Below are 228585 nucleotides of genomic sequence, written 5' to 3' on the forward strand. Positions count from 1 at the left end.
GGCAGGTGAGGATGGCGTCCTCGCTGGGACGGCCCTCGCGACGGAAGAACGAGCCGGGGATGCGGCCCGCGGCGTACATCCGCTCCTCGACGTCGACGGTCAGCGGGAAGAAGTCGAACTGCTCCTTCGGCTGCTTGCCGGCGGTGGTGGCGGAGAGGACGACCGTCTCGCCGAGCTGGGCGACGACGGAGCCGGCGGCCTGTCGGGCCAGCCGACCGGTGGAGAACGTGATCTCGCGGGTGCCGAAGGACCCGTTGTCGATCACGGCGGTGCGGGATTCGGTGCCGAGTTTGGTCTCGGTCATGGTGCGGCAATGCTCCTTCGCATCGGGGGGCCACGAGCGGGAGCTGTACCGACGGCCGGTCTTCGATCGAAGCGCCCGGGACCACCGACGAGATGCCGGAGGCCCGGAGGCCACTACCGGAGACCGGTACGCCGACGGCTCCCCTGTCTGGGTGCTCGCAGCCCGTGTCTCGAGTTGGGACGCCGACGGGGGAGCGGCCCGGTGGCCACTCCCCCGTCTCACGTCACCGGCGCAGGCCGAGCCGCTCGATGAGCGACCGGTAGCGGTTGATGTCCTTCTTCTGCACGTAGTTGAGCAGCCGACGGCGGCGGCCGACCAGCAGCAGCAGCCCACGGCGGCTGTGGTGGTCGTGCTTGTGCACCTTCAGGTGCTCGGTGAGATCGGCGATCCGCTTGGTGAGGACCGCGACCTGAACCTCCGGCGACCCGGTGTCACCCTCGGCGGTCGCGTACTCCTCGCGGATCTTGGCCTTTGCCTGCTGGTCGAGCGCCATGTTCTCCCTGTTTCAGTGGGTTGTCGATGCAGTCCGTGCGGGCCAGGCTGAATTGCTACAGGCTGGGCACCTTTTCCGGACCGTCCTCGCATCCGCGGCGTCGAGCAGACATGCGAGGACTCACGTCGGTCAGCCGACGTCTCCGCCAGCCTACCAGCACCTCGTCCCGATCGCCCGGATGAGGCCACTCACTGCAGCGCCCGGCGGGTCAGTCCAGCGCCCGGCGGGTCCGCTCGACGTCCTGGGCGATCTGGGCCACCAGCGGTTCGATCCCGTCGAAGCGGATCTGCCCCCGCAGATGCGCCACGAAGTCCAGGGCCAGCCGCTCGCCGTACAGGTCGCCGGTGAAGTCCAGCGCGTACGCCTCGACCCGACGTTCCCGCCCGGAGAAGGTCGGGTTGGTGCCGATCGAGACGGCCGCGCCCAGCGGCTCCTGTCCGCCGCGCCGGATCAGCCGGGCGGCGTAGATGCCGTCGGCGGGAATCGCGGCGTACCGGTGGCAGAGCAGGTTCGCGGTCGGGAAGCCCAGCTCGCGGCCGCGCTGGTCGCCCCGGACCACCACGCCCTCCAGCCGGTGCGGCCGGCCCAACGCGCTGGCCGCCGCCGTGACGTCGCCGGCATCCACGCAGGAGCGGATGTACGTCGAGGAGAAGACCGTGCCGGCCTCGGCCACCAGCGGGGCGCTCTCCACGGCGAAGCCGAAGGTACGACCGAGCTGCTCCAGCAGCGCCACGTCCCCGGCCGCCCGGTGCCCGAACCGGAAGTTGTCCCCCACCACCACCAGCGCGGCGTGCAGGTGCTCGACCAGTACGTCGTGGACGAACGCCTCGGCCGGCAGCCGGGAGAACTCGGGTGTGAACGGCACCACACAGAGCACGTCGACGCCGAGCGCCTCGATCAACTCCGCCTTGCGGGCCGGCTCGGTGAGCACCGCCGGATGGGAGCCCGGCCGGACCACCTCCGCCGGGTGCGGGTCGAACGTGACCACGACCGACTGCACGCCCAACTCCCGGGCGCGGGCCACGGCGTACCCGATGGTGGCCTGGTGGCCCTTGTGCACGCCGTCGAAGACACCGATGGTGACGACCGCGCGTCCCCAGCCCCCCGGCGCCGCGTCGTACCCCCGCCACCGCTGCATGCTGATCCTTTCCTGTCGCCGGTATGGCCGGTGTCCCACCCCGGGCACCGGCCGCTGTCACGCCGGGGCGAGCACGATCTCGGCGCGGGCCCGGCCGGCCCGCTCGCTGACGATAGCGATCAGCTGGCCGGCGGGGTCGAAGACCGCGTACGGCCCCGGGTGGCCGACCGCGTCGAGTGGTCCGCCGTGGGAGAGCACCTTCGCCTCGTCCGGGCTGGCGTCCCGGCGGGTGAAGAACCGGGCGGCCGCCGCCGCCAGCGGCAGATCGACCACCTCGGGCGCCCGCTGCTCCAGCTCGTCGAGGGTGGCCGCCTCGGCCAGGGTGAAACCGCCCACAGCGGTACGCCGCAGGGCGGTGAGGTGCCCGCCGACCCGTAGCGCCAGGCCCGCGTCCCGGGCGATCGCCCGAATGTACGTGCCGGTCGAGCAGGCCACCTCGACGTCGACGTCCACCAGGTCGGGCTGGTCGCGTCGGATCGCCAGGACGTCCAGCCGGGACACGGTGACCCGCCGGGCGGGCAGGTCGACGGCCTCGCCGTCCCGGACCCGCTTGTACGCCCGCTGCCCATTGATCTTGATGGCGCTGACCGCGCTCGGCACCTGGTCGATCTCGCCGGCCAGCGCCCCCAGGGCGGCGCGGATCGCCTCGTCGGTCAGCTCACCGGCGGGTGCGGTGGAGATCACGTCGCCTTCCGCGTCGTCGGTGACCGTGGACTGCCCCAACCGGATGGTGGCGGCATAGGTCTTGTCGGCGCCGATCACGTACGTCAGCAGGCGGGTCGCCCGCCCCACCCCGATCACCAGCACGCCGGTGGCCATCGGATCGAGGGTGCCGCCGTGGCCCACCCGCCGGGTACGCGCGAGGCGGCGCAGCCGCGCCACCACATCGTGCGACGTCATGCCGCCCGGCTTGTCCACCACGATCAGACCGTCTGTGCTCACGACGTGCAAGCCTGCCAGATCGACCCGGCGCGCTCGGCAGCGGACGACCGGCCCTCCGAAACCGGATTTACGGCATGGAACCCGACTGTGACGATGGGCTGACAGCGGCGTCGGCCGACCCGGTGCCGCCGACCACGGGGAGACCGAGATGACCAGGGACGGCACACCCACCGAGCAGCCCGCCACGGATGAGACGATCCGCCTGCGTACGCCTCGACAGGCGAGCACGCTGCCCGCCTGGATGCTCGATCCGCCACCGCCGAGGCGCACCCTGGGTGTTCGGGTCGGCCAGGCGTTCGCCGCGCTGCCCGGCGCGGACCGGCTGCGCCGCCGCTGGTGGGCCTGGCAGGACCGGGACCGCCTCTACCAGCGCTATCCGACCGCCTTCAAGCTGGTCGCCATGGTCGTCTCCTGGGTCGTGGTGATGGCCCTGGTGCTGCTGGTCTACGCCCTCTACGGCCAGATCTGACCCCTGCAGGCGGCCCGATCCGACCGACCCGGAAGGGGATCAGGTGGCGGTTCGCGCGCGACCTTCGGTGCGGACCGCCCCGGTGACCGCCCAGGCGCCGCTGCGCAGACGCAGCAGCAGGCCGATCAGCCGGATCACGACGAACAGCAACAGACCCGCCCAGATGCCGCCGAGGCCGAGCGCGAAGGCGTGGGAGAGCCAGATCGCGGGGAGAAATCCGCCGAGGGCGCCGACCACTGTCAGATTTCGCAGATAACGGATGTCACCGGCACCGATCAGGACACCGTCGAGGGCGAACACCACCCCGGCCAGCGGCAGCATGACGACGAACCAGGGCCAGGCCACCAACGCCTGCTCGTGCACCGCCGGATCGGAGCTGAACCAGGTCGGCACCACGCCCGCACCGGCCGCGGCCAGCACGGCGAATGCCGCCCCGCAGACCGCACCGAACCGACCGATCCGCTTGGCCAGGGTGCTCGCCGCCACCGCGTCGCCGGCCCCGAGCGCGGCACCGACCAGCGCCTGCGCGGCGATCGCCAGCGCGTCGAGCACCAGCGCCGCGAAGAACCAGAGTTGTACCGCGATCTGGTGGGCACCGACCGCGGCGGCGCCGAACCGGGCGGCGACCGCCGTCGCGGACAGGAAGCTGGCCTGGAACGCCAGGCCCCGGATCAAAAGGTCGCGGCTGAGTACGAGTTGCTGGCCGATGACCCGCGGACGGGGTCGCAGGGCCACCCGCTCGGACACCAGTGCCGCGGCGAAGAGCACGCCGGAGATGGTCTGGGCGATCACGTTCGCCACGGCGGAACCGTTGAGGCCCATGCCCACGGGATAGACCAGCACCGGGCAGAGCACCGCGGAGAGCAGGTTGGGCCCGACCACGAACCACAGCGGCCGGCGGGTGTCCTGCACGCCGCGCAGCCAGCCGTTGCCGGCCGCAGCGAGCAGCAGCCCGGGCGCGCCGAACGCGGCGATCCGCAGCCATTCGCCGGCGGCCCGGCCCACGTCACCACCGCCGGCCAGGGCACCGGTCAGCGCCGGACCACCCACCTGCATGCCGACGGCGACCAGCACACCCAGGGCCAGGGCCAGCCAGGACGCCTGAACACCCTCGGCCACCGCGGCGGCCCGGTCGCCGGCCCCGAAGCGGCGAGCCGCCCGCCCGGTCGTGCCGTACGCGACGACGGTGCCCACCCAGGCGGTGAGGGTCATCACGGTGCCGCCGACGGCGACCGCCGCCAACGGGACCTGGCCGAGGTGTCCGACGACAGCGGTGTCCACCAGGACGTAGAGCGGCTCGGCGGCGAGGACCACAAGGGCCGGCAGGGCGAGCGCGGCGATCCGGCGCAGCGAGGCGACCTGGTCGACGGCGGGGGTGGAGTGGCTCATCGCCGCCGATACTGGCACGCGATGTGTAAGGAGACAAGAGCAGGGCGCTGCTTACCTTCGGCGGGTCGTGTCACACCGTCGGGCGAGCAGCGGAGGGTCGGACGGAGCAGAAGAACAGCCGGACGGTGACGCCGTACGCACGGGGCGGCTCGGCGTCACCGCCGGTCGCGTACCGTCACTGACGGGTGTCCATGGAGGTCTGCAGGGCGCGGCGGGCCTGCTCGCGGGCCTCGTCGGTGGTCTCGGGCTTGGGCTTGGCGGCCATGGTGGAACCCCTTCCAGGGCGCGCGTCGCCGAACACGGCGGCGCGTCACGGGCGGTGTCGCTGACGGCGCCCGGCCACGGGCTCCGGGGTCGCCGGAGCGGTGGATGGACGACCTTACGGCCCGGGTCGGTCGACCCTGGAGGAAAGCGGTGCAGGGTATGGCTCCGCCATCCTGACCTGCGCCATAGTGGCGTCGGCCGATACCCAAGCTATCGTTCAGGTCCACATGTTGTCCGGTGTTCCCGGCATCTGGACAGGGCCGCCCCCGTCACCGAGCCAGGAAATGCCACCCCACCCACCACCAGAAACCGAACAGCCCGATCCGACCGACCGGGACCGGGCCCACCTCGTAGCGCATCACGTAGGCGCAGACCTCACCGAGGGTCGGAATCCGTGAACCCTCCCGGCGGGCCAGCCACTCCACCAGCCCGAACAGCGCCAACCCGACCAGAAATCCACCGATCGCGACTGCCCGCATCATCGCCGCACCAGCCCCCAGAACGCCGACAGCCACACCAGCCAGCCGGCCGACCGCACCAGCCGGTCCTCCAACAACGGGTCCGCCAGCAACGAGAAGGTGGGGAAATCCTCGCCCGCGGCCGAGAAGAACGTCGCACCTTCGAAGACGCCGAACACCAGCACCGGCAGCGTCCACCAGACCGCACCCGAACTCAGCCGCTGCGGCGCCGGTCGGCGCGGCACCCGGTTCGACAGACCGAGCCAGATCAGCGCGCCGCCGGCACCGAAGACATAGAGGTTGGCCTCCGTCGAGAAGGACGGGAAACGACCGCCGACCAGGGAGAGAGCGACGAGCACCGGCACGCTGACGACCGGGCGTTCCCAGGTACGAGGGGCGTCGAGGGTGAGGTCGTGGGGCTGCTCCATCATCCGATTCTCCCGATCCTGTCCAGGTACGGAAATGTCGACACCCCCGGAAGCGACCCTGATATCACCCCTGCTGGTCGACGCCTCCCCGCACCGCGGGCACGTCCAGTTCGATCCGGATCCGCTCGATGACCTCGTCGACGGTCCCCCGGGCGCTGAAGCCGGCGGCGAGGCGATGCCCCCCACCGCCCAGCGCGACGGCCACCCGACTGACGTCGACCGCGCCCTTGCTGCGCAGCGACACCGCCCACTCGGCCGACCCGGTCTGCTTGACCACACAGCTCACGTCGGCCTCCGCGGTGCACCGCACCGGGTCGATGAGGGCCTCCAGCACGTACGGTCGCTGCTCGTGCCGCGCCAGGTCGTCCAGCGTCGCGTAGGTCCACACCAGGCCGGTCCCGCCGGCGGCAGCGGGTTCCAACCGGGCCCGACCGAGCACCTCTCCGAAGAGTCGCACCGCACCGAAGGGACGGTTGTCGAAGATCCGCCGGGAGATCTCGCCGGGACGGATGCCGGTGGCCAACAGCCGGGCCGCCATCTCGTGCACCGACGCGGTGGTCGCGTCGAACCGGAACGAGCCGGTGTCCGTGCTCAGCGCGACGTACAGGCACTCGGCGATGCCCGCATCGAGCGGTACGCCGAGCCGAGCCAGCAACTCCTCCGCGACCACCGACGTCGCCGCGGCACCCGGGTCGACCAGGTTGACGTCACCGAAGCCGGGGTTCGACGCGTGGTGGTCGAGCACCAGGGCGGTGCCCGTCCCGGTCAACCGGCCGGCCAGGTCGCCGAGGCGCGACGTGCTCGCCGCGTCGAAGCAGATGACCAGATCCGGCTCCGGCTCCGCCTCCGTCGCCGGCACCAGCAACTCCATGCCGGGCAGCCCGCGCAGCGGTTCGGGAACCTCCGGCGGGCCGGGGAAGGTCGCCTGCAACCGCCCCACGCCGAGCCCGCGCAGGCCGAGCCCGAAGCCGAGCATGCTGCCCAGCGCGTCACCGTCCGGGTTGACGTGGCAGATCAGCAGCACCCGGGCGTCCGGTGGCAACCGACGCACCGCCGCCACTGCCGCCGCCCAGTCGGCCTCGGTGGGACCCGCCGATCCGGCAGGTGTGCCCGCCGACCGGTCCGGGACCGAACCGGAGGAACCCGGCTGCTCCGGAACCGCACCGCCGATGCCGACCCGCGCCGCTCCCGGCGGCGTGTCGGCCGGCCCCACCTCGGTCGTGGCACCGCCGGAGGGGGCGGTCACCGCCGGTCCCCGCCCCGGGCCCCGTCGGAGTCGGCACCCTCGGCCTCGTCGCCGTCCTCGGCCTCATCGACGTCCTCGTCGTCGGCCTCCAGGCGGTACGGCTGGGCGTCACCGGCGTACGCGGCCCGGGCCGCGAGGCGCTGCACCTCGGCGTCGGCGTTACGGGCCGCCGCGAGCAGATCGTCGATGTGCTTGACCTGATCCTGCACGTCGTCGAGAACGAAGGTCAGGGTCGGCGAGTGCCGCAGGCCCAGCGCCTTGCCGACCGTGCTGCGCAGCATGCCCTTGGCGCTGTCCAGCGCGGCGGCGGTGCCCGCCTGGGCCGCCGCGTCACCGAGCACGGTGTAGAAGACCGTGGCGTCGCGAAGGTCGGCGGTGATCCGGGCGTCGGTGATCGTGATCATGCCCAGCCGCGGGTCCTTGATCTGGCTCCGCACCACCGACGCGACCAGTTCACGCACCCGTTCCGCGTGCCGGCGTACCTTGGCCGGATCCGTCATCTCGCCACCTCCACGGCGTGCCGCTACCGACCGGACCGGATGGCGCCGTACGCCACCGGGCCCGGACCGGCCCTGACAACTCGAACCCTACCTGCGCCGCACCCGCCCCCGCGCGGGGCGGCCGATGCCCCGGTCAGTCCTCCTCGCCGTGCAGCCGTCGGCGTACCGACAGCAGTTCGATCTCCGGCCGACCGGCCACCATTCGCTCACAGGAGTCGAGCACCTCGCGGGCGTGCGCCGCCTCGGCAGCCACGACCGCCACACCTATCTCCGCTCGCCCGTGCAGGTCGAGCGCGCCCACCTCAGCGGCCGAGACCTCGAAACGGCGCAACGCCGCCACGATCGGCCGTACGTACGATCTCTTGGCCTTCAGCGACCGGGAGTCGCCCGGCAGCAGCAGGTCGAATACTGCGGTTGCGGTGTACATCGTCTGCGGACACTACCCGCACCCCACCCCACATGATCAAGGGGTTTACGCCTTTCGGCGTAAACCCCTTGATCAGTGCGTCACCGCAGGATCAGGCGCGAACCTTCTCCCGCATCTCGAAGGTCTCGATCACGTCGCCGACCTGGACGTTGTTGTAACCACCCAGGGTCAGACCACACTCGAAGCCCTCGCGGACCTCCGTCGCGTCGTCCTTGAAGCGCTTGAGCGAGCTGATCGTGAGGTTGTCCGCCACGACCGTGCCGTCGCGCAGCAGGCGCGCCTTCGCGTTGCGCCGGATGACACCCGACCGGACGATGCAACCGGAGATGTTGCCGATCTTGGACGAGCGGAACACGTCGCGGATCTCCGCGGTGCCGAGCTCGACCTCCTCGTACTCCGGCTTGAGCAGGCCCTTGAGCGCCGCCTCGATCTCCTCGATGGCCTGGTAGATGACGGTGTAGTACCGGATCTCCACGCCTTCGCGGTCGGCCATCTCGCGGACCTTGTTCGAGGCCCGCACGTTGAAGCCGATGATCGTGACCGGCTCGGACGAGGCGCTGGCGAGCATGACGTTGCTCTCCGTGATCGCGCCGACGCCCCGGTCGAGGACCTTGAGCTGGACCTCCTCGGGAATGTCGAGGTTGAACAGCGCGTCCTCCAGGGCCTCCACCGAACCGGAGACGTCACCCTTGAGGATGAGGTTGAGCGACGTCTTCTCGCCCTCCTTGAGCTGCTCCATGAGCGTCTCAAGGGTGGCCCGGCCACGGGAGTTGGCGAAGGCCGCCGCCCGCCGCCGTGCCTGGCGCTGCTCGGCGATCTGCCGCACCGTACGGTCGTCCGCCGCGGCCAGGAAGGTGTCGCCCGCGCCCGGCACCGCGGTCAGACCGAGAACCATGACCGGACGCGCCGGACCGGCCTCGGTGACCTGGTTGCCGTTCTCGTCGAGCATCGCCCGGACCCGGCCGTGCGCCCCACCGGCGACGATCGAGTCGCCCGCCCGCAGGGTGCCCTTCTGCACCAGCACCGTCGCCACCGCACCGCGGCCCTTGTCCAGGTGCGCCTCGATGGCCACACCCTGCGCCGGCCCGTCGATCGGAGCGGTCAGCTCCAGCGACGCGTCGGCGGTCAGCAGCACCGCTTCGAGGAGGTCCTCGATGCCGATGCCGGGCTTCGCGGCCACGTTGACGAACATGGTGTCGCCGCCGTACTCCTCGGCGACCAGGCCGTACTCGGTCAGCTGCTGGCGGACCTTGTCCGGGTTGGCCTCCGGCTTGTCGACCTTGTTGACCGCGACCACGATCGGCACGTCCGCCGCCTTGGCGTGGTTGAGCGCCTCGATGGTCTGCGGCATCACGCCGTCGTCGGCCGCCACCACCAGGATCACGATGTCGGTTACCTGGGCACCACGGGCACGCATGGCGGTGAACGCCTCGTGACCCGGGGTGTCGATGAAGGTGACCGCCCGGTCCTCGCCCTCGTGCGGGACGTGGACCTGGTAGGCGCCGATGTGCTGGGTGATGCCACCGGCCTCGCCGGCCACCACGTTCGCCTTACGGATCGCGTCGAGCAGCTTGGTCTTACCGTGGTCGACGTGACCCATGACGGTCACCACCGGCGCACGGCTGACCAGGCGGTCCTCCGCGACCTCGGCGTCGAGGTCGATGTTGAACTGCGCGAGCAGCTCGCGGTCCTCGTCCTCCGGGCTGACGATCTGCACGTTGAAGCCAAGGTGCTCACCCAGCAGCAGCAGGGTGTCGTCGGAGCACGACTGGGTCGCGGTGACCATCTCGCCCAGGTTGAACATCTCCTGGACCAGCGAACCCGGGTTGGCGTTGATCTTGTCGGCGAAGTCCGACAGCGAGGCGCCCCGGGAGAGCCGGACCGTCTGCCCCTGACCCCGGGGAGCACCCGAGCTCATGGTCGGAGCCGACAGGTTGTCGAACTCCTGTCTGCGCTGCTTCTTGGACTTGCGACCACGGGTCGGCTTGCCACCCGGACGCCCGAAGGCACCAGCGGCACCGCCGCCACGACCACGGCCGCCACCACCCGGACGGCCACCGCCGCCGGCCGGCGCGCCTGGCCGGAAACCGCCGCCAGCACCGGCACCACCGCCGGGGCCGCCACGGTAGCCACCGCCACCACCGGCACCACCGCCGGGGCCGCCACGGTAGCCACCGCCACCGCCGCCACCACCGGGGCCGCCACGGTAGCCACCGCCACCGCCGCCACCACCGGGACGACCGGCACCGCCGCCACCACCGGGACGACCGGCGCCAGGACCACCCGGACGACCGGGACGCTGGCTCGGCATGGACGCCGGGCTGGGCCGCGGCGGCATGGACGCCGGACTCGGCCGCGGCGGCATGGACGCCGGGCTCGGACGGGGTCCACCGGCACCGGCGGCCGGCGGACGCTGCTGCTGGCTGCCCTGGATGCCGAACGGGTTGTTACCGGCGCCCCGCGCCGGCGGACGGCCCTGCCGGCCACCAGGGCCGGGGGTCGGACCACCAGGGCGGCCCGCGGCCGGGGAACCCGGACGGGGCGGCATGTTGCCGGGGCCGGGACGGGGACCGGGACCCGGACGGGCGGTCCCTTCCGCCGGGGGCTCCCGGCGGACGTTGTCACGCTGCTGCTGGCGGGCGGCCTGCGCGGCCTTGACCGCAGCCTCCTGCTCAGCCTTCAGCGCAGCCGCACGCGCCTCGGCGGCGGCCACCTCGATGTCGTGAGCGCTCGCCGGCTTGGCGACCGGGGCCGCCGGCGGCGGCGGACCGGGCACCGGGGCCTTCGGCTTGGGCCCGGGAGCCGCCGGACGCCGAGGCGGCGTCGGCTTGGCGGTGATCCGGGGCTCGCCGGGGGTTGGCGACGGGGTCGGTGCCGCTGGAGCCGGCGCGGCCGACGGCGCAGCCGCCGGAGCACCAGCTCCACCGGAGGCGACGAAGGCGCTACGCAGCCGCCGGGCGACCGGCGCCTCGACGGTGCTCGACGCGGACTTCACGAACTCGCCCATTTCCTTCAACTTGGCGAGAACGGTCTTGCTTTCGACCCCGAGCTCCTTTGCAAGCTCGTGTACGCGGGCCTTACCTGCCACTGCACTCCTCACTCCGAGGTCGTGCGGGCAGCACCCGCAGCGACCTCACTCGTGCACTTGAAGCCTGGTCATTTCTGGGACTTCATCGTGTGCTCATGCTGGTCGTCCTACCTTGCTAGCGAACCTCGCCCGACCGGGTGGCCGGACGTGGTGGTTGACGCGTCAGGTACTCCGCGAGGGCTCCGTCGTCAGGAACCCCGGCGAGGCGCAGCGCACGCCCGAAGGCGCGGCGCCGCACTGCCTGCGCGAAGCAGGCCGGATCCGGGTGCATGTTCGCTCCCCGACCCGGCAGTCTGCGGGACGGATCGGGCCGGAGACTGTGACCAGCCTCGTCGTCGATCGCGACGATCCGCAGTAATTCATTGGCCGGCGCACGCTGTCGGCAGCCCACACAGGTGCGCTCCGGCTGCGTGCGTCGTGCCACTGGTGGAAGTCTACCCCTAGCTGCCCGAGACCGCGCCGCCCGGTTCCCGGACCTGATCGACTCCAGTCCGACCGGCAGCGCCAGCCTGCTCGGCGTCCGACCGGATGTCGATCCGCCAACCGGTCAACCGGGCGGCAAGCCGGGCATTCTGCCCTTCCCGTCCGATCGCCAGCGACAACTGGAAGTCCGGAACGGTCACCCGCGCCGCCCGGTTCGCCAGGTCGACCACCTCGACCCGCAGGGCCTTGGCGGGAGAAAGCGCATTACCGACGAAGGTGGCCGGATCGTCCGACCAGTCGATAATGTCGATTTTTTCGCCGTGCAGCTCACTCATCACGGCCCGGACCCGCTGACCCATCGGGCCGATGCAGGCGCCCTTGGCGTTGACGCCGGGCGTGGTGGAGCGCACCGCGATCTTCGTACGATGACCCGCTTCGCGGGCGATCGCGCTGATCTCGACGGTGCCGTCGGCGATCTCCGGCACCTCCAGCGCGAAGAGCTTCTTGACCAGGTTCGGATGCGTACGCGACAGGGTGATCTGCGGGCCGCGCATGCCCTTGGACACGTGCACCACCACGCACCGGATCCGCTCACCGTGGGCGTACCGCTCCCCGGGGACCTGCTCCGACTGCGGCAGGACACCTTCCAGCTTGCCCAGGTCGACGGTGACGATGCCCTTCTCGGACCGCGCCTCGTGCGCCTGCACGACGCCGGTCACCAGGTCGCCGTCGCGGCCCACGTACTCGCCGAAGTGCACCTCGTCGGTGGCCTCCCGCAACCGCTGGAGGATCACCTGCTTGGCCGTCATGGCGGCGATCCGACCGAAGTCGTGCGGAGTGTCGTCCCATTCCCGGACGACCGCGCCCTCCGGGTCCATCTCCTGGGCGTAGACCAGGGCCGCGCCGCTCTTGCGGTCGATCTCCACCCGGGCGTGCGACTGGGCACCCTCGGTGTGCCGGTACGCGGTCAGCAACGCGGTCTCGATCGCCGCGAGGATCGTGTCGAACGGGATCTCCCGCTCGCGCTCGAGTGCGCGCAGCGCCGCGAGGTCGATGTTCACCTCTCCTCGTCCTCCACATCATCTTCGTCGTCGACGTCTTCTGATTCGGGTAGTTCGTCCAGGCGGCTGAACTCGACCTGCACCCGGCCCGGGCCGAGATCGGCGTACGGCCACTGGGCGCGCTCGCCGTCGACCTCCAGCGCCACGGACTCGTCGTCCGCGGCGACCACGCGACCGGTCACCTGTCGGTCGCCCGCCGGTCGGGCACCGGACTCCCCCGCGCCCCGGACGGTCACCCGGACCAGCCGGCCGACGTTGCGTCGCCAGTGCCGGGGCAGGGTCAACGGACGGTCCACGCCCGGTGAGCTCACCTCAAGCTGATATTCCCCGGCGACGATGTCGCCGCCGCTCTCCTCGGCCGCGTCCAGCGCCGCCGAGACCGCCCGGGAGACGTCCGCCACCGCGTCCAGGTTGATCCCGCCGTCGGCGTCCACGATCACCCGGACCACGTGCCGACGGCCGGCCCGGGACACGGACAGGTCCTCCAGGTCGTAACCGGCCTCGTCGACCACCGGCGCGATCACCGCGCGTAGCCGCTCCCGACGGGCGGCGAGGTCACCCCGGGGAACCTGGCCGCCACGCGGGGCCGGGCCGCCACGCGGTCGCCCCGCCGTTCTGGTGGCACGGCCACGCTGCGTCATCTGTCCGACCCTTCCACTGCTCGCCGACTGCCATGCCGGCACGCCACCGGTGCGGACGCGCCGGTGGCTGCGCAGAGCGTAACGCGCCCGCCTCCGGACGGCCCGGGCGGCGCACCGACGCCACCGCCGTACACGGGCCGTGGTGATGGTGTTGACTTGTCCGGTGGCGATGGGCAGAACGACTCGGCGGGACGGCTCCTCCCCGCTCTCCCGACGCGCGGTGCTGCGGGCCGGCGCGTTGCTGGCGCTCGGCGGGGCCGCCGCACCGCTGACCGGATGCGGCTTGCTCGACCGCGACGAGCCACCCCGGCCGGACCCGCTCGCGCCGCTGATCGACGAGTCGCTGCGCCTCGCGGCGGGGCTGCGCGCCGCCGCCGACGCCCATCCCGACCTGACCGCCCGCCTCGTCCCACTGGCCGAGACACATGAGGCGCACGCCACAGAACTCGCCCGGGTGACCGGCACGGCCCTTCCGTCGGGGTCGCCGTCCGGATCGGCCGCCCCACCGTCGCCGGAGCAGCCGGCGGGCCGAGCCGCCACCCTGTCCGCCCTGCGCAAGGCCGAACGCGCCGGGCGGGACTCGGCCACCGCGGCCTGCGCCGCCGCACCCGGTGAGCGGGCCGCGCTGCTCGGCTCGATCGCCGCCGCGCGGGCCACCCACCTGGAGGCGCTCAAGTGATGACCGCACCGACCGGCACCGAGGACCCGCTCGCCGCCGCGCTCACCGCCGAATACGCCGCGATCTGGGCGTACGGCCCGATCGGGGTACGCCTCGCCGACGCCGAACGCAAGGCGGCCGTGGAGGCGGAGGACGCCCACCGCAGCCGGCGCGACGCCCTGATCCTGGAGTTGAGTACCGGTGGCGTCGCCGTTCCGCCGGATCGGCCCGGCTACGCGCTGCCCTTCCCGGTCACCGACCGGGCCAGCGCGCTGCGGCTCGCGGTGGAGGTCGAGGAGCGCACCGCGGCGTTCTGGCGTGCCGTGCTGCCGGCCAGCACGGGTGCGGAACGGGACCGGGCACTGAGCGCTCTGATCGAGTACGCGGTACGGGCCACCCGCTGGCGACGGGCCGCCGGGATCGCCCCGCTGACCGTGGCGTTTCCCGGCCGTCCCGGCTGAGTAGGCAGGCCCCGCGAGCCGCCCAGCGGTTGCGATCTGACATACCAGGTATGCATACTCCGCAGCATGTCCATCCGCCACGGTCTGCTCGCCCTGCTCGAACGCGGCCAGATGTACGGCTACCAACTGCGCGCCGCGTTCGAGGAGTCGACCGGCTCGACCTGGCCGCTGAACATCGGGCAGGTCTACACCACGCTGTCCCGGCTGGAACGTGACGGGCTGGTCCGATCCCTGCCGGAGAGCGAGGCCGGGCAGCGGCCGTACGAGATCACCGACGCCGGGCGGGCGGACCTGGCGCTGTGGTTCGCCACGCCGATCAGCCGCACCGACCGCCCCCGCGACGAGTTGGCGATCAAGTTGGCGTTGGCGTTGACCACGCCCGGGGTGGACGTCCGCACGGTGGTGCAGAACCAACGCACCGCCACCATGCGTACATTGCAGGAGTTGACCCGGTTGAAATACACCAGCGACCGGCCGGAGGATCTGCCCTGGCGGTTGGTGCTGGACGCAATGATGTTCCAGGCCGAGGCAGAGGTGCGCTGGCTCGACCACTGCGAGACGAGTCTGGTGCGACACCGCCCCCCGGTTTCCGGCCCGACGCCCACCTCCGAGGCGGTGGGCAGCAGGGATGAGGAGGCGCGACGGTGAGTTCGGGCAACGAACCGACACCTGCCCTTTCCGACCGCAGCGGTCAGCCGGGCGCGGGGCACCGGGGCAGCGCCCCGACCCCGACGGCGACCGACGCCGTGCTGGAGCTGCGTGACGTACACCGCACCCACGGCAACGGCCCCGCCGCCGTCCACGCTCTGCGCGGAGTGAGCCTGGTCGTACGCCCCGGCGAACTGGTCGCCGTGATGGGCCCCTCCGGCTCCGGCAAGTCGACCCTGCTCACCCTGGCCGGTGGCCTGGACAGCCCGACCTCCGGTGAGGTGCACGTCGAAGGCCAGCCGCTGCACGCCCTGGACCGCAGCGGCCTGGCCCGGTTGCGGCGACGCCGGATCGGCTACATCTTCCAGAACCTGAACCTCATCGGCAGCCTGACTGCGGTGGAGAACGTCGCGCTGCCCCTGGAACTCGACGGGACGGGCGTGCGCCGGGCCCGCCGGCTCGCGCTGGACGCGCTGACCGAGGTGGGCATGTCGGAGCTGGGCGACCGGGTTCCGGATCAGCTCTCCGGCGGCCAGCAGCAGCGGGTGGCGATCGCCCGGGCGCTGGTCGGCGAGCGCCGCCTGGTGCTGGCCGACGAGCCGACCGGAGCGCTGGACTCGCAGACCGGGGAGGCCGTCCTGCGGCTGCTGCGCCGCCGGGTCGACGCGGGCGCCGCCGGTGTGCTGGTCACCCACGAGGCACGACACGCCGGCTGGGCGGACCGGGTGGTGTTCCTGCGCGACGGTCTGGCCGTCGACTCGACCGCCCCGCTGGTCGGCATCGAATCCCTGCTCTCCGGCAGCGGCCGGTGAGCGAGCAGGGGCACCCGGGGTTCGGTAAGGCACGGACGGCCGAGTTCGTCGGGTCGTGGCGGGCCGCGCTGCGCATCGCCCGCCGGGAGGCGAGGCGAGCGCGCGGACGTACCGCCCTGGTGCTGAGCATGATCATCCTGCCGGTGCTGGCACTCACCTTCGTCGCGGTCAACGCGGACATGTCGCGGCTCACCGCCGACGAGCGACTCGACCGCCAACTGGCAGCGGCGGACGCCGAGCTGCGGTTGGTCTCCCGCGCCAGCCCGATCACCCAGAGCGGCAACGGCGAACACTGGAACGTGGCGGTCGAGAACGACGACGAGACCACCGAGGTTCCGCGCCCGCCCAGTACGCAGGAGATCGTCGCCCTCCTTCCCGAAGGCAGCCACGTCCTGCCGGTGGTGCGCTGGCTGCCGATCACCACCTGGGATGACGACCAGGACCGCATGCACGAGCTGACCGCGTCCGTGGTCGACCTGACCGATCCGCTCGGGCGCGGACTGGCGCACATCCACGCCGGCCGGGCACCAGTCGGTGCCGACGAGATCGCGGTGAACCCGGCCGCCCGGCGCAAGCTCGGCGTGGCCCTCGGTGACCAGGTCAACGCCAGCAACGGCAGAAAGAGCTGGACGGTCGTCGGAGTGATCGAGGCTCCCGATCAGCTGAGCCCGGCGGCGATCCTGCACCCCGCCGGAGTGCCAGCGGGCGCGATGGAAATCGACCCGATCTTCCTGGTCGACCTGCCCGGGCCGCTCACCACCGAACTGTTCCGCCACCTCAACGACCACGGCGTGGTGGTCACCACCCGGACTCCCGCGCCCCCGACGGAGTACGACGCCGCGTGGCGCGGCGGGATCGGGGCGCGGGAGGAAGTCAGCCTCGGGGTGCTGATCGGCGGACTCGGTCTGCTCGAGGTGGTGCTGCTGGTCGGCCCGGCCTTCGCCGTCGGGGTACGTCGCCGACGGCGGGAACTCGCGCTGGTCGCGGTGGCCGGTGGCGACGCCGCCCAACTGCGCCGGGTGGTACTCGCCGACGGCGTGGTCCTCGGCGCCGTCGGTGCCCTGCTCGGCATCGCGCTCGGCATCGGCCTGGCCGTGGCCGGTCGACCGTTGATGGAGGAGTTCGTCTTCCAGCACCGCTTCGGCGGGTACCGGTTCTGGCCCGCCGCCCTTGTCGTGATCGGGCTGGTCGCGGTGCTCGCCGGGGTGTTGGCGGCCCTGACACCGGCGTGGATGGCCGCGCGACAGGACGTGGTGGCCGGGCTCGCCAACCGGCGTACGCCTCCGGTGCACTCGCGGCGGTGGCTGATCGTCGGCCTGCTCCTTGCCGCCGGTGGGGCCGCGGTGGCCGCGCTCGGTGCGGTGGTGTCCTCGGATTCGGTCACCCTCGCCGGGCTGCTGGTCGGTGAACTCGGGCTGGTCTTCGCCACCCCGACGCTCGTCGGGCTGGTGGCCCGGGTCGGCCGGTTCCTGCCACTCGTGCCGCGGATGGCGCTGCGCGACGCCAGCCGCAACCGGTCCTCGGCCGCGCCCGCCATCTCCGCGGTGATGGCCGCGGTCGCCGGCAGCGTCGCGCTCGGTCTGCTGCTGGTCAGTGAGCAGGCGCGCGACGAGGAGCGGTTCCGACCGTCGTTGCCGGACCGCAGCGTGCTGGTGTCGGTCGACGGTGCGCCCGGCGACCATTCGCCACCCACGCTCGCCGAGATCACCGAACCGGCTCGTGAACATCTCCACGCCCGGACCATCGCCCCGCTGATGTCGGCCGGTTGCGGGCGGTTGTCCGACAACTGTCTGATCACCGCGACGTTGCCGCCCGAGCGGGCCTGCCCGTGGCGAAGTGACCGGACACTCAGCGAAGCCGAACAGCTCCAGGCCCGGGCCGACACCCGCTGTCAGGGACGACCCGACGACTACTTCGGTCTCACCTTCCGGGTGGCCGTCGACGACGGGTCGGCGCTGCCGATCCTCACCGGCGCCGGGCCGGATCAGGTCGCCGCCGCCAGCGCCGTGCTGCGCGCCGGCGGCGCGGTGCTGACCGACCCCCGCTACGTGGTGGACGGTCGGGTGGAGTTGCAGTTGCTCCGCAACCTCGACGAGGAGCGGCAGGAGCAGGTGCGGACCGTGGAGGTGTCCGGCCACGCGCTGCACCACGATCTCGACATGAAGTGGCTGCTGCTGTCCCCGGCCGCCGCCGAGCGGCTGGGGCTCGTCACCACACACATCGGTTGGGCGATCGGCAGCGATTCCGTACCCGAGCAGGAGCAGCAGATGCGGTTCAACACCGCGATCCGCGCGCTCGGACCGCTCGGGGTGGAAATCTCGGATTCGCATTACCGCAGCGGCACGCTGGCCGGGTTGCTCCTGCTCGCCGGGGTCTCCGCGGTGGTGACGGTGGGTGCCACAGCCAGCGCCACCGGCCTGGCCGCGGCCGAGGGTCGCGCCGACCTGTCCACCCTCGCCGCGGTCGGCGCCAGTCCGGGCGTACGTCGACTGCTCTCCCTGTGCCAGGCCGGCGTGATCGCCGTGCTCGGCTCGGCGCTGGGCATCGTCGCCGGCCTCGGCGCAGCGATGATCATCTTGCTCTCCAGCAACCAGCGGTACGTGGACACCTGGCCGATCGAGCCGCCGTACCCGGTGATCGTGCCCTGGATCACCCTGGGCGTACTCGTCGCGGTGCCGCTGGTGGCGATGGTCGGGGCGGCGTTGTTCACCCGCTCCCGGCTACCGGTGGAACGACGGATGGACTGAGCCGGGACACTAGGAGAATGTCCACTCTGGGTTCCCTCACCCGCCGACTCGGACGGTACCGCTGGTTCGGTGCCGCCATGCGCCTGCTCGTGCCCGCCGACCGGCTCGTCGGGCGACTCACCCGGGGCCGGGTGGTGGCGCTCGGGCTCGTACCGTCCCTGGTCATCACCACGACCGGCCGCCGCTCCGGCAAACCCCGCAGCAACCCCCTGCTGTACGTACCCGACGGCACCTCGTACGTCGTGATCGGCTCCAACTGGGGACAGACCCACCAGCCGGCCTGGTCGCTCAACCTGCTGGCCAATCCCGAAGCCGAGGTCGACGTCGGAGGACGACGCATCCCGGTACGCGCCGAACTGGCCACCGGCCCCGAACGCGACCGCCTGTGGCAACTGCTGCTCGACGAGTGGCCCGCCTACCAGGCCTACGTCGAACGATCCGGCGGCCGCCAAATCCGCATCTTCCGCCTAACCCCCACCACCCCCTAGCCCTCTCCCCCTCCCCTCCCGCGCCCTCACCCCGCGCCCCTTGACCCCGCGCCCCTTGACCCCGTCGATCTTGCACTTTTGGTCGCTGAATTGCGGCCTAAGTCGCTTTTGCCCCGACAGAAGGTGCAAGATCGACGGTGCGGGCGGCGCGCGGCGGGTGCGGGCGACGAGGTCGACGCGCGGCGCGGGGGTGCAGGGGTGCGGGTCGTTGCGCGGTGCAGGGGTGCGGGGCGACGAGGTCGACGCGCGGCGCGGGGGTGCGGGTCGTTGTGCGGTGCAGGGGTGCGGGGTGGTGGGGTCGACGCGGGGTGTGGGGTTGGGTCGACGCGGGAGGGTGGGGGTGTGGGAGGGCTAGCCTAGGCCGCCTTGGACGCCGATGAGGGTGCCGATGGCGTAGGTGGCTGCGGCTGCGGCGGCGCCCAGGAGCAGTTGGCGTAGGCCGCCGGTCCACCAGCGACGGTTGGTGAACCGGGAGACGACCGCGCCGGCGACGAAGAGGCCGAGACCGCCTACCGCCAGGGCCAGCACCAGGCTCGTCGCACCGAGCAGGTACGGCAGCAGTGGCACCAGCGCGCCGACGGAGAAGCAGAGGAACGACGAGGTCGCCGCCGTCCACGGGTTCGGCTGTTCGTCCGGGTTGACGCCCAGTTCCTCCTGCACGTGCACGCGCAGCGCCGTCTCCGGGTTGCGGCGGATCGCCTCGGCCATCTGCCGGGCGAGGTCCTCCGGCAGACCTCGGGCGACCCAGATCTCGGCCAGTTCCCTGGCCTCGCCCTCGGGGTTGCGTTCCAGTTCGCGCCGTTCCTTGGCCACCTCGGCGGCGATCTGCTCGTTGGCCGACCGGACGCTCGTGTACTCCCCGAGCGCCATCGAGATCGCGCCGGCGACCAGACCTGCGGTGCCGGTCAGCACGATGTTGCGCGGCGACACCCCGCCGCCGCCCACGCCCGCGATCAGCGCGATGTTGGTGACCAGGCCGTCCATCGCCCCGAAGACGGCCGGGCGCAGCCAGCCGCCCGAGACGTCTGCGTGGTGCGGCTCCCGAAGCGCCGCCGGAGTCTCGGTCACGGCAGGGTCAGGATCTCGTGACCGTCCTCGGTCACCACGATGGTGTGCTCGAACTGGGCGGTCCACTTGCGGTCCTTGGTGACCACCGTCCAGCCGTCGTCCCAGAGGTCGTACTGGTAGGTGCCGAGAGTGATCATGGGCTCGATGGTGAAGGTCATGCCCGGCTCCATCACGTCGGTGGGCCGAGGGCTGTCGTAGTGCGGCACGTAGAGCCCGCTGTGGAACGCCTCACCGATGCCGTGGCCGGTGAAGTCACGGACCACCCCGTAACCGAACCGCTTGGCGTACGACTCGATGACCCGGCCGATGACGTTGATCTGGCGGCCCGGGGCGACCGCCCGGATGCCGCGCATCATCGCCTCGTGGGTCCGCTCGACCAGCAGCCCGGCTTCCTCGCTGACCTCGCCGACGCAGAAGGTGGCGTTGGTGTCGCCGTGCACCCCGCCGATGAAGGCGGTGACGTCGACGTTGATGATGTCGCCGTCGGCCAGCGCCGTCGAGTCCGGGATGCCGTGGCAGATCACCTCGTTGAGGCTGGTGCAGCAGGACTTCGGGAAGCCCTTGTAGCCCAGTGTCGACGGGTACGCGCCGTGGTCGACGAGGAACTCGTGCACCACCCGATCGATCTCGTCGGTGGTGACGCCGGGCTTGCAGTGCTCCCCCGCGAGTTGCACGGCCTGGGCGGCGATCCGCCCGGCGACCCGCATCTTCTCGACGGTCTCCGGAGTCTGCACGTGCGACCCCTGCCACGGCCGGGGCGCCTTCTTACCGACGTACTCGGGCCGGGCGATGTTGGCGGGCACCTGCCGCCACGGGGATTGCCTGCCTGGGGTCAGCGGCGCACGGACGGTCATGCGGCAAGCCTATCGCCGAGCGCTGGGTGACCCCCAACACCGTCCGGGACCGACGGTTGTTGCCACACCAGGAACGCTGTGTCAAGGTGTCAGCGTGGATCAAGGGAGCGCACCTCCCGTCTTCTCCGCCGTCGCGGAGACCGACGGTGATCACCTGACTGTGGTGGTCACCGGTGAGGTCGACATGGCCACCGCCGACACCATGCTGCAGGCCGCGCTCCGCGAGCCGGCGGCCCGGGTGACCCTCGACCTGCGGGCGGTCACCTTCTTCGACTCGGCGGCCATCCATGCGGTGGTTCGACTCGCCGGCCACTATCCGGGCACCCTGACCGTGCTGCCCTCCCGACAGGTCACCCGGGTGCTGGAGATCGCCGGGCTGGGCGGGCAACCCTGGCTGCCGCCAGGCTGACCGGCCGCTCGACGCGAAGATCAGGTGCGGCGATCGGGGGGAACTCAGTCCTCCAACCGTCGGCGCAGGGTGACCTGCGTCCCTTCCGGGGTGTGGTCGACCGACAGCTCCCCGAGTGCCCGGATCAGCGACAGGCCCCGGCCCCGGAAGCCCGAACCGGTCGACTTGCGCCACCGGCCGGTGTCCCGCACCGTCGCCACGACCTCCCGGTTCTCCACCGACACCTCGATCTCGATCACCGGCTCCACCGGGTCGACCGGATGCTCGATCGCGTTCGCCGCCGCCTCGGAGACCGCCACGGTGAGGTCGAACAGGTCGGTTTCGCTCACCTCGTGCGCGACGAGGAAGTCCTCCAGTCGCTTGCGGAGCACGCTCAGCCGGGTCGGGTCGGCGGGCAGCCGCAGCGCGAACCGGTTGAGTTCGGTGGCTTCCAGAGCGAGCACCGCCACGTCGTCGCGGCGCGGCCGGTCGGCGACCCGGTTGACCACCGCGTCGACCAGATCCGCCACGTGTTCGCTCGCTCGGGCGGCGTCGGCCCGCAACTGGGCCAGGGCCACGTCGATGGCGACCTGCCGGTCCTCGATCAGTCCGTCGGTGTAAAGCAGCAGACGGTCACCGGCCCGCAGTTCGCCGGAGACCGTCTCGTACGCCGCACCGGGGATCGCTCCGACCGGCGGACCGAGGGCCCGGTCGTGCAGGAACGCCACGTCGCTGCCGCGGATCAGCAGCGGGGACGGATGGCCGGCGTTTGCGTAGCGCAACTGACCGGTACGCGGGCTGAACCAGAGGCAGAAGACCGTGGCGAAGGTACGCGACTCGGTGGAGTCCACCAGCCGGTTCAGCCGGGTCAGCGACTCGCCCGGGTCGAAACCCTCCAGCACGTACGCCCGCAGCGCGTTGCGCAGTTGACCCATGGCTGCCGCGGCCGGCACACCCTTGCCAACCACATCGCCGATCACCAGGACGAGTTCGTCGTCGTCGCGGGCGACGACGTCGTACCAGTCGCCGCCCACCTCGACGTCGGCGCTACCCGGCAGGTAGCGGCTGGCGACCACGGTGCCGGGCAGTTGCGGCAGCGTACGGGGCAGCAGACTGTGTTGCAGGGTGGTGGCGATGCGGTGCTCGGCCTCGTAGAGCTGAGCGTTCTCCAGCCGGACGCCGACCAGTCGGGCCAGTTGGGTCAACGCGGCCTCGTCGGTGCCGATGCCGTCCACGGACGGCCGCCACACCCGCAGCTCACCGAGCTGCCGTCCGGCGACACCGGTCAACGGCAGCACGAAGGACGGGTCGACCGGCGCGGTACCGCCACCGTCGGCCTCGTACCGTGCCCCGCCGGCGGCGACCACGACCCGGACGGCCTCGGCGAGGCTGAGCGCGTGCCGGGCCGCGACCTGGAGCACGTCGGCGGTGGACCGGGCGGTGTTCACCGCGACCGCGGCGTCGGCGAGAGCGCGCAGCCGTCGGATGATCTGGCCGCGCAGCTGGCCGAGTTCCACGTTGGCGCGGACCCGGGCGATCAACTCCTGCCCGGAGAAGGGCTTGGTCAGGTAGTCGTCCGCGCCGACCGACAGCCCGGCCACCTCCTCGGCGGAACCGGCTCGGGCGGAGAGCAGCACGATCGGGACGTGCCGGGTGCGGGGGTCCGCGCGCAGCGCGGCGACCAGGCCGAATCCGTCCAGCCGAGGCATCATCACGTCGGTGAGCACCAGGTCGAAGGCGACCTCGGTGGCCACCCGCAGCGCCTCGACGCCGTCAGTGGCGGTCACCACGTCCCAGGTCGGCGCGAGCAACCGGGCCACGTGTTCGCGCAGGTCGGGGTTGTCGTCGACGACCAGGATGCGGCCGTGCGACCCGGCCGGGGCCGATCCGGGGGTGGGCTTGGCCTGGTCGTCGCTGGTCCACCGGGCCGACTCGGCCGCGAACAGCGGGGCCTGCCGCAGCTCGCGCTCGGTGGGGTCGGCGTCGGCAACCCGGTCGGCGGGCAGGTGTGCGGTGCCGAACGGGATGGTGACCGCGAAGGTGCTGCCCTTGTCGACCTGACTGCTGGCGCTGACCTGCCCGCCATGCATCTCGACCAATTCACGGACCAGCGCGAGCCCGATGCCGGTGCCCTCGTGGCTGCGGGAACGCACCCCCGGCACCCGGTGGAAGCGTTCGAAGACGTGCGGCAGTTCGTCCGGGTGGATGCCCACACCGGTGTCGGTGACCTCCAGCCGGGCCGCGCCGTCGACCGGCCGGACCCGGATCTGGATCTCGCCGTCGAAGGTGAACTTCACGGCGTTGGAGACCAGGTTGAGGACGATCTTCTCCCACATGTCCTGGTCGACGTAGACCGGCTCGGCCAACGGCGCACAGTCCACCACCAGGCGTACGCCGGTGCGTTCGGTGGCCGAGCGGAAGGTGCTGGCCAGCCTGCCGGTGTAGTCGGCCAGGTCGGTCGGCTCGTAGTGGGCGGCCAGCCGGCCCGACTCCAGGCGGGAGAAGTCCAGCACGGTGTTGACCAGCTTGAGCAGTCGCAGCCCGTTGCGGTGCATCACGGTGAGCCGCTGGGTGTACGCCGCCGGCAGCGCGGGGTCGGCGAGCATCTCCTCCAGCGGGCCGAGGACGAGCGTCAGCGGCGTACGGAATTCGTGGCTGACGTTGGCGAAGAAGTTGGTCTTCGCCAGGTCCAGCGCGGCCAGTTCGGCGGCGCGGGCCCGTTCCTGCTCGTACGCCCGCTGTTTGCCGACCGCCCGGGAGATCTGGGTGGCCACCAGCTCGCAGAAGGTGCGGTAGTCGTCGGTGAACGGCAGCCGGCGGGCCACGCCGAGCACCAGCACACCGGCCGGCTCGTTGGTCGCGCTGATCGGCAGCACCATCACCTCGTCGGCGGCCCCGGTGGGGACACGGCCGAGCAGGTCGACGGTGGGCACGGTGACGGCGGCACCGGTCATCGCGACCTCGACCAGCCGGCTCGCCGGATCGGCGGGCGCGGTGTCGACCCCGGTCATCCCGGCCCGACGCAGGTGCCCGTCGCCGTCGTCGAGATAGAGCAGGGCGAAGGGCACGTCCGCGCGGTGCCGGTCGAGCACGGCCGTGACCGCACGACCGAGGTCCTCGATGCTGCCCGGGTCGGCCAGTTCCGACCCGAGTTCGGCCAGGGCGCGCAGCCGGCGCTCACCGAGCACCCGGCCGGTGGTCTCGCTGCAGATGCAGAGGACGCCGTGGATGGCCCCGTCCGCGCCACGGATCGGGTCGTAGGAGACGTCGAAGTAGACGTCCTCGACGAAGCCGTGCCGGTCGAGCAGGAAGTGGTGGTCCTGCGCCTGGTACGCCTCACCGTCGCGCAGCACCCCGGCCAGCAGCGGCCCCAGCACCTCCCAGGTCTCCGCCCAGTGTTCGCGGGCCGGCTGCCCGAGCACGGCGGGATGCTTGTCGCCGATGGTCGGCCGGTAGGCGTCGTTGTAGAAGGCCCGGTGGTCCTCGCCCCAGAACACGACGATCTGCGCCTTGGAGGCGAGCATCGTGCTCAACGCGTTGCCCAGGGTGTCGGGCCAGCGCTGCGGGACGCCCAGCGGACTCGCCGACCAGTCATGATCGCGCAGCAGCCGGCCCATCTCGCCACCCCCGGCGAAGGCCGCCGCGAGGAGAGGCGGAATCCGGCTGGCCGTCCCAGACGGATGGCCTCCGCCCGCACCCCCTTGGGCCGAGTTCATGCAGCCTCCCCGGCCGTCCACATGCGCTCCGATCATCTCTGCCGCGTCCGCCTTCTACCCCGAAGGACCAGCAACGTAACGCATCAGGACTGCCAGACGCTGGTTAGCGCCGTCCGGTCCGCGACACCACCCGAGCCGATCACCGTTCGCATCGGAGTCATCACAGCGGGGTGACATACGCTCCGGTGATCCCGCCGTCCACCACGAACTGTGCAGCGGTCATGAACGATGCGTCATCGCTGGCCAGGAAGGCGACCGCGGCGGCGATCTCGCTCGGCTCGCCGAAACGCCCCATCGGTACGTGCACCAGCCGGCGCGCGGCGCGTTCCGGGTCGGCCGCGAACAACTCCCGCAGCAGCGGGGTGGCCACCGGGCCGGGACACAGCGCATTGACCCGGATGCCCTCCCGGGCGAACTGCACGCCCAACTCCCGGGTGAGCGCCAGCACCCCACCCTTGCTCGCGGTGTAGGCGATCTGCGACGTCGCGGCGCCCATCAGCGCCACGAAGGAGGCGGTGTTGATGATCGATCCCCGACCCTGCCGGCGCATGTGCGGGATCACGTACTTGCAGCAGAGGTAGACGCTCGTGGTGTTGACCCGCAGCACCCGTTCCCAGGCGTCCAGGCCGGTCTCCAGGATCGAGTCGTCGTCCGGTGGGGAGATGCCGGCGTTGTTGAAGGCGATGTCCACCCGCCCGTACTGCTCGACCACCCCGTCGAAGAGGGCCCGCACCGCCGCCTCGTCGGCCACGTCGGCCGCGACGAAGCTGCCGTCGACCTCCTCGGCGGCCCGTCGACCGGCCTCGGCGTCGATGTCGACGCAGACCACCTGCGCCCCCTCGGCGGCGAACCGGCGTACCGTGGCCAGCCCGATTCCGCTGGCCGCTCCGGTCACCACGGCGACCCGGTCCTGCAACCGTCCCGGCATGCTCACTCCTCTGTGCTGATGAACACGTTCTTGACGTCGGTGAAGGCGTGCAGCGCGTCGGGGCCCAGTTCCCGCCCCAGCCCGGAGCGCTTCATGCCGCCGAACGGGGTCCAGTAGCGCACCGAGGAGTGCGAGTTGACGCTCAGGTTGCCGGACTCGACCGCCCGGGCCACCCGCAGCGCCCGGCCCACGTCCCGGGTCCAGATCGAGCCGGAGAGGCCGTACTCGGTGTCGTTGGCCAGCCGGATCGCGTCCGCCTCGTCGTCGAACGGGAGCACCGAGACCACCGGGCCGAAGACCTCCTCCCGCCAGTGCCGGTCGGCGGGCGAGTCGGCGAGCAGCACCGTCGGGGCATACCAGTAGCCGGGGCCGGTGGGGCAACCGCCGGTGAAGGCGACCCGCGCGTCGTCGACGTAGCCGGCGACCCGGTCGCGGTGCCCGGCCGAGATGAGCGGCCCCATCTCGGTTTCCTCGGCGGCCGGGTCACCGACCCGGAAGGCCCGCACCGCCGGTTCGAGCAGTTCGAGGAAGCGGTCGTGGACCGACCGCTGCACCAGCAGCCGGGAGCGGGCGCAGCAGTCCTGGCCGGCGTTGTCGAAGACGGCGTACGGCGCGGTGGCCGCCGCCCGTTCCAGGTCGGCGTCGGCGAAGACCACGTTCGCCGACTTGCCGCCCAACTCCAGGGTCAGCCGCTTCACCTGGGCCGCGCAACCGGCCATGATCCGGGTGCCGACCTCGGTGGAACCGGTAAAAACGATCTTGCGTACGGCCGGATGGGTGACGAACCGTTCGCCGACCACGTCACCCCGACCGGGCAGTACGGTGAACACCCCCTCGGGCAGACCCGCCTCCAGCGCCAGCTCGGCCAGCCGCAGCGCGGTCAGCGGGGTCAGCTCAGCGGGTTTGAGCACCACCGTGTTGCCGGCGGCCAGGGCCGGGGCGAAGCCCCACGCGGCGATGGGCATCGGGAAGTTCCACGGCACGATCACCCCGACCACCCCGAGCGGCTCGTGGAAGGTGACATCGAGCCCACCCGGCACCGGAATCTGCCGCCCGGTCAACCGCTCCGGCGCGCCCGCGTAGTAGTCGAGCACGTCCCGCACGTTGCCGGCCTCCCAGCGCGCATTGCCGACGGTGTGCCCCGCATTACGCACCTCCAGCCCCGCGAGTTCCTCCAGATGCGCATCCACCACCGCCGCGAACCGCCGCAGCACCCGCGCCCGCTCCCCCGGCGCCACCCCCCGCCACCGCTCAAACGCCACCCCCGCCCGAGCAACCGCCGCATCCACCTCCCCCACCGAACACCCCGCAACCTCCCCCAACACCACCCCCCGAGCCGGATCCCAAACCACCCCCACGCCCTACCCCCTCTCCCTCTCACCCCGCCCTACCCCGCACACCCCACCCCACCCCACCCCGTCCCGCCCGCCCGACCCAGCCCGTCGATCTTGCACTTTTGGTCGGGGCAAAAGCCGCTAACCACCACGAAAGAGCGACACAAAGTGCAAGATCGCGGCGGACAGGGAGGGCGGGCAGGGAGGGGCGGGTGAGGGTTAGAGGCGTTCGAAGCCACGGGTTAGTTCCCAGTCGGTGACGGCGGCGTCGAAGGCGGAGAGTTCGACGCGGGCCATGTTGGCGTAGTGGGCGACCACCTCCGCGCCGAAGGCTTCGCGGGCCACGGTGGAGGACTCCCAGAGGGTGAGGGCGTCGCGCAGGGTGCCGGGGACGCGGTCGGCCTCGGCGTCGTCGTACGCGTTGCCGGTGCACTCGGGTGGCAACTCCAACTCCTGCTCGATGCCGTGCACCGCGCCCGCCACCAGCGCCGCGATCGCCAGGTAGGGGTTGACGTCGGCGCCGGGCACCCGGTTCTCCACCCGCATCCCCTGGCCGTGCCCCACCAGCCGCAGCGCGCAGGTGCGGTTGTCCGTGCCCCAGCGCAGCGCGGTCGGCGCGAACGAGCCCGGCTGATACCGCTTGTAGGAGTTGACGTTCGGGGCGAAGAACAGGCTCAGCTCCCGCATGGCGGCGAGCAGCCCGGCGAGCACCCGCTGCCCGGTGACGCTCAGGTGTGCCGGGCCGTCGCCGAGCATCGCCGAGCCGCCGGAGGCGTCACGCAGCGAGAAGTGGATGTGACAGGAGTTGCCCTCCCGCGCGTTCGGCTTGGCCATGAAGGTGATCGACATGCCCTCCTGGGCGGCGATCTCCTTCGCCCCGTTCTTGTAGATCACGTGGTGGTCGGCGCAGGCCACCGCCTCGTCGTACCGGAAGGCGATCTCGTGCTGGCCGAGGTTGCACTCGCCCTTCGCGCTCTCCGGGGTGAGCCCCGCGCCGGCCATCTGGTTGCGGATACGCCGCAGCAGCGGCTCGACCCGGGCGGTACCCAGCAGCGAATAGTCCACGTTGTACTGGTTGGCCGGGGTCAGGTCGCGGTAGCCACGCGCCAACGCCTGCTCGTACGAGTCCCGGAACAGCACGAACTCCAACTCCGTGCCGGCGTACGCGGTCAGCCCGTGCGCGGCCAGGCGGTCCAGTTGACCGCGCAGGATCTGCCGGGGCGAGGCGACCACCGGACCGGCGCCGTCGGGCCACTGGAGGTCGGCCAGGAGCATGGCGGTGCCGGGCTGCCACGGCACCCGACGCAGCGTGTCGAAGTCCGGCTTCATCACGAAGTCGCCGTAGCCGCGTTCCCAGCTCGACATCGCGTACCCGTCGACGGTGTTCATGTCGACGTCCACGGCGAGCAGGTAGTTGCACCCCTCGCTGCCGTGGGCGATCACCTGGTCGAGGAAGTACGGCGCGTGGAACCGTTTGCCCTGCAACCGGCCCTGCATGTCGACGAGCGCCAACGCCACCGTGTCGATCTCACCCTCGGCGACGGCGACCCGCAGTTGTTCCAGCGTCAGCGGGGCTTTTCTCATCCGCGAGCCTCCATCACCAAGGTCTACCGGCCGCGCCGATGACCGTCAATGGGCCGCTCCGCTCGTACCCCGATCCCCTGCCCTGACAAACCGACCACCGCTCATCTCCGGTCGCGTCGCCGCGCCCAGCCGAGGAAGCGGTCGTACAGATCCGGGGTGTGCTCGGGATTCAGTTGGGCGAGCTGATTGCGGGCCTGGACCATCAGCCCACCCAGGTAGAGCAGCAACCCGAGCCGGTCCTTGCGGTACTCCATCAGCAGCGCCAGCCGGGCCGGCTGACAGGGCCATTCCGCGCCGCAGTTGCGGCACCGCCAGAGTGGACGCATCGCCACGTGGGGAACCGCCCGGCGCCCCATCAGCGCACCCACCGTCTGCGACCTGCGGCATCGTTCCCAACCCCGAGACGGGGTACGGCGAACAGCCGCGCACGACCAGACATCTCGACCTCCTCGACCGTGGAGGGGGCCACCCCGCCCGGCCGAAGCAGGGCGGCCCCGCGCAGGAGCCCACCCCACCGCCGATCCCGACAGAGCAAGCCCGCTTGACCGACACGCTGCCGACAGTGACGGGATCAGTACACGACGTTTATCTATTCTCAGGGACGTTCAGGACATCCACCCTTGGAGGCGGGATGAACCATGCACTTCAAGCAGCCATGGCCGAGGCAGGCGAGACGGCAGAGAGCTTGGCAGCCCATACCGGGGTGGACCCCAAGACGGCGGCGCGTTGGATCTCGCCGGGACGAATTCCTCAGCCGCGCCGACGCGCGCAGGTGGCTGCGATCCTGGGACGGGACGTTTCAGCGTTATGGCCTGATGTCCTGAAGCGTCGCGAGCCGCATTGGCTACGGGAATGGGTCGACTGGGAACGCGAGGCGGTCGCCCTGCGCTGGTTCGAGCACGCCTGGATCCCCGGCCTCCTGCAAACCGAGGCGTACGCCCGAGCCACCCTCGCCGGAGAGGTGCTGGCACCGGACGACGTCGACGGACTCGTCGCGTCCCGGTTGGACCGGCAAGCCATCCTGCGCCGCGATCGGCCTCCGATGCTCGTCGCCACCGTCTTCGAAGGGGTGCTCTACCAGTCGGCCTACGGCAACCGCGATCTGATGCGCGAGCAGCTCACCCACCTGCTCGCGTGCACGGCGCTTCCTGCGGTGCAGGTGCTCGTCGTACCGAAGGATGTCGGGATGTATCCGGGCCTCGGCGGCGGCTTCATCATCGCCGAGCTGCCCGGCGGCGAGTACGTCGGCCATGCGGACAGCCAGGCGCGGGCAGAGATCGTTACGGGAGCTGAGGAAGTTGCTACCCTCAGTCGAAGGTGGGAGCGCATCAGAGGCGAGTGCCTCTCCCGAGCCCAATCCCTGGACTTGATCAGGAAAGCGGCAGAGTCATGGACCTGACTGGCGCACAGTGGCGCAAGAGCACGAAGAGCGGCAACAACGGCGGGTCGTGTGTCGAGGTTGCGGACAACCTGCCGGGGGTCGTGCTGGTGCGGGACACCAAGGACCGGGAGGGCGGCACCCTCCGCGTCACGCCGGCGTCGTGGCGGTCCTTCGTCGACCTTGCCAGGCAGATCGGTCCCGTGGGCTGACCGCTGAACGTCGTACCCGCCCGAAGAATGGTGGGCATGTCGCAGCCAGCCTCGCACCGCCACCATTGCATCGACTACATCGAGTTCACGGTCACTGACCTGGCCGAGGCCAAACGGTTCTACGCCGAAGCGTTCGGTTGGCAGTTCACCGACTACGGCACGGCGTACGCCGGCATCCAGGGTGGTTCCGGCTCCGAGGTGGGTGGCCTGCGCCAGGACCAGCAGGCCCGCTCGGGCGGCGGTCCGCCGGTGCTGCTCTACTCGGCCGACCTGAAGCGGAGCGTCGAGGCGGTCGAAAAGGCCGGTGGCACGGTGGTGGCGGGGCCGTACGACTTCCCGGGCGGTCGTCGCTTCCACTTCACCGATCCGAGCGAAAACGAGCTGGGCGTCTGGGCCGAGGCGTAGCCCTGCGCATGTCGCCGGCGGAACGCTTGCTCCTCACGTGGCGTCATGTCACATAGTCGGTGGCGTGGATGAACTCCTGACCGTCGGGCGGGTGGCGCGGTTGACCGGCGTCAGCGTCCGCACGTTGCACCACTATGACGAGGTCGGCCTCCTGGTGCCGTCGGCACGGACCACGTCGGGGCATCGGGCGTACTCCGCTGAGGATGTGGAGCGGCTCCGGGAGGTGCTCGCGTACCGGCGGCTCGGTTTCGGGTTGCGGGAGATCGCCGACCTGGTGGGCGACCCGGCCACCGACGCGGTCGCGCACCTGCGCCGGTTGCGTGGCCTGCTGGTGGACCGGCAGGACCGGGCCGCCGCCATGGTGGCGGCCATCGACCGGGAGTTGGCGGCGCGGGCGAGGGGGGTCACCATGGCGCAGGAGCCGCTGACAGTGTTCGGTGCCCGGTTGTACGACGCCATCGGGTCGGCGTACCCGGCGACGCGGCGCACCGAGCCCCGGATCGCCGCGCGGGTCTGGGCGGCGCTGGGCGACGCGCGGACGGTCCTGAACGTCGGGGCGGGCACCGGCTCCTACGAGCCGCCCGACCGCGAGGTCACGGCGGTGGAACCGTCGGCGGTCATGCGGGCCCAGCGTCCCCCGGGCGCGGCGCCGTGCGTGGCTGCCGCTGCGGAGAGCCTGCCGTTCGAGGATCAGTCGTTCGACGCCGCGATGGCCTTCAGCACCATTCACCACTGGCACGATCCGATCGCCGGGCTGCGCGAGATGCGGCGGGTGGCCCGGCGGGTGGTGGTGTTCACCCACGATGCCAGTGACACCGGTTGGCGGCACCGGTTCTGGCTCACCCGCGACTACCTGCCCGAGGTCGCCGACCTGGTGGCTGACCGTCCGCCGGTGGACCAGGTGGCCCGCGCGATCGGGGCCCACATGGAACCGGTGCTCATCCCGTGGGACTGTGCGGACGGCTTCTTCGAGGCACACTGGCGCCGCCCCGAGGCGTACCTGGACGAACGTGTCCGCGGGGCGGTGTCGGTCTGGACCAGGGTCGGTCCGCAGGCGCAGCGACGGGCGGTCGAGACGCTCCGCGACGACCTCGCGTCCGGCCGGTGGGCCGAGCGCAACCGCGAGATCCTCGCCCTCGACGCGGCGGAACTCGGCCTCCGCCTGCTTGTGGCCTGACCGGCGCTGGTGAGCGGATCAGCGGCCCGGCGGTGGTGCGGGGTTCTCGCTCAGCCGGGCGGTCTGGGTTTCCTGCACGTGGCGGGCGGTCTGCAGGAAGTCGAGGATCGTGGCGAGCTGGCCCCCGCTGTATCTGCCGAGGGCCCGGGCGCCGGCCTCACCGACGGGTAGGTAGATCTCCTGTTCCACGGCGCGGGCGGTGTCGGTGGCGGTGACCAGGACCCGCCGTCGGTTCTCGGCGTCCCGGGTACGGGCCACCAGTCCGGCGCGTTCCAGCCGGTCGATGACCGTGGTGGTCGCCGCCGGGCTGATCTTGAGGGCGCGGGTGAGTTCCCCTGCGGAGAACGGCCCGTCGTTGGCGAGGACGAGATCCAGCGCCCGCAGGTCGGTGCGGTTGAGCCCGAGCCGAGCGGCAGCGGCCTCGTCGAAGGCGTCGAAGCTCTGCTGAAGCAGCCGTAGCTGCATCGCCACGTCCCGAACGAGGTCATCTTTCGACATTCGAAACCTTCTGCTATCGTAAGATCAGATGATCGAAGCGATCCTAGCCTGCGAGGGCGTAGATGACCATGGACGACCGCCAGATCCGTGACCTGTTCGATCGACTCATGCGGGCCTGGACCGACAACGACGCCGCCGCCTACGGGGCCTGTTTCACCGACGACTCCGACTACGTCTCCTACGACGGAACCCGGGCCGTCGGTCGCCACGACATGCAGGAGGCCCACGATCGACTCTTCCGCGGCGTGCTCGCCGGTTCCGCGCTCGTCGGCGAGATCGAGTCGATCCGGTACGTCACCGACGGGGTCGCGATCGTCCACGGCACCGCGTCGGTGCTGATGCCCTGGCGCTCCAGGCTGCCCAGGCGACGCCTGTCCCGTCAGACCCTCGTCGCCGTACGCACCGATCAGGGCTGGCGGTTCACCGCACTGCACAACGGACGGGTGCGCCCCGTGCAGATCCCCGCTCCCGACTCGCTGCCCTCCCGCATGGCCCAGGCCATGGGTCACGCAGCCCGCCGCCTCGGGATGGGCCGAGCCACCGCCCGCGTCTGATCGGCACGCCGGTTTCATCGGGCCCGCCCGTCCACGCTCACTCGACCCTGCCCCGGCTCAGCGCCAGTGCACCGCATCGACGTCGCTCAACCTCGCCGGACAGGCTGTCGCGTCGCCCTGTCGGGGCCGTGGCGGAGCTGCCAGGATTGCGGGCACGAGCCGACTGTGCACTGAGGAGACGACGTGAGCGACTGGAACGACAAGATCATCGCCGAGTTTCGGGCCAACGGCGGGCAGGTGGGCGGCCATTTCGCGGGCCAGCCGCTGCTGTTGCTGCACACGGTCGGCGCCAAGAGCGGCCTGCCACGCGTGAACCCGGTGATGTACCAGCGGGTGGACGGCGGCTACGCCGTGTTCGCCTCCAAGGCGGGCGCGCCCACCAGTCCCGACTGGTATCACAACCTGCTCGCCCACCCCCGCGTGCAGGCCGAGATCGGCACGGAGACGGTCGAGCTGGTCGCCCGAGTCGCCACCGACGACGAGCGGGAGCGGATCTGGAGCGCACAGAAGGCCGCGTACCCGTTCTTCGCCGACTACGAGCAGAAGACCACCCGTCGGATTCCCGTCGTGGTGCTGGAGCCGGTGCGCTAGGCGTCGCCGGGATCGTACGGGCTGGCGTTGAGCCTGACGCCGATCTCATCCGGTAGCGGGTAGACCTGCTCGACCGGCAGGTCAGCGGCGGCCGCCTGGGCATCGCCGCCCCGCAGCAGGTCCCGGAGCCGGTGCACGGTGGCAGTGATGTCGGTGACGCCGACGATCCAGTCGTCGACGTACCGCTCGACCGCCTCGCCGGAGAGGCCGACCTGTAGCGACCGGTACGGCAACGGCTGAAGGTGCAGGGACCGTTCCGGATCCCACTGCACCCGCACCGGGCTGGTCTTCAACTGCCGCGACCAGGTCGCCTGGTCGCCGTGCAGATCCCGGTCGTAGTGACTCAGGCAGGCCCGGGCGAGCGCCCACTCGAATCCCTCCCGCGTGATCTCGATGGAGAGCACGCGTTCCTGCCCCGGCTTGGTGGCCCAGCCACAGCGGTACATCATCCACAGGAAGGACGGCTTGATCCACGTCATCCGCTCCCGCTTGAAGGGGGCCACGAAGCGACCGGCCGCCACCGCCGGCACCGCGATCTGCGGAGGGTACGCCTGGTAGACCGTGATGGTGTCGGCCGAGAAGCGAGCGCGGATCTGCCGAGCGGGAACGGACATTGCCAGATCCTCACCGATCCGCACTCGGCCGCACCACCGAGATTCCGCGCGCCGGCGCTCCGTTCGGTGCCCCTCCCGGCGGATACTTGGTCGCGGCCGATGACGGTCGAGTGTTTTCACCGAATGGGAGAAGCGGCGTGGATGACTCGTACACGATCGTCGCGACCAGGGAGATAGCGGCACCCGTCGCCGACGTCTGGGATGCCTGGAATGCCCCCGAGAAGATCGCGAGGTGGTGGGGTCCAGCGGGCTTCCGCAGCACCGTCAAGGAACTGGATGTCCGCCAGGGCGGGCGCTTCGACGTGACGATGCACGGCCCCGACGGGACCGACTACCACAATGTGTACGTCTTCGATTCTGTCGAGCCCTACCGGCAGCTCGTCTACACCAACGTGGGTTCAGCCGAATTCGGCTTGGCCGCCTTCCAGTCTGTCTTCGACATGGTGGGCACCGGCGACACGACGCAGGTGACCTTGGAGGCGCGTTTCACCACCGAGGAAGACAGACGCAAGCATGTGGAGGACTTCCAGGCCGTTGAAGGCTCGCGGCAACTGCTGGAGCGGCTTGAGGAACAGGCCAGGTCGACCATTTGAGGATCGCGACACGCTGTCCATCAGAGCCGGCTTGCCCACCCACGCGGCGAGAGCCCAGCCGCTAGCCTGCCGTCATGGGGAGCGCGGAACTGGATGAGTTGATCGTCGCGGACGCCGAGGCGTTACGCGACTGGTTGTCGGCCAACCATGCCACGTCGGCCGGGGTCTGGCTGGCGCTGACCAAGAAGGGTGGCACCGTCACCACGCTGACCTGGCAGCAGGCGGTCGACGAGGCGCTGTGCTTCGGGTGGATCGACGGGCAGGCCCGCAAACGCGACGAGGAGAGTTCCTGGATCCGGTTGACTCCGCGCCGGTCCCGCAGTTCCTGGTCGCAACGGAACGTGTCCCATGTGGCCCGGCTTGAGGAACAGGGGCGGATGCAGCCGGCCGGCCGTGCCGCGGTGGAGGCCGCGAAGGCGGACGGGCGTTGGGCCGCCGCCTACGCCCCGCCGTCGGAAGCGGAGGTGCCGGCCGATCTGCTCGCCGCCATTGCCGCCGACCCCGCTGCTCAGGCCATGTTCGACGTGCTCACCAAGACCAACCGGTTCGCCCTCATCCACCGTCTCAACGCCGTCAAACGGGCGGAGACCCGCGAGCGGAAGATCGTCGAGTTCGTCGCCATGCTGGCCCGCCACGAGACGGTCTACCCGCAGAAGGCCAGGCCCTCGACGCCGCCGACCGGCTAGGGCCGCGATCCTCGGATGAACTGGTCGACGGCGGTCGGCAGGAGACCGTCGACCAGGTGCGGTGGGACCAGGTTGCCGTTGATCAGGGTGGCGATGCCGTGCAGGGTCGCGAACAGCACGATGCCCACCTGCTGCGGGTCGCCGGGGGCGAGGATGCCCTGCTTCTGCCCCTGCACGATCAGATCGTCCAGCAGGCCGAACGCCGCCGCGGCGGCGGCGACGAGCCGGTCGGCGCCTTCGCGGTGCTTGCCGGCGAACATCAGGTCCAGCAGCGCGGCGTCCTCGGTGGCGAACCGCAGGTAGGCGGTTGCCACGCCGTGCAGGCGAGGCTCGAACTCCGGCCCGGCGGCGGCGAGCGCGGCGCGCAGTTCCGCGTCCAGGCGGGCGAATCCGGCCTCCGCGAGCGCGTCCAGCAACGCCTGGCGGTCGGGGAAGTGCCGGCGCGGCGCGGCGTGGCTGACCCCGGCCTCCCTCGCCAGCTCGCGCAGGGAGAGCTGCTCGGCGCCGTGTTGGCGCAGGCTGCGCTCGGCGGCGGCGAGCAGTGCCGCACGGAGGTTCCCGTGGTGGTACGCGGACATGGGCTCCACTCTAACGGAATGTAGTCGTTGACATCATTGTTGTCAGTGCATACATTGTTTCTCATGACAACATTCACGCCCGGTCAGATCCCTGCCATGAACAACCGGACCGTCGTCATCACCGGGGCGAACAGCGGCATCGGCCGCGCCGCCGCCCGCGCGCTCGCCGCCAAGGGCGCCCGCGTCGTGCTCGCCGTCCGCGACCCCGCCAAGGGGCAAGCCGCCGCCGCGACCATGGCCGGCGAGGTTCTCGTACGCCGACTCGATCTCGCCGACCTCGCCTCGGTGCGGACGTTCGCCGAGCAGTTCAGCGACCCGATCGACGTGCTGATCAACAACGCCGGTCTGATGGTCCCGCCGCTCGGCCGCACCGCCGACGGCTTCGAGCTTCAACTCGGCACCAACCACCTGGGGCACTTCGCGCTCACCAACCTGCTGCTGCCGCAGATCCGGGGCCGGGTGGTCACGGTCTCCTCCAACGGGCACCGGGCCGGCACGATCGACTTCGACGACCTCAACTGGGAGCGCAAGCCCTACCGGGCCTTCCGGGCGTACGCGCAGTCGAAGTTGGCGAACCTGCTCTTCACCGCCGAACTACAGCGCCGCCTCACCGAGGCCGCCTCACCGGTGCGCGCCCTCGCCGCGCACCCCGGCCTGGCGGCCACCAACCTGATCGGGCACCTCGACGGTGAACCCCTGCGGAGGCGTCTGGTGCACACGGTCGCGGTCAACTTCCTGGCCCAGAGCGAGGAGGACGGCGCGCTGCCCACCCTGTACGCGGCCGTCGCCGACCTGCCGGGCGGCAGTTACGCCGGCCCCGGTGGGCTGCTGCAGGGACGCGGCGCACCAAAGCTGGTCGGCCGCTCCAAGGCCGCCCAGGACGCCGCCACCGCCCGTCGTCTCTGGCTGGTCTCCGAAGACCTGACCAGCGTGAGGTTCCCGCTGCCCGCCACACCGGCCAGGAGCAGGTGACACCGACACGAGAGATTCAGCATTGACTTAATTAAGCCGGAGGTGAAATAGTCCGATCGTGCACGCGTTCGACATCCTCGGCGACCCCGTGCGACGCCGGATACTGGAACTGCTCGCCGACGGCGAACAGGCCGCCGGCTCCGTCAGCGAGGTCATCCGGGCCGAGTTCGGCATCTCGCCACCTGCGGTGTCGCAACACCTGCGAGTGCTGAGGGAGTCGGGGTTCGTCAGCGTCCGCCCCGACGGCACGCGCCGCCTCTACAGCGTGGAGGCGGCGCCGCTACGGGAGATCGACGTCTGGCTGGAGCGCTTCCGGCAGTTCTGGGATCAGCGCCTGGACGCGTTGGCCACCGAGCTGGCCCGCGGCAGACACCAACGCCGCGAACAGCGCGGCAACCCGTAGGAACACCGTCACCGCCAACAAGCGAGCCGTGAGCGAGGAGATGAAATGATCGACATTGTCCACCAGATCAACGCCACACACCGGGAGATCGGCGACCAGGCGGTCGCCACCGGGGCAGGGCGATCGCTGTTGCTACGACGGACCTACAGCTACCCGATCGAAGACGTCTGGAGTGCCTGCACCGACCCGGAACGGCTCAGCCGTTGGCTGGGGCCGATCGAGGGCGACCTGCGGGTCGGCGGCAGGTTCCAGCTCAAGGACAACGCCGGTGGCGAGATCCTGCGCTGCGAGGAACCCCGTCTGATCAAGGTCACCTGGGTGCTGGGCGAAGGCATGCCGACCGAGGTCGAGGTACGCCTGACGCCCGATGACGACGGCGGCACCCTCTTCGAGTTGGAGCACGCCTCGCCCGCCGAGATCGTCGATGAGCTGGTGCGCACGTACGGTCCCGGTGGCACGATCGGAATCGGTGGCGGCTGGGACCTCACCCTCGTCGCTCTCGGCATGTTCCTCAACAGCGTGAGCTTCGACTGCGCCACCTGGGAGGACACCCCCGAAGCGAAAAAGTTCGCCGCGGCCAGCTGCCACGCCTGGGCGCCTGTCGTTCAGGCCACCTGGGGCACCAGCGACGACGACATCGCGGCAGCCACCGCATTCGCGGTACAGCACTACTTCCCCGAGACCGCGCACTGACCTCGCCTGGGGCCACCCGAGGATCCGCCCACCGCACGACCAGGAAGTACCCACCGCTCAGGCCCCACAATTGTGTTGCCGAGAGCTACGGCGTACCCCATTCTTGGGCTTGTGACCAGGCCCGATCGCGACGGGCCGACCCGGGCCCTCGGAACGGCCCGGCAGCCGCGGCGGCGCGGGGAAACGTCACCTCTCTCTCGGGTACGGCGTGGCGCCCTACCCTGACACCCGCCCCGCGCCGCCCGGTCCTCAGTGAGTTCTGACGGTCAGGCCAGGACCAGACCGGCCACCCAGAGTGCGCCGATCACCACCCCGGCCAGGAACTCGATCAGCATCGCCAGGCCGGCGGCGGCGACCGCCTGCTTGGTCGCCGGCCAGGCCAGTCCGGTGTCGCCCAGCCGCAGCCGTTCCATCAGGAAGATGCCGACGACGAACCCGATGATCAGCCCGACGACGGGGATGACGAAGAAGCCGACCAGGCCGAGCAGCGCCCCGACCAGCAGCGTGGCGGTGGGTACGCCGGCCCGTTTGAGGTTACGGCCGGGCCAGAGGTACTTGACCACGGTGCCGCCGAGGGCGACCACGGTGGCCGCCGCGAGCACCAGCCAGCGGCCGGCACCGGCCTCACCGAACAACGCCCACACGAGTACGCCGCCCCAGCACAGCGGCAGGGCCGGCAGGCCGGGCACCACCACACCGGCCAGCCCGGCGAGGATGGCCAGCGCGGCGATCACCGAAACCACGGCGCCGGTCTCTGTCAGGCTCACGGCTCCCCATCCGATCGCTTCATCTATTAAAAGGGGGCCCTTTCTCTACCGCAGGCGTTAATAAGGTGCCCTTCCTTACCCGCCGGCCAGGCGGGTGGAGATTGCTGCGGCGGGCTCTGGTGGGCCGAACAGGCGGCCCTGAGCGGAATCGCAGCGTAGCGCCCGGAGTCGCTCGGCCTGCGGCTCGGTCTCCACCGCCTCGGCGGTCACCCACAGCTCCAGGGCATGGGCCAACCGCACCAGCGCGTCGACGATCCGCTCGTCGCGGTGGTCGGCGGCATCCGGCTCGTCGCCCCGGATGCCCTCGACGAACGGGGCGGCCAGCTTCAGGCAGGTGATCGGCAGCCGACGCAGGTACGCCAGGTTCGAGTAGCCGGTGCCGAAGTCGTCGACGGCCAGCCGGACCCCGAGCTCGGCCAGCCGGTACAGCGTCCGCAGCGGCTCACCGCCGGAGCCCATCACGGCGCTCTCGGTCAACTCCAGTTGCAGCAGTTCCGCCGGCAGCCCACTGCTGGACAGGGCGTCGGCCACAGTGTCCACGATCACCGGAGCGTCGGCCTGCCGGGCGGCCAGGTTGACGCTGACCACCAGCCGCGCCTCGGGGAAGTCGACGTGCCACCGATGGGCGTCCCGACAGGCCTGCCGCAACACCCACTCGCCGAGCCGGACGATCAGGCCGGTCTCCTCGGCCAACCCGATGAACCGGTCCGGGCCGATCAACCCCAGCTCCGGATGCTGCCAGCGGACCAGCGCCTCGACCGCCAGCATCCGACCGTCCAACAGCGACACGATCGGCTGGTAGTGCAGTACGAACTCGTCCCGGTCCAGCGCCACCGGCAGTCCGGCGAGCAGGGTCGACCGGGCGATGTCCCGGGCGCTGCGCTCCGGGTCGTACACCGCCCACCGGCCCCGGCCCTCCGCCTTGGCCCAGTACAGCGTGGTGTCGGCGGCCTTCATCAGCTCGGCGGCGCTGGTGCCGACGAGGTCCGAGGCGACGATGCCGACGCTGGCCGAGACCATCAGCTGGTGGTCGTCGATGAACACCGGGGCGGAGACGGCGGTCAGCGCCAGCTCGGCCACCGCGATCATGTTGTCGACCCCGGCGTCGCCGTCGACCAGGATGACGAACTCGTCGCCGCCCATCCGGGCCACCAGGTAGCCGTACTCGGCCACGCAGCCGGCCAGCCGGCGGGCGATCGTCATGAGCAGCCGGTCACCGAGGTCGTGCCCGAGGCTGTCGTTGATCGCCTTGAAGCCGTCGAGGTCGAGGAAGCAGACTCCGACCCGGCCCGAGGCGCTGAGCAGGCGGCTCAGCGTCTCGAAGAACAACGTGCGGTTGGGCAGTTCGGTCAGCGGGTCGTGCAGCGCCTGGAAGCGCAACCGACGCTGGAGTTCGTACCGTTGCGTGATGTCCTCGGCAACGGCGATGGTGAACCGGGGCCGGCCGTCGTCGTGCCGGATCAACGAGACGGCCAGGTCCGTCCAGACGGAGGTGCCGTCCTTGCGGTTGTACCGCTTCTCGACCCGCCCGGATTCGAGTTTGCCCTCGATCAGTTCCCCGTACAGCTCCCACATGCCGGGTGCGTCGTCGTGGTGGAACAGGGCCGTCACGTTGAGCCGGCGCATCTCCTCGATGGAGTAGCCGAGCATGTCGGCGAAGGGCTGGTTGACGTCGATGATCTGCCCGTCGACGTCGGCGATGCCGATGCCGATCGCCGCGCCCCGGAAGACCGCCCGGAACCTGGCCTCGCTGTCGCGCAACGCCCGCTCGACATCGTCGCGGGCCTGCCACGCCGACCGTGCGATCCGCTCCTGCTGAGCGAAGGTGCGATCACGCAGCGCGCGGGCGAACCCGGCCGCGAGCGCGCCCTGCGCCACCGCGATCCGGTCGTCGAGCCCGGTCGCCCCGCCCAGCACCTGGTCGGGCAACCGGTCGGCGAGCGAGCACACCGACCACTCGATCATGTCCGGTTCGGTCAGGTGCGCCTCGACCATGGCCTGACCGACCTCCGCCGCCACCGGGGCCACCTCGTCGGCGTGCAGCAGCGCCTCGGCCAGCCGCAGGGTGTACGACAACAGCAGCCGCTCGGTGTCGGCCGCGCTCATCGGTACGAAGCCGAGCCGGCGTACCGCCTGCGCCCACTCGGTCGCGTAGCTGTGCGCGCCGGCCGGATCGACGGCACGCCCTCCGGGGGCACCGACGGCCGACATCAGGTCACCCCGCTACGTCGTCGTTGCGAGCCACCGCGCCGAAGGCACCGAAGCGTTGCGCATCGGCGGCCACGTCGGACGGCGAGTCCGGACGCCACAGCTCCATGTGCACCACACCCGGTTCGAGGATCGTCCAGTCGCCGAAGAACGAGGTGATCTCGTCCCGCGACCGGAGCGTGATCTCGGTGCTGGTACGCGCCGAGAGCCGCTGCGCGTCCAGCATCTCCTGCGGCTGGTCCTCGAAGGTGGAGTGCGAGATCACCAGGTGGCTGCCGGGTGCGGCGGCGGCCCGCAGGGTGGCCAGGATGTCGCCGGGCCGGTCGGCGTCGGGTACGAAGTGGACCACGCCGGCCAGCAGGATGCCCAGCGGCCGGTCGAAGTCGAGCAGGTGCAACGCCCGGGTCTCGGCGAGGATCCGCTGCGGGTCGCGCAGGTCGGCGTGGATGACGCCGGTCGACTCGTTGCCGGCCAGCAGTTCCCGGCTGTGCGCCACCGCCACCGGGTCGATGTCGACGTAGACCACCCGGGCCTGCGGGTTGGTGGCCTGGGCGACCTCGTGCACGTTGCCGACGGTGGGGATGCCCGAGCCGATGTCGAGGAACTGGTCGATGCCGGCGTCGAGCAGCACGCGTACGGCCCGGCGCAGGAACTCCCGACCCGCCCGCATGGTCGCCGGCAGGTTCGGCGTCATCGCCGCGATCTGGTCGGCCAACTGCCGGTCGACCTCGAAGTTGTGGGCACCGCCCAGAAAATAGTCGTACACCCGGGCCGCGCTGGGCCGGGAAAGGTCGATCTCGATGGGTGCTCCGTCCGGCTGCTGCACTGGTTACCCCAAGTCGTCGCCACGGATCAAGTAACGCTGCCTACTCTAGGCCCGCGCGCCACACCCTGGGAGATCCACAACCGCCTTTGTCCGGCGACCGTGCCGGCGCGCCCGGTCAGGCAGCGCCGGCCCGGCGATCAAGCAGCCTCGACCCGGCCGTCAGGCGGCTTCGAGCAGCATGGAGATGCCCTGGCCGACGCCGACACACATGGTGGCGACGGCTCGGCGGCCGCCCCGGCGACGCAGCTCCAGCGCGGCGGTGAGCGCGAGCCGGGCGCCGCTGGCACCGAGCGGGTGGCCCAGCGCGATGGCCCCACCGTTCGGGTTGACGTGTTCGGCGTCCTCGGGCAGGCCCAACTCCCGCAGCACCGCGACGGACTGGGCGGCGAACGCCTCGTTCAACTCGATCACGTCGAGGTCGGTCACGGAGAGGCCCTGCCGCTGAAGCAGTCGCCGGGTCGCCGGCACCGGGCCGATGCCCATGATCCGCGGCGGCACCCCGGCGGTCGCCGTCCCGACGACGCGGGCCAGCGGGGTGAGACCGTACTCCTCGACGGCCCGCTGCGAGGCGACCAGCAGCGCCACCGCGCCGTCGTTGACCCCGGAGGAGTTGCCGGCGGTCACCGTGCCGCCGGTGCGGAACGGGGTGGGCAGCGCGCCCAGCTTCTCCATCGAGGTCTGCCGGGGGTGCTCGTCGACCTCGACCAGCCGCGTCTCCCGCCGACCGGCCGGCACGGTCACCGGCACGATCTCCTCGGCCAGCCGGCCGTCGGCCTGCGCCTTGGCGGCCCGCAGCTGCGAGCGGTACGCGAACTCGTCCTGGGCGAGCCGGTCGACACCGAACTCGACGGCGACGTTCTCCGCCGTCTCCGGCATCGAGTCGACCCCCCAGCCCTGCTCCATCAGCGGGTTGACCAGCCGCCAGCCGATCGTGGTGTCGTACATCTCGGCGGCGCGGGAGAAGGCGCTGGTGGCCTTCGGCATGACGAACGGAGCCCGGCTCATGCTCTCCACCCCGCCGGCGACCATCAGATCGGCCTCCCCGGCGACGATCGCCCGCGCGGCGGTGGCCAGCGCGTCGAGGCCGGAGCCGCAGAGCCGGTTGACCGTGCTGCCGGAGACCTGCTCCGGCAGGCCGCCGAGCAGCGCCGCCATCCGGGCCACGTTGCGGTTGTCCTCGCCGGCCTGGTTGGCGCAGCCGAACACCACGTCGTCGGTGCGGGACCAGTCCACCGACGGGTGCCGGGCGACCAGTTCGCGGATCACGTGCGCGGCCAGGTCGTCGGGGCGTACGCCGGCGAGGGCGCCCGCGTACCGGCCGATCGGGGTGCGGACACCGGCCACCAGGTATGCCACGGTCATCGCGAGTCCTTCGGGGGTGGGAAGGCAGGGGTGGGGAGCGTCCAGCGGATCGACCAGGACGTCCTGCCGCCAGGATATCGCCGCCGAGTCCGGATAGGTTTGTCGGCATGGCAAGAGCCCAGTTCAGCGCGGAGAGCAGTGAGGCCGGCGCGTTCGTCCGTCAACCCAACCGGTTCACCGGTCGGGTCACCCCGCACTCCGGTTCGCCGCCCGGTGCCGGGCCCGACGAACAGGACCGCTGGCCGCTGGAGCCCGGCCGGTACCGGCTGATCTGGTGCCGGGCCTGCCCGTGGTCTCACCGGGCGCTGATCGTCCGCAATCTGCTGGGGCTGGACGAGGCCATCTCACTGGGCACCGTCGACCCGATCCGCGACGAGCGGGGCTGGCGGTTCACCCTCGACCCGGACGGCTTCGACCCGGTGCTGGGCGTCGGCTTCCTCGCCGAGGCGTACCTGGCCACCGATCCCGACTACACCGGCCGGGTCACCGTGCCGGCGCTGATCGACACCGTCACCGGGCGGGTGGTCACCAACGACTATCCGCAGCTCACCCTGGATCTGTCCACCGAGTGGCGGCGGCTGCACGCACCGGACGCACCGGATCTGTACCCGGTCGAGCTGCGCCCGGAGATGGACCAGTTGATGGCCGACATCCACCGCGACGTCAACAACGGCGTCTACCGGTGCGGCTTCGCCACCTCCCAGCAGGCGTACGACGAGGCGTACACGGCGCTGTTCGCCCGGTTGGACGCGCTGTCGCTGCGGCTGGCCGAGCAGCGGTACCTGATGGGCGACACGATCACCGAGGCGGACGTGCGGCTGTTCACCACGCTGGTCCGCTTCGACGTGGCGTACCACGGGCATTTCAAGTGCAACCGGCGCAAGCTCACCGAGATGCCGGTGCTGTGGGCGTACGCCCGGGATCTGTTCACCACCCCCGGTTTCGGGGAGACCGTCGACTTCGACCACATCAAGCGGCACTACTACGCCACCCATGACGAGATCAACCCGACCGGCATCGTGCCGCTCGGCCCGGACCTGCACGGCTGGACGACGCCGCACGGACGTGGCTGAGCGCCGTGCCACGGACGTGGCCGAACGCCGTGCCGCGGGTGTGGTCGAGCGCCGTGCCACGGGCGCGGCGGTCTGCGTGCTCGTCGGCGCGGTCGCGGCGACCTTCGCCGTGGTCGCCGGTCCCGGTCCGGGCCTGACCGGGTACGTCAGCGAGGCCGGCGTGGCCGACAGCATCTACGCCTGGACGTACCGGCTCGGGGTGCTCACCCTGGGCGCCGCGCTCCTGCTGCTCGCCGCCGCACTACGCGACCAGCCCGCTGACGACGCCGCGCCCCGACCAGCGCGACAGCCCGACAGAGCCTTGCGGATCGCGGTGGTGCTGCTCGTCGTCGGGGCGGTAGCCACCGCCCTGTCCGGCGCGGTGACCTGTAGCGACGGCTGCCCGTTACCGCCGTTCGAGACACCCACGGTGGCGGATCTGGTGCACGGCGCGGCGAGCATCGTCGCCGCCGGCGCCACGGTTCTCGCCATGATCGCGATCCTGCTCTCCCGCGCAGCGGCGGCACCGCTGCGCCGCACCGCCACGATCTGCGTGGCGGTGGCCCTGCCGCTGGCGGGCGCGCTCGGCCTCGCCATGCTGCTCATCGGCCGGGGAACGCTGGCCGGCGTGCTGGAACGACTGCTGCTGCTGGTGATCGTCGCCTGGGGTGTGGTCACCGCCACGATCATGGCGACCGCGAATCCTGGCGACCGCGAGAAGATGAACTCATGAGTACGTTGTTCACACCGCTGACGCTGCGCGCGGTCACCCTGCCCAACCGGATCGCGCTGGCCCCCATGTGTCAGTACAGTGCCGGCCCCGACGGCCTCCCCCACGACTGGCACCTGGTGCACCTCGGTACGCGGGCGGTCGGTGGCGCCGGCCTGGTGATGACCGAGGCGACCGCGGTGCTGCCCGAGGGACGGATCAGCCCGCAGGACACCGGCATCTGGTCCGACCGGCACGTCGACGCCTGGCGTCCGGTGACCCGGTTCGTGGCCGCCCACGGCGCGGTGCCCGTCGTACAGCTCGCGCACGCCGGGTTCAAGGCGTCGACCTACCGGCCCTGGGATCCGCACCGGGGCGGGGTACCCGACGCCGAGGGCGGATGGACTCCGGTCGGGCCCACCGAGCAGCCGTTCCTCCCGGAGTACCGGACGCCGACCGCCCTGAACGAGGCGGGCATCGCCGCCGTGGTGGAGGCGTTCGCGGTGGCGGCCGACCGGGCACTGGCCGCCGGATTCGCCGCCGTGGAGGTGCACGCGGCACACGGCTACCTGCTGCACGAGTTCCTGTCCCCGCTGACCAACCACCGCACCGACGCCTGGGGCGGCGACCGGGCCGGGCGGATGCGGCTGACCCTGGAGGTCGCCCGCGCGGTCCGCGCCGCCGTCGGTGAGCAGGTGCCGGTGCTGGCCCGGATCTCGGCCACCGACTGGGTGGAGGGCGGCTGGACGGTCGACGACAGCGTGGCGCTCGCCGTCGAGCTGGCCCGGGCCGGGGTCGACCTGGTCGACTGTTCCTCGGGCGGGGCGTCGCCGAACGCCACCGTCCCGGTCGGCCGTGGCTACCAGGTGCCGCTGGCCGCCCAGGTGCGCCGGGAGGCGCAGGTGCCCACCGGCGCGGTCGGCCTGATCGTCGAGCCGGAACAGGCCGAGGCGATCATCGCCGACGGCGAAGCCGACCTGGTGCTGCTCGGTCGCGAGCTGCTGCGCAATCCGTACTGGCCGCGCCAGGCCGCCGCCAAGCTCGGCGCGGACACCACCTGGCCCGAGCCGTACCTGCGGGCGGCCTGAAGGCCCGAGGCTGAGCCCGGCAGATGACACCGCCGGGCTCAGCCCGCCAGGTGGCCCCACTTGTCTTCCAGGTCGCGCCACGGTCCCTGCGCCGCCACCACACCGTCGATGAGCACCACGACGTGGTCGGCCCGCACCAGCGCGGCCCGCTTCGACGTGGAGCCGACGACGGTCACGCCGTGTTCGCGCAGCGCCTGCCACAGCGCCAGTTCGGTGGTGACGTCCAACGCGGAGGAGACGTCGTCGGCGACCAGCAGTTCGGTACGCGGCGCCAACGCCCGGGCCAACGCCAGGCGCTGGAGTTGGCCGCCGGAGAGCCGGGTGCCCTTGTGCCCGATCAGCAGCCCGAGCCCGCTGCCGGTGGCCGCCAGGTCGTGTTCCAGCTGGGCGGTGGCCACGGCGTGCCGGGCGTCGACCGGATGCCCGAGGGTGATGTTGTCGGCGACCGTGCCGGAGAGCACCCGGGGCAACTGGCCGACATAGCCGACCTGGTTGGGGCGCAGGAACAACTCCGGCTCGGTGACCGGATCGTCGTTCCAGGTCAACTGCCCGATGTGCGGGGCGATCCCGGCCAGGGCGCGCAGCAAGGAGGACTTGCCCGAGCCGACCGGGCCGACGATCAGGACGAGCTGGCCACGCTCCACGGTCAGGTTGACATCGCGTACCGCCACGGTGCCGTCGGTGTGCCGTACGCCGAAATTGGTCAGCTCCAGCCGACGCAGCGGAGTACGCGGCGCCTGCGGTGGGGCGGGCGCCGTCCCCGCCATGAGATCGACACCCGGGATCCGCGCCGAGTACGCCTCGACGCCGGCCATCTCCACCGTCCGACGTGTCCACACCCGAGCCGACGGCACCTGCGAGACCAGCGACGCGGTGGTCCACGCGAACCAGCGGGCCGCGCCCAGCGTGGCGACCGCGACCAGCGCCGCCCCGGCGGTCAGACCGCCGGACAGATACAGCGCCCAGACGCCGATCGGCAGCAGGCCGCTGGCCAGTGCCGGGGTGGACCGGGCCCACACCTGCACGGCGATCTCCCGGCGCTGCCGGTCGCTGCGGACCGTGTCGAGGCCGGCCAGGTGGGTCAGCACCGGCCGGGTGGCCCCGGCGAGCTTCACCGTCCGGGCCGCCGACAGGCTGGACACCAGCGCGGTGGCGAAGGCGGCGCGGGCGGCCACCGTGTCGCGGGCCGCGCGTTCCAGCCGCGGCCCGAACGCCGTCGCGGCCAGCCCGGACAGCACCATCGTGCCGATGAAGAACAGCCCCGGCACCACGCTGTCGGTGACCACGGTCATCACCACCAGCAGGATCACCGCGACCGTCTGATCCAGCACGTTGTCGGCCAGTTGGACGACGCGTTCGGTGTCACCGCCCTGGGCCACCACCTCGGCGGGGCTGTGCCGACTGATCCGGCGTGGACCGGTCTGCCCGTGCACCAGGCGGGCACTGATCCGCAGCATCTGCCGGACGAACCAGGCCGGGAACCACAGGTGGGTCCAGTAGTTGGCGGGAATGGCGAGGATCAGACCGGCCGCGATACCCAACGCGGGCAGCCACGGACTACCGGTGCCGTCCACCACGTCGACCCAGAGCCAGGCCAGCAACGGCCCGTCCAGACCGAACACGGTCAGTACGGAGAAGATGCCGATGGCTGCCAGGCCGTAGCGGGGATCGTTGAGGCAGAGCCGGACGATCTCCCGCATCGTCTGGAACCGGGACGCCGGTCGACGCTCCACGCCCGGCCCACCTGCCGGCACGTCACCGCCGCCGTCGGTACGCCCGTCGCCCTGGCGTCCCTCGACCGGCTCGACCGGCTCGGGTCCGACGATCGGCGCGGGACCGTCGACGGACCGCTCGACGCCCGGCGTCGACGAACCGCCGCGTTCACCGCCCGGCGTCGACGATCCGCCGCGGTCACCGCTCGGCGTCGGCGACCCGCCGCGGTCACCGCCGAGCGGGCCACCCGACAGCGCGGCAGCGTCGGGGAACCCGCCGGCGGCCAACTCCGTCGAGGCGGCCCCGACCAACGCCGGTTCACCCTGCGCGCCGTCGGATTCCACGAGCAGGACGGCGTCGTACGCGTCCGCGTGGCTGGCCGCGAGCAGCTCGGCGAAGCGGCGGGAACTGGCCAGCGGACCGGCCTCCACCACCGCGCCGTCGGCCAGCACCACCACCTCGTCGCACTCGCGTACGGAGGAGAGCCGGTGCGCGATGACGATGCCGATCCGGTCCCGCAGCAGCCGCGAGGTGGCCCGCTGGACCCGTGCCTCGGTGACCGGGTCGAGCCGGGCGGTGGCCTCGTCCAGGATCACCACGTGCGGGTCGCGAACCAGGATGCGGGCGAAGGCGACCAACTGCTCCTGCCCGGCCGACAGCACATGCCCGCCCTCGCCCAGCCGGGTGTTCAGGCCGGCGGGCAGCTCGGCGATCCAGCCGGCCAGGTCCAGTTCGTGCAGGGCCCGTTCGGCGGCGTCGAGCAGTTCCGGGTCGAACAGCGCCACGTTCTCGGCGAGGGTGCCGGCCAGGATCTCGGTACGCTGCGGCACCACCGCGATCCACCGACGTAGCTGTTCCACGTCCAGGTCGAGCACGTCCCGCCCGCCGAGCAGCACCGTGCCGGCCGGCACGTCGACGGCCCGGGTGAGCACCTTGGCCAGCGTCGACTTGCCCGAGCCGGTCCGCCCGACCAGCGCGTACGACCGGCCGCGGACGAAGGTCAGGTTGACCTCGCGCAGCGCCGGACCCCGCTCGGCCTCGGATTCGACCGGGTAACGGAAGGTCAGGTCACGGATGACCAGATCCCCGTCGACCGGGGAGTCGCCGCCGGTCGGTTCCTGCTCTGCGTTCTGCAGCAGTTGCACCCGACCCCAGGCGCCGAGGGCGTACTGCACGTCGGGCACCATCCGGCTGACGTGTTCGACGGTCATGCCCAGGGAGAGCGCGAGCAGCCAGATCGCGGTCAACTGGGCGGCGTCCACCCGGCCGGCGCCGAACGCCCACACCCCGCCCAGCACCACCAGCGCGATGCCGGCCCGGGTCACCCCCGCCGCGATGGAATTCACCTGCGCACCCATCCGCCAGACCCGCAGTCCGCGGCGGAGCACCTCGGAGGCCCGGCGGGCGTACAGGCGCAGCACGTACGGCCGGGCCAGGCTGGTGCGTACGTCGTCCTGGCCGTGGATGGACTCCTCCATCACCGCCGCCAGGTCTGACCAGGCCGCCTCCTCCTTCATCCGGGCCGGGGCGATCCGACCGGCGGGACGGCGCAGGGTGACCGCGAGCAGGACGGTCACCAGCAGCATGCCGATTCCGGCCGGCCACCAGACGGTGATCGCGACCAGGGTGGCCACCACACCCACCGCCAACGACTGGGCCAGCCGGATGCCCGGGCCGCGCACCCCGGAGGCCACGTCGTAGACGTCACCGTCGATGCGGTCGAGCATCTCCCCGACCGGCGTCGTCTCCAGGGCGGGCACGGGTTGCCCCAGCGCCACCCGACAGAGCCGGCGGCGCAGGTCGGCGGACCAGTCGGCGGTCACCCCGGCCATCACCAGGCTGACCACCAGGTCGCTGAGGACGGCGGCGGTCAGGGCGATCGTCAGCAGCACGAAGAAGACAACGGACCGGTTCACCAGCACCGGCCCGGCCAGCGCGGCGGTGGCCGCCTGGCCGATGCCGCCGATCACAACCAGAACGGCCACCAGGGTCATCCTGCGGGGCGAAGTGACCCACAGATCACGAAGCAGTCGCACGGGTCGTGTCCTCCGGTGTGATGGCGAAGGTTCTAGCCTGAGGGCAGGACCGTGCCGCTTCAACGCCTTTTTTGCGCAATCCGGCCCGACCCGTTGCTTTCCGCCGGGTCGCGTGCCGGAGTCACCAGCGGGGGACCACCGAGGCGGCCAGGCGGCTCAGAACAGCACGGTCGCCAGCGTGCCGACCGGGCGGAACCCGCACCGCTCGTAGACCCGCCGGGCGGGCAGATTGAAATCGTTGACGTACAGGCTCACCGTCGGGGCGACCCGGTTGAGCGCGTCGCGCACCACGGCCGCCATCGCCGCCGTCGCGATCCCACGCCCACGCCACTCAGGCGCCACCCAGACCCCCTGGACCTGCGCCGTGTGCCGGGTGACGACCGCGAGCTCCGCCTTGAAGACCACCTGACCATCGACAATCCGGGCGTACGCCCGACCCGAGCGGATCATCTCGGTGACCCGGCGGCGGTACCCGCGCCCGGCGTCCTCGGCCAGCGGCGAAACGCCGACCTCCTCGGTGTACATCGCCACGGCCGCCGGGAAGAGCAGGTCGAGCTCACTGCCACGAACCAGGCGTACGTGCGGGTCGGCGGGGACCCTGGGCAACGCCTCGGTGGCCAGCAACGGTTGATTGGGGCGTACGTCCCGGGCCGGCCCCCAGGTGTCGGAGAGCCGGTCCCACAGTTCCAGCACCGCGTCGGCCCGTCCCACGATCGACGAGCAGATCCGGTCCTCCCCGGCGAGCAGATCGGCGAAGGCGGCGGTCGCCTGCCGGGTCGCCAGCACCGGGGTCAGGTTGCCGCCCAGCCAGCAGACCGATTCGAGCTGCCGGCGGGAGCCGTACCCGAGCACCCGCCCCTCGGCCCGCCACCACGCCAGCCCACGCGCGGCGATCCGCTCCGCGACCTGCGCACCCGCGTACGGGTCGAGATCGAGCAGCCGCTCGACCGCGCGACGCTCTGACTCACCCAGTTGCCGCACCGGCGCCGTCAGCACGGTTACCAGCCTGCCAGATCCGCCCGAGTCGTGTTGGCGGACGGTAACCGCCACCGGCACCGTCCGCCGTTGAGGGCACCCGCCCCACTCAAGATCGTGCTCGATGTGGGATCGAAGATCGTGCTCGATGTGGGATCGAGTGGCCTCGTCACGACCACAAGCCACTCGATCCCACATCGAGCACGATCATGGGCGACTGTGGGCTGGGTCAGTGGACGGTGACGGTGGCGCCGGGGAGCAGGCCGCGCAGTTCCTCGGGCAGTTCGGCGCCCATCTCGTCGGCCAGTCGCAGCGCCTCTTCGATGAGGGTCTCCACGATCTGCCCCTCGGGCACGGTCTTGACGACCTGGCCCTTGACGAAGATCTGCCCCTTGCCGTTGCCGGAGGCGACACCCAGGTCGGCCTCGCGGGCCTCGCCGGGACCGTTGACGACACAGCCCATCACGGCCACCCGCAGCGGCACCGGCAGCCCTTCCAGGCCGGCGGTGACCTCCTCGGCGAGCTTGTAGACGTCCACCTGGGCGCGCCCGCAGGACGGGCAGGAGACGATCTCCAGGCCGCGCTCGCGCAGCCCGAGGGACTCCAGGATCTGGTTGCCGACCTTGATCTCCTCGACCGGCGGCGCGGACAGCGACACCCGGATGGTGTCGCCGATCCCCTCGGCCAGCAGCGCGCCGAAGGCGACCGCCGACTTGATGGTGCCCTGGAAGGCCGGGCCGGCCTCGGTCACGCCCAGGTGCAGCGGGTAGTCGCACTTCTCGGCGAGTTGGCGGTACGCCCGGATCATCACCACCGGGTCGTTGTGCTTGACCGAGATCTTGATGTCCCGGAAGCCGTGCTCCTCGAACAGCGAGCACTCCCACAGCGCCGACTCGACCAGGGCTTCGGCGGTGGCCTTGCCGTACTTGGCGAGCAGGCGCTTGTCCAGCGAACCGGCGTTGACGCCGATGCGGATCGGCGTACCGGCGGCGGAGGCCGCTGCCGCGATCTCCTTGACCTTGTCGTCGAACTGCCGGATGTTGCCGGGGTTGACCCGCACGGCCGCGCAGCCGGCGTCGATCGCCGCGAAGACGTACTTCGGCTGGAAGTGGATGTCGGCGATGACCGGGATCTGCGACTTGCGGGCGATCGCCGGCAGCGCCTCCACGTCGTCCTGGCTGGGCACCGCGACCCGGACGATCTGGCAGCCGGAGGCGGTCAGCTCGGCGATCTGCTGGAGAGTGGCGTTGACGTCGGCGGTCAGGGTGGTGGTCATCGACTGCACGGACACCGGCGCGCCACCACCGACCGGCACCGAACCGACCATGATCTGGCGGCTCGCCCGGCGGGGGGCCAGCGGCGGCGGCGGTACGGCAGGGATACCGAGGCTGACAGCGGTCACTTCAGGCACTCACCTTGGGAAGAGGGTGATCGGGTTGACGACGTCCGCAGTGATCGTGAGCAGGGTGAACACACCACCGATCAGGATCACCACGTACGTGAAGGGCATCAGTTTGAAGTAGTCGACGCGGCCCGGGTCGGGGCGGCGCAGCAGCGCGTACACCCAGGAGCGGGCCCGCTCGAACCAGGCGATGGCGATGTGGCCGCCGTCCAGCGGCAGCAGCGGCAGCAGGTTGAACACCCCGATGAAGAAGTTCAGCGAGATGAACAACATGATGAAGATTTCCCAGGCGTTGTTGGCGACCGCCTCGCCGCCGAGCACGCTGGCGCCGACCACGCTGATCGGGGTGTCGATGTCGCGTTCGCCGCCGGTGATGGCGGTCCACAGGGCGGGGATCTTCTCCGGCAGGCGTTGCAACGCCTGGGCGGTGGCCACCGCCATGTCGCCGATGAAGGTGCTGGTCGCGCCGACGGCCTCCACCGGGCCGTAGGAGACCAGGCCCGGGGTGCTCAGGACCAGACCGACGCCGAGCGCGGAGACTTCGGTGACCGGGCCGTCCGGGTTGTCGATCGGCGGACGCTTGGTGGTGGCCAGGGTGGTCTCGGTGGTGGCGGGCTGGCCGTCGCGCTCGTACCCGATGGTGGCGGTGCTGCCCGGGGTGGTGGCCCGCAGCGTGGTCAGCAGCTCGCCGTAGTTGTTGATCGGGGTGCCGTTGATCGAGGTGATCCGGTCGCCGTTGCGCAGCCCGGCCGCCCCGGCGGGGCTGGCGGCGTCGCCCGCGGCGCACTCCCGGTAGGTGGTGTCCGGCAGGACGCAGTCCTGGATGGCGATCACCGCGGGCTCGGCGCGGATCTGCTGCTCGTCACGCGGGAAGTCGGGGTTGGGCAGGCCGAAGGTCATCGCCGCCAACCAGGCCGCGAAGATCGCCAACCCGAAGTGGGTGATCGACCCGGCGGACATCACGATGGTCCGCTTCCACACCGGGTAGCGCCACATGGCCCGCTTCTCGTCGCCGGGCTCGACGTCGTCGTCCTGCGGCGTCATGCCGACGATCTTGCAGAAGCCACCGAGCGGGATGCCCTTGAGGCCGTACTCGGTCTCGCCCCGCTTGAAGGAGAAGATCGTCGGACCGAAGCCGACGAAGTAGCGGGTGACCTTCATGCCGAAGGCCTTGGCGGTGAGCATGTGGCCGGCCTCGTGCAGGCTGACCGAAACCAGGATGCCGAGGGCGAACAGCGCCACCCCGAACGCGAACGACATCAAGCTCCTTCCACCGCAGCAGCGATGATCTCCTGCGCGTGCGCGCGGGCCCACGACTCGGCTTCGAGTACGTCCTCGACGGTACCCGGTTCACCGAAATCGGGAGCCCCCTCCAGCACTCGCTGTAGCGTGTCGACGATGCCGAGGAAGGGCAGTCGCTCGGCGACGAACGCCGCGACGCACTCCTCGTTCGCCGCGTTGTAGATCGCCGGTCGGCAGCGCCCCGCCTCACCGGCCGCCTTGGCCAACGCCACCGCCGGGAACGCCTCGTCGTCCAGCGGCGCGAACTCCCAGGTGTGACTGGTCGTCCAGTCGACGGCGGCGGCGGCGTCCGGCACCCGGTCCGGCCAGCCGAGGCCGAGGGCGATCGGCAGCCGCATGTCCGGCGGGCTGGCCTGGGCGATCGTGGAACCGTCGACGAACTCCACCATCGAGTGGATCACCGAAGTCGGATGGATCATCACGGTGATGTCGGCGTACGGCACGTCGAACAGCTCGTGCGCCTCGATCACCTCCAGCGCCTTGTTGACCATGGTCGCCGAGTTGATCGTGACCACCGGTCCCATGTTCCAGGTCGGGTGCGCCAGCGCCTGCTCGGGCGTGACGGCTGTCAACTCGTCGCGCCGCTTACCCCGGAACGGCCCACCACTGGCGGTGACGATCAGTCGGCGCACCTCGGCCCGGGTGCCGGAGCGCAGGCACTGGGCGAGGGCGGTGTGCTCCGAATCCACCGGGACGATCTGCTCCGGCCGCGTCACCGCGGCCTTGACCAGCGAGCCGCCGGCAACGAGGGACTCCTTGTTGGCCAACGCGAGCGTACGACCGGCGCGCAGCGCCGCCAGCGTCGGCGCGAGCCCGAGCGACCCCACCACCCCGTTGAGTACGACGTCACACGGCCACTGCGCCAACTCGGTCATCGCGTCCGGCCCGGCCACGATCTTCGGCAGCTTGAACTCGCCACTGGCCCAGCCCCGCCGACTGGCCTCGGAGTAGAAGGCCAACTGAAGGTCCTGGGCGGCGGAAGCCTTGGCCACCCCGACCGCCTCGACGCCGAGTTCGAGGGCCTGGGCGGCGAGCAGCCCTACATTGCCGCCACCGGCACCCAGCGCCACCACCCGGAACCGGTCCGGGTTGCGCCGCACGATGTCGATGGCCTGCGTACCGATCGACCCGGTAGAACCCAACAGCACAAGATCACGGGGGGACGTCACGCCGCCATTGTTCCGTACGCCCGCCGGGCGAGAAGGAAGGGCACCTTATTAACGCCTCCGGTAGAGGAAGGGCGCCTTCTTAACACGAAGCAGCTACCGTCAGCTCTCCCCGAGCGGGGCATCTTCGTCCTCCAACGGAGCTTCCTCGCCGAGCAGGTCACCCGGATCGACCGAGAACTCGAACGGCTCCCGCATCACGAAGGTGCTTCCGGCCGCAGCGGCGGCCACCGGTCGGTACTCGCCGTCGGTCAGCTCGAACAGTGCGACGGTGGGGACTCGGTTACGCAGGTCGACCCGGAGGAAGAAGGGTACGCCGGCCGCACCGTACTCGCGCGGACGATCGATGATGTCCTTACGCCGGTTGCCGGGCGACACGACCTCGCCAAGCAGCACGGCATGCCTGATGTCCATGGTCGTGCGGCCCCCTCCGGGAACGCGCAGCACGACGAGGTCGGGGATGAACAGATCCTGCCCGGAGACGACGTTCGCCTCCGCGTAGAGCCACAGCTTGGCCTTCCGGGCAGCCTGCTTCAACAGGTACGCGAGGTCAAGCTCGGCATCCTGGTGGTCATATCCGGCGTGGGGTGTCACGATCACGCTTCCGCTCAGGACCTCAACCTTGGGGCCGTTGGCCTCCGGCAACAGGTCGAGGGCGAGCTGAGCGGTCCACGGCTCGTCGTGCCACCGCAGCACGTCGAACGACGGCCCGGTGGGCCGGTCGTCGGCACCAGCGTCCGGCGTGGGCTCGGGCGCGTACGCGGCCTGGGCCATCCGGGCTCACCCCCTCAGCGTGACATTCTGCTCAGTTCAGCCTAACCAGCGCAGCCCGCAGCGCACCCCGTCGCATAACCTGTCCGCCCCCGGTGCAAAGAACGTCCACGTCGCCGCCCGCCTCACCCGCACCGCCCGCCGGACCCGACTTGCCATCACCGCCGACTGGCCCTGGACCAACACTCTGACCAACGCATTCAACCGCCTCGCCGCACTACCACGACCCACCGGCTGACCCAGCAACCCCACACCCCGACCAGCAGCACGGAGGACCCCGGCCCAGCGCCGGGCCATCAACATGCCAACGAAATGGTCAGCGAACCCCGAACCGGCTTCATCGAGCAAAAGCTATGAACGGCAACCCAAATGAAAGACCGAGGCTAGTGCGATGCCCCACTCAACAACGGCGACCGATGCCACCGCACGAACACGACGGCCAGTGCCAGGCCCTCAATGAGCGATAGCAACCGACTATGAGATATTAGACGGCAAGAATGGCAACGTTGTGGGGCATAACTACTCACCTGCGCAACCGCTCTTCCAACCCGCCGCCGCCACTTTCCAGGCGAGCCAATGCAGCAACTGCCGCTCAACCTTGCGCGACGCAACCGGAAGCCGCGTAAAAACATCGAGGGCAATATCAAGACGCGCCAAAGAGATCCGCTTTCCTCGCCCCACCTCCACCGATAGACCGTCAGCAAAGGCCAGAACACGGCACTTCCAAATCCGGACAGGCCGGTCTTCATATCCATACGGTAGAAGCAGATACAGTGCCTCCTCGTTCAACTTCAGGCCATTAGCATCCCATCCCAGCTGATCACCTTCGGCAGCATCGATCAACCAAGATAGCTCGCGCTTGGAGACCACCCGCACCGCCGCCGGGACCACCAACCCCGAGTGCGTTCGCACGGAATCCTCACGACCGCTCCGTAACCACCTGAGCCAGCTCAACTAATCCACCACATTAATCACACGGACCATAGTGTCTTCGTTGAATTTCTTATTGTTCGGATTGGCCAACCTGTTTAAAGTCTCACGCATCCGATGATTCCCCTCTTCAACAACGCCGTTGTAGATCCGAATCGTCGCAACCTTTGTGTTTGGGTCGTTTATAGCCTCCAACAGCACATCGTCATGCATGTCACGCACGTCGTTCGCTTTATGTGCCGGGGTGCCATAGTCAGGAGTTTTCACGTGTCGCAGGTCACCGAGGCGCACCGGCTTCGCCTCGCTGCGGAACCTCGCATCCATCGCGTCTTCGGGCGAAGGCTTGCCACTAAACAATTTCCCGAAGAAGCCCGGCGGACAGTTGTGCACCAGCAGCGAGGTATGCCTAGCGACTACATAGTACGTGTGGGTGTTGGCGACGGTGAGGTTGTGGACGGTGGCGCGCGGAACGCTCCACCGGTCGATGGCGGTGATCTGGACGTACGTGCCGACGCTGGTTTGCAGCCACTGCCCGGCCTGAAGGTCGGTGGCGTCGATCCACTCGCCCAGCTTTGGCACCCAGAACGGGTGACCGTCGGTCGCGGTGACCTCGGAGACTTTGGTGCCCTGGTCGCCGTCGGTGTCGATGGTGACCTTCACCAGCTGCTTGGCACCGTCACCGGTAATCGTCGCGGTGACCGTGTCCACGTCGGTACGGCCGGTCGCCGGGTCGGTGACGACAACCTCGTCACCAGGCTTCACGTCCTCGATCGGCTTGGTTGAGCCGTCCGCCATGAGGATCTTGGTGCCCGGCACGAAGCTGTTGGAGATCGGACACGACTCACCGCCAGCCGAACCGGCGTTGTTGCCGCTGGTGCCACCGTTGCTGCGCTTCGAGGCACCCGACGTGCCGCCTGGCTTCGAGTCGCCCTTGCCGCCGCCCCCACCGCCCCTGCCGGTGGACGCCGCCGAAGACGCCTTGGGGTTGGACCTGGCCTGGGCTTCCTTCTGGACCGGATTACCCGTCTTCTTCGACTCGTTCACGGCGCGGTTGCTCGTTGTGTTGACCTTGGCAGCGGCTCTCTTGTCCGCCGCCTGAGCGGCCTTCTTCGCCCGCTCGATCGCCAGCTTCTTGGCGTTCAACGCCGCAGTTTGGGCCGCCCGCGCTGCCGACAAAACCGCCTCGGCAGCCCGCTTCGCCGACCGCCACGCCATGATCGCACCGATTGTTCGGTTGATCGCTCCAATCACCTTCGGCGTCTTGAGAACCTTCCCCGGTGGAATCGCGTTCAGAATCAGCTTGCCGCAACCCCACAGGTCACCGCCGAAGCAGCTCATCGCATCGTTGATCCCGATAAACTCCTTCAACACATCCCACGCCGCAGAAAGAATCACCGACGTCAACGAGCGGCCACTGTCGGCCTGCGCCTGGGCGACCATTGCCGTCGACAGACCCGCACCCGCCAACGCCGCCGCCATCTCCGACGGCGTCAACGACACCGACAAACCCGACGGATCCGAATGCGTCACCGGATTGTTGTGGGCGTACGTGAAACCGTTGTTCTGCACCGGGTCGGTCAGGTCCAGCACCGGGTCCACGGACAGGAACCGACCCACCTCCGGGTCGTACAGCCGGGCGCCCAACGGCACGAAACCCGAAGCGTCGTCGCGGACCGCGCCGAGGAAGCCCATATTGGTCCGCAGGTAGCCGCTGACCGCACCCGTACGCACGTTGCCGAACGGGTCCTGCTTACGGATCCGGGCCTCCATCACACCGGAGAGGTTCACCTCGGCATACGGGCTGCCCTGATGGTCACCGGCCACCACGGTCAACGGCTGCTGGGAGGTGCCGGCCACGTGCCGCAGCACCGCACCGCCCGGCGTCGAGTAGGTGCGCTGTGCGTCGATCGGCGACCCGCCCGGGTGCACCGTCAGCTGCGCCTCACCGAGATTCAGCGTGGCCTGCCGGCCCTGCACTGTCAGCAGCCGGGTGCCACCGGGGCCGTAGATGTGCCGGGTCTCGTCCTGCGGGTTCCACTGCTGCGCCGCCGACCCGCTGGCACAGGTCACCAGCACGATCGGCGTGTTGTCCGCCGAGGCGCCGTCCTGCGCGGCCAGGCACAGGCCGGACGCGGCGTGTTTCAACTGCGCCGTGGACGGCAGCCGCTCGAACTGCTGCCCGGCGGTGTCGTCACACGCCTGCAACCGCAGCACCGAGCCCGCCGTCGTGCCGGCCGGCTGGGCACACCACTTGTCGTCGTAGACGGAGAGGGTGCCGAGGTTGCCGTTGTTCTGGTCAGGGGTTGGGGTGAAGGCCCACTTCTGCCAGGCACCCCCGTTGCACGAATAGAGCTGGATCGGCTGGTTGGGCTGGGCCAGGCGCTGGCTGAGGTCCATGCACTTGGCGGCCAGACCCATGTACGCGGTGCGGCCCTTGCTGCCCGAGCCGGTGATCCGCTCGACCTGACCGTCGTACGTCCAGGAAAGCTCCTGCTGGTCGCCGTTGCGGGTGGAGGTGACCGACTTCGTCTCGCCGGTCAGCTCGTACAGCCGCTTCGCTTCGGAGACGATGGCCGCGCCCTGCGGTGTGGTGTAGGACTTTTTGACGGCGTTGAGAGTGCGCGGCTGCGCGCCACCGCCCTCCACGCCGTGGCCGTACTCGTAGGTCGTCGCGATCGGGCCCGTGGAGGTCCGGCCGGTCAGGTCCCGCTCGACCAGCTTGGTGCGGTTGCCGAGCAGGTCGTACTCGTACTCCTGCCAGTAGCCGGTGCCGTCGACACCCGCCGCCGCGTTCGGCGCGGCCGCGGTCCCCGGACCGGCGCTGCACGACGCCTGGTCCTGGGACGTCCAGGCGTTGAGCAGCTGCCCACGCGGGTCGTAGGCGAAGCACTGCCGCTCCGCGATAGGGGTGGCGTATTCACGGATCGCAGTGACGTTGCCGGCGGCGTCGTACCAGTAGCCGCGGTTCGAGACGAGATGGTTGCCCTTGACCTCGCGGAAGATCTGCTGTCGGGTGAGGGCACCGCTGGCGTCGTCGTACGAGGCCATGGTCCACACCCGGTACGGGTGCGCGCCGAGCGTGGACCGCAGCACCTGCCCGTACGGCGAGTAGATCGTCTCCGAGCCGTACCAGTCCTTGCCGGACACCGAGAGCGGCAAGCCGTCGGCGGTGTAGCGGACCAGCAGTCCTGTCGCCGGACTACACATCATTCCGAGCCTTCGGCTGAGCCTCGACAAGCGGAGGGCCTGAGCACTTCACTGCTCGGGCCCTCGGCGACTTCGCCGTCGCCGATCAACCTGGCTGCGTGCGGCGGAGGGCTTCGCCGGAGAGGAAGTCGGCTCGGCGGATGACGTCCGGGAGGCGGTAGCGCGGGCTCAGGTCGAGGGTCAGCGTGGTCGCCTGGTCCAGGGTGGTGCGGTGGCCCACCGACACGAACACCGGCTTGACGCCGGTCTGCGTACGCAGCACCCGGCCCAGCACCTCGCCGTCGGCCCGCAGCGGCGACCAGTCGCCCCGGCTTCCGCCCGGCTCGTCGTACCCGGCGACGAAGGGGGTCTTCGCCACCCCGAAGGTCGGCAGCCCGGTGACCACGCCCAGGTGACAGGCCAGCCCGAAGCGTCGGGGGTGGGCGATGCCGTACCCGTCGCACACCACGAGGTCCGGAGCGGCCGCGAGCCGGTCGAGCGCCGTCAGCAGGAGCGGCACCTCGCGAAACGCCAGCAGCCCGGGGACGTACGGAAACGTCACCTCGCCGGGCACGACGGCCGACTCCACCTCGACGCCGGTGGCCAGGTCGAACACCACCGCGGCGGCCGTGACACGCGGCGACGATTTGTCGTACGAGACGTCGACGCCGGCCACGAGTCGTGGCGTGGTGGTCAGGTGTTCGGGCAGGTCGAGACGCTGCCGCAACTGTTCCTGGATGCGCTCGGCCTCCGACACCGGGCCAGAAGCCATCGACGCAGGAGCCGCGACCGGCTCACCGGGGTCGGGTGGTCGGGTCACGTCGGGCGGGCCAGGACGAAGGTTTCCAGTTCCTCGCCGCCGTACCAGTCGCTGCGGCGACCGACGGGTGTCATGCCGAGCCGACGGGCCACCGCCATCGACGCGGTGTTGCCCGGGGCGACCACCGCGTGGATCAGCGGTGTACCGGTGGCGAACTCCCGGTCCATACAGGCGCGTGCGGCTTCGGTGGCGTATCCGTTGCCCCAGGCTTGCGGGTGCAGGTGCCAGCCCACCTCGATGTCATCGGTGAGCACCTGCTCGTCACGCCCCGGCAACGGCTTGATCATCACCGTGCCGACCACCACGCCGGTCTCGCGCACCTCGACCGCCCAGAGGCCGTACCGCTCGCCGTACGCCGCGTGTCGCCGGTGCCACCTCGCCAGCACCTCGACCGCCTGGGCCGGGTCCGTCAACGGGAACCGCGATGCGGCGCCGAGCCACTGTGCGATCTCCGGCCGGGAGTAGATCTCGAACAGCCGGGCCAGGTCCGCCGGCCGATCGGTCCAGTCCCGCACGAGGAGCCGCTCGGTGGTCACGATCGTCATGAACCATGATCATAATTGTCGCCGACCTGGCCGCAACACCATTCGGAACACGACGGGCGATCCAGGCGGACCTCAGCACCCGGTCAGCTGTCGAGCATGAAATGCCCCGGCCGATGCATCGCGCACCGGCCGGGGCAACGATCACCCGAGCTGGTCAGTTCACCACCACAGGGCGGCGGCGACCTGCGGGTACAGGCCCTCGGGGTGAGCCCGGAACAGCGGCTCGGTGCCGAACAGGGTCACGTTCGCCCCCTTCGCCACGCCACTGACCACGACCGCGTGACCGGCGGCGGCCTCCTGGCCACCCCAGTGCCCGGCGAGGAAGAAGCCCTCGGCGGCCAGGCGCTGGTCGACGCGGACGCCGTCACCGACGCGGGTGAAGTACTGCGGTGCGTCGACGAACGCGGTCGGCAGCGCGTTACCGGTGATCGGCGAAGCCGGGTCGTTGACCACCTTGACGATGCCGTTGGCGTCACTGCGTCCCGCCGCGATGGTCACGTCGAGCAGACCGGCGCGGTCGTTGAACTGCTTGCCGCTGGACCCACGCCCGACGATGGTGCCGCCGTCGGCCAGCCACTGGTTGAAGGCGGCGGCCTGGGTGGCGTTGAGGCTCAACGGGTTGAACGCCGTCGTCGAGACGAAGAACGCGTCGAAGTCGGCGAAGGACAGGGTGCCGTTGTTGAACGCGGTATGCGTCACCGAGATCGGCTGGAAGCCCATCTGCTGGAGGGCGAAGATCTCACCACCGTTGGCGGCGACACCGAGGCGGGTCTTCGACACCGGGGTGGTGTTGCGGACCTGCGGCGGGGTCATCCGGATGAACTCCACCCCGTACGCCTCGGCGACCTGGCGGACGACGGTCAGGTCACCGGGCACCACGAAGGTGCCGTCGGCGGTCCGGGACAGCCGTACCCCGTCGTTGAGCAGCTTGTTGACGGCCTGGATGCCGGCCACGGAGTCGACGACCAGCCCGTAGTGGGACTGCTTGCCCGGCGGCACGGAACCGGTGGCGTGGGCCTCGGTCACCGGGCGCAGCGCCTTGTCGTCCAGCTTGACGTTGCCGTTCACCTGCTGCACGGTGGCGCCCCACAGGTGGCCGTGGCTCCAGGCCGAGATGTCGTACATCGCGTTGAAGTCGTTGGTCACGTCCCGCCCGACCCCGAGCAGGGTGCTGGCCAGGCCCCGCTTGGCCTGACGCATGTCGACGACGTAGGTGCCGGCCTCGTAGTGGGTGCCGCCCAGCTTGAAGGGCCGCCAGGCGCGCTGCACCTCAAGGTCGTTGTCGAGCATGAACTGCACCAGCCGGGCCGCCGCGGTGGCGCTGCGCTGGTCCTTACCGGCCGGGATGACGTACGCGCGGGCGAAGTCCTGCAGGTGCGTCTTGACGTTGTCGCCGCGGGCCAGCGAGATGGCCAGCGGGTCGTCGATCGGCCGGGTCGACTCACCGTCGACGCCACGGCGGAACCACTCCAGCTGGTTGGCCAGCAGCGCCTCGCGGTTCTGGGTGGCGTACTCGAAGTTGCCCCGGATGGTGGCGGCGGCGACGGCGGTGTTGATCCGGGTGCGCTCGTGGCGCTCGGCGACGGTCAGGTTGCCGCGCGGGTTGAGCGGCACCTCGATGGTGTGGCCGATGGCGCCGTGGTACATCGCGTACATCGGGGTGAAGATCGGCGGCCAGTCGTCCCAGCCCTGGGTCCGGTCCCGGAACGGGATGTCGTTACGCCGGGTGCCGTCGGAGTTGGTGCAGCTGGCGCGGGTCTCGCCGGTGGCGAGCACGGCCCGCTCCATGGACAGGGCGTTGCGCAGCGCGTGCTTGATGTACAGGTCGTACTCGTAGTTGTCCCCGTGCGGGCCGGTGGTCGGCTCGATAAGCGTGCAGTTGACGTATCCGTGAATGTCCAACATGGTCAGCGGGCTGTAGCGGACCAGCTGGGCCCGCACCGCGCGGACCTCCGGCTGCGAGGCCGTGATGTAGTCACGGTTCATGTCGAAGCCGTTGGCGTTGGCCCGGGTCGCGGCGACCCGGCCGTCCGGGTTGTTGGTGACCACGAAGGCGAAGACGTGCTTGTTGAGCATGTCCACGATGGCCGGGTCGGTGGAGAAGGCCAGGTCCTGAAGGATCTGAAGGCTGGCGTCGGTGCCTTCCCACTCGTTGCCGTGGATGTTGTTGTTGACGAACAGCGGGGTGCGCCAGTTGGCGTACGCGCCGGCGGCCAGCTTGGCCTGGGCCGCGTGCGGGTCGTTGATCCGCAGGTCCGACAGCTGCTGCCAGGTCTTCCACTGGGCGTCGCTCATCGGTGCGGTGGCCACCACCAGGTGTAGGTCCCGGCCGAGCACGGACTGGCCGATCACCTCCACGCTGATCCGGTTGCTGCGCTGCAGGTTACGCAGGGCCGCCGGGATGTCGTGGTACGGGATGAGGTTGAGCGGGATCGACGCGTCGGTCAGCTCCACCGGCACGTCGGCGATGACATCGTTGCGGGGTTTGCCCGGCAGTTTGGCCGTCGCGGCCGGCTGGCTGGACTGCCGTCCGGGGGCGTCGGCGGAGCGTCCACGCTGGCCGGGGCCGACGCCGAAGGGCAGCTCGGTGTCGGACTGGCCGCGCGGCGAGGCGGCGGCCGGGCCGCGCTCCGCCGGGTCGGGGGGTGCCGCCACGGCGGCGGACGCCGGTCCGAACAGGAGCGCCGCAGCGATCAGGGCTATCAGTGGTCGTCGTACAGCCACTCGGATACCTCGCTTCGAGGAGTGGGGCGCAAGGTGGGCGACTCTTGATCGCCAGCGCCGTTGAATGGCTGTTCTACCAGCGAAGACACCGCAAGTCGATAGCGGAAGCGGCGGAAGCGCTCCCGCTGACCTATGCGTCGGTCAGGACGAACGTCTCCACTTCGGTGCCGCCGTACCAGTCGGTGCGTCGGCCCAGACCGGACATGCCGAGCCGCCGACAGACCGCCATCGACCGCTCGTTGCCCGGCATCACCACCGCGTACACCTGACGGTTGCCGGCGGCGAACTCGCGGGCCAGCACCGCCCGGGCCGCCTCGGTGGCGTAGCCGTGGCCCCAGGAGTCGGGGTGCAGATGCCAGCCCACCTCGATGTCGTCGGTCGGGGTGTGGCCGTCGGCGCCGGGCAACGGCTTGAGCAGTACGCTGCCGGCCACCGTCCGGGTGTCGCGGACCTCGATCGCCCAGAGGCCGTACCGCCCGTCGTACGGGGCGTACCGCTGCCGCCAGGTGGCGAGCCGCTCGGCGGCCTGGTCGGGTTCGAGCAGCCGTCCCGCTCCCCCGCCGAGCCAACGCATCACGTCCTCGCGGGAGTAGATGTCGAAGATCCGGGCGAGGTCGTCCGGCGAGTCGGTCCACTCTCGCAGCACGAGACGGTCGGTGCTGGCTACGGTCATGGCTGGCGATCCTAACGTCGCCGCGAACCCCTCGACGTGACCGTGCGGGCAAGCCGCCCGCCACCCCTGCCGGCGCAGCCCAGGCGTGAGCGGAGTCGGTACGGGGAACAGGGGCGTGATGGGCGAGGCATGGCGGCGGACGAAGCGGATCACCCGGGCCGCCTTCCGGCCGGTACGCGGACGGGATCTGTCGCTGCACGCCGCCGCGATCACGTTTTACGGTGCGATCGCCGTGGTGCCGGTGGCTCTGCTGGCGATCTGGCTGACCACGCTGGTGGCGGGCGCCGACCGGGTGCGGCGGCTCACCTCGTACGCCGTGGAGGCGCTGCCCGACGCGATCGGCGCGCCACACGCGGTGGCCGCCCTGGTCGAGGCCGGGGTGGGTCTGACGCCGTGGCTCGCGCTGGCCGCCGTGCTGCCCGCGTCGCTGTACGGCGAAGGGCTGCGCCGGGCGTTCGTCTCGGTGGCCGCGCCCCGCTCCAACGAGCATCTGATCGGCTGGCGGGGTCGGCTGTTGCTGCTGCCGCTGCTCGCGCCGGCACCGGCGCTGCTGCTGGCCATCCTGCTGGCGCTGCCGACCACCACCGGCCTGGTCCGCCGGGGCGGCTGGGCCGGCGCGCTCGGTGTGGTGCTCTCCTTCCTGGCGGTGTGGCTGGTGCTCACCCCGGTGCTGCTGTGGGTGTTCCGGGTGGTCGGTCGCGCATCGCCGGACTGGTTGTCGGCCCTGCTGGTGGGTTCGTTCACCGCGGCGAACCTCTCCGGTTTCCTGCACGGCTTCGTGCTGTTCGCCTCGCTCCCGCTGGACCTGGGTGTCCCCTTCGGCGGCCTCGACGAGGTAGGCGCCGCCGTCGCCATCCTCCTCTGGCTCTACGTCTTCCACGTCATCGTCCTGGCCGGCTACTCCGCCACCCTCGCCCTGTCCGGATGGCGTGACCGCAGGCGGCGCACCGCACCGGTCACCTCCTAGCCGAACGCGACGGCATCTCGCACTGCCGTCCGCCCGCCTGGATGCGCCGCGATCCCGACCGGTCGATACTGACCCGCACGGAGCGACAAGGTCATTCCGTGCCAGGAACCTACACCTTTCAACTATCAGGAGGAGTAACCAGATGACGGACACGTCTGCACCCACCACGGCGGCCCGCAGGCCGCTCGGCTCGACCGTACGACTGCTGTCCATCCTGGTGATCATCGCCGGGCTGGTCATGCTGGCTGCCGGAGCCACCACGTGGTTCGTCGTGCAGAGCCAGCTCGCCGACGAACGCATCACCGTCTCCGACGACGCCGACAGCTTCGCCGGCAAGCCGATCAAGGGGCCGTTCACCGCGTACGCGGAGGCGGAAGTCATCGAGAAGCACGCGCTGGAGGCCAGCGGCGGCAAGACCTATGCCGAACTCGACCGGGAGGACCCCAACCGGCAGGTGGTGATGACAGGTTCGTTCCTGCGCTCGTCCCTGTTCACCTCGGTGGTCTCCTTCGGCGTCGCCGCCCTGGCGATGGGGCTCGGGGTGGTGCTCGCGCTGATCGGCTACGCCCTGTTGGCTGTCTCCCGTCAACTCGACGCCGTCACGCCGGCGCCGTCGAACGCCTCCTGAGCCACCGGCGGCCGGCCACGAGCCCTTCGGGCGTCGGTGGCCGGCCCATCCGGGTGCGGACGAATCGAGCAGGCCGCGGGTTAGGGTGCGGGGATGACGGGTGAGCTGCCGGGCAGGGCCGACGTGGTGGTGGTGGGGGCGGGGCACAACGGGTTGGTCTCCGCGATCCTGTTGGCGCGGGCGGGGTTGGACGTGCTGGTGGTGGAGAGCGCCGAGGTGATCGGTGGGGCCACCCGTACCGAGAACCCCTTTCCCGAGGTGCCGGCGCTGCGGCACTCCACCGGGTCGTACCTGCTCGGGTTGATGCCGCCGGAACTGCTCGCCGCGCTCGACGTGCGGATCCCGGTGCTGCGGCGCGATCCGCACTACTTCCTGCCCACCCCGGGTGGGGTCGGGTCGCCGTACCTGCTGTTCGGCACCGACACCGCGGCCACCCGCGCGCAGTTGGCCGAGTTCTTCTCCCCCGCCGACGTGGCCGCCGACGACGCGCTGCAGGCCGAACTGGCCGCGATGCGGGCCGATCTCGCGCCGGCCTGGCTGGCCGAGCCGCTCACCGTCGAGGAGACGGCACAGCGCTACCTTCGACCCGCGCTCCAACAGGTCTTCGTCGACCTGGTGCGTGGTTCGGTCGCCGACTACCTGGCCCGCTTCGAGTTCCGCTCCGAACTGCTGGTCAGCATGTACGCGGTCACCGACGGCCTGTCCGGGCTCAACGCCGGGCCGGACGACCCCGGCACCGGCCACAACTTCCTGGTGCACAACATGTGCCGGCTGCCCGGTGCCGGCGGCACCTGGATGATCGTCGAGGGCGGCATGGGCACCGTCTCGGGCACCTTCGCCGACGCGGCCCGCGCCGCCGGCGCCCGGATCGTCACCGGCACCCCGGTCAGCGCGATCACCCTGGACTCCGGTGCCGTCAGCGGGGTGGTGCTCGCCGACGGCCGTGAGATCGCCGCCGAGGTGGTGCTCGGCGCCTGCGACCCGTACCGGCTGATGGAGCTGGTGCCTGACGGGGCGCTGCCGACCGCGCTCACCGAACGGATGGCGGCGGTCCGGCGCACCGGCACCACCCTCAAGCTCAACCTGGCCCTGCGCGGCCTGCCCCGGTTCTCCTGCCTGCCACCGGAGGCCCCGAGCCCGTTCGGTTCCACTATCCACCTGCTGCCCGGCTCGGCGTCACTGACCGCAGGAGGCGGCGAGTCCCCGATGGCGGCGCTGCGGGCGATGTGGGCCGATGTGCAGGCCGGACGGCTGCCGGCGGAGCCCACCATCGAGTGGTACCTGCACACCACCGTCGACCCGTCGCTGGCCGACCCGGCCGGGCACCACTCGTCGGCGTTGTTCGTCCAGTCGGTGCCGTACGAGTTGGCCGGCACCACCTGGGAGGCGGCGCTGCCCGGCTACGTCGACCGGCTGGTGGCCATCTGCGAGCGGTACGCCCCCGGCACCGGTGACCTGATCGCCGACGCGGTGCCGCTGCCCCCGCCCGGTATCGAGGCCCACTTCGGCATCACCGGCGGGCACATCCACCACGTCGACAACACCGTCTCGTTCGCCGACCGGATGCCGTACGCCACCGGGGTCGACGGGCTGTACGCGGGCAGCGCCGGCTGCCACCCGGCGGGCAGCGTGATCGGCGCCGCCGGACACAACGCCGCCCAACGCATCCTCGCCGACCTCGGCCGCTGAGCGCGCACGGTACGAAGTGTAAGGAAGGGCACCTTATTAACGTCTCGCGTAGTGAAGGGGCCCCTTCTTAACACCTCAGGCAGGCGGCCTAACTCGTCGGTTGGGCGACCTCGGTCTCCTCGCCGACCCGGTGTGCGCGGACCTTGTGCCCGACGCTGGTCAGGCAGCGGCCGCTGGGCAGGTCGAAGCGCCAGCCATGCAGCTGGCAGGTCAGCTGGTCGCCGTCGACGATGCCGAAGCGGCTCAGGTCCGCCTTCAGGTGCGGGCAGCGGCGCTGCACCACCCAGTCGCCGAGAGTGATGTCCTCGGCGTCGACGGCCCGCTCGTGCTCGTCGTACCAGCCCTCGGCGTACTGGAGGCGCTCGGTGGACAGGCACTTGAAGAAGGCGTACACGAATTCGTTGTACTGGCCGATGCGGGCGGCGGAGAACCGGCAGGACAGGAAGAGGGAGTTGACCCAGTCCACCTCGCCGATGTGCAGCAGGTGCTCGACGAGCGCCCGCTCGGTACGGAACCGGTAGCGCACCTTCTCGTCGGCGTACGGCCGCACCTGCTTGCCCGGGAAGTCCACCACGATGGACTCGATGCTCTCGCCGTCGTAGCCGACCAGGTCGAAGCGGACCGGGCCGCCCACCCCCTTGGCCAGGTAGATCGACTCGTCGAGCAGCGGCTCGATGCGCTGCTTCAGCTCCTTGAGCACGTCGATCTCGGGGTGCCGCCAGGACGCCTTCTCCGCCTCGATGATCGGGCGCTTGCGCTCGCGCATCTCCTCCAGGTGGGCCACCTTGTTGGCGAAGAACTCCTCCACCGGCACCGGGTGGGTCGTGCTCGCCCCGGAGGCGGTGATCTCGGAGACGCTGCCGGGCAGCAGCACGATGCCGTTGGTGCCGCCGACCTTGGCGTACTCGCTCAGGAAGACCGACTGGTCGGGGAAGATGTTCCCCTCATCGCCGAAGATGTCGTTGAACTGCCACAACTCGTCGTCGAGGAAGCACGGCGGCCCGGCGATCGGGAAGACGTGGTCGGCCTTCAGGTCGTCGATGTAGCGCCAGGTGCGGTCGAACTGCCGGTCCCGCTTCTGCTTGCCGAACGCGGTCTTCGCCGACTGCGGCAGCTCGTAGACCATCGGGTACCAGATCGCCCCGGAGAACTGGAGCATGTGCGCGTGCACGTGGCCCAGCTCGGCGAAGGTACTCAGGTCGGTGGGGCGGGCGTCGTTCTGGTTGAGCAGCCGCACCCCGTCGTACTCCACCCACAGCGACGAGTCACCGATCGGGCCGTCGGTGGGGCTGGTCAACGCCTGGATCATGATCTTCAGGCCGCCGTCGAGCTCCACGACCTCCTCGTTGCGGGTCTTCAGGAACTTCGTGAAGCCCAGCGCACGGAACTCGTCCTCCATCTCGGAGGTGGGGAACTCGGGCAGCAGCACGGTGGCCTTCTTCGACACGTACCGCTTCAGGTGCGCCGCGTCGAAGTGGTCCCGGTGCAGGTGGGAGACGTACAGGTAGTCGACGTCGCCGAGGGTCTCCCAGTCGAGCAGGGAGTTGTCGGGGAACGGGAACCAGGAGGCGAAGTAGGCCGGGTTGACCCACGGGTCGCACAGGATGCTGCCCGCGCCCGTGTCGATCCGCATGCTCGCGTGCCCGGTACCGGTCACTCGCACCGCAGTTCCCCCTCAAGAAGACAAATCAAGGCGTACGCCGAAACGCTACCGGAGGTAGCGTGCTCGCCGTCCCTCGACACCGGTAGTCCCCTCCGGCCCGGGGATGACGGGCCCTTCGGCCCGGGCGCTCGCCTTCGGACCGGCCCGTTCGGCGCGTCACGCCGGTCAGTCCCGGGTGATCTTTTCTCGATCGGCCGGACCCTGCGCCAGGGCCGTCAGCGGGCGTGCCAGACTAACCGGAGATCCGATCGCGAGGGAAGGACCGACCAGTGGCAGGAAGCGAGCCGGTAACGTCGCCAGACCAGCACAAGCCTGGGCACCGCAAGTCCGGGCGGATCGGCGCGATCCTCACCGCACTCGCGCTGCTGGCGATGCTCTGCGGCAACCACGAGGGCAGGGTCGAGGACCTGTGGCTGGTCGGTCTGGCCGCGCTCCTGCTGCTCATCGTGGTCGGCGACGTCGTACTGCGCCGCAACGGTCTGCGTTCCTGACCCCGCAGCGGTCCTGACGCCGCGCCCCCCGAGGCTTGGACACCCCCGGCAGCCGCGACCGGCGCGGGGGTGCTGACGCGGGGCCGCACGGCATGACCACCGGGGCCATTCACGTCTGGCAGACACGAGTAGGGCCCGCCTCCGACAGCGGAGGGCGGGCCCGATTCGTCGTCGCCGGTCAGCGGCCGAAGAGGATGTCCTGCACGTTCTTCAACGCGGCGTCGACCTCCGCCTCGAAGTAGCCGCCCTGCACCAGGCCGAAGCGCAGCGTGTCCAGGTCCTTCGGGTTCACCGGCATCGGGTTACGCCCGGCCATCCCGCCGAGCAGGCTGTCGAAGAACCGGTCGACCTGGTCGGGGTCGTACCCGCTGCCGAACCGACGCACCTGGAAACTGCGCCGGATCTGGTCCACCCGGTAGAGGTCGCTGCCGGGCGGGCCGGCCATCGGCGGGCCACCCATCGAGGGTCCGGCCATCGGCGGCGGACCCGCCATCGACGGACCACCGAGTGCCTGCTGCGGCACCGCGGGCGGTCCTGCCGGGCCACGACGCGGGTCACGATCCGGCATGCGGATCTCCGCAGTCATGTCGGTACGGGCGCGTCGACCCGCCTCGAAGCCGTCGAAACGCGGCTCGTCCGGTGGACCGTACCCACCAGGACCATCGGGGGGACCGTAACCGCCCGGGCCGTCCGGCGGACCGTAGCCACCCGGACCGTCCGGCGGACCGTAACCGCCAGGACCGTCCGGCGGGCCATAGCCACCGGGGCCGTCCGGAGGGCCGTAGCCGCCCGGCCCGGCGGGCAGGCCACGCGGCGGGGCGCCATGACCCATCGGGCCGCCCGGGGGGCCCATCGGTGCGCCCGGCCCCATCGGGCCGCCAGGGCCGCGGGGTGCGTCGTACCCGCCGCGAGGTGCGTCGTAGCCGCCGGCGAAGGCGCCGGTGGGCTCGTCGTAGCGGCCGTACGGGCCGGCCTGCGCCGGCATCGGCCGGGGCGGCATCGGCGGCTGCGGCGCCGCCGACATGCCCCGGTCCTCGCGCATGGGCGGACCCATCCGCTCCGCCGGGCCCATCCGGGTCTCGCCACCGGCGCGGGTCTGACCCCGCTCCTCCAACTCGGCCAGCTGCCGCTCGACCCGGTCGAGATGCAGGTCGACCTGCCACTCGTCGTAGCCGTTGAAGCGAACCCGGAAGACGACGTCGTGGACCTCCTGCGAGGCCACCGGGGCACCCACCGGCTGGCCGGCGAGGGTCGCCTCGACCCGGTCCAGGAAGGCGTCCACCTCGTCAACCTTGTATCCCCGGCGGAGCGCCTTACGCCGGAAACGCTGACCCTGACTCGCCACTATGTCTCCTGGTCTCGTTCGCCACGCCCGGTCATGCCGACAGGTTTCCAGCCGGGTCGGTGCCCATGTCCTCCGCGGCGGCCAGCTGCCCACATGCCCCGTCGATCTCGCGACCTCGGGTGTCCCGTACGGTGGTGGACACCCCGGCGTCGCGCAACCGCCGGACGAACTCCCGCTCCACCGGCTTCGGGCTGGCGTCCCATCGGCTGCCCGGAGTCGGATTGAGTGGAATCAAGTTCACGTGGGCCAGCTTGCCGGCCAGCAGCCGCCCGAGCAGATCGGCTCGCCACGGCTGGTCGTTCACGTCCTTGATCATCGCGTACTCGATCGACACACGACGCCCCGTGCGAGCCGCGTACGCCCAGGCGGCGTCCAGCACCTCGGACACCTTCCAGCGCTGGTTGACCGGCACAAGTTCGTCGCGCAGCTCATCATCGGGGGCATGCAGCGACAACGCAAGAGTCACCGAGAGGTCTTCGCTGGCCAGTCGGTGGATGGCCGGCACCAGGCCGACCGTGGAAACGGTGATGTGCCGCTGCGACAGCCCGAGGCCCTCGGGCGCCGGCGCGACCAGCCGACGGATCGCGGCCACCACCCGGTTGTAGTTCGCCAGCGGCTCACCCATGCCCATGAAGACCACGTGCGACAACCGCGCCGGTGACCCCACCACCGCGCCGGAGGCGGCCACACCCGCCAGGTAGACCGCCTGGTCGACGATCTCGGCGGTGGAGAGGTTCCGGGTCAGACCGGCCTGGCCGGTGGCGCAGAACGGGCAGGCCATGCCGCAGCCGGCCTGGCTGGAGATGCAGACGGTCACCCGATCGGGGTAGCCCATCAGCACGCTCTCCACCAGCGCCCCGTCGTGCAGCCGCCAGAGCGCCTTGCGGGTCGCCCCGTCGTCGCAGGCCAGCTCGCGGACCGGGTTGAGCAGCCGGGGCAGCAGCTGGTCGGCCAGCCGTGCCCGGGAGGCCGCCGGCAGGTCGGTCATCTGCGCCGGGTCGCGCACCAGCCGGCCGAAGTAGTGGGTGGAGATCTGCCGGGCCCGGAACGCCGGTTCACCCAGACCGGTGACCAGGGCTTTCCGGCCGGCCAGGTCAAGGTCGGCGAGATGTTGCGGTGGCATCGACGCCCGGCGCGCGCCAGGCGCGTCCGGGTCGACCGGGATCAGTGGCAGGCTCGTCATGGCCCGTCCAGTCTGGCACGCCCGGCGTGGACCGCATCCCTCCGGAGGGTGCGGATCGGGTCCGGCCACGTCCGCGACCAGGCTGCGTGGCCGTGATCCATGCCTCAGTTCACCGCCGGCACGAGGACCACGAGCAGCAGGTACGCCGTCGGCACGGCGAACAGGACCGAGTCGAGGCGATCCATCAGGCCACCGTGCCCGGGCAGCAGGTTGCTCATGTCCTTCACACCGAGATCCCGCTTGATCATGGATTCGGCGAGGTCACCGAGGACGGCGGCACACGACACCGCCACCCCGAACACGGCACCCCACCACGGGGCCACGTCGAACAGCAGCCAGAGCAGCAGGGCGCTGCCCAGCGCCGCCGCACCGACCGACCCGGCGAAACCCTCCCAGGATTTCTTCGGGCTGATCGTCGGGGCCATCGGATGCTTGCCGAAGTTGGCGCCGGCGGCGTACCCCCCGGTGTCGGAGAGCACCACGGCGACAAGCGTCACCAGCACCCGCAGCGCCCCGTCGTCGGGCGACGACGCGAGCAGGGCGGCGAAGCCACCGAGGAAGGGTACGTACACCGCGATCAACGTGGCCGCGGTCATGTCCCGCCGGAAGTTGGCCATGCCGTCGCCGAGCCGCCAGACGAGCGTGCCCGCGATCGTGACCAGCAACCCCAGCAGCAGCGCGTCCAGGCCGCCGAACCAGCCGATGGTGACCGTCAGCACCCCACCGACGATCAGGGGAACCAGTGGCACCACGGCCCGGGCCCGGCGTACCGCGCGGGACATCTCCCAGATGCCCACCCCGAATGCGGCGGCGAGCACCAGCAGGAAGGACGGCGTGTAGAGGAAGAGCGGGAGCAGGACCACAGCCCCCAGGCCGAGCCCGACCGAGATGGCCGCCGGCAGGTTCCGGCCGGCGCGGCTCGGCGCAGCGGGTTTGCCGGGGCTCCCCGCCGGCCGGTCGAGCTGCGACGAGGGCTGCTCACCGGGGCTCGATGCGGGTTGCCCGTTGGTGGGCCGCCCGGCGCGACGACGGCCGCGGTGACGGCGTCCGGGCGGCGGATCGTCGGGTTCCGGTTCGTCGCCGGACACCGGGGCGAACTGGGCCGTCGGGGCGTCGTCGTGGTCGAGGCCGACACCGGCGGGTATCCGCTCGATTTGCCCGGTCGGGGCGTCGTCGTGGTCGAGCAGATCGGCAGCGCCACGCACCGGCTCGATGCGGGCGGTGGGGGTGGCGTACCGCTCGGCGTGCGGATCAGCGGCCCAGGGGCCGGGATCGAGGTTCGGGTCGGGCCAGGGCAGGTGGGCGGGCTGGTCCGGCCGATCCCAGCCACGGGCCTCGGCGCCGCCGTAGGGGTCGAGGTGGGACATCACGCACCAGAGGGGAGCGGGACGGAATCCACCACTTGCCGTACAACCACTACCATCCCCTACCCGCGCGAGGCGCTCCGTTGAGATTTTGCCGGCCGGTCGGTTGACCGATCCCCACCCTTCACCGCCGGGCCACCGGGAATCGTGCCGAGCCTACTGCACCTGCCCGCCCCACAGGCCGCACCAGTACCCACCCACACCCTCGACCCCGCCGTGTTGCTCCTGAAGCTGTCACCACGACTGTGACGACTGACTTCAGGACCAACCGGACGGGGACGGGGGTGCAGTGGGTGGGCTGGGCGCACCGTGGGTAACGGCGCGAGGTCAGACCTCCAGGAGTTCGGTCTCCTTGTGCTTGACCAGTTCGTCGACGTGCGCGACGTAGCGCTGGGTGAGGTCGTCCAGTTCCTTCTCCGCGCGCCGGCCGTCGTCCTCGCCGACCTCGCCGTCCTTGACGAGCCGGTCCAGCTCTTCCTTGCCCTTGCGGCGGATGTTGCGGATGGCGACCTTGGCTTCCTCGCCCTTGTGGCGCGCGACCTTGATCATGTCGCGGCGGCGCTCCTCGGTCATCTGCGGGAGCAGGATGCGCAGCTGGTTGCCCTCGTTGTTCGGGTTGACCCCGAGGTCCGAGTCGCGGATCGCCTTCTCCATGGCATTGATCTGCGAGTTGTCGTACGGCTTGATGATGGCCATCCGCGGCTCGGGAATGGCCACCGACGCCATCTGGGTCAGCGGCGTCGGGCTGCCGTAGTAGTCGATGATGATCTTGGAGAACATGGCCGGAGTGGCGCGGCCGGTGCGGATGGCACCGAACTCCTCCTTGGCGTGCTCGACCGCACGCTCCATCTTCTCCTCGGCCTCGAGGAGGGTGTCGTCGATCACCGTTCTCCTCGCCTCCTTCTTGTGCTCGTCGTGGGGCTTGTCGGGTCACCGGGACCGTCGGGGTGAGGTCGACGGTCGCTTCAGGTGGTGATCAGCGTGCCGATCTTGTCGCCGCCCACCGCCCGGACGATGGTGTCGTCTCCCTGGGCGCCGAAGACCAGCATCGGCAGGCCGTTCTCCATGCAGAGGCTGAAGGCGGCAGCATCGGCGACCCGCAGGTTGCGGCGCAGCACCTCGGAGAAGGTGATCGAGTCGAACTTGCTGGCGGTCGGGTCGATCCGCGGGTCGGCGGTGTAGACCCCGTCGACGCCGTTCTTGCTCATCAGCACCACGTCCGCGTGGATCTCCAACGCACGCTGCGCGGCCACCGTGTCGGTGGAGAAATACGGCATGCCCGCCCCGGCGCCGAAGATGACCACGCGGCCCTTCTCCAGGTGCCGGATCGCGCGCAGCGGGATGTACGGCTCGGCGACCTGGGCCATCGTGATGGCGCTCTGCACCCGGGTCTCGATGCCTTCCTTCTCCAGGAAGTCCTGCAACGCGAGGCAGTTCATCACGGTGCCGAGCATGCCCATGTAGTCCGCCCGGGCCCGGTCCATGCCCCGCTTCTGCAGTTCCGCGCCCCGGAAGAAGTTGCCACCGCCGACCACCACGGAGACCTGCACCCCGCGTCGTACCACGGTGGCGATCTGCCGGGCGATGGCCTGTACGACGTCCGGGTCGACGCCGATCGCGCCGCCGCCGAACACCTCGCCGGAAAGCTTCAACACCACCCGCCGGGACCGGCCGGGCGGTGGCGCCGTCGGGTCGTCCGCCGCCAGCGTCCGGTCACTCACAACCTGCGTCATCCGCCCGTCCTTCCCCCACCGGTGCACCGGGTGCGTATCTGCCGCTGCCGACCTTATGGGACGAGGAGGCCGCGGTGCCTGTCGCGTACACCGGCGGCCTCCTCGTCGTGTCGTTGCTCAGCCCACGGGCGCGGCGCGCCCGACGGCGGCTCAGGCCTGGCCGACCTCGAACCGCACGAAGCGGGTGACCTCGATGCCGGCCTCGGCCAGCACCTGCTTCACCGTCTTCTTGTTGTCGGTGACCGACGACTGCTCCAGCAGGACGAAGTCCTTGAAGAAGGAGTTCACCCGGCCCTCGACGATCTTCGGCAGCGCCGCCTCGGGCTTGTTCTCCTCGCGGGCGGTCTGCTCGGCGATGCGCCGCTCGGACTCGACGACCTCGGCCGGCACCTCGTCCCGGGTGAGGTACTGCGGACGCATCGCGGCGATCTGCATGGCCGCACCACGGGCGTCGGCGTCGGCGGCCTCGTCAGCCTTGCCGGTGTACTGCACCATCACACCGACCGCCGGGGGCAGGTCCTGGGCCTTGCGGTGCAGGTAGACCGCGACCGTGCCGTCGAGCTTGGCGAAGCGGTTCAGCACCAGCTTCTCGCCGATCTTGGCGGACTGCTCCTGGACCAGGTCGGCGACCGGACGGCCGTCGATCTCGCTGGCCAGCAGCTCCTCGGCGTTGCTCACGCCGGAACGCTCACCGTGCTCGACCAACTGCTGGGCCAGGGCGATGAAGGCGTCGTTCTTGGCGACGAAGTCGGTCTCGCAGTTGAGCTCGAGCATGGCCTGGCCGGCGTGGGCGATCAGCCCGTTGGCGGCGGTACGACCGGCCCGCTTGCCGACATCCTTGGCGCCCTTGACGCGCAGGATCTCGACGGCCTTGTCGAAGTCGCCCTCGGCCTCGGTCAGGGCCTTCTTGCTGTCCATCATGCCGGCGCCGGTCAGGTCGCGGAGCTTCTTGACGTCCGCGGCGGTGATCTGGGACATGGCTCTCTCTTCGGTGTTGAGATTGCGATGGGATGGTCTGAGGTGCCGGTTACCCGGATTCGGGAAGTTCGTGCCGACCTGGTCGCCGCCGGTCACCATCGGAAAACCGACGGTGACCGGACGGCGGCGGGATCACTGGCCGGAAACGGCCGCCGGCTGCTCGGGAGCCTGCTCGGTGACGGCCTCCGTGGCGGCGGGCTCGGTGGCGGCGGCGGGCTCCTCGTCGGCCTTCTTGGGCTCCTCGAGCAGCTCGCGCTCCCACTCGGCCAGCGGCTCGTCGGTGGCGACACCCGCCTCCGGCTTCTCGTCGCCACCACGGCGACGGCCGGAACGGGCGATCAGGCCGTCGGCGACGGCGGCGGCCACGACCCGGGTCAGCAGCTCGGCCGAACGGATCGCGTCGTCGTTGCCCGGGATCGGGAAGTCGACCTCGTCCGGGTCGCAGTTGGTGTCGAGCACCGCGATCACCGGGATGCCCAGCTTGCGGGCCTCGTCGACGGCGATGTGCTCCTTCTTGGTGTCGACGATCCAGACCGCGGCCGGGAGCTTCTGCATGTCCCGCAGACCACCGAGGGTCTTGGTGAGCTTGGTCTTCTCGCGGGAGAGCTGCAGGGTCTCCTTCTTGGTGTAACCGGCGGCGGTGCCGCTGAGGTCACCGAGGGCCTCCAGCTCCTTCATCCGCTGCAGCCGCTTGTACACCGTCTGGAAGTTGGTCAGCATGCCGCCGAGCCAGCGGTGGTTGACGTACGGCTGACCGACCCGGGTCGCCTGCTCGGCGATGGCCTCCTGGGCCTGCTTCTTGGTGCCGACGAACAGGATGCTGCCGCCCTCGGCCACCGTGTTGCGCACGAACTCGTACGCCTTCTCGATGTAGTCGAGGGTCTGGCGCAGGTCGATGATGTAGATGCCATTGCGCTCGGTGAAGATGAAGCGCTTCATCTTCGGGTTCCAGCGCCGGGTCTGGTGCCCGAAGTGAACACCACTTTCCAGCAGCTGACGCATGGTCACGACGGCCATGGTTCGTACTCCTTGGGGTCCCTGGTTCATCCGCTCGGCCGGCGGCCGAGTGGCCTGGTGCCCGGTCGTCGGCCAGGATGGGCCCGACAGGGTCGGGACCAGGGAGGCCGCCGCCGCACGACGACTTCGTGAGGAGGGCACGCGAGGTCGACCGCGCGAGGCGGTCGCCAGTCGACCAGTGTACGCGCCCGCCCCGCCGCCCGACCCCCGGGTGCGAGGAAGGGTCCCCGGCGTGACGGCGACTGACGAGCGTACGGCCGGTCAGCCGGCGGCGAGCGCCGCAGCGAGGAAGAGCGCCAGCCCGACCGTCAGGTAGGCCGTCGGCGGCCGTAGCCAGCCGCGCGCCCCGTCGGCGAGCGAGAACCCGGTGGTCCGCAACCCGTACAGGCCGACCGCGAAGATCGGCAGACCGGCCACCAGGAAGGTGCCCACCAGCACGTCGGCGGCGGAAACCGGGTCCGCGGTCGCCCCGTGCAGCAACACCCGCAACGCCGGCACCTCGAAGATCACTACCAGGACGGCGAAGAGTACGGCCAGCACCGGCCGACGGGTCCGGTAGACGCCGTCGCCACTGGGCGGCCCGGCCGGTACGCCCGGCACCTGGTAGCCGCCCTCCCCGGTCGCCGGCCGGAATCCGGCGTCCCCGGCGACCTGCTGGTTGCCGGCGTCCCCCGCCGCCAGGTCGCCCCGGGGCGCCACCGGCGGCATCGGCCCGGTCGGCTGCTCCAGCGGATTCAGTGCCTCCGTGCCCCGCTTCGCCTCCACGATCGGGTACCCGGTCAGCGGCACGGACCGGGCCGGGTCACCCACCACCGACGCCAGCGGGGCCGGATCATCCACCGCCGACGCGAACGGCGCCGGATCGCTCACCACCGGCGCGAACGGGGCCGGATCGCTCAGCAACGGGTCTGCGCCGACCGGCGCGGTGGTCTCGCGGGCGGCACGCCTACCCGGACGTTCGGTGGGCAACTCACCCGAAACGTCCGGGTCGGTCGACCCGGCTCGTCGGGCGCGTGAGGCCCGATAGCGCTCGGGCTCCGCCGGGGTGTCGGCGAGCGGGTCCACCCCACCGAAACGTCGCGCGGCGGTGTCGTACCGGTCCTCGTCGTCGATCCGCTGCTCGGGAGTCACCGGCGTGTCGTCCCGGTACCGCGCCTGGGCGGTGCCGCGCCAGTTCGGGTCGCCGTAACCGTGGTCGCGGTCACCGGGATACCAACCCGACTCCTGGTCGTCGGCAAAGCTACGTCGTCCGTCCACGACCGGCACCGTATGCGACCGGCCGACCAACCGCCATTCGACCCCGGCCCTGGCCAGCGGCGGGGAAGGGCAATTCGACCGGGTACGCGGAGTAAGAAGCTGATTCGTCACCCGGCTCCGCCCTAGCACACCGAGGGCATGATCGTTTGTCTGTCCACAGCACCTCCGGTCGTCCACAGGCCGCACCGGTGGGGGCACCTCGACCGGCCCACTGCGGGCAGGGTGCCAGCCATGACCAAGCGGAACCAGGCGGTCGGCGGGTACGGGGAACGATGCGCCGTCCGACACCTGATCGAGGCAGGGCTGCGCCCGGTGGCCCGGAACTGGCGCTGCCCCTCCGGCGAGATCGACATCGTCGCCTGGGACGGGCCGGTGCTCGTCATCTGTGAGGTGAAGACCCGCCGCAACCACGACTTCGGCACCCCGGCCGAGGCGGTGGTCCGGCACAAGGCCCGCCGGCTGCGTCGGCTCGCCGTCGCGTGGCTGGCGGCCACCGGCACCACCGCCGACGAGATCCGCTTCGACGTCGTCTCGGTGCTGCTGCCGCGCGCCGGCCGGGCGCAGGTCGAGCATCTCAAGGGAGCGTTCTGATGAGCTACGCCCGGGTGCTCTGCGTCGGCTTGGTCGGCGTCACCGGTCACCTGGTGGAGGTGGAGGCGGATCTCGCGCCCGGCCTGCCCGCAGTGGTCATCTCCGGACTGCCGGACACCGCACTGCACGAGGCGCGCGACCGGGTCCGGGCCGCCGTGGTCAACTCGGGTCAGCGCTGGCCGAACCGCCGCATCACCCTCAACCTGCTGCCGGCCACCCTGCCCAAGTTCGGCTCGGCCTTCGACCTCGCGATCGCGGTGGCACTGCTCGGTGGCTCCGGCGAGCTGCCCCTGGCACCGCTGGACGGCGTGGTGATCCTCGGCGAGCTGGGCCTGGACGGGACCGTCCGGCCGGTACGGGGAGTCCTGCCGATGGCGGCCGCGGCGGCCCGGGCCGGTGTCGAGCGGGTGATCGTGCCGACCGCCAACAGCGCCGAGGCGGCCGTGGTGCCCGGGCTGCGGGTACGGGGCGTGGACACCCTGCACCGGCTGATCGCGTTCGTCCGCGACGGTGCGCCGCTGATCGAGCCGCCGACCCACGTGCCGGCACCCGCCACCTCCGGTCCCGACCTGGCCGAGGTGGCCGGGCAGGGGCTCGGCCGGCGAGCCCTGGAGGTCGCTGCCGCCGGCGGCCACCACCTGGCGCTGATCGGCCCACCGGGCGCCGGCAAGACGATGCTGGCCGAGCGTCTGCCGTCGATCCTGCCCGAGCTGGACGACGACGCCGCGCTGGAGGTCACCGCCCTGCACTCGATCGCCGGGCTGTTACCGGCGGAGGGTGGGCTGCTGCGCCGCCCGCCGTTCCAGGCCCCGCACCACACCGCGACCATCCCCGCCATCGTCGGCGGCGGGCCAGGGCTGGCCCGGCCCGGCGCGATCTCACTCGCCCACCGAGGGGTCCTCTTCCTCGACGAGGCTCCGGAATTCAGCCGCGCCGCCCTGGAAGCGTTACGCCAACCGCTGGAGCACGGCCGGGTGCACCTGGCCCGCAGCCGGGGCGGCGCGGAATACCCCGCCCAGGCCCAGCTGGTGATCGCGGCGAATCCGTGCCCGTGCGCCAACCCGGCCGGCGACGACCGTTGCGAGTGTCCCCCGCAGGCCCGCCGCCGCTACCTGGCCCGGCTCTCCGGTCCGCTGCTCGACCGGATCGACCTGCAGGTGCGGCTGCTGCCGATGCGCGCCGCCGAACTCATGGAGGCCGGCACACAGGAGTCCTCCACGGCGGTGGCGGCCCGGGTGGTCGCCGCCCGTGCCGCGGCGGCGGACCGCTGGTCGGCGTTGGGCCGCCGACTCAACGCCGAGGTGCCCGGCACGCGGCTGCGCCGGCCACCGTGGCAGCTGCCCGCCGCCGACACCGCCGAACTACGGGCCCGGCTGGATTCGGGGTCGCTCTCCGCCCGCGGCTTCGACCGGGTCATCCGGCTCGCCTGGACGATCGCCGACCTCGACGGGCGCGCCCGCCCGGACCGGCACGACGTCGGCGAGGCCATCCACCTCAGAACGGGAGAGGCAATATGAGCAGGTACGACGAGACGACGCTGGCCCGGGTCGCGTTGACCTGGCTGGCCGAGCCGGGCACCCGCTCGGTGTACGCGCTGGTCGCCGAACTCGGCCCGGTGGCCGCCCTGGAGTTGCTCCTCGACGGCGCAGCGCCGCACGAGGACCTGCGCGACAGTGTGGCGGCACGCAGCCGGGCCGGAGACGCCCGGACCATCGCCGCCGAGGCCCTCGATCGCGGCGAACGACTCGGTGCCCGGGTCGTCGTGCCCGGCGACGACGAATGGCCCGGCACGGTCGAAGAACTCCGCAAGCTTCGGCTCTCCGACGCGCGCCGCCGGGTCGACCGGGAGACCGCCCCACCGCTCTGCTTCTGGGTACGCGGACCGTGGCCGCTGGCCGAGGCGCTGGACCGGTCCGTGGCCGTGGTGGGGGCACGAGCAGCCACGCCGTACGGTCTGCACGTCGCCCGGGAGCTGGGCTACGGCCTGGCCGACCGGGACTGGACTGTCGTCTCCGGCGGAGCGTTCGGCATCGACGCCGCCGCGCACCGAGGTGCGTTGAGTGCGGGTGGCCGGACCGTGGCGGTGCTCGCCTGCGGCGTCGATCGCCCCTATCCGGTGGGCAACACGGCGTTGTTCGACCGGATCGCCGACTCGGGGCTGCTGGTGAGCGAGTGGCCACCGGCCGCCGAGCCGCTTCGTCCCCGTTTCCTCATCCGCAACCGGGTGATTGCGGCCGGCACGAAGGGCACCGTGCTGGTGGAGGCGGCGGCCCGCAGCGGCGCGACCCAGACCACCAGACGAGCCCTCGCCCTGAACCGCCCGGCGATGGTGGTGCCCGGCCCGGTCACCTCGGCGATGTCCGTCGGCACGCACGAGATCCTGCGTGAGGAGCCGGGGGCCCGCTTGGTGACCGGTCTCGCCCAGGTGCTGGAAGAGGTGGGCCGGATCGGCGAGCTTGCCCCGGTGCCGCGCGGCCCGGACCGACCCACCGATGTGATCGACGACGATGCGCGGGCGATCGTGGAGGCGATGCCCCGCCGAGGCACGATCGGCGTGGACGACCTCGCGACCCGCGCCGGCCTGGCCGTACGAACGGTGCTGCGCAAGATGTCCCTGTTGGAGGAACTGGCCCTGGTGGTACGCCGCGACGACGGCTACGCCCTGGTCCCACCCCGCCGTCCCGACTGAGCTGTCCACCCACCGGGCCGCTGAGCTGACCACCCGGCGGGCCGCGCGGCTGACTGCACACCCGGTGCGCGGCAGGTTCGCGGGCGCGACCGCCTCGTCTTAGGCTGGGCCGCGTGGGGGGTACCGAAGACCGCAACACCCGCGGCACCCGGGCCGTGCACGCGGCGCTGCCGGAGCCGCTGCGGGACGCGGTGGACGAGTTCGCCCGACACCTCGCCTCGGTCCGCAACCACTCGGCCCACACGGTACGGGCGTACGTCGCCGATCTGGTGTCCCTCTTGGATCATGCCCACCGGATGGGCTGCGCCGAGGTGGCCGAGCTGAGCCTCGACACAGTACGCAGTTGGCTGGCCAAACAGCGGACGATGGGAGCGGCCCGGGCGTCGCTGGCCCGGCGGGCAGCGGCGGCACGCACCTTCAGTGCCTGGGCACACCGAGGCGGACTGCTACCCACCGACGTGGCCGCCACCCTCGCCAGTCCCCGCCCGCAGCGCACCCTGCCCACCGTGCTCCGCACCGACCAAGCCGCGCTCCTCGTCGAGGCACCGACCCGCAACAGCGCCATCGACGGACACGGAACCGCTGACGGGCCGGTCGCCGTGGAGACGGTGGACGGTGCCGGGACTGAAGAGGTGGTCGCCGAGGCGGTGCGGTTGCGGGACCGGGCGCTGCTGGAGTTGCTCTACGGCACCGGGGTGCGGGTCAGCGAGGCCTGCGGCATCGACGTCGCCGATATCGACCATGGCCGGCGGGTGGTTCGGGTCCGGGGCAAGGGTGGACGGGAACGGGTCGTGCCGTACGGCTCGCCGGCTCAGCGGGCCCTCGACGAGTGGCTGCGACGGGGGCGTCCGGTGCTGGTGGTCCCCGGCTCCGGCGACGCGTTGCTCCTCGGCGTCAGGGGTGGGCGGCTGAACCCGACGACCGCCCGCCAGATCGTCGGGGCGTACGCGCAGGCCACCGGCCTGCCCCGGATCGGCCCGCACGCGCTGCGCCACTCGGCCGCCACCCACCTGCTCGAAGGCGGGGCGGACCTGCGCGCGGTGCAGGAGTTGCTGGGGCACTCGTCGCTGGCCAGCACGCAGGTCTACACCCACGTCTCCGTCGACCGGCTCCGCGCCGCATACCGCCAGGCCCACCCCCGCGCATAGCCACTGCACAAGATCCATCACGGCGGGCCGGGGACAGCGTTACGATCATCCGGTGAGCGTCCCGTTGCCACCTGAACCGATCCCGGGCGCTCGCCTGCTCTTCTCCCTCGACCCGGCGGTCAGCCACCTCAACCACGGCTCGTTCGGCGCGGTGCCGATCACCGTGCAGCGGGCCCAACAGCGGTTGCGCGACGAGATGGAAGCCGATCCGCTGCGCTTCTTCACCCAGGGTCTGGTCGACCGGATCACGCACGCCCGCCGGCACCTGGCCGGCTTCCTCGGCGCCGACCCGGACGGCACCGCCCTGACCGTCAACGCCACCACCGGCGTGGCCGTGGCGTTGCAGTCGGTCGGGCTGCGCCCGGACGACGAGGTGCTCACCACCGACCACGGCTACGGTGCGGTCGACTTCGCCATCCGCCGGGAATGTCACCGCACCGGGGCGACCCATCGGGTGCTGCGGGTGCCGCTGTCCGCCACCGCCGAGGAGATCGTGCAGATCGTCCGGTCCGGGCTGCGTCCGGGGCGTACCCGACTGGTCGTGGTCGACCAGCTCACCTCGGCGACGGCGCGGCTGTTCCCGGTCGCTGCCATCGTCGGTGTGGCGCGGGAACACGGCGTGTCGGTGCTGGTCGACGCCGCCCACGCACCCGGCATGCTGCCGGCGACCGTGCAGAGCATCGGCGCCGACTTCTGGGTCGGCAACCTGCACAAGTGGGGGTACGCGCCCCGGGGCACGGCCGTCCTCGTGGTCGCCCCGCCCTGGCGGGAGCGGGTCGAACCGCTGGTGGTCTCCTGGGAGCAGGAGGCGGGCTTCCCGGGCCGGGTGGAGTGGCAGGCGACGGCGGACTACACCGGCTGGCTGAGCGCCCCGGTGGGGCTATACGTCCTGCGTACGCTCGGGGTGGACCGGGTGCGGGCGCACAACGCGGCGCTGGCCGCGTACGGGCAGCGGGTGGTGGGGGACGCTCTCGGCGTGCCACCGGCCGACCTGCCCGACCCCGGCGGACCGACGGTCGCCATGCGGATCATCCCGTTGCCGGCGGGCCTCGCCACCACCATGGACGGCGCGCGGGCGCTGCGGGCCCGGATCGCCGAGCGGCTCGCCGCCCAGGTCGCGGTCAACAGCTGGGACGGGCGGGGCTGGCTGAGACTGTGCGGCCAGGTGTACAACTCGCCCGACGAGTACGACCGGCTCGCCGTGCACCTGCCCACCCTGCTCGACCAGCGCTGAGCGGCGCGTCGGCGAGCGGCAGCAGTCGGGTCCGGCCGAGACCGAGCAGGGCCAACGGGTCGAGGTAGTCGTTGCCCCGGCGCAGCCCCCAGTGCAGGCAGGCGGCCTGCGGACAGCCCGCGTGCCCGGGCAGCAGAACTCCCAGCACGGCGCCCGCCGGCACCGCCGTGCCGACGGTGACCGCCGGTTCCACCGGCTCGTAGGTGGTGCGCAGCCCGTCGGCATGGGCCACCGAGATCACCGGACGGCCGGCGACCATGCCGGCGTACGAGATCGTGCCGTCACCGGCGGCCCGGATCGTCGCGCCGGCCGGCGCGAGCAGGTCCACCCCGCGATGGCCGGCCAGCCAGGGACGAGGCGGCGGATCGAACCGGCGCACCGGCCGGGGCTGCCCGTCCACCGGCCACCGGTATCGCCCGACGCTGTCCGCCACAGCGACCCCGGACGGCGGGACCAGGCTCGGCGCCGGCGCGGACGCCCAAACGACCAGGCCCTGATGATCGGCGGCCAGCGACACCGCCGTCGGCAGCGACGACGAGGGCGACGGCGGGTACGCGACAAGTGGCACGAGCAGGAGGGCGCAGAGCGCGCCGGAACGGGTCACCATGGCGGCGAGTGTGCGCGTCGCCGCCGCTGCTTCGCTGCCCGGCGGGTCTCGCCTGTGGACGACGCGACGCCCTGTGGACAGACCGCGCCGACACAGTTGATCTGCTATGGCATGGCCCGGCGACCCGGAGGGATGGCCGCTGCGGAGACGACCGGACGGAACCGGAACGCCGATGTGGACCGATCACGGCAGGTGGGGGGCCGCCGTGACGACAACGGACCGAGGATCAGCCGCCGAAGCCGGAGTCGGCGGGCAGCGAGATGTCGGGCTTTTCCAACTCCTCGACGTTGACGTCCTTGAACGTCATCACCCGGACGTTCTTGACGAACCGGGCAGGACGGTACATGTCCCACACCCAGGCGTCATGCATCTCGACCTCGAAGTAGACCTCGCCGTCGGAGTTGCGCACGTGCAGGTCGACCTGGTTGGCCAGGTAGAACCGCCGCTCGGTCTCCACCACGTAGGAGAACTGACGGACGATGTCGCGGTACTCCCGGTAGAGCTGCAGCTCCATCTCGGTCTCGTACTTTTCGAGGTCTTCCGCGCTCATCGCACTCCGCCTTCCATGACCACATCTTCCCCCACCGGCGCTGGACGCTGACGCTGCTCGCCCAACGCCACGCCGACGGTACCCCCTGCGAAGCCTGAGCGCTCCATCGGCTCGTCCCGGCTTGCGCCCAGCGGTCGACGTGAGCGGGGCGGGCGGCCGTCCAGGCCGGAGACTGCGGCGACGTTGACGTAGGAGAACCGGTGTTCCCGGCACGGACCGTGCTCGCGCAGCGCCGCCGTGTGGTCGGCGGTGATGTACCCCTTGTGCTCGGCGAAGCCGTAGCCGGGGTGCTCGGCGTCGAGGTCGACCATGATCCGGTCCCGGGTCACCTTGGCCAGCACGCTCGCCGCCGCCACGCAGGCCGCCACCCGGTCACCCTTCCACACGGCGAGACCGGGCACGTCCAGACCGTCGACGCCGAACCCGTCGGTCAGCACGTACTCGGGTCGCACGGTCAGCGAGGCCAGCGCCCGGCGCATCGCGGCCAGGTTGCACACGTGCAGCCCTCGGGCGTCGACCTCCTCGGCCGGGATGACCACCACGGCGTACGCCAGGGCACGCGCGACCACCTCGTCGTACACCCGCTCCCGGCTGGCCGGGGTGAGCAGCTTGGAGTCGGCCAGACCGTCGATCTCGCCCCGGCGCCCCTCCGGCAGCACCGCGGCGGCGGCGACCAGCGGCCCGGCGCACGCGCCCCGGCCGGCCTCGTCGGCACCGGCGACATGCCGGAAGCCACGCCGCTGCAGGGCCCGTTCCAACGCGTAGAGCCCGGCCTCCCGGCGCACCACGGTGCGCGGCGGGGTCAGCATGACGCACCGCCGGCCGTGGCCGGAACGCCGGTCAACGCCCGGGTCAGGACCGCCGGCAGGTCCGGCGGGTAGCACCGCTCGGCGGTGCTGCACAGCTCCTCGGCCGACCACCACCGGTAGCCGTCCACGCTGCCCCGCTCCACCTCGCTGAACCCGGTGGTGTTCACCTCGTGGGCGGCCACCCGCACCAGGAAGAACCGCTGCTCCTGCCGGTAGGACACCCCGTCGAAGGAGAACTCGGCGACGTCGGCGTGCACCGGTTCACCGAACTCGGCCACGGTCAACCGCAACCCGGTCTCCTCCGCCAGCTCACGCGCCGCGCCGTCGGCGTACGTCTCCCCCGGGTCCAGACCGCCGCCGGGGGTGAACCACCAATGTCCGCCCTCCGGATGAGCCGGATCGAAGCCGCGGAAGAGCAGCAACCGATCGGCCCGGTCGACCAGGAGCACCCGGGCGGCGCACCTCGGGGTGTATCGCGTCACCGCACCAGACTGCCAGATGTCACCGACAACGCCCACGTCGCCGTCCCACCCGACCTACCCGCACCGTCAGGGCGCCGGAATCGCCTCGAACCCCTCGGGCACCGTGAGCAGGGTGGCCCGGTCGAACGGCCAGAAGACGGTGAAGGCCCGGCCCACGACGTCCTTCTCGGGGATGGTGGCCGCGGTGACGTTCTCGCCGGACTGCTGGTAGTGCTCCAGGGAGTCGCCGGAGGCGGAGCGGTGGTCGCCCATCACCCAGAGCCGACCCTCCGGTACGACGACATCGAACTCCTGGTCCGCCGGCTTGTCCCGCTGACCGTCGAAGGAGAAGATGTACGGCTCGTCCAGCGGCACCCCGTTGATCACCAGACGGTCCTGCGCGTCGCAGCAGACCACCCGGTCACCGCCGACGCCGATGACCCGCTTGATGAAGTCCTCGCCCGCGGGGTTGCCGCTCCACTCGACGGGCGCCTTGAAGACGATCACCTCGCCGCGGTGCGGTGTCCGGAAGTTGTACACCAACTTGTTGACCAGCACCCGATCGTCGATCTTGAGGGTGTTCTCCATGGACGGCGAGGGGATGAAGAAGGTCTGCAGTACGAAGGCCCGCACCAGTACCGCGACCAGGATCGCCACCCCGAGAAGGATGGGCAGTTCCTTCCAGAAGGAGTGGCGCGGCTTGTCGGTCTGCTCGTCAATCACGGGAGGAGCCTACGTTGCCCGGATCGGTGCCACCGCGTCGAACGCGCGAGAACGGAGAGTACGGCTGCGATCGGAAGTGCCAGGAAGGCCCCGCCCTCGGCCGTGGGCCGCACCGCCGGCGCGGCACCGCCGGTGGCCGTGACCGGTGACGGCACGTCGGCGAACGTCTCCGGGATGGGCAGGGTGTGCCAGCGGTTGGAGGGCCAGACCACCGCGAAGGCCCGTCCCACCACGTTGTCGATCGGCACCGTGCCCTGGCAGCGGGCGTCCTGCGAGACGAGACGGTGGTCGCCGAGCACGAACATCTGCCCGGGCGGGACCACGATCTCCTCGAACCGCCGGGAGCGGCACTCCTGCGCGTTGGGGGGCAGGTCCAGTGGCGAGTCGCGCAACACGTACGCCGACTCGTCCAGCGGGGTGCCGTTGACCAGCAGCCGCCCCTGGTCGTCGCAGCAGCTCACCCGGTCACCGGGCAACCCGATGACGCGCTTGATGAAGTCCTTCTCCCCGGGGCGGCTCAGCCCGATCAGGTCACCGACGGTGCGGCCGAGCCGGTCGACGAAGCCGTCGGCCGGCTCCACCTCCACCTGCGGGACCCACCGGTCGGTGCCCCGGAAGACCACCACCTCGCCGCGCTGCGGATCCCGCACGTTGTAGACGACCTTGTTGACCAGGACGCGGTCGCCGACGAGCAGGGTGTCCTCCATCGACCCGGAGGGGATGAAGAAGGCCTGGAGCAGGAACGTGCGGATCAGCACGGCGAGGCAGAAGGCGACGACGAGCAGCAGCGGAAGTTCCTGCCAGAGCGGCATCTGCGGCTTGTTGCGCCGGTTGCGCCGGCGCCAAGGATCAACCGAGCCGCTGTCGTCAAGCGCCTGTACCACGCGCACTCCCCGGTCCGCAGAAACGACTACCGCCCGGCAGTCTCGTCGAGACTCCCCGGGCGGTAGTGGAGGTCACCCGCCATGCACGGCGGGTCGCCGCCGCGCTGCGCCCGTACGACCAGGGTAGTGCGACCCCGAGCGTACGACACACGCGCAGCTTAGGCGGCGTGGCGCAGCGAGGTCAGCTCGGCTGCTTCTCGCGCAGCTCCTTGATCTTGGCCTTCTTGCCCCGCAGCTCACGCAGGTAGTAGAGCTTGGCCCGGCGGACGTCACCGCGGGTCACGATCTCGATCCGGTCGATTCCCGGGCTGTTGATCGGGTAGGTCCGCTCGACGCCGACGCCGAAGCTGAGCTTGCGGACGGTGAAGGTCTCGCGCAGTCCGTCGCCCTGGCGACGGATGACGACGCCCTGGAAGATCTGGACCCGGGACCGGCTGCCCTCGACCACCCGGGCGTGCACCTTGACGGTGTCACCGGCGCGGAAGTCGGGCAGGTCGGTGCGCTTCGACTGGGCGTCAAGGGCGTCCAGGATGTTCATCGCGATGTCCTCGTGAGGCTCACGGCGCACCGTCACTCGGCGCGCGGGTGGGTGATACTGATCCCCGGATGGTGGTCAGCGCGAGCCGGCCCCGGTCGGGGATCCTCGCAGCCGTCCACGGCGCAGACGACTGCGGCAACCCCTCTACTTTGCCACATCCCGTCCGGGCACCGGAAACCCGGCCCGGTCCAGCGCCGCCACGTCCCGTTTGTCCAGCTCCTGGGGGTCGAGCGCGACGAGCATGTCGGGCCGACGTCGGCCGGTACGCGCCAACGCCGCGTCCCTGCGCCAGCGGGCGATCCGACCGTGGTCACCGGAGCGCAGCACCTCCGGCACGTCCAGCCCTCGCCAGGTCGCCGGCTTGGTGTACATCGGCGCCTCCAGCAGCCCGTGCGCGTGCGACTCCTCGGCCAGCGAGCCGGCGTTGCCGAGCACACCGGGCAGCAGTCGGACGACCGCCTCCAGGATCACCAGCACCGCCACCTCGCCACCGAAGAGCACGTAGTCGCCGAGGCTGACCTCGGTGACCGGCATCCGGGTCGCCGCGTGGTCGAGCACCCGCTGGTCGATGCCCTCGTACCTGCCACAGGCGAAGAGCAGGTGCGGCTCGGCGGCCAACTCGTACGCCAGCGCCTGGGTGAACGGCACGCCGGCCGGGGACGGCACCAGCAGCCGGGGCGCAGCCGATTGGGCGGGGGCCAGGGCGTCCAGCGCCGCACCCCACGGCTCGGGCCGCATCACCATGCCGGGCCCGCCACCGTACGGGGTGTCGTCGACCGTGCGGTGCACGTCGTGGGTCCAGCTCCGCAGATCGTGTACGGCCAGCCGCAGCATGCCGTTGGCCCGCGCCTTGCCGATCAGCGACAGGTCCAGCGGAGCGAAGTACTCCGGGAAGATCGACACGATGTCGACGCGCATCAGGGGTGCTCCGCGGGATCAGAGGTCGAGCAGGCCACCGGGCGGGTCGACCACGACGCGACCACCGGCGAGATCGACCTCGGGGACGATCGCCTTGACGAACGGAATCAGCGCGGTACGCCCCTCGGGGCGACGGAGCACCAGCAGATCCGAGGCGGGTGCGTGGTCGATCCGAGCCACCTCGCCGAGACGCTCGCCGGACGGGGTGACCACGGCCAGCCCCACCAACTGGTGATCGTGGAACTCCTCCGGATCCTCCGGCGGTGCCACGTCGGCGCTGTCCACGGTGAGCAGGGTGCCCCGCAACGCCTCCGCGACGTCGCGGTCCAGCACCCCCTCGAAGGCGACCAGCAGCCGCCCCTGGTGCCAGCGGACAGCCTCCACGGTCAACGCGTCGGGCACCTCGTACCGCTCGCCCGGTTCGGCGGCCGGCTCCTGGCCGCCCCGGGGAACCACCCCCGGCATGGTGGCCAGCACCACGCCGGGGGCGAACCGCGTCTCGGGCTCGTCCGTACGCACCTCCACGGTGACCTCACCGCGGATGCCGTGCGGCTTACCGATCCTGCCGACGATGAGCAGCATCAGTACGAGTCGACGATGTCGACGCGCACGCCGCGCCCACCGATGGAGCCGATCACCTGGCGCAGTGCCTTGGCGGTCCGGCCGGACCGCCCGATCACGGTGCCCAGGTCCTCGGGGTGCACGCGAACTTCGAGCCGCTTGCCCCGACGGGAGTCGACCATCCGGACGCGTACGTCATCGGGGTGGTCGACGATGCCCTTGACCAGGTGCTCCAACGCCGGCCGCAGTGCCATGTCAGGCCTGCTCGCCGGAGTCCGCAGCGGCCGGCTCCTCGGCCTTCGGCGCCTCGGCCTCAGCCTTGGCGGCCTTCTTGGCCGGCTTGGCCGGGGTGTCGGCAACGCCGGCGGCGGCCTTCGCCTCGGCCTCGTAGGCGGCCTTGCGGTCGGCCCGCTCCGGCGCCACCTTCAGCGGCGGCGGGGCCGGCAGGCCCTTGTACTTCTGCCAGTCACCGGTCAGCTCCAGCAGCCGCTGCACCGCCTCGCTGGGCTGGGCGCCGACGGACAGCCAGTACTGGACCCGCTCCGACTTGACCTCGATCACCGAAGGGTCTTCCTTCGGCTGGTAGATGCCGACGAACTCGATCGCCCGGCCGTCACGCTTGGTGCGCGAGTCGGCGACGACGATGCGGTACTGCGGGTTGCGGATCTTGCCCATCCGCAGGAGCCGGATCTTTACGGCCACGGTTGTTTCGCTCCTGTTGCGATCTCACCGGCCCAGGTGGGCGGTGTGCACGGGTGAGCGCCAACCGGCACAGTGGGGTTGGGCCGGAGACTGCTCGGGTGGACTGGCGACGCGCCCGGGTTAGAGGGCGCCGGACACGCGCCGGATACCAGCCAGCCATTCTGCCAGATCCACCCCGGATCCCTCACATCGGACCAGGGCGGGTCACCCGATCCGACCCACATGTGACCCAGAACACATCGAAGTGCCAGCTCGGCGCAGGGTGATCGACTCAGCGCGGGTAGCGGAATCAGCGCAGGTGGGCGGCTCAGCGGACGGGTGGGCGGTCCCAGCCAGCGGGTAGCCACTGCGGGGCCTCCCACTCCGGGGGCGGCGTGAAATCGCACCAGGTGCCGTCGAACGGGAACTCACCGGCCTCGGCCAGGGCGATCACCCGCTTGCCCTCGGCTCGTACGGCCGCCTCGTCGGTCACCCAGTAGTGCTCCGGGAAGGCCAGCCGCTCGACAAACTCGCCCTCGTCCTTCCACTCCCAGCTGCGGTCGGGCCGGACCCACACGTCGAGATCCTGGTCGATGATGTCGACGCCGGCCAGCCCGCCGTCGTCCCACCGGACGCCGGTCTCCTCCAGGTTGACGTACCACCCGGTGAACCGCCCCTGCGCGTCCCGGAACCACCAGACGGAATGCGCCGCCCCGGTCGGCAGGAACTTCAGCAACGGCGGCCCGTTCCACCACCCCTGCTTCAGCTGAAACGTCGGAGTGAGCCAGTCAGCGAACGGAACCGCCCGCATCCCCAACCCGTCGGCGTTCACCTCGGCGGCCACCGGCGACCCCTCGGCCACCCACAACAGCAGCCCACGCTCGTCATCACTGACCACCCGCGCCGGCCGGACCCACCCGATCCGCCCACGCCGCACGTTGCGGTGCATCACCATCCGCCCCACCTCAAACCTCACACCCCGACCCTACCGCCCCCCAATCCCCGCGATCTTGCACTTCTGGTCGCCGAGATGCACCTTTTACTCAGTTTCATCCCGACAGAAAGTGCAAGATCGACGAGCAGAGCGGGGCGGGGTGGGCAGCGCCTGGGCGCGTGGGGGTGGGGGTTAGTAGGCGCGGGCGAGGATGGCGGTGAGGTTGGGTTCGTCCTCGGTGTCGGGGACGGAGTTGTCGGCGCGGAGGAGGCAGCGGACGGTGACGCCCTGGGCGTTGGCCTTGGCCTCGCCTTCGACGCCGACGGCCGACCACGGGACGCGGGCCCAACCGGTGGCTGCCGCCTCGATGGCCTCGTCGAGGGTGGCGACGTCGGTGGTGCGGGACTGGCGGAAGGCCAGGGCCTGGTCGTGCAGCGACTGCTGGTCGGCGTCCAGGGCGGCGAGCACCGCGCCGACCACGTCCGCGATGGGGGTGGGGGCCTTCGAGCCGTCCGTACGCCGGACCACGACCGCGTTGCCGGCGGCCAGGTCACGGGGGCCGACCTCGACGCGTACCGGATAGCCGCGCAGCTCGGCGTCGACGGCCCGGCGGCCGAAGGGGGTGTCGGTGCGGTCGTCGAGCATGACCCGGATGCCGGCGTCGCGCAGCGCGTCGCGCAGCTTGGCCGCCGCCTCGCCCACACCCTCGCCGTCCTTGACCACCATGACGTACGCCTGCACCGGCGCCAGCTTCGGCGGCACCCGCAGCCCGTTGTCGTCGCCGTGGCACATGATCAGACCGCCGAGCATCCGGGTCGAGGTGCCCCAGGAGGTGGTCCAGGCGTGCTCCCGGCCGCCCTCGGCCGAGGAGTAGCTGATGTCGAAGGCCTTGGCGAAGTTCTGCCCGAGCTCGTGGCTGGTGCCGAGCTGGAGCGCCTTGCCGTCGCCCATCATGCCTTCGCAGGTGTACGTGGCGGTCGCCCCGGCGAACCGCTCCCGGGCGGTCTTGAGCCCGACCACCACCGGGATGCCGAGCACGTTGACCATCAGGTCCTCGTACGCCTCGTGCAGGATCTTGCGGGCGTAGGCGCGGGCGTCGGAGCGGGTGGCGTGGGCGGTGTGGCCCTCCTGCCAGAGGAACTCGCTGGTGCGCAGGAAGATCCGCGGGCGCAGCTCCCAGCGGACCACGTTGGCCCACTGGTTGAGCAGCAGCGGCAGGTCCCGGTACGAGTCGATCCACTTGGCCATGAACTCGCCGATGACCGTCTCGCTGGTGGGGCGCACCACGACCGGCTCGGCCAACTGCTTGCCGCCGCCGTGGGTGACCACCGCCAGCTCCGGCGAGAAGCCCTCGACGTGCTCAGCCTCGCGCTTGAGGTAGCTCTCCGGGATGAACAGCGGGAAGTACGCGTTCTCCGCCCCGGCCGCCTTGATCCGGTCGTCCATCTCGGCCTGCATCCGCTCCCAGATGGCATAGCCGGCCGGTCGGATCACCATGGTCCCCCGTACCGGCCCGTTGTCGGCCAGCTTCGCCTTAGCGATGAGGTCCTGGTACCACCGGGGGAAGTCCTCAGCCCGGGGAGTAAGCACGCGCGCCATAACCGCACATCCTATGCAGGGGCGGACGGGGCAGCGCGATCGGGCGCGGCATCACTACCATCGGCCGCCATGTCCTCCCCTGCCCCTGTTCCGGGTCCAGGCGCAGTACCGGCTCGACGTGCGGTGGGTCGGGTCAGCGGATGACCCGCCCGCGCAGCACGATGCGGGCAGGCTCGCGTACCACCCGCAGGTTCCGGCGCGGGTCGTCGGAGTAGACGACGAGGTCGGCGAGGCCACCGTCGACCAGGCCGGGGAAGCCCAGCCACTGCCGGGCCCGCCAGGTGGCGGCGGCGAGCACGTCCTCGGTGCTCATGCCGGCCTGCTCGTGCAGCAGCAGCATCTCCTCGGCGGCCAGGCCGTGGTCGATGCCACCACCGGCGTCGGTACCCACGAAGATCGGCACCCCGGCCTCGTACGCCGAGCGCACCACCTCGGGGAAGCGGTCCCGCAGGGCGATCATGTGGTCGGCGTACCCGGGGAACTTGGGTCGGGCCTGGTCAGCGATGTGACCGAAAGTCTGAATGTTGATCATCGTGGGGATCAACGCGGTGCCCTGCCGGGCCATCAGGTCGATCAGGTCCAGGCTCAGACCGGTGCCGTGCTCGACCGAGTCCACCCCGGCCCGCACCATGATCTCCACGGCCGACTCGCTGAAGGTGTGCACGGCGGCGCGTACCCCGGCGGCGTGTGCGGCGGCCACCGCGGCGGCCATGGTGTCCGCGTCCCAGGCCGGCGCCAGGTCACCGACCCCCCGGTCGATCCAGTCCCCGACCAGCTTGACCCAGCCGCTGCCGGCCGCCGCCTGCTCGGCCACGGTCGCCGCCACCTGGGCCGCCTCGACCTCCACCCCGATGTCGCGCAGGTAGCGCTTCGGCGGCGCGATGTGCCGCCCGGCCCGGACCATCCGGGGCAGGTCGGGTTCGTCCTCAAGCTCCGGGTACGGGAAGGGCGAACCGGCGTCCCGGATCGCCAGCACACCCGCGTCCCGGTCGATCCGCGCCAACGCCCGCGCCTGGTCCAGGGAAGTGATCGGTGTCGCGCCCCGGGCGATGCCGATGTGGCAGTGCGCGTCCACCAGCCCTGGCAGGACGAAGCCGCCGTTGGCGATCGTCTCGGCACCGGGCACCGGTTCGAAGGTGATCCGGTCGCCGACCAGCCACAGATCCCGGACCTCGTCGTCCGGCAGGAGCACACCGCGCACATGCAGAGCCATGCGCACAGTCCTACCGGATCACTCTCCGTCGCCGGCGAGGAGCCCCGCCCGCCGTACGGTCAGCGGGGCGGCTGGCCGCCCTTGCCGAGCTTGTTGAAGTCGATCTTCGGGAGCTTGAAGCCCGGCGGGAGGCCCTGACCGGCCGCCAGGTCCTCCGGCTTCATGCCCGGCGGGAGCTGCGGCATGCCACCCGGAAAGCCACCGGGCATGCCGGCACCGGTACGCGGCCGGCCGCCGCCCTTCGTACCCTTGCGCTTGTTCTTCGGGCTCTTGGTGGCCTTGCGCCGGCCGCCCGGCAGGCCCATCATGCCGCCCATCTGCTTCATCATCTTCTGCGCGTCGGCGAAGCGGTTGAGCAGCTGGTTGACGTCCATCACGGTGACGCCGGAACCGTTGGCGATCCGGGCCCGTCGGGAGCCGTTGATGATCTTCGGGTTGGTGCGCTCGGCCGGGGTCATCGACCGGATGATCGCGGTGATCTTGTCGAAGTGCTTGTCGTCCACCTCGGCGAGCTGGTCCTTGACCTGGCCCATGCCGGGCATCATGGCCAGCACGTTGGCGATCGGCCCCATCCGCCGCACCGCGATGAGCTGGTCGAGGAAGTCCTCCAGGGTGAACTGCTCGCCGCCCATCAGCTTGGCGGTCATCTTCTCCTTCTGATCGGTGTCGAAGGCCGCCTCGGCCTGCTCGATCAGAGTGAGAACGTCGCCCATGCCGAGGATCCGGCTGGCCATCCGGTCGGGGTGGAAGACGTCGAAGTCCTCCAGCTTCTCGCCGGTGGAGGCGAACAGGATCGGCTGCCCGGTCACCTGACGCACCGACAGGGCGGCACCACCGCGGGCGTCGCCGTCGAGCTTGGAGAGCACCACACCGGTGATGCCGACGCCGTCGCGGAACGCCTCGGCGGTACGCACCGCGTCCTGGCCGACCATCGCGTCGATGACGAAGATGACCTCGTCAGGGTCGACCGCGTCGCGGATGTCGGCGGCCTGCTGCATCATCTCGGCGTCGATGCCGAGGCGGCCGGCGGTGTCGACGATGACCACGTCACGGGCGGCACGGCGGGCGTGTTCGAGGGACGCCTTCGCCACCTGCACCGGGTCACCGACGCCGTTGCCGGGCTCCGGGGCGTACACCTCGACCCCGGCCCGGCCACCGAGCACCTGGAGCTGCCCGACGGCGTTGGGGCGCTGGAGGTCGGCGGCGACCAGCAGCGGCTGGTGGCCCTGCGCCTTGAGCCAACGGGCCAGCTTGCCGGCGAGGGTGGTCTTACCGGAACCCTGGAGGCCGGCGAGCATGATCACCGTCGGCGGCTGCTTGGCGAACTGGAGCCGACGCCCCTCGCCGCCGAGGACGGTGACCAGCTCCTCGTTGACGATCTTGATGATCTGCTGGGCCGGGTTGAGCGCCTGGGAGACCTCCGCGCCGCGCGCCCGTTCCTTGACGTTCGCGATGAAGCCCTTGACCACCGGCAGCGCGACGTCGGCCTCCAGCAGCGCGAGGCGGATCTCGCGCGCGGTGGCGTCGATGTCGGCGTCGGTGAGGCGTCCCTTGCCGCGGAGCTTGGTGAAGATCCCGGAGAGGCGGTCACTCAAGGTGTCAAACACGCGAACATCCCGATTGTCGTCTTCGGCGGGCACGGTGCGGACACGCGGGTGGCGTCCAGCCCACCGCTAGCCTAGCCCGACCCCGCTTGCCCGGCCCGGCCCAGCCGCCCCCTTTCCCGACGGCAACCCCTCCCACACCCGCTCCCCACGCTGCCCTGCGGGGTGTGCGGGCCGCACCCCACCGCGCAACACATCCCCGCCCGCACCGCGCAACATCCCTGCCTCGCCGCGCAACGACCCCGCCGGGCGCAACATCAGGGAAAATGATGCCTCGTCGGCAGGTGAGGCAGCATTTTCCCCGAAACTGCTGGCAGCATTTCCCGGTAACGCCGCTGGGGTCGACTACACGGCGGCGAGGACTGCAGCTTCGAGGCGGGTGCGTTCGGCGTCGGAGGGCCAGCCGCCCACTAGGTAGAAGACGTCGACCACGTCGCCGCCGAGGGTGGCGATGCGGGCGGCGCGGACCTGGGCGCCGGCGGCGTCCAGGGCGCTGGTCACCCGGTACAGCAGGCCGGCGGCGTCTGCGGCCCGCAACTCCAGCAGTACCGCGTCGGTGGCGGCGTCCCGGTGCCAGACCACCCGTGGTTCGGCCCCCGCCCCCCGTGCGGCCAGGGCCCGTCCACGCAGTCGCTGGGTGACCGACACGTCGCCACCGACCGCCCGACGCAGGTCGGAGCTGAGCGCCACCGGCTCGGGCGGCAGCCCGTACCGTGGCTGCACCCGGCACTCCACCAGGGCCCGCCCGTCCACCGTCGAGGCGTCGGCCGCGAGCACCTCCAGGCGGTGCAGGGCCAGGCAACCGGCCACCGTGGCGAGCAGGCCACGCCGGTCCGCCGCGGCCACCGCCACCCGGTCCCCGGTCAGGTGTACGACCGGCAGCGGCCCCGCCACCAGCGCCGGGTCCGGTGCGGGCGGCTCGGGTACGGCGCCGGTGTCGAGCGTGGTGCGGACCCGGGCCACCAGTTCGGCGATCAGCCGGCCCTTCCAGTCCGACCAGGCGCCCGGCCCGGTGGCGGCGGCGTCCGCCCGGGCCAGCGCGTGCAGCAGGTCGAGGGTGGTGACGTCGCCGACCGCCTCGGCCACCCCGGAGATGGTCACCGGATCGGCCAGGTCGCGGCGGGTGGCCACCTCGGGCAGCAGCAGGTGCAGCCGGACCAGGGTGCCGATCAGTTTCGCCTCGGCGGCGGGCAGGCCGATCCGGGCGGCCATCGCCTCGGCGATCGGCGCACCGACCGTGGAATGGTCACCCGGCAGACCCTTGCCGATGTCGTGCAGGAAGGCAGCGAGCAGCAGCAGGTCGGGGCGGTCCACGTCGCGGGTGTGCCGGCTGGCCTCGAAGGCGGTCTGCACCAGGTGCCGGTCGAGGGTGAACCGGTGCACCGGGTTGTGCTGGGGCAGGCTGCGCAGCCGGGTCCACTCCGGCAGCCAGCCGTCGATCAGCCCGTACCGGTCACAGGTCTCCCAGGCGGGCAGCAGCCCCGCACCGGCGCCCAGCAGGGTGGTCAGCGCAGCTCGCGCCTCCGCCGGCCACGGCGTGGGCAGCGGCGGACAGTAGGTGGCCAGCCATTCGCAGGTGGCTCGGGCGATCGGCAGCCCGGTGACCGCCGCTGCGGCAGCCACCCGCAGCGAGAGGTTGGGGTCGGGGCGGGCCCCGATGGCGGTACGGGCCAGCACCAGTTCCCCGTCGTGCTCGACCACGTCCCGGGCCACCGGCCGACGCAGCGGCCGTCCGTCGGCACCCCGGCGACGACCGGAACGCAGCCGGTCCGCGGCGCGGAAGGCGTCGTGGAGAGCATGACTGACGGTACGGGCATCACCGGCCACCCGGCGCAACAGCGCGTCCCCGTCCCCGGCTGGTTCCGCTGGGCTGGCGGTCGGGCCGGTGTCGGGGCCGCCGGGTGGCGCCTGGCGCAGGCCGAGCAGCGCGGCGACTCCCTCGCGTTCCTGGGCCAGCAGCCGGTCGACGCGCCGGCCGACCTGGTGGTGCAGCGCGTCGCGGGTGTCCAGCAGGCGCAGGTGGGCGGCGTGCACGGCGGGCCGCAGCGCGTCGGTGATCCCGGCGATCGCGATGGCCCGCAGGATGCCGACGTCCCGCAGGCCGCCGGCCGCCTCCTTGAGGTCGCCTTCCAGCAGGAAGGCCAATTCGCCGTGGGCCTGCCAGCGGGCGGTCGTGGTCTCCCACAGCGGGGCCAGTTGGCGTACGGCGGTGCGCCGCCAGTGATCGGTGGCGCTGCGGATCAGCGTGTCGGCAAGATCAGGATCACCGGCGACGAGACGGGCGTCGAGCAGCCCCAGGGCCACCTTGACGTCGTCCTGGGCGACCGACAGCGCCTCGGCGACGGTGCGTACGGAGTGGTCCAGCCGCAGCCCGGCGTCCCAGATCGGGTACCACAGCTCGGCGGCCAGCTCGTCGATCCCGGCCACCCCGGAGTGCACCAGCACCAGGTCGAGGTCGCCGTAGGGGGCGCACTGCCGACGTCCCAGCCCGCCGACCGCGAGCAGGGCGACGCCCGGTCTCGATGGCAGCAGCCGGGCCAGCCAGGCGTCGTACGCGTCCGAGCGGGCCCGACGCGCGGTGGCGCCGATCCCGGCCGGTACGCCGACGGCCTCGTTGACCTTCGGTGCTGCCGTGGGGCTCGAAGCCGAGGCTTGCCGAGAGGTCAACGAGGTCATCGACGGTGTCTCCTTAGAGGGCGTCCAGGCCGCGCTCGCCGGTGCGTACCCGGACGACCTCCTCGACTCCGGTCACCCAGACCTTGCCGTCACCGATCTTGCCCGTCCGGGCGGCACCGACCACCGCGTCGACGATCTTCTCGACGTCGATCTCGTCGGTCAGCACCTCCACCCGGATCTTGGGCAGGAACTCGACGGTGTACTCGGCACCCCGGTAGACCTCGGTGTGCCCCTTCTGTCGCCCGTAACCCTGGACCTCGCTGACAGTCAACCCGGCCACGCCGAGGGCGTGCAGGGCCTCCTTGACGGCGTCCAACTGGTGCGGCTTGATGACCGCGGTCACCAGCTTCATGTCCAACCCCTCCATCTCACGAATTTAGCCGGCGACCTTTTCGCTTACCGCTTCGGTGGGCTCACTCTTCGGCTTGGCCGAGGAAGCGATACCCGCGGCGGCGAAAGCCCCGCCACCACCACTCGTGGAGCTGAACTCGTACGCGCTCTCCGCGTGCTCGGCGTTGTCGATGCCCTCGACCTCGGCCTCGGCGCTGGCCCGGAAGCCGATGGTCTTCTCGATCGCGAACCCGATGATGTACGCGACCACGAACGAGTAGACCAGCACCGCGATGACGCCGACCGCCTGCAGGCCCAGCAGCTTGATGCCGCCGCCGTAGAGCAGACCCGCGTTGCCCTCACCGGCCAGCACCTCGATGGCCAGGAAGCCGATGAGCAGCGAGCCGATGATGCCGCCGACCATGTGCACGGCGACCACGTCGAGCGAGTCGTCGTACTTGAGCTTGTACTTCATGCCGACCGCGAGGGCGCAGATCGCACCGGCGATCAGGCCGAGGGCGATGGCGCCCAGCGGCTCCAGGAAGGCACAGGCGGGCGTGATGCCGACCAGACCGGCGACCGCGCCGGAGGCCGCACCCAGGGTGGTCGGCTTGCCGTCGCGCAGCCACTCGACCACGATCCAGCCGAGCACCGCGGCGGCGGTGGCGACCTGGGTGTTGATCAGCGAGATGGCGGCGGTGCCGTTTGCCGCACCGGCGGAGCCGGCGTTGAAGCCGAACCAGCCGAACCACAGCAGACCCGCACCGAGCAGCACCATCGGCAGGTTGTGCGGCTTGAACTTGTCCTTCGGCCAGCCGACCCGCTTGCCGAGTACGAGTGCCAGAGCGAGCGCGGCGGCACCGGCGTTGATGTGCACCGCCGTACCACCGGCGAAGTCGAGCACGCCGAGCTCCATGATCCAGCCGCCGCCCCAGACCCAGTGCGCGACCGGGAAGTAGACCAGGGTGGCCCAGAGGCCGGCGAAGAGCAGCCACGGGCCGAACTTGGCCCGGTCGGCGATCGCACCGCTGATCAGAGCGACGGTGATCACGGCGAACATCAGCTGGAAACCGGCGAACAGCAGATCGGGAATGCCGCCCTCGGTGCCGCTCTCCAACATGCCACGCAGACCGGCGGCGGAGAGATCACCGGTGATCCCGCCGATGTCCTCGCCGAATGCGATGCTGTAGCCGTAGAACACCCACAACAGGCTGACCAGGCCGATCGCGCCGAAGCTCATCATCATCATGTTGAGCACGGACTTGGATCGCGTCATGCCGCCGTAGAACAGCGCCAGGCCGGGCGTCATGAGCAACACCAGCGCGGCAGAAGTCAAAATCCAGGCGGTGGCACCAGAATCTAGCTCCGGCACGCTGCCTCCTCTCGGGTCGTTTTCCCTCCCTCCCGGCATCGCGCAGCATCGCCCGTACGCCGGTTGGCCGGAACTCTCGTCGTCGGCTGTTTCGACGAAGGGCCCCGACTGGTTTCCGGTGCGTCACGGCTTGTTTCGGACGTGTGAAGAAAACCGCACAGCTCCACGCTTCGACGGGGGTGGATCAGCCATTTGGTGGCGGTCTATCCCCCCGACGGGTTACTGCAGGGCGGATTCCAGGGCACGCCGCTCGTAATCGAGCAGTCGAAGATCGCGCATCGGCCGGCGCAGGTGGCCCTTGTGCACGATCCGCACGAAGGCCGGCTCCCCCGCCGCGGCCATCCGCCGGATGCCCTCGACGTGGTCGATGATCCGCTTGCGGATGGTCCCGACCAACCGGTGGCGGTCACGGGGGATCAACCCGTACGCGTCGGCGAACAGCCGCAACCGGCGCGGCCGGTCCGGACGCTTCCAGCCCAGGGTGATCGAATCCCGGTCGGAGAAGATCGGCACCCAGGTCCAGGCCGCGTACGCCACGTCGTAGATCCGTGCGCCGGGTGAGGCGAGGTCGAAGTCGATCAGCCCGAGGGTGCCGTCCGGACGCCAGATCACGTTGTGCGGCGCGGCGTCGTGGTGGCAGATGACCTCGGTGTCCGGTGGCGGCGGCCCGAACGAGCGCCACACCGCGTTGGCCGGCGGCGCGAAGCCGTACTGGGCGTCGTGGAACATCCGCAGCATGGTGGCGACGGTGACCAACGCCTCGTCGGTGACCCAGTGCGGGGCCAGCGGGTATTCCCCGCACTCCCCCTCCAGGTACGACAGCACCTCCCGGTTGCGCTCGTCCATGCCGAGCGCGCGGGGGGCACCGGTGAAGCCCACGTACTCCAGGTGGCGCAGCAGGGCGTGCACCGACGGCGTCCACGGTCCGGCGTTGCGCCGGACCGTGTCGCCGACCCGCACCACGGTGCTGACGTTGCCGCCGTGCAGGGGGATCTCCTGCGAAGTCACGTACGGTCTCCCGAGGCGCTGCGACGGGTGGCTCGGGTCGCGCCAGCCCGCGTACGCGCGATTGTCTCTGGTCACCCGAGGTTACGCGGTCGGACCGGGGGCTTCGGTGCCCAGCAGCGCGTCGACGAACTGCGCGGGGTCGAACGGCGCCAGGTCGTCCGGGCCCTCGCCGAGGCCGACCAGCTTCACCGGGATGCCGAGCTTGCGCTGTACGGCGATCACGATGCCGCCCTTGGCGGTGCCGTCGAGCTTGGTCAGCACCACTCCGGTGACGTTTACCACCTCGGTGAAGACGCGGGCCTGCTCCAGACCGTTCTGCCCGGTGGTGGCGTCGAGGATGAGCAGGGTCTCGTCGATCGGGCCGTGCTTCTCCACCACCCGCTTGACCTTGCCCAGCTCGTCCATCAGGCCGACCTTGTTCTGCAGCCGGCCGGCGGTGTCGATGAGCACGGTGTCCACGCCGGTGTCGATACCCCGCCGGACCGCGTCGAACGCGACGCTTGCCGGGTCGGCGCCCTCCGGGCCCCGGACGGTCTCCGCGCCGACCCGTCCCGCCCAGGTCTCCAGCTGGTCGGCGGCGGCGGCCCGGAAGGTGTCGGCCGCGCCGAGCAGCACGCTGCGACCGTCGGCGATGAGCACCCGGGCGATCTTGCCGCAGGTGGTGGTCTTGCCGGCGCCGTTGACCCCGACCACCAGCAGCACCGCCGGCACGCCCTCCTTGGGGGTGGTCCGCAGCGAGCGGTCCAGCTCCGGGTCGAGCGCGTTGACCAGTTCGGCGGCGAGCAGGGCACGCAGTTCGGCGGCCGAGCGGGTGCCCAGCACCCGGGTCCGCTCGCGCAGCCGGTCGACGATCTCGCGGGTGGCGTCGATGCCCACGTCCGCGGTGATCAGGCTGTCCTCGATCTCCTCCCAGACGTCCTCGTCGAGGCGGTCGCGGCTGAGCAGGCCGAGCAGCCCCTTGCCGAAGGCGTTCTGCGAGCGCGACAGCCGGGACCGCAGCCGGACCAGCCGGCCGGCGGTCGGCTCGGGCACCTCGACGGTCGGGGTCGGCGCCTCCACCACCGGCGGCGGCTCGACCAGGATGCCGGTGGACAACTCGGCCTCCGGCGCCTCCACCGGTGGCCCGGCGAGATCCTCCTGAGTCCGGGTGTCGACCTCCGTGCGCGGCAGCGGCGGTGCCGGCCGCCGGCGCAGCCTCGGCACGACCAACCCGATGCCGCCGAGGATCAGCACACCGAGCAGGGCGAGAACGATGAGGAGGTAGTCCTTCATGCCGAAATCCTGTCAGATGCCGCCGACCGCGTCTCAACCACCGCTGCCCCGCACCCGGCGCGGGGCGGCGGTAGTCTCGGCCACAGCCAGCAGTGGTGCGACGGCCGGCCGGGTAGTAGAGGTCGAAACACTCTCATCTGGAGGTCCCACATGCCCGCCGAGCTGCTCATCGGCCCCCTGCTCCGCCGGGTGGTCGGCACGCGGGCCACGGTCTGGGTGGAGACCACGGCCCCGGCGGTGGTCACCGTCCGCACGGCCGACGGCGCCACCGGCACGACGAACACCTTCACCGCGTACGACCACCACTACGCACTTGTGGTGGTCGACGGGCTCACCCCGGACAGCACCACGACCTACCAGGTCTTCGTCGATGACCAGGAGGTCTGGCCGCTGCCCGACGGGCGTTTCCCGCCCAGCGTGATCCGCACCCGCGCCGCCGAGGACCGGGATCAGCCGGTCCGGCTGCTCTTCGGCTCCTGCCGGGAGACCACCCAGCACGCCACCACCCGCAAGCTGCCCCCGGACGCGCTCGACGCGTACGCGCGGAGGATCCTGGCCGACCCGGACCCGGCGGCCCTGCCGGACCTGCTGGTGCTCCTCGGCGACCAGGTCTACGCCGACGAGACCTCGCCGACGGTGAAGCGCCTGCTGCGCCGACGGCGACGCCGCCCGGCGGGCGCGCCCAGCGACCAGGTGGTCAGCTTCGACGAGTACACGAAGCTCTACCTGGAGTCCTGGGGCGACCCGGAGATCCGCTGGCTGTTCTCCACCGTGCCGAGCGTGATGATCTTCGACGATCACGAGATCATCGACGACTGGAACACCTCGGCGTCCTGGCGCGCGGACATGCGCGAGCAGCCCTGGTGGGCCGAGCGGATCACCAGCGGCCTGGCGTCCTACTGGGTGTACCAGCACCTGGGCAACCTCTCCCCCGACGAGATCGCCGCCGACCCGATCTTCGCGAAGGTGACCACGGCCGGGGACGCCACCGAGGTGCTGCGCGAGTTCGGCCAGCGGGTGGACACCGAGGCCGACCTGGCACACGACACCGAGCGGTGGCAGGCGGTGCAGTACCAGTGGAGCTACTCGGTCGACCTGGGTCGCACCCGCCTGGTCATGCTGGACACCAGGTGCAGCCGGGTGTTGCAGCCGGGTCAACGGGCGATGTTGCCGCCGGGTGAATGGTCCTGGTTCGTCGACCGGGTGCACGGCGACTACGACCACCTGGTCGTCGGTTCCTCGCTGCCCTGGCTGCTGCCGCCGGGCATCCACCACGTCGAGGCGTGGAACGAGAAGCTGGCCGACTCGTCCCGGCCGTGGCTCGCCGCCCTCTCCGAACGCCTTCGCCGCGGGCTGGACCTGGAGCACTGGGGCGCGTTCCGCCGTTCGTTCGACGCCATGGGTGCGCTGTTCGCCCGCGTCGGCGGCGGCACACCGGGTGAGCCCGACGACCGCAAGGGCGCCGGCCCGGCGTACCCGCCCCCGGCGTCGATCAACGTGCTCTCCGGCGACGTGCACCACTCGTACGTGGCCCGGGTCCGGTTCGCCGACCCGACCGTACGCACCCCGGTGCATCAGCTGACCTGCTCGCCGATCCACAACCAGGTGCCCGCCGGGATGCGTCCGCTGATGCGGTTGGGCTGGTCCCGTGGGCCGGCCGGGGCGACCCGGGCGCTGGCCCGTACCGCCGGCGTACCCCGGCCGCAGGTCCGCTGGCGCAAGCTCGCCGGCCCGTACTTCGGCAACGCGGTGGCCACGCTGACCCACGCCAGCCGGACCGCCGACGTGGTCATCGAGGGCACCACCAGCGACGGCCACCTGCGCCAGGTCGCCCACCACCGCCTGACTCCGTGAAAGGAAGGGCACCTTGTTAACGCCTGGCGTAGTAGAAGGGCCCCTTGTTAACACTGTGGTGCGGGGCAGTCAGCGGACGGTCACCCCGGCTCCGTAGTCTCGTCGCCGTGGACGACGAGCTGCCGGAGAGCCTGCGCGAGGTCGAGGACGAACTCGCCGCCCTGTTGCGGCGCGGTCGGGCCCTCTCGTGGGAGATCGCCAGCGAGGTGCACCCGAATCTGGAGCCGAACGCGTACGGACTGCTGCTCTGGCTGCGCCGCTCCGGCGCGATCCGGCTCACCGACCTGGCCGCCCGGCTCGGGGTCGGCAAGGGCACGCTCAGCCGACAGATCCACAGCCTGGAGACCCTCGGTCTGGTGAGACGGGATCCGGACCCGAGTGATCGGCGGGCCGCGCAACTCAGCCTCACCGAGGAGGGCCAGCGCCGGTTCGACGCCGCTCGGGCCCCCCGACTCGGACAGATCCGTCGGGCGTTGCAGAGTTGGCCGCAACAGGACGTCGAGGAGTTGGCCCGGCTGCTCCGCCGCTTCAACGACGCCTGGGGCTGACGCCGCCGCACCCGTTTGCGCAATCCGGGCGGCGGGCTTTAGCCGCGATTCGTACATAGGGCGCATTCAGCGACACTCTCCCGCCAGATAGCTGGAATAGACCTCCCGCCAGGCAAGTTGTTGCTTCAGGCAACCAAGTCCTACGGTTGCCTCCGGCAACAATTTCCACTCCGCTTGGAGGCTTCTCCATGACTCAGGCGAGCGCTCCCGCCCGAGCGATGCCCGTACAGATGAGTCACCGGCAGATCCTGGAGGCCCTCTCCGGTCTGCTGCTGGGCATGTTCGTCGCGATCCTGTCCGGCACGGTCGTCGCGAACGCGCTGCCGAGGATCATCACCGAGCTCAACGGCAGTCAGTCCGCGTACACCTGGGTGGTCACCTCGACGCTGCTGGCCACCACCGCGACCACCCCGCTGTGGGGCAAGCTCGCCGACCTGACCAGCAAGAAGGTGCTGGTCCAGCTCTCCCTCGCCATCTTCGTGCTCGGCTCGGTGCTGGCCGGGCTCTCACAGTCCACCGAGCAACTGATCGCCTGCCGGGTGGTCCAGGGCATCGGCGCCGGTGGTCTCACCGCGCTGGTTCAGGTGATCATCGCGACGATGATCGCGCCACGGGAACGAGGCCGCTACAGCGGCTACCTCGGCGCGGTGATGGCCGTCGGCACCATCGGCGGGCCGCTGATCGGTGGCGTGATCGTCGACACCTCCTGGCTCGGCTGGCGCTGGTGCTTCTACGTCGGCGTGCCGTTCGCGCTGGCCGCACTGGTCGTGCTCCAGCGGACCCTCGACCTGCCGGTCGTCCGCCGCAAGGTGAAGATCGACTGGTGGGGTGCCACCCTGATCACCGGTGCCGTGTCGCTGCTGCTGATCTGGGTGTCGCTCGCCGGCAACCAGTTCGACTGGGCCTCCTGGCAGACCGCGGTGATGGTGATCGGCGCGTTGCTGCTCGGTGCCGCCGCCGTACGGGTGGAGACCCGCACCAGTGAGCCGCTGATCCCGCCCCGGCTGTTCCGCAACCGCACCATCACCCTGTCGGTGGTGGCCAGCATCGCCGTCGGTGTGGGCATGTTCGGCGCCTCGGTCTTCCTCGGCCAGTACTTCCAGATCAGCCGTGGGGCCAGCCCCACCATGTCCGGCCTGATGACTCTGCCGATGATCCTCGGTCTGCTGGTCTCCTCCACCGTGGTCGGCCGCATCATCACCAACACCGGCCGCTGGAAGCGTTACCTGGTCGCCGGCTCGGCGCTGCTCACCGTCGGTTTCGCGTTGATGGGCACGCTGCGGGCAGACACCCCGTACTGGCAGGTCAGCATCTACATGGCGCTCATCGGCCTCGGCGTGGGCATGTCCATGCAGAACCTGGTGCTCGCCGTGCAGAACACCGTCGAGCCGCACGAACTCGGCGCTGCCAGCTCGGTGGTGGCGTTCTTCCGCAGCCTCGGCGGCGCGGTCGGCGTCAGCGCCCTGGGTGCCCTGCTCGGTCACAACGTCACCCGCTACCTCAGCGAGGGGTTGGCCGCGCTCGGCGTACCGAGTTCGGGCGCCGGCGGTGGCACGTTGCCCGACGTTCACGCGCTGCCCGCGCCGATCCGCGCCGTAGTGGAGTCCGCGTACGGGCACGGGGCCGGAGACATCTTCCTGGCCGCCGCACCGTTCGGGCTGATCGCCCTGATCGCTGTGCTGTTCATCAAGGAGGTGCCGCTGCTGCGGCACACCGGTGGCCCGCTCACCGACGAGGTGGAGCAGGAGTCGACGGTGGCCGCCGGTGGCGCGACGGCCGTGATCCGCACCGGCGTACGGGACTGACCCGACATGGACACCATGGATCGTCAGCAGTACGGCCCGCAGGCCCGCGCGGTGCCCTATGAGCGGGGCACCGACGGGCCTCGGGTGGTGCTGGTCGGAGTGGACGGCACCCGGACCTCGCTGCGCGCCGCGTCGTACGCCGCCGGTCTGGCTCGTCGACAGGGTGCCCGGCTGGTGGTGGTGTTCGTCAGCTCGCCGGCCGGCTTCGCCGCCATGATGTCCGGGGTGGTGGCGGAGGCGGTGCAGCAGACCCACGACGAGCTGACCGAGGATCTGCGCCAGGAGTGCCGCCGCAGCGCCGAGGAGCTGGACGTGCCGGTCACCTTCCTCTGCCGACGGGGCGACGCGTACGCCGAGCTGTGCGCCGCGGCCGACGAGACCCGGGCGGACCTGGTCGTGGTGGGCTCGTCCGAGCAGGCCGGGCACCGCCTGGTCGGCTCGGTCGCCACCCGCCTGGTCCGCACCGGACGCTGGCCCGTCGTCGTCGTACCGTGAAACCGCAACCACAAACTCGCTCGCACTTGTCACACCCGGACAGCACGATGACCGGCATGACGACGTGGACTGCACCGGCCATCGACCGCCGACACGAGCCCTACCGCGCCGACGAGCGCATCATGCTGGAGGGCTGGCTCAACTACCACCGGGACACATTGCTGCTCAAGTGCGCCGGGCTGACCGGCGAACAGCTGCGGACCGCAGCCGTGTCGTCGTCGACGCTCACCCTGCTCGGTCTGGTACGGCACATGACCGTCGTCGAACGGTGGTGGTTCCGGCAGTGTTTCGCCGGTGAGAGCCTGCCCGAGCTGTACGACTTCGACGCCGACCCGGACGCCGAGTTCAACACCGTGGACACCGCCGACCCCGAGGCCGACTTCGCGGCGTTCCGCGCCGAGATCGCGGCCGCCGACGCGGCCACCGCCGGCCACGACCTGGACGAGGTCTTCACCCTGCGCCGTGCTGAGAAGAGCCATGAGGTCAGCCTGCGCTGGGTCTACCTGCACATGATCGAGGAGTACGCCCGACACAACGGGCACGCCGACCTGATCCGCGAGGCGATCGACGGGGTGACCGGCGAGTGACCGGCCGCCGTCAGCAGGCCAGCGCGGCCCGCAGGTAACGCAGGTCCTCCGGCCCGTTCCAGCGGTACGCCGACAACCCGGCCACCCGGGCCCCGCTGATCGCCCGGTCCTCGTCGTCGACGAAGAGCACCCGGTCCGGCGGGGTCTCCAGCGCCACACAGGCGGCCTGGAAGTACTCCTTGGCCGGCTTGTGCACGCCGATGACCGAGGAGTTGACCACCACGTCGAGTTCGTCGGTGAGGTCCAGCGCGGCCAGGTCGGCGTCGAGCTGGTCGGTGGCGTTGGTGCCCAACCCGACCCGGATGCCGGCGGCCCGCACCTCGCGGATGAACGCCAACACCTGCGGGTCGACCTCACCGCGGTGGCGCTGCCACTGCTCCACGGCCGCCCGGGCCCGGTCCGGGTCGCCCACCGACGGGGTCAGCGCGTCGGCCACGCTCGACATCCAGTCGGCGTGGCTGACCCGGCCGGTGAGCACCGGCTGGAGCAGCCCCCAGGACGTGGCGATCTCCCCGAGCACGCCGGTGGAGAGGCCGTACTCCCGCTCCACCTCGGCGGCGACCGCCGGGTCCCAACGCCGCAGTACGCCGTCGAAGTCCACCAGGAGCGCTGTCGCGCGTTCCCGAACCACTAACCGTTCTCCTCGCCGCGGCTTCGCCGCTCGTCGTCCGTGTCGGCCCGGTTGAGCCGTTGACTGATGACCTGGGTCACCCCGCCCCGCATGGTCACGCCGTACAGCGCGTCGGCGATCTCCATGGTCCGTTTCTGGTGCGTGATGACGATGAGCTGACTCTTCTCCCGCAACTGGGCGAGCAGGGTGATCAGCCGACCCAGGTTCACGTCGTCGAGCGCCGCCTCGACCTCGTCCATGATGTAGAACGGGCTGGGCCGGGCGCGGAAGATGGCCACCAGCATCGCCACCGCGGTCAGCGACCGCTCGCCACCGGAGAGCAGCGACAGTCGCTTGATCTTCTTGCCGGGCGGGCGGGCCTCGACCTCGACGCCGGTGGTCAGCAGGTCGTCCGGGTCGGTGAGCACCAGCCGCCCCTCCCCACCGGGGAACAGCACGGTGAAGACCTGCTCGAACTCCCGGGCGGTGTCGGCGAAGGCGCTGGCGAAGACCTCCAGGATCCGATCGTCGACGTCCTTGACCACGGTGAGCAGGTCCCGCCGGGTCGCCTTGAGGTCCTCCAACTGCTCGGAGAGGAACTTGTAGCGCTCCTCCAGCGCGGCGAACTCCTCCAACGCCAGCGGGTTGACCTTGCCGAGCAGGGCCAGTTCGCGTTCGGCCTTGGCGGCCAGCTTCTCCTGCACCGGGCGCTCGTAGCGGACCGGTTCGGGCACCGGGAGGCCGTCGCGTTCGGCGGCGGCCACCTCGGCCTCGGTGGGCGGCACCGGCTGACTCGGGCCGTACTCGGCGATCAGGGTCTCCACGGTCAACCCGAAGTCCTCGGCGGCCTTGGCCTCCAACTGTTCGATGCGCAGCCGCTGCTCGGCCCGGGCCACCTCGTCGCGGTGCACCTGGCTGGTCAGCCGCTCCAGTTCCGCGCCGAATCGTTTCGCGGCGGCCCGCACCTCCTGAAGCTCCGCCTCGCGGGTGGCCCGTGCCCGGGCCACCGCGTCACGCTGCTCCTCCGCCTGCGCGATGCTGGTGGCCAGCCGGGTCAGCGCCTCCCGGGCACCACCGGCCACGGCCCGGGCGATGCCCGCGCCGCGCACCCGCGCCGCCCGCCGGGCCGCGGCCCGCTCCCGCGCGGCCCGCTCGGCGGCGGCCTGCCGGCGCAGCGAGTCGGCCCGCCCGGCGATGGAGGACACCCGCTCCTCGGCGGTACGCACCGCGAGCCGGACCTCCATCTCGTTCTGCCGGGCCTGCGGCACCATCGCGGCAAGCTGGTCACGTTCCTCGGTGGAGGGTTCCGCGTCGATCGGGGTGGCCTCGGCCAGGCGCAGCCGCTCCTCCAGCTCGGCCAGGGCGGTCAGGTCCCGTTCCCGTGCCGCCTCGGCGCGGGCCCGCGACTCGCCCAGCCGGTCGGTCTCCGCCTTGGCGGACCGGGCGGCGGCACCCAACTCGGCGAGTCGGCGGGCGGCGGCGTTGCGGTGGCTCTCCGCCTCCCGCTTCGCCGCGGCGGCATGCTGCACCCGCTCCTTCGCCTCGGCCACGGCGGCCCGCGCCTCGACCAGTTGTTCGCGCAGCTCCGCGCTGGTGCGCTCGGCGGTGAGCCGGTTGGCGCGGGCCTCCTCGACGGCTGCCTGCACCTCGATGTAGCTGGGCGCCTTCGCCGACCCACCGGCCGCCGCGTACGCCCCGACGACGTCCCCTTCCCGGGTGACCGCCCGCAGCTCGGGGTTGCCGGCGACCACCTCCGCCGCGGCAGCGAGGTCGTCGACAAGCACCACGTCCCGCAGTGCCCGGTGCACCGCCGGTCGGATCCGCGCGTCGCACTCGACCAGGTCGGGTGCCCAGTGCGCGCGGTCGGGCAGCTTGGGACGCAGCGCGTCGGCGGAGCCGGACATGCCCGGCCCGGCCGGGCTGCCCACCAGCAGTCCGGCCCGTCCGGCGTCGGAGATCTTGAGCAGTCGCATCGCCTCGACCGCCTCGTCCACCCCGCTGACCGCGACCGCGTCGGCCAGCCCGCCGAGCGCGGCGGCGAGCGCCGCCTCGTGGCCGGGGGCGACGGTGAGCAGGCCGGCGAGGCTGCCCAGCAGCCCCGGCACCTGGTCGGCGCGGGCCAGCAACGCTCCGGCGCCGTCCTTGCGGCGCAGGCCGAGGGCGAGCGCTTCCTCGCGGGCCTTCCAGGTGGCGGCGTCCTTCTCCGCCGCCCGCTCGGCGTCGGAGAGCGAACGGACCGTCGCCTGGGCCTGCTCCTGGACGCTGACCGCCTCGGCGTGCCGGGCGTCCAGGTCGGCGTTGTCGCGGTCGGCCTCGGTGGACTGCTCGGCGACGGCGTCCAGGTCGGCCTGGGCCCGCTCGGCCCGGGTCATCGCGTCGGCGTGCGCGGCGGCGAGCCGCTCGATCTCCTCACCGGCGCTGGTGGTCCGGGCGCGCGCCGAGTTCACCTGACCGGTCAGCCGGGCCAGCCCTTCGCGCCGGTCCGCGATCGCCTTCGCCGCGGCGACCAGTTCGCGTTCCGCCGCCGCGAGCTGCCGTTCCAGTTCCTGTCGGTGCTCCACCGCCTCGGCGAGGCGGATCTGGTCGTCGGTGAGCGCCGCCCGCAGCTCCTCCTCCTGCTCCCGGACCCGTTCGGCCTCGGCCTCCAACTGGTCCGGGTCGCGGCCCGGCCGCTCGTCGTCCGGGGTGGCGCTGAGGTGTCGCAGCCGTTCCAACGCGAGCTGCTCGATCGAGCGGAACCGCTCCTGCAACGCGGAGAGCTTGTACCAGGTGTCCTGGGCGGCGGCCAGCAGCGGCGCGTCGGCGGCCAGCGCCTCCTCCAGCTCGCTGAGGCGGGCCTGCACCTCGGTGTGCTCGGCCTCCACCTCCTCGCGCCGCTGCCGCAGCGCGGTCTCGTCGGCGACCTCCCGGTCCAGGGTGGTCCGCAGGGTGGCGAGATCGTCGGCGAGCAGCCGCAGGCGGGCGTCACGCAGACTGGCCTGGATCACCGCGGCGCGGCGGGCCACCTCGGCCTGCCGGCCGAGCGGCTTGAGTTGACGCCGCAGCTCGGCGGTGAGGTCGGTGAGCCGGTTCAGGTTGGTCTGCATCGCGTCGAGCTTGCGCAGCGCCTTTTCCTTGCGCTTGCGGTGCTTGAGGACGCCGGCCGCCTCCTCGATGAACGCGCGCCGGTCCTCCGGCTTGGCGTGCAGCATGCCGTCGAGCCGGCCCTGCCCGACGATGATGTGCATCTCCCGGCCGATGCCGGAGTCGGAGAGCAGTTCCTGGATGTCGAGCAGGCGGCAGGTGTCGCCGTTGATCTCGTACTCGCTCTCGCCGGAGCGGAACATCCGGCGGGTGATGGAGACCTCGGTGTATTCGATCGGCAGGGCGCCGTCGGTGTTGTCGATGGTCAGGGTCACCTCGGCCCGACCGAGCGGGGCGCGACCGGCGGTGCCGGCGAAGATCACGTCCTCCATCTTGCCGCCGCGCAGCGCCTTCGCGCCCTGCTCGCCGAGCACCCAGGCGATGGCGTCGACGACGTTGGACTTGCCGGAGCCGTTCGGGCCCACCACGCAGGTGATCCCCGGCTCCAGCTTCAGCGTCGTCGCGGAGGCGAAGGACTTGAAGCCCTTCACCGTCAGGCTCTTGAGATGCACCTTCTCGATCCTCGTCCGGTGGCCGCCGTACCGTCGCCCGGCTGCGCGGACCCTGGTAAACCCGCAGAGTAACCCGGCCCAGGGTGGGCTGCGCGACGCGACCCACCTGCCGGCACGCCGCAAGCGTTCCTTTTCACAGGTGTCAGACGGTTTCGCCTCGGCGTCGGAGGGCCTGGTCGATCATCAGGCCACAAAGTCGATCAATGGTGCACAGAATTGCGCGCCGGCACTTGGTGTCGGCGCGCTTTTTGTGCGGTGGTGCTATTCGGTTGTGGCGGCCAGGTGGATCAGGTCAGCGCGGGCTCGGCAAGACGGAGCAGATCATCCGCCTCTGCCGCAGCCGCCGCGAGCCGATCGTTCTCGGCACGCAGCCGCGTGATCTCGAACTCCAGTGACTGAACCCTGGCACGCAGTCGGGTGACCTCGTCGAGCAGGCGCCGGTCGGGCGCTGCACCTACGTGGCCGAAGAGGGCCTTCGCCATGTTGACTCCTTGAATTGCGCTGCCGGAGAGGCCGGCCAACGCGCGCCCTTGTATACGCGACTACCATTCCCACGAATTCTGGGCACGGCCGGGCGCGACTGGCGACATCTCTATATTGAGCCGACAGCCCCTGTTTCGTCAAGTTCACGCAGGCCGTAGATCATTTCGACGTCTACCCGGCCCGTCACGGGAGGCTGCCACACGGCGCGGACACACTCTGTCCGGACACCCCAACTCTACGCACCGAATCGCCGGAATACCTCACCCGGATGTACAGGGTCCTCTTAACTCTTCCTTAGCCACATTGCTGCTGCTCAGACCGACCACGTAGCGTCACCCCGGCCCCTAACCGACCCGTGGAGGCGACAGGCGTGCACGGCTGGAACGACCCGCTCGACCCGGATGCCACCCGGCGACCAGCGCCACCGACCGACGACGACCCGGCCTGGCTGACCGACCGCCCGGCACCGCGCTCGTCGTACCTGTTCGGTGACGAACCGGAGAGTTCGTCCGACCGGTGGTACCACGACCAGCCCACCGAGCAGTGGCACCGCCCACACCGACCCGCCGAGGCGGGCTATCCGGCACCGGCCCACCCCCACTGGGCCGACCAGAACAGTGCCGACCAGAACAGTGCCGACCAGGGCGGTGTCGGCCAGCACCACCGGGACACCGCCTGGCCGTCCGAGGGCCACCACGGCGCGCCGAGCCACGGCCGGCACGACGGCGATTGGCGCGCCGACGAGCCGACCACGCAGGTCAGCCGCTGGTCCGACCAGCACGACGGGCAGCAGCCCGCGCGGCACGCCGCCCCCGACCCGCACCACGACAACCAGGGGTACGACAACCAGGGGTACGCCGACAGCCAGCTTCCCTACGCCGCCCAGGACCCCTACCTCGTCCAGCCTTACGGTGAGCAGCCCTACGGTGAGCAGTCCTACCGTGACCAGCATTACGGTGCGCAACTGCCCTACTCGGATCAGCAGCCCTACGCCGGTCAGCAGCAGTACGGGCGGGGTGACGAGAGGCAGTGGCACGGGGAGAGGTCCTACGGCGTACCGGAGGATCGGGCCTCCGCCCGGACCGAGACGGTGGCCGACGCGCCCGAGACCGACGCCCGGCCGTCCCGTCGTCGCCTGTCGCGCCCCCTGGTGCTGGGCGGTGCCGCGGCGGCGGCCACCCTCGCGGTGAGCATCGGCGTCGCGGCCCTCGCGCTGCCCGGCAACGACGCGCCGACCAGCACCACCGCCGGTGAGCGTCCGGTGGCCACCGGACCCGCGCTGCTGGAGAGCGAGGAGCCGGTGGACGTCCTCGACCCGCTCGACTCCCCGAGCCCCAGCCCGAGCCCGAGCGTCTCGCCCAGCGCCGCCACGCCCTCGCCGTCGCCCAGTCTCGCGGCGAAGCCGAAGCCCACCCCCGCGCGCAGCAGCACCGCACCTTCCCGGCAGAGCGCCGAGCGTCGGGGCAGCCCGAGTCGTGGTGCCACGGTCACCGCCTCGCCGTCCAACGGGGCCGGCGGGTCGCAGGCCGCCCAGGTGGTCGACCTGGTCAACGCGGAACGGGCGAAGGCCGGCTGCGGCGCGTTGACCGTCGACGAGAAGCTGACCACCGCGGCCCAGCGGCACAGCCAGGACCAGGCCGACAACCGGAACATGTCGCACACCGGCAGCGACGGCAGCGACCCCGGAGAGCGGATCGACCGGGTCGGGTACGCCTGGCGCACGTACGGCGAGAACGTCGCCTGGAACCAGCAGTCGCCCGCCGCCGTGATGGACGCCTGGATGAACAGCCCCGGGCACCGGGCGAACATCCTGAACTGCGCCTTCACCGAGATCGGCGTCGGCGTGGCGAGCAGCAACGGACCGTACTGGACGCAGGTCTTCGCCGCGCCACGCTGAGTGCGGCGGGCGCGGCACCGGAACTCGTCGCGTTCCGGTGCCGCGCCACGTCCAGCCGCGAGTCCTTGTCGGGTCTGCACTCGTTTGAGTGGGTGAGGTACGCCGACGGCGTACCGGCTCGGGCGGCGTCCCGCCGCCGGCGCAACCTGCGGAGCTGGCGATGCGGATCGGGCTGGGCGGGGCACAGGTACGACGGGCGATGCGCGCCGGCCTGGCGTGCACCGTGCTCGTGTCGCTGGCCGCCTGCCGGCCGGATCTCACCCCGCCCGGCGCATCGACCAGTTGGCCGTCCGCCTCGGCCCGGCTGTGGCGATGGCAGTGGCAACTCGACGGGGTGCTCGACGTGACGGTCGAGGCGGACGTGTTCGTCCTCGACCCGGTCAGCACCACCGCGGCGCAGACCGCCGACCTGCGGGCCCGACACCGTCGACTGGTCTGCCAGGTGCACGTCGGCACGGTCCATCCGGACGATCCGGACGCGACCCGGTACCCGTCACAGGTCCGCGGCGCGACGGTCACCCGCACCGGCCGCATCTGGCTGGACGTACGCCGATGGGACGCCCTGCGGCCGGTGCTGGCCGACCGGTTCCGGCTCTGCCGCGGCAAGGGCTTCGGCGCGGTACTGCTCGCCGACGGCGACGGCTACGCCCACTCCCCCGGCTTCCGGCTGGATTTCGACGACCAGTTGCAGTTCAACCGTCGGGTCGCGGCGTTGGCCCGTTCGCTGGATCTGTCTCCCGGGCTGCGGGGCAACCTCGGGCAGGTCGCCGCGCTGGCGCCGGACTTCGACTTCGCGGTCGACGAGGAGTGCGTACGGCTCAAGCGGTGCGACAAGCTGCTGCCGTTCGTCGACGCCGGCAAGCCGGTGTTCCACGTCGAGTACACCGGCGGGCTCACCGACTTCTGTGTCACGAGCGTCGGCTACGGGTTCGCCTCCATCCGCAAACACCGCAGCCTGGACGCCTGGCGGCTGCCCTGCCCCGTACCGTGATCGCCGTCAGCCGCGCAGGGTGGCGCGGGGGCGGGGCTGGCAGCGCGGGCAGCTGTACGACGACCGGTTCATGAAGGCCTCCCGGCGGATCGGCGCGCCGCAGCGCCGGCAGGGCTGCCCCTCGCGGCCGTAGACGTTCAGCGACCGGTCGAAGTAACCGCTCTCCCCGTTGACGTTGACGTACAGCGCGTCGAAGCTGGTGCCGCCCGCCGTGATCGCCTCGGTCAGCACGTCGCGTACGTGGCCGAGCAACCGCCGTACGGCGGGGCCGGTCAACGCGTCGGTCGGCCGGGTGCCGTGCAGTCCGGCCCGCCAGAGCGCCTCGTCGGCGTAGATGTTGCCCACCCCGGAGATCAACGTCTGGTCGAGCAACGCACGCTTGACCTCGGTCCGGCGGCGGCGCATCGCGGTGACGAAGTCCGCGTCGGAGAACTGCGGATCCAGCGGGTCCCGGGCGATGTGGGCGATCTCCGCGGGCAGCGTCGCGCCGCCCTCGCTGACCGAGAGCCCACCGAACGTGCGTTGGTCGACGAAGCGCAGTTCGGGACCGTCGTCGGTGAACCGGAAGCGGACCCGCAGGTGCGGCTCGTCCGGGGCGGCGGCCGGTTGCAGCAACAGCTGCCCGGACATGCCGAGATGCCCGATCACCGCGTCACCGCTGTCCAGCGGCAGCCAGAGGTATTTGCCGCGCCGGCACACGTCGAGCACGGTCCGGTCGGCCAGCACGTCGGCGAAGTGGGCGCCGCCGGCCACGTGCCGACGCACCGCACGCGGGTGGCGTACCTCGACGGACTCGATGCGTCGGCCGGTGACCCAGCGCGCCAACCCCTGCCGGACGGTCTCCACCTCGGGCAACTCAGGCACGGGGCGCCTGCACCTGCGGCTGACCGGCGTCCACGACGGCCCGCCCGTCGTCGGCCGCGACCTCCGCCGGCTCGACGGTCACCGCGGCGACGGACGGCTCGTCGACCGTCTCCGGCTCGGCCCGGTCGGCTTCGGCCTGCGCGTTCAGGGTCCGCCAGGCCGACTCCGCAGCCCGCTGCTCGGCCTCCTTCTTGCTGCGCCCGTCGGCGCCGCCGTACCGGTTACCGGCGACCACCACCCAGGCGGTGAAGGTCTTCAGATGGTCCGGTCCGGCACCCTCGATCCGGTACTCCGGCACACCGAGACCCAGCGCCGCGGTCAACTCCTGAAGGCTGGTCTTCCAGTCCAGGGCGGCGCCCCGGCCGGCCGACTCGGCCATCAACGGGTCGAACAGCCGGTGGATGACCTCGGCGGCGGTGTCCAGCCCGTACTGGAGGTAGATCGCGCCGAGCAGCGCCTCCAGGGTGTCGGCGAGGATGCTCGCCTTGTCCCGACCGCCGGTGGTTTCCTCACCCTTGCCCAGCAGCAGGTAGGGGCCGAGGCCGTCCGGGCCCAGCCCGCGCGCCACGTCGGCCAGGGCGCGCATGTTGACCACGCTGGCCCGCAGCTTGGCCAGTTGCCCCTCGGGCAGGTCCGGGTGGTTGTGGAAGAGCGCGGTGGTGATAACCACGCCGAGCACCGAGTCGCCGAGGAACTCCAGCCGCTCGTTGGTCGGCAGGCCGCCGTTCTCGTACGCGTACGAGCGGTGGGTCAGGGCCCGCTCCAGCAGCTCCGGGTCCATTGACACGCCGAAGGCTGCCTCGAGGTGGCCGATGGAGGGCCGCCGTCGCTTGTCGATGCTCATGATGTGCGTACCTCAGTGTCGGTCGTGCGATCGGTGCGGTCGGTGGCAAGCAGCGCGGCGACCCGCTCGGTGGCAGCTCGCCGCCAGAGGTGGGCAGCCAGCGCGATGCCGGAAGCGATGTCGGCCGGGCGAGCGGCGCCGTGACAGACCACCACGGTGCCCGCCACCCCGAGCAGCGCGGCTGCCCGCGGCGCGCCCCCGTCCGGCGGCGGTCCGCCCGCCATGGCGTACGCGCCCTCGATCGCCTTGAGCAGCACGTTACCGGTGAACCCGTCGGTGACCACCACATCGGCGCGCGTGCCGAGGCAGACGTCGTACCCCTCGACCAGGCCCACGTACCGAGCGTCACCGGGCAGTTCCGTAGCGCGCAACATCGGGTCGGCGAGGCGGCGGGGCCGGTCACCTTTGCCCGGTTCGGTGCCCACGGAGAGCAGCCCCACCCGGGGGGCGTCAAGGCCGTGGGCGATGGCGGCGTACGCGGCGCCGAGCACGGCGTGCCGGGCCAGGGTCGCCGGACTCGGCTCCATCGAGCCGCCGACGTCGAGCAGGACGACCGGTCCGGAGACACCGGGCAGGGTGGCGGCCAGGGCCGGCCGCCGGATCTGCGGCCAGCGGCCGAGGCCGAGGGCGGCAGCGGTCACGGTGGCGCCGGTGGACCCGGCGGAGACCAGCGCGTCGGCCTGGCCGGCGCGGATCGCGGCGACGGCCGCCCGGACCGTGTTCTCGGCGCGGGCCGCGGTGAGATCGTCGGCCGTTTCGACGGCGGTACGCGCAGGTCGCAGCGTCAACCGGGCCCGTTGGGCCGGGTCGAGGGCGTCGACCAGCGCACCGGCGGCCTTGGTCGGGCCGACGAGCAGGAGGTGCAGATCAGGGTCGGCGCGCACCGCCCGTAGAGCGCCGTCCACCACCACGTCGGGAGCGTCGTCCCCGCCGAGGAGGTCAACGGCGATCCGTGCGGTTCCCGGCTCCGTGACGACGCCGGCCGGGGAGAGCCGGCCGGCGTCGGCGGGAGCAGCAGGCGATCGCCGGGGTATGCGCGTCGCCCGACCTGTGGTCGGAGACGTCACGCGGCGTCCGGGTCAGACCTCGAGGACCTGGCGGCCGTTGTAGGTGCCGCAGACGGAGCAGGCGGCGTGCGGCAGCTTGGGGGACTTGCACTGCGGGCAGGCCACGGTCGCGACCGCCGCGGCCTTCCAGTTCGCCCGGCGGGACCGGGTGTTGCTGCGCGACATCTTGCGCTTGGGGACGGCCACGGTTCTTACTCCTCTGTACGGGTCAGTTGCGACAGGCCCGCCCAACGCGGGTCGACCTGCTGGTGGCTGTGATCCGCCGGCAGATCGTCCCAGTGCACCCCACACTCGGAGCACAGTCCCGGGCAGTCCTGGCGGCAGAGCGGGTTGGTCGGCAGTGCGAGCACCACCGCGTCCCGCAGCGCCGGTTCCAGGTCGATCAGGTCACCCTGCAATCGACCGACTTCGTCCTCTTCGGTGGTGGCGTCCGTGGTGCTGTTCTCGTACGCGTACAGCTCCTGGATCGTCACCGTCACCGAGTCGTCGATCTCGCGTAGGCAGCGACCGCACTCGCCCCGGATCGGACCGCTGACGGTCCCCGAGACGAGCACGCCCTCGGACACCGACTCCATCCGCAGATCGAGGTCGAGGTCCGCGCCCTCCGGCACGCCGATCAACTCCACGCCGAGGTCCGACGGTGCCTGAACCACCCGTTCGACGGTACGCAACGCACCAGGTCGGCGCGGCAGCTCCCTCGTGTCGAGGACCAGCGGCGACCTGGGGTCGAGTGGAGAAGGCGAGTGTTTGGGCATAGTCAGACTCCGGCCGGTGAGAGGCCGACAAACGAGGTTACCTGGACGGGCACTCGAACGTCGAACCGGGGGCGGCCCCACCGCTGGCGGCGGGGCGGATGCGGGTGGCAGGCCAGCCGCCGGTTTCCGGACGGCCGCCGGGCTCCGGTCGACTGCCGGTTCCCGGACGGTCACCGGTTTCCGGATGGTCGCCGGCGCTGGTCGGTGGCGGGAGGATCGCGGCACCGATGCGGTCGCGCCGCTCAGAACGGTAGCGGCCGCTCCGTCTCCTCGCCACCGAAGGTGCCGATCTCCCGTAGCGCGTGCATCTTGTCCCGCCCGCGCTCGATGGAGGCCAGTGCCCGGGTGAGGAACTGCTCGAAGTTGGCCAGCGCGGTGTCGACGTAGTCGTCGACCTCCTCGCGGAGGCGCTGCGCCTCGGCCCGGGCCTCGGCGATGATCCGGGCGCCCTCGTGCTCGGCGGAGACGGTGATCTCGTTCACCGAGACCAGGCGGGCGTGCTCCGCCTCACCCTCACTGATGATCCGGTCGGCCTCCCGCTTACCGGCCTCCATGATCTTGTCGCGCTCCTCGAGGAGCGCCGCGGCCCGGCGCAGATCTGCCGGCAGCTCGGCGCGCAACTCGTCGAGAGCACCGATCATCTCGCCCCGATCGACCATGCAGTTGTTGCGCGACATCGGGACGGAGCGCGCCTGCTCCACCATGGCAATCAGTTCCTCGATGCGGTCGAGCGGGTCCACCGGCACCTCACTCCTGTCGTTGGTCAGACCGACCTACATCATGCGGGCTGAAGCCAGTCTCCCGCCTCACCCAATGATGTCGTCCCCCACCCCACCCAACCGCCACCCCCTCCCCCGGCGAGTCGCCGCCCCTTCGCCCCCGCGATCTTGCACTTTCTGTCCCCACAAAAGCCGCACACGAGGCATATCCCCGACCAGAAGTGCAAGATCGACGAGGAAAGAGGGTGGAGAGGCGAGGGAGGAAGGGAGGCTAGGCCGGGGGTGGGGGGGTTAGGCGGGTTTTGAGGGCTTCGCGGACTATGTCGGGGACGTGGGGGGTTACGTCGCCGCCCCATTTGGCCACGTCCTTGACGAGGCTGGAGGAGAGGAAGGAGTAGAGGGGGTTGGTGGGCATGAACAGGGTTTCGACGCCGGCCAGGCCGATGTTCATCTGCGCCATCTGCAACTCGTAGTCGAAGTCGCTGACCGCCCGGATGCCCTTGATCAGCACACTTGCCTGCTGGGCTCGGCAGAAGTCCACCAGCAGCCCGCGGAAGGACTCCACCCGGACGTTGTCATAGGAGGCGGTCACCTCGCGGAGCATGGCTATCCGCTCCTCGACGGTGAACAGTCCGGTCTTCGACTGGTTGATCAGTACGCCGACGATCACCTCGTCGAACAGCCGGCTGGCCCGGCCGACGATGTCGAGGTGACCGTTGGTGACCGGATCGAACGAGCCGGGGCACACCGCACGTCTCATGATCGGCGACCGTACCAAAGTGTGGTCTCGCCGTAACGACGACTGCGCTGGCCAGTGATCCCTTCCACCCAGTCGACCGGCCCGCTGCGGGTGGATCGTTCCACCACCACCATGGCGTCCGGAGCCAACCAGCCACCGTCGACCAAGGCGGTGAGCATGGCACGCACCCCGTCGTCCGACAACGAGTACGGCGGGTCGGCGAAGACGACGTCGTACGGCTCGCCGTCCGGGCCGGCCGCCAGCACGGTGCTGACCTTCCCGGTGACCAGCCGAGCATCGGGTGCCGCCCGCAGGATGGCGATGTTCTCCCGGATCACCCGGGCCGCCCGGGCGTCGGATTCGACGAGCAGCACGTGCCCGGCCCCCCGGGACAGCGCTTCGAGGCCGACCGCGCCCGAGCCCGCGTACAGGTCGGCGAAGCGCGCCCCGACCAGGTCGAACTCCGCCTGCACGGAACTGAACAGTGCTTCGCGTACGCGATCGGCGGTGGGTCGGGTGCCGGAACCCGGCGGTACGGCGATGCGCCGACCACCGAGACTGCCCGCCACGATCCGGGTCATCGCCCCCTCCCGACCGTGCCGTGGGGGCCGACCCCACACCCGCGCACGCCGTCGAGCCTGCTTCTGCTCATGGCGCCGACGCTACGCGACCTCCGAGTGACCCCCGCAACGAACCACACCGCCTGAAGTCGCCCAGATCGATCCCATCCGATGCAGGCCGCCTCAGGCGCATCACTCTACGTAGAGCAACTATTTCATGTTCATCACATCATCCTTAGTGCTCGCTGAGGGCTGTCTCGATATCGACGATCTCGCTAGGGTCTGCCCGATAACCGGCTCATCGATGCCGGATCACCGCACGGGAGGCACCCTCTCCGGCGCGGCACAGCTCCGCCGACGCCGTCCGTTCCTCCCGCGCCGCCCCTGACGCTTCTTCACCCCGGGAGTACGCGTGTTCCGACCCAAGCTGTCGCTACGGCGACCGCTGGCTGTCCTGGCAGCCGCCATCATCGGCTCGACCGGCGCAGCGGTGGTGGCGGCCACTCCGGCCAGCGCCCACCACACCACGATCACCGGCACCGTCGACTGTGACCGGCTCACCGGCGAGCGGGTGATCACGTGGACGGTGGTCAACAGCGAGCGCGGCAAGACCGCCACCATCACGGGTGTCACGGCCGACCCGGCGACCCCGGTCCTGCTCGTGGCCGAGGGCACCGATGCCACCGCCGAGCTCAAGGGCACCCCGATTCCGAAGGCCGGCCAGGTCCAGGGGGTCCAGCGGGTCCCCGGCGAGACCCAGCGCGCCACGCTGACCGTGGAGGCCGCCTGGTTCCAGAAGGGCGACTCGCAGCGCAAGAAGCCTCCGACGTCGAAGGACCACAAGACCATCGAGCTCGGCGCCGACGGCGCGTGTGCGCCGGCACCGAAGTGCGTCGACGCCAGCGACGCCAGGTACAGCCACACCTTCGACGGTCCGAAGGGCACCGCGACCGTCAAGCTGGCGGGTGACCTGCCGCTGTGCGGCGAGGAGAAGCAGTACTTCACCCTGGTGTCGTACTTCGCGCCGCGCCCGCAGTTCGCCACCCCGCAGTACGTCTACGGCACGCCGGACAGCGACTTCCTCGGCGGCACCCAGACCGAGATCGAGCTGAAGGTCGACGTCCCGGACTGCCACACCCAGGTCGACCTGATCTGGGGCGGGGTCGACGAGGTCATCGACCCGCTGGTGGAGAACGGCCCCCGGTACGGCTCCAAGAAGCTCGGCGACCGGGGTGCTCCCGGCAACCGCTCGACCGGCCCGCAGGGCTGGTACAACGGCGGTGACAAGAACTGCACCACTCCGGCGGCCACCTTCGCCTCCGCCTGCGACGGCACCGTCACCGTCTCGCTGAGCAACGACGGCTCGATCTCCAAGTACCCGGTCGAGTTCGAGGTCCGGGGCGAGAACGGCTGGTCTGAGAAGGTCACCGTCGAGCCGGGCAAGGCCAACAACGAGACCGTGGTGCCGGCCGAGCACGCCGGCGCGATCGAGGTGCTGGTCGACGGCAAGGTGATCGACAACGGCACCTACAAGTGGGAGCGCCCGGAGGACTGCCCGCTGCCGACGATCACCGCCGACGCCACCTGTGAGACCTTCGCGCTGACCGCGTCGAACCCGGAAGGCGCCCAACCGGTCAAGGTGGACTTCACCTACGGCGACAAGACCGAGAGCCGTACGGTCAAGCCGGGCTCGTCGGAGTCCGTCACCTTCCCGGCCGGCGACGACGAGGCGGCGCTTGTCGCCCTGCCGGAGCTGGACCTGGAGCTCGAGGTCGTCTACGCCCCCGAGGGCTGCGGCGGAGGCGGAGGCGGCGAGGAGCCGCCCGGCCTGCCGGTGACCGGTGTCGCGGCCGGTGGCATCGCCGCAGGCGCCATCGTCCTGCTGGCGGTGGGCGCGGTGCTGTTCGTCATGGCGCGGCGGCGGCGGATCCACTTCACCGCCTGAGCCACCCCTGAGGGTGCCCTCGCCGCACTGAGGACACCCCGCAACACCTGACCCGAAGGCGCGTCGACCACCCGGTCGACGCGCCTTCGGCGTTGCCTCCCCGGAGCGGCATCACTCGATCCGGGATCGAGCGCGATCGCGCGACACCGAAGCCACTCAATCCCGGAACGAGCGCGATCACCCAACGCCCAAACCACCCAATCCCAGATCGAGCGCGATCACCCGACGCCCAAGCCACTCGATCTCGGATCGGGCGCGATCATGGTGAGCGCGGCGGGTGACGAGAGCGCGAGGTGGGTCAGCCCTTTTCGAGGTATTCGGCGCGGTCGGCGTCGACCAGGGCCGCGACCGAGGCGGCCAGCGCCGGCTGGCGGGACAGGTCCGGGTCCTCCTCGACCAGCGTGATCGCCTCCGCCCGCGCGTCGCGGATCAGGTCGGCGTCCCGCAGCAACGACAGCAGCCGCAGGTGGGAACGCCGGCCGGACTGGGCGGCACCCAGCACGTCGCCTTCGCGCCGCTGCTCCAGATCCAGCTCGGCGAGCTTGAAGCCGTCCGTGGTGGAGGCGACGGCGTCCAACCGCTCCCGGGCGCTGGTGCCCTCGGTCGCCTCGGTGACCAGCAGGCAGAGCCCGGGTGCGCTGCCCCGGCCCACCCGGCCGCGCAGCTGGTGCAGTTGGGAGACGCCGAACCGGTCGGCGTCCAGCACCACCATCATGGTCGCGTTGGGTACGTCCACACCGACCTCGACCACCGTGGTGGCCACCAGGACGTCCAGCTCGCCGCCGGCGAAGGAGCGCATCACCGCGTCCTTCTCGTCGGCGGGCAGCCGGCCGTGCAGCACGCCGATACGCAGCCCGTGCAGGGGCCCGTCGGCCAACAGCGGCGCGACCTCGGTCACCGCCAGGGGTGGGCGTCGACCGGTGTCGTCGACCGCCGGTGGTTCCTCCTCGGCGCCGGCGGTGGAGTCACCGATGCGCGGGCAGACCACGTACGCCTGATGGCCGTTGGCGACCTCCTCGCGCAACCGACGCCAGGCCCGGTCCAGGAAGGCCGGTTTCTCGGCGGCCGGCACCACGTGCGAGGCGATCGGTGACCGGCCTCGGGGCAGCTGCGAGAGGGTGGATATCTCCAGGTCGCCGTAGACCGTCATGGCGACTGTCCGGGGGATCGGCGTGGCGGTCATGACCAGCACGTGCGGGGGCTGTTCCGCCTTGGCCCGCAACGCGTCGCGCTGCTCCACCCCGAACCGGTGCTGCTCGTCGACCACCACCAGACCGAGGTCGGCGAAGTCGACGCCCTCGTACAGCAGGGCGTGGGTGCCCAGCACGATGCCGGCGGCACCGCTGGCGACCTCGGCCAGCGCCCGCCGTCGGGCTGCCGCGCCGAGTGAGCCGGTGACCAGCTCGACCCGGGTGGCGTGCTCGGCGGCGCCCAGCTCACCGGCCTGGGCGAGCGGGCCGAGCAGGTCGAGCATGCCCCGGTAGTGCTGGGCGGCGAGCACCTCGGTCGGGGCGAGCAGCGCGGCCTGCCCGCCCGCGTCGACCACCTGGAGCATGGCGCGCAGCGCCACCACGGTCTTGCCGGAGCCGACCTCGCCCTGCAACAGCCGATGCATCGGATGGCCGCGGGCCAGGTCGGCGGCGATCTCCGCACCCACGTCGCGCTGACCACCGGTCAGCTCGTACGGCAGCCGCGCGTCGAAGGCGTCGAGCAGGCCACCCGGGCGCGCCGGCCGGGCCCGTGCGGGTGAGGCGGCGGCCTGCTGCTTACGCCGGACCAGGGTCAGCTGCACGGCGAACGCCTCGTCCCACTTCAACCGTCGACGGGCCCGGTACAGCTCCTCGCGGCTGGACGGCCGGTGGATCTCCCGCAACGCTCCGCCCAGCCCGACCAGGTTCCGGCTGGCCCGTACGCCCGCCGGCAGCGGGTCCTCCGGCGGTGCCACGGTGTCCAGCACCACCCGGACACAGCGGGCGATCACCCAGGTCGGTACGGCCGCGGCAGCGGGGTAGACCGGGATGAGTGCCCCGGCGAACTCCTCGATCTGTTCGGTGGCCGCCGCCTCGCCGTCGGTCTGGTCGCCGAGCAGGACGTACTCCGGCCCGTTGAGCTGCCGTTTGCCCCGGAAGTCGGTGACCTTGCCGGCGAACAGTCCCCACCGGCCGGGCCGCAGTTCCCGCTCGCGCCACGCCTGGTTGCCGAAGAAGGTGAGGGTGAGGGTGCCACCGGAGCCGTCACCGACGGTGACTTCCAGCAGGTTGCCCCGGCGCTGCCGCATCGGGCGTACGGCGGTGCGCTGCACCTGGGCCAGCACGGTGACCTGCTCGCCGACGTCGAGCGCCCGGATGTCGGTGTGCTCGCCGCGCTCGTCGTAGCGGCGCGGAAAGTGGTAGATCAGGTCACCGGCGGTGTGCAGGTCGAGGTGACCGGCGAGGGCCTTGGCGGTCTTCTCGCCGACCAGCTTCTTCAGCGGCGTGTCCAGCGTCGACGCCTCTGCGGTCATTCGACACCCACCAGCAACGGATAGCGCGGCTGCCCACCCGGATACGTCTGCACCTCGACGAACGGCCACCGTCGGGTGATGTGCGTGCACACCGCGTCGGTCAGCCCGTCCGGCGCGTCCGCGCCGACGAGCAGGGTGACCATTTCACCGCCGCCACCCAGCATCCCGTCGACCAGAGCGACGCAGGTGTCGATCAGATCGGTGCCGATCAGGTGCACCTCCCCCTCGACCAGGGCGAGCACGTCGCCCGTGCGGCAAGGGCCGGCGACCGTGAGCGCGTCCCGCCCGGCGTGACAGACCTCGGCGTACCGGCAGGCCCCGGCGGCCTCGGCCATCGCGATCACGTCGTCCTCGAAGTGGCGACGTGGATCGCGTACGGCGAGGGCGGCCAACGCCTGCACCGGTGACCGGGTGGGCACCACGCTGACCTTGACGCCCGCCCGGTGCGCCTCCTCGGCGACCTGGTTCGCCACCGCCTGCGCGTCCGGGTCGTTGGGCAGCACCACCACCTGGGCCGCCCCGGTGCCGAGCACCGCCTCCAGCAGTTCTCCCGTCGAGGGGTTGCCGGGCACCACGACCGCGCCCTCCCCGGCGAGCAGCTCGGCGATCCCGGCACCGGCGGCGACCACCACGGCGGCCCGGCCGTCGGACACCGGTGCGGGTGCGGACGGGCGCTGGTCGGCGAAGCGGGTCACCGAGATCTGGTACGGGCGGCCGGCCACCACACCCGCCTCGATCGCCGCCCCGACGTCGTTGACGTGCACGTGCACCTGCCAGGTGCCCTCGTCGCCGACCACCACCAGGGAGTCACCGAGCGCGTCCAGCGTGTCGCGCATCCGGCCCACCGCCTCGGGCTCGGCGTCGAGCAGGAACTGCACCTCGTAGGCGTACTCCGGGGAACCGGTCTCCCGGGCGGCGGTGGCCGGCGGCGGCACGTTGCGGGCGGCGGTGGGCGCCGGCGCGGGTCGCTCCGGGCTCTCCCCGGTGATCACCTCGACCAGGGCGTCCAGCAGCAGGCACAGCCCCCGCCCACCGGCGTCGACCACGCCGGCGCGGGCCAGCGCCGGCAACTGCTCGGGCGTACGGGCCAGCGCCTGCGCCGCGGCTCCGGCCGCCTCGCGGGCGACGACCGGCAACTGCTCGCTGTCGGCCTGTTCGGCCGCGCCGGCGGCGGCGGAGACCACGGTCAGCACGGTGCCCTCCACCGGGCGGGCCACCGCCGCGTAGGCCGCGCTGGTCGCGGCACGCAGCGCGGCGGCCAGCTCCGGGCCCCCGACCGTCGGGGTGGTGGCCAGCGCGTCGGCGAAGCCGCGCAGGATCTGCGACAGGATGACGCCGGAGTTGCCCCGGGCACCGAGCAACGCCCCCCGGGCCATCAGCCGCAGCGCGTGCCCGTGCGGGGTGGTGGCGCCGTCGGCGACGGTGTCGAGGTCCATCGCCAGCGCCTGCTGCGCCGAGGTGAGCGTCAGCACCAGGTTGGTGCCGGTGTCGCCGTCGGGCACCGGATAGACGTTGAGATCGTCGATCTCCCCCTGGTGCCGCTGCAACGCGGCCAGCCCGCTGGCGCACCAGCGGCGCACGGCGGCGGCATCGAGGGTGTCCAGCACGCTGGGAAGCCTACTGGCGTACGCTGACAGTCGCTGCAAGGCCGGGCGTGTCCGGCGGGGCCGGGCATCGTCCGTTTTCTCGCCCCTGCCTGGCGGCGGTGACCGTCGCAGCGGGGCGTGACCGCTGATGCCGAGCCCGGTTGGGCGGGGGCTTCCACCATCGGGTAACCTGGCCAGGTTGCCCGGGCTGCGCCTGGCGGCGACCTCATGAACGTTTCAATCCCAGGAGTATCCCGTGGCTAGCGTGTGCGACGTCTGTGGCAAGGGACCGGGCTTCGGCCACAACGTGTCCCACTCGCACCGGCGGACCAACCGCCGCTGGAACCCGAACATCCAGTCGGTGCGTACCCCGGCCGGTGGCGGCACGACCAAGAAGCTCAAGGTCTGCACGTCCTGCATCAAGGCGGGCAAGGTCACCCGCGCCTGACGCGGTAGCACCCACGATCTGTGATGCCGGCGGGCCCTCGATGGCCCGCCGGCATCGTCGTGTCCGCATGTCCGCCGCCCGCCGGAGCGGCTGTTGACAGGGGGCCCTTCCTCTACCGCAGGCGTTAAGAAGGTGCCCTTCCTTTCACCTCAGAGGGTGCGGCCGAAGGAGAGGCAGCCGGGCTCGTCGGCGTAGTAGCCGAAGTTGGGGATGCGCTCGTAGCCGGCCGAGGTGTACATCGCGATCGCCTCGGGCTGCCGGTCGCCGCACTCCAGGATGAGCCGCTTGCGGCCCTGCTCGCGGGCGGAACGTTCGATGGCCGCGAGCACCGTACGGGCCACGCCGCGGCCACGGGCCTGCGGCGCGGTGTACATCCGCTTCAACTCGGCGGTCTCGCCGTCCGTGCCGTGGCTGCGCCAGCCACCGCAGCCGACCGGCTGCCCGTCGAGGTGGGCGACAAGGAAGGCGCCATGCGGTGGGGTGAACTCACGCGCGTCGACAGGCGTCTCGTCGCCGTCACCGCCGTACCGGGCGCCCAGGTCGGCAAGCGCGGAGGTGATCAGCCGCAGTGCCACCGGAGAGTCGAACGGCACCACGTGGATCTCGATTTCCTGCACCAGTGAAGCGTACGACCGCAGCGGCCCGTCACCACCGCCGACCTGGGCCGACAGCCTGCGGCAGTGACCGAGCACTCACTCAGCCCACGCACTCAGCGGAAATGGTCCCAGCCGGTCGGGCCGTCGAACGGCGCGCCGTCCACCGTCACGCCCCGGCCCTCGGCGACCCGACCCACCTCGCGCCACCCGTCAGGCAGCACCGTCTGAGACGGAAAGGTCGCGACCAGCGCATGGTCGTCACCACCGGCCAGCAGCCAGGCGTACGGGTCGACGCCGAGCGCCTGTGCCGCGTCGCGCATCTGCGGTGGCACCTCGAAGGCGTCCCGGCTCAGGTCGACGGCGACCCCGCTGGCCTTCGCCACGTGTCCCAGGTCGGCGAGCAACCCGTCCGAGACATCGATCATGGCGGTGGCGCCGAGCCGGGCGGCCGCCGGACCGGCCGCGTAGGGCACCTCCGGCCGCCGGTACGCCTCGACCAGCAGCCGGGGCGTCCGGAAGCCGCGGGAGAGCACGGTGAACCCGGCCGCCGCGTAACCGGTACGCCCGGCCAGGGCCACCAGGTCGCCCGGTCGGGCACCGGCCCGGGTGACCGGCGACCGGCCGGCCAGGTCGCCCAGCGCGGTGACCGCGATGGTCAAGGTGGGGCTGGCCGACATGTCGCCGCCGACCACGCTGGCGCCCACGCCTGCCGCTTCCGCGCCGAGCCCGTCGGCGAGCTGCTCGACCCAGCCGGTCTCCACGTCGGCCGGCAGGCAGAGCGCCACCAGCAGGGCCGTCGGCTCGGCGCCCATGGCGGCCACGTCGGCGAGGTTCGCCGCCGCCGCCCGGCGGCCGATGTCGTGCGCCCCGGCCCAGTCCCGGCGGAAGTGCCGCCCGTCCACCAGGACGTCGGTCGAGGCGACCACCCGGGCGTCCGGCGCGGCGACCACCGCCGCGTCGTCGCCGGGGCCGAGCAGCACCGTCGATCCGTACGACAACCGGGCGGTGACCCGGTCGATCAGGCCGAACTCCCCGACCTCCGCGACGCCCACACCGCCGCTGTCGCCCCGCTCGCTCACCGCTTCTCCTTGACCACCGATAGGGATCACACCTGGTCCGTAAGGTACTTTCTCCCTTCAGGCCGTCTGGCAGGCGGCGACGGAGGGAGGTCGAGTCGTGGTACAGGCGTACATCCTCATCCAGACAGAGGTCGGCCGGGCGCGTGACGTGGCCGGTCTCATCGCGGATCTCCCCGGCGTGGTCCGGGTCGACGCGGTGACCGGGCCGTACGACGTGGTCGTGCTCACCGAGGCGAACACCGTCGACGAGCTCGGCAAACTCATCGTCAGCAACGTGCAGATGGTGCCCGGCATCACCCGCACCCTCACGTGTTCGGTGGTGCGGTTGTAAGTGTCCAGGATTTCCGAATCCCCCGGCGAGACCCGGCGCGCCAAGGACGCCGCACCGGCAGCCGACCGGACCAGCCGCACCGCCGCGCTGGTCGCCACGGCCGTGGCGCTGCCGGTGGCTCTCCTGGTAGGCACCCTGGCCTTCGTCAACCTCGCCCCGGACAACTCGACCGCCACCCCGGCGCCCTCACCGAGCGCGGCCCGGCCGCAGTCCACCGCGCCGGTCGAGATGGCCGCCCCGGCGCTGGCCGAGCGGCCGGCGACCGTCTGCCGCGCCCTGCTGTCGCAGCTGCCCGCCTCGATCCGTGACCTGCCGCAGCGGCCGGTCAGCGCCGGGCCGGAGCAGAACGCCGCGTACGGCGATCCGGCCCTGACGGTGGCCTGCGGCGGAACCGAGCCCGAGGTGGCGCCCACCGACCACATCTACCTGGTCAACGCGGTGTGCTGGCACGGGGTGGAGGAAGCGGACGCCACTGTGCTGACCACGCTCGACCGGGAGACCGCGGTGACCGTACGGGTGCCGCACTTCTACGGTGAGGCGTTGCAGTGGGCCGCCCCGATCGCCACCACGGTCGTCGCCTCGGTCCCCTCGGCGGGCCCGGTCCCGTCCGGCTGCACCTCCTGACCCGGCCGCCCGCGGTCGGCGTCGGCCGCGCCTGGCCGGTCAGTAGTGGCCGGTGCCCCGGGTCAGTGCGGTACGGATGAGCCGGTCGACCAGCTTCGGGTACTCCAGCCCCGAGGCCGCCCACATCCGGGGGAACATCGACGTCGGGGTGAAGCCCGGCATCGTGTTGATCTCGTTGAGGTAGACGTCCAGTTCCGGGGTGACGAAGAAGTCGGCCCGGGCCAGTCCGGCGCAGTCCAGCGCGGTGAAGGCCCGTACGGCGTAGTCGCGCACCTGTCGGGCGACCCGCTCGGGCAGGTCGGCCGGGACGTCGTACTCGCAGGCCGACTCCGCGTCGATGTACTTGGCCTCGAAGTCGTAGAAGTCGTAGTCGCCGACCACCCGCACCTCGGCCAGCACGGACGCCTCGGGCGTGCCGCCGGCCTCGCCCTCCAGCACACCGCACTCGATCTCCCGGCCGATGATCGCGCCCTCGACCAGCACCTTGCTGTCGATCTCCCGGGCGACGGCGATCGCGGCCTCCAGGTCGGCCCAGTCGCTGACCTTGCTGACGCCGAACGACGATCCGGCCCGCGAGGGCTTGACGAAGACCGGCAGGCCGAGGCGCTGCTTGTCCTCCTCGCTCAACGTCATGCCACTACGCAGCACGGCGTACGGGCCGATCGGGATGCCCTCGGCGGCGCAGATCTTCTTGGTGAATTCCTTGTCCATGGCGGCGGCCGAGGCGAACACCTTCGCCCCCACGTACGGGATGCCGGCCATCTCCAGCATGCCCTGGATGGTGCCGTCCTCGCCGTAGGCGCCGTGCAGCACCGGGAAGACCACGTCCACATTGGCCAGTGCCCGGGGACCTTCGGTGGGGTCGAGCACCAGCAGGCCGCTGCCGGTCGGGTCGGCGCGCAGCACGATGTCGGCCCCCGACTCGGCGGTGATCTCCGGCAGCCGGCGTGAGTTGATCGCCAACTCGGTCGGGTCGCCGCTGGTCAGCACCCACTGACCCGCCCGGGTGATGCCGACCGGCACCACCTCGAACTCGTCGGGGTCGAGCGCGCCGAGCACGCTGCCGGCGCTCACACAGGAGATGCCATGTTCCGGGCTGCGGCCGCCGAAGACGATCGCCACGCGGGTCTTGCCTGGGGTGGTCACTGCGGTCACCTTTCCGGGACGCACTGCTGGCGCTCTCCCGGATGACCTTACTGTGCGTGGCGAGATCGGGAAGTCGATACCCCACGAGACCGTAAGGTAGGCGCAATCGGTCAAGAAGCCCCATACCGTACGTGACCAGATGGCTGTGTCAGCCGGCCAGTTCCCGCTCGCCGAAGGCGTGCCGCCGGCCGATCGCGATCACCTTGACGCGCTGCCGACCGGCTCGCACCATGCCCAGGGCCATGAACGCGCCCGCGATCCGTTCGGCCGCCTCACGGCTGCTCGCGCCGACCACCTGGCGGCGACGTTCCGGGGCGATGCGCTCGTTGCGAGCACCGCCCTCGCAGGGGCGCACGTCGGTCAGCACCACCAGGAATCGGGTCATCGCCGCGCGCCGCCCACCGCCGGTCGGGCCCTTCGTGGCGGCCGCGAGATCGCCGGACAGTCTCTGCGCACGTCGCTCTCCCTCCGGTGCCGACTCAAAGGCTTGTGGCGCGGCACGCGGCGGCCGGGTACGGGGGAATAACCCGACCGCCGCGCGCCCCATCCCCTCCGGTCGCTCACCGCCACCGTCGCCACGACAACCGGCGGTGAGGACGCGCTAACAGCCTGACACCTTCACCGGCATGAATGCAACTCCCACTTACGTTTTCTCATGTACACGATCCCGAATACATGCGACCATCGATGCATGGCACCGAAGACCGCCCGCGCCCGACGGCTCGGCATCGCCCTGCGCCAGCACCGTGAGGCCGCCGGCCTCACCCTGGAGGCCGCAGCCGACGAGATCAACAGCACCCGCAGCACGCTGTCCCGCTACGAGAACGCGCAGACGCTGGTCAGTCCGGCGACCGTACGCGCGCTACTCACCCTCTACGGGGTCGGGGCGGACGACGTCGCGGCGGCCGTCGCGCTGGCCAAGGACGCCCGCAAGCCCGGCTGGTGGGTGTCCTATTCGTACCTGCTCGACCGGCGCACCATCGACTTCATCGCGTTGGAGGCCGAGGCCACCGGCATCGCCAACTTCGAACCGTCGGTGGTGCCGGGGCTGTTGCAGACCGCCGACTACATCCGGGGCGTGATGCGGGGCGGCCCGCACACGCTCAGCGACAACGACGTCGAGGAGCGGGTCCACCTGCGACTGGACCGCCAGCAACGACTCACCGGTGACGATCCACCGATCTTCGACGCGATCCTCGACGAGGCCGCGCTCCTGCGCCCGGTCGGCGACGAGGCCGCGATGCAGGGCCAACTGCGGCACCTGCTCAAGATGAGCGAGCTGCCCAACATCACCGTGCAGCTGATCCCGTTGGCCGCCGGTTACCACCGGGGCACGCGGGGCTCGCTGCACATCCTCGAGTTCGCCGACCCGGAGGACCCGATCATCGCCTCGGTGGAGACGGTCGCCGGGCAGATGGTCCTCGACCGGCCCGGCGACCTGCGAACCTGTACCAAGATCATGGAACACCTGCGGACCGTCGCGCTCAGCCCGTCGGCCAGCCGCGACGCATTGATCAAGCTCCTGAAGGGACGGTAGACGATGACACCGACGACCAACGCCACCCCGGCGGTGGCCGGATGGCGCAAGAGCAGCCACAGCGGCGACGAGGGCGCCTGCGTGGAGGTGGCGGTCGTACCCGGCACGGTGGCGGTACGCGACTCCAAGGACCCGGACGGCCCGCTGCTGCTCTTCGCACCGTCGGCCTGGACCGCCTTCGCCGAGGCACCACCGGAGCGCTGACCCCCGGGTGAACCCATAGCCGCTGACCGGGCCGGTAAGGGCACCGCCGGCCCGGTCAGCCCACCCGGGCGATCAGTGGCCGACCAACGGCGGCGGCACCGGCAGTTCGCGGACCGCCGCCAGGGCGGCCAGCGCGGCACCCCGAGCACCGGCCATGTCCCGCTCCGGCACCAGCGCGAAGGTCGCCGACGCGGCCTGCTCGTCCCGCAGCACGGTGTGCTCGCGTACGGTCGCCAGGAACCAGTCACGGAACTCGGAGGCGGTCTCCACCACCCCACCGCCCACGAAGTAGGCGTGCGGATCGGTGAAGTTGGCCGCGATGGTGAACAACGCCCCGAGCGCTCGGGCCTGCTGGGCGAAGATCTCCCGGGCCATCTCGTCGCCCCGCTCGCCGTAGCCGCGCACCAGCTTCGCCGCCAGGGCCGGCGGCTCACCGGCCAGCGGATGGTCCGGAAACCGGGTGAGCCAGTACGGCAGCAGGTTGCGCTCGATCGCGGTCAGCGAGGCGACGGACTCCACGTCCCCGGCGAAGCCGCAGGCACAGACCGGCACCGGCTGACCCGGTGCGAGCACGTCGGTCAGCGGGACGTGCACGTGCCCCAGCTCGCCGGCCATCCCCGCCGCGCCGGCGATCACCCGTCCGTACTCGACCAGCCCACCGCCCAGCCCGGTGCCGACGATCGCCGACACCGACGACCGGTGCATCGCGTCGACTCCGAAGTGGACGTGGTGGGCGTAGAGCGCGGCGGCGTTGCCGTCGTTGTGGTAGATCACCGGCAGCCCGAGCCGGCGTTCCAGGGCACCCCGGATGTCGTGGCCGCGCCAGGCCGGTTGGGAGAAGTTCGTCGACCCCTTCGACGAGATCACCCCGGTGGCGCTGGCCGGGCCGGGCGTGTCCAGCCCGACGGCGCGCACCTGGTCGCGGGACAGCCCGGTCAGGGCCAGCACACTGTCGAAGGAACGGGCCATCGCCTCGACGGCGGCCTGCGGGCCGGCGCGTACCTCGCTGGGGGTCTCCACGAGCTGATCCACCAGGAAGCGTCCATCGAGCGTGAGCACTGTGGCGTTGTTGCTCGTACCGCCGTTGTCGATGCCCACGACCACAGTTGTGTCAGCCACCGGTCAACCGCCTCCCACCCGATTCGATCTGACGTGAGGCTAGTTCTCGCTCCCCTGCCCCGCCATGCCGACCGGCCGTCGGGCCGTCATCGCGGTGGCCGCCAGGGACTCGTCGCGGAACGTCGACGGCAGCAGCCCCGCCTCCGCCAGCACCGTCGCGAGCAGGTCGACCTGCGACTGGCCGACCTCCACCACCAGGTGCCCGCCGGGAGCGAGCCACCTCGTCGCGTCGGCGGCGAGCCGGCGCAGCACCGCCAACCCATCCGGGCCGCCGTCGAGCGCCACCAACGCCTCGTACTGGCGCGACTCGGCCGGCAGCAGGTCCAACGCCGCCGTCGGCACGTACGGCGCGTTCGCCACCACCAGGTCCAGGGTGCCGCGCCAGGTCGCCGGCAGCGCGTCGAACAGGTCACCGGCGTAGACCGGCACGGCCAACTCGGCGAGATTGCCTCGGGCACAGGCCACCGCGGCCGGGTCCACGTCCACCGCGGCCAGCAGCCGTGGGGCGTGGAGTCGACGCGCCAGCGCCCGGGTGAGCGCACCCGAGCCGCAACACAGCTCGACCACCCTCGCCGCCGGCCCGGTCACCGCCTCGGCCGCCGCGACGAGCGCCGCGGTCCGCGCCCTCGGCACGAAGACACCGGGTACGACGGTGATCCGCTCGCCGCAGAACTCCGCCCAGCCGAGCAGGTACTCCAGCGGCTCCCCGGCCACCCGCCGGTCGACCAGGACCGCGAGCGACCGCGGGTCGTCGGCCGCCTCCACGAGCAGCCGCGCCTCGTCCTCGGCCCAGACACAACCGGCCCGGCGTAACCGGTCCACCGTGGCGGCCCGTACCGCCGAGGAGACGGCGATCATCTAGGCGCTGGCATCCAACGCCGCCGACACGTCGGCGATCAGGTCCACCGTGTCCTCCACGCCGCAGGAGAGCCGCACGAAGCCCGCCGTGGTGTCGTCACCCCACTGGGCCCGCCGGTCGGCGGTGGTGTGCAGGCCGCCGAAGGAGGTGGCCGCCGAGACCAGCCGGGTCGCGTCGAGGAACCGGGCGACCCGTTCGGCGTCGCCCAGGTCGAAGGAGAGCACCCCCGGCATCCGGCGCAGCTGACGCGAGGCGACCGGGTAGGCCGGATCGTCCGGCAGGCCCGGCCAGCGCAGCCCGGTCACGTCGGTGCGGTCGGCCAGCAGCCGGGCGAGGGCCTCGGCGTTGGCGCTCTGCCGGGCCAGGCGCAGGTCGAGGGTGGCCAGCGAGCGGTGCGCCAGCCAGGCGTCGAAAGCGCCGGGCACCGCCCCGGTGGTGGTCCGCCAGGCGGTGAACCGCTCCACCAGCTCCGGTGACCGGGTGGCCAGGTAGCCCAGCAGCAGGTCGGAGTGCCCGGTCAGGGCCTTGGTACCGGAGGCGACCACCAGATCCGCGCCGAGGTCCAACGGGCGCTGCCCGAGCGGGGTCGCGGTGGTGTTGTCCACCGCCAGCAGGGCACCAGCGGCGTGCACCCGCTCGGCCAGCGCCGGCAGGTCCACCACGTCGAGGCCCGGGTTGGCCGGCGTCTCCACCAGCACCAGGCGTACCCCGTCGAAGGACGGGTACGGCCCGGCGGTCGGCGCCAGCAGCACCCGTACCCCGTTGCCGGTGAGCGTGTCGGTGGCGAACGCGCGGACCGGGAAGTACCCGTCGGCGGGCAGCACCACCGCGTCACCGGCGCGCAGCAGCCCCAGCAGCAGTCCGGTGATGGCCGCCTGGCCGCTGGCGAAGACCCGGCACTCGCCGCCCTCCAGCTCGCCGATCGCCGCCTCCAGCAGCCGCCGGGTGGGGTTGTCCGGGCGCCCGTACCCGTTCGGCGCCGCCTCCGGACCGTGTCGGGGATCGAGATGGTACGGCGCGGCGAAGACCGGCCCCGGCAGGAAGGGCTGCCCCGGTTGCGGTGCGGGCAGGCCGGCGCGCACGCACCGGGTGCCGTCACCGCCGGTCGGCAGGCGGTGCTCGTACTGCTCAGGGGAGAGGAACTCGTACTCGCCCATCGGCTCTCACTCCGGCTTCGTGGTACGGCTCATCAGGGCGCGTACCGCGACCCGCGGGTCGACGCCCTCGTGACAGACCAGCTCGACCTGCTCGGTGATCGGCATCTCCACGCCGTGCGCGCGGGCCAGGTCGCGGATGGCCAACGCGCTCTTGACCCCCTCGGCGGTCTGCCGGGTGGCCACCCGCGCCTCCTCCAACGTGGCGCCCCGGCCCAGGTGCTCACCGAAGGTGCGGTTGCGCGCCGACGGCGACGAGCAGGAGGCCACCAGATCACCCATGCCGGCCAGGCCGGCGAAGGTGAGCGGGTCCGCGCCCAGCGCCACCCCGAGCCGGGCGGTTTCGGCCAGCCCCCGGGTGACCAGCATGGCCCGGGTGTTGTGACCGAAGCCCATCGCGGTGGCGATGCCGTACGCCAGGGCGATCACGTTCTTCACCGCGCCGCCCAGCTCACAGCCGATCACGTCGTCGTTGGTGTACGGCCGGAAGTACGGCGTGGTGATGGAGCGCTGCACCAGGGTGGCCCGGTCGACGTCGGTGCAGGCGACCACCGTGGCGGCCGGCTGCTCGGCGGCGATCTCCGGCGCCAGGTTGGGGCCGGAGACGACCACCACCCGGTCCGCGGCCACCTGCGCGGTCTCGATGATCACCTCGCTCATCCGCTTGGTGGTGCCGAGCTCGATGCCCTTCATCAGCGAGACCAGCGTGGCGTCGGCGTGCAGGTGCGAGACCCACTCGGCGAGGTTGCCCCGCAGCGTCTGCGACGGCACCGCCAGCACCACCATCTCCGCGCCCTTGATCGCCTCGGCGGCGTCGCCGGTGCCGGTGACCCGATCCGGCAGCACCACGTCGGGCAGGTACTCCGGGTTGCGTCGCTCCGTGCGGATGACGTCGGCGATCGGCTGCCGCCGGGCCCAGATGGTGACGTCCCGCCCGGCGTCGGCCAGGATCTTCGCGAACGCCGTACCCCAGGAACCGGCGCCCAGCACCGCCACGTGCCCACTCACGCCGTCGCCTCCGGGCGCCGCTGCTCGATGTTGGTCCGACCGCCGCGCTGCCACAGCGGTGGTGGTGTGCCGCCCCGGATCTCGGCGAGCATGTCCCGCAGCCGCAGCATGATCACGTCGGTCATCTCCTCCAGCACCGCGCGGCTCGGGGCGGCACCGGCCCACTGACTCAGGTCGATCGGTGGCCCGGCCACCACGGTCACCGGGATCCGGGGACGCGGGTTGAGCCGGGACCGGCGTGGGTCGAAGATGCGCTCCGGCCCCCACATCACCACCGGCACCACCGGGGCGCCGGTCGCCAACGCCAGTCGAGCCGCCCCGGTCTTGCCCTTCATCGGCCACAGCTCCGGGTCCCGGGTGATGGTGCCCTCCGGGTAGATCACCACGGCGTCACCCTCGCCGAGCGCCTTGATCAGGGCGTCCAACGACTTGGCCGCATCGACGGTCCCCCGCTCGACAGGGATCTGCTTGCACCGGTGCAGGATCCAGCCGATCACCGGAACCTTGAACACGCTCGCCTTGCCCAGGAACTGCGGCCACCGGCCGGAGTCGTAGATGAAGTGGGCGGCGACCAGCGGGTCGGCGTGCGACATGTGGTTCGCCACGATGATCAGCGGACCGTCGATGCCCAGGTGCTCCATCCCCCGCCAGGTACGCCGGGTCCAGATCGTCATCACCGGCTTGACCAGCACCACGGCCAACCATTGCCAGAACCCCAGCCTGCGCCGACCCACCGTGCCTCCTCGTGCCCGCCCCGTCCACCGGAGGAACCGGTGACGCCCGCAGCCGAAATCATGCCTGCTCGCCCCTGGTACGGCCAGTGAGGGTACCGACGCGCGGCTGGCAGGATGACAGTGTGAGTCAGCCATGGACCGTGGTGGTACCGGTCAAGCGTCTGACCGCCGCGAAGACCCGGCTGCGCGGCGGGCTGCCCGGCGTGCCGCACGAGGAGTTGGCGCTGGCACTGGCCGCCGACACGTTGGCCGCGGTGAGTGCCTGTGCGCCGCTGGTCCAGATCCGGGTGGTCACCGACGATCCCCGGGTGAGCGCGCTGGCCCGGCTGGCCGGCGCCCAGGTGCTGCCCGACGCCCCGGACGCCGGCCTCAACGCCGCGTTCCGGCACGGTGCGACCGGTGCCGCCGGGTGGGTGGCGGGGCTCACCGCCGACCTGCCCGCGCTGCGCCCGGCCGAACTGGCCGCCGCGCTGGCCGAGGCCCGCAGGACTCCGGCAGGCGTACGGTCCTTCGTCAGCGACGCCCCCGGCAGCGGTACGGTGCTGCTGGCGGCACCTCCCGGCGTACCCCTGGATCCCCGGTTCGGGCCCGACTCGGCCACGGCACACGCGGCCAGCGGCGCCCGCGCGTTGGCCGGTGACTGGCCCAGCCTGCGTCGGGATGTCGACACCGCCGACGACCTGCTGGCCGCGGCCCGCCTCGGGCTCGGCCCGCGCACCGCGGCGCTGGCCGCCGGCTGCCCGACCGGCTGAACCCGACCGGGCCGCCCTGGAGCCGGACGGAGACCGGCCGGACTCGCCCTGGTGACCGGGCGGAAACCGGCCGGATCTCCTCGTGGCCGGGCTGGGACTCGGTCGCACCGCATCCCGTGTACGGTGCTGGGCATGCAGGGCACGGTGGCGACATTCGACGCGGCGACCCGCAGCGGGCTGCTGCTGCTCGACGACGGCACCGAGTTGCCCTTCCCCGCCCGCGCCTTCGACGCCTCCGGGCTGCGGCTGCTGCGGCTGGGGCAGCGGGTCCGGGTGGAGACCGACGCCGGTGGGGACGTCGTTCGGGTGACGTTGCCGACGATGCCCTGATATCCCAGCTCAAGTTCAATTTGTGTTAACCCTGTCCGGGTGATTATGGGCGGGTGAGCACCCCTCGCGAACGCCCGGACCACCCCGTCGGCACCGACCCGGCCGCCTCCTCCGCCGGGCTGGAGGAGGTGCTGGACCCGGTCTCCGGGGCTGGCCTGCCGGAACCCGCCGACCAGGAGACCTCGTTCGACCGGCCGCTGCCGGAGGACCGGTTCCTCAACCGGGAGCTGTCCTGGCTCGACTTCAACGCCCGGGTCCTGGCGCTGGCCGAGGACCACCGCACGCCGCTGCTGGAGCGGGCCAAGTTCCTCGCCATCTTCGCCAGCAACCTCGACGAGTTCTACATGGTGCGGGTCGCCGGGCTGAAACGGCGGCTCACCGCCGGCCTGCCGGTACGCGGCGGCGACGGGTTGCCCCTGCGTACCCAACTCGAACGGGTCGCCGCGAAGGCGGCCGACCTGGTGGCGCGGCACGCCGCCTGCTTCATCGACGACGTGTCGCCGAAGCTGGCGGCGGAGGGCATCCGGGTGCTGCGTTGGTCCGACCTCGGCGACAGCGAGCGGGAACGGTTGCGCAGCTACTTCCGCGAGCAGATCTTCCCGGTGCTCACCCCGCTGGCGGTCGACCCGGCGCACCCCTTTCCGTACATTTCCGGCCGGTCGCTGAACCTGGCCGTGTCGGTACGCGATCCGGACGGTGGGGCCGAACTGTTCGCCCGGGTCAAGGTGCCCAACAACGTGCCCCGGTTCGTCCGGGTCGACCGGGACCAGCCCGGCGTACGGATGCTGCCGGTGGAAGACCTGATCGCGGTCCACCTCGGTCAACTCTTCTCCGGCATGCAGGTGGTGGAGTGCCACCTGTTCCGGGTCACCCGCAACGCCGAGGTGGAGGTCGACGAGGACCGCGACGAAGACCTGCTCCAGGCACTCGAACGGGAACTGGCCCGGCGACGGTTCGGTCCTCCGGTCCGGCTGGAGGTCGCCGCGTCGATCTCCGATCACATGCTGGAGTTGCTGGTCCGCGAACTGGACATGGACGCCCAGGACGTACTGCGGGTCCGCGGGCTGCTCGACCTGTCCGCCCTGTGGCAGCTCTACGGCGAGGCGGACCGGCCCGACCTGAAGGATCCGCCCTTCGTGCCGGCCACCCATCCCCGACTGGCCGAGGGCGAGGTGCCGCGCAGCGTCTTCGCCACCCTGCGCGACGGGGACGTGCTGGTGCACCACCCGTACCACTCGTTCGCCACCAGCGTGCAACGCTTCATCGAGCAGGCCGCCGCCGACCCGCACGTGCTGGCCATCAAGCAGACGCTGTACCGCACCAGCGGCGACTCCCCGATCGTGGACGCGCTGGTCGAGGCGGCCGCGGCCGGCAAGCAGGTGGTGGTGCTGGTCGAGTTGAAGGCCCGTTTCGACGAGGTGGCAAACATCGGATGGGCCCGCACGCTGGAACGCGCCGGGTGCCACGTGGTCTACGGGCTGGTCGGTCTCAAGACCCACTGCAAGACCGCCCTGGTGGTACGCCAGGAGGGCAACCAGATCCGCCGCTACTGCCACATCGGCACGGGCAACTACCACCCCAAGACGGCCCGCCTGTACGAGGACTTCGGCATGCTCACCGCCGACCCGGAGATCGGCGCGGACCTGACCGACCTGTTCAACGTGCTCACCGGTTACAGCCGGCAGACCGCGTACCGGCGACTGCTGGTGGCGCCGCAGGGCATCCGGGGCGGCCTGATCGAACGGATCGAACGGGAGATCACCCAGGTCCGGCTCGGCATGCCCGGGTTGGTGCAGTTCAAGGTCAACTCGCTGGTCGACGAGGCCATCACCGACGCCCTCTACCGGGCCTCCCAGGCGGGTGTGCACGTCGACCTGATCATCCGGGGGATGTGCACGCTGCGTCCCTGCGTACCCGGGCTCTCGGACAACATCCGGGTCCGTTCCATCCTCGGCCGTTTCCTGGAACACTCCCGGATCTTCCGCTTCGGCAACAACGGCGACGCCGAGTTCTGGATCGGGTCGGCCGACATGATGCACCGCAACCTGGACCGACGGGTCGAGGCACTGGTCCAGGTCAGCGACCCGGTGGCCCGCGCCGAACTGGACCACGTGCTCCAGGCCGCGATGAGCCCGGACGTCGACGCGTTCGAGTTGAGCGCCGACGGCAGTTGGACCCGGCGCAGCGGCACGCCGACGGCACCGCTGGTCCACCTGCAGGATCTGTTGCTGCGTCGGGTCGGCAGCACCGCCGGGTGAGCGCGCGGGCATAGGCTGAGCAGATGGTCAACGAGGAGGACCTGGCGGTCGCCGGTCGCCGGCAGGACCCGCCTTCCGGAGCCGGCGTGGCCGTGATCCGGGCGGCCGGCGGGGTGGTGTGGCGGCCGGCGCCGGACGGCAGCGTCCAGGTGTGCCTGGTGCACCGCCCCCGGTACGGGGACTGGACGTTGCCGAAGGGCAAACTGGAGCCGGGCGAGCATCCGCTACTCGCCGCCGCCCGGGAGGTCGCCGAGGAGGCCGACGCCCAGGCCGTACCGCAGGTGCGCCTGCCCAGCGTGCAGTACCGCAGCGAGGGCCTGCTCAAGACGGTCGACTACTGGTCGATGCGGGCGGTGGGCACCGGCGGTTTCCAGCCCGGCACCGAGGTCGACGACATGCGCTGGCTGGGTGTGGACGACGCGGTGGCGCTGGTCAGCTACCCGCATGACGCCCAGGTGCTGGCCGCGTTCGCCGCGCTGCCCCAGGTCACCGCGGCGATCCTGCTGGTCCGGCACGGCCACGCCGGTGAGCGACTGGGCTGGTCCGGCCCGGACACCGGCCGCCCGTTGGACGCCCGAGGCTGGTCCGAGGCACACGCGTTGGCCCCGCTGATCGCGCTGATCCGTCCGACCCGCCTGATCTCCGCCTCGGCCCGCCGGTGCGTACAGACCCTCGACCCGGCCGCCGCGTTGCTCGACCTGCCGATCGAGATCACAGGTGACCTGGACGAGCCACGCGCCGGCCAGCAGACCGACGAGTGCGCGCTGGCCGCCGCGGCGGCCCTCACCGCGCTGGCGGCACAGGGCGAGCCGGTGGCCGCCTGCAGCCAGGGCAAGGTCATCCCCGGTGCGCTGGAACGGCTCGTCGGCCAGCCCGGCGACTACGCCACCGGAAAGGGCGGCGGCTGGCTGCTCGCCTTCACCGGCGGCCGACTACTCGCCGCCGACCACCTCTGAGCGACCCCACACCACAGCCAGCGCCGCGCAGCCCCACCCCCCCTTGCGCCGCCTCTGAGCGGTCCCGCACCACAGCCAGCACGGGCTGCCCCACTCCCCTGTGCCCCCTTTGCTCTGCTCCAACCGGCGCAACGGTTATCGCAGCACACCGTTGCGTCCGTTGAAGCAGAGCAAAGGGGGCACGGCGATGTGCCCTTGGTCGTGCGACGCCCGTCCGCAAGCCACCACCCGCCCGTTGGCGACCGCCCGGCGACGACCGCCTGCTGTCACTGCGGTGTGCCGGGTGGCAGCTTGAGGGTCACCGCGACCGGCAGGTGGTCGCTGGCGGTGCTGGCGATCGCGACCGGGTCGGTGGTCGGCAGGTCCGGGGAGACGAAGATGTGGTCGATCTGCGTGCGCGGGTCGTCGGCCGGGCTGGTGGGCAGCGGGCGTACGGCCGCGAAGGCGTCGACCAGCCCGGCGTCGGTGAGCGCCGTGAACGCCGGATCGCCCGGCTCGGTGTTGAAGTCACCGGCGACCACCAGCGGCCTGCCGTCGGCGTACGCGGTGGCGAACTCGGCGACCGCTCGGGCCTGCACCACCGGATCCGTACCGGGTGGGGGTTGCAGGTGGGTGCTCACCACCGCCAGCCGCACGCCGTCGCTGAAGTCGACGGTGACGCCGAGAGCCTGCGCACCGGTGGGTGCGCCCACTGCGGGTAGCGCGCGGGTCTGCGCCTGCCGGACCGGCCAGCGACTCAGCACCGCATCGCCCCAGAGCGCCCCGGCGGCCGGCGCGAAGACGTACGGCATCTCCAGGCGGGTTGCCAGCAGGTGCAGGGTGTCGTGGCCGCCGTTGAGCAACCAGCCACGGTCGACCTCGCTGAGCAGCACCACGTCGGCCCGCCCGATCGCTCGGTCGAGAGCGGCCAGGTCGAGCCGCCCGTCCAGGCCGAAGCCCATCCGGATGTTGTACGCCACCAGTCGTATCTGCGTCGGCGGTCCGGGCCGGTTGGTCGCCGTCAACCACGGACCGTGCATTACCGCGGCGGCGAGGGCGACCAGGGCAGCCAGCAGGGCCGCCAGCCAGGCCTGTACCGGCCGGGCAGCGGTTACCGGGCGCGTCGGCTCGGTGGTGGCGTCGACCGGGGACGGCGCGGCACCGGGTGCCGACAGCCGTCCACCGTGCGCGATGGCGCCCACCACCACCGCGACCACGACGGGCAGCCATCCGTTGGGGTAGCCGATGTCGTAGGCGGCGTAGAAGAGCACCGTCGCGACGGCGAAGACCAGCATGCCGCCGATCGCCGCGTACCCGCGCCGGGCGACGGTCGACGGACCCCGCTGGGCGGTCGTGAGGGCCAGGCAGCCACCGAGACCCGCTGCGGCGAGCAGCATCGCGACGCCGAGGGCCGAGGGTGGCCCGTATCCGAACAGCAGCGTTCCGGCCAGCAGCAGCACCGGAAACAGCGGACGCCACCGGCCCTGCGGCGACGGGTACAGCGCGCAGAACACGAACAGCGCCACCGCGCCGGTCAGCGGTGCCAGGGCGAACAGGGGCGGTTCGGCGGTGCCGGCGTGGCCGAACCAGAACGAATTCGCGGTGCCGGCGACCGCCGGTGACAGCGCGAGCATGCCGCCCAGCAGCAACGACGGCCCGGCGAGCAGCCAGCTTCGGGCCGGTGGCAGCGTCGTGGCGTCGCCGTCCCGCTCGTCGACGTCCGGTCGCCGGGCGGACGCGACCGCCGCGACCAGCACCAGCGCCACCACGGCGACGCTGGGCAGCCACGCCTGCCACCGCCCCCACCACACCGGGTCGTGGGTGGCGAACACCGCGTGGCCGAGCGCCCCGGCGGTCAGCCCGTAGACCAGTCCGGGCACCGGATGCGTGACCTGACTCGCGGTCGCTGCCAGCCACACCAGCCCGGCCAGCAGGCCGGCGGTGGCCAGCCAGAGCTGCGTACGGCCGCCAGGAGCCACGGTGAGGGCCAGTCGGGCGGCGCCCAGTACGACCAGGGCCACCAGACCGACAGGACGGGCACCGACCCGTACGACGAGGGGCGGTGCGGCGAGGGCGAGCACGAACCAGCCGAGCGCGAACGCGCCGAGCAGCTCGGCAGGGGTCGACGCGGCCTGCCCGAAGATGGTGATGACCGACGGCAGGAAGACGCGGAGCACGTCGGTGAGGACGACGAGGCCCAGCGCCAGGGTGACGGTGGCGAGGTGACGGTGGCGCAGCACGGTTCTCATTTCGCCGAGGGTGTGCGGCGATTCTGGTGCCGTACGGCGCGTCGGTCAACGCCTGCAAGGCGATCGGGCCCGGACACGGCGAAGGGCGCCCACCGGTGTGGTGGGCGCCCTCGTCGTACGACCGGCTCAGCGTCGGGTTGCCGCCTTCTTGGCCGGTGCCTTCTTCGCCGGAGCCTTCTTGGCGGCCGTGGTCTTGCTGGCCGCCGCGGTGCTCTTGGTCGCGGTCTTCTTCGCCGGAGTGGCCTTCTTGGTGGTGGTCTTCTTGGCCGCGGTGGTCTTCTTGGCCGCGGTCGTCTTCTTGGCCGCTGCGGTCGTCTTCGTCGCGGTGGTCTTCTTGGCCGCCGTGGTCTTGGTGGCGGTGGCGGTCTTCTTCGCGGTGGTCGCCTTCGCCCCGGTCGCCTTCGCCCCGGTCGCCTTCGCCCCGGTCGCCTTCGCTCCGGCGGCCTTTGCGCCGGTCGCCTTCGCGCCGGTGGTCTTGGCGGTGGCTGCGGCTACCTTCTTCGCCGCCGCCGTGGCCTTCGGCACCTTGCCGCTGGCCACCATCTCCTTGAACCCGGCGCCGGGGCGGAAGGTCGGGACGGAGGTCTTCTTGACCTTCACCGCCTCGCCGGTACGCGGGTTGCGCGCTGTTCGAGCGCCCCGAACGCGCTTCTCGAACGCTCCGAATCCGGTGATCGCCACCTTCTCGCCCTTGGTGACCGCCGCCTGGACCTCAGCGAGGACCGCGTCTAGCGCGGCCGTCGCCGTTTTCCGGTCCCCCAGGCGAACGGCGAGCGCCTCGATGAGCTCGGCCTTGTTCACGACTTCCTCCTGATTGTGCAACTGACTCGACGCGAGCCATTCTGCGCGCACGGTATGCCCTGTGCTGCCGGGACACAAACATTCGGTGGAAAAAAGCCCTTGTGTCGTAACGGATTCGCCCCCACCGGTGGCACCGGTGGGGGCGAAATCGGCGATGGAACGCGGCGAACGGCTATGCGACCCGGGGCAGGAAGGACGGCCGGGTGGCCTCGAAGGTACTGATCTGCGCCTCGTGCCGGAGGGTGAGTCCAATGTCGTCCAAGCCCTCCATCAGCCGCCAGCGGCTGAAATCGTCGAGCGGGAACGACCACGTGGCGGCACCGGCCTGGACCTGGCGGGTGGTCAGATCCACGGTGATCGCGGTGCCGGGGTCGGCCTCGACCAGACCCCAGATCTCCTCGACGGCTTTCAATTCCAGCTCTACCGGAAGCAACCCTTCCTTGAGCGCGTTGCCGCGGAAGATGTCACCGAAGCCGGGTGCGATCACGACTCGGAACCCGTAGTCGCGCAGCGCCCAGACGGCGTGCTCGCGCGAGGATCCGGTGCCGAACTCCGGACCGGCGACGAGAATCGATGCTCCGGAATAAGATTGATCGTTGAGTACGAATCCCGGGTCCTCGCGCCACGCGCTGAACAACCCGTCCGCGAAACCGGTACGGGTCACCCGCTTCAGGTAGACGGCCGGGATGATCTGATCCGTGTCCACGTCGGAACGGCGCAGCGGCACCGCGGTGCCGGTGTGCGTGGTGAACTTCTCCATCTGTCGCAAGCCCTTCTACAGATCGGCGGGAGCAGCCAGTCGGCCGGCCACTGCGGTCGCGGCGGCGACCGGCGGACTCACCAGGTGGGTACGCCCACCCCGACCCTGGCGACCCTCGAAGTTCCGGTTGGAGGTCGAGGCGGAACGCTGCCCCGGGGAGAGCGTGTCCGGGTTCATGCCCAGGCACATCGAGCAGCCGGCGAAGCGCCACTCGGCACCGGCGTCGGTGAAGACCTTGTCCAGCCCTTCGGCCTCGGCGGCCTCCCGCACGGCGGCGGAGCCGGGCACCACCAGCATGCGTACGCCCTCGGCGACCCGCTGACCGCGCAGCACGTCCGCGGCGGCCCGCAGGTCCTCCAGCCGGCCGTTGGTGCAGGAGCCGACGAAGACCACGTCGACGGCGAGGTCCCGCAGCGGCGTGCCGGGCCGCAGGTCCATGTACTCCAGCGCACGACGGGCGGCGGCCCGCTCCGCGTCGGTGCCGAATTCCTCCGGGTCCGGCACGACCGCGCCCAGCGGGGCACCCTGCCCGGGGTTGGTGCCCCAGGTCACGAACGGGGTGATCTCGGCGGCGTCCAGGACCACCTCGGCGTCGAAGGTCGCGCCCTCGTCGGTGGGCAGCGTCCGCCAGTAGGCCAGCGCCGCGTCCCAGTCGTCGCCGGTAGGCGCGTTGGGCCGCCCCTTGAGGTACGCGAAGGTGGTCTCGTCCGGCGCGATCATGCCGGCCTTGGCACCCCACTCGATCGACATGTTGGCGATGGTCATCCGGCCTTCCATGGACAGCGCCCGGATGGCCTCGCCGCGGTACTCGACGATGTGCCCGCGCCCGCCACCGGTGCCGACCTTGGCGATCAGCGCGAGGACCAGGTCCTTGGCGGTGACGCCGGGGCCGAGCTGACCGTTGACGGTGACCGCCATGGTCTTCGGCCGGGCCTGCGGCAGCGTCTGGGTGGCCAGCACGTGCTCGACCTCACTGGTGCCGATGCCGAAGGCCAGTGCCCCGAAGGCGCCGTGGGTGGCGGTGTGCGAGTCGCCACAGACGATGGTCATGCCGGGCTGGGTGAGCCCGAGCTGCGGGCCGATGACGTGCACGATGCCCTGGTTCTCGTCGCCCAGCGGGTGCAGCTTCACGCCGAACTCGGCGCAGTTGCGGCGCAGCGTCTCGATCTGCGTACGCGAGGTGGGGTCGGCGATGGTGAGCAGGTCACCACGGCGCTGCTGGAACGAGGGATCGGCGTACCCGGTCGGGGTGTTGTGGTCCTCGGTCGCGAGGGTGAGGTCGGTACGGCGCACCGGGCGCCCGGCGAGCCGCAGCCCGTCGAACGCCTGCGGGCTGGTCACCTCGTGCAGCAGGTGCAGGTCGATGAAGAGCAGATCGGGCTCTCCCGCGACAGACCGGACGACATGCGCGTCCCAGACCTTCTCGGCCAAGGTTCTCGGCTGAGTCGTGGCTCCCACCATCTGGACATCCTAAATTCTGGGAGGTAAATTTCGGCTTGTGGGACACAGTATGAGCGGTGTCGGCGTTCTCGACAAGGCGGTGGTCATCCTGGCCGCCTGTGTCGACGGCGCCAGCCTGGCCGAACTCGTTGAACGCACCAAGCTGCCCCGAGCCACCGCACACCGGCTGGCCCAGGCGCTGGAGATCCATCGGATGCTCGTCCGGGACACCCAGGGGCGGTGGCGCCCTGGCCCCCGCCTGGGTGAGCTGGCCAACGCCGCGCCGGACGTCCTGCTGACCGCGGCCGAGCCACTGCTGGCCGCATTGCGGGACGCCACCGGCGAAAGCGCCCAGCTCTACCTTCGCAGAGCGGACGAACGGATCTGTGTGGCCGCCGCCGAGCGGGCCAGCGGCCTGCGGGACACCGTCCCGGTCGGCTCGGTGCTGCCGATGACCGCCGGGTCGGCGGCCCAGATCCTGCTCGCCTGGGAGCCGCCCGAGGCGGTGATGCCGCTGCTGCCCCGGTCCAAGTTCACCGGCCGCACCCTGGCCGAGGTACGCCGCCGAGGCTGGGCGCAGAGCGTCGCCGAACGCGAGGCCGGTGTGGCCAGTGTCTCAGCCCCGATCCGCGACCGTACCGGCCGGGTGATCGCCGCCATCAGCATCTCCGGCCCCATCGAACGCCTCGGCCGCCGCCCCGGCGAACGCCACGCCATGGCCGTCGTCCGAGCCGGCCAACGCCTCTCCGGCCTCTAACCCCGACCCCCTCCCCCGACCCACCCAGACCCCGGTTGATCAAGAGGTTTGCGTCTACGAACAGCCGATTCGAGACGCAAACCTCTTGATCAACTCAGACGGAGGAGGGGGCGTCCGCGGTGGGGTGGGGTGGGGGTGGCCGTCTCGCGCGGGGAAGGGCGCAGTGGGGAGCCGAAAAGCGAAACGGCTCGTCCGAGGTGGGGACGAGCCGTTTCCTACTACCTGTAGCCCCGACCGGATTCGAACCGGCGCTACCGCCTTGAGAGGGCGGCGTCCTGGGCCGCTAGACGACGGGGCCAGAACTTTCCTGGTTCACCGCCGTCTCCGGCGGTGCGGCAGTAGTCTAGCGGCGTTTCCGCGCGCTCGATCAGCGGGGTGGGGTGGGATCGGCGTGCCGGCCGCGAACTGGACCGGACGGCAGGCGTGAGCTGGTCTTCTGCACCCGTGCGGGCCGGGACCCACGTCGGGCCGGAGAGAGCCGGAAAGCGAAACGGCTCGTCCCCAGGTGGAACGAGCCGTGACCTTCTACCTGTAGCCCCGACCGGATTCGAACCGGCGCTACCGCCTTGAGAGGGCGGCGTCCTGGGCCGCTAGACGACGGGGCCAGAACATAATGCGACACCACCTTAGCGGTGGTGCCGCCGAACTCTACCAGACCTCCCGGCCGAATCCCTTTCGGATCTTCGGCCGGATTCCTACCAGAATCCAGCGTCCTCGGTTCTTACGAACCTCGGCTGCGCTGGGGTACCAGGACTCGAACCTAGACTAACTGAACCAGAATCAGTCGGGCTGCCAATTACCCCATACCCCATCGGCCCCTTGCGGTGCCGGGATCAAACTTTACCCTCCCGGCACCGGGAGGCCAAATCGACTTCCCCAAACCGCACCTGACCTGCTGAAACGCCCCGATCAGGTCGCGGATACCACCGGATTGGTCAGGTCGCCGATCCCCTCGATCCGGACGGTCACCGTATCCCCGTCCACGAGCGGGCTAACCCCCGCCGGGGTGCCGGTCAGCACGACGTCACCCGGCAGCAGGGTCATCACGTGCGAGATGTACGACACCAGGGCGGGCACGTCGAAGACCATGTCCCGGGTACGGCCCAGCTGACGGACCTCCATCTCCTCCGGGTCGCGCCCCACCTCACACCGGATCTCCAGGTTGCTCACGTCGAGGCCGGTGGAGATCCACGGCCCGATCGGGCAGAACGAGTCGAATCCCTTGGCGCGGGTCCACTGGCTGTCGGAGCGCTGCAGATCCCGGGCGGTGACGTCGTTGGCGCAGGTGTAGCCGAAGATGGCCCGCTCGGCTGCGGCCCGGTCGGCGCGGCGGGCGCCGGGTGCGCCGATCACCACGGCCAGCTCCGCCTCGTGCTCGACCTGCTTGCTGAACTCGGGCAGCCGGATCGCGTCGCGGGGACCGATGACGGAGGTGGAGGGTTTGAGGAACAGCAGCGGCTCACTCGGCACCTCGCTGCCGTGCTCGGCGGCGTGCTCGGCGTAGTTGCGGCCGACGCAGACCACCTTGCTGGGCAGGATCGGTGAGAGCAGGCGGACGTCGGACAGCGCCCACCGGGGGCCGCTGAACGTTATCTGGCCGAACGGGTGCCCGGAGATCTCGGCGATGGTGAGCCCTTCCGGACCCGCCTCCGACTCCCCCTCGACGACCCCGAACGACATTCCCTTGGCATGAGCGAAACGAGCGATACGCACCCCGCCAATCTAGCCCCGCCCCCGGACCAGCTGCGGCAGCTTACCCCCGACGATCACCCTCGGTGCCGGATTCACCGCTTCGTACCCGCCCGACGACACCGCCCACCTAGCGTCGGCGGCGGAGGTTCGTTCGTATGCCTGCATCGACACGACACCACAGGGCCCTCGCGGCGATCGTGCACTGCGTGGGGTTTCTCACCGCCGCCGTACCGGCGTTGCCGGCGCTCACCACCGCGGACGCCGCGGCGGCGGGGCGTCCGCACCCGGCAGCGGCGACGGCGGAACCCACGATGCCCTCGGCGCCGCCGGCCGTACCGACTCCGACGAGGGTCGCCTCGCCAGTGCCGAAGCCGAAGGTCAGCGTGATGGTCGCACCGGCGAGCACCCCGCAACCCGGCTACCGGATCGAGGTGCGCAACGCCGGCAACGCCCCGGTGGACACCACCGTGCGCCAGGAATTACCCCAGGGGGTGTCGGCGACCGCGATCAGCGACGGCGGTCGGCAGGTACGCCCCGGCGGGTCGACGGCGACCGAGGTGACCTGGCGGGTGAAGTTGCCGCCGCGCAGCACCACCACGCTGGACACCACGCTGACCAGTACGGCGGCCCGGCAACCGGTGACCGCCCCGGCGTGCGCCTTCGCCGTCGACGGTCGTCAGCCGTACGACTGTGCGACCGCCACCTGGACGGCCCCGGGCGCTACCGCGGCGGCACCCTCGACGCAGTCCTCGGGGTGGCGCGGTCAGGTCCCCGCGCTGCTGGCCGGCGCGGCCGTGCTGCTGGCCCTCGCCGTGGTGGGGTTCGCCACCTGGCGGCGTCGGCGGCCCCCGGTCGCGGCCGCGCTGGCCTCGGACGGGCCGGGGCGGATCTATCCGCGACCGGCCGCGCCCCGACCCACCACACGTCGTCGTACCCCGCCGGTCTGGTTGATCGTGCCGGTGGCCGCGACGGTGCTGGCGGCCACGCTCGGCACCGCCGCGTGGACCGCCACCCGGCGGGTCGCCGCGATCGACACCGACAGCCAGCCGACCAACGGGGCGTGGAAGGGCAGCGGGGTCAGCGGCGGGCTGGGCGTGCCGCTGCGCGAGGACGCGTTCGAGTTCACCGTCTACCGGATGACCTGCGATCCGGGTCAGGGCGCCCGGCAGTGCCAGGCCACGGTCGGGGTCCGGAACCTGGCCCCGGAGCACCACAGCTGGCACGGCAAGCTGCAACGGGCGTACCTGGCGAACGGCAACTGGGTCACCACCGACGAGCAGGCCACCCGGCGGGCCAACCAGGGACGGGACGTCTTCGCCGAGCCGATGGCGGCGGGTAGCCGGCTGGTGCTGCCGCTGGTCTTCACCGTCAACGGCGACGAGGCGCCGCAGCGACTGGAGCTGCGCAGCGGGGTCTTCTCCGCCGGAGTGCGGGTGGACGTGCCCTGATCAGCGGTCCGGCGGCGGTCGTACCCTGGGACGGTGACCGCCGCCTGCGCCCCCGCCGGCTCCGACCGCCTGTCGGCTGCCGTCTGGCTGCCTCGCGCACGGGCGCACGAGGAGCGTGCCGACGCACTCACCGCCGGGCACCGCCGGCGGCGGGCCGCGCGGCAACGTCACGCGATCGACGACTTCCTGTACGAGTACTACGGCACCAGGCCATCGGTGCTGCGGCGCTGGCACCCCGGGGTGGGCGTACGGCTGGAGCCGGGACCGGACGGCCCGGCACCGAACGGGCAGTGGCGGTGGTACGTCACCGACTCCGACGGCGCGGTCGGTTTCGACGCGGCGGCGTTCCTCGCCGACCGGGCCGAATCGGTACGCTTCATCAACCGACTGCTCTCCGCGATCGCCACCCGCCCGGCCTTCACCGGCTGCTTCGGGTTGCACGAGTGGGCGATGGTCTACCGCCAACGCGAGCACCGGCACCCGCTCCCGCTGCGACTCGGCCAGGACGGCACCGACGCGGTGGTCGAGGCGCACCAGATCAGGTGCTCGCACTTCGACGCGTTCCGGTTCTTCACCCCCGAGGCCGTCGGCCTCAACCGGCTGCGGCCCACCCGCGCCAGCCAGGTCGACCTCGACCAGCCGGGTTGCCTGCACGCCGCGATGGACTGTCACAAGTGGGCGACCAAGCTCGGCCCCGCCGTCCCCGGTGAGCTGACGTTGGACTGCTTCGAGCTGGCTCGGGACATCCGGCTGCTGGACATGCAGGCGTCGCCGTACGACCTGTCGTCCTACGGGGAGCCGGCGGTGGCCATCGAGACACCGGAGGGCAAGGCCGAGTACGTGACGCGGCAACGCGAGTTCGCGGAGCGCGCCGGTCGACTCCGGGCTCGGCTGATCGAGGTCTGCGCGACGCTGCTGGAGACAGTGGAGCAACCGGCACCGGCCTGACGCCCCCACGCCGAGCCGGACCGAGGCTGCGGGCCAAGCCGAGCCGGACCGAGGCTGCGGGCCAAGCCGAGCCGGACCGAGGCTGCGGGGCCACCTGGTCGGTAGCCCCGCAGCGGTGGTCATGACCGGGAGCAGTGGGCCGTCGGCGTGGTGTTGGTGCTGCCGGCGGAGGCCAGGAAGCCGAAGGTGGTCTGCGCACCGGGCGACAGGGTGCCGTTCCAGGCGGCGTTGCGCGCGGTGACCACTGCGCCGGTCTGGGTCACCTCGGCGCTCCACGCCTGGTTGACCCGCTGACCGTCGGTGTAGTCGAGCCGTACCACCCAACCGGTGAGCGGGGTCGCACCGTTGTTGCTGACCGTCACCTCCGCCTGGAATCCGCCCTGCCACTGGCCGACGAGACGGTAACTCGCCACGCAACCGCCCGGCGGCGGGGTCGCCGTCGGCGTCGGCGTGACCGTCGGAGTGGGCGTGACCGTCGGCGTCGGCGTGACCGTGGGGGTGGGCGTCGGCGTCGGGATGCCGGTCAGGGCCGACACCAGGGCCGGATACCAGCGGTCGGACATCTTCTGGTCGCCGGCGGCGTTGGGATGCACCCCGTCGTAAGTGTCGGTGGCGGTGTTGAAGCCGGTCCACTGGTCCACCACGACGATCGGTGACTGCGTGGTGGTCTTGCCCGCCGCCCAGCCGTCGATGGCGTTGTTGAGGGCCACCGCCCGCTGGCCGCACTCGGGGCAGCTGCTCGGCGCCATCGGGATGATCTTCGCGACCAGGATGCGCATGGTGGGGTTGCTGGCGCGCATCTGATCCACCAGCCTGCTGTAGGCGGCGAGGATCGTGGTCGGGGCGATGTTGCTCCACACGTCGTTGGTGCCGAAGTGCATGAGCACGATGTCCGGGCGGGTCGCCGACAGCCAGCCCGGCAGCAGGTTCTGGTTGGCCACGTTGGTGGCCAGGTAACCGCCGTGGCCCTCGTTGTCCCCGTCGTACGGCTGACCGCAGCCCTGCGGGCCGAGGGTGCCGACGAAGTCGATGGCGGTGTGCCCGGTGGACTGGAGGCGGTTCCAGAGCAGTGCGCGCCAGCAGCCCGGTGAGCCGGTGATGGAGTCGCCGAGCGGCATGATCCGTACCGGATCGGCGAGCGCTGCCGTCGCGGCGACCGGCGAGGCGTACTGGCTGGAGGGGGCGGTCGAGGACGGAGGCGCGGACCAGGCGGTGACGGTGAGGACGACGGCCGCGAAGCCGGCGGCGGCGTTGCGCAGAGACCTACGGAGCATGGTGGTGGAACTCCTGTCACGTGTCGTTGGTGGTGTGACAGCCCGGTCGCTCCCGCGCGCATTCAATCAACAAAAACAAAGAACATCAATGTTTGCGCTGCCATGTCACCGTGTGCCTAGTCGCCGTCCACCCGGCGGTCGCGCTTGCGCTGGGAACGGCGCTTCTTGTCGGCCAGCCGCCGCTCCTTGGCCCCCCGCGACGGCCTGGTCGGCCGACGCGGAGGTGGTGGTGGGGCGACCGCCTCGCGCAGCAGCGCCACCAACCGCTCCCGGGCCGCCTCCCGGTTGGCCAACTGGGCCCGGTGCTCGCTGGCGGCGATGGTCAGCACGCCGTTGACCAACCGCCCGGCGAGCCGGTCCAGCGCCCGGGTCCGCAGCGACTCCGGCAGGCTGGGCGAGCCGGCCAAGTCGAAGCTCAGCTCCACCCGGGAGTCGGCGGTGTTGACGCCCTGCCCGCCCGGCCCGGATGACCGGGAGAAGCGCTCCCGCAACTCGGCGGCGGGCACGACCCACCGATCGGTCACCCGCAGTCCGTCGTCCACGCCCTGAGGCTAGCGCGCCGGCCGCTCGTCGGGAGTACTGCTCGGGTTCGGCGGCGCGGGCTCCGACCCGTCCTCGCCACCGGCTGCGGCGTAGGCGACCGCCCCGATCAGCAGCAGCAGGATCACCCCGATCTTCGTGGTGACCACTTTGATCAGCAACCAGGCGGCACGGCGGGCGCCGGGCACGGTCTTCTTGGCGGTCTGGTAGTCGTTCCAACCCCGCCGGGCACGGGCGTACGACGAGCCCACGCCAGTTCCGATGATGAGGCCCACCAGCAGGAGGACCGCGATGAGAGGACGCTCCACCCACGCCAGTATCCATACTCAGCGTAATATTTCCATTCTCCGATCATCGATCGCCGGAATCCGACAGTTCGCCCGATCTCCCCGTAATCGGACAGTCGCTCTCCGTGATTTCAGCCGCCCTTGCCGATGATCGTGTCGGCGGTCTGCTGCACCTGTTCGATGGGGATGGCGAAGCCGATGCCGATCGAGCCGTTGCCGTCGATGGTGGCGATGGCGGTGTTCACCCCGACCACCTCGCCTCGGGCGTTGACCAGCGGGCCACCGGAGTTGCCCGGGTTGATCGAGGCGTCGGTCTGCACCGCCCGGTGTCGGTTGTCCCCGAGGCGCACCTGGCGGTCGAGCGCGCTGACGATCCCGGCGGTGACCGTGCCGGACAGCCCGAGCGGCGACCCGACGGCCAGCACCGGCTCACCGACCCGGGTCGAGCCCGGCTTGGCCAGTGGCAGCGACGCCAGCCCGGCAGACGCCGGCACCTTCAGCACCGCGAGATCGCTGCCCGGCTCCCGACCGACCACCTCGGCGCTGAACCGGCGGCCGTCCGGCAGTTCCACCGTCACCGGGCCACCGCGCCCCTTGGCCAGGATGTGGTCGTTGGTGATGATGTGCTGCTCGGAGTCGACGGCGAAGCCGGAACCGGTGGCCCCACCCACCAGCACCGACACCACCCCGGGCACGGTCTTCTCGGCGGCGGTGACCAGTTCGGCCGGCACCGGCGCGGCCGACGCCGCGGCCGGTTCGGGAATTCCCCGACTGGCCACCCAACCGCCGGCCACCGCCCCCGAGCCGGTCGACAGGGCCAGCACCGCCAGCCCGGCCATCAGCCGGCGACGCCAACCCCACGCCGCCCCGTCGCGCGTCCCGGCGGCCTGCCCCGTCCCGTCCCCGCCGTACGGGTCGAATTCCGGCGAGACGAACCAGGGCCCACGGGGCTCGCCCAGTCCGGTCTGCACTGCCATACCTACGCTCCTCACGTCTGCGGCCGCTGCCGCCCCGGGCCGACACCGGTCCCGCCGACCGATCCCGGTCGAGCCGACCGACACCGGTCAAGCCAGGTCAGGGCAGGCGGGAAAACCAGCGCATCGAGCCGAACGCCGCGCCCATCGCGAACACCAACCCGAGCCCGATGAACCGGGCCGAGATGTCCTGCCGTTCCTTGCGCCAACCCACCGAACTGCCGATGTCGTCGTAGACGGCATGCAACTCGTCGCTCGTGTCGGCCTGGTGGAAGGCACCCCCGGTCTGCTCGGCCACGGCCTGCAACGTCTCCCCGTCCACCGGCACCTGGATCGGCCGCCCGCCCCGGTCCACGAAGCCACCCGGTGTACCGAACGAGATGGTGTGCACCGGCACCTCGAAGGCGACCGCCTCGGCGGCGGCCTCCATCGGATCCATGCCGGAGGTGTTCGCGCCGTCGGAGAGCACGATGATCCGGGCCGGCGGCGGTTGCGTGGTGGCCTGCTCGTCCAGCGCCTTGACCGCGCCCAGCGAGGTGCTGATCGCCTCCCCGATCGCCGTACCCTGCACCCCGGTGATGCCTTCGGCGAGGCGTCGGATCCCGTCGTGCAGCGCCTCCCGGTCGGTGCTCGGCGGGACCAGCACGGCGGCGCTGCCGGCGAAGGCCACCAGTCCGACGTTGAACTCCCTGGGCAGCCCGTCGACGAAGTCCCGGGCGGCGCTCTTGGCGGCGCTGAGCCGATCCGGGTCGACGTCGGTGGCGAGCATCGAGGTGGAGACGTCCACGGCGACCATCACGGTGGCGCGTTCCCGGGGCACCCGCACCTCGGCCGTCGGCCGGGCGAAGCCGACCACGAGCAACGCCAGCATGGCCAGGAAGAGGCCGGCCGGCAGGTGTCGACGCCAGGTCGGGCGCTGGGGCGCCACCCGGTCGAGCAGGCGCAGGTTGGTGAAGCGGACGGCGTACCGGCTGCGGCGGCGCTGCGCCACCAGGTACGCCACGGCCAGGGCGGCCACCCCGAGCAGCAGCCAGAGCCGGATGGGCGACTCCCAGATCATGCCGCGCCTCCCCGCCTCGGTGCGGCCGGTGCCAGGGCCAGCCGGCGCTGGGTGTGCACGTGCCGCACGATGTCCGCCGCCCAGTCCCGGTCGGTACGCAACGCGAGGTGGGTCGCCCCGGCCCGGCGCAGCGCCTGCCGGAGTTGGTCCCGCTGCGCGGCGGCGGCTGCCGCGTACCGTTCGCGCAGCCCCGGGTCGCCGGTCCAGACCTCGCGTCGCCGGCCGGTCTCGGGGTCGGCGAGCGTGATCAGCCCGACGTCCGGCAGTTCCAGTTCGCGGGGATCGACGACCTCCACCGCGAGCACCTGATGCCGGACGGACAACCGGCGCAGCGGACGTTCCCAGGTGGCCGGTGAGTGTGGATCGTCGGGCAGCCCGTCCAGGAAGTCCGAGATCACCACCACCAGACCTCGCCGGTGGGCCGTCCGGTGCACCGCCGCCAACGCCGTGGACAGGTCGATCTCGTCGGCCGGCCGGTGGCCGTCCGGCTCGCCGGTCTGCCGGGGCGCGGCCAGCAGCCCGCGCAGCAGCCCGATCAGGTGGCTGCGTCCGCCCCGGGCCGGCACCCGGTGCAGCCCGTACGGGGTGAGCACCTGTGCGCCGAGCCGGTTTCCCGCCCCGGCGGTCAGGAAGCCGATGGCGGCGACCGCTGCCACGGCCAGTTCCCGCTTGTCCAGTTCGGCGGTGCCGTACTCCATGCTGGGGCTGGCGTCGACCAGCAGCCAGGTGGTCAGCTCCCGGTCGGCGTCGACCTCCCGCACGTGCGGGACGGTGGTCCGGGCGGTCACCGACCAGTCCATCCGGCGTACCTCGTCCTCACCGGGCCGGTACTCGCGGCTGCCGGCGGGTTCGCTGCCCGGTCCGGGCAGCAGCCCGCGACGCTCGCCGTGCAGCAGGCCGTCGAGGCGGCGGGTGACGGTGAGTTCGAGCCGACGCAGCCGCTGGTTCGGGGTGAGGTCGGTGAGCGTCGGGTCCGCCGCTACGGGCACCGGGACGCGCCCGCGTCTCATCACGCGGCCGCCAGATCGGCGACGTACTCCGGCTGGCCGTTGGCCACCCTCGGCAGCGGCACCACCTCGACCAGTCGGTGCACCACCGCCTCGGCGCTGATCCCGTCGGCGACCGCGTCGAAGGAGAGCACCAGCCGGTGGGCCAGCACGTCCACGGCCAGGTCCCGGACGTCGTCCGGCAGCACGTACTCGCGGCCGCGGAGCAGGGCCTGGGCCCGCGCGGCGGCAACCAGGCCGAGGGTGGCGCGCGGGCTGGCACCGTACGCGAGCAGGGGGGCGATCTCCGGCATGCCGTACCGGGCCGGGTCGCGGGTGGCCAGGATGAGCCGGACGATGTACTCGGCGATGGCGTGGTGGACGAAGACCTGCCGGGCGCGCAGCTGGAGTTCCCGCAACCGGTCCGGCCGCAGCACCTGGTGCGACCGGGGACGGTCGGCGCTCATCCGGTAGAGGATGGCCAACTCGTCAGCGCCGTCCGGATAGTCGACGACGATCTTCATGAGGAAGCGGTCCCGCTGCGCCTCGGGCAGCTGGTAGACCCCCTCCGACTCGATCGGGTTCTGGGTGGCCAGCACGAGGAAGGGCTCCGGCACCGGGTAGCTGCGTCCACCGATCGAGACCTGCCGTTCGGCCATCGCCTCCAGCAGCGCCGACTGCACCTTCGCCGGAGCCCGGTTGATCTCGTCGGCCAGCACCAGGTTCGCCATGATCGGGCCGAGCTCGACGTCGAAGCTCTCCTTCGAGGCCCGGTAGATGCGGGTGCCGACGATGTCCGAGGGCACCAGGTCGGGGGTGAACTGGATCCGGGAGAAGGTGCCGCCGACGACCGTCGCGAGGGTCTGCGCGGCAAGTGTCTTGGCCACCCCGGGAACGCCTTCCAGCAGGCAGTGCCCGTTGGCGAGCAGGGCGATGAGCAGGCGTTCGACGAGCTGATCCTGCCCGACGATCACCCGTCTGACCTCGTTGAGCGTCTGCTCCAGCTCGGCCGCGGTCGCGTCCGGATCGGCCGGGCTGGGCAGGCTGGCCATGGTGTCCGAGATGTCCGTCACGGTGCTTGCTTCCCGAGCCGACCGTCGGACAAACGTCGGAATTTCCGGCCTTCGCACACCCAGACCGCGCGGCAACGCCGTTACGGCCTGGACCGGTCGGGAGCACGCAGACCCGACCGGGCGGCACCGTCGAGGAGTTAACCGGGCACGGCACGCGCCGTCGCCGGCCCCCACGAGAGGGACCGGCGACGGTACGGGTACGACCTGCGGATCAGCGGTGCACGAGGAGGTGGAACGGCAGGTCGGCGGGGCTGCCGGTGGAGTTGCGCGTCTGGATGAAGACGCCGTTGGGGGTCTGCAGGCGAGCCGCCACCACGGCCTCCCCACCCGCCGGGATGCAGCACGCGTCCGGCCGGCCGATCGTGGCGAAGTAGACGCCGCCGGTGACGTTGGAACCGAACTGCACCTCGTACTGCCCGACGCCGTACTTGATGACCACGCCGTCACCGCGCGCCTTGGTGCCGTTGCCGTTGACCACCGTGGCGTAGAAGCCGACCGCCTGGGTGCCGATCGAGTCGCCCTTGGCCAACGCGGCCTTGGCGCTCTTCAGCGACGCTGCGGTGACCGCCGGCTGCTGGCCACCCCGGGCGGCCGTCTCGACTGCTCCGTTCGTGGGCTTCGCCGCAGCGATCCCGCCGCCGGCCAGGGCCAGCGCCAGGGCTGCGATCGCCACCACAGCCGCCTTACGTCGGAAAAAACCGGTCATGACAAATCTCCTTGTGACCGTGGGATGCGGCCGACCCGCCAGATGGGGATCGGATATTGCCTGACTCCAGGCGGGCGACAATGGGCGAAATCCCGGCGGGGACCGCGCCTTCAGCAGACCGACCAAATAGTGGCGAACATGGGGCCTGACCTGGGATTACCACCCCCGACATGCTGCCCGACCAGCAGAAACGTAACACCGGAAAACGCCAATGGTCAACGTTCGATCATGGACAGAATCAACCGGATGAAACCGTCGGGGCAATAATGAAAAGCGAAGGATCGCTCATTCATGAAATTGCTCTGCTCGTTCGGGACCGCCCGCTGCCGTTCTTTCGCCGGCACCGTGCGCGGCATCGACCCGATAGCCTCCACGCTGTGAAGATCACCGACGCGGGACGCCGACGGATCGGCACCACGATCTGCTGGCTCGCCGTGGCACCGGGCGCCGGCTGGGCCCTCGCCCGAGTGGCGGGCCTGGACCGCGGGCCACTTGTGCAGTTGCTGGCGTTCACGCCGTACGCGCTGCTCGGGACTCTGCTGCCGCTGCTGCTCGCGCTCGCCCTGCGGCGCCGCTGGCCGGCGGTGGTCGCGGCGGTGGTCACCACGACGCTGGTCGCGGTGGTGGTGCCCCGGGCGCTACCGTCGGCGCAGCCGGCGGTCACCGGCGCGACGGTACGGCTGCTCACCGCCAACCTGCTGGCCGGCGCCGCCGACCCGGCCGCAGTGGTCGACCTGGTCCGCACCGAGCGGGTCGACGTGCTGGTCGTGCAGGAGTTCACCCCGTCGGCGCAGGCCGAACTGGACCGGCTCGGCCTCGACCGGCTGCTGCCGTACCGGCACCTCAACCCGGTGGTGGGCACGCCCGGCTCGGGCCTGTACGCCCGGCATCCGATCAGCGGCGGCGGCATCCGCACGCTGCGCGGTGGCTGGGGTTTCACCCAGGCGTACGCGACGGTCGCCGTCCCGGGCGCACCCGAGGTACGCGTCGAGTCGGCGCACCCGGCGGCGCCGTACGCGGTGGACCAGACCGGCTACTGGCGCGCCGACCTGGCCGCTCAACCACCGGCCACCCCGCAGGGGGCGCTGAGCATCCTCGCCGGAGACTTCAACGCCACCCTCGACCACGGGCCGCTACGCGCGCTGCTGCGTACCGGCTACGTCGACGCCGGCGCGGCGGTCGGCGCCGGGCTCGTCGGGACCTGGGGGCCGTACGACGGCGACCGCATCCCGCCCGTCACGATCGACCACGTGCTCGTCGACCGGCGCATCGCGGTACGCGACGTGACCGTCCACCCGCTGCCCGGCAGCGACCACCGCATGATCCTGGCCGAACTGGCCCTTCCTCACGCCCTGCCGAGGCCGTAGGTGAGGGCGTCGACGAGCGCGTGCCAGCTCGCCTCGACCACGTTGGGGTGCACGCCGACAGTGGTCCAGCCGCCGCCACGGCCGTCCGCCGTCTCGACAAGCACCCGGGTCACCGCGCCGGTGCCGTGGCTGCCCTCCAGGATGCGCACCTTGTAGTCGGCCAGCTCGAAGTCCCGCAACTCCGGGTAGTGGCGGCCCAGGCCGACCCGCAGCGCCTCGTCGAGGGCGTTGACCGGGCCGTTGCCCTCCGCCGTGGCGATCACCCGCTCACCGCGTACCCGGATCTTCACCGTCGCCTCGGAGACCACCGCGCCGTCCTCGCGGTGCTCGACAAGCACCCGGTACGACTCCAGCGCGAACGGCCGTACCGGCGCGGCGTCCGGCAGTTCGGAGCGGACCAGCAGCTCGAACGAGGCGTCCGCCGCCTCGAACGACCAGCCGCCGGCCTCCAACTCCTTGACCCGGTTGGTGACCCGGGACAGCGCCTCCGGATGGCCGGCCAGATCCAGCCCGAGCTCGCGACTCTTGAGCTCGATGCTGGCCCGGCCGGCCATCTCGGTGACGAGGATCCGCATGTCGTTGCCCACCACCTCGGGTTCGACGTGGTTGTAGAGCAGCGGATCCACCTTGATCGCACTCGCGTGCAGTCCCGCCTTGTGAGCGAAGGCTGCGGCCCCGGCGTACGCCTGGTGGGTGTCGGGGGCGATGTTGGCGATCTCAGCGATGGCGTGGGACACCCGCACCATCTGCTCCAGGCAGCCCTCCGGTAGGACCGGCAGCCCGAGCTTGAGTTGAAGGTTCGCAACGACCGCGAAGATGTCGGCGTTGCCCGGCCGCTCGCCGTACCCGTTGGCGGTGCCCTGCACGTGGCGTACGCCCGCCTCGACGGCGGCGATGGTGTTGGCCACCGCGCAGGCGGTGTCGTTCTGGGCGTGCATGCCGAGCAGTTCGGGGGCCACCCCGATGCGGTCGGTCAGGTCGGTGATGGCCGCCGTGACCTGCGAGGGCAGCATTCCGCCGTTGGTGTCGCAGAGCACGAACCGCTCGGCGCCGGCGGCGAGCGCGGTCTCCACCACCGACGCCGTGTACGCCGGGTCGTAGCGGTAGCCGTCGTAGAAGTGCTCCCCGTCGACGAAGACCCGACGGCCCTCGGCGACCAGGTGGGTGACCGTGTCGTGGATCATCGCCAGGTTCTCCTTGGCGGTGGTCCGCAGCGCCCGCTCGACGTGTCGCAGGTCGGCCTTGGCGACCAGCGCGATCGCCGGGGTCTGCGCGTCCAGCAGGCCACGCACCTGGGGATCGTCGGCGGCGACCGTGTTGGCCCGGCGGGTCGCACCGAAGGCGACAAGCACCGCGTGCCGCAGGTCCAGCTCGGTGCGGGCCCGGCGGAAGAACTCGGTGTCCTTGGGCACCGCGCCCGGCCAACCACCCTCGATGAACCCGACGCCGAACTCGTCGAGCAGTCGCGCCACGGCGAGCTTGTCGACCACCGAGTAGCTGACCCCCTCGCGCTGGGCACCGTCGCGCAGGGTCGTGTCGTAGACCTGGAACGTCATGGGGATCCCTTCATCTGGCACCGGCCGGCGCAACAAAAAGACCCCCCGCGGGTGCGGGAGGTCTGCGCGCTCGGCGGAGGGAAGGCCGGCGCGCTAGTTGCCAATAATGCGGGCGGTGCTGTTCACGCTCTGCACTCTGCCACTCGGCAGCGGATCTGGGAGGCAGAATCCACATCTCGGGACGATGAGTTCGGTCTCATTCTGTGTCACGGGTGTAGGCCGAGTCGTACGGGGTAGGAGTTTTCGGGACAACGAAACACGTACCTCCGAGACGACTGATCAAGTCGAGGCAGGAGAGATCCCATGGACAGGCTCGACCCGAACACCACGAACGCCACGCCGGACCCCGCGCTGCGCGCCGTTGACCGGGACGTGGTCACCACCGGCGGCGCCACCAGCGCCTTCGACCCGTGGAGCTACCGCGACGAGGCCGGGGTCGCCGGCACCAACCTGATCGGCTACAAGGTCGAGGCCACCGACGGCTCGATCGGCAAGATCGACAGCGACAGCAGCGAGGTCAACGCCAGCTACCTGGTGGTCGACACCGGGCCGTGGATCTTCGGCAAGAAGGTCATGCTGCCGGCCGGGACGGTCAACCACGTCGACCACGACGAGCAGAAGGTCTACGTCGACCGCAGCAAGGACCAGATCAAGGCCGCGCCGGAGTACGACGACACGATCAACGACCCGACGTACCGGGACAAGCTCGGCGGGTACTACAACGACACCTACGCCGCGACCCCGCCCGGCGGTCTTCGCTGAGGCAGTCTGACGCACTGAATCGGTGTAACGGCCGGTGGGAATGGCTCTCACCGGCCGTTACCGTGTCCGGATGGACGCGATCGAAGACAGACGCAGAATCCCCTTCACCGCGATGTTCAACTTCCGCGACGTGGGCGGCTATCGCGGCCTGGACGGACGCACGGTGCCCTTCGGCCGGCTGTACCGCTCCGACTCCCTGCACCGGATGGACGGCGCGGACCGGGACGCGTTCAGCGCCCTCGGCGTACGCACGGTCGTCGACCTGCGCCGCCCGCAGGAGGTCGAACGCGACGGGCGGGTCCCCGACCTCGACGGTCTGGCCTACCGCCACATCCACCCCGAGCACGCGGACTGGTCCACCCAGCCGTACCAGCCGGAGCAGAATCTCGCCCGCTACCTCGCCGACCGGTACGCCGACCTGGCCCGTACCGGCACCACCGGGATCGGCCAGGCGATCGGCCTGATCGCCGACAGCGCCAACGCGCCGGTGGTGGTGCACTGCGTGGCGGGCAAGGACCGCACCGGCATCGTCTGCGGTCTCACTCTCTCGGCGCTCGGTGTCGACGACGCCGAGATCGCTGCGGACTACGCGCTGAGCAGCGAGGCGTCGCAGCGTTTCGCCGCCTGGGTCGCCACCGCCTACCCCAACCTGTCCCGGCTGCCCGCCGCCTACCTGGCCTCGCCGGCCGAGACGATGCTGCTGTTCCTGGCCGAGATTCGGGAAGGGTACGGGTCGGTCGACGACTACCTGCGCCACGCCGGGGTCACCGACGAGCAACTCGCCGCGCTCCGCACCCACCTGCTCAGCTGAAGGACATGGGCCCCTGCTCTCGTCGAGCAGGGGCCCATGTCGTACGACTCAGAAGACGCGGTGCACCCAGTTGTGGGGGTCGGCGGCCTTGCCGCGCTGGAGGTCGACCAGTTGCTGGCGCAGCGCCATGGTGACCGTGCCGGGCTCGCCACCGCCCATGGTGAACTCCCCGTCCGGGAAGCGGACCCGACCGATGGGCGTGATCACCGCGGCGGTGCCGCAGGCGAAGACCTCACGCAGCCGACCGCTGACCGCGTCCGCCTGCCAGTCGGCGAAGCTCACCGGCCGCTCCTGCACGGTGTGGCCGGCCGCCGATGCCAGGGTGAGCACCGACTCCCGGGTGATGCCGGGCAGGATCGTGCCGGTCAGCGGTGGGGTCACCACCGAGCCGTCGTCGTAGACGAAGAAGACGTTCATGCCGCCCAATTCGTCGACGTACCGGCGCTCCACCGCGTCGAGGAAGACCACCTGCTCACAGCCGTGCTCGGCGGCCTCGGCCTGGGCGGCAAGCGAGGCCGCGTAGTTGCCGCCGCACTTCGCCGCGCCGGTGCCGCCGGGGGCGGCGCGGGTGTAGTCGGGCGACACCCAGACCGTCACCGGCTTGACCCCGCCGGAGAAGTACGCGCCCACCGGCGAGGCGATCACCGCGTAAAGGTATTCGTTGGCCGGGCGGACGCCGAGGAAGACCTCGCTGGCGAACATGAACGGCCGCAGGTAGAGGCTGCCGTCCTCGCCCTCCGGAATCCACTCCCGGTCGATCTCGATCAGTCGGTGCAGCGAGTCGACGAAGGTCTGCTCGGGCAGCGTCGGCATGGCCATCCGGGTGGCCGAGGTGTTGAACCGGGCCGCGTTGGCGTACGGCCGGAACATCGTCACCCCGCCGTCGGCCGTGCGGTACGCCTTCATCCCCTCGAAGATCTCCTGCGCGTAGTGCAGCACCGCGCTGGCGGGATCCATCGGGATCGGGCCCCGCGCCTCGACCCGGGCGTCGTACCAGCCCTTGCCGTCGGCGTAGCGGATGGTGACCATGTGGTCGGTGAAGACCCGGCCGAACCCGGGGTTGGCCAGCAGTGCGTCCCGGTCGGCGGCGGATACCGGCGCGGGATTCGGACGGATCTCGAAGTCGAGCTTGTCACCACCGCTCATCGCGCTGACCTCCCTGGGGGATGACGGCATGCGCCGACCGCACGCCGCAAAGATATGTGCCAGAAACTTACCCCGAACGGTCGTTCAGCGGGTAGGCGCACCGGTCGGTGGCACCGTCGGGTTCCCGCTTCGAGGCGACCGTTCGACAGGTCGCGATCCGCTACCGCCGGTTACGACGGTCGGTCGGAGTCAGGCCGCTACCTGGGCGGCGATCCGGTCGCCCACCTCGGCGGTGCGTACCGCCTCGCCCGGGGTACGGGCGGCCAGTTCCGCGCCGACCGCGGCGGTGATCCTGGCTGCGGCGTCGGCGTGCCCGAGCTGGTCGAGCAGCAACGCGGCGGAGAGTACGGCGGCGACCGGGTCGGCCAGCCCACGCCCGGCGATGTCCGGCGCGGAGCCGTGTACCGGCTCGAACATCGACGGGTAGGTGCCGTCGGGGTTGATGCTGCCGCTGGCGGCCAGGCCGATCCCGCCGGTGACCGCGGCGGCGATGTCGGTGAGGATGTCACCGAAGAGGTTGTCGGTGACCACCACGTCGTAGCGCTGGGGCTGGGTCACCAGGAACATCGCGGCGGCGTCGACGTGCTGGTACTCGGTGCTCACGTCCGGGTACTCGGCGGCGACCGCCTCGAAGGCACGAGCCCACAGCGAGCCGGCGTGGGTGAGCACGTTGGTCTTGTGCACCAGGGTCACCTTGCGCCGTTCGCGGCGGCCGGCCCGGGCGAAGGCGTCGCGGACGACCCGCTCCACCCCGTGTCGGGTGTTCAGGCTCTCCTCGGTGGCCACCTCGGCCGGGGTGTCGCGGTGCAGCGTGCCACCGGCGCCGGCGTACAGCCCCTCGGTGCCCTCGCGGACGACCACCAGGTCGACCTCGCCGGGCTTGACCGTGGCCAGCGGGCTGGTCACACCGGGCCAGAGCCGCGACGGCCGGAGGTTGACGTACTGGTCGAAGGAGAAGCGCAGCTTGAGCAGCAGGCCCCGCTCCAGCACGCCGGGCGGGACGGTGGGGTCGCCGACCGCGCCGAGCAGGATGGCGTCGTGCCCGGCCAGCTCGGTCAACACCGAGTCCGGCAGCACCTCGCCGGTGCGGTGGTAACGTGCCGCACCGAGGTCGTACTCGGTTGCCTCGACCCCGGGCAGGGCCGCATCGATGACCTTGCGGGCCTCCGCGACCACCTCGGGTCCGATCCCGTCCCCGGCCACCACCGCGATGCGTGCCACGTCCGTCAGCTCCTTCGCTCGTATCGGCTAGACGGTACGCCGCCGTCCCGCCCCCCGGTACGAGTGTTCCACTTTTCGGGATACGAGACACACACAGCAGCTTCTCAGCGTTCGCTCACGCTGCCGTCATCTGCGGTCCCTAACGTGAGCCCGACGGGCTGGGCAGGTCCGGACGACCACCACGAGGGGGTGGCCGGTCGTCGAGGAAGGGGCGGACGCGATGTGGACCGACGAGCAGCCACGTACCCGCTGGGTCGACCCGGCGGCGTTCCGGTACCGCCGGCCCGACCTGCGCCTGGGCACCCGCGAACCGTGCCCTGACCGCGCCGGCCCGGCCGTCGACGACCGACTCACCGTGCGCCACACGGTTCGCACCTCGACCGCCGACTACACCCTGCTGCTCAACGCACCGGCCTGGCTCGGTCGGCGCGGCGTCGGCGACGCGCTCCGCGACGCGGTGGCCGAACTACGGGCGATCGACCTCACCTACGGTCCGAACCGTCCGGAGAGTCTGGTGTCCCGGCTGCGCCGGGGCGAGATCAGCCCCGAGTCCTACCCGCCGCTGGCGGACCTGGTGGACCGGTGCAGCGCCATGCGGGCCGCCACCGACGGCTGGTTCGACGCCTGGGCGGTGCCCGGCGGATTCGACCCCGGTGGCCTGCTAGGCGGGTGGGCGGTCGAGCGGGCCGCGGCCCGGCTCCGCGCCGCCGGCGTCCAGGACTACGCCGTGCTGACCGGCGCCGACCTGGTGGTACGCGGTCACGCCGGGCACGGCGGCCCGTGGCGGGTGGCCGTGCACCATCCGACCGACCGCCGCCGGCCGCCACTGATGCTGGAGATGACGGCGGGCGCGATCGGCACGTCCGGGGTCACCGGCCGGCGCGGGCACGTGGTGGACCCGCACACCGGCGAACCGGCCGACCAGATGGTGGCCGCCACCGTGGTGGGCCCGAATCTCGCGGTCGCCGACGCCTACGCCACCGCGCTGTACGCCGCCGGCCCGAGCGGGCTGAACTGGTTCCGCTCCGGATCGGACTACCGCGCCCTGATCGCCAACCACCACTGAACTCTTACCGGTGCCGCCGGTCCCGGCATCCTCGCGGGCGCGTCCACCGTGGAGAGCAGCGATCGGCCTCCACGGCCGCGGCAACGGCTGTGGAGGCCGGTCGACGACGAATGCGCATGGCTCACGCAATCGAGGGGTGCGGGCTGGCCGGCCGGGACATCGACCTCGCCACCCGAAGACGGGCCGCGTCGCGAGCTGCCAGAAACCGCATCGGTACGCTAGCGAATCCGCGCGTTTCCCGGCAAGGGTTCCACAGGGGACCATCCACCCAGTCCGGTCGACTCGCCGGACGCCTTGTGGTAGGGGCGTTTTCGACAAGGTGAATCGCGGATGGCACGCTGTCGGCCGTGAGTTTCGATCTGAGCGTGTGGGCCCTGGCCGACGGGGCGACGCCTGAGGACGTGCGAGCGGCGGTGCAGCGGTGCCGGGAGGGCCAGCACGGCCAGCGCCAACCGGATCCACGGGTGGTCGCCTTCTACCGGGCGATCACCGCCAGCTATCCCGACCGGCCGGCGGTGGCGGGTAGCCCCTGGGCGGTGGCACCACTGCACGCGGCAGCCGACCATGTCGAGTTGAATCTCGATCCGGCCTGCGCGGACCAGGTGCTGCTCGACATCGAACGACTGGCCGGAGAGCACCGGCTGATGCTGTTCGACGCCCAGGACGGCTCGGTCTATCCGCCGCCGGCCGCCCGGCTGCCCGGCTGACCAGCCCGCCCCCGCACAACTGAGACGGATACGACCAGGGGCCCGGCCGAAGCCGGGCCCCTGGTCGCCGTGTGCGTGAAACGGTTACTCGTCGCGCAGGTCCGCCGCGCTGGCCGAGACCGCACCGATCGAGTCGGCCGCCGAGGTGAGCAGGTCGGCGCCGAGCGCCTGGTCGACGGTGAGGGTCATCAGCGTCTCGCCGCCGGCCTCCCGACGGGCCACCTGCATCGCCGCGATGTTGATGCCGGCCTCGCCGAGCAGCGTGCCGACGGTGCCGACCACGCCCGGACGGTCGGCGTAGCGGAGGAAGAGCAGAATGCCCTCCGCCCCGATCTCCACGTCGAAGCCGTCCACCTCGGTCAGCTTGATGACGTCCCGGGTGCCGGCGTGGGTCACCGTGCCGGAGACGCTGACCGTACGACCGTCGGGCAGGGCGCCGCGCACGGTGACCAGGATCGGGTGCTCCACGGTCTCGGCCTGGGTGGTCAGCGCCACCTCCACGCCACGCTGGGCGGCCAGGTGCGGCGCGTTGACGTAGGTCACCTGCTCCTCCACCACGGAGCTGAACAGGCCCTTGGTGGCGGCGAGCTTGAGCACCGACACGTCGTGGTTGACGATCTCACCGCGTACCTCGACGGTGACGCTGGCGGCGACGCCGCCGGCGACCGCGGTGAAGGCCCGGCCGAGCTTCTCGGCCAGCGGCAGCAGCGGGCGTACGTCCTCGGCGACCACGCCACCGGCCTGCACGTTCACCGCGTCCGGCACGAACTCGCCCTGCAACGCCAGCTTCACGCTCTTGGCCACGGCCAGACCGGCCTTGTCCTGTGCCTCGGCGGTGGAGGCGCCCAGGTGCGGGGTGGCCACCACGTTGTCGAAGGCGAACAGCGGCGAGGAGGTGCACGGCTCCTTGGCGTAGACGTCCACCCCGGCACCGGCGACCCGGCCCTCGGCCAGCGCGTTGGCGAGCGCCTGCTCGTCGACCAGCCCGCCGCGGGCGGCGTTGATGATCCGTACGCCCGGCTTGACGATCGACAGCTCCTTCTCACCGATCAGGCCCACGGTCTCCGGGGTCTTCGGCAGGTGGATGGAGATGAAGTCGCTCTCCCGCAGCAGTTCCTCCAGGCCCACCAGGCGTACGCCGAGCTGCGCGGCCCGGGCGGGCTGGATGTACGGGTCGTACGCGATCAGCCGGGTGCCGAACGCGGCGATGCGGGACGCGAAGAGCACGCCGATGCGGCCCAGGCCGACGACGCCCACGGTCTTGCCCTGCAGCTCCACGCCGGTGTACTTCGACCGCTTCCACTCCCCCGCCTTGAGGGCGGCGCTGGCGGAGGCGGTGTTGCGGGCGACCGCGAGCAGCAGCGCGACGGCCTGCTCGGCCGCGGAGACGATGTTGGAGGTGGGGGCGTTGACGACCATGACGCCCCGCGCGGTGGCGGCCGGCACCTCGACGTTGTCCAGACCCACGCCCGCCCGGGCCACGACCTTCAGCCGGGGTGCGGCGGCGATCGCCTCGGCGTCAATCTGGGTGGCGCTGCGGACGATGACGGCGTCGGCCTCGGCGAGTGCGGAGAGCAGAGCCGGACGGTCGGTGCCGTCGACGTGCCGGACGTCGAAGTCGTGGGCGAGCACCTCGATTGCGGCAGGAGCGAGTTCTTCGGCGATCAGTACGACAGGAGTCATTGGTCCTCGTAGATGTCGTCAGAGCGGTCGGCCAGCGCTGGACGCGGCGCTGCGCCCGGCGTGGGCTGGGCCATGGCCGTCAGGTGCAGCGGCCTGGAACACCTACCCGCGATCGTAGGGGCCCGGCCGCCCCACATACCCCGCAGTACGGGGTGAGTGCCCTCACAAACCGGACGTGACGTGCGTGTTAACGCCGTTGTCCGGCCGCTCACAGCACGGCACCCGCACCCGGCGTCGGGGAGAACGCCGGGTGCGGGTGCCGTTGGGGTGAGACTGCTCTCAGTGCGCCGACGAGACCTCAGGCGGTCTCGGTGATCGGACGGTCCACCCAGCTCATCATGCCGCGCAGCTTGGCGCCGGTCTCCTCGATCGGGTGAGCCGCGCCCTCGGCCTGCCACTTGCTGAAGTTCGGCCGGCCGGCCTCGTCCTCGGCCACCCACTCGCGAGCGAACTCGCCGTTCTGGATCTCACCGAGGATCTTGCGCATCTCGTCCTTGACCCGGCTGTCGATGACCCGCGGGCCCCGGGACAGGTCGCCGTACTCGGCGGTGTCGGAGACGCTGTACCGCATCCGGGCGATGCCGCCCTCGTACATCAGGTCCACGATCAGCTTCAGCTCGTGCAGGCACTCGAAGTAGGCCACCTCGGGGGCGTAGCCGGCCTCGGTGAGCACCTCGAAACCGGTCTGCACCAGCGCCGCCGCACCACCGCAGAGCACCGCCTGCTCGCCGAAGAGGTCGGTCTCGGTCTCCTCGGTGAAGGTGGTCTTGATGGCGCCCGCCCGGGTGCCGCCGATGCCCTTGGCGTACGACAGGGCCAGCGCGAGGGCGGTGCCGCTGGCGTCCTGCTCGACGGCGACCAGGCAGGGCACGCCCTTGCCGTCGACGTACTGCCGGCGGACCAGGTGGCCGGGGCCCTTCGGGGCGACCATCGCCACGTCCACGTCGGCCGGCGGCTTGATCAGGCCGTAGCGGATGTTGAACCCGTGCCCGAAGAACAGCGCCTTGCCCGCGCTGAGGTTCGGCGCGATCGACTCGGCGTAGATGTGGCGCTGCGCGGTGTCCGGGGCGAGGATCATGATCACGTCGGCCTCGGCCGCCGCGTCGGCCGGGGTGAGCACCCGCAGGCCCTGCTCCTCGGCCTTCGGCCGGCTCTTCGAACCCTCGGGCAGACCGATCACCACGTCGACACCCGAGTCGCGCAGCGACAGCGCGTGGGCGTGGCCCTGGCTGCCGTACCCGATCACGGCGACCTTCTTCGCCTGGATCAGGCCCAGGTCGGCGTCGTCGTCGTAGTACACCTCAACGCTCATGACTTCCCTTTCGTACGGCGGCCGATGCGGCCCGTCGTGGCTGTGGTTACGCCCGGCCCGCAGGCCGACCGGTGGTGATCAGGCGGCCCGCAGGGCCGGGCCGGCGGTGATCGCACGCGGACCGCGCCCGATCGCGACCAGGCCCGACTGGACCATTTCCTTGATGCCGAACGACTCAAGGTCGCGCAGCAGCGCGTCGAGTTTGTCGGGGGTGCCGGTGGCCTCGATGGTGAGCGTGTCCGCGGCCACGTCGACCACCCGGGCCCGGAACAGGCTGACCGTCTCCAGGACCTGCCCCCGGGCGTTACGGTCGGCGCGCACCTTCACCAGCAGCAACTCACGGGCAACCGAGGTCGACGGGTCCAGCTCGACGATCTTGAGTACGTTGACCAGCTTGTTGAGCTGCTTGGTGACCTGCTCCAGCGGCGAGGAGTCGGCGTTGACCACGATGGTGATCCGCGAGACGTCCGGGTTCTCGGTCTCGCCGACCGCGAGACTGTCGATGTTGAAGCCGCGCCGGGAGAACAGCCCGGAGACCCGGGCCAGCACGCCCGGCTTGTTCTCCACCAACACGGACAGCGTGTGCATGGTCATTAGATATCGTCCTCGTCGAAGGTCGGGCGGACGCCGCGGGCGAACATGATCTCGTCGTTGCTGGTACCGGCGGCGACCATCGGCCAGACCATCGCGTCCTTGCCGACCACGAAGTCGATGACCACCGGTGCGTCGTTGATGGACATCGCCGCCTCGATCGTCTTGTCGACGTCCTCGGCGGTCTCGCACCGCAGGCCGACGCAGCCGAGCGCCTCGGCCAGCTTGACGAAGTCCGGAATGCGGTGCTTGTGGGTGCCCAGGTCGGTGTTGGAGTAGCGCTCACCGTAGAACAGGGTCTGCCACTGGCGGACCATGCCGAGGTTGCCGTTGTTGATCACGGCAATCTTGACCGGGATGCCCTCCAGCGCGCAGGTGGCCAGCTCCTGGTTGGTCATCTGGAAGCAGCCGTCGCCGTCGATGCCCCAGACCACCGTGTCGGGCCTGCCGACCTTGGCGCCCATCGCCGCCGGCACCGCGTACCCCATGGTGCCGAGGCCGCCGGAGTTCAGCCAGGTCTGCGGCTTCTCGTACGAGATGAACTGGGAGGCCCACATCTGGTGCTGGCCGACACCGGCGACGTAGATCGCGTCCGATCCGGCGATCTCGCCCAACCGCTTGATCACGTACTGCGGGGAGAGGGTGCCGTCGGAGGGCTCCTCGTAGCCCAGCGGGTAACGCGCGCGCAGGTCGTCCAGCTGCGTCCACCAGTCGCCGAGCTCGGCGACCCGTCCGGCCGCCCGCTCGGCGGTGACCGCCGCGAGCAGCTCGTCGATGACGTACCGGGCGTCACCGACGATCGGCACGTCGGCGTGCCGGTTCTTGCCGATCTCGGCCGGGTCGATGTCGGCGTGCACCACCGTGGCGTCCGGGGCGAACGAGTCCAGCTTGCCGGTGACCCGGTCGTCGAACCGGGCGCCGAGCGCCACGATCAGGTCGGCCTTCTGCAGCCCGTAGACCGCGGCGACCGTGCCGTGCATGCCGGGCATGCCCAGGTGCTGCCGGTGCGAGTCGGGGAACGCGCCGAGCGCCATCAGGGTGGTCACCACCGGGATGCCGGTCAGCTCGGCCAGCCGGCGCAGCCCCTCGGTGGCGCCGGCCTTGAGCACGCCACCGCCGACGTAGAGCACCGGGCGGCGGGCGGTGGTCATCAGCCGGGCCGCCTCCCGGATCTGCTTGCCGTGCGGGTGCATGGTCGGCCGGTAGCCGGGCAGATCCAGGGTGGGCGGCCAGGCGAAGGTGGTCTCCGCCTGCAGGACGTCCTTGGGGATGTCCACCAGGACCGGGCCGGGCCGACCGGTCGAGGCCAGGTGGAACGCCTCGGCCAGGATGCGGGGGATCTCGCTGGCGTTCTGCACCAGGAAGTTGTGCTTGGTGATCGGCAGCGTGATGCCCTGGATGTCCGCCTCCTGGAAGGCGTCCGTGCCGATGGCGGGCCGGGCCACCTGGCCGGTGATCGCCACCAACGGCACCGAGTCCATGTACGCGTCGGCGATCGGGGTGACCAGGTTGGTCGCGCCCGGGCCGGAGGTCGCGATGCAGACGCCGACCCGGCCGGTGGCCTGCGCGTAGCCGGTCGCCGCGTGGCCGGCGCCCTGCTCGTGCCGGACCAGGATGTGCCGGACGGTCGAGTCGTACAACGGGTCGTACGCCGGCAGGATCGCGCCGCCGGGGATACCGAAGACGACGTCGACGCCGAGCGCCTCCAGGGAGCGCACCAGCGAGCCGGCTCCGGAGACCTGAGCGGGGCGTACCGCCGGGGCCGTGGCGGCGGCGCGGGTGTGGTCGTTGTCACCCGTGGTCTCGGCGGAGCCACGGGCGCGCCGGACGGAGTGGGCGAGCGTCTCTGGTGTGGGTCTCGTCATGGCGATTGCCTTCGGCTGGAGTTGGTTGGGCTGCTCACACTGTGCTCGCGGACGAGCCGCGGGCGATGGGTCGACGGCAACAAAAAAGCCCTCGTGCCAGATGCACGGGGCCAGCGCACTCTCAGACAGGGAGAGTGCGCTCAGATAAGTACTCGCAGCGACCGGTACGACATGGCTCAAGACTGACGCATCTCATGCGATGAGTCAACTGATCCCACATTTTGGTTCACGGACGTGGCGTGCCACCCCCCGAAAGGCCCCCTGCACCCGGCTTGACGTGCTCTGATGTGCCGTTTCCGACCCTCGGCGCCGGCGTCGGCCCGGATGCCGGATTCCCCGGCCGTGCCGGTCGGGCCCCCGGCGAGGTGGCCGCCTCCAGCATCGCCTCCAGGTGCTCGGCCGGTACTCCCCAGCCGAACAACGCGCCCTGCCCGAAGCGGCAGCCGGCGGCCACCACGGCGGCCAGTTCGGTGGGCGTGGTGACCCCCTCGGCGATGACCTCCAGGCCGAACTGGTGACCCAGCCGCATGACGATGTCGACCATGGGCGCGAAGGCCGGGCCGTCGCGCCCGACCGGCCGGACCGGCTCGTGCTCGGCCACCAACCCGTGGTCGATCTTGAGAATGTCGATCGGGAGCCGGCGCAGCTGCCCCAGCGAGGAGTAGCCGGCGCCGAAGTCGTCTAGGGCGATCCGCACACCGGTGCGCCGCAGCGCGGTCAGCCGGCGGATCAGCTCGTCCAGATCGGTGGCGACCGCGTGCTCGGTGACCTCCAGCACCAGCCGCTGCGGCGGGACGTGGTGGGTACGCAGCGCCTCGGCCACCTGGACCACGTAGGTGGGGGCGTGCAGTTCGCGCGGTGAGACGTTTACCGACACCCAGACGTCGTGCCCCTCGGCGAGCCACCGGGACAGTTGACGACAGGCCTCGTGCAGCACCCAGGCACCGAGTTCGGCGATGATCCCGGACTCCTCGGCCAGCGGGATGAACTCGTCCGGCCGGACGTTGCCGAGCTCCGGGTGGGTCCAGCGCAGCAGCGCCTCCGCGCCGACCGGGCGCACCGACGGCAGGGAGGCCACCGGCTGGAAGACCAGCCGCAGCTCGTTGCGGCCGATCGCGCCGCGCAACTCGTGCTCCAGCGTGGTCCGCCGACGCAGCAGCCGGTCGTACGCGCCGTCGTAGCGCTCGATCCGGTTCTTGCCCCGCTGCTTGGCGTAGCGCAGCGCCAGATCGGCGTGCCGCAGCAGCAGTTCGACGTCCAGGGTGTCCGCCCAGGTCGCCAGGCCGATGCTGACCGAGCAGAAGACCGGACCCTCGGGCTGCGGGTAGGCCCCGCCCAGCACCTTCAGCAGCCGCTCGGCGACCGCCCCCGCCTCGGCCGGCCCACCGTGCATCAGCACCGCGAACTCGTCCCCGCCGAGGCGGGCGGCGAGGTCGCCGGGGCGCAGGTTGGCTCGCAGCCGCTGGCCGACCTCGACCAGCACCGCGTCACCGACGTCGTGGCCGCGCATGTCGTTGACGTTCTTGAAGCCGTCCAGGTCCAGGCTGAGCAGCATGCAGGGGGTGCCCGCCTCCGCGCACCGGTGCAGCGCCCGCAGCAGCCCGCGCCGGTTGGCCAACCCGGTCAACGCATCGGTGTGCGCGAGTTGCCGGAAGTGCGCCTCCCGCTCGGCGAGCCGCCGGGCGTACGCCCGGACCTGGTGCAGCGTGAGGTGTTGCCGGGCGACCAGGGCGAAACCCTCCACGCTGCCGGCGACGATGCCCAGTGCGTCGAACCGGCCGTCCTGGAGGAGGTGGTACATCGCCGAGCCGGCCATCGCGGCCATCGGGACGAACGCGTACTCGCCGTCGTGGCGGATCACGTCGGTGGTGAGCTGCCCGGCCGGGTCGATGCGGCTCATCGCCACCGCGGCGGTCAGCAGGCCCACGGCGAGCACCACCAGGCTCATCGAGGTCATCGCGGGACCGACCTGACAGAGCCCGGTCGCCACGCCGAGGCCACCGCTGGTCGCCACGGAGATGCCGGCGCCCAGCACGGCGAGGCCACGGCGCGGCGGTCGGGCCCGCAGCACCAGGATGATGGCGAGGCCGCTGCACAGCGCCGCGCTGATCGAGGCGAGCAGGATCGCCGGGCAGGCCATCGGGGTGACGTCGCCGAGCACTCTGGTCGGCTCGGAGAGCAGCACCCAGCCGACGAACCACAGCGCGGCGCCCACGACGACGCTGTCCAGCGCGAGCCGGGCGGCCGCGCCGACCGAACCGGCCACCCCGGGCATCCGGAGCAGGCCGGCACAGAACAGCAGGCCGCTCACCGCGGTGCCCACGGCGACCGCACTCGCCCAACTGGTGCGTTGCGGCTGCTCGTGCGCCCAGTGTTCACTCGCGCTCAGCGCACCGGCGGCGGCCAGCAGCAGGGTGACCAGGGACACCGCCGCCGCGCCGGTGAACAGCACGTACGCCTGCCGATGGGGGCCACTACGACGCCGGGCGGCGGCGGCCAGCAACACACCGGCCACGATGGCGACCAACGCGCTCAGCACCGCGGCGCCGATCATGCCCGGGGGTGTGTGCACGGTCTCAACTTTGCCGGATCACCGCCGTCCGTGGGGATCCGGTGTGCATCTGTTGGGACACAGTGCGCGCGCCTGCCCGTCGCCGGTTCGCCGGTGTCAGACTGGTACACATGCCTGAGCTGCGGTCGAAGACCTCCACGCACGGTCGGACGATGGCCGGTGCCCGGGCCCTGTGGCGGGCCACCGGGATGACCGACGACGATTTCGGCAAGCCGATCGTCGCCATCGCGAACAGTTTCACCCAGTTCGTCCCGGGTCACGTACACCTCAAGGACATGGGCGGCCTGGTGGCCGACGCGGTGGCCGAGGCCGGCGGGGTGGGCCGGGAGTTCAACACGATCGCGGTCGACGACGGCATCGCCATGGGTCACGGCGGCATGCTCTACTCCCTGCCCAGCCGGGAGTTGATCGCCGACGCGGTGGAGTACATGGTCAACGCGCACTGCGCCGACGCCCTGGTCTGCATCTCCAACTGCGACAAGATCACTCCGGGCATGCTGCTGGCCGCGCTGCGGCTCAACATCCCGACCGTCTTCGTCTCCGGCGGCCCGATGGAGGCCGGCAAGACGGTGGCCATCGAGGGCATCGTCCACTCCAAGATCGACCTGATCGACGCGATGATCGCCTCCTCCAACGAGGCGGTCACCGACGACCAACTCGGCGAGATCGAGCGTTCCGCCTGCCCGACCTGCGGCTCCTGCTCGGGCATGTTCACCGCGAATTCAATGAACTGCCTCACCGAGGCGATCGGGCTGGCGCTGCCCGGCAACGGTTCGACGCTGGCCACCCACGCCGCGCGGCGGTCGCTGTTCGTCGAGGCCGGCCGCACCGTCGTGGACATCGCCAAGCGGTGGTACGAGCAGGACGACGACTCGGTGCTGCCCCGGGTGGTGGCCTCCCGCGCCGCGTTCGAGAACGCCGTCGCCCTGGACGTGGCGATGGGCGGCTCGACGAACACGATCCTGCACCTGCTGGCCGCCGCCCGCGAGGCCGAACTGGACTTCACCGTCGCCGACATCGACGCGATCTCCCGGCGGGTGCCCTGCCTGGCCAAGGTCGCCCCGAACTCCCCGCAGTACCACATGGAGGACGTGCACCGGGCCGGTGGCATCCCGGCCATCCTCGGCGAACTGGACCGCGCCGGCCTGCTGCGCCGGGACGTGCACGCGGTGCACTCCCCCACCCTGGACGGCTGGCTGGCCGACTGGGACGTGCGCGGCGGCTCGGCCACCCCCGAGGCGATCGAGCTGTTCCACGCCGCACCGGGCGGGGTGCGCACCACCGAGCCGTTCTCCACCACCAACCGCTGGTCCACCCTGGACACCGACGCCGCCGAGGGCTGCATCCGGTCCCGGGAGCACGCGTACAGCGCCGACGGCGGGTTGGCCATCCTCTACGGCAACCTGGCGCCGGACGGCTGCGTGGTGAAGACCGCCGGGGTGCCCGAGGAGTGCCTGACCTTCCGCGGCCCGGCGAAGGTGTACGAGTCGCAGGACGACGCGGTGACCGCCATCCTGGCCAAGGAGATCGTCGCCGGGGACGTGGTGGTGATCCGCTACGAGGGCCCCAAGGGCGGCCCCGGCATGCAGGAGATGCTCTACCCCACCTCGTTCCTCAAGGGCCGAGGGCTGGGCCGGGCCTGCGCGCTGCTCACCGACGGCCGGTTCTCCGGTGGCACCTCGGGCTTGTCCATCGGCCACGCCTCCCCCGAGGCCGCCGCGGGTGGGCTGATCGCGCTGGTGGAGCCCGGCGACGAGATCGTCATCGACATCCCGAACCGGTCGATCGAGCTGAACGTGCCGGCCGACGTGCTGGACGCCCGACGGGTCGCCCAGGAGAAGCGGGACCGCCCGTACACTCCGGTCGACCGGCAACGCCCGGTCTCCGCGGCGCTGCGCGCGTACGCCTCGATGGCCACCTCGGCCAGCGACGGCGCGTACCGGCGCGTCCCCGAGTGAGTTAGCCACGAAGGCGGTGCGGGTGCCGGCGTTCGTCCCCGGTCTGTCCCTGGCGGCGAGCACGTACCACGACGCGGTACGGCCGATCCTCGACGTCGCCTTCCCTCGGCTCGTGCACTCGGCGGCGCTGCTGGGCCCGGGTTCGGACGTGCTCGGCTACGACACCGCCCGCTCGACCGACCACGACTGGGGACCGCGCCTGCTGCTGTTCCTGGCGCCCACGGACGCCCGGCGGCACGCCGACGACCTCGTCGGCGTGCTCGCCGAGCGGCTGCCCTCCTCGGTGCGGGGCTGGAGCACCAACTTCAGCCCACCCGAACCGGGACGCTCGCGCACGCTGCAACCGGCCGGCGACGCCCCGATCGCGCACCGCATCGAGGTGCTCGACCTCGACACCTGGCTCGCCACGTACCTCGGCGCCGACCCACGCCACGGCATGCCCGCCCGCGAGTGGCTGGCCGTGCCCACCCAGCGGCTGCTGGAGGTCACCTCGGGAACGGTCTTCCACGACGGGCTCGGCCAACTGGAACCCCTGCGTGCCGCGCTGGCCTGGTATCCCGACGACGTCTGGCGATACCTGCTGGCCGGCCAGTGGCGGCGCATCGCTCAGGAGGAAGCCTTCCCGGGCCGCTGCGCGGAGGTCGGCGACGACCTCGGCTCCCGGCTGGTCACCGCCCGGCTGGTCCGCGATCTGATGCGCCTGGCGCTGCTCGTCGAACGTCGCTACCCGCCCTACGCCAAATGGCTGGGTACGGCGTTCGCCCGGCTGCGCTGCGCCCCGACGCTGCAACCGCTGCTCACCGCCGCCGTCACCGCCGCGGACTGGCCGCACCGTGAGGACGCGCTCTGCGCCGCGTACGAACATCTCGCCCGCGCGCACAACGACCTCGGCCTCTGTGACCCGGTCGAGCCCACGGTGCGTCCGTTCCACGATCGACCGTTGCGGGTGCTGGCCGCGGACCGCTTCGCCGACGTCACCCACCGGGCGATCACCGACCCGGAGGTGTCGACGCTGCCGCGGCACGTCGGCGGCGTGGACCAGTTCGTGGACAGCACCGACGTCCTCGGTGTGGCCGACCGGGCCCGCGCGGTCACCGACGCGCTGTACGGACCGCGCGCACCCTGAGCCCGACAGCACGATCGTCGATCACGGTTCACCCTGCCGCCATGCCGTTTTCGGTAGCGTGGCGATCGTGAATCGTGAATGGGGAGGTACCTCGATGGGTGCGAGGCGGAGGGTCTGCGCCGGTGTCACGGCGACGCTTGTCGCGGTGACGGCGACGCTCACGGTGGCGGCACCGGCGGGTGCCGGTGGACGGCACCCCGCACCGGTACGGGTGGCCACGTTCAACGCCTCGCTGAACCGGGACACCGCCGGTGGGCTGGTCGCCGACCTGTCCCGCCGGGACAACGCGCAGGCCGCCAACGTCGCCGAGGTGATCCAGCGGGTACGCCCCGACGTACTGCTGATCAACGAGTTCGACCACGACCCGGCCGGCCGGGCGTTGGCGCTGTTCCAGGACAACTACCTCTCCGTGCCCCGCAACGGCAGCCGGGCCATCCGCTACCCGTACCGGTACGCCGCCCCGTCGAACACCGGCGTCCCCTCCGGCCACGACCTCAACAACGACGGCACCGTCGGCGGGCCCGACGACGCGTACGGCTTCGGTCTCTTCCCCGGCCAGTACGGCATGGCGGTCTACTCGGCGTACCCGATCGACGTGGCGAAGGTCCGTACGTTCCAGACGTTCCGCTGGCGGGACATGCCCGGCGCGCTGCTGCCCGACGACCCGTCCACTCCCGAGCCTGCCGACTGGTACTCCCCGGCGGAACTGGCCGACCTGCGGCTGTCCTCGAAGAGCCACTGGGACCTGCCGATCCGGTTGCCGGGCCGTACCGTGCATCTGCTGGCCAGCCACCCGACGCCGCCGGTCTTCGACGGGCCGGAGGACCGCAACGGCCGCCGCAACCACGACGAGATCCGCTTCTGGGCCGACTACGTCTCCCCGGGTCGGGGCGGCTACATCTACGACGACGCCGGACGGCGCGGCGGGCTGCGGCCCGGCGCGGCCTTCGTGATCGCCGGGGACCTCAACGCCGACCCGTACGACGGGGACAGCGTGCCCGGCGCGGCGCAGCAGCTGCTCGACCACCCCCGCGTCGACGACCGGGGCGTGCCGGCCAGCGCGGGTGGCACCGCCGCTGCCCAGCGGCAGGGTGGCGCGAACCTCGACCACCGCGGCGATCCGCGCTTCGACACCGGTGACTTCGCCGACACCAGCCCCGGCAACCTGCGGGTCGACTACCTGCTGCCGAGCCGGGGTCTGCCGGTCCGTGCCGCCGGGGTCTTCTGGCCGGTGCCGGGTGACCCGCTGTTCCGGCTGGTCGGCGACTACTCCCCCGCCCTGCCGGGCGGCTTCCCCACCTCCGACCACCGGCTGGTCTGGCTCGACCTGCGGCGCTGAGGCGGCCTGCGTCCCAGGGCCTGTGTCGACGTTCCTCGGCACAGGCCCTCAGAGGCCCTCAGAAGCGGGCGCCGACGGCGGCGCCGTTGGCCGGGCGCAGGAAGGTCGAGGACGGGATCGAACCGTCGGCGTTTCGCGGGCCGGTGATCGTGCTGGGGTTGGTGTTGGCCAGCGACCAGCTGCCGCCGAGGTCCCAGGAGTTGCCGCTGCCTCGGGAGTTGGCGCCCAGCGACACGTTGGTGCCGTTGCCCACGGCCAGGTTTGCGGTCAGGGTGCTGGTGGAACGACTGGCGTTGAATCCGGTGCCCGGGTTGCGCCAGGCGGTGCTCCGCTCGATCCGGTGCTGTCCGGGATTGTTGTTGTCGATGAAGCCGCCGACGGCGTTGTCCCAGGCCATGCTGTTGCGCACGGTGTGGTTGGCGACGACGGAGTTGCCGCCGAGCTTGAACCCGTTGCCGTCACCGGTGTAGTCCGGCAGGTTCCACCGGTTGAACCCGTTGCCCCAGGCCAGGCTGTTCTCGGTGACGATGGGCGAGGCGAACATCCAGTAGTCCAGCCCGTCGTCGGAGTTGTTCCACAACCGGGCGCCCCGCACCACGTTGCCGCTGCCGGAGCCCTCCTTGATGGCCAGGCCGTCGGCGCTCTCCCCGTTCTTGCGCGGATCGCGGTTGCCGTACGCGTCCAGGTTGATGATCTGGTTGTTGCTCGACGCCCCCTGGAGGTGGAAGCCCGACTCGTAGTTGTCCCTGGTCACCAGGCGCTCGAAGACACCGTTGTTGACGTCCAGCCCGAAGACGCCGTACGGACCGTTGATGATCTCCAGCCCGATCAGCCGCCACCAGTCGCCCTCGATGTGGATGGCGCCCCGCTCGGCCCGGGGGATGCTGCCGCCGACCGGGGCCGGCGTGTGCGGCATGTTCTCCCCGTCGATGACGACCCGCTCGCCCGCGTAGTTGCGCATCGTGATGGGCTGGCTCGACGTACCGTCCTTGAGCAGCTGGATGTTGCTGCTGGGGGCGTACGTCCCGCCTCGGATGAGGATGGTGTGGCCGGGTTGGGCGAGATCGACGGCCCGTTGGATGCTCGCCAGCGGAGCGGTGAGCGTGCCGGGATTGCCGTCGTTGCCGTTGGTGGCGACATGGAGGACGCCCGACGGCGCGGTGCCGGCTTCCCACTCGACGTAGTCCACGTTGGGCAGGCCGCCGGCGGCGGTCGGGTGGAGGCGGACGGTGTTGCTGCCCGCGCGCAGACTGACCGACAGCGGCTTCGTCACCCAGGTGTCCCAGGCGCCGGTGCCCTCGAACGACACGTTCCGCACGGTGGTGCCGTTGACGATCAGATCCACCGGGCGGTTACCTGTCGTGCCGTTGGCGAACCGGACGCGCAGCTCGGCCGTTGCGGCGGTCGCGGTGGAGACCGTGAACTCGGCGTACGCACCGACGGCGTTGTTGCCGTTGCAGAACCCACTGCCGGAGAAGCCGGACCAGTTGGTGTCGATGGTGCCGACGCAGCGTGCCGGGCTGTGCTCGGCCTCGTACCGGGTCGACGCGGCCGACGCCGGCCCGGCCGTCGGGACGGTGACGGCGGCTGCCACGAGCAGGATCGCGGCACCGACTGACTTCCACGCCATCAGGATTCTCCCGGGGATCGACGTCGGGTCACATCGCGCAGGAAAGCGCTTTCCAGTCAGTTCGAATGGTAATCGGGAATGTGATGACGGTCAATGTCAGGCGGGAGCGGGCAGGGCGAGGGCACGGGCACGGGCGATGGCCGCCGGGGTGTCAGGGAAGATCAGGCCGTCGCGGCGGAGCTGGTCGGCCACGCCGAGGGTGTCCAGCACCTGGTCGTGGCCGGGATCGATGCCGGAGAGCAGCACGGTGATGCCGCGTCCCTGAAGCCGACGGATGGCGTCGCCGAGCACCTGGGCACCGGTGGCGTCGATGGTGGTGACCCGGGCCATCCGGAGGATGACCACCCGGACGTCGGCCACGTCGGAGAGCTGGAGCAGGAAGTTGTGCGCGGCGGCGAAGAAGAGCGGCCCGTCGAGCCGGTAGGCCACGATGTGCTCGGCCAGCAGGGCCTGCTCCTCGGCGGTGTGGTCGTCGGCGTCCAGGGGGACCTGTTCCATCTTGGCGCTGCGGGCCACGGCACGCAGGGCCACCACGATGGCGACGGCGACGCCGACCGCCACGGCGGTGACCAGGTCCCAGATGACGGTGACGGCGAAGGTGAGCACGAGCACCAGCGCGTCGCCCCGGGTGGCGCGGGCCAGCGCCCACAGCGAGGCGGCCTCCACCATCCGTACCGTGGTGGCCAGCAGGACCCCGGCGAGCGCGGCGAGGGGGATCCGACCGACGAGCGGCGCGGCGGCCAGCACGATGCCGGCCAGGGCGACGGCGTGGGTGAGCGCGGCGAGCTTGGACACCGCGCCGGCCCGGACGTTCACCGCGGTACGCGCGATCGCCGCGGTGGCCGGGATGCCGCCGAACAGCGGAGACGCGAGGTTGGCAAGCCCCTGCCCGAACAGTTCCCGATCCGGGTCGTGCCGCTGGTCGACGGTCATGCCGTCAGCGACGGTGGCCGAGAGCAGGCTCTCCAACGCGGCAAGCGCCGCCACCGCGAATGCGGCGGGCAGCAGGGCCCCCACCGCGCCGAGGTCGAGGAAGTCCAGCGACGGCGCGGGCAACGACTGCGGCAGGGCGCCGATGCGGATCAGGTCGACCGGCACGAGTTCCGCGATGACGGTGGCAGCTACCACGGCCAGCAGCGAGAACGGCACGCCGGGACGCCACCGGGCACCGACAAGCATCACCGCCGCGACACCGAGCGCCACCGCGATCGCGGCCGGGTGCGGGTGTACGACGAAACGGGCGACCGCGTCGGCGGCCACCGCCCAGACCCGCTCGCCCTGCGCATCGGTGACGCCGAGCGCGGCCGGCACCTGTTGCAGGGCGATGACCACGGCGATGCCGGCGGTGAAGCCCTCGATCACCGGAACGGGAAGATACCTGACAAATCGCCCGAAGCGCGCGAAGGCCAGGACCAGCAGGATCACCCCGGCCATCGCGCCGACCAGCAACACGCCGTTCGCCCCGAACTGCGCCACGATCGGCACCAGCACCACGGTCATCGCGCCGGTGGGCCCGGAGACCTGGAGGTTGGAGCCGCCGAAGACGGCGGCCACGGCACCGGCGACCACGGCGGTGATCAGCCCGGCCTCCGCGCCCAGCCCGGAGGTGACCCCGAAGGCGAGGGCCAGGGGCAGCGCGACGATGGCGACGGTGAGCCCGGCGAGCAGGTCACGGCGGGGCGCTCGGCGTACCGCCGCAAGATCGGCCCGGCCGGGCAGCAGGGCACGGACGCGCCCCCATGCGGCGGCCAGGGCAGGACGCGGTGTGGCGGGAGTCGCCTCCTCGGTGCCGTTCACTGGCTCGCCCCGCCGGCCCGCAACTCGTCGAGCAGGCCGTCCCGGTCGGCGAGCACCGCGCCGAGGATCCGCCGGCCGGCGGCCAGCAGGTCGGCCACGTCGGGCGTGCTCAACGCGTACATCACCAGGGCGCCGTCCCGGTAGGTGGTGACCATGCCGGCGCGGCGCAGCACGGCGAGCTGCTGGGAGAGGTTCGACGCCTCGACGTCGATGGCGGCGAGCAAGTCACGCACCGGCTTGGGGCCGTCCTGCAACAACTCCAGCACCCGGATGCGGACGGGATGCCCGAGGGTGCGGAACAACTCCGCCTTCGCCTGGTACAGCGGCACCGACACGCCTCAGCCTCCTTCGTCGCACCCGGACGGGCACACTGAAGACTTTAGCACTTGAAGGATTCTTCAATTGTGGATCTATGCTGAGGGCTCGGCAGTCAGGCGGGGGCTCCGCTCCGCAGGTCGTTGACGCAGCGCAGGACGGGTCGGGTGACGAGGGCGGCCGGGTCGAGCGGGGCCACCGAGCGGACCGTGAAGGTCGCCGACTCACCGGGCAGCAGGGTGACCAGCGCCTCGTCGACCTCGGCGTCGGGGTCGACCCGGTCCGGCTGCAGCACCAGGTCACGCAGCACCGTCCGGGCCTGCACCCGGACCCGCAGACCGCTGTCGACCGGCTCCACCGTGGCGTCGAAGTCCGCCACCGGCCACCGCACGTCGCGATCCTCGGCGAAGAACCACCAGGCCCGCCCGACCGGATCACCCGCGTCGGCGACCAGCAGTTCGGCGTACGCGTCGTCGGGCCGGGCCAGCTCCGCCGGCAGGGCCAGGGTGGCCGTGGCGTACGCGGGCACGTCCCACTCCAGGGTCGCCTTCGCCCTCGGCTCCCCGGTCAGGGTGAGCCGGCTGACGGTGGCGGTGGCCCGCCAGGGTCGACCGGTGTCGTTGACCGCGATCAGGGCCAGCCCGCCGTCGCGGGGCTGCACGGTGAGCAGCCGGTCGGCGTACGCCCGGCGCAGCGCGTACCACAGGGGTTTGCGTCGGCCGTCGCCGTCGACCGCCGACCAGGAGGTCACCGGCCAGCAGTCGTTGAGCTGCCAGACGATGGCGCCCATGCACCGCCCCCGGTGGGAGCGGAAGTGTTCCACCCCGAGTTGGATGGCGCGGGCCTGGTTGAGCTGGGTGAAGTAGTGCCAGTCGTCGAAGTCGCGCGGCGCGGGCAGGTGGGCGTCCAGCCCTCGGCGCAGTTTCGCGTCGCCGTCGGTGGCCTTCTGATGGTGCGCCATGCCGGGCGAGTCCGGGGCGAGCGGCTCGTCGGAAAGCGCCCGGCGCAGCGTCGCGTACGCCGGCGGGCCCTGGTAGCCGAACTCCGCGACGAACCGGGGCAGATAGTCGCGGTACTTCACGTAGTCGTCGGTGTTCCACACGTCCCAGATGTGCGTGGTGCCGTACGCCGGGTCGTTGGGGTGGAGCTGCTCGCTGCCCGACCAGGGGCTGCCGGGCCAGTACGGGCGCGTCGGGTCCAGCTCGGCGACGATGCGCGGCAGCAGACCCAGGTAGTAGCCACGACCCCAGGTACGCCCGGCCAACTGCTCCTGCCAACCCCAGTCGTGCCAGCCCCAGATGTTCTCGTTGTTGCCGGTCCACAGCACCAGCGACGGGTACGCCGCCAGCCGGGTCACCTGCTCGGCGGCCTCGGCGGCGACCTCACCGGCGTACGGCTCCTCCTCGGGGTAGGCCGCGCAGGCGAAGAGGAAGTCCTGCTGCACCAGCAGGCCACGTTCGTCGGCCAGGTCGTAGAAGTCGTCCGACTCGTACCGGCCGCCGCCCCAGACCCGCAGCAGGTTGATGTTGGCGTCGACAGCCTGGTCGAAGCGGTGGGCCAGCCGCTGCCGGGTGACCCGGGTCGGGAAGACGTCGTCGGGGACCCAGTTCACCCCCCGGACGAAGACCGGCACCTCGTTGACGTGCAGGGTGAACGGCGCGCCGTGGGCGTCCGGGGTGGTGTCGAGGCGTACCGAGCGGAAGCCGATCCGTCGGTGCCAGGCGTCGAGGGTGGCGCCGTCCGGCCCGTGCAGGGTGACGTCCAGGTCGTAGCGGGGCTGGTCGCCGTGACCGCGCGGCCACCACAGGGCGGGCCGCGGCACGTCGAGGGTGAGCGTGGCGCTGCGCTGTCCCGCCGCGACGCTCGCCTCGGCGGTCACCCCGGCCACCTGGGCCCGCACGGTGAGCGGCAGGTCGGCCAGCCGGTCCACCTCGACCTGCACCGCCACCCGCCCGTCGACGCCGTCGACGCTGTCGACGGCGTCGAGGGTGACCAGCGGGCGTACGGTGGCCAGTCGGGCGACCGACCAGCCGTGCAGGCCGATCTCCTGCCAGATGCCGGCGGTGACCAGGGTCGGCCCCCAGTCCCAGCCGAAGTTGCAGGCCATCTTGCGGATGAACTGGAACGGCTCCGGGTAGGCGTTGGGCCGGTCACCGAGGCGGTCGCGGTGCGCGTGGGCGTACCGGTAGGCGGAGTCGAAGCGTACGGCCAGGGTGTTGTTCCTGGGTTGCAGCAGTGCGGTGACGTCGAAGCGGTAGCCGCGATGCATGTTCTCGGTGCGGCCGACCTCGACGCCGTTGACGGTGACCGTGGCGACCGTGTCGAGCCCGGCACAGACCAGGTCGAGCCGCTGGTGGCTGCCGCTCGGGCGGTCGAAGGTCGTCTCGTACGCCCAGTCGGTGTGCCCGATCCAGGCCAGCGCTGTCTCGTTGTCGTCGAGGTACGGGTCGGGGATCAACCCGGCGGCGAGCAGATCGGTGTGCACGCAGCCGGGCACGGTGGCCGGCACCGTCACGCCGTCGACCTCCGGTGGCACCTGCGGGCCGGATATCGCCCGCAGGGTCCAGCCGTCGTGCAGCGCCTGCCGAAGCGGACCGGTCCCCCGCGCGTCGCTCACGATTTCACCGCGCCTTCCATGATTCCGCGGACGATCTGCCGACCGCCGATGACGAGCATGATCAACAGTGGCACCGTTGCCACGAACGCACCGGCCAGCACCCGCCGGTAGATGACGTAGTTGCCGCTGGCCAGGTCGGAGACGGCCACCATCGAGGTGGGGTAGTCGCTGCCGTTGAGGGTGATCAGCGGCCACTGGAAATCGTTCCAGGTGGCGACGAAGGTGAGCAGACCGAGCACCGCGAGGGCGGGACGTACCGCGGGCAGCGCGACGGTCCACCAGATCCGCATGGTGCTGGCGCCATCGATCCGAGCCGCCTCGATCAACTCGTCGGGCACCGCGTTGACGATGAACTGTCGCATGTAGAACACCCCGAACGCGGTGACCATGCCGGGCACGATCACCGCCAGCAGGGTGCCGTTCCACCCCAGCTTGCCCATCACGATGTAGAGCGCGACGATGCCGAGTTGGTTGGGCACGGTCAGGGTCAGGATCACGAAGAGCATCAGCGCCCGACTGCCCTTGAAGCGCAGCTTGGCGAAGGCGAAACCGGCAAGCGAACAGAAGAACAGCACCGAGGCGGTCACCGCGGTGGCGACGATGACGCTGTTCACCAGAGAGGCGGCGAAGTAAACGTCCTGGAGCGAGAAGACCTCGTCCAGGTTCGCCAGGAACCGGTCACCGGGGATCACCACCGGCGGCAGCTGCGAGGTGGCCTCGTCGGTGCTGGTGGCGATGACGAACATCCAGTACAACGGGAACGCCGCGAACAGCGCGGTCACCGCCAGGAACAGGTAGGTGCCGATGCCGGCCGGGGTGTCCTGCGGGGCTCGGCCTCGGGTGGAGGGCCGCTTACGCGGTGCCTGCCGGGGTCGCTCAAGAAGGCTCATCTACGTCCCCCCGAGATGCGACTGGTCAGTGCGGTGTTCAGCGCGGCGACCACCAGGATGACGAGGAAGAGCGTCCAGGACATCGCGGCGGCGTAGCCGAGGTTGAGGTCCTTCCAGCCCACCTTGTAGATCAGCTGGGCGACGGTCTGCCACTCCCCGCCGGCGCCACCCCGGGCGGCCTGGGCGTTGAGGTCGAACAGCATCGGCTCGGTGAACAGTTGCAGGCCGCCGATGGTGGAGAGCACCACCGTGAAGATGACCACCGGTCGGATCATCGGCACGGTGATCCGCCAGAGCTGCCGCCACGGCCCGGCGCCGTCGAGCGCCGAGGCCTCGTAGACGTCCCGGGGGATGGACTGCATCGCGGCCAGGTAGAGCAGGGCGTTGTAGCCGACCCACTTCCAGTTGACCATCATGGCGATGGCGATCCAGGAGTGCAGCTTGTCGGCCCGCCAGTCGATCGGATTCTCGGTGCCGATGCCGACCAGCCCGAGCGCCCAGTTCGCCATCCCGAGGTCACGGGCGAAGAAGACGTTGAACACCAGCGTGGAGGCGGTGATCGGGGTGATGTACGGCAGCAGCACGCTGACCCGCCACCAGGTCTGTGCCCGCAGCCGGCGGTTCAGCATCGACGCGATGACCAGCGCCAGCAGCAGTTGCGGAATGGTGGAGAGCAGGAAGATGCCGAAGGTGTTGTAGAGCGCGTTGCCGAAGTCGCCGTCGGTGAACAGTCGACGGAAGTTCTCCGTACCGGCCCAGCCGGTACGGTCCGGCTCGTCGAGACGCCAGTGGCGCAGCGCCACCACCGCGTTGAAGACCATCGGGAAGAGCCCGAAGACCACGAAGAGCAGGAAGAACGGCGCGATCAACAGGTACGGCACGTACCGCACGTCGAAGCGGTGCAGCCGATCCCGCCAGGTCGTCGACCGGCCGGTGGGCCGTTGCCGGGCGGCCGGTCGACGGGTGGCCGGTTCGGGAGCCGTGGCTCGGCTCACTTGCCGGCCTTCTCGGCTTCCTTGATCGCCTCGGCCCAGGCCGCGTCCGATGCGAGCGTGCCGTTCTGCACCCGGTTGATCACGTTCTCCACCGCCACCCGGGTCGGCCCGTTCTTCCGGCCCAGGTACTGCGGCGTCAGCCCCTCGGCCATCTTCGGGAAGATCTGCCCGACCGGCGCCGAGTTGAAGAACTCGTTCTTGAAGTCGGCGATCGCCGGGTCGCGGTAGAGGCCGGGCTGCGAGGGCAGGTTGCCGACCGTCTTGAAGACCTCGATCTGCTGTTCCGGCTGGACCAGCCACTCCAGGAACTTGTACGCCTCGTCGACGTTCCTCCCCTGCTTGGGGATGGTCAGGAAGGAGCCGCCCCAGTTGCCACCGCCACCCGGCACCGCGGCGATGTCCCACTTGCCCGAGGTCGCGGGCGCGGTGTTCTGGATGTGGCCGAGCATCCACGCCGGGCAGGCCAGCACGGCGAACGAGCCGTTGGTGAAGCCCTTGTCCCAGTCGGCCTGGAAGCTGGTCAGGTTGGCCGACAAGCCGGCCTCGACGGCCTTGACCGCGTAGTCGAAGGCGACCTTCGGGCCGCCTTGCATCTGCAACTGCTCGCTCGGGTCGTAGAAGCCGACCGGCTGCTGGCCGAGGATCGGGTTGAACAGGTTGGTGGCGTTGTCGAGGAACTTCTTGTCCGTCTCGGCGACGTAGCGCTGGCCGACGGAGATGAAGTCGTCCCAGGTGGGCCAGAGCGCGGAGACCTGGTCGCGTTCGGTGGGCAGGCCGGCGGCGGCGAACAGGTCGGTGCGGTAGCACATCGCCAGGCCGCCCACGTCGGTGCCGAGGGCGATCTGGGTCTTGCCGTCGGCCGACAGCGACTGCTTCCACTTCCACGGCAGGTAGTTGCTCTCGTACCGGCCCGCGCCCTTGTCGAGCAGGTTGACGAACTGGTCGGCCTGGCTGCGGAACTGGACCATGAAGCCCTCGTCGATGGCGGCGATGTCGGGCGCACCGGAACCGGCGATCAGCTTCTTCTGCAGGTCCTCGTGCTGGGCGTTGTACTCGCCCGAGTTGAGGGTGATCTTGACGTTGGTGTGCTCCGCCTCGTACCTGGTCTTGAGCTCCTGGAGGCCGAAGTCGCCCCAGAAATTGATGGTCAAGGTGACCTGACCGGCACCGCTGCCACCACCGGTGGTGCTGCGTCCACTGCAGGCGACGACGAGTGAGCCGACCGCCAGTGCTACGGCTGCGACGCGCAGCCAACGAGGCGAAGACCGTTTCATGACCCATCCTCCAAAGACGAGTGGGGACCGCCCCCATAGATCGAGACACGTCGACTGAACCGGATAAGTGACGCCACCGTACGGGGGCACTTCCCGAGTGTCAACGGCGAGTTAACGACGCGGTCAGAACGTGATCTCCGGAGCGCAAAACCTGCACTGATCACGACTTCAGGCCGAACACCTTTGTCGTCGAGCAGCCCGCGCCCTCCGGACTGAACCGAACAAGTAGCGCCGTTCAGGCCCACACCTGGTCGATGGCGGTCGACGGGTAGCCTGTCCAGCGGACAACGGACTGGCTCAGGGGGGCGTACGCCGGTGAAGCGGCCCACGATCGCGGATGTCGCCCGCCGGGCGGGGGTTTCCAAGGGCGCGGTGTCGTACGCGCTCAACGGCCAGCCCGGCGTCTCCGAGGCGACCCGACAACGCATCCTCGCCATCGCCGCCGAGATCGGCTTCAGCCCGAGCAGCGCGGCCCGGGCCTTGTCCGGCGCGACCGCCCGGGCGATCGGCCTGATCCTCGCTCGACCCGCCCAGACGCTCGGCATCGAACCGTTCTTCATGGAGTTGATCAGTGGCGTCGAGGCGGAACTCTCCGCCCGGTCGTACGCGCTGACCCTTCAGGTGGTCGCCGACGCCGACGCCGAGATCGCGGTCTACCGCCGGTGGTGGGGGGAACGGCGGGTCGACGGGGTGCTCGTCTGCGACCTGCGCACCGACGACCAGCGGGTGCCGGTACTGGAGGAGTTGCGGCTGCCCGCCGTGGTGATCGGCGGGCCAACCGGCACCGGCCGGCTGGCCAGCGTCTGGTCGAACGACGCGGCGGCGCTGGTGGAGACCGTGGAATACCTGTACGCCCTGGGGCACCGCCGGGTGGCCCGCGTCGCTGGCCTGCCCGACCTGCTGCACACCACCATCCGCACGCAGGCCTTCACCGAGGTGTGCCAGCGCCTCGGTCTCGCCGAGGCGGTCGTCGCCTCCACGGACTACACCGGCGAGGAGGGCGCGCGGGCGACCCGGCGGCTGCTCAGCTCCCGGATCCGCCCGACCGCGGTCATCTACGACAACGACGTGATGGCCATCGCCGGGCTGTCGGTGGCCCAGGAGATGGGGCTTGCCGTCCCCACCGATCTGTCCATCGTGGCCTGGGACGACTCGCCGCTGTGCCGGCTGGTGCATCCGCCGCTGACCGCGGTGGGACGCGACATCCCCGCCTACGGCGCACATGCCGCCCGGCAGCTCCTGCAACTGATCGAGGGCGCCCCGGCGACGGACCTGGAGGACGAGCAGGCACACCTGACGCCTCGCGGCAGCACCGGCCCGCCCGGCGTGGGGGCGTGAACCGGTTAAGCATTCACCGTGAGGCGGACGGGAACTCCTCGAAGTACGCCTCGACCCGCTCGGCCGTGGCGGGGCGCGCCAACTCGTACCCCTGGCCGTAGCGGCACCCCGCGCGACAGGCCGCCTCCACCTGATGCGCGGACTCCAGCCCCTCGGCCACCAGTTCCGCGCCCAACCGGTCGGCGACGGTGACCACCACGTCCAGCAGCGGGCGGTCCCGGCTCGCCTCGGTCACCTCCGGCCCGACCTTGAGCAGGTCGATCGGCAGTCGCCGGAGCTGGGCGAGGGAGGCCTGCTCGGCCCGGAAGTCGTCAAGCGCGGTGCGGATGCCCATCGACCGCAACCCGGCCAGCCGCGCCACGACGGTCGGCAGCTCGGTGCAGACCCGCGGCTCGGCCACCTCGATCACCAACTGGTCCGGTGCGACCCCGTGCGCGGCAAGCACCGCCGCCGTGCGGGGTACGAAGTCCGGTGAGATCAGTTCACGGGTGGTGACGTTGACCGCCATCCACAGCCGCCGCCCGCCCACGGACCACTCCGCCACCTGCCGGCAGGCCCGGTCCAGCACCCAGATGCCCAGTTCACCGACGATGTCGAGATCCTCCGCCACCGGCAGCAGTTCGGCCGGAAACACCGTGCCGAGGACCGGGCTGCGCCAGCGCAGCAGTGCCTCCGTACCGACCGGCAGCCGGTCGGCGAGCCCGATCACCGGCTGGTAGACCAGATCCAGCTCGCCTCGGGCGACCGCGCCGGGCAGTTCCCGCTCCAGATCCAGCCGCCGGACCAGTTGCTCCTCCAGGTACGCGTCGTACCACTCGATCCGGTCCCGACCGAGCTGCACCGCGCGTCGGCGGGCCAGGTCGGCCTGGCGCAACACGTCCTCCGGGCGGCCGTGGGCCAGTTCGGCCAACCCGACGCTGGCCCGCGAGCGCAGCACCGCGCCGGACACCTCGTACGGCCGGTCCAACGCCTCGAGCAGCCGCGCGCCCAACGCGTAGGCCAGCAGCGCCCCCGCGCCGGTGACCACCGCAAAACCGCTGCCGGCCAGGTCGATCACCTCGTCGTCGGCGGCCGTCACGGCCCTCGCCCGACGGACGGCCTCGGCGGCCACGTCGTCCCGCGCGGACACCCCGGGCACCTCGGTGAGATGCAGGTCCACCACCAGCAGGGTGCCGCCCGCCGCCTCCGACCTCGCCGCCAGCGCCCGCAGCAGCGCGGCGCGTCCGACCGGTACGGGTTCCCCGACGACGGCCCCGCTCCCGACCTCGGCCCTGCTCCCGACCCCGGTCCCGGTCTCGGCGGTCTGAGCCGGCGTGATCTGAGCCGGAGCGGGCTGCGGAGCGATGGTGAGCAGTTCACGGGCCACCAGGGCGGGTACCGCGGCGAGGGCGAGCACGACTGTGGTGTGGTCGGGCAGATGCCCGGACTGCAACTGGTGCACGATGGCCAGCACCACCCCGACCGCCGGGACCACCACGCGCGGCCAGACCACCGGGGCGGTCGGTGGCGGTTCCTCGGCGGCCTCCACCACGCGCCGTACCCCGGCGGCGGTCAGCAGCAGGCCGAGCACCAGCGGCGCGACCGCCAGCAGGGCCGTGCGCCCGGCACCGGTCGGCAGCGCAGCCAGCAGCGTCAACGCGAGCAGGGTCAGTCCCGCGCCGGCCCGGCAGCGGGTGATGCCGGACGCCCGGTCCGGCCCGGTCAGCAGGGCGAGCACGGTGCCGGTCAGCAGACCGGTGGCCATCGCGGCGACCAGGCGCACCGGGGTCGGCACGCCCGCGTACGGCAGCAGCAGCCAGGCGGTGAGCACCAGGCAGGCACCGGCCACGGCACCGTCGAGCAGTCGACGCCACCACAGCCGGGCCGGTGTCGCCGCTCGACGCGGCAGGCTGAACAGGCCGCCGCCGAGCAGCGCGGCGGTGCCGGCCAGCCCGGCGACGGCGGCGGTCGAGCGGCCACCGACGGCGACCAGCGGCAGCACCGCCGCGGTCAGACCGGCGCTCACCACCGCGGCGTGCAGCAGGGCGGCGGCCCGACGCGGCCGGGCGGCCCGACGACGGGCGAGCCGCCCGCCGGGCGTACCGAGGGTCGGGGCATCGGGGCCGGCGGCGAGCCGGGACAGCCGTACGCCGGCCAGCGTCGAGCCGGCCGCACCGGCGAGCGCCACCACCGCCAGCGCCGGCATCGACCCGGCCGCACCGACGACGACGAGTACGGACACCACCGCGAGTACGCACGTCTCCGGCAGGGTGGAGCGTCGGACGATGGCGCGGAACACGGACGCGACAGGCACGACATTCGCCTTCGTGAGGGGGCACTGGGGCGGTGCGGCGGTGCGAGGGCGGACAGTTGGTCGGCTACTCATCCCCGAAAACGAGCAAGCGCGCAACCAGTGACGCCCATTGAGCCAGATCACTGTACGCGGTCGGATGACCACACAGAATCAGGCCCCCCGGACAGCCCGGTTCGCAGCCCGGTGCCGTCCGGGCCGGTGATGGTGGGATCATCGAGGGGTGAGCCGCACCGAAACCACCCGATTCCGACACCACCAGGCCATCCTGGTCGGGGCGATCATCGCCACCATCGGCGCCCTGCCGCTGGCCGACGCCCGCGCGTACCTGCTGCCGGTGCTGCTGGTGCCCCTGGCGGTGGCCGTCTGGGCCTGGCGGGCCGGCACCGACGCGAATCCGCACGGGCTGCGGCTACGGGCGCTGCTCGGCGACCGCCTGATCCGCTGGGACCAGATCGTCGAGCTGAGCGGCGACGCCCGCGGCCGGGCGGTCGCCCTGCTCACCGACGGTCGGCGACTCGTCCTGCCCGCGGTACGCCACGTCGACCTGCCGCTGCTGGTGGCGGCGGCCGAGCGCGACGAGCCGGTGGCCGACCGCGACGACGTCCCGGTGGCTCAGTAGCCGTCCACCACCACGTTGTCGGGCTGTTCTCCGGCGACGAACCGCCGGATCTGCCGGCCCACCAGGCGGTACGCCCGGGGTAGCAGGCCCCGCACCGAGCCGGCCACGTGCGGGGTGATCAGCACGTTCGGCAATTCCCAGAGCGGATGATCGGCCGGCAGCGGCTCCGGGTCGGTGACGTCCAGGGCAGCCCGGAGCCGGCCGCCGGCCACCTCGGCGACCAGCGCCTCGGTGACGACCACCGGTCCACGGGCGGCGTTGACGAGCAACGCGCCGTCGCGCATGGCGGCCAGGAACGACTTGTCGACCAGGCCCCGGGTCTGCTCGGTCAGCGGCACCAGCAGCACCACGACGTCGACCTGCGGCAGCAGGGTGGGCAGGGCGTCGACCCCGTGCACGCCCTGCTCGGGGCGAGCGGTGCGGGCGACCAGGTCGAACTGCACCTCGAACGGGGCCAGCCGGTCGCGCACGGCGGTGCCGATCGAGCCGGCGCCGACAATCAGGATCCGCTTGCCGGCCAGTTCGTCGGTCGGCGCCACCTCGTCGTACGCCCACCGCCGCTGCGCCTGGGCGCGGACCATCGCCGGGAAGCCGCGCAGCTGGGACAGGATGGCGGTGACCACCCACTCGGCGGTCGACGGGTCGTGCACGCCCCGGGCGTCGCAGAGCACGACTCCCGGCGGAATCCGCCCGACCCAGGTGTCCGCCCCCGCCGAGAGCAACTGAACCACCGCCAGGTCGGGCAGTTCACTCAGCAGGGCGGTGGCCGCCGCCGGGGCGAGGAAGGGTGGCACCCAGAAACGCACGCCGGACGTCGACGACGGCAGCCGGGCCGGATCACTCATCGTCTCGACGACGACCTCCGGCGGCAGCTCACCCAGCAGGTCGTGGCCGGTCTCGTGCGGAATCCATACCTTCACGCCCGCTGACGATAGCCCTCGCGACGGTTACCGCCGCCGAGGGGCCGCGTACGCGCACACCGACGCCCGCGTCCGCAGCGGACTACCCTGGGCCGGGTGAGCGCCAGTCCCCCAGTCTCCCGCGCCCGTAAGCTCCGTACGCTTCTCGCCGCGTCCGGCGCGACACTCCTGCTGGCTGCCGGTTGCAGCCTCGGCGAACCGGAGCCGGACCCGGCCGGTAAGCCCCCGAACCTGCCCAGCCCTTCGGCCAGCCCCGGCAACGGCGGCCAGGAGGTCGTCGCCACCGTGCTCGCCAAGGGGTTGCGGGTGCCGTGGGGCATCGCCTTCCTGCCCGACGGCGGCGCCCTGGTCACCGAACGCGACACCGGCCGGATCGTCCAGGTCGGCCCCGAGTCGTCCCCGGACGGCCTGCGGGTCACCGAGGTGCAGACCATCGACGACGTGGTCGCCTCGGGCGAGGGTGGCCTGCTGGGCATCGCCGTGTCACCGAAGTTCGCGCAGGACCGGACGGTCTTCGTCTACTACACCGCCGAACAGGACAATCGGATCGCCCGGCTGCGGCTCGGTGAGGAACCCACCCCGATCCTGACCGGCATCCCCAAGGCGGGCATCCACAACGGCGGCGGGCTGGCCTTCGGTCCCGACGGGCTGCTCTACGCCAGCACCGGCGACGCCGGGGACACCGATCAGTCACAGGACGTCAAGCAGCTCGGCGGCAAGATCCTGCGGATCACCCCGGAGGGCAAGCCGGCACCCGGCAACCCCTACCCCGACTCGCCCGTCTGGTCGCTGGGCCACCGCAACGTGCAGGGCATCGCCTGGGACGGCGACCGGATGTACGCGGTGGAATTCGGTCAGAACACCTGGGACGAGATCAACCAGATCACCAAGGGCAAGAACTACGGCTGGCCCGAGGTCGAGGGCCAGGGCGACGACGAGAAGTACGTCGACCCCATCGTGCAGTGGCCGACCGACGAGGCGTCCTGCTCCGGGCTGGCCGCCGTCGAGCGGACGCTGGCCACCGCGTGCCTGCGCGGCCAGCGGCTCTGGCTTGTCGAGCTGACCGACACCGGTACGGTCCTCGGGCAGCCCCAGGCGCTGCTGACCGAGCAGTACGGCCGACTGCGTGCCGTGGCCGCCGCCCCGGACGGCTCGATCTGGGTGAGCACCTCCAACCATGACGGCCGGGGTCGACCCGCCCCCGAGGACGACCGACTGTTGCGACTTGTTTTCGCAGGTGGCGGAGCTGGGCGAAGCTGAGGCACCCTCGAAGCACCACACCTCAGGTTTGTCAAGATCCTTCGGCGGGCAGGTCAGAATCTCACCATGGGCGATCAGGAACACGAGCAGCCGGAGCACGGCCGACAGGCCGATACGCCGGCCCGCCGTCCGCGCCGCTTTCCGTCACTACGACGGCCCGGTGCCGCGCCGCGCCGCCCCGGGCGGCTCACCGGCGTACGCCGGGTCGGGGTCGCCCTGGCCGTGCTGGTCGTCACCCTGGCCGGTGTGCTGCTCGGCACCCTGGCCGGCGGGCAGGTCGGCACGGACATCGGCCCGTTCCGGGCCAAGCTGTCCCTTTCGCCGTCCGTCGACGGTGGTACCACCGTCAAGATCCCCCCGCTGGGGGCGCTCCTGCTCAACAGCCACGACGGGCCGACCCAGCTGACCGTCGAGCTGGGCGCGCTGGACCAGAGTCGGGTCGAGGCGCTGCTGGACGACCCGGCGAGCCTGAACCGGGCCACCCAGTCGGCGGTCGACGAGGTCCATGACGGGGTGCTGCGGCTCGGGCTGCGTACGCTCGGTGCCACCGTGCTGGCCACCGTGCTGCTGGCCCTGCTGGTCTTCCGCAACACCCGCCGGGCCGCCTGGGCCGGCACACTGGCGCTGCTGATCACCGCGGGCAGCCTGGGCACCGCGGCGACCACGATCCGACCGCAGGCGATCGAGGAGCCGACGTACGAAGGGCTGCTGGTCAACGCACCCGCGATCGTCGGTGACGTACGCAAGATCGCCAACGACTACACCCGGTACGCCGAGCAGCTCCAGCGCCTCATCGGCAACGTCACCCAGCTCTACACCACCGTGTCGGCGCTGCCCGTGTACGAGCAGGACCCGGGCACCACCCGCGTGCTGCACATCTCCGACATGCACCTCAACCCGACCGCCTGGCAGCTCATCCGCACCGTGGTGGAGCAGTTCGGCATCGACGTGATCATCGACACCGGCGACATCACCGACTGGGGCAGCGAACCGGAGGCGTCCTACGTCGGCTCGATCAGCCTGCTCCGCAAGCCGTACGTCTACATCCGGGGCAACCACGACTCGGGGCGTACGTCCGCGGCGGTGGCCCGCCAGCCGAACGCGATCGTGCTGGACAACGCGACCACCACTGTCGCCGGGCTCACCATCGCCGGCATCGGCGACCCCCGCTTCACCCCGGACAAGAGCACCTCACCGGCCGCCGGCGGCCTCATCCCGCCCACCGCCGACGAGCTCGCCGCCACGGGCGAGAAACTCGCCGCCACGATCCGCAGCGCGCCCACGCCGGTGAACATCGCCCTGGTGCACGACCCGGTCATCGCCACCCCGCTCTCCGGCACGACCCCGCTCGTGCTCGCCGGCCACATCCACCGCCGGCAGATCGACCAACTGCCGGAGGTCCCCGGTCAGCAGCCCACCACCCTGATGGTGCAGGGCTCCACCGGCGGTGCCGGCCTGCGCGGCCTCGAAGGCGAGGAGCCCACCCCGCTGACCATGACGGTGCTCTACTTCGACCAGGAGAAGCAGCTCCAGGCGTACGACACCATCACCGTCGGCGGCACCGGCCAGGCCCAGGTCAACCTCGAACGCACCGTCATCAACCCCCCACCCACCCCCCTCACCACCCCACCCCCCACCACCCCAACCCCCACCCCCACCCGCTAACCCCACCCTCCCCACCCCACCGGACCCCCGCACCCCGTCACGCTCCGTCACGCCCGTCCACCCCGCCCCAACCTCCGCGATCTTGCACTTTTGGTCGCCGCAAACCATGCCTAACCAGGCATTTCGGCGACCAAAAGTGCAAGATCGACGCGGAAGGGCGCGCGGCGCAGCGAGGGTACGCGCTGAGGCAGGCGCAGCGAGCGTGCGCGGTGAGGCAGCGCGGTGAGGCGGCGCGGGTGGGGGTGTGACGTGGGGTGGGGTGGGGTGGGGTGGCTAGTGGAGGGAGAGGGCGGCCAGGGCGGCGTTGACGATGCTGCCGGGGAGCAGGTCGTGCAGGTCGTAGAGCTCCTCGACGCTGCCGGACTGGCCGAACTCGTCCACTCCGAGCGGCACCGCGGGGGCGGCCAGGGCCGAGCCGAGCCAGGCCATCGCGTGCGAGGCGGCGTCGTGCACGGTGACCACCGGCACCCGGTCGGCGAAGGCCGAACGCAGGGCGCCGGGCACGCTGGGCACGGTGGCGGTGCGTACGCCCTGGCGTAGGGTGCGCTGCCAGGCCCGGTAGAGCCGGTCGAGGCTGGTGACGTCCACGACGTGGGCGGCGACCCCCTCCTCGGCCAGTTCCGCCGCGGCGGTCAGCACCTCGGGCAGTACCGCGCCCGACGCGGCCAGCTGCACCGTCGGGGCCCCGGCCAGGTGCGGGTACGCCTGGTGGGCGTCGACCAGCCGGTACGCCCCGGCGAGCACCTGCCGCCGCAGCACCGCGTCGCCGAGCCGGGCCCGGGCCGCCTCGAAGGGTGCCTGGTCCACCGGTCGGGTGCTGAGCCGGAAGTAGTACGCCCCGTCCTCGGCCGGTGCCGCGGTCGCCGCGGGCTGGTCCGGGCCGGCGATCTGCCCGAGCGCGGCGCAGAGCAACCAGTCCAGGCTTGTCGCGTACGCCGGTTCGACGAAGGTCACGCCGGGCAGTTCCAGGCCCACGCTCGCGGTGATCGTGGACTGGTGGGCGCCACCCTCCGGAGCGAGGGTGATGCCCGACGGGGTGCCCGCGACCACGAACCGGGAGCCGGAGTAGGTGCCGTACAGGAAGGCGTCCAGCCCGCGCAGCACGAACGGGTCGTACACGGTGCCGACCGGCAGCAGCGGCTGCCCGGACAGGTCCCAGGCCAGGCCGAGCTGGCCGAGCAGCAGGAACAGGTTCATCTCGGAGATGCCCAGTTCGATGTGCTGCCCGTCAGGGCTCTCCGTCCAGCGCAGCATCCGGTCTTCCGACCAGGACCGCTGGGCGGTCGGCGCGAACACCCCGGTCTTGTTGATGAACCCGGCCAGGTTGGTCGACGTCGCCACGTCCGGCGCGGTGGTGACCAGGTACCTGCCCACCTGCGGGTCACGGGCCAGGTCGACGAGTACCCGCCCGAATACCTCCTGGGTGGAGATCGGCTTCGTGGCGCGTACCTTCGTGGTCTGCGGGACGGTGACCTCCAGCGCCCGCTGGCGGGGCGCGCGGGACAGCGCCTCCCGACGCTGCCCGGCCCGGATGCCCGCGGGCGAGGCCGGGTCGAGGCGGTCCCACTCGGTGTCGGGGGTCAGGCCGTGCGCGGCCCGCAGGGCGTCGACCTGGTCGCCGGTGAGCAGCGCGGAATGGTTGCGCGGATTGCCGGCGATCGGCAGACCCCGACCCTTGACCGTGTACGCGAACACCACGCTCGGCCGGTCGGTCACCGCGTCGCACTGGGCGTACGCGTCGAGCAGCGCCGCCAGGTCGTGCCCGCCCAGGTCGGTGACGAGCGGGCCCAACCGGTCGTCGGGGATGTCCGCGACGAACGTGGCCACCGCGTCGGGCGCGCCGTCGAGGAACTGCTTGCGCAGCGCGGGCCCGGTCAGCCCGAACAGCGACTGGTACTGCTCGTTGGGCATCGCGTCGATCCAGTTGCGCAGCGCCTCGCCACCGGGCTGGGCGTACGCCTCGGCCAGCTTGCGGCCGTACTTGACCTCGACCACGTGCCAGCCGGCCGCTTCGAACTGCCCGCGCCACTGGTCGATGCGTACGCCCGGCACCACCCGGTCCAGGGACTGCCGGTTGAAGTCGACCACCCACATCACGTTGCCGAGTCCGGTGGTGGCCGGGTCGGCGACCGCCTCCCAGATGTTGCCCTCGTCCAGTTCGGCGTCACCGATCAACGCGACGAACCGCGAGTGGGGGCGGGCACCGAAGTGCGCGTCGACGTACCGGCGGGTCACCGCGGCGAACAGCGGCGCGGCCGCCCCCAGGCCGACCGACCCGGTGGAGAAGTCCACCCCGTCCGGGTCCTTCGTCCGCGACGGGTACGACTGGAGACCACCCCGAGCCCGCAGCCGAGTCAGGTAGGACCGGTCCAGGTTGCCCAGCAGGTACTGAATGGCATGGAAAACCGGAGAGGCGTGCGGCTTGACCGCGACCCGATCCTCGCCATCCAGATGCGCGAACCACAACGCCGTCATCGCGCTGACCAGCGACGCACTCGATGCCTGATGCCCGCCGACCTTGACCCCGTCCCCGGTCACCCGCTCCCGATTGGCCGCATCCACGATCCGGGTAGCCAGCCACAACACCCGCCGCTGGATCTCGTCGAGAACATCGATGTCGCGCTGGTTCATGGCTGAACTCCATCCAGACGTCACCATTGACGCCCTCCTGGGGCTCCACAGCCTGTTGATCATGAGGTTGGCGGCAGTGGTCGATCTTCAACCTGCCGCCAACCTCATGATCAACGCGGTGGGGTGGGGTGGGGGTGGGGGTGGGGTGGGGGTGGGGTGGGGGTGGGGTGGGGTTAGGGGGTGGGGGTCAGGCGGGAGAGGATCAGGTCGCGGACGGTTTTGGCGTCGGCCTGGCCACGGGTGGTCTTCATGACCGCGCCGACCAGGGCGCCGGCGGCGGCCACCTTGCCGCTGCGGATCTTGTCGGCGATGTCCGGGTTGGCGGCGATCGCCTCGTCCACGGCGGCGGTCAGGGCGCTGGTGTCGGAGACGACCTCCAGGCCCCGGGCCGTCATGATCTCGGTGGGCGAACCCTCACCGGCGACCACACCCTCCAGCACCGTACGGGCCAGCTTGTCGTTGAGCTTGCCGGCGTCGACCAGGCTCTGCAGCTCGGCGACCTGCGCCGGGGTGGCCCCGATGTCGGCCAGCTCGACACCCGTCTCGTTGGCCCGCCGGGACAGCTCACCCAGCCACCACTTGCGGGCGGCGGCCGGCGAGGCACCGGCGGCGACCGTCTGCTCGATCAGCTCGACGGCACCGGCGTTGAGCACCGACTGCATGTCCGCATCCGACAGTCCCCACGCCTCCTGGAGGCGACGGCGGTGCAGCCGGGGCAGCTCCGGCAGGGCGGCCTTCAGCTCGGCAACCCAGGCCGGGTCGGGCGCGATGGGCACCAGATCCGGCTCCGGGAAGTAGCGGTAGTCGGTGGCGGTCTCCTTGGACCGGCCCGGGGTGGTGTCCCCGGTGTCCTCGTGGAAGTGCCGGGTCTCCTGGGTGATCCGACCACCGGCCTCCAGTACGGACGCCTGGCGCAGCATCTCCGAGCGGACGGCCCGCTCGACCGAGCGCAGCGAGTTGACGTTCTTGGTCTCGGTGCGGGTGCCCCACTCCTCGCCGGGCCGGTTCAGCGACGTGTTGACGTCACACCGCAGCGAACCTTCCTCCATGCGTACGTCGGAGACGCCCAGCGAGCGGATCACGTCACGCAGCTCGGTGACGTACGCGCGGGCCACCTCGGGGGCGAGCGCACCGGTGCCGGGGATCGGCTTGGTGACGATCTCGACAAGCGGAATGCCGGCCCGGTTGTAGTCGACGAGCGACTCGGTGGCGCCGTGGATGCGACCGGTGGCGCCGCCGACGTGCAGCGTCTTGCCGGTGTCCTCCTCCAGGTGCACCCGCTCGATGCCGATGCGCACCAGCTCGCCGTTGACCTCGACGTCCAGGTAGCCGTCGAAGCAGAGCGGCTCGTCGTACTGGCTGATCTGGAAGTTCTTCGGCATGTCCGGGTAGAAGTAGTTCTTCCGGGCGAACCGGCACCACTGCGCGATCGAACAGTTCAGCGCCAGGCCGATCCGGATGGTCGCCTCGATGGCGGCCTTGTTCGCCACCGGCAGCGAGCCGGGCAGACCGAGGCAGACCGGGCAGACCCGGGTGTTCGGCTCGCCGCCGAAGTCGGTCGGGCAGCCGCACCACATCTTGGTGTTCGTGCCCAGCTCGACGTGGGTCTCCAGGCCGATCACCGGCTCGAATCGCGCGACGACCTCGTCGTACGCGGGCAGCGTCGTGGTCATGAGAACTCCAGCTTTGCAGGCGGTAGCCGGCCCACGGCGGCATCCGGACACAACGCCGCCAAGCCTAACCGCTCGACCCGGCCCGCCTCGGCGGGGCGTCACCCAGGTGCCGGACCGCGTGTCACTCGGGGGTGCGGAAGCGCCGATGACGGTTGACGGTCAGCACGAGCAGGATCCCGCCGATGGAGAACGCCAGGACGCTCAGCAACAGCAGCACGAGTGTCGAGTTCGAGCCGGTGACCGGCAGCCACGCCCCGCTCGTCTTCGACGGCGACGGGACCGGCGCGGCAGGGCTCTCCGACAGTGTCGGGGTCGGGTCGACCGGGGTCGGCGTGGCCGTGGGCGCGGTCGGTGTGGCGCTCGGAGCGGTCGGGGTCGCCGTGGGGGTCGCCGTCGCGGCGGCGGCGACGACCAACTCCACCTCGGCGGTGGCGCTGGTCTTGGCGCCCGCCGCCCGGACCATGAAGTCGAACGTGCCGGCGCTGTTCGGGGTGCCGCTGAGTCGGCCGTCCGTGGCGAGGGTGAGCCCGGTAGGCAGGGTGCCGGCGGCCAGGGCGAAGGTGATGTCGTCGTCACCGCTGGCGGTGAACCGGAACGAGTACGGCTGTCCGACCCTGCCGGAGGGCGGGTTGCCGGAGGTGAAGGCGGTCGCGGCCTCGGCGACCACGATGCTGATCTCCTGCTCGCCGAAGAAGTCGTTCTTGTCGGTCATCCGCAGCGTGGCGGGGTAGGTGCCCACCGTGGTCGGTGAACCCCCGAGCGAGTTACCGACCACCAGCATGCCCGGCGGCAGGCTCCCCGCACTCACCGACAACCGGTACGGCTCGGTGCCACCCGTCGCCTCGACCGTGTGGATCGCGTACACCTGACCCAGGTACATCGGCGTGCGGGGCGCGCCCGAGGTGATCTCGATCGTGGGTTCGCGTACCTCGATCGTGGCCGTCTGCTCGGCGAACTGGTCGGCCGCGTCGGTCATCCGCAGGGTGAAGGTGTAGGTGCCCGCCGTGTTCGGCGAACCCCCGAGCGAGTTACCGACCACCAGCATGCCCGGCGGCAGGCTCCCCGCACTCACCGACAACCGGTACGGCTCGGTGCCACCCGTCGCCTCGACCGTGTGAATCGCGTACACCTGACCCAGATACATCGGCGACCGGGGCGCGCCCGAGGTGATGGTGACAGCCGCCGCTGCGGCAGGGGGTGCGATACCCAGCAGCAACGCGAGCACCATCGTCAGGGCCATGACCGGGCGCAGTGTCTTCATCGCACATCCAGGTCTGATCAGAACGGCTCGCGTTCGCCAGCGACCAGCCGGTCCAGCCGACTCGTAGCCATCCAATCAGGAAGCTTGATGACGGACAATTACCCGAACGGTGACCAGCGTGTCGTGCGCAGGCGGCGGTGGGCCGCCTGCGCACGATCGATCACAGCGTCGGTGGGGTGAGCGTGCCGACGGCGCTCTCCAGGGCGGCGGCGACCCGGTACATCCGGTCGTCGGCCATGGTCGGGGCCATCACCTGGAGGCCGACCGGCAGCCCGTCGGCCAGACCGCACGGCACCGAGATGCCCGGACCGCCGTACAGGTTGGTCGGGATGGTGAACAGGTCGGCCAGGTACATCTGGTACGGGTCGGAGGTGCGCGCACCGAGCGGGAACGCCACGAACGGGGTGGTCGGCGAGATCAGCGCGTCGACCTGCTCGAACGCGGCGGTGAAGTCGCGGGTGATCAGCGTACGGACCTTCTGGGCCTGCCCGTAGTAGGCGTCGTAGTAGCCCGAGGAGAGCGCGTACGTGCCGATCATGATGCGTCGCTTGACCTCGGGGCCGAAGCCGGCCTCCCGGGTCAGCGACATGACCTCCTCCAGCGACCGGTTGCCGTCGTCGCCGACCCGCAGCCCGAACCGGACCCCGTCGAAGCGGGCCAGGTTGGAGGAGCACTCGCTCGGCGCGATCAGGTAGTACGCCGGCAGCGCGTACTTGAAGTGCGGGCAGGAGACCTCGACGATCTCCGCGCCGAGCTTGGTCAGCGCGTCGACAGCCTCGTGGAAGGCGGCCATCACGCCCGGCTCGGCGCCCTCGCCGGCGAACTCGGTGACGATGCCCAGCCGCACGCCGCTCAAGTCACCGGTGGCACCGAGCTTCGCCGCCGCCACCACGTCCGGCACCGGCGCGGCGATCGAGGTCGAGTCGCGCGGGTCGTGCCCGCCGATGGCCTCGTGCAGCAGCGCGGCGTCGAGCACCGTACGCGCGCAGGGGCCGGGGGTGTCCAGCGAGGAGGAGAACGCCACCAGGCCGTAGCGGGAGGTGCCGCCGTACGTCGGCTTGGCGCCGACGGTGCCGGTGACCGCACCCGGCTGGCGGATCGAGCCACCGGTGTCCGAGCCGATCGCCAGCGGCGCCTCGTACGCGGCGAGCGCGGCGGCGCTGCCACCACCGGAACCGCCCGGAATGCGGTCGGTGTCCCACGGGTTGCGGGTCGGCCCGTACGCGGAGTATTCCGTGGAGGAGCCCATCGCGAACTCGTCCATGTTCGTCTTGCCGAGCATCACCGTGCCGGCGGCCTGCAGCCGCTGCACGATCGTCGAGTCGTACGGCGGACGCCAGCCCTCCAGGATCTTCGATCCGACGGTGGTCGGCACACCCTTGGTGGTCAGCACGTCCTTGACCGCGACCGGCACCCCGGCCAGCGGGCCCAACTGCGCACCGGCGGCCCGCTGGGCGTCCACCTCACGGGCGGCGGCCAGCGCGCCCTCGCTGTCGACGTGCAGGAAGGCGTTGATCTGCCCGTCGACGGCGGCGATCCGATCGAGGTGCGCCTGGGTCACCTCGACGGCGGAGGTCTGCCCCGAGGCGACCAGGCCGGCGATCTCGACGGCGCTCAACTTCGTCAGGTCACTCATGCCGCCACTCCGCTTCGACCCGTGCCGTCACCGAGCACGATGATCCGCTCGCTCACGATGCCACATCCTCGTCCAGGATCCGCGGTACGCGGAACCGCTGCTCCTCCGCGTCGGGTGCACCCGACAGCGCCTCCTGCGGGGTCAGGCACGGCGTCACGACGTCCTCGCGGAACACGTTGGTCAGCGGCACCGAGTGCGAGGTCGGTGGGATGTCGGCGGCGGCGACCTCACCGACCTGGGCTACCGCCTGGAGGATCACGTCGAGCTGGCCGGCGAAGGTGTCGAGTTCCTCCTCCGTGACGGCGAGCCGCGACAGTCGCGCCAGGTGCGCGACCTCCTCGCGGGAGATGGCGGCCATCGGTGCCCCCTTCATGGCTGTCCTGCGTCTGCCTGCGCCCACCGGAGTCGCTACGACCCGTGGTGACGCCCAGCGAGTCTATTGTTCCGTGCCCGACCGGGCGCTGGCGGCTCCCCGGACACCGCTCCGCACCCCCGGATCGGCCCTCGCGGATCAACGGCGGTGTCCGCGGGTCAGCGGGGGTGTCGGCGGGGCAGTTCCGCTTCGTCGGAGGTGGCGAGCGGGCGCACCGGGCGGTAGCGGGCCAGCCAGGCGACCAGTTCCTCGGCCGGCATCGGCCGGGCGTAGAACCAGCCCTGGGCGGCGTCGCAGCCCGCCGCGTGCAGCATCCGCCAGGTCCGCTCGTCCTCCACCCCCTCGGCCACCACCCGCAGCCCCAGCGCCTTGGCCAGCTCGATGGTCGACCGTACGATCGCCGCGTCGTCGCTGTCGTCGACCATGCCGAGGACGAAGGACCTGTCGACCTTCACCTCCGACAGCGGCAGCCGACGCAGATGTTGCAGGGACGAGTAGCCGGTGCCGAAGTCGTCCAACGCGATACCCACGCCGATGCGGTGCAGCTGGGTGATGGTGGCCAGCACCCGACGCGGGTCGGCCATCAACGCGCCTTCGGTGATCTCCAGTTGCAGCCGCTCGGGGGCCACGCCGTAGCGGGTCAGCCGGTCGGCGATCTGCTCGGCGATCTCGCCGGTGTGCAGGTCCCGCACGCTGACGTTGAGGGCCGCCCGCAGGCTGACGCCGGCCGCCGACCACTTCGCGAGCTGCTCCACCACATCGTCGACGACCCGGCGGGTGAGCAGCCGCATCACCGCGCTCTGCTCGGCGACCCGGATCAGCTCCTCCGGGTCGACCATCCCCCGACGGGGATGACGCCACCGCAGCAACGCCTCCACGCCGACCACCTCGCCGGTGGCGATCTCGACCTGCGGCTGGTAGTAGAGCATGATCTCGCCGGCATCCGGGGCCGGCTCGGCGGAGTCGTCCGGATCCATGGGCCTGGCCCACACCTCGCCGTCGTGAGGTGCCGGCGGGGTGGGCTGGAGGCTGCGGCGCAGGATCGGGTCCGCGGCGGTCACGATCTGGTTGATCAGCTCGTCGTCGTGCACCCCGGTCGGCAGCCGGCGGCGACGTCGACTCCACCAGCGCTGGCCGGTACGCCCGTCCACCGGTGCGGCAACGGTCATGCTCGCGCCGTCCCCACCGCGTACCGGGGGCGTGGCCTCCGCTGCGCGCGGCTGGCCCGCCGGTCCCCCCTCCAGCACCCGACGCAGGTCGGCCAGCAGGCCGAGTCGCTCGGCGGAGTTGTGGTCGGACTCGGCCGTGTAGACGGCGACGGTGTCGTTGCGGTGCTTCGCGTCGTACATCGCCACGTCGGCGTGCCGCATCAGGGTGGCGAAGTCCTCGCCGTGATCGGGATAGAGGGCGATCCCGATGGAGCCACCGACATCCAGTGGCAGCCCGTCCAGCGGCACCGGCTCGGCCAGCACCCGCACCACCTGATCGGCGAAGGCCCGTGCCTGCCCGACCTCGGTCAGGCCGGTCATCACGATGGCGAACTCGTCGCCGCCGAGCCGGGCGACCAGATCCGGCGGTTCGACCACGCCGGTCAGCCGGGCGCTCACCTCGACCAGCAGCCGATCGCCCACCGCGTGCCCCAGCGCGTCGTTGACGTTCTTGAACCGGTCCAGGTCGATCAGGAGCAGAGCCAGGTGGGCGTCCGGCTCACCCCGTGCGGCGCGCTCGGCGTGCCGGTGCACCTGCTCGTTCACCTCGGCCAGCAGCGCCTTGCGGTTGGGCAGACCGGTGAGCGGGTCGAGCGCGGCGAGTTGGCGCTGCTCGACGGTGAGCCGCGCCATCCGGTACACCGCGAACAGCGGCACCAGCACCAGCGGGACCAGGGCCGCGCTGGCCCGGGCAGCGGCCATCAGGATCGGGGCGAGCAGCAGCAGGGAGCCGGTGGAGAGCAACTCGAACGGCAGGCCCCGCCAGGCGTTCGGCCACCACCGCTCGCCGAACCGCAGCCGTACGGCGGCGGTGACCAGGCCGTAGTTGACCAGGAACCAGGCGACCCCGGCGCCACCGATCGCCGCGACGTCCGCCCAGCTCAGGGGCCCGCCGTCGAACGCGGCACCGGGCCCGAGCCGACTGACCCCGTACGCGGCGGCCAGCGAACATGCGTACTGGGCCGCGTTGAAGGCGGTACGCCACGGCGCGTGGCCCATCCGGACCCCGGACACCAGCACGGCCACCGCCTGGACGGCGACGGCGGGGCCGAGCCCCCAGCCGAGCAGGATCGCGAAGGTGAAGCAGCTCGACGGGTAGACCGCCGAGGTCTGTCGCTGACCGGGCGCCACGAACGGGCGCGCGTCGCAGGCCACCGCGAGCACCGCCATCGTCCAGAACGCCACCGGCAGCGCGTCCAGCGTCGTGGCCAGGGACGCCAGCGCGCCGGCCGAGACCAGCACGGCCACCGCGAGCACACCGGCCACGAAGGCGGTGAACTGCGCCGCCCGTCCGGGCGGGACCAGGTTGCGCGGGTCGGGCGGCTCCATCACACCTCCCGGTACGGGACTCGGCACGTGCTCTCACGTGCCGTGACCCAATGAAACGCCCCTGGCAGGGGTTTTCCCTCCGCGACAGTCACGAATCGGTCGTAGTCGTGACTAAGTTGGTATCCGCCGCGGGTGCCCGGAGGGCTTACTCGTCGACGCGGGCCACCTCGCGGGCCGCCTCGACCCCCGCGTCGAGCAACACCTGGAACCCTTCCTCGTCGAGGATGGGCACCTTCAGGGTGGCGGCCTTGTCCGCCTTGGACCCCGGGTTGTCACCGACCACCACGAAGCCGGTCTTCTTCGAGACCGAGCCGGAGACCTTGCCGCCACGCGACTGGATCGCCTCGGCGGCCTGGTCGCGGGAGTATCCACTGAGGGTGCCGGTGACCACCACGGTGAGGCCCTCCAGCGGGCGCGGGCCCTCGGTGACCGCCTCCTCGGCCATCCGTACGCCCGCCTCGGCCCATTTGCGGACCACCTCGCGGTGCCAGTCGACGGCGAACCACTCGCGGATGCTGGCGGCGATGGTCGGGCCGACCCCGTCGACGGAGGACAGCTCCTCCTCGGAGGCGTTGTCGATCGCCTCGATCGAGCGGAAGTGCCGGGCCAGGGCCTGCGCGGCGGTCGGCCCGACGTGCCGGATGGAGAGCGCCACCAGCACCCGCCACAGGTCACGTTCCTTGGCCACGGCGAGGTTGTCGAGCAGCTTGGTCGCGTTGCTGCCGAGGCTGCCGTCCTTGTTGACGAAGAACGGCGACCGGGCCAACTGCTCGGCGTCGAGCGCGAACAGGTCGCCCTCGTCGGTGATGATCTGCGCGTCGAGCAGGGCGGCGCCGCTCTTGTAGCCGAGCGCCTCGATGTCGAACGCGCCGCGCCCGGCCAGGTGGAACACCCGCTCGCGCAACTGCGCGGGGCAGCTGCGCGAATTCGGGCAGCGGATGTCGACGTCGCCCTCCTTGGCCGGGGCCAGCGGGGTGCCGCAGGCCGGGCAGGTGGTGGGCATGACGAACGGCCGGGCGTCCGGCGGGCGCAGATCGACCACCGGGCCGAGCACCTCGGGAATGACGTCGCCGGCCTTGCGGATCACCACCGTGTCGCCGATCAGCACCCCCTTGCGCTCCACCTCGCGGGCGTTGTGCAGGGTCGCGTACGCCACCGTGGAGCCGGCCACCTTCACCGGTTCGAGCAGGGCGCGGGGGGTGACCCGGCCGGTGCGGCCGACCTCGACCTCGATGTCGAGGAGCTTGGTGTTGACCTCTTCCGGGGGGTACTTGAAGGCGATCGCCCAACGGGGTGCCCGACTGGTCGAGCCGAGTCGTCCCTGGATCGGCACCGGATCGACCTTGACGACCACACCGTCGATCTCGTGCTCGACGTCGTGCCGATGCGCGGCGTAGTGGGCGATGTAGTCGCGGACACCGGCCAGATCCGGCAGCACCCGCCAGCGGTCACTTGTCGGCAGACCCCACGCCTTCAGCGCCGAGTACGACTCGGACTGGGTGCTCGGCTGGAAGCCCTTGCGGGCCCCGATGCCGTGCACCACCAGGCGCAACGGCCGGGACGCGGTGATCCGGGGATCCTTCTGCCGCAGGCTGCCCGCGGCCGCGTTACGCGGATTCGCGAACGGTGCCTTGCCCTGCTCGACCAGACCGGCGTTGAGGTCGGCGAACGCCTCGACCGGGAAGTAGATCTCGCCGCGCACCTCGATGAACTCGGGGACCGGGCCGTACTCGGCCGAGTCGGTCAGCCGGCTGGGCACGTCCCGAATGCTGCGCACGTTGGCCGTGACGTCCTCGCCGGTGCGCCCGTCCCCGCGGGTCGCCGCCCGGATCAGCCGCCCACCCTGGTAGGTGAGGTTGATCGCCAGCCCGTCGACCTTCAGCTCGCACAGGTAGGGCACCGGCCCACCGGCGTCCCGCTCGACCCGTTCCGCCCAGGCCGCCAGCTCCTCGTCGGCGAAGGCATTGTCCAGCGACATCATCCGTTCGGCGTGCGCGACCGGGGTGAAGTCGGTGGAGAAGGTGCCGCCGACGCGTTGGGTAGGTGAGTCCGGCGTCCGCAGGGCGGGGAACTCCTCCTCCAACGCGGTCAGCTCGCGCAGCTGCCGGTCGAACTCGGCGTCGGAGACGGTCGGCGCGTCGAGCACGTAGTAGCGGTACTGATGCTCGGTCAGCTCCTGACTGAGGGTGGCGTGGCGTTCCCGCGCCTGCGGGGTCGGCTCGGCGCCCGCCGCCGCCTCCTGCTCCGCGCTGAGCGGCTGACCGCTCGCCTCTTCGGACACGCTGCCGCCTTCGGCCACCGGACCTCCCGTGATCGTGCTACCCCCGCACGGTAGCGCCCGGGTGGGACAACCGGTCCGACCAGGGCAGCAACGAGCGGTACCGGGCCGGCTGCCGCCCCCGTCCGCCTGCGCTGGTCGACGGGGCCGGGTCAGTCGCGGCCTGCGGACAGGGCGGTGAGTTCGTCGGCGTACTCGATCCGCTCGGCCCATCCGGCCGGCCAGGCGGCCATGCCCTGGGCCGCACCCACGAACGCGCCGGCGAGCGCGGCGATGGAGTCGGAGTCACCGCAGGTGCGGGCACCCCGGACGAGGGCGCCGACCGGGTCGTCGGCGTGTCGCACGGCGCAGTAGAGGGCGGTGGCCAGGGCCTCCTCGGCGATCCAGCCCTCGCCGGTGAGCCGGCACGGGTCGCCGCCGTCGTCCGGTGCGGACAGCGCCGCGTCGAGCCGACGCAGCGCCGCAGCGCACTCGTCCCAACCGGCGGCGATGAACGCCTCGGGCGTCGCGGCGTTCGCGCGCCGCCACAGGTCGCCGAGCCAGTCGGCCCGGTAGACGGTCCGTTGCGCGGTCACCCGTTCGCCGAGCAGGCCGGGCAGCTCGGCCAGACCGACGCCGGTCCGCAGCAACCAGACGGCGTACGCGGTCAGCTCGCTGGCGGCCAGACCGGTCGGGTGACCGTGGGTGAGGCCGGCCTGAAGTTGGGCCAGCCCGGCGAGGGTGTCCGGGTCGACGTCGAGCAGCCCGACCGGGGTGACCCGCATGTTGGCCCCGCAGCCCTTCGAGTCGATCACCGTGGCCTGCTGCCACGGCAGGCCACGGGACAACTCGGCGCAGGCCCGCAGACAGGTCATCCCCGGTGCCCGGTTGTTGTCCGGGCTGGCTGCCCAGGCCAGGAAGCGGTGCCTCAGCAGGGGTTCCACCGCCTCGGGCGTGAGTTGCGGGGCGTCGTGCAGCGCCCAGGCCACCGCCAGCGCCATCTGGGTGTCGTCGGTGACCAGCACCGGGTCGCCGACCAGGTCCCGAGGGCCGGCCGGCCCGTACCGCTCGTCGATCTCGGTGACGCTGAGGAACTCGGTGGGCTTGCCCAGGGCGTCACCGAAGGCGAGCCCGAAGATCGAACCGGCGACTCGACCCGGCGCAGGAGTGGTCATGGAGGCGATCATGCCGTTCGCCGGCAAGCCCGGGCCACCACCCCCGGGAGGCCCGGGCTTGCATGCTCGTCGAGCCGGGTCGCCGGGTGCGTCAGTCCCAGCAGAGGCAGAACGGGTGACCCACCGGGTCGGCGTAGACCCGGAAGCCGTCGCCCTCGCCGGGCAGTCGCCGCGCGCCCAGCGCCAGCACCGCCCGCTCCGCCGCCTCGATGTCGTCGACCGTCACGTCGAGGTGCAACTGTTGCGGCCGTTCCGGATCGGGCCAGTCCGGCGGGCGCAGGTCCGGTGCCCGTTGGAAGGCCAACCGGGGCTGATGGCCGAGTGGGCCCCCGAGCACCACCCAGCCGTTGCCCTCGGAGTCCTCCTCCATCAGCGGCAGGCCGAGCAGCTCGGCGTAGAAGCCCGCCAGGGCTCGGGGGTCAGGGCAGTCGATGACAGTGGAACGGAGTCGTCCAATCATGTCCGTCATCCTGCCCACCGGGTACGACGGGAAACCTCACACCTCGGCGAGCCGACGACCCGCGTCCCGGCAGGCGGCCAGGACGGCCCGGGCGTACGCCGGAGTTGCCCCGGCCAGCCCGCAGGCGGGAGTGACCACCACCTGCTCGGCGAGTTGGGCGCGGGGGAAGCCCAGCCGGTCCCAGAGCCCGCGTACCCGATCGGCGACCTGCGCCGACGTCGGCGCGCCACCGGCCGACGGCGCTGTCGCCGGACGGCCGCCGGACGTCGATTGGCCACCGGGCGTCGGTTGGCCGACGGGTGGTGGTGACGTCGGCGCGGCACCGGCCAGCAGGCCCAGGCCGGCGTCCAGCGCCTCGCCCAACGGATCCAGCTCGGTCACCCGGCTCAGGTCGAGCGCCACTGCGACCGCACCGGTCGACCTGATCAGCTCCAGCGGCACGTCCGAGGCGCAGCAGTGCACCACGGTCGGTACGCCCGCCGCCTCGATCACCCCGCGCAGCAGCGCCCGGGCCGTTTCCGACTCCATGGCCCGGTACGTGCCGAGGCCGCTCTCGGTCGGCACCCGACCGGCCAGCACCGTCGGCAGCGAGGGCTCGTCCAACTGGAGCAGCACAGTGGCCCGGGGCATCCGCCGGGCCACCGCCTCGACGTGGCCGCGCAGCCCTTCGGCGAGGGAGCCGGCCAGGTCGCGTACGGCGCCGGGATCGCGCAGCATCCGGCCGCCGATCGGCAACTCCAGCGAGGCGGCCAGGGTGAGCGGGCCACCGGCCTGGATCTTGATGGTGCCGGCGTACTCCTCGGCCTGCTCGGCGAGCTGGTCGAGGTCGCGTTCCATCAGGTCACGTGCGCGACGCAGATCCTTGCCGGGTCGCGGCGCGACCCGCCAGCGCGCGGCGTACAACTCCACCGGCAGCTCGACGAGCAGGCCGGCGGTGCGCCCGATCAGGTCCGCACCCGGCCCACGGGCCGGCAACTCGGGCAGGTGTGGCAGGGCGGTAAGTTCGCCGAGCACGATCCGCTGCGCCTCGGCGACGTCGGTGCCGGGCAGCGAACCGATCCCGGTCGCCGCGCCCACCGGCCAAGGCCAATCCCGATCACTCACGGCAGCACCCTACCCCTGTCGTGACCCCCCCGGCCGCCACCACCGGCAGACCCGGCCACCCGACCCGGCAGCACCGGCACCGCCGCCGGCCCGGTGGGTAGAGGGTGGTCAGTCGGTGATGGTGGCGGAGCCGAGGACGATGTCGCCGGCCGGGTCGGGGCGGTAGGCCACGATCGCCTGGCCGGCTGCCACCCCGCGAACCGGCCGACGCAGGTCGGCGTGCAGCCGGTCACCGTCGACGGTGACGACGGCGGGCACGACGACACCGTGCGCCCGCAGCTGCACCTCGCACTCGATCGGCTGCTCGGGGCGCGGGCCGCCGGTCCAGACCGGACGGGTGGCGGAGACGGTGGACACCTCCAGCGCCTCGACCGGGCCGACGGTCACCGTGTTGGTCTTGGGCGTGATGGACAGCACGTACCGGGGTCGGCCATCCGGGGCGGGTCGGTCCAGGTGCAGGCCACGTCGCTGCCCGATGGTGTACGCGTACGCCCCGGCGTGCTGGCCCACCACGTCGCCGGTGGTCGCGTCGACCACGTCGCCGGGCGACTCGCCGAGCCGCTGGGCGAGGAAACCTCGGGTGTCGCCGTCGGCGATGAAGCAGATGTCGTGCGAGTCCGGCTTGTCGGCCACGGCCAGGCCACGCTCGGCGGCCTCCTGCCGCACCTGGGCCTTGGTCGAGTCGCCGAGCGGGAACATCGACCGGTCCAACTGCTCGCGGGTGAGCACGGCCAGCACGTACGACTGGTCCTTGGCCTCGTCGACGCTGCGGCGCAGCAGGCCGTCCGGGCCCAGCCGGGCGTGATGGCCGGTGACCACCGCGTCGAAGCCGAGGGCCACCGCCCGGTCCAGCACCGCGGCAAACTTGATCTTCTCGTTGCAGCGCAGGCACGGGTTGGGGGTACGCCCGGCCGCGTACTCGGCGACGAAGTCGTCGACCACGTCGGCGTGGAACCGGTCGGCCATGTCCCAGACGTAGAACGGGATGCCGAGCACGTCGGCCGCGCGCCGCGCGTCGCGGGAGTCCTCCATCGTGCAGCAGCCCCGCGCGCCGGTGCGATAGGTCTGCGGATTGCGCGCCAGAGCCAGGTGTACGCCGGTGACGTCGTGACCGGCCTGCACCGCCCGCGCCGCCGCCACGGCGGAATCCACGCCGCCGGACATCGCCGCCAACACCCTCACCCGGACCACTCTCCCTTCCCGTCGAGCCTATCCCCCGCGCCGGCACCTGTCGGCGTTCGGTACGCCGGTGTTAACAGGGGGCCCCTCCGCTACCGGAGGCGTTAACAAGGGGCCCTTCCTTCGCCGTCAGCGAGGGCTGCGTTGGGCGGCGCGACGGGCTCGTTCGACCGCCCCCGGGAGGGCCGCGATCAGGGCGTCGACGTCGGCGGAGGTGCTGGTGTGGCCGAGGGAGAACCGCAGCGACGAGCGGGCCCGGTCGTCGTCGGCGCCCATCGCGAGCAGCACGTGCGAGGGCTGCGCCACCCCCGCCGAGCAGGCCGAACCGGTCGAGCAGTAGATGCCCTGGGCGTCCAGCAACAGCAGCAGGGCGTCGCCCTCGCAGCCGGGGAAGGAGAAGTGGGCGTTACCGGGCAGCCGGTCGTCGGGGTCGCCGTTGTAGACGACCTCGGGCACCGCCTGCCGTACCCGCTGCACGAGGTCGTCGCGGAGCGCGGCCACCCGGGCCGCGTACTCCTGCTGGCCTTTCACGGCGGTCTCGACGGCGACGGCGAAGGCGACGATGCCGGCGGCGTCCAGGGTGCCGGAGCGCACGTCGCGTTCCTGCCCGCCGCCGTGCAGCAGCGGGACGGCGGCCACGTCCCGGGCCAGCACCAGCGCCCCCACCCCGACCGGGCCACCGAGCTTGTGCCCGGTCACGGTGAGGGCGGCGACGCCACTGGCGGCGAAGTCGACAGGTACCTGGCCGACCGCCTGGATGGCGTCGGTGTGGAACGGCACGCCGTACTCCACGGCGACGGCGGCCAGGTCGGCGATCCGCTGCACGGTGCCGACCTCGTTGTTCGCCCACATCGCGGTGATCAACGCCACCTGGTCGCCGTGCTCGGCGAGTTCGGCGCGCAGCGCGTCGGGGTGCAGCCGGCCGACCTCGTCGACCGGCAGCCAGCCCACCTCGGCGTTCTCGTGCCGCTCCAGCCAGTCCACCGCGTCGAGTACGGCGTGGTGCTCGATGGCGCTGGAGACCACCCGGCGACGTCGGGAGTCGGCGTCCCGGCGGGCCCAGAAGATGCCCTTGACCGCGAGGTTGTCGCTCTCCGTACCGCCACCCGTGAAGATCACTTCGGAGGGCCGGGCACCGAGTGCGGCGGCCACCCGTTCCCGCGACTCCTCCACCCGCCGACGGGCACGTCGACCGGACGCGTGCAGGGAAGACGCGTTGCCGACCTCGCGGGCGGCCACGACGTACGCCTCAAGTGCCTCGTCGAGCACCGGGGTCGTCGCAGCATGATCCAGGTAAGCCATCACGACTCAGCCTAACGACCGCTTGCGCCCCGACCGCAGGCTGGATAACCCGACGTCGACATCAGAGCGGCACCGCGGTCACCACGATGTTGTCACGGTACCGACGGGCTTCGGCGTCGAAGGGCCCGCCGCAGGTGATCAGAGTGAGTCGCGGCCGACCGTCACGGGCGAAGTAGCGCGCCAGCGGGATCTTCGTCTTGTCGTACTCCTCGCGCGTCACCACCCGGTAGGTCCGCTCGATCCCGTCGTCACCGGTGGCCGTCAGCGTGTCGCCCGGCGCGAGGTCCCGCAGCCGGTAGAAGGCACCCCGGCCCTGCTCGGCGCTGTCGACGTGGCCGGCGATCACCACCGAGCCGGTCTCGGTGGCGAGGCCGGGGCCGTAGCGGTACCAGCCGACCTGGTCGACGCTGGGCGGTACGTCGAACTCGCCGGTGCGCCTGTCCACGCCGACCGGGTCGACCCGGGCGGTGACGTCGATCGCGGGGATCCGGAGCCGGACCGGCGGCACCGTTGCGGTGTCGTCGGGCAGCGCCCCCGGGGCGACCGGCACCAGGGTTGACCCCGCCGACGACGCACCGAGCGACGACGCGCCGGCCGACGGGCTCGGTTCGGCGAGCGCGGCGGCCTGGTCGGCCCCGACGCTCCCGTCCGGCCGGGACACCACGGCCAGCACGGCCGCCACGGCGAGCGCGGCGGCGCCGGCGGCGACCGCCGCCAGCGCCCCACGGTTGACCTTGCTCACCGGCGGCCCGACCGGACGACGGCCGCCCGCGCCCCACCGGCGACCAGCAGCAGGACTCCGGTGCCCGCCAGCGCGTACCACCAGAGACCCAGGCCGGTGTCGGCCTGGCCACCGGTGCCGCTCGGCACTCCGGAGGGCGCCGAGTGCAGGCCGTCGATGGTCTGCGCCACCACGGTCAGGTTCTCCGCCTCGGCGGAGCCGGTGGCGTAGACGATCGTGGCGGTGCCCTCGCGCAGGTTCAGGTCGGCCGGCCCGATCACCACCGTGTCGGTGCCCGCGAGCACCACGTCCGCCGAGACGCTGCCCGCGTCCACGTCGGCCTTGGCCTCGTTCGGGTTGGTCAGTCCCTCGAAGACCGGGCTGCCGCCGGCCCGTACGTCCACCGCCGGCGCGGCGGCGGTGTGCCGGACGATCAGCCGGGCCTTGCCGGCGTCGACCTTGGCCGTGTCGTTGACGAACGGGGTGATCGTCGGCTCACCCTCGGCGTCGAGGTGGGCGGCGATGCTGATGTTCGCCCCGCCCGGCACCTCGGCGTCGTCCGCGGTCAGGATCGCCTGTCCGATGGGCTCGCCGGGCTTGGTCAGGGCGATGTCGTACGACCCCTCCGGCAGGTCCAGCGGGCCGGCCACGTCGCCGGGCTTGAAGTTCTCCAGCGTCTTCTCCCCGTTGACGTAGACGTCGACCGGGGTGTCCGGGATGCCGTGGACGACGGAGACCTTCGAGGTGGCGGCGTACGCCGGGGTGGCCGTCGCGATGCCGGCGCCGACGAAGGTCAGCGCGGCGACCGCGCCACCCGCGGCGGCCCGGCGAAGGTACGCGAACTGCATGTCTGCCTCCTGCTGTTTCGTGCTGGTTCGTCAGGCTTGCTGTGCACCCCGAGTTACGCCGGCACGTCGCCGCCCGGATGCGCCTGGAGGCGACTTTCTTTTTTCGTCCGAGAGCGCATCCAACGGGCACCCGGCGGACGAAGAGCAGTGGAGGAGCCATCGGGCTGACAGACGGGTCGCGGAGCCACGCCGGGCGACAGAGGGGACGGCACTGGTGCGAGCTACAGTCGGGCATGCCTCCAACCAGGCGAGCCGTCTCGTGACAGAGATCCGGCAGCAGCCGGACACTCCCGAGGACGAGTTGGCCCGACGCTTCCGCGCCGGTGACGAACGGGCGCTGCGCGAGGCGTACGAGCGTTACGGGCGGGCCGTCCTGCACCTGGCCACCAGCACACTTGTCAACCGCAGCGACGCGGAGGACGCGACCCAGGCCACCTTCGTCGCCGCCTGGCTCGGCCGGGACACCTTCGATCCGACGAAGGGCTCACTGGTCGGCTGGCTGCTCGGGATCGGCCGGCGCAAGGTCATCGACCGGTTGCGCTCCTCCGCGCGGGAGAGCCGGGTGGTCGAGACCGTACGCCAACTGCCCGAGCCGGTGCCTCCCGGCAACGACCCGGACACCGTGGTCGACCGGTTGGTGGTGGCCGACGAGTTGGCACGGCTGCCGGACGAGCAGCGACGCATGTTGGAATTGGCGTTCTTCGACGATCTGACCCACCAGCAGATCGCGGCGGTCACCGGGGTGCCGCTGGGCACGGTGAAAAGTCACATCCGGCGGGGCATGGCGAGCCTGAAGCGCAGATGGGAGGTGGACGGTGCAGCATCTGGAGCACGACCGGCTGATATTTCTGGCGCTCGGTGAGAGTGAGGCGGACAACGCCGACCGCACCCATCTCGACGCCTGCCCGCACTGCCGCGCCGAGTTGGCGGGTCTGCGTGAGGTCGCCGGTCTCGGTCGGTCCACCCAGTCCCTGCGTGACCTGCCCGACCCGCCGGAGCACCTCTGGCAGGGCATCACCGCCGAGATCAGGGCGGCCGAGCAACTGCCCACGCTGACCACCGCTCGGCCGACCCCGGCCGATCAGCGGGACGGTCCGGTCGCGCCGCGGTCGCGCCGACCTCGACGCTGGGTCCGGTACGCGGTCACCGCGGTCGCCGCCGCCGCGGTCGGCATCGCCGGCACCGCCGCGGTGCTGCGCGAGGGCACGCCACCGCCACCGTCGGTGACGGCCAGCGCCCAACTGGCCGCGTACGGCTCGACCCCGCCACAGGCCCGGGGCGACGCCCGGGTGCTCGGCTCCGGAGAACTGCACCTGCACGTGGCGAATCTCCCGCCAGTGTCGGGGTATTACGAGGTGTGGCTGATCAACCCGCAGAACATGGAGATGTTCTCGGTCGGCGTTCTCGGTGGTGGCTCTGACGTACTCTTACCGCTGCCGCCGAACGTGGATCTCGGGCAATATTCTGTGGTCGACGTCTCCGCCGAGCAGTTCGACAACAACACCGCCCACTCCGGCGACAGCCTGCTGAGGGGCTCTCTGACGGGCTGATCGGCGGGCCGGTTCAGCTCCCCGGCCCGCCGATCAGCTCCCATACGGCGCGGCCGCCGCCCGGTGATCCGGACGGCGGCCGCGGCTGTCTCGGGCGGATGCCCTACTTGCGCTTACGGATCTCCTCGGCGGCCTGCGGGACCACCTTGAACAGGTCACCGACCACACCGAAGTCGGCCAGCTCGAAGATCGGCGCCTCGCCGTCCTTGTTGACCGCGACGATGGTCTTCGAGGTCTGCATGCCGGCCCGGTGCTGGATCGCGCCGGAGATGCCGAGCGCGACGTACAGCTGCGGGGAGACGGTCTTACCGGTCTGCCCGACCTGGAACTGGTGCGGGTAGAAGCCGGAGTCGACCGCCGCACGGGACGCGCCGACGGCGCCGCCGAGCAGGTCGGCCAGTTCCTCGACCAGCTTGAAGTTGTCCGCGTTGCCGACCCCACGGCCGCCGGCGACGACCACGCCGGCCTCGGTGAGCTCGGGGCGGGAGCCCTTCTGCTCGGCCACCCGGTCGACGACCTTGGCCAGCTTGTCGGTGTCACTGACGGTCACGGTGAGCTGCTCGACCGCCGGGGTGGCGGCGGCCGGGGCCGGGGTGACCGAGTTGGGCCGGACGGTGACCAGCGGCAGGCCCCGGGTCACCTTGGACGTGACGATCGTCGAGCCGGCGAAGGCCACCTGGGTGGCGGTGCCGTCGGCGGCCAGGGCGACCACATCGGTCAGGATGCCGTTGTCCAGCTTGACCGCCAGTCGGGCGGCGATCTCCTTGCCCTCCTGCGAGGAGGCGAGCAGGACGGCGGCCGGCTGCACCCGCTTGACCAGGTCGGCGACCACGGTGGCCTTCGGCGCAACCAGGTAACCGTCGATCTGCTCACCCTCGGCGGCGTAGATCTTCTCCGCGCCGTACTCACCCAGCTTGGCCGACAACGCGTCGGCGGCACCGGCCCCGCCGAGCACCACGGCCGACGGGGTGCCCAGCTCACGGGCCAGGGTGAGCATCTCCAGGGTGACCTTCTTGACGCCGAACTCGCGAGTGGCCTCGACGACGACGAGAACCTCAGACATGTCCCACACCCCTCACACGAACTTCTCGGTGGCGAGGAACTCGACCAGCTGCACGCCGCCGGAACCCTCGTCGGTGACCTTCGCGCCACCGGAGCGCGGCGGACGCTTGCTGTGCTCCACGACCGCGCTGGTCGCCCCGGCGAAGCCGACCTCGTCCGCGGCGACGCCCAGGTCGGCCAGGGACAGCGTCTGCACGGGCTTCTTCTTGGCGGCCATGATGCCCTTGAAGGACGGGTACCGGGGCTCGTTGATGGTGTCCCACACCGAGACGATGGCCGGCGTGGTGGCGGTGACCACCTCGTAGCCCTCCTCGGTCTGCCGCTCGACGGTCAACGTGCTGCCGTCCACGGTGAGCTTGCGGGCACCGGTCAGCGCCGCGACACCGAGCCGCTCGGCGAGCATGTGCGGCATCACCTGCACCCGGCCGTCGGTCGACTCCGACCCGCAGAGCACCAGGTCGGCGTTGAGCTGCCCGAGGGCGGCGGCGAGCACCTTGGAGGTGGCCACCGCGCACGAGCCGTGCAGGGCGTCGTCCACCACGTGCACCGCCTTGTCCGGGCCCATCGACAGCGCCTTGCGGATCGACTCGGTCGCCCGGTCCGGACCCATGGTCAGGATGGTCACCTCGCCGCCGTGCGCTTCCTTGATCTTCAACGCCTCTTCGATGGCGTATTCGTCCATCTCGTTGATGACGTTGTTCGCCGAACCGCGGTCGACTGTGTTGTCGTCACTGCGCAGGTTGCGGTCCGCGCCCGAATCGGGCACCTGCTTGACGAGTACGACGATATTCATCGCGCTTCGACGACCCTCCTGCTGTGGTGGTGTGATCACTTGCCCGGGTATCGGGCGCAGCCTCGCTCCTTAGTGACCGTTAGGTCAACCGGAAGCCGCTGTGCGGTTGCCCACGGCGCAATGTTACCTGCCAGTAGCTTTGCCTCCCGGATACACCCCGAGTGACTCAGCTCACCGCCATTCTGCCGCCCCCGGGCACCGTCGCCGAACCGGCACGCGCCGGCCACCTTCGGGCCGGCCCACCCGCCTCAGCGCGGCGGATCACCCAACGCCGTGGCGATCCGCTCGATGACCTGCGCCTCTGCCGTACTGATCCCGTTGTGGGCCCGCGCCGTACGATCGGCGGCGGCCAGCACCACCGAGCGGTAGATCGCGACATCCTCCGGGGCCTTCTCGGTCAGAATCCTGACCGCCTGGCGCAGCGCGGGCAGCACCACCGACTCGACCTGCGACTGCGAATCACGCGGCAGCTTCGGCAGCGGGCCACTGCTCAGCGCCGCCTTGACCACACCACTGGCGTCGGCGATCGCGCCGGCGGCGGCGAAACTCTCCCGGAACATGGCGAGCACCCCCGGGTCGGCGTTCGACACCAGGAAAACGGCGCCGAAAGCCCCCGTCTTGAGGATCAGCATCTCCTCGTCCGTCAGCGACTGCGCCATGATCACGGAGTGTAGACGTAGGGCGTGGTGCTGGTGACCGGGACGAGACCGAGCCGCCCCAGCAGTGGACGACTCTCGTCGGCGGCGTCGACCTGCAACAAAGTCCGGTCGCGCTGGCCGGCGAGCCGCGCCCGGTAGGTGACAAGCGCCCGGTAGACGCCCTGCCGACGCCACTGCGGATGCGTCGACCCGCCCCAGAGGGTGGCGAAGGTGGTGTCCGGCGGATAGCGGACCCAGCCCGCGCTGACGACCGTCTCCCCCGCCTCGGCCACCACGACCGTGATCGCCTGCGGATCGGCGGCGATCTCCCGTTCCAGGCCGTCGGCGAGGCCGGACAGATCGCGGCCCCACAGCTCGGTCTCCAGCGCCGCGATCCGGTCCAGGTCCACGCGGGTGGTCACCTCCCGCAGGCGTACGCCCTCGGGCACCACCGGCAGCGCGGAGGCCAGCGGGGCGACCGGGCCGACCATGACGGTCTCCTGGTCCTGCGGCACGAATCCGGCCGCGCGCAGCCGCTGCGGCAGGTCCGCCGGCTCGTCGTGGCCGTGCAGCTTCCACTCGACCGGCTCGCCCCGCTCCCGGGCCACCGCCACCTGGCGGGCGATCAACGCGTCGAGTGCGGCGTCGGCCGCCCCGCCGAGGTCCCGGTAGGTCACCAGGCCGCCGTCATCGAGGCCGAACACCCGGAACAACGGTCCGTCCTGCTCCACCCGTGCGCCCTGCGGTACCGGGTCAGGCAGGCCCGGCCGAAGCTGGGCGTCGTACGCCGCACGCAAAGTGGTCACATCAAGATCCGTCATGTTTCCAGGCTATGCCCAGTTCGCACCGGATAATCACCACCGTGTGGCAAAGGATCAGGAATTGGTTCGACCCTGACGAGCTCCGGTCGGTGGGCACCACCCCCGACTACCGCTTCTCGCTGGCCAACGAGCGGACCTTCCTGGCCTGGCTGCGTACCGGGCTGGCCCTGGTGGGTGGTGGGCTCGCGGCCGCGCAGTTCCTCCCGGCCCTGCCGCTGCGGCACCTGCGCGAGGCGATCTCCATCGCGTTGCTGCTGCTCGGCGGCGCGGTCGCGGTCCGCGCCATCGACCACTGGGCACGCGTCGAACGGGCCATCCGGCTCGACCAGGAACTGCCCGCGTCCCGGTTCCCGGCCGTGCTCGCCGTGGTGGTGGGGCTCGGCGCGCTGCTGCTGGTGGTGGCGGTTCTGGCCGGGGCGCTGGGCAGTTGACCGCCGTACGCGACCCCGGTCTCCAGCCCGAACGGACCCGGCTGGCCTGGCGTCGCACCATGCTGGCGGTGACCGTGGTGACGATCCTCGCCGTCCGGCTCGGGCTCACCGGCGGCCGGGTCGGTGCGCTGCTGACCGCGCTCGCCATCCTCGGCTGGGGAGCCATGATCACGCTCTGCTGGCGACGGGCGGTCGGCAGCGGCGTACCCGACACGAGCGTCCGTACGCTCTCCGCCGTGGGCCTCTGCGTCGCCGGTCTCGCCCTGATCGGCGTCGTGCTGGTCGTGTGCGGGGTGTGAGCATCGACGGTGAGTAGGACATGATGGGTACATGGCCCGGCTCTACATCCTCTTTTTCCTGGTGCAGGTCGTCCTCGCCGTCTGCGCTCTGATCAGTTGCCTCTCGGCCGAGGAGGAGGACGTTCGTCACCTGCCCCGGATCGCCTGGGTGCTGATGATCCTGTTCTTCCCGGTGATCGGCTCGATCGCCTGGTTCCTCGCCGGCCGCAAGCGCAACCCCGCCGGTGGTGGGGTGTTCTCCGGCGGAGCGCAGCCCGCCGTACGCCGTCCGGCCCGGCCGCTCGCGCCGGACGACGACCCCGAGTTCCTGCGCTCGATCGAGGAGCGCTCGCGCCAGGAGGACCAGGAGCTCTTCCGCCGCTGGGAAGAGGACCTGCGCAAGCGCGAGGACGACCTGCGCCGCCGCGAGGGCGACCCGCCCCGCGAGGAGCCCCGCCCCGAGGTGTGACCCCCGGGGCAGGTTGCCCCTTGCTCAGGCCAGGTTGGACGAGCGCGGGTAGGCGTCGGCCGGGTCGGTGATGACGTTGACCAGGTAGGGCACCCCGGCGTCGAAGGCCCGGTGCAGGGCCGGGCCGAGGTCGGCGGCCTTGGCGACCGTCTCCCCCGCTCCGCCCAGGGCGGTGACCACCTGGTCGTAGCGCAGCTCGGGCTGGAGGTCGGCGGCGACGTCGTAGCCGTACATGGCCCGCATCGGGTGCTTCTCCAGACCCCAGATGCCGTTGTTGCCGACCACCATGACCACCGGCAGCTTCTGCCGGACCAGGGACTCCACGTCCATCAGCGAGAAACCGGCCGCGCCGTCGCCCATCAGCACACAGATCTGCCGGTCCGGGTGGGTGACCCGGGCCCCCATCGCGTAGCCCATGCCGGTGCCGAGGCAGCCGTACGGGCCGGGGTCGAGCCAGGTGCCCGGCTGGGCCGGCTCCAGGTAGCGCCCGGCGTACGAGACGAAGTCACCGCCGTCGCCGATGGTGATCGCGTCGCGGGCGAGGACCTTGCGCAGCTCGCCGTAGACGCGGGCCGGGCGGATCGGGTCCGTCTCGGCGGCCATCTCCTCGGCGTCACGGGCCTTCGCGGCGTCCTCGGCGGTACGCAGCTGCGCCACCCAGTCGGTGTGGTCGGCCCGGTCGCCGGTGTACTCGGCCAGGGTGGTGAGGATGGCGCGCAGGTCACCGGCGGGCGCGACGGCGGGCTGCACGTGCGTGGCCCGCTGGCTGGGGGCGTCGACGATGTGCACCACGGTGGCGTCGCCGAAGTCGCCGAAGGAGAGCCGGAAGTCCAGCGGGGTGCCCACCACCACGACCACGTCGGCGCCCTTGAGCGCCACCCGCCGGGCCTTGGCGAAGGCCAGCGGGTGCTCCGGCGGCAGCGCGCCGCGACCCATCCCGTTGGTGAAGACCGGCACGTCGAGGGCCTCTGCGGCGGCGCGCAGGGCCGCCACGGCGTCACCGGCGTAGACGTCGGAGCCGGCGATGACGACCGGCCGCTGCGCCCCGGCGATCAGAGCGGCGGCCTTCGCCACCTCCTCGGGGTCGGCCTCGATCGGGGCGAGGGCCGGTCCGGCCGGCAGGTCGGCGTCGCCGGTGGAGAAGATCGCTTCGAGAGGGAAGTCGAGGAAGACCGGGCCCCGGTGCGGGGTGAGCGCGGTGGTCAGCGCCGCGGCGACGGCCCGGGGGATGTCGTCGGCGCTGAACACCGTCTCGGCGTGCTTGGTGACCGGGGCGACCAGTGGCAGGTGGTCCATCTCCTGGAGGCTGCCGGAACCCCACCGGAACTGCGGTGCCCGCCCGCCCATCACCAGCACCGGTGAGGCGTTGAAGTAGGCGCTGGTCAGGCCGGAGATGCCGTTTGTCACGCCGGGGCCGGCGGTGAGCACGGCCAGGCCGGGGCGGCGCTGCAACTTCGCCACCGCCTCGGCGGCGAAGACGGCGGACTGCTCGTGCCGCACGTCGTAGAGCGGGAAGCCGGTCTTGTGCGCGGCGTCGTAGAGCGGAAACACGTGCCCGCCGGAGAGGGTGAACATCTCCCGCACCCCGTACGCGCGCAGCGCCGCGAGGGCGAGCTCTCCGCCGTGGCCTTCGATCCGCTCCGTCATCGCCGCTCCCTCTCGTCGCCTGACCGGAGTCACACGCTACTGGCCGGTAGGAGGAATGTGAACCATTCTCAGCGACCGGTGAAGTCCGGCTTCCGCTTCTCGACGAAGGCGACCATCCCCTCGCGCCGGTCCTCGGTGGCGAACAGCGCCGCGAAGAGCTGACTCTCCCAGGCCAGACCCGAGTTCAGATCCATGTCCAGGCCGCCGTCGACCGCGAGCTTGGCCGCGCGCAGCGCCTGCACCGGCCCGTTGAGGTACGGCTTCACCAGCGCCACCGCCGCGTCGTAGACCTCGGCGGCCGGGACCACCCGGTCGGCCAGACCGATGCGCAGCGCCTCCTGGGCGTCGACCATCCGGCCCGACATGATCAGATCCTTGGCGCGGGCCGGGCCGACCAGCCGGGCCAGCCGCTGGGTGCCGCCGGCCCCGGGGATGATGCCGAGCTTGATCTCGGGCTGGCCGAGCTTGGCGTCCTCGGCCACCACCCGCCAGTCACAGGCCAGCGCCAGCTCGCAGCCACCACCGAGGGCGTACCCGGTGATCGCGGCGACCACCGGCTTGGGGATCCGGGCGATCGCGCCGAGCGCGCTGGACAGATCGGCAGCCCGGTCGGCCATGTCCACATAGGACATGTCGGCCATCTCCTTGATGTCCGCCCCGGCCGCGAAGACCTTCTCGCCGCCGTACACGATGACCGCGCGGACCTGCGGGTCGGCGGTGGCCGCCGTCGCGGCGGCGCGCAACTCCTCCTGGACCTGGGTGTTGAGCGCGTTCATCGGTGGCCGCTCCAGCCGAATGGTGCCGATGCCGTCCCCGGTCTCCAGCCGCACGAACTCGCCCACGTTGGCCCTCACTTCCTCGTCGAAGTCGCCTGCCAACCTTACGACCAGCCGCCGTCGGCACGTAGTCTGGCTGCCAGTCCCGCGCCCCGGAGTTCCCATGGTCACGTACTACGACGACAAGTCGGTCCAGGTCACCTCCACCGCCGTCACGGTCAACGGCGACGCCTACCCGCTGGCCGAGATCACCGAGGTCTGGCACCACCAGGGCAGCCGGTCGTGGCGGGTGCTGATCGGCCGGGGTGCGCTCGGCGCGGCGATGATCGGCCCGCTGGTGGCCGCCGTTCTCGGCATCGCGTTCGCCATCTGGCTCGACGGCTCGGCCACCGTCACGGTCGCCGTCGTCGGCGTCTCCATCCTGATCGGACTGGCCGCCGGGCCGATCGCCGACCAGCTCTTCGAGTACTTCGACAGGTCGTACGCCCGGGGCAGCCGCCCTCGCGAGGTCTGGATCCGCTGGCGGGGCCACCCGGTACGCCTGCTGTGCACCCCGGACGCGCTGCGCTTCGGGCAGATCTACCGGGCCGTACAACGCGCCATGGAAGCCCAGGTGCAGGGCCGGGCCGCCCGCTAGCCGACGTGTTCAGGACAGCAGGGCCGGCCTCAACTCGCCACCGAGATTGATCGCGCCGACCACCCCGTGACCGGCCGGGTCGTACACGTTCGTGGTGTTGTTGCGGCGCATCAGTTCCCGCACCGGCTGCGGCAGCGGCGGCGGATCCGACAACGCGGCGTTGATCTGCCGAGCCGCCGAGATCAGCCGGAGGACCAGCTCGGCACCGTCGGTGTCCGGCCGCACCCGGCCGTACTCCCAACCGGTGGTGGTGAGGTCGAACAGCTCGAAGACCGCGGACAGCACCGGGGCGGGGTCGGTGGCCTTCACGACCCGGGACGCACGGTCGCCGAGCACCGTGGCCGCCGCGGCCACCTGCACGTACGGATGCAGGCCGCCCGGCGGATCGAACAGCGGCCACCGCAGCGCCGAGGCGGCCTCCCGCCACAGCACCCGATAGTTGCGACGATCGACCACGAGCCGGTAGCCGGTACGCCGGTGCAGGTCGGCGGCTTGCGCCAGCAGATCCGTGTGGGCCGCGTCGGCGACCTCGCGCACGATCCGGGTCGCCACGACCAGACCGTCCTCATCGTCCAGCAGCCGCGTGATCTCCTCGATCTGATCACGGGCACGGACCTGGCTGCGGCTGCCGAAACCGTGCCGGACCTGCTGTAACAGCGCCTCCTGCCGGCCGGGATCGTGCTCGACCTGCCGCCCACCCAGCACACGCTGGAGCCACCCCATAGAGCCTCGTCTCCGCAGTCACCTCAAGACGCGGCGATGTTAGCGTGCCGCCCGCACCGGCGAGCATCGTCGGGGCCCGGTGCCGACGATCCGGCGTGGATTTCGCAGGTGCTGCCGGGCACACCGGGGGCAGCCGATCGCCACAGGGTGACGACGCCATCGCCATGGGTTGCCGGAAGATGGTTAGGCTTAGTGATGGCGCTCTATTACCGGGACGACACGGTGCAGGTTTCCTCGGAGTCGATCCGGGCCGGAGGACACGTCATCCCGATCTCCGAGGTCACCTACGTCTGGCATCAGAAGGGACGCACCACCCTCGCGGTGCGGGGGCGGGTGCTCGGCCGGGGCGTACTGGTGCTGCTGCTGTCCCTGCCCCCGCTGGTCGGGCTGGTCTGCGTACTGTCGCTGGTCTGGTCGGCACCGGACCGGGGTTGGGTGCCGGCGCTCGTGGTGCTGGTGGCCTGCCTGGTCATCGCGCTGGCGCTGGTGCCGTTCCTGGAGATCCCGCTCGGCTGGCTGGACCGCTCGTACGAGCGCGGCAACCGGGTCCAGGAGTTGTGGGTGCAGTACCGGGGGCAGGAGGTCATGATGTTGCGCACCCCGGACGCGCTGCGCTTCGGGCAGATCTACCGGGCGGTGCAGCGGGCCGTGGAGCAGCAGGGCGACCACTGGTGAGCGGCCCTCGCCCGCCCGAGGAACACTGGAGCCCATGGTGATCCCCCTTCCCCGGCCGACCGCGGTCGTCGGCCTCACCCGTTCCGCCCTCGACTCGGCCGCGTCCTTCGCCGCGATCCCGGCCCGCGCCTTCGCGGTGCTCGACGGGGTGGAGGCGTTGCTGACCCGGATCAACGGGGTGGTGGATCGGATCGAACAGACCCTCGACCGGACCGACCAGGTGCTCGCCGACGCCGAGGTCGCCGTCCGGGAGGTAGCGGTGATCAGCGCCGCCGCGACCGTCGCCGTCGACAACGCCGGCACCGTCGCCGCCGCCGCGGCCGACGTGGTGGCGCGGGCGGAGAAGGTGTCCGG

Annotated in this window: 212 protein-coding genes, 3 tRNA genes and 2 pseudogenes (2 of these 217 running past the window's edge); 71 read left to right on the top strand and 146 right to left on the bottom strand. The window is 71.5% G+C overall.

From position 1 onward, the window contains the following. The 4 genes from JMF97_RS01300 to truB form a co-directional block, all read right to left on the bottom strand. Positions 1 to 304 carry the beginning of a polyribonucleotide nucleotidyltransferase gene (locus tag JMF97_RS01300; protein ID WP_203219842.1) on the bottom strand. 2072 nt of this gene lie to the left of the window's left edge, so 304 of the gene's 2376 nt are visible here — the first part of the coding sequence; it begins with the start codon at positions 302 to 304; its stop codon lies off the left edge, out of view. A 223-nt stretch (positions 305 to 527) separates the two neighbouring features. Then, positions 528 to 797 carry a 30S ribosomal protein S15 gene (gene rpsO, locus JMF97_RS01305; RefSeq protein ID WP_013732184.1) on the bottom strand — a complete coding sequence of 90 codons (270 nt, stop codon included), beginning with the start codon at positions 795 to 797 and terminating at the stop codon, positions 528 to 530. Between the two features lie 208 nt (positions 798 to 1005). Beyond that, positions 1006 to 1935, bottom strand: coding sequence for a bifunctional riboflavin kinase/FAD synthetase (locus JMF97_RS01310; protein ID WP_203219843.1), 930 nt, complete (start codon positions 1933 to 1935; stop codon positions 1006 to 1008). Between the two features lie 57 nt (positions 1936 to 1992). Then, positions 1993 to 2877, bottom strand: a complete 885-nt coding sequence (gene truB / locus JMF97_RS01315; protein ID WP_203219844.1) for a tRNA pseudouridine(55) synthase TruB — start codon at positions 2875 to 2877, stop codon at positions 1993 to 1995. Positions 2878 to 3025: 148 nt separating this feature from the next. On the opposite strand from truB, the gene JMF97_RS01320 reads away from it, so the two are divergent. Next, the gene (locus JMF97_RS01320; protein ID WP_203219845.1) at positions 3026 to 3346 is read left to right on the top strand and encodes a hypothetical protein; all 321 of its coding nucleotides are present in this window, start codon (positions 3026 to 3028) and stop codon (positions 3344 to 3346) included. Positions 3347 to 3385: 39 nt separating this feature from the next. Here JMF97_RS01320 and JMF97_RS01325 read toward each other — a convergent pair whose 3' ends face one another. The 10 genes from JMF97_RS01325 to rimP form a co-directional block, all read right to left on the bottom strand. Next, positions 3386 to 4735: an MATE family efflux transporter gene (locus tag JMF97_RS01325; protein WP_203219846.1), complete on the bottom strand. Its 1350-nt coding sequence runs from the start codon at positions 4733 to 4735 to the stop codon at positions 3386 to 3388. A 533-nt stretch (positions 4736 to 5268) separates the two neighbouring features. Beyond that, positions 5269 to 5478: a DUF6186 family protein gene (locus tag JMF97_RS01330; protein WP_199180319.1), complete on the bottom strand. Its 210-nt coding sequence runs from the start codon at positions 5476 to 5478 to the stop codon at positions 5269 to 5271. Next, positions 5478 to 5885, bottom strand: coding sequence for a hypothetical protein (locus JMF97_RS01335; protein WP_043723360.1), 408 nt, complete (start codon positions 5883 to 5885; stop codon positions 5478 to 5480). The genes JMF97_RS01330 and JMF97_RS01335 overlap by 1 nt, the downstream gene beginning before the upstream one ends. Before the next feature lie 64 nt (positions 5886 to 5949). Beyond that, complete coding sequence (locus JMF97_RS01340) at positions 5950 to 6945, bottom strand: DHH family phosphoesterase (protein WP_203220279.1); 996 nt, start codon at positions 6943 to 6945, stop codon at positions 5950 to 5952. 182 nt (positions 6946 to 7127) lie between these two features. Further along, the gene (gene rbfA / locus JMF97_RS01345) at positions 7128 to 7631 is read right to left on the bottom strand and encodes a 30S ribosome-binding factor RbfA (RefSeq protein WP_013732176.1); all 504 of its coding nucleotides are present in this window, start codon (positions 7629 to 7631) and stop codon (positions 7128 to 7130) included. A gap of 133 nt (positions 7632 to 7764) precedes the next feature. Next, a complete protein-coding gene (locus tag JMF97_RS01350; protein ID WP_013732175.1) occupies positions 7765 to 8058 on the bottom strand; it encodes a DUF503 domain-containing protein in 294 nt (97 codons plus the stop codon). Positions 8059 to 8149: 91 nt separating this feature from the next. Next, on the bottom strand, positions 8150 to 11146 hold the full coding sequence (gene infB / locus JMF97_RS01355; RefSeq protein WP_203219847.1) for a translation initiation factor IF-2: 2997 nt from the start codon (positions 11144 to 11146) through the stop codon (positions 8150 to 8152). 115 nt (positions 11147 to 11261) lie between these two features. Beyond that, a complete protein-coding gene (locus JMF97_RS01360) occupies positions 11262 to 11570 on the bottom strand; it encodes a YlxR family protein (protein ID WP_203219848.1) in 309 nt (102 codons plus the stop codon). A gap of 16 nt (positions 11571 to 11586) precedes the next feature. Continuing rightward, a complete protein-coding gene (gene nusA / locus JMF97_RS01365; protein ID WP_203219849.1) occupies positions 11587 to 12630 on the bottom strand; it encodes a transcription termination factor NusA in 1044 nt (347 codons plus the stop codon). Further along, positions 12627 to 13271: a ribosome maturation factor RimP gene (gene rimP / locus JMF97_RS01370; protein ID WP_203219850.1), complete on the bottom strand. Its 645-nt coding sequence runs from the start codon at positions 13269 to 13271 to the stop codon at positions 12627 to 12629. Before rimP ends, nusA begins: the two co-directional genes overlap by 4 nt. Positions 13272 to 13491: 220 nt before the next feature. On the opposite strand from rimP, the gene JMF97_RS01375 reads away from it, so the two are divergent. From JMF97_RS01375 to JMF97_RS01400, 6 genes are all read left to right on the top strand, one after another. Further along, positions 13492 to 13950 (top strand): hypothetical protein, encoded by a 459-nt coding sequence (locus tag JMF97_RS01375; RefSeq protein ID WP_203220280.1) that lies wholly within the window; start codon positions 13492 to 13494, stop codon positions 13948 to 13950. After that, entirely contained in the window at positions 13950 to 14390 is a 441-nt protein-coding gene (locus tag JMF97_RS01380; protein ID WP_203219851.1) for a ferritin-like domain-containing protein, read from the top strand. Before JMF97_RS01375 ends, JMF97_RS01380 begins: the two co-directional genes overlap by 1 nt. A 66-nt stretch (positions 14391 to 14456) precedes the next feature. Further along, the gene (locus JMF97_RS01385) at positions 14457 to 15038 is read left to right on the top strand and encodes a PadR family transcriptional regulator (protein ID WP_203219852.1); all 582 of its coding nucleotides are present in this window, start codon (positions 14457 to 14459) and stop codon (positions 15036 to 15038) included. A gap of 98 nt (positions 15039 to 15136) precedes the next feature. Next, positions 15137 to 15850: an ABC transporter ATP-binding protein gene (locus tag JMF97_RS01390; protein ID WP_043723355.1), complete on the top strand. Its 714-nt coding sequence runs from the start codon at positions 15137 to 15139 to the stop codon at positions 15848 to 15850. Beyond that, entirely contained in the window at positions 15847 to 18597 is a 2751-nt protein-coding gene (locus JMF97_RS01395) for an ABC transporter permease (protein ID WP_307816719.1), read from the top strand. The genes JMF97_RS01390 and JMF97_RS01395 overlap by 4 nt, the downstream gene beginning before the upstream one ends. A gap of 17 nt (positions 18598 to 18614) precedes the next feature. After that, a complete protein-coding gene (locus tag JMF97_RS01400) occupies positions 18615 to 19085 on the top strand; it encodes a nitroreductase family deazaflavin-dependent oxidoreductase (RefSeq protein ID WP_126711493.1) in 471 nt (156 codons plus the stop codon). A gap of 351 nt (positions 19086 to 19436) precedes the next feature. Here the strand turns inward: JMF97_RS01400 and JMF97_RS01405 are convergent, their stop codons facing one another. Continuing rightward, positions 19437 to 20153 (bottom strand): VIT1/CCC1 transporter family protein, encoded by a 717-nt coding sequence (locus JMF97_RS01405; RefSeq protein WP_203219853.1) that lies wholly within the window; start codon positions 20151 to 20153, stop codon positions 19437 to 19439. Continuing rightward, on the bottom strand, positions 20150 to 21007 hold the full coding sequence (gene map, locus JMF97_RS01410; protein ID WP_203219854.1) for a type I methionyl aminopeptidase: 858 nt from the start codon (positions 21005 to 21007) through the stop codon (positions 20150 to 20152). The genes JMF97_RS01405 and map overlap by 4 nt, the downstream gene beginning before the upstream one ends. A gap of 94 nt (positions 21008 to 21101) precedes the next feature. On the opposite strand from map, the gene JMF97_RS01415 reads away from it, so the two are divergent. Next, positions 21102 to 21416: an STAS domain-containing protein gene (locus JMF97_RS01415; RefSeq protein WP_203219855.1), complete on the top strand. Its 315-nt coding sequence runs from the start codon at positions 21102 to 21104 to the stop codon at positions 21414 to 21416. A 44-nt stretch (positions 21417 to 21460) separates the two neighbouring features. Here JMF97_RS01415 and JMF97_RS01420 read toward each other — a convergent pair whose 3' ends face one another. The 5 genes from JMF97_RS01420 to JMF97_RS01440 form a co-directional block, all read right to left on the bottom strand. Continuing rightward, positions 21461 to 25111, bottom strand: coding sequence for a SpoIIE family protein phosphatase (locus tag JMF97_RS01420; protein WP_203219856.1), 3651 nt, complete (start codon positions 25109 to 25111; stop codon positions 21461 to 21463). A 160-nt stretch (positions 25112 to 25271) separates the two neighbouring features. Beyond that, entirely contained in the window at positions 25272 to 26039 is a 768-nt protein-coding gene (locus tag JMF97_RS01425; protein ID WP_203219857.1) for a 3-oxoacyl-ACP reductase, read from the bottom strand. A gap of 2 nt (positions 26040 to 26041) precedes the next feature. Next, positions 26042 to 27397 carry an aldehyde dehydrogenase family protein gene (locus JMF97_RS01430; protein WP_203219858.1) on the bottom strand — a complete coding sequence of 452 codons (1356 nt, stop codon included), beginning with the start codon at positions 27395 to 27397 and terminating at the stop codon, positions 26042 to 26044. Between the two features lie 195 nt (positions 27398 to 27592). After that, complete coding sequence (locus tag JMF97_RS01435) at positions 27593 to 28957, bottom strand: glutamine synthetase family protein (protein ID WP_203219859.1); 1365 nt, start codon at positions 28955 to 28957, stop codon at positions 27593 to 27595. Positions 28958 to 29058: 101 nt separating this feature from the next. Beyond that, complete coding sequence (locus JMF97_RS01440) at positions 29059 to 29283, bottom strand: flavin reductase (protein ID WP_238358616.1); 225 nt, start codon at positions 29281 to 29283, stop codon at positions 29059 to 29061. Positions 29284 to 29588: 305 nt separating this feature from the next. Here JMF97_RS01440 and JMF97_RS01445 point away from each other — a divergent pair, with 305 nt between their 5' ends. The 4 genes from JMF97_RS01445 to JMF97_RS01460 all read left to right on the top strand — a co-directional run bounded on the left by JMF97_RS01445 (position 29589) and on the right by JMF97_RS01460 (position 32129). Beyond that, positions 29589 to 30356 (top strand): DUF5753 domain-containing protein, encoded by a 768-nt coding sequence (locus JMF97_RS01445; RefSeq protein ID WP_203219861.1) that lies wholly within the window; start codon positions 29589 to 29591, stop codon positions 30354 to 30356. Then, the gene (locus tag JMF97_RS01450; protein WP_203219862.1) at positions 30347 to 30547 is read left to right on the top strand and encodes a DUF397 domain-containing protein; all 201 of its coding nucleotides are present in this window, start codon (positions 30347 to 30349) and stop codon (positions 30545 to 30547) included. The genes JMF97_RS01445 and JMF97_RS01450 overlap by 10 nt, the downstream gene beginning before the upstream one ends. A 36-nt stretch (positions 30548 to 30583) precedes the next feature. Beyond that, positions 30584 to 30952, top strand: coding sequence for a VOC family protein (locus JMF97_RS01455; protein ID WP_203219863.1), 369 nt, complete (start codon positions 30584 to 30586; stop codon positions 30950 to 30952). A 64-nt stretch (positions 30953 to 31016) separates the two neighbouring features. Beyond that, complete coding sequence (locus JMF97_RS01460; protein ID WP_203219864.1) at positions 31017 to 32129, top strand: MerR family transcriptional regulator; 1113 nt, start codon at positions 31017 to 31019, stop codon at positions 32127 to 32129. Between the two features lie 18 nt (positions 32130 to 32147). Here the strand turns inward: JMF97_RS01460 and JMF97_RS01465 are convergent, their stop codons facing one another. Then, positions 32148 to 32627 carry a MarR family transcriptional regulator gene (locus JMF97_RS01465; protein WP_203219865.1) on the bottom strand — a complete coding sequence of 160 codons (480 nt, stop codon included), beginning with the start codon at positions 32625 to 32627 and terminating at the stop codon, positions 32148 to 32150. A gap of 62 nt (positions 32628 to 32689) precedes the next feature. Between JMF97_RS01465 and JMF97_RS01470 the strand changes: the two genes are divergently transcribed. Both JMF97_RS01470 and JMF97_RS01475 read left to right on the top strand, forming a co-directional pair. Continuing rightward, a complete protein-coding gene (locus JMF97_RS01470) occupies positions 32690 to 33181 on the top strand; it encodes an SgcJ/EcaC family oxidoreductase (protein WP_238358490.1) in 492 nt (163 codons plus the stop codon). A gap of 183 nt (positions 33182 to 33364) precedes the next feature. Further along, entirely contained in the window at positions 33365 to 33772 is a 408-nt protein-coding gene (locus JMF97_RS01475; protein WP_203219866.1) for a nitroreductase family deazaflavin-dependent oxidoreductase, read from the top strand. On the opposite strand, the gene JMF97_RS01480 is transcribed toward JMF97_RS01475, so the two are convergent. After that, a complete protein-coding gene (locus tag JMF97_RS01480) occupies positions 33769 to 34386 on the bottom strand; it encodes a DUF4291 domain-containing protein (protein ID WP_203219867.1) in 618 nt (205 codons plus the stop codon). The genes JMF97_RS01475 and JMF97_RS01480 overlap by 4 nt on opposite strands. 137 nt (positions 34387 to 34523) lie before the next feature. Between JMF97_RS01480 and JMF97_RS01485 the strand changes: the two genes are divergently transcribed. Together JMF97_RS01485 and JMF97_RS01490 are read left to right on the top strand one after the other, a co-directional pair. Next, positions 34524 to 34979 carry an SRPBCC domain-containing protein gene (locus JMF97_RS01485; RefSeq protein WP_203219868.1) on the top strand — a complete coding sequence of 152 codons (456 nt, stop codon included), beginning with the start codon at positions 34524 to 34526 and terminating at the stop codon, positions 34977 to 34979. A gap of 74 nt (positions 34980 to 35053) precedes the next feature. Next, complete coding sequence (locus tag JMF97_RS01490) at positions 35054 to 35665, top strand: YdeI/OmpD-associated family protein (RefSeq protein ID WP_203219869.1); 612 nt, start codon at positions 35054 to 35056, stop codon at positions 35663 to 35665. Here the strand turns inward: JMF97_RS01490 and JMF97_RS01495 are convergent. Next, a complete protein-coding gene (locus JMF97_RS01495; protein WP_203219870.1) occupies positions 35662 to 36243 on the bottom strand; it encodes a TetR/AcrR family transcriptional regulator in 582 nt (193 codons plus the stop codon). The genes JMF97_RS01490 and JMF97_RS01495 overlap by 4 nt on opposite strands. 63 nt (positions 36244 to 36306) lie before the next feature. On the opposite strand from JMF97_RS01495, the gene JMF97_RS01500 reads away from it, so the two are divergent. Genes JMF97_RS01500 through JMF97_RS01510 form a run of 3 tightly spaced genes read left to right on the top strand, consistent with a single transcriptional unit; the run spans position 36307 to position 38311 of the window. Beyond that, positions 36307 to 37215, top strand: a complete 909-nt coding sequence (locus JMF97_RS01500) for an oxidoreductase (RefSeq protein ID WP_203219871.1) — start codon at positions 36307 to 36309, stop codon at positions 37213 to 37215. A gap of 58 nt (positions 37216 to 37273) precedes the next feature. Beyond that, entirely contained in the window at positions 37274 to 37618 is a 345-nt protein-coding gene (locus JMF97_RS01505; protein ID WP_203219872.1) for an ArsR/SmtB family transcription factor, read from the top strand. A gap of 45 nt (positions 37619 to 37663) precedes the next feature. Continuing rightward, positions 37664 to 38311 (top strand): SRPBCC family protein, encoded by a 648-nt coding sequence (locus JMF97_RS01510; RefSeq protein ID WP_203219873.1) that lies wholly within the window; start codon positions 37664 to 37666, stop codon positions 38309 to 38311. Positions 38312 to 38577: 266 nt separating this feature from the next. On the opposite strand, the gene JMF97_RS01515 is transcribed toward JMF97_RS01510, so the two are convergent. From JMF97_RS01515 to pcaF, 4 genes are all read right to left on the bottom strand, one after another. Beyond that, positions 38578 to 39078, bottom strand: coding sequence for a DUF456 domain-containing protein (locus JMF97_RS01515; RefSeq protein ID WP_203219874.1), 501 nt, complete (start codon positions 39076 to 39078; stop codon positions 38578 to 38580). A gap of 75 nt (positions 39079 to 39153) precedes the next feature. Then, complete coding sequence (locus JMF97_RS01520) at positions 39154 to 41289, bottom strand: putative bifunctional diguanylate cyclase/phosphodiesterase (protein WP_203219875.1); 2136 nt, start codon at positions 41287 to 41289, stop codon at positions 39154 to 39156. A 4-nt stretch (positions 41290 to 41293) separates the two neighbouring features. Further along, positions 41294 to 42112: an SAM-dependent methyltransferase gene (locus JMF97_RS01525; RefSeq protein WP_203219876.1), complete on the bottom strand. Its 819-nt coding sequence runs from the start codon at positions 42110 to 42112 to the stop codon at positions 41294 to 41296. 159 nt (positions 42113 to 42271) lie between these two features. Next, the gene (gene pcaF / locus JMF97_RS01530; protein ID WP_203219877.1) at positions 42272 to 43474 is read right to left on the bottom strand and encodes a 3-oxoadipyl-CoA thiolase; all 1203 of its coding nucleotides are present in this window, start codon (positions 43472 to 43474) and stop codon (positions 42272 to 42274) included. Between the two features lie 107 nt (positions 43475 to 43581). Between pcaF and JMF97_RS01535 the strand changes: the two genes are divergently transcribed. From JMF97_RS01535 to JMF97_RS01545, 3 genes are read left to right on the top strand one after another with little or no spacing between them, the layout of a single operon-like run. Further along, a complete protein-coding gene (locus JMF97_RS01535; RefSeq protein ID WP_203219878.1) occupies positions 43582 to 44547 on the top strand; it encodes a glutathione S-transferase family protein in 966 nt (321 codons plus the stop codon). After that, complete coding sequence (locus JMF97_RS01540) at positions 44540 to 45259, top strand: DUF998 domain-containing protein (RefSeq protein WP_203219879.1); 720 nt, start codon at positions 44540 to 44542, stop codon at positions 45257 to 45259. Before JMF97_RS01535 ends, JMF97_RS01540 begins: the two co-directional genes overlap by 8 nt. Beyond that, positions 45256 to 46323 carry an NADH:flavin oxidoreductase/NADH oxidase gene (locus JMF97_RS01545; protein WP_203219880.1) on the top strand — a complete coding sequence of 356 codons (1068 nt, stop codon included), beginning with the start codon at positions 45256 to 45258 and terminating at the stop codon, positions 46321 to 46323. The genes JMF97_RS01540 and JMF97_RS01545 overlap by 4 nt, the downstream gene beginning before the upstream one ends. 38 nt (positions 46324 to 46361) lie before the next feature. Here the strand turns inward: JMF97_RS01545 and JMF97_RS01550 are convergent, their stop codons facing one another. The 12 genes and pseudogenes from JMF97_RS01550 to JMF97_RS01605 form a co-directional block, all read right to left on the bottom strand. After that, positions 46362 to 50072: an ABC transporter ATP-binding protein gene (locus tag JMF97_RS01550; protein ID WP_203219881.1), complete on the bottom strand. Its 3711-nt coding sequence runs from the start codon at positions 50070 to 50072 to the stop codon at positions 46362 to 46364. Positions 50073 to 50228: 156 nt separating this feature from the next. Continuing rightward, a complete protein-coding gene (locus JMF97_RS01555) occupies positions 50229 to 51068 on the bottom strand; it encodes a GNAT family N-acetyltransferase (RefSeq protein WP_013732135.1) in 840 nt (279 codons plus the stop codon). 208 nt (positions 51069 to 51276) lie between these two features. After that, positions 51277 to 52449, bottom strand: a complete 1173-nt coding sequence (gene ispG, locus JMF97_RS01560) for a flavodoxin-dependent (E)-4-hydroxy-3-methylbut-2-enyl-diphosphate synthase (RefSeq protein ID WP_203219882.1) — start codon at positions 52447 to 52449, stop codon at positions 51277 to 51279. A gap of 9 nt (positions 52450 to 52458) precedes the next feature. Next, positions 52459 to 53709: a M50 family metallopeptidase gene (locus JMF97_RS01565; RefSeq protein ID WP_203219883.1), complete on the bottom strand. Its 1251-nt coding sequence runs from the start codon at positions 53707 to 53709 to the stop codon at positions 52459 to 52461. Continuing rightward, the gene (dxr, locus tag JMF97_RS01570; RefSeq protein ID WP_203219884.1) at positions 53709 to 54920 is read right to left on the bottom strand and encodes a 1-deoxy-D-xylulose-5-phosphate reductoisomerase; all 1212 of its coding nucleotides are present in this window, start codon (positions 54918 to 54920) and stop codon (positions 53709 to 53711) included. Before dxr ends, JMF97_RS01565 begins: the two co-directional genes overlap by 1 nt. Before the next feature lie 99 nt (positions 54921 to 55019). Beyond that, positions 55020 to 55691: a Uma2 family endonuclease gene (locus JMF97_RS01575; protein ID WP_203219885.1), complete on the bottom strand. Its 672-nt coding sequence runs from the start codon at positions 55689 to 55691 to the stop codon at positions 55020 to 55022. Positions 55692 to 56207: 516 nt separating this feature from the next. Beyond that, positions 56208 to 56600, bottom strand: a complete 393-nt coding sequence (locus JMF97_RS01580) for a hypothetical protein (protein ID WP_203219886.1) — start codon at positions 56598 to 56600, stop codon at positions 56208 to 56210. 396 nt (positions 56601 to 56996) lie between these two features. Continuing rightward, positions 56997 to 59816, bottom strand: a pseudogene (locus tag JMF97_RS01585) (ricin-type beta-trefoil lectin domain protein); the annotation flags it as partial. A gap of 94 nt (positions 59817 to 59910) precedes the next feature. Further along, entirely contained in the window at positions 59911 to 60576 is a 666-nt protein-coding gene (locus JMF97_RS01590; protein ID WP_203219888.1) for an endonuclease V, read from the bottom strand. A gap of 44 nt (positions 60577 to 60620) precedes the next feature. Continuing rightward, a complete protein-coding gene (locus JMF97_RS01595; protein WP_203219889.1) occupies positions 60621 to 61169 on the bottom strand; it encodes a GNAT family N-acetyltransferase in 549 nt (182 codons plus the stop codon). Between the two features lie 159 nt (positions 61170 to 61328). Continuing rightward, positions 61329 to 63893 carry a M14 family metallopeptidase gene (locus JMF97_RS01600; RefSeq protein WP_203219890.1) on the bottom strand — a complete coding sequence of 855 codons (2565 nt, stop codon included), beginning with the start codon at positions 63891 to 63893 and terminating at the stop codon, positions 61329 to 61331. A gap of 130 nt (positions 63894 to 64023) precedes the next feature. After that, positions 64024 to 64566, bottom strand: a complete 543-nt coding sequence (locus tag JMF97_RS01605; RefSeq protein ID WP_203219891.1) for a GNAT family N-acetyltransferase — start codon at positions 64564 to 64566, stop codon at positions 64024 to 64026. A 118-nt stretch (positions 64567 to 64684) separates the two neighbouring features. Here JMF97_RS01605 and JMF97_RS01610 point away from each other — a divergent pair, with 118 nt between their 5' ends. From JMF97_RS01610 to JMF97_RS01620, 3 genes are all read left to right on the top strand, one after another. Further along, positions 64685 to 65533, top strand: a complete 849-nt coding sequence (locus JMF97_RS01610) for a YhjD/YihY/BrkB family envelope integrity protein (RefSeq protein ID WP_203220283.1) — start codon at positions 64685 to 64687, stop codon at positions 65531 to 65533. A 142-nt stretch (positions 65534 to 65675) separates the two neighbouring features. Then, a complete protein-coding gene (locus JMF97_RS01615) occupies positions 65676 to 66161 on the top strand; it encodes an aromatic ring-opening dioxygenase LigA (RefSeq protein ID WP_203219892.1) in 486 nt (161 codons plus the stop codon). A 93-nt stretch (positions 66162 to 66254) separates the two neighbouring features. After that, positions 66255 to 67850 (top strand): phytoene desaturase family protein, encoded by a 1596-nt coding sequence (locus JMF97_RS01620; protein WP_203219893.1) that lies wholly within the window; start codon positions 66255 to 66257, stop codon positions 67848 to 67850. An 88-nt stretch (positions 67851 to 67938) separates the two neighbouring features. On the opposite strand, the gene JMF97_RS01625 is transcribed toward JMF97_RS01620, so the two are convergent. Continuing rightward, on the bottom strand, positions 67939 to 69513 hold the full coding sequence (locus JMF97_RS01625) for a Rieske 2Fe-2S domain-containing protein (RefSeq protein WP_203219894.1): 1575 nt from the start codon (positions 69511 to 69513) through the stop codon (positions 67939 to 67941). Between the two features lie 269 nt (positions 69514 to 69782). Here JMF97_RS01625 and JMF97_RS01630 point away from each other — a divergent pair, with 269 nt between their 5' ends. Then, a complete protein-coding gene (locus tag JMF97_RS01630; RefSeq protein ID WP_102658999.1) occupies positions 69783 to 70004 on the top strand; it encodes a DUF2631 domain-containing protein in 222 nt (73 codons plus the stop codon). A gap of 178 nt (positions 70005 to 70182) precedes the next feature. Here JMF97_RS01630 and JMF97_RS01635 read toward each other — a convergent pair whose 3' ends face one another. The 8 genes from JMF97_RS01635 to JMF97_RS01670 form a co-directional block, all read right to left on the bottom strand. Next, on the bottom strand, positions 70183 to 71349 hold the full coding sequence (locus JMF97_RS01635; protein ID WP_203219895.1) for a DivIVA domain-containing protein: 1167 nt from the start codon (positions 71347 to 71349) through the stop codon (positions 70183 to 70185). 31 nt (positions 71350 to 71380) lie between these two features. After that, the gene (gene rlmN / locus JMF97_RS01640; protein WP_203219896.1) at positions 71381 to 72532 is read right to left on the bottom strand and encodes a dual-specificity RNA methyltransferase RlmN; all 1152 of its coding nucleotides are present in this window, start codon (positions 72530 to 72532) and stop codon (positions 71381 to 71383) included. 104 nt (positions 72533 to 72636) lie between these two features. Beyond that, positions 72637 to 73899 (bottom strand): phosphatidate cytidylyltransferase, encoded by a 1263-nt coding sequence (locus tag JMF97_RS01645; RefSeq protein ID WP_203220284.1) that lies wholly within the window; start codon positions 73897 to 73899, stop codon positions 72637 to 72639. Between the two features lie 324 nt (positions 73900 to 74223). Continuing rightward, complete coding sequence (gene frr / locus JMF97_RS01650; RefSeq protein WP_013732119.1) at positions 74224 to 74781, bottom strand: ribosome recycling factor; 558 nt, start codon at positions 74779 to 74781, stop codon at positions 74224 to 74226. Between the two features lie 80 nt (positions 74782 to 74861). Further along, positions 74862 to 75629, bottom strand: coding sequence for a UMP kinase (gene pyrH / locus JMF97_RS01655; RefSeq protein WP_013732118.1), 768 nt, complete (start codon positions 75627 to 75629; stop codon positions 74862 to 74864). Positions 75630 to 75779: 150 nt separating this feature from the next. Beyond that, the gene (gene tsf, locus JMF97_RS01660; RefSeq protein ID WP_013732117.1) at positions 75780 to 76607 is read right to left on the bottom strand and encodes a translation elongation factor Ts; all 828 of its coding nucleotides are present in this window, start codon (positions 76605 to 76607) and stop codon (positions 75780 to 75782) included. 132 nt (positions 76608 to 76739) lie between these two features. Next, positions 76740 to 77624 carry a 30S ribosomal protein S2 gene (gene rpsB / locus JMF97_RS01665; protein WP_203219897.1) on the bottom strand — a complete coding sequence of 295 codons (885 nt, stop codon included), beginning with the start codon at positions 77622 to 77624 and terminating at the stop codon, positions 76740 to 76742. 261 nt (positions 77625 to 77885) lie between these two features. Continuing rightward, entirely contained in the window at positions 77886 to 78890 is a 1005-nt protein-coding gene (locus JMF97_RS01670; RefSeq protein ID WP_203219898.1) for a hypothetical protein, read from the bottom strand. Between the two features lie 222 nt (positions 78891 to 79112). On the opposite strand from JMF97_RS01670, the gene JMF97_RS01675 reads away from it, so the two are divergent. From JMF97_RS01675 to JMF97_RS01695, 5 genes are all read left to right on the top strand, one after another. Next, positions 79113 to 79472: a YraN family protein gene (locus tag JMF97_RS01675; protein WP_102659034.1), complete on the top strand. Its 360-nt coding sequence runs from the start codon at positions 79113 to 79115 to the stop codon at positions 79470 to 79472. Beyond that, positions 79472 to 80989: a YifB family Mg chelatase-like AAA ATPase gene (locus tag JMF97_RS01680; RefSeq protein ID WP_203219899.1), complete on the top strand. Its 1518-nt coding sequence runs from the start codon at positions 79472 to 79474 to the stop codon at positions 80987 to 80989. Before JMF97_RS01675 ends, JMF97_RS01680 begins: the two co-directional genes overlap by 1 nt. Next, positions 80986 to 82161: a DNA-processing protein DprA gene (locus tag JMF97_RS01685; protein ID WP_203219900.1), complete on the top strand. Its 1176-nt coding sequence runs from the start codon at positions 80986 to 80988 to the stop codon at positions 82159 to 82161. Before JMF97_RS01680 ends, JMF97_RS01685 begins: the two co-directional genes overlap by 4 nt. Before the next feature lie 113 nt (positions 82162 to 82274). Further along, positions 82275 to 83309 carry a tyrosine recombinase XerC gene (locus tag JMF97_RS01690; RefSeq protein ID WP_203219901.1) on the top strand — a complete coding sequence of 345 codons (1035 nt, stop codon included), beginning with the start codon at positions 82275 to 82277 and terminating at the stop codon, positions 83307 to 83309. A 52-nt stretch (positions 83310 to 83361) separates the two neighbouring features. Then, a complete protein-coding gene (locus JMF97_RS01695; protein ID WP_203219902.1) occupies positions 83362 to 84543 on the top strand; it encodes an aminotransferase class V-fold PLP-dependent enzyme in 1182 nt (393 codons plus the stop codon). Here the strand turns inward: JMF97_RS01695 and JMF97_RS01700 are convergent. The 20 genes and pseudogenes from JMF97_RS01700 to ftsY all read right to left on the bottom strand — a co-directional run bounded on the left by JMF97_RS01700 (position 84431) and on the right by ftsY (position 103283). Beyond that, positions 84431 to 85147, bottom strand: a complete 717-nt coding sequence (locus tag JMF97_RS01700) for a murein hydrolase activator EnvC family protein (protein WP_412101323.1) — start codon at positions 85145 to 85147, stop codon at positions 84431 to 84433. The two genes, JMF97_RS01695 and JMF97_RS01700, sit on opposite strands and share 113 nt — an antisense overlap. Positions 85148 to 85376: 229 nt before the next feature. Beyond that, positions 85377 to 85700, bottom strand: coding sequence for a DUF2469 domain-containing protein (locus JMF97_RS01705; RefSeq protein WP_007075222.1), 324 nt, complete (start codon positions 85698 to 85700; stop codon positions 85377 to 85379). Next, positions 85697 to 86509 (bottom strand): ribonuclease HII, encoded by an 813-nt coding sequence (locus tag JMF97_RS01710; RefSeq protein ID WP_203219903.1) that lies wholly within the window; start codon positions 86507 to 86509, stop codon positions 85697 to 85699. Before JMF97_RS01710 ends, JMF97_RS01705 begins: the two co-directional genes overlap by 4 nt. After that, positions 86503 to 86991 (bottom strand): NUDIX hydrolase, encoded by a 489-nt coding sequence (locus tag JMF97_RS01715; RefSeq protein WP_203219904.1) that lies wholly within the window; start codon positions 86989 to 86991, stop codon positions 86503 to 86505. The genes JMF97_RS01710 and JMF97_RS01715 overlap by 7 nt, the downstream gene beginning before the upstream one ends. A gap of 66 nt (positions 86992 to 87057) precedes the next feature. Beyond that, positions 87058 to 87693, bottom strand: a complete 636-nt coding sequence (gene lepB / locus JMF97_RS01720) for a signal peptidase I (protein WP_203219905.1) — start codon at positions 87691 to 87693, stop codon at positions 87058 to 87060. A gap of 9 nt (positions 87694 to 87702) precedes the next feature. After that, positions 87703 to 88577: pseudogene (lepB, locus tag JMF97_RS01725) on the bottom strand (signal peptidase I). Between the two features lie 181 nt (positions 88578 to 88758). Beyond that, entirely contained in the window at positions 88759 to 89115 is a 357-nt protein-coding gene (gene rplS / locus JMF97_RS01730) for a 50S ribosomal protein L19 (protein ID WP_203219907.1), read from the bottom strand. Positions 89116 to 89259: 144 nt separating this feature from the next. Continuing rightward, positions 89260 to 90033, bottom strand: coding sequence for a tRNA (guanosine(37)-N1)-methyltransferase TrmD (trmD, locus tag JMF97_RS01735; protein ID WP_203219908.1), 774 nt, complete (start codon positions 90031 to 90033; stop codon positions 89260 to 89262). 18 nt (positions 90034 to 90051) lie between these two features. Then, a complete protein-coding gene (gene rimM / locus JMF97_RS01740) occupies positions 90052 to 90612 on the bottom strand; it encodes a ribosome maturation factor RimM (protein WP_203220286.1) in 561 nt (186 codons plus the stop codon). A 2-nt stretch (positions 90613 to 90614) separates the two neighbouring features. After that, positions 90615 to 90875 carry an RNA-binding protein gene (locus JMF97_RS01745; protein WP_175440282.1) on the bottom strand — a complete coding sequence of 87 codons (261 nt, stop codon included), beginning with the start codon at positions 90873 to 90875 and terminating at the stop codon, positions 90615 to 90617. Then, positions 90850 to 91296 carry a 30S ribosomal protein S16 gene (gene rpsP / locus JMF97_RS01750; RefSeq protein WP_203219909.1) on the bottom strand — a complete coding sequence of 149 codons (447 nt, stop codon included), beginning with the start codon at positions 91294 to 91296 and terminating at the stop codon, positions 90850 to 90852. Before rpsP ends, JMF97_RS01745 begins: the two co-directional genes overlap by 26 nt. A gap of 307 nt (positions 91297 to 91603) precedes the next feature. Next, entirely contained in the window at positions 91604 to 92251 is a 648-nt protein-coding gene (locus tag JMF97_RS01755) for a ribonuclease FAU-1 family protein (RefSeq protein WP_203219910.1), read from the bottom strand. Positions 92252 to 92401: 150 nt separating this feature from the next. Next, on the bottom strand, positions 92402 to 93808 hold the full coding sequence (gene proS, locus JMF97_RS01760) for a proline--tRNA ligase (protein ID WP_203219911.1): 1407 nt from the start codon (positions 93806 to 93808) through the stop codon (positions 92402 to 92404). Positions 93809 to 93941: 133 nt separating this feature from the next. Further along, positions 93942 to 95021, bottom strand: a complete 1080-nt coding sequence (locus JMF97_RS01765) for an amidohydrolase family protein (RefSeq protein ID WP_203219912.1) — start codon at positions 95019 to 95021, stop codon at positions 93942 to 93944. A 59-nt stretch (positions 95022 to 95080) separates the two neighbouring features. After that, the gene (ffh, locus tag JMF97_RS01770) at positions 95081 to 96628 is read right to left on the bottom strand and encodes a signal recognition particle protein (RefSeq protein WP_203219913.1); all 1548 of its coding nucleotides are present in this window, start codon (positions 96626 to 96628) and stop codon (positions 95081 to 95083) included. A gap of 342 nt (positions 96629 to 96970) precedes the next feature. Next, a complete protein-coding gene (locus tag JMF97_RS01775; RefSeq protein WP_203219914.1) occupies positions 96971 to 99301 on the bottom strand; it encodes a [protein-PII] uridylyltransferase in 2331 nt (776 codons plus the stop codon). 13 nt (positions 99302 to 99314) lie between these two features. Next, a complete protein-coding gene (locus tag JMF97_RS01780) occupies positions 99315 to 99653 on the bottom strand; it encodes a P-II family nitrogen regulator (protein WP_165521895.1) in 339 nt (112 codons plus the stop codon). Between the two features lie 24 nt (positions 99654 to 99677). After that, positions 99678 to 101042, bottom strand: a complete 1365-nt coding sequence (locus JMF97_RS01785; RefSeq protein ID WP_203219915.1) for an ammonium transporter — start codon at positions 101040 to 101042, stop codon at positions 99678 to 99680. Positions 101043 to 101222: 180 nt separating this feature from the next. Beyond that, on the bottom strand, positions 101223 to 102086 hold the full coding sequence (locus tag JMF97_RS01790) for an aminoglycoside phosphotransferase family protein (protein WP_203219916.1): 864 nt from the start codon (positions 102084 to 102086) through the stop codon (positions 101223 to 101225). Between the two features lie 6 nt (positions 102087 to 102092). After that, positions 102093 to 103283, bottom strand: a complete 1191-nt coding sequence (ftsY, locus tag JMF97_RS01795) for a signal recognition particle-docking protein FtsY (protein WP_203219917.1) — start codon at positions 103281 to 103283, stop codon at positions 102093 to 102095. Positions 103284 to 103433: 150 nt separating this feature from the next. Between ftsY and JMF97_RS01800 the strand changes: the two genes are divergently transcribed. The 5 genes from JMF97_RS01800 (at position 103434) to JMF97_RS01820 (ending at position 108572) form a co-directional block, all read left to right on the top strand. Then, positions 103434 to 105137, top strand: a complete 1704-nt coding sequence (locus JMF97_RS01800) for an alkaline phosphatase D family protein (protein ID WP_203219918.1) — start codon at positions 103434 to 103436, stop codon at positions 105135 to 105137. Positions 105138 to 105244: 107 nt separating this feature from the next. Continuing rightward, complete coding sequence (locus tag JMF97_RS01805; protein WP_307816726.1) at positions 105245 to 105685, top strand: MarR family winged helix-turn-helix transcriptional regulator; 441 nt, start codon at positions 105245 to 105247, stop codon at positions 105683 to 105685. Positions 105686 to 105915: 230 nt separating this feature from the next. Further along, on the top strand, positions 105916 to 107490 hold the full coding sequence (locus tag JMF97_RS01810) for an MDR family MFS transporter (RefSeq protein WP_459541065.1): 1575 nt from the start codon (positions 105916 to 105918) through the stop codon (positions 107488 to 107490). A gap of 6 nt (positions 107491 to 107496) precedes the next feature. Further along, on the top strand, positions 107497 to 107985 hold the full coding sequence (locus JMF97_RS01815) for a universal stress protein (protein WP_203219920.1): 489 nt from the start codon (positions 107497 to 107499) through the stop codon (positions 107983 to 107985). A 56-nt stretch (positions 107986 to 108041) separates the two neighbouring features. After that, complete coding sequence (locus JMF97_RS01820) at positions 108042 to 108572, top strand: DinB family protein (RefSeq protein ID WP_203219921.1); 531 nt, start codon at positions 108042 to 108044, stop codon at positions 108570 to 108572. 10 nt (positions 108573 to 108582) lie between these two features. Here the strand turns inward: JMF97_RS01820 and JMF97_RS01825 are convergent, their stop codons facing one another. The 3 genes from JMF97_RS01825 to JMF97_RS01835 all read right to left on the bottom strand — a co-directional run bounded on the left by JMF97_RS01825 (position 108583) and on the right by JMF97_RS01835 (position 113299). Next, positions 108583 to 109203 carry an HAD-IA family hydrolase gene (locus tag JMF97_RS01825; protein WP_203219922.1) on the bottom strand — a complete coding sequence of 207 codons (621 nt, stop codon included), beginning with the start codon at positions 109201 to 109203 and terminating at the stop codon, positions 108583 to 108585. After that, positions 109203 to 112817, bottom strand: coding sequence for a chromosome segregation protein SMC (smc, locus tag JMF97_RS01830; protein ID WP_203219923.1), 3615 nt, complete (start codon positions 112815 to 112817; stop codon positions 109203 to 109205). Before smc ends, JMF97_RS01825 begins: the two co-directional genes overlap by 1 nt. A gap of 287 nt (positions 112818 to 113104) precedes the next feature. Then, entirely contained in the window at positions 113105 to 113299 is a 195-nt protein-coding gene (locus JMF97_RS01835; RefSeq protein WP_013732083.1) for a hypothetical protein, read from the bottom strand. A gap of 371 nt (positions 113300 to 113670) precedes the next feature. Between JMF97_RS01835 and JMF97_RS01840 the strand changes: the two genes are divergently transcribed. Then, positions 113671 to 115197 (top strand): CAP domain-containing protein, encoded by a 1527-nt coding sequence (locus JMF97_RS01840; RefSeq protein ID WP_307816728.1) that lies wholly within the window; start codon positions 113671 to 113673, stop codon positions 115195 to 115197. 88 nt (positions 115198 to 115285) lie between these two features. Further along, positions 115286 to 116188: an endo alpha-1,4 polygalactosaminidase gene (locus tag JMF97_RS01845; RefSeq protein WP_307816729.1), complete on the top strand. Its 903-nt coding sequence runs from the start codon at positions 115286 to 115288 to the stop codon at positions 116186 to 116188. Positions 116189 to 116194: 6 nt separating this feature from the next. Here the strand turns inward: JMF97_RS01845 and mutM are convergent, their stop codons facing one another. From mutM to rsmD, 8 genes are all read right to left on the bottom strand, one after another. Beyond that, positions 116195 to 117052, bottom strand: coding sequence for a bifunctional DNA-formamidopyrimidine glycosylase/DNA-(apurinic or apyrimidinic site) lyase (mutM, locus tag JMF97_RS01850; RefSeq protein WP_203219925.1), 858 nt, complete (start codon positions 117050 to 117052; stop codon positions 116195 to 116197). Beyond that, positions 117045 to 117896, bottom strand: coding sequence for a ribonuclease III (rnc, locus tag JMF97_RS01855; RefSeq protein ID WP_203219926.1), 852 nt, complete (start codon positions 117894 to 117896; stop codon positions 117045 to 117047). The genes mutM and rnc overlap by 8 nt, the downstream gene beginning before the upstream one ends. Further along, on the bottom strand, positions 117893 to 118846 hold the full coding sequence (locus tag JMF97_RS01860) for a phosphate acyltransferase PlsX (RefSeq protein WP_203220289.1): 954 nt from the start codon (positions 118844 to 118846) through the stop codon (positions 117893 to 117895). Before JMF97_RS01860 ends, rnc begins: the two co-directional genes overlap by 4 nt. 129 nt (positions 118847 to 118975) lie before the next feature. Then, entirely contained in the window at positions 118976 to 119149 is a 174-nt protein-coding gene (gene rpmF / locus JMF97_RS01865; RefSeq protein ID WP_013732077.1) for a 50S ribosomal protein L32, read from the bottom strand. A 5-nt stretch (positions 119150 to 119154) separates the two neighbouring features. Further along, a complete protein-coding gene (locus JMF97_RS01870) occupies positions 119155 to 119718 on the bottom strand; it encodes a YceD family protein (protein WP_043719909.1) in 564 nt (187 codons plus the stop codon). A gap of 242 nt (positions 119719 to 119960) precedes the next feature. Further along, positions 119961 to 120458, bottom strand: a complete 498-nt coding sequence (locus tag JMF97_RS01875; RefSeq protein ID WP_043723302.1) for an SPFH domain-containing protein — start codon at positions 120456 to 120458, stop codon at positions 119961 to 119963. 250 nt (positions 120459 to 120708) lie between these two features. Beyond that, a complete protein-coding gene (coaD, locus tag JMF97_RS01880) occupies positions 120709 to 121197 on the bottom strand; it encodes a pantetheine-phosphate adenylyltransferase (RefSeq protein WP_043719906.1) in 489 nt (162 codons plus the stop codon). After that, positions 121194 to 121757 (bottom strand): 16S rRNA (guanine(966)-N(2))-methyltransferase RsmD, encoded by a 564-nt coding sequence (gene rsmD, locus JMF97_RS01885; RefSeq protein ID WP_203219927.1) that lies wholly within the window; start codon positions 121755 to 121757, stop codon positions 121194 to 121196. The genes coaD and rsmD overlap by 4 nt, the downstream gene beginning before the upstream one ends. Before the next feature lie 391 nt (positions 121758 to 122148). Here rsmD and JMF97_RS01890 point away from each other — a divergent pair, with 391 nt between their 5' ends. Next, on the top strand, positions 122149 to 123681 hold the full coding sequence (locus JMF97_RS01890; protein ID WP_203219928.1) for a cell wall anchor protein: 1533 nt from the start codon (positions 122149 to 122151) through the stop codon (positions 123679 to 123681). Positions 123682 to 123979: 298 nt separating this feature from the next. Here the strand turns inward: JMF97_RS01890 and recG are convergent, their stop codons facing one another. Further along, entirely contained in the window at positions 123980 to 126184 is a 2205-nt protein-coding gene (gene recG / locus JMF97_RS01895; protein WP_203219929.1) for an ATP-dependent DNA helicase RecG, read from the bottom strand. After that, positions 126181 to 127791 carry a DAK2 domain-containing protein gene (locus JMF97_RS01900; protein ID WP_203219930.1) on the bottom strand — a complete coding sequence of 537 codons (1611 nt, stop codon included), beginning with the start codon at positions 127789 to 127791 and terminating at the stop codon, positions 126181 to 126183. The genes recG and JMF97_RS01900 overlap by 4 nt, the downstream gene beginning before the upstream one ends. 235 nt (positions 127792 to 128026) lie before the next feature. Here JMF97_RS01900 and rpmB point away from each other — a divergent pair, with 235 nt between their 5' ends. Beyond that, the gene (gene rpmB, locus JMF97_RS01905; protein ID WP_007075181.1) at positions 128027 to 128218 is read left to right on the top strand and encodes a 50S ribosomal protein L28; all 192 of its coding nucleotides are present in this window, start codon (positions 128027 to 128029) and stop codon (positions 128216 to 128218) included. Positions 128219 to 128367: 149 nt separating this feature from the next. Here rpmB and JMF97_RS01910 read toward each other — a convergent pair whose 3' ends face one another. Both JMF97_RS01910 and JMF97_RS01915 read right to left on the bottom strand, forming a co-directional pair. Beyond that, complete coding sequence (locus JMF97_RS01910) at positions 128368 to 128835, bottom strand: GNAT family N-acetyltransferase (RefSeq protein ID WP_203219931.1); 468 nt, start codon at positions 128833 to 128835, stop codon at positions 128368 to 128370. 92 nt (positions 128836 to 128927) lie between these two features. Next, positions 128928 to 129893, bottom strand: coding sequence for a thiamine-phosphate kinase (locus JMF97_RS01915; protein WP_203219932.1), 966 nt, complete (start codon positions 129891 to 129893; stop codon positions 128928 to 128930). A gap of 97 nt (positions 129894 to 129990) precedes the next feature. Here JMF97_RS01915 and JMF97_RS01920 point away from each other — a divergent pair, with 97 nt between their 5' ends. Beyond that, positions 129991 to 130224, top strand: a complete 234-nt coding sequence (locus JMF97_RS01920; RefSeq protein WP_013732068.1) for an Lrp/AsnC ligand binding domain-containing protein — start codon at positions 129991 to 129993, stop codon at positions 130222 to 130224. 9 nt (positions 130225 to 130233) lie between these two features. Next, positions 130234 to 130848 (top strand): DUF3515 family protein, encoded by a 615-nt coding sequence (locus tag JMF97_RS01925; protein ID WP_307816757.1) that lies wholly within the window; start codon positions 130234 to 130236, stop codon positions 130846 to 130848. Positions 130849 to 130887: 39 nt separating this feature from the next. On the opposite strand, the gene JMF97_RS01930 is transcribed toward JMF97_RS01925, so the two are convergent. Both JMF97_RS01930 and JMF97_RS01935 read right to left on the bottom strand, forming a co-directional pair. Next, on the bottom strand, positions 130888 to 131994 hold the full coding sequence (locus JMF97_RS01930) for a D-alanine--D-alanine ligase family protein (protein WP_203219934.1): 1107 nt from the start codon (positions 131992 to 131994) through the stop codon (positions 130888 to 130890). Positions 131995 to 132142: 148 nt separating this feature from the next. Beyond that, entirely contained in the window at positions 132143 to 132379 is a 237-nt protein-coding gene (locus JMF97_RS01935; RefSeq protein WP_203219935.1) for a hypothetical protein, read from the bottom strand. A 306-nt stretch (positions 132380 to 132685) separates the two neighbouring features. On the opposite strand from JMF97_RS01935, the gene JMF97_RS01940 reads away from it, so the two are divergent. Next, the gene (locus tag JMF97_RS01940) at positions 132686 to 133531 is read left to right on the top strand and encodes a helix-turn-helix domain-containing protein (protein ID WP_203219936.1); all 846 of its coding nucleotides are present in this window, start codon (positions 132686 to 132688) and stop codon (positions 133529 to 133531) included. A gap of 3 nt (positions 133532 to 133534) precedes the next feature. Further along, on the top strand, positions 133535 to 133735 hold the full coding sequence (locus tag JMF97_RS01945) for a DUF397 domain-containing protein (protein WP_203219937.1): 201 nt from the start codon (positions 133535 to 133537) through the stop codon (positions 133733 to 133735). Between the two features lie 72 nt (positions 133736 to 133807). Here JMF97_RS01945 and JMF97_RS01950 read toward each other — a convergent pair whose 3' ends face one another. The 5 genes from JMF97_RS01950 to JMF97_RS01970 are packed head-to-tail and all read right to left on the bottom strand — an operon-like array spanning position 133808 to position 138609. Next, a complete protein-coding gene (locus tag JMF97_RS01950; RefSeq protein ID WP_307816732.1) occupies positions 133808 to 134854 on the bottom strand; it encodes an ROK family protein in 1047 nt (348 codons plus the stop codon). Positions 134855 to 134893: 39 nt separating this feature from the next. Next, positions 134894 to 135712, bottom strand: coding sequence for a putative protein N(5)-glutamine methyltransferase (locus tag JMF97_RS01955; RefSeq protein ID WP_203219938.1), 819 nt, complete (start codon positions 135710 to 135712; stop codon positions 134894 to 134896). Then, complete coding sequence (locus JMF97_RS01960) at positions 135713 to 136870, bottom strand: cystathionine gamma-lyase (protein ID WP_203219939.1); 1158 nt, start codon at positions 136868 to 136870, stop codon at positions 135713 to 135715. 6 nt (positions 136871 to 136876) lie between these two features. Next, entirely contained in the window at positions 136877 to 137875 is a 999-nt protein-coding gene (locus JMF97_RS01965) for an NAD(P)H-dependent glycerol-3-phosphate dehydrogenase (protein WP_013732059.1), read from the bottom strand. Next, positions 137872 to 138609 carry a lysophospholipid acyltransferase family protein gene (locus JMF97_RS01970; RefSeq protein WP_203219940.1) on the bottom strand — a complete coding sequence of 246 codons (738 nt, stop codon included), beginning with the start codon at positions 138607 to 138609 and terminating at the stop codon, positions 137872 to 137874. The genes JMF97_RS01965 and JMF97_RS01970 overlap by 4 nt, the downstream gene beginning before the upstream one ends. Positions 138610 to 138731: 122 nt before the next feature. Here JMF97_RS01970 and cofC point away from each other — a divergent pair, with 122 nt between their 5' ends. From cofC to JMF97_RS01990, 4 genes are all read left to right on the top strand, one after another. After that, on the top strand, positions 138732 to 139361 hold the full coding sequence (cofC, locus tag JMF97_RS01975) for a 2-phospho-L-lactate guanylyltransferase (protein WP_203219941.1): 630 nt from the start codon (positions 138732 to 138734) through the stop codon (positions 139359 to 139361). Positions 139362 to 139493: 132 nt separating this feature from the next. After that, positions 139494 to 139691: a cold-shock protein gene (locus JMF97_RS01980; protein WP_199180320.1), complete on the top strand. Its 198-nt coding sequence runs from the start codon at positions 139494 to 139496 to the stop codon at positions 139689 to 139691. A gap of 53 nt (positions 139692 to 139744) precedes the next feature. Then, complete coding sequence (locus JMF97_RS01985) at positions 139745 to 141949, top strand: RNA degradosome polyphosphate kinase (protein ID WP_203219942.1); 2205 nt, start codon at positions 139745 to 139747, stop codon at positions 141947 to 141949. Positions 141950 to 141972: 23 nt separating this feature from the next. Then, positions 141973 to 142905: an NUDIX hydrolase gene (locus tag JMF97_RS01990; protein WP_238358497.1), complete on the top strand. Its 933-nt coding sequence runs from the start codon at positions 141973 to 141975 to the stop codon at positions 142903 to 142905. A 266-nt stretch (positions 142906 to 143171) separates the two neighbouring features. Here JMF97_RS01990 and JMF97_RS01995 read toward each other — a convergent pair whose 3' ends face one another. From JMF97_RS01995 to leuC, 4 genes are all read right to left on the bottom strand, one after another. Then, positions 143172 to 145133: an endonuclease/exonuclease/phosphatase family protein gene (locus JMF97_RS01995; RefSeq protein ID WP_238358498.1), complete on the bottom strand. Its 1962-nt coding sequence runs from the start codon at positions 145131 to 145133 to the stop codon at positions 143172 to 143174. 126 nt (positions 145134 to 145259) lie between these two features. Beyond that, positions 145260 to 145934, bottom strand: coding sequence for an HU family DNA-binding protein (locus tag JMF97_RS02000; RefSeq protein WP_203219943.1), 675 nt, complete (start codon positions 145932 to 145934; stop codon positions 145260 to 145262). A gap of 172 nt (positions 145935 to 146106) precedes the next feature. After that, complete coding sequence (gene leuD, locus JMF97_RS02005) at positions 146107 to 146694, bottom strand: 3-isopropylmalate dehydratase small subunit (protein WP_203219944.1); 588 nt, start codon at positions 146692 to 146694, stop codon at positions 146107 to 146109. A gap of 15 nt (positions 146695 to 146709) precedes the next feature. Further along, entirely contained in the window at positions 146710 to 148155 is a 1446-nt protein-coding gene (gene leuC, locus JMF97_RS02010) for a 3-isopropylmalate dehydratase large subunit (protein ID WP_203219945.1), read from the bottom strand. Positions 148156 to 148204: 49 nt separating this feature from the next. Between leuC and JMF97_RS02015 the strand changes: the two genes are divergently transcribed. Next, positions 148205 to 148891, top strand: coding sequence for an IclR family transcriptional regulator (locus JMF97_RS02015; protein WP_013284529.1), 687 nt, complete (start codon positions 148205 to 148207; stop codon positions 148889 to 148891). 225 nt (positions 148892 to 149116) lie between these two features. Here JMF97_RS02015 and JMF97_RS02020 read toward each other — a convergent pair. The 4 genes from JMF97_RS02020 to JMF97_RS02035 form a co-directional block, all read right to left on the bottom strand. After that, positions 149117 to 149189 (bottom strand) — tRNA-Glu (locus JMF97_RS02020). Positions 149190 to 149423: 234 nt separating this feature from the next. Beyond that, a tRNA-Glu gene (locus tag JMF97_RS02025) sits at positions 149424 to 149496 on the bottom strand. Positions 149497 to 149630: 134 nt separating this feature from the next. Further along, a tRNA-Gln gene (locus tag JMF97_RS02030) sits at positions 149631 to 149702 on the bottom strand. Between the two features lie 98 nt (positions 149703 to 149800). Then, positions 149801 to 150604 carry a fumarylacetoacetate hydrolase family protein gene (locus JMF97_RS02035; RefSeq protein ID WP_203219946.1) on the bottom strand — a complete coding sequence of 268 codons (804 nt, stop codon included), beginning with the start codon at positions 150602 to 150604 and terminating at the stop codon, positions 149801 to 149803. Positions 150605 to 150738: 134 nt separating this feature from the next. Here JMF97_RS02035 and JMF97_RS02040 point away from each other — a divergent pair, with 134 nt between their 5' ends. Both JMF97_RS02040 and JMF97_RS02045 read left to right on the top strand, forming a co-directional pair. Continuing rightward, positions 150739 to 152031: a hypothetical protein gene (locus JMF97_RS02040; RefSeq protein ID WP_203219947.1), complete on the top strand. Its 1293-nt coding sequence runs from the start codon at positions 150739 to 150741 to the stop codon at positions 152029 to 152031. 33 nt (positions 152032 to 152064) lie between these two features. Next, a complete protein-coding gene (locus JMF97_RS02045; protein ID WP_203219948.1) occupies positions 152065 to 152979 on the top strand; it encodes a 3-methyladenine DNA glycosylase in 915 nt (304 codons plus the stop codon). 119 nt (positions 152980 to 153098) lie between these two features. Here JMF97_RS02045 and JMF97_RS02050 read toward each other — a convergent pair whose 3' ends face one another. The 9 genes from JMF97_RS02050 to JMF97_RS02090 all read right to left on the bottom strand — a co-directional run bounded on the left by JMF97_RS02050 (position 153099) and on the right by JMF97_RS02090 (position 160253). Beyond that, complete coding sequence (locus tag JMF97_RS02050; protein ID WP_203219949.1) at positions 153099 to 154253, bottom strand: cellulose binding domain-containing protein; 1155 nt, start codon at positions 154251 to 154253, stop codon at positions 153099 to 153101. Positions 154254 to 154369: 116 nt separating this feature from the next. Then, positions 154370 to 154795: an alternative ribosome rescue aminoacyl-tRNA hydrolase ArfB gene (gene arfB / locus JMF97_RS02055; RefSeq protein WP_203219950.1), complete on the bottom strand. Its 426-nt coding sequence runs from the start codon at positions 154793 to 154795 to the stop codon at positions 154370 to 154372. 9 nt (positions 154796 to 154804) lie between these two features. Further along, entirely contained in the window at positions 154805 to 155101 is a 297-nt protein-coding gene (locus JMF97_RS02060; protein ID WP_203219951.1) for a hypothetical protein, read from the bottom strand. 110 nt (positions 155102 to 155211) lie between these two features. Continuing rightward, positions 155212 to 156057 (bottom strand): S1C family serine protease, encoded by an 846-nt coding sequence (locus tag JMF97_RS02065; RefSeq protein ID WP_203219952.1) that lies wholly within the window; start codon positions 156055 to 156057, stop codon positions 155212 to 155214. A gap of 97 nt (positions 156058 to 156154) precedes the next feature. Beyond that, on the bottom strand, positions 156155 to 157114 hold the full coding sequence (locus JMF97_RS02070) for a VWA domain-containing protein (protein ID WP_013732043.1): 960 nt from the start codon (positions 157112 to 157114) through the stop codon (positions 156155 to 156157). Continuing rightward, on the bottom strand, positions 157111 to 158124 hold the full coding sequence (locus JMF97_RS02075; protein ID WP_203219953.1) for a DUF58 domain-containing protein: 1014 nt from the start codon (positions 158122 to 158124) through the stop codon (positions 157111 to 157113). Before JMF97_RS02075 ends, JMF97_RS02070 begins: the two co-directional genes overlap by 4 nt. Further along, positions 158124 to 159173 carry an AAA family ATPase gene (locus tag JMF97_RS02080; RefSeq protein ID WP_203219954.1) on the bottom strand — a complete coding sequence of 350 codons (1050 nt, stop codon included), beginning with the start codon at positions 159171 to 159173 and terminating at the stop codon, positions 158124 to 158126. Before JMF97_RS02080 ends, JMF97_RS02075 begins: the two co-directional genes overlap by 1 nt. Before the next feature lie 211 nt (positions 159174 to 159384). Continuing rightward, a complete protein-coding gene (locus tag JMF97_RS02085; protein ID WP_203219955.1) occupies positions 159385 to 159879 on the bottom strand; it encodes a hypothetical protein in 495 nt (164 codons plus the stop codon). Between the two features lie 215 nt (positions 159880 to 160094). Continuing rightward, positions 160095 to 160253, bottom strand: coding sequence for a hypothetical protein (locus JMF97_RS02090; RefSeq protein ID WP_203219956.1), 159 nt, complete (start codon positions 160251 to 160253; stop codon positions 160095 to 160097). Positions 160254 to 160256: 3 nt separating this feature from the next. Between JMF97_RS02090 and JMF97_RS02095 the strand changes: the two genes are divergently transcribed. Next, on the top strand, positions 160257 to 161246 hold the full coding sequence (locus tag JMF97_RS02095) for an endonuclease/exonuclease/phosphatase family protein (RefSeq protein WP_203219957.1): 990 nt from the start codon (positions 160257 to 160259) through the stop codon (positions 161244 to 161246). Here JMF97_RS02095 and cimA read toward each other — a convergent pair. Beyond that, positions 161225 to 162802, bottom strand: a complete 1578-nt coding sequence (gene cimA / locus JMF97_RS02100; protein ID WP_203219958.1) for a citramalate synthase — start codon at positions 162800 to 162802, stop codon at positions 161225 to 161227. The two genes, JMF97_RS02095 and cimA, sit on opposite strands and share 22 nt — an antisense overlap. A gap of 303 nt (positions 162803 to 163105) precedes the next feature. Between cimA and JMF97_RS02105 the strand changes: the two genes are divergently transcribed. Both JMF97_RS02105 and JMF97_RS02110 read left to right on the top strand, forming a co-directional pair. Further along, positions 163106 to 163564 carry a PRC-barrel domain-containing protein gene (locus tag JMF97_RS02105; RefSeq protein ID WP_203219959.1) on the top strand — a complete coding sequence of 153 codons (459 nt, stop codon included), beginning with the start codon at positions 163106 to 163108 and terminating at the stop codon, positions 163562 to 163564. 40 nt (positions 163565 to 163604) lie between these two features. Beyond that, positions 163605 to 164375 carry a tyrosine-protein phosphatase gene (locus JMF97_RS02110; protein WP_203220293.1) on the top strand — a complete coding sequence of 257 codons (771 nt, stop codon included), beginning with the start codon at positions 163605 to 163607 and terminating at the stop codon, positions 164373 to 164375. Positions 164376 to 164423: 48 nt separating this feature from the next. Here the strand turns inward: JMF97_RS02110 and JMF97_RS02115 are convergent, their stop codons facing one another. Beyond that, positions 164424 to 165521 carry a branched-chain amino acid aminotransferase gene (locus JMF97_RS02115; RefSeq protein WP_203219960.1) on the bottom strand — a complete coding sequence of 366 codons (1098 nt, stop codon included), beginning with the start codon at positions 165519 to 165521 and terminating at the stop codon, positions 164424 to 164426. Between the two features lie 189 nt (positions 165522 to 165710). Next, positions 165711 to 166742 (bottom strand): 3-isopropylmalate dehydrogenase, encoded by a 1032-nt coding sequence (locus JMF97_RS02120; protein WP_203219961.1) that lies wholly within the window; start codon positions 166740 to 166742, stop codon positions 165711 to 165713. Between the two features lie 220 nt (positions 166743 to 166962). Between JMF97_RS02120 and JMF97_RS02125 the strand changes: the two genes are divergently transcribed. Both JMF97_RS02125 and JMF97_RS02130 read left to right on the top strand, forming a co-directional pair. Beyond that, positions 166963 to 167808, top strand: a complete 846-nt coding sequence (locus tag JMF97_RS02125; protein WP_203219962.1) for an FAD:protein FMN transferase — start codon at positions 166963 to 166965, stop codon at positions 167806 to 167808. 347 nt (positions 167809 to 168155) lie between these two features. After that, positions 168156 to 168515 (top strand): hypothetical protein, encoded by a 360-nt coding sequence (locus tag JMF97_RS02130; protein ID WP_203219963.1) that lies wholly within the window; start codon positions 168156 to 168158, stop codon positions 168513 to 168515. 84 nt (positions 168516 to 168599) lie between these two features. Here the strand turns inward: JMF97_RS02130 and serA are convergent, their stop codons facing one another. From serA to JMF97_RS02155, 5 genes are all read right to left on the bottom strand, one after another. After that, entirely contained in the window at positions 168600 to 170198 is a 1599-nt protein-coding gene (serA, locus tag JMF97_RS02135) for a phosphoglycerate dehydrogenase (protein WP_203219964.1), read from the bottom strand. A 298-nt stretch (positions 170199 to 170496) separates the two neighbouring features. Then, complete coding sequence (ilvC, locus tag JMF97_RS02140; protein WP_013732030.1) at positions 170497 to 171510, bottom strand: ketol-acid reductoisomerase; 1014 nt, start codon at positions 171508 to 171510, stop codon at positions 170497 to 170499. 78 nt (positions 171511 to 171588) lie between these two features. Further along, positions 171589 to 172104, bottom strand: coding sequence for an acetolactate synthase small subunit (gene ilvN, locus JMF97_RS02145; RefSeq protein WP_203219965.1), 516 nt, complete (start codon positions 172102 to 172104; stop codon positions 171589 to 171591). Beyond that, a complete protein-coding gene (locus JMF97_RS02150) occupies positions 172104 to 173966 on the bottom strand; it encodes an acetolactate synthase large subunit (protein WP_203219966.1) in 1863 nt (620 codons plus the stop codon). Before JMF97_RS02150 ends, ilvN begins: the two co-directional genes overlap by 1 nt. A gap of 226 nt (positions 173967 to 174192) precedes the next feature. Beyond that, on the bottom strand, positions 174193 to 176538 hold the full coding sequence (locus tag JMF97_RS02155; RefSeq protein ID WP_307816733.1) for a putative bifunctional diguanylate cyclase/phosphodiesterase: 2346 nt from the start codon (positions 176536 to 176538) through the stop codon (positions 174193 to 174195). Between the two features lie 110 nt (positions 176539 to 176648). Here JMF97_RS02155 and ilvD point away from each other — a divergent pair, with 110 nt between their 5' ends. From ilvD to JMF97_RS02170, 3 genes are all read left to right on the top strand, one after another. Further along, positions 176649 to 178496, top strand: a complete 1848-nt coding sequence (gene ilvD, locus JMF97_RS02160; protein WP_203219967.1) for a dihydroxy-acid dehydratase — start codon at positions 176649 to 176651, stop codon at positions 178494 to 178496. A gap of 22 nt (positions 178497 to 178518) precedes the next feature. Beyond that, positions 178519 to 179622, top strand: a complete 1104-nt coding sequence (locus JMF97_RS02165; RefSeq protein WP_203219968.1) for a DUF4037 domain-containing protein — start codon at positions 178519 to 178521, stop codon at positions 179620 to 179622. Positions 179623 to 179716: 94 nt separating this feature from the next. Next, on the top strand, positions 179717 to 180961 hold the full coding sequence (locus JMF97_RS02170) for an endonuclease/exonuclease/phosphatase family protein (RefSeq protein ID WP_203219969.1): 1245 nt from the start codon (positions 179717 to 179719) through the stop codon (positions 180959 to 180961). Positions 180962 to 181019: 58 nt separating this feature from the next. On the opposite strand, the gene JMF97_RS02175 is transcribed toward JMF97_RS02170, so the two are convergent. From JMF97_RS02175 to JMF97_RS02205, 7 genes are all read right to left on the bottom strand, one after another. Beyond that, a complete protein-coding gene (locus JMF97_RS02175; RefSeq protein WP_238358500.1) occupies positions 181020 to 182591 on the bottom strand; it encodes a right-handed parallel beta-helix repeat-containing protein in 1572 nt (523 codons plus the stop codon). A gap of 96 nt (positions 182592 to 182687) precedes the next feature. After that, entirely contained in the window at positions 182688 to 184388 is a 1701-nt protein-coding gene (locus JMF97_RS02180) for a SulP family inorganic anion transporter (RefSeq protein ID WP_438803736.1), read from the bottom strand. Continuing rightward, a complete protein-coding gene (locus JMF97_RS02185; protein ID WP_013732023.1) occupies positions 184385 to 184723 on the bottom strand; it encodes an ArsR/SmtB family transcription factor in 339 nt (112 codons plus the stop codon). The genes JMF97_RS02180 and JMF97_RS02185 overlap by 4 nt, the downstream gene beginning before the upstream one ends. A 95-nt stretch (positions 184724 to 184818) precedes the next feature. Further along, complete coding sequence (locus tag JMF97_RS02190) at positions 184819 to 187320, bottom strand: glycoside hydrolase family 2 protein (protein ID WP_203219970.1); 2502 nt, start codon at positions 187318 to 187320, stop codon at positions 184819 to 184821. Continuing rightward, positions 187317 to 188210: a carbohydrate ABC transporter permease gene (locus JMF97_RS02195; protein ID WP_203219971.1), complete on the bottom strand. Its 894-nt coding sequence runs from the start codon at positions 188208 to 188210 to the stop codon at positions 187317 to 187319. Before JMF97_RS02195 ends, JMF97_RS02190 begins: the two co-directional genes overlap by 4 nt. Further along, positions 188207 to 189205, bottom strand: coding sequence for a carbohydrate ABC transporter permease (locus tag JMF97_RS02200; protein ID WP_203219972.1), 999 nt, complete (start codon positions 189203 to 189205; stop codon positions 188207 to 188209). Before JMF97_RS02200 ends, JMF97_RS02195 begins: the two co-directional genes overlap by 4 nt. Beyond that, positions 189202 to 190479: an ABC transporter substrate-binding protein gene (locus JMF97_RS02205; RefSeq protein ID WP_203219973.1), complete on the bottom strand. Its 1278-nt coding sequence runs from the start codon at positions 190477 to 190479 to the stop codon at positions 189202 to 189204. The genes JMF97_RS02200 and JMF97_RS02205 overlap by 4 nt, the downstream gene beginning before the upstream one ends. Before the next feature lie 315 nt (positions 190480 to 190794). Between JMF97_RS02205 and JMF97_RS02210 the strand changes: the two genes are divergently transcribed. Further along, positions 190795 to 191817 carry a LacI family DNA-binding transcriptional regulator gene (locus JMF97_RS02210; protein WP_043719858.1) on the top strand — a complete coding sequence of 341 codons (1023 nt, stop codon included), beginning with the start codon at positions 190795 to 190797 and terminating at the stop codon, positions 191815 to 191817. Positions 191818 to 191830: 13 nt separating this feature from the next. Here the strand turns inward: JMF97_RS02210 and JMF97_RS02215 are convergent, their stop codons facing one another. Continuing rightward, a complete protein-coding gene (locus tag JMF97_RS02215; RefSeq protein WP_203219974.1) occupies positions 191831 to 194110 on the bottom strand; it encodes a bifunctional diguanylate cyclase/phosphodiesterase in 2280 nt (759 codons plus the stop codon). 220 nt (positions 194111 to 194330) lie between these two features. Between JMF97_RS02215 and JMF97_RS02220 the strand changes: the two genes are divergently transcribed. Continuing rightward, positions 194331 to 194729 (top strand): PH domain-containing protein, encoded by a 399-nt coding sequence (locus JMF97_RS02220; RefSeq protein WP_203219975.1) that lies wholly within the window; start codon positions 194331 to 194333, stop codon positions 194727 to 194729. Here the strand turns inward: JMF97_RS02220 and JMF97_RS02225 are convergent. After that, the gene (locus JMF97_RS02225; RefSeq protein WP_203219976.1) at positions 194723 to 195649 is read right to left on the bottom strand and encodes a 2-hydroxyacid dehydrogenase; all 927 of its coding nucleotides are present in this window, start codon (positions 195647 to 195649) and stop codon (positions 194723 to 194725) included. The genes JMF97_RS02220 and JMF97_RS02225 overlap by 7 nt on opposite strands. Before the next feature lie 87 nt (positions 195650 to 195736). On the opposite strand from JMF97_RS02225, the gene JMF97_RS02230 reads away from it, so the two are divergent. Then, positions 195737 to 196909: a PQQ-dependent sugar dehydrogenase gene (locus JMF97_RS02230; RefSeq protein ID WP_238358666.1), complete on the top strand. Its 1173-nt coding sequence runs from the start codon at positions 195737 to 195739 to the stop codon at positions 196907 to 196909. 66 nt (positions 196910 to 196975) lie between these two features. Then, a complete protein-coding gene (locus JMF97_RS02235) occupies positions 196976 to 198574 on the top strand; it encodes a metallophosphoesterase family protein (RefSeq protein ID WP_203219978.1) in 1599 nt (532 codons plus the stop codon). Between the two features lie 273 nt (positions 198575 to 198847). On the opposite strand, the gene JMF97_RS02240 is transcribed toward JMF97_RS02235, so the two are convergent. The 14 genes from JMF97_RS02240 to JMF97_RS02305 all read right to left on the bottom strand — a co-directional run bounded on the left by JMF97_RS02240 (position 198848) and on the right by JMF97_RS02305 (position 217731). Then, positions 198848 to 201205, bottom strand: a complete 2358-nt coding sequence (locus tag JMF97_RS02240; protein ID WP_203219979.1) for a thiamine pyrophosphate-binding protein — start codon at positions 201203 to 201205, stop codon at positions 198848 to 198850. 173 nt (positions 201206 to 201378) lie between these two features. Then, a complete protein-coding gene (gene gatB / locus JMF97_RS02245) occupies positions 201379 to 202878 on the bottom strand; it encodes an Asp-tRNA(Asn)/Glu-tRNA(Gln) amidotransferase subunit GatB (RefSeq protein WP_203219980.1) in 1500 nt (499 codons plus the stop codon). A gap of 121 nt (positions 202879 to 202999) precedes the next feature. Then, complete coding sequence (locus JMF97_RS02250; protein ID WP_203219981.1) at positions 203000 to 204139, bottom strand: putative Ig domain-containing protein; 1140 nt, start codon at positions 204137 to 204139, stop codon at positions 203000 to 203002. Positions 204140 to 204299: 160 nt separating this feature from the next. Beyond that, positions 204300 to 205775: an Asp-tRNA(Asn)/Glu-tRNA(Gln) amidotransferase subunit GatA gene (gatA, locus tag JMF97_RS02255; RefSeq protein ID WP_203219982.1), complete on the bottom strand. Its 1476-nt coding sequence runs from the start codon at positions 205773 to 205775 to the stop codon at positions 204300 to 204302. A 52-nt stretch (positions 205776 to 205827) separates the two neighbouring features. Further along, positions 205828 to 206133, bottom strand: a complete 306-nt coding sequence (gatC, locus tag JMF97_RS02260) for an Asp-tRNA(Asn)/Glu-tRNA(Gln) amidotransferase subunit GatC (protein ID WP_013732007.1) — start codon at positions 206131 to 206133, stop codon at positions 205828 to 205830. A gap of 173 nt (positions 206134 to 206306) precedes the next feature. Next, on the bottom strand, positions 206307 to 208685 hold the full coding sequence (locus JMF97_RS02265) for a putative bifunctional diguanylate cyclase/phosphodiesterase (protein WP_203219983.1): 2379 nt from the start codon (positions 208683 to 208685) through the stop codon (positions 206307 to 206309). Between the two features lie 145 nt (positions 208686 to 208830). After that, positions 208831 to 210966 carry an NAD-dependent DNA ligase LigA gene (gene ligA / locus JMF97_RS02270; protein WP_203219984.1) on the bottom strand — a complete coding sequence of 712 codons (2136 nt, stop codon included), beginning with the start codon at positions 210964 to 210966 and terminating at the stop codon, positions 208831 to 208833. Between the two features lie 149 nt (positions 210967 to 211115). Continuing rightward, positions 211116 to 212117 (bottom strand): ADP-ribosylglycohydrolase family protein, encoded by a 1002-nt coding sequence (locus tag JMF97_RS02275; RefSeq protein WP_438803737.1) that lies wholly within the window; start codon positions 212115 to 212117, stop codon positions 211116 to 211118. 91 nt (positions 212118 to 212208) lie between these two features. Beyond that, on the bottom strand, positions 212209 to 212577 hold the full coding sequence (locus JMF97_RS02280; protein ID WP_203219986.1) for a VOC family protein: 369 nt from the start codon (positions 212575 to 212577) through the stop codon (positions 212209 to 212211). 36 nt (positions 212578 to 212613) lie between these two features. Beyond that, complete coding sequence (locus JMF97_RS02285) at positions 212614 to 213681, bottom strand: uroporphyrinogen decarboxylase/cobalamine-independent methonine synthase family protein (RefSeq protein WP_203219987.1); 1068 nt, start codon at positions 213679 to 213681, stop codon at positions 212614 to 212616. 108 nt (positions 213682 to 213789) lie between these two features. Then, a complete protein-coding gene (gene mnmA, locus JMF97_RS02290) occupies positions 213790 to 214863 on the bottom strand; it encodes a tRNA 2-thiouridine(34) synthase MnmA (RefSeq protein WP_203219988.1) in 1074 nt (357 codons plus the stop codon). A 126-nt stretch (positions 214864 to 214989) separates the two neighbouring features. Next, entirely contained in the window at positions 214990 to 216162 is a 1173-nt protein-coding gene (locus JMF97_RS02295; protein ID WP_043719847.1) for a cysteine desulfurase family protein, read from the bottom strand. 61 nt (positions 216163 to 216223) lie between these two features. Further along, positions 216224 to 216904: a class F sortase gene (locus JMF97_RS02300; protein WP_203219989.1), complete on the bottom strand. Its 681-nt coding sequence runs from the start codon at positions 216902 to 216904 to the stop codon at positions 216224 to 216226. Beyond that, on the bottom strand, positions 216901 to 217731 hold the full coding sequence (locus JMF97_RS02305; RefSeq protein ID WP_203219990.1) for a DUF4397 domain-containing protein: 831 nt from the start codon (positions 217729 to 217731) through the stop codon (positions 216901 to 216903). Before JMF97_RS02305 ends, JMF97_RS02300 begins: the two co-directional genes overlap by 4 nt. A 259-nt stretch (positions 217732 to 217990) precedes the next feature. Here JMF97_RS02305 and JMF97_RS02310 point away from each other — a divergent pair, with 259 nt between their 5' ends. Beyond that, positions 217991 to 218593 (top strand): RNA polymerase sigma factor, encoded by a 603-nt coding sequence (locus JMF97_RS02310; protein ID WP_013731997.1) that lies wholly within the window; start codon positions 217991 to 217993, stop codon positions 218591 to 218593. Beyond that, positions 218547 to 219281 carry an anti-sigma factor domain-containing protein gene (locus JMF97_RS02315; protein ID WP_203219991.1) on the top strand — a complete coding sequence of 245 codons (735 nt, stop codon included), beginning with the start codon at positions 218547 to 218549 and terminating at the stop codon, positions 219279 to 219281. The genes JMF97_RS02310 and JMF97_RS02315 overlap by 47 nt, the downstream gene beginning before the upstream one ends. A gap of 103 nt (positions 219282 to 219384) precedes the next feature. On the opposite strand, the gene JMF97_RS02320 is transcribed toward JMF97_RS02315, so the two are convergent. The 4 genes from JMF97_RS02320 to JMF97_RS02335 all read right to left on the bottom strand — a co-directional run bounded on the left by JMF97_RS02320 (position 219385) and on the right by JMF97_RS02335 (position 222595). Further along, positions 219385 to 220344 carry an electron transfer flavoprotein subunit alpha/FixB family protein gene (locus JMF97_RS02320; protein WP_203219992.1) on the bottom strand — a complete coding sequence of 320 codons (960 nt, stop codon included), beginning with the start codon at positions 220342 to 220344 and terminating at the stop codon, positions 219385 to 219387. A 12-nt stretch (positions 220345 to 220356) separates the two neighbouring features. Continuing rightward, positions 220357 to 221136 (bottom strand): electron transfer flavoprotein subunit beta/FixA family protein, encoded by a 780-nt coding sequence (locus JMF97_RS02325; RefSeq protein ID WP_013731994.1) that lies wholly within the window; start codon positions 221134 to 221136, stop codon positions 220357 to 220359. A 248-nt stretch (positions 221137 to 221384) separates the two neighbouring features. Continuing rightward, positions 221385 to 221795, bottom strand: a complete 411-nt coding sequence (locus JMF97_RS02330; RefSeq protein WP_203219993.1) for a hypothetical protein — start codon at positions 221793 to 221795, stop codon at positions 221385 to 221387. A gap of 2 nt (positions 221796 to 221797) precedes the next feature. Further along, entirely contained in the window at positions 221798 to 222595 is a 798-nt protein-coding gene (locus tag JMF97_RS02335) for a GNAT family N-acetyltransferase (RefSeq protein ID WP_203219994.1), read from the bottom strand. 41 nt (positions 222596 to 222636) lie between these two features. Between JMF97_RS02335 and JMF97_RS02340 the strand changes: the two genes are divergently transcribed. Genes JMF97_RS02340 through JMF97_RS02350 form a run of 3 tightly spaced genes read left to right on the top strand, consistent with a single transcriptional unit; the run spans position 222637 to position 223773 of the window. After that, positions 222637 to 223026 carry a YidH family protein gene (locus JMF97_RS02340; protein WP_203219995.1) on the top strand — a complete coding sequence of 130 codons (390 nt, stop codon included), beginning with the start codon at positions 222637 to 222639 and terminating at the stop codon, positions 223024 to 223026. Further along, the gene (locus JMF97_RS02345) at positions 223023 to 223325 is read left to right on the top strand and encodes a DUF202 domain-containing protein (protein WP_203219996.1); all 303 of its coding nucleotides are present in this window, start codon (positions 223023 to 223025) and stop codon (positions 223323 to 223325) included. The genes JMF97_RS02340 and JMF97_RS02345 overlap by 4 nt, the downstream gene beginning before the upstream one ends. A 31-nt stretch (positions 223326 to 223356) precedes the next feature. After that, positions 223357 to 223773 carry a PLD nuclease N-terminal domain-containing protein gene (locus tag JMF97_RS02350; RefSeq protein ID WP_013731989.1) on the top strand — a complete coding sequence of 139 codons (417 nt, stop codon included), beginning with the start codon at positions 223357 to 223359 and terminating at the stop codon, positions 223771 to 223773. 24 nt (positions 223774 to 223797) lie between these two features. Here JMF97_RS02350 and JMF97_RS02355 read toward each other — a convergent pair whose 3' ends face one another. Both JMF97_RS02355 and JMF97_RS02360 read right to left on the bottom strand, forming a co-directional pair. After that, positions 223798 to 225420, bottom strand: a complete 1623-nt coding sequence (locus JMF97_RS02355) for an acetolactate synthase (protein ID WP_203219997.1) — start codon at positions 225418 to 225420, stop codon at positions 223798 to 223800. Positions 225421 to 225488: 68 nt separating this feature from the next. Continuing rightward, on the bottom strand, positions 225489 to 226262 hold the full coding sequence (locus tag JMF97_RS02360) for an enoyl-CoA hydratase-related protein (RefSeq protein WP_203219998.1): 774 nt from the start codon (positions 226260 to 226262) through the stop codon (positions 225489 to 225491). A gap of 97 nt (positions 226263 to 226359) precedes the next feature. Between JMF97_RS02360 and JMF97_RS02365 the strand changes: the two genes are divergently transcribed. Further along, entirely contained in the window at positions 226360 to 226833 is a 474-nt protein-coding gene (locus JMF97_RS02365) for a DUF6232 family protein (protein WP_203219999.1), read from the top strand. A gap of 9 nt (positions 226834 to 226842) precedes the next feature. Here the strand turns inward: JMF97_RS02365 and JMF97_RS02370 are convergent, their stop codons facing one another. Next, on the bottom strand, positions 226843 to 227556 hold the full coding sequence (locus JMF97_RS02370; RefSeq protein ID WP_013731985.1) for a hypothetical protein: 714 nt from the start codon (positions 227554 to 227556) through the stop codon (positions 226843 to 226845). A 195-nt stretch (positions 227557 to 227751) separates the two neighbouring features. On the opposite strand from JMF97_RS02370, the gene JMF97_RS02375 reads away from it, so the two are divergent. Beyond that, complete coding sequence (locus JMF97_RS02375) at positions 227752 to 228231, top strand: DUF6232 family protein (RefSeq protein ID WP_203220297.1); 480 nt, start codon at positions 227752 to 227754, stop codon at positions 228229 to 228231. Between the two features lie 34 nt (positions 228232 to 228265). After that, positions 228266 to 228585 carry the 5' portion of a hypothetical protein gene (locus JMF97_RS02380; RefSeq protein ID WP_203220000.1) on the top strand. Its footprint extends 352 nt past the window's final position, so only the first 320 of its 672 coding nucleotides appear in the window; the start codon lies at positions 228266 to 228268; the stop codon falls past the right edge of the window.

Origin of the sequence: Micromonospora fiedleri, from assembly GCF_016774385.1 — a bacterium.
GTDB lineage: Bacteria > Actinomycetota > Actinomycetes > Mycobacteriales > Micromonosporaceae > Micromonospora > Micromonospora gifhornensis.

Excerpts from the sequence above, each read along its gene's own strand:
- JMF97_RS02205 (WP_203219973.1), bottom strand. The coding sequence starts at position 190,479 with ATGAAACGGTCTTCGCCTCGTTGGCTGCGCGTCGCAGCCGTAGCACTG.
- JMF97_RS02370 (WP_013731985.1), bottom strand. The coding sequence starts at position 227,556 with ATGGGGTGGCTCCAGCGTGTGCTGGGTGGGCGGCAGGTCGAGCACGAT.
- coaD (WP_043719906.1), bottom strand. The coding sequence starts at position 121,197 with ATGAGACGTGCGGTGTGCCCCGGCTCGTTCGATCCGGTCACCAACGGT.
- rpsO (WP_013732184.1), bottom strand. The coding sequence starts at position 797 with ATGGCGCTCGACCAGCAGGCAAAGGCCAAGATCCGCGAGGAGTACGCG.
- JMF97_RS01520 (WP_203219875.1), bottom strand. The coding sequence starts at position 41,289 with ATGTCGGCCGTCGGTGCCCCCGGAGGGCGTGCCGTCGATCCGGCCGGC.
- JMF97_RS01470 (WP_238358490.1), top strand. The coding sequence starts at position 32,690 with ATGACCATGGACGACCGCCAGATCCGTGACCTGTTCGATCGACTCATG.
- JMF97_RS02175 (WP_238358500.1), bottom strand. The coding sequence starts at position 182,591 with ATGGCGTGGAAGTCAGTCGGTGCCGCGATCCTGCTCGTGGCAGCCGCC.
- JMF97_RS01680 (WP_203219899.1), top strand. The coding sequence starts at position 79,472 with ATGAGCTACGCCCGGGTGCTCTGCGTCGGCTTGGTCGGCGTCACCGGT.
- JMF97_RS02040 (WP_203219947.1), top strand. The coding sequence starts at position 150,739 with ATGCCTGCATCGACACGACACCACAGGGCCCTCGCGGCGATCGTGCAC.
- JMF97_RS02105 (WP_203219959.1), top strand. The coding sequence starts at position 163,106 with ATGGACAGGCTCGACCCGAACACCACGAACGCCACGCCGGACCCCGCG.
- JMF97_RS01605 (WP_203219891.1), bottom strand. The coding sequence starts at position 64,566 with ATGACCGTAGCCAGCACCGACCGTCTCGTGCTGCGAGAGTGGACCGAC.
- map (WP_203219854.1), bottom strand. The coding sequence starts at position 21,007 with ATGACCGTCCGTGCGCCGCTGACCCCAGGCAGGCAATCCCCGTGGCGG.
- recG (WP_203219929.1), bottom strand. The coding sequence starts at position 126,184 with ATGACCGCAGAGGCGTCGACGCTGGACACGCCGCTGAAGAAGCTGGTC.
- JMF97_RS02195 (WP_203219971.1), bottom strand. The coding sequence starts at position 188,210 with ATGAGCCTTCTTGAGCGACCCCGGCAGGCACCGCGTAAGCGGCCCTCC.
- ilvD (WP_203219967.1), top strand. The coding sequence starts at position 176,649 with ATGCCTGAGCTGCGGTCGAAGACCTCCACGCACGGTCGGACGATGGCC.
- JMF97_RS02150 (WP_203219966.1), bottom strand. The coding sequence starts at position 173,966 with ATGACGAGACCCACACCAGAGACGCTCGCCCACTCCGTCCGGCGCGCC.
- rnc (WP_203219926.1), bottom strand. The coding sequence starts at position 117,896 with ATGAGCATCGACAAGCGACGGCGGCCCTCCATCGGCCACCTCGAGGCA.
- JMF97_RS01785 (WP_203219915.1), bottom strand. The coding sequence starts at position 101,042 with ATGCCGGGAGGGAGGGAAAACGACCCGAGAGGAGGCAGCGTGCCGGAG.
- JMF97_RS01960 (WP_203219939.1), bottom strand. The coding sequence starts at position 136,870 with ATGGGCGAGTACGAGTTCCTCTCCCCTGAGCAGTACGAGCACCGCCTG.
- JMF97_RS01780 (WP_165521895.1), bottom strand. The coding sequence starts at position 99,653 with ATGAAGCTGGTGACCGCGGTCATCAAGCCGCACCAGTTGGACGCCGTC.
- JMF97_RS01400 (WP_126711493.1), top strand. The coding sequence starts at position 18,615 with ATGTCCACTCTGGGTTCCCTCACCCGCCGACTCGGACGGTACCGCTGG.
- JMF97_RS01385 (WP_203219852.1), top strand. The coding sequence starts at position 14,457 with ATGTCCATCCGCCACGGTCTGCTCGCCCTGCTCGAACGCGGCCAGATG.
- JMF97_RS01455 (WP_203219863.1), top strand. The coding sequence starts at position 30,584 with ATGTCGCAGCCAGCCTCGCACCGCCACCATTGCATCGACTACATCGAG.
- JMF97_RS02320 (WP_203219992.1), bottom strand. The coding sequence starts at position 220,344 with ATGTCTGAGGTTCTCGTCGTCGTCGAGGCCACTCGCGAGTTCGGCGTC.
- gatA (WP_203219982.1), bottom strand. The coding sequence starts at position 205,775 with ATGAGTGACCTGACGAAGTTGAGCGCCGTCGAGATCGCCGGCCTGGTC.
- JMF97_RS01535 (WP_203219878.1), top strand. The coding sequence starts at position 43,582 with ATGGCAAGAGCCCAGTTCAGCGCGGAGAGCAGTGAGGCCGGCGCGTTC.
- JMF97_RS01980 (WP_199180320.1), top strand. The coding sequence starts at position 139,494 with ATGCAGGGCACGGTGGCGACATTCGACGCGGCGACCCGCAGCGGGCTG.
- ftsY (WP_203219917.1), bottom strand. The coding sequence starts at position 103,283 with ATGAAGGACTACCTCCTCATCGTTCTCGCCCTGCTCGGTGTGCTGATC.
- JMF97_RS01480 (WP_203219867.1), bottom strand. The coding sequence starts at position 34,386 with ATGTCCGTTCCCGCTCGGCAGATCCGCGCTCGCTTCTCGGCCGACACC.
- JMF97_RS02280 (WP_203219986.1), bottom strand. The coding sequence starts at position 212,577 with ATGATTGGACGACTCCGTTCCACTGTCATCGACTGCCCTGACCCCCGA.
- gatB (WP_203219980.1), bottom strand. The coding sequence starts at position 202,878 with ATGACCACGACGCTGCCCGCGTACGACGAGGTCGTCGCGCGATTCGAG.
- rlmN (WP_203219896.1), bottom strand. The coding sequence starts at position 72,532 with ATGACGAGCCTGCCACTGATCCCGGTCGACCCGGACGCGCCTGGCGCG.
- JMF97_RS01645 (WP_203220284.1), bottom strand. The coding sequence starts at position 73,899 with ATGTCCCACCTCGACCCCTACGGCGGCGCCGAGGCCCGTGGCTGGGAT.
- JMF97_RS02170 (WP_203219969.1), top strand. The coding sequence starts at position 179,717 with ATGGGTGCGAGGCGGAGGGTCTGCGCCGGTGTCACGGCGACGCTTGTC.
- JMF97_RS02275 (WP_438803737.1), bottom strand. The coding sequence starts at position 212,117 with ATGACCACTCCTGCGCCGGGTCGAGTCGCCGGTTCGATCTTCGGGCTC.
- JMF97_RS02250 (WP_203219981.1), bottom strand. The coding sequence starts at position 204,139 with ATGAAGACACTGCGCCCGGTCATGGCCCTGACGATGGTGCTCGCGTTG.
- JMF97_RS02330 (WP_203219993.1), bottom strand. The coding sequence starts at position 221,795 with ATGGCGCAGTCGCTGACGGACGAGGAGATGCTGATCCTCAAGACGGGG.
- JMF97_RS01615 (WP_203219892.1), top strand. The coding sequence starts at position 65,676 with ATGACGGACACGTCTGCACCCACCACGGCGGCCCGCAGGCCGCTCGGC.
- ilvC (WP_013732030.1), bottom strand. The coding sequence starts at position 171,510 with ATGAGCGTTGAGGTGTACTACGACGACGACGCCGACCTGGGCCTGATC.
- JMF97_RS01490 (WP_203219869.1), top strand. The coding sequence starts at position 35,054 with ATGGGGAGCGCGGAACTGGATGAGTTGATCGTCGCGGACGCCGAGGCG.
- serA (WP_203219964.1), bottom strand. The coding sequence starts at position 170,198 with ATGACTCCTGTCGTACTGATCGCCGAAGAACTCGCTCCTGCCGCAATC.
- JMF97_RS02365 (WP_203219999.1), top strand. The coding sequence starts at position 226,360 with ATGGTCACGTACTACGACGACAAGTCGGTCCAGGTCACCTCCACCGCC.
- JMF97_RS02335 (WP_203219994.1), bottom strand. The coding sequence starts at position 222,595 with ATGACGGATCTTGATGTGACCACTTTGCGTGCGGCGTACGACGCCCAG.
- JMF97_RS01450 (WP_203219862.1), top strand. The coding sequence starts at position 30,347 with ATGGACCTGACTGGCGCACAGTGGCGCAAGAGCACGAAGAGCGGCAAC.
- JMF97_RS02125 (WP_203219962.1), top strand. The coding sequence starts at position 166,963 with ATGTGGACCGACGAGCAGCCACGTACCCGCTGGGTCGACCCGGCGGCG.
- tsf (WP_013732117.1), bottom strand. The coding sequence starts at position 76,607 with ATGTCCCAGATCACCGCCGCGGACGTCAAGAAGCTCCGCGACCTGACC.
- JMF97_RS01675 (WP_102659034.1), top strand. The coding sequence starts at position 79,113 with ATGACCAAGCGGAACCAGGCGGTCGGCGGGTACGGGGAACGATGCGCC.
- JMF97_RS01705 (WP_007075222.1), bottom strand. The coding sequence starts at position 85,700 with ATGAGCGCGGAAGACCTCGAAAAGTACGAGACCGAGATGGAGCTGCAG.
- JMF97_RS02115 (WP_203219960.1), bottom strand. The coding sequence starts at position 165,521 with ATGAGCGGTGGTGACAAGCTCGACTTCGAGATCCGTCCGAATCCCGCG.
- JMF97_RS02305 (WP_203219990.1), bottom strand. The coding sequence starts at position 217,731 with ATGCAGTTCGCGTACCTTCGCCGGGCCGCCGCGGGTGGCGCGGTCGCC.
- pyrH (WP_013732118.1), bottom strand. The coding sequence starts at position 75,629 with ATGACGCAGGTTGTGAGTGACCGGACGCTGGCGGCGGACGACCCGACG.
- JMF97_RS02355 (WP_203219997.1), bottom strand. The coding sequence starts at position 225,420 with ATGACGGAGCGGATCGAAGGCCACGGCGGAGAGCTCGCCCTCGCGGCG.
- JMF97_RS01710 (WP_203219903.1), bottom strand. The coding sequence starts at position 86,509 with ATGCTGACCCCGCCGCGCACCGTGGTGCGCCGGGAGGCCGGGCTCTAC.
- pcaF (WP_203219877.1), bottom strand. The coding sequence starts at position 43,474 with ATGACCGTGGCATACCTGGTGGCCGGTGTCCGCACCCCGATCGGCCGG.
- JMF97_RS02065 (WP_203219952.1), bottom strand. The coding sequence starts at position 156,057 with ATGGCAGTGCAGACCGGACTGGGCGAGCCCCGTGGGCCCTGGTTCGTC.
- JMF97_RS01955 (WP_203219938.1), bottom strand. The coding sequence starts at position 135,712 with ATGATCGCCGTCTCCTCGGCGGTACGGGCCGCCACGGTGGACCGGTTA.
- JMF97_RS02050 (WP_203219949.1), bottom strand. The coding sequence starts at position 154,253 with ATGCTCCGTAGGTCTCTGCGCAACGCCGCCGCCGGCTTCGCGGCCGTC.
- leuD (WP_203219944.1), bottom strand. The coding sequence starts at position 146,694 with ATGGAGAAGTTCACCACGCACACCGGCACCGCGGTGCCGCTGCGCCGT.
- JMF97_RS01835 (WP_013732083.1), bottom strand. The coding sequence starts at position 113,299 with ATGGCGAAGGCCCTCTTCGGCCACGTAGGTGCAGCGCCCGACCGGCGC.
- JMF97_RS01500 (WP_203219871.1), top strand. The coding sequence starts at position 36,307 with ATGACAACATTCACGCCCGGTCAGATCCCTGCCATGAACAACCGGACC.
- JMF97_RS01310 (WP_203219843.1), bottom strand. The coding sequence starts at position 1,935 with ATGCAGCGGTGGCGGGGGTACGACGCGGCGCCGGGGGGCTGGGGACGC.
- JMF97_RS01575 (WP_203219885.1), bottom strand. The coding sequence starts at position 55,691 with ATGGCCCAGGCCGCGTACGCGCCCGAGCCCACGCCGGACGCTGGTGCC.
- JMF97_RS01800 (WP_203219918.1), top strand. The coding sequence starts at position 103,434 with ATGCCCGCCGAGCTGCTCATCGGCCCCCTGCTCCGCCGGGTGGTCGGC.
- JMF97_RS01350 (WP_013732175.1), bottom strand. The coding sequence starts at position 8,058 with ATGTACACCGCAACCGCAGTATTCGACCTGCTGCTGCCGGGCGACTCC.
- JMF97_RS01810 (WP_459541065.1), top strand. The coding sequence starts at position 105,916 with ATGAGTCACCGGCAGATCCTGGAGGCCCTCTCCGGTCTGCTGCTGGGC.
- JMF97_RS01610 (WP_203220283.1), top strand. The coding sequence starts at position 64,685 with ATGGGCGAGGCATGGCGGCGGACGAAGCGGATCACCCGGGCCGCCTTC.
- JMF97_RS01495 (WP_203219870.1), bottom strand. The coding sequence starts at position 36,243 with ATGTCCGCGTACCACCACGGGAACCTCCGTGCGGCACTGCTCGCCGCC.
- rimP (WP_203219850.1), bottom strand. The coding sequence starts at position 13,271 with ATGACGCAGCGTGGCCGTGCCACCAGAACGGCGGGGCGACCGCGTGGC.
- rpsB (WP_203219897.1), bottom strand. The coding sequence starts at position 77,624 with ATGGCCGTCGTGACCATGCGTCAGCTGCTGGAAAGTGGTGTTCACTTC.
- JMF97_RS01945 (WP_203219937.1), top strand. The coding sequence starts at position 133,535 with ATGACACCGACGACCAACGCCACCCCGGCGGTGGCCGGATGGCGCAAG.
- JMF97_RS02015 (WP_013284529.1), top strand. The coding sequence starts at position 148,205 with ATGAGCGGTGTCGGCGTTCTCGACAAGGCGGTGGTCATCCTGGCCGCC.
- JMF97_RS02235 (WP_203219978.1), top strand. The coding sequence starts at position 196,976 with ATGGGCGATCAGGAACACGAGCAGCCGGAGCACGGCCGACAGGCCGAT.
- JMF97_RS01325 (WP_203219846.1), bottom strand. The coding sequence starts at position 4,735 with ATGAGCCACTCCACCCCCGCCGTCGACCAGGTCGCCTCGCTGCGCCGG.
- JMF97_RS01510 (WP_203219873.1), top strand. The coding sequence starts at position 37,664 with ATGATCGACATTGTCCACCAGATCAACGCCACACACCGGGAGATCGGC.
- JMF97_RS01995 (WP_238358498.1), bottom strand. The coding sequence starts at position 145,133 with ATGAGAACCGTGCTGCGCCACCGTCACCTCGCCACCGTCACCCTGGCG.
- JMF97_RS01685 (WP_203219900.1), top strand. The coding sequence starts at position 80,986 with ATGAGCAGGTACGACGAGACGACGCTGGCCCGGGTCGCGTTGACCTGG.
- rplS (WP_203219907.1), bottom strand. The coding sequence starts at position 89,115 with ATGAACATCCTGGACGCCCTTGACGCCCAGTCGAAGCGCACCGACCTG.
- JMF97_RS01620 (WP_203219893.1), top strand. The coding sequence starts at position 66,255 with ATGACGGGTGAGCTGCCGGGCAGGGCCGACGTGGTGGTGGTGGGGGCG.
- JMF97_RS02375 (WP_203220297.1), top strand. The coding sequence starts at position 227,752 with ATGGCGCTCTATTACCGGGACGACACGGTGCAGGTTTCCTCGGAGTCG.
- JMF97_RS02350 (WP_013731989.1), top strand. The coding sequence starts at position 223,357 with ATGGCCCGGCTCTACATCCTCTTTTTCCTGGTGCAGGTCGTCCTCGCC.
- JMF97_RS01990 (WP_238358497.1), top strand. The coding sequence starts at position 141,973 with ATGGTCAACGAGGAGGACCTGGCGGTCGCCGGTCGCCGGCAGGACCCG.
- rsmD (WP_203219927.1), bottom strand. The coding sequence starts at position 121,757 with ATGACCCGGATCGTGGCGGGCAGTCTCGGTGGTCGGCGCATCGCCGTA.
- JMF97_RS02295 (WP_043719847.1), bottom strand. The coding sequence starts at position 216,162 with ATGGCTTACCTGGATCATGCTGCGACGACCCCGGTGCTCGACGAGGCA.
- JMF97_RS01445 (WP_203219861.1), top strand. The coding sequence starts at position 29,589 with ATGAACCATGCACTTCAAGCAGCCATGGCCGAGGCAGGCGAGACGGCA.
- ilvN (WP_203219965.1), bottom strand. The coding sequence starts at position 172,104 with ATGACCATGCACACGCTGTCCGTGTTGGTGGAGAACAAGCCGGGCGTG.
- JMF97_RS01425 (WP_203219857.1), bottom strand. The coding sequence starts at position 26,039 with ATGCCGGGACGGTTGCAGGACCGGGTCGCCGTGGTGACCGGAGCGGCC.
- JMF97_RS01545 (WP_203219880.1), top strand. The coding sequence starts at position 45,256 with ATGAGTACGTTGTTCACACCGCTGACGCTGCGCGCGGTCACCCTGCCC.
- JMF97_RS01765 (WP_203219912.1), bottom strand. The coding sequence starts at position 95,021 with ATGGCTCTGCATGTGCGCGGTGTGCTCCTGCCGGACGACGAGGTCCGG.
- JMF97_RS01420 (WP_203219856.1), bottom strand. The coding sequence starts at position 25,111 with ATGAACTCGGCCCAAGGGGGTGCGGGCGGAGGCCATCCGTCTGGGACG.
- JMF97_RS01595 (WP_203219889.1), bottom strand. The coding sequence starts at position 61,169 with ATGACGATCGTGACCACCGAGCGGCTCCTCGTGCGGGACTGGACCGAT.
- JMF97_RS02240 (WP_203219979.1), bottom strand. The coding sequence starts at position 201,205 with ATGAACCAGCGCGACATCGATGTTCTCGACGAGATCCAGCGGCGGGTG.
- JMF97_RS02070 (WP_013732043.1), bottom strand. The coding sequence starts at position 157,114 with ATGATCTGGGAGTCGCCCATCCGGCTCTGGCTGCTGCTCGGGGTGGCC.
- cimA (WP_203219958.1), bottom strand. The coding sequence starts at position 162,802 with ATGACGTTCCAGGTCTACGACACGACCCTGCGCGACGGTGCCCAGCGC.
- JMF97_RS01940 (WP_203219936.1), top strand. The coding sequence starts at position 132,686 with ATGGCACCGAAGACCGCCCGCGCCCGACGGCTCGGCATCGCCCTGCGC.
- JMF97_RS01440 (WP_238358616.1), bottom strand. The coding sequence starts at position 29,283 with ATGCGTCCACTCTGGCGGTGCCGCAACTGCGGCGCGGAATGGCCCTGT.
- JMF97_RS01565 (WP_203219883.1), bottom strand. The coding sequence starts at position 53,709 with ATGTCGTTCGCGTTCGGGGTGGCGCTGTTCGCCCTCGGCATCCTGGTT.
- JMF97_RS01590 (WP_203219888.1), bottom strand. The coding sequence starts at position 60,576 with ATGGCTTCTGGCCCGGTGTCGGAGGCCGAGCGCATCCAGGAACAGTTG.
- JMF97_RS01775 (WP_203219914.1), bottom strand. The coding sequence starts at position 99,301 with ATGACCTCGTTGACCTCTCGGCAAGCCTCGGCTTCGAGCCCCACGGCA.
- JMF97_RS02265 (WP_203219983.1), bottom strand. The coding sequence starts at position 208,685 with ATGGAGCCGCCCGACCCGCGCAACCTGGTCCCGCCCGGACGGGCGGCG.
- JMF97_RS01820 (WP_203219921.1), top strand. The coding sequence starts at position 108,042 with ATGACGACGTGGACTGCACCGGCCATCGACCGCCGACACGAGCCCTAC.
- JMF97_RS01380 (WP_203219851.1), top strand. The coding sequence starts at position 13,950 with ATGACCGCACCGACCGGCACCGAGGACCCGCTCGCCGCCGCGCTCACC.
- JMF97_RS01815 (WP_203219920.1), top strand. The coding sequence starts at position 107,497 with ATGGACACCATGGATCGTCAGCAGTACGGCCCGCAGGCCCGCGCGGTG.
- trmD (WP_203219908.1), bottom strand. The coding sequence starts at position 90,033 with ATGCGCGTCGACATCGTGTCGATCTTCCCGGAGTACTTCGCTCCGCTG.
- gatC (WP_013732007.1), bottom strand. The coding sequence starts at position 206,133 with ATGGCCGCCATCTCCCGCGAGGAGGTCGCGCACCTGGCGCGACTGTCG.
- JMF97_RS01330 (WP_199180319.1), bottom strand. The coding sequence starts at position 5,478 with ATGCGGGCAGTCGCGATCGGTGGATTTCTGGTCGGGTTGGCGCTGTTC.
- proS (WP_203219911.1), bottom strand. The coding sequence starts at position 93,808 with ATGGCGCGCGTGCTTACTCCCCGGGCTGAGGACTTCCCCCGGTGGTAC.
- JMF97_RS02075 (WP_203219953.1), bottom strand. The coding sequence starts at position 158,124 with ATGAGACGCGGGCGCGTCCCGGTGCCCGTAGCGGCGGACCCGACGCTC.
- rbfA (WP_013732176.1), bottom strand. The coding sequence starts at position 7,631 with ATGACGGATCCGGCCAAGGTACGCCGGCACGCGGAACGGGTGCGTGAA.
- JMF97_RS01335 (WP_043723360.1), bottom strand. The coding sequence starts at position 5,885 with ATGGAGCAGCCCCACGACCTCACCCTCGACGCCCCTCGTACCTGGGAA.
- JMF97_RS02110 (WP_203220293.1), top strand. The coding sequence starts at position 163,605 with ATGGCTCTCACCGGCCGTTACCGTGTCCGGATGGACGCGATCGAAGAC.
- JMF97_RS01870 (WP_043719909.1), bottom strand. The coding sequence starts at position 119,718 with ATGCCCAAACACTCGCCTTCTCCACTCGACCCCAGGTCGCCGCTGGTC.
- JMF97_RS02085 (WP_203219955.1), bottom strand. The coding sequence starts at position 159,879 with ATGACCGGTTTTTTCCGACGTAAGGCGGCTGTGGTGGCGATCGCAGCC.
- JMF97_RS01320 (WP_203219845.1), top strand. The coding sequence starts at position 3,026 with ATGACCAGGGACGGCACACCCACCGAGCAGCCCGCCACGGATGAGACG.
- JMF97_RS01935 (WP_203219935.1), bottom strand. The coding sequence starts at position 132,379 with ATGACCCGATTCCTGGTGGTGCTGACCGACGTGCGCCCCTGCGAGGGC.
- JMF97_RS01435 (WP_203219859.1), bottom strand. The coding sequence starts at position 28,957 with ATGAGAAAAGCCCCGCTGACGCTGGAACAACTGCGGGTCGCCGTCGCC.
- JMF97_RS01465 (WP_203219865.1), bottom strand. The coding sequence starts at position 32,627 with ATGTCGAAAGATGACCTCGTTCGGGACGTGGCGATGCAGCTACGGCTG.
- leuC (WP_203219945.1), bottom strand. The coding sequence starts at position 148,155 with ATGGTGGGAGCCACGACTCAGCCGAGAACCTTGGCCGAGAAGGTCTGG.
- JMF97_RS02325 (WP_013731994.1), bottom strand. The coding sequence starts at position 221,136 with ATGAATATCGTCGTACTCGTCAAGCAGGTGCCCGATTCGGGCGCGGAC.